The sequence below is a fragment of the Rhodococcus sp. NPDC056743 genome, assembly GCF_042790355.1.
GTDB lineage: Bacteria > Actinomycetota > Actinomycetes > Mycobacteriales > Mycobacteriaceae > Rhodococcus_F.
The window spans coordinates 1-207,410 of the sequence record NZ_JBHTZI010000003.1 but is presented as its reverse complement, the minus strand read 5'-3'; the positions used below and the strand labels follow the sequence as shown (position 1 = coordinate 207,410).

Annotated in this window: 194 protein-coding genes, 2 pseudogenes and 1 riboswitch; of the genes and pseudogenes, 69 read left to right on the top strand and 127 right to left on the bottom strand. The window is 61.6% G+C overall.

The window, feature by feature from the left end; all coding sequences use genetic code 11:
• Nucleotides 1–108 precede the first annotated feature (108 nt).
• Both ACFRFQ_RS08410 and fmt read right to left on the bottom strand, forming a co-directional pair.
• Nucleotides 109–1,551 carry an RsmB/NOP family class I SAM-dependent RNA methyltransferase gene (locus tag ACFRFQ_RS08410; protein ID WP_378655587.1) on the bottom strand — a complete coding sequence of 481 codons (1,443 nt, stop codon included), beginning with the start codon at nucleotides 1,549–1,551 and terminating at the stop codon, nucleotides 109–111.
• On the bottom strand, nucleotides 1,548–2,471 hold the full coding sequence (gene fmt / locus ACFRFQ_RS08405) for a methionyl-tRNA formyltransferase (RefSeq protein ID WP_378655584.1): 924 nt from the start codon (nucleotides 2,469–2,471) through the stop codon (nucleotides 1,548–1,550). Before fmt ends, ACFRFQ_RS08410 begins: the two co-directional genes overlap by 4 nt.
• Nucleotides 2,472–2,764: 293 nt before the next feature.
• Between fmt and ACFRFQ_RS08400 the strand changes: the two genes are divergently transcribed.
• On the top strand, nucleotides 2,765–2,971 hold the full coding sequence (locus ACFRFQ_RS08400; protein WP_378655581.1) for a hypothetical protein: 207 nt from the start codon (nucleotides 2,765–2,767) through the stop codon (nucleotides 2,969–2,971).
• A gap of 22 nt (nucleotides 2,972–2,993) precedes the next feature.
• On the opposite strand, the gene ACFRFQ_RS08395 is transcribed toward ACFRFQ_RS08400, so the two are convergent.
• Nucleotides 2,994–3,956, bottom strand: coding sequence for an esterase/lipase family protein (locus tag ACFRFQ_RS08395; RefSeq protein ID WP_378655578.1), 963 nt, complete (start codon nucleotides 3,954–3,956; stop codon nucleotides 2,994–2,996).
• A gap of 67 nt (nucleotides 3,957–4,023) precedes the next feature.
• Nucleotides 4,024–5,463, bottom strand: a complete 1,440-nt coding sequence (locus ACFRFQ_RS08390) for an MDR family MFS transporter (RefSeq protein WP_378655575.1) — start codon at nucleotides 5,461–5,463, stop codon at nucleotides 4,024–4,026.
• Between the two features lie 124 nt (nucleotides 5,464–5,587).
• Here ACFRFQ_RS08390 and ACFRFQ_RS08385 point away from each other — a divergent pair, with 124 nt between their 5' ends.
• Nucleotides 5,588–6,232, top strand: a complete 645-nt coding sequence (locus ACFRFQ_RS08385; protein WP_378655572.1) for a TetR/AcrR family transcriptional regulator — start codon at nucleotides 5,588–5,590, stop codon at nucleotides 6,230–6,232.
• A 13-nt stretch (nucleotides 6,233–6,245) separates the two neighbouring features.
• Here the strand turns inward: ACFRFQ_RS08385 and ACFRFQ_RS08380 are convergent, their stop codons facing one another.
• The 23 genes from ACFRFQ_RS08380 to ACFRFQ_RS08270 all read right to left on the bottom strand — a co-directional run bounded on the left by ACFRFQ_RS08380 (nucleotide 6,246) and on the right by ACFRFQ_RS08270 (nucleotide 30,313).
• The gene (locus ACFRFQ_RS08380) at nucleotides 6,246–7,667 is read right to left on the bottom strand and encodes an MFS transporter (protein ID WP_378655569.1); all 1,422 of its coding nucleotides are present in this window, start codon (nucleotides 7,665–7,667) and stop codon (nucleotides 6,246–6,248) included.
• Nucleotides 7,664–8,119: a MarR family winged helix-turn-helix transcriptional regulator gene (locus ACFRFQ_RS08375; RefSeq protein WP_378655566.1), complete on the bottom strand. Its 456-nt coding sequence runs from the start codon at nucleotides 8,117–8,119 to the stop codon at nucleotides 7,664–7,666. The genes ACFRFQ_RS08380 and ACFRFQ_RS08375 overlap by 4 nt, the downstream gene beginning before the upstream one ends.
• A gap of 118 nt (nucleotides 8,120–8,237) precedes the next feature.
• Nucleotides 8,238–8,678 (bottom strand): VOC family protein, encoded by a 441-nt coding sequence (locus ACFRFQ_RS08370; protein WP_378655563.1) that lies wholly within the window; start codon nucleotides 8,676–8,678, stop codon nucleotides 8,238–8,240.
• A 135-nt stretch (nucleotides 8,679–8,813) separates the two neighbouring features.
• Complete coding sequence (locus ACFRFQ_RS08365; RefSeq protein WP_378655560.1) at nucleotides 8,814–9,347, bottom strand: glutathione peroxidase; 534 nt, start codon at nucleotides 9,345–9,347, stop codon at nucleotides 8,814–8,816.
• Nucleotides 9,348–9,441: 94 nt separating this feature from the next.
• Entirely contained in the window at nucleotides 9,442–10,035 is a 594-nt protein-coding gene (locus ACFRFQ_RS08360) for a PadR family transcriptional regulator (protein ID WP_378655557.1), read from the bottom strand.
• Between the two features lie 79 nt (nucleotides 10,036–10,114).
• Complete coding sequence (locus tag ACFRFQ_RS08355; RefSeq protein ID WP_378655554.1) at nucleotides 10,115–11,173, bottom strand: ABC transporter substrate-binding protein; 1,059 nt, start codon at nucleotides 11,171–11,173, stop codon at nucleotides 10,115–10,117.
• 81 nt (nucleotides 11,174–11,254) lie between these two features.
• Nucleotides 11,255–11,392, bottom strand: a riboswitch (cobalamin riboswitch).
• Nucleotides 11,393–11,414: 22 nt separating this feature from the next.
• A complete protein-coding gene (locus tag ACFRFQ_RS08350; protein ID WP_378655551.1) occupies nucleotides 11,415–13,433 on the bottom strand; it encodes a primosomal protein N' in 2,019 nt (672 codons plus the stop codon).
• A 25-nt stretch (nucleotides 13,434–13,458) separates the two neighbouring features.
• On the bottom strand, nucleotides 13,459–14,673 hold the full coding sequence (metK, locus tag ACFRFQ_RS08345) for a methionine adenosyltransferase (protein ID WP_138868478.1): 1,215 nt from the start codon (nucleotides 14,671–14,673) through the stop codon (nucleotides 13,459–13,461).
• A 176-nt stretch (nucleotides 14,674–14,849) separates the two neighbouring features.
• Nucleotides 14,850–16,145, bottom strand: coding sequence for a bifunctional phosphopantothenoylcysteine decarboxylase/phosphopantothenate--cysteine ligase CoaBC (coaBC, locus tag ACFRFQ_RS08340; protein ID WP_378655547.1), 1,296 nt, complete (start codon nucleotides 16,143–16,145; stop codon nucleotides 14,850–14,852).
• Entirely contained in the window at nucleotides 16,142–16,441 is a 300-nt protein-coding gene (gene rpoZ, locus ACFRFQ_RS08335; RefSeq protein ID WP_138868476.1) for a DNA-directed RNA polymerase subunit omega, read from the bottom strand. The genes coaBC and rpoZ overlap by 4 nt, the downstream gene beginning before the upstream one ends.
• A 73-nt stretch (nucleotides 16,442–16,514) precedes the next feature.
• Nucleotides 16,515–17,111, bottom strand: coding sequence for a guanylate kinase (gene gmk, locus ACFRFQ_RS08330; protein WP_092808094.1), 597 nt, complete (start codon nucleotides 17,109–17,111; stop codon nucleotides 16,515–16,517).
• A 60-nt stretch (nucleotides 17,112–17,171) separates the two neighbouring features.
• Nucleotides 17,172–17,492, bottom strand: a complete 321-nt coding sequence (gene mihF / locus ACFRFQ_RS08325) for an integration host factor, actinobacterial type (protein WP_033232153.1) — start codon at nucleotides 17,490–17,492, stop codon at nucleotides 17,172–17,174.
• Between the two features lie 370 nt (nucleotides 17,493–17,862).
• Nucleotides 17,863–19,125 (bottom strand): glycosyltransferase 87 family protein, encoded by a 1,263-nt coding sequence (locus tag ACFRFQ_RS08320; protein WP_378655542.1) that lies wholly within the window; start codon nucleotides 19,123–19,125, stop codon nucleotides 17,863–17,865.
• Nucleotides 19,126–19,128: 3 nt separating this feature from the next.
• On the bottom strand, nucleotides 19,129–19,950 hold the full coding sequence (gene pyrF, locus ACFRFQ_RS08315; protein WP_378655539.1) for an orotidine-5'-phosphate decarboxylase: 822 nt from the start codon (nucleotides 19,948–19,950) through the stop codon (nucleotides 19,129–19,131).
• Nucleotides 19,947–23,303: a carbamoyl-phosphate synthase large subunit gene (carB, locus tag ACFRFQ_RS08310; protein ID WP_138868473.1), complete on the bottom strand. Its 3,357-nt coding sequence runs from the start codon at nucleotides 23,301–23,303 to the stop codon at nucleotides 19,947–19,949. Before carB ends, pyrF begins: the two co-directional genes overlap by 4 nt.
• Nucleotides 23,303–24,478, bottom strand: a complete 1,176-nt coding sequence (carA, locus tag ACFRFQ_RS08305; protein ID WP_378655536.1) for a glutamine-hydrolyzing carbamoyl-phosphate synthase small subunit — start codon at nucleotides 24,476–24,478, stop codon at nucleotides 23,303–23,305. The genes carB and carA overlap by 1 nt, the downstream gene beginning before the upstream one ends.
• Nucleotides 24,475–25,026, bottom strand: a complete 552-nt coding sequence (locus tag ACFRFQ_RS08300) for a transporter (protein ID WP_378656293.1) — start codon at nucleotides 25,024–25,026, stop codon at nucleotides 24,475–24,477. The genes carA and ACFRFQ_RS08300 overlap by 4 nt, the downstream gene beginning before the upstream one ends.
• An 11-nt stretch (nucleotides 25,027–25,037) precedes the next feature.
• Nucleotides 25,038–26,375: a dihydroorotase gene (locus tag ACFRFQ_RS08295; RefSeq protein WP_378655534.1), complete on the bottom strand. Its 1,338-nt coding sequence runs from the start codon at nucleotides 26,373–26,375 to the stop codon at nucleotides 25,038–25,040.
• The gene (locus ACFRFQ_RS08290; protein WP_378655531.1) at nucleotides 26,372–27,316 is read right to left on the bottom strand and encodes an aspartate carbamoyltransferase catalytic subunit; all 945 of its coding nucleotides are present in this window, start codon (nucleotides 27,314–27,316) and stop codon (nucleotides 26,372–26,374) included. Before ACFRFQ_RS08290 ends, ACFRFQ_RS08295 begins: the two co-directional genes overlap by 4 nt.
• Nucleotides 27,313–27,939, bottom strand: coding sequence for a bifunctional pyr operon transcriptional regulator/uracil phosphoribosyltransferase PyrR (gene pyrR, locus ACFRFQ_RS08285; protein ID WP_033232160.1), 627 nt, complete (start codon nucleotides 27,937–27,939; stop codon nucleotides 27,313–27,315). The genes ACFRFQ_RS08290 and pyrR overlap by 4 nt, the downstream gene beginning before the upstream one ends.
• Nucleotides 27,940–28,121: 182 nt before the next feature.
• Complete coding sequence (nusB, locus tag ACFRFQ_RS08280) at nucleotides 28,122–28,619, bottom strand: transcription antitermination factor NusB (RefSeq protein WP_378655528.1); 498 nt, start codon at nucleotides 28,617–28,619, stop codon at nucleotides 28,122–28,124.
• A 1-nt stretch (nucleotide 28,620) separates the two neighbouring features.
• A complete protein-coding gene (gene efp / locus ACFRFQ_RS08275) occupies nucleotides 28,621–29,184 on the bottom strand; it encodes an elongation factor P (RefSeq protein WP_033232162.1) in 564 nt (187 codons plus the stop codon).
• A gap of 34 nt (nucleotides 29,185–29,218) precedes the next feature.
• On the bottom strand, nucleotides 29,219–30,313 hold the full coding sequence (locus tag ACFRFQ_RS08270) for a M24 family metallopeptidase (protein WP_378655525.1): 1,095 nt from the start codon (nucleotides 30,311–30,313) through the stop codon (nucleotides 29,219–29,221).
• A 111-nt stretch (nucleotides 30,314–30,424) separates the two neighbouring features.
• Here ACFRFQ_RS08270 and ACFRFQ_RS08265 point away from each other — a divergent pair, with 111 nt between their 5' ends.
• Entirely contained in the window at nucleotides 30,425–31,033 is a 609-nt protein-coding gene (locus ACFRFQ_RS08265; protein WP_378655522.1) for a B-4DMT family transporter, read from the top strand.
• A gap of 84 nt (nucleotides 31,034–31,117) precedes the next feature.
• Here the strand turns inward: ACFRFQ_RS08265 and aroQ are convergent, their stop codons facing one another.
• The 5 genes from aroQ to ACFRFQ_RS08240 all read right to left on the bottom strand — a co-directional run bounded on the left by aroQ (nucleotide 31,118) and on the right by ACFRFQ_RS08240 (nucleotide 35,030).
• The gene (aroQ, locus tag ACFRFQ_RS08260; RefSeq protein WP_378655520.1) at nucleotides 31,118–31,546 is read right to left on the bottom strand and encodes a type II 3-dehydroquinate dehydratase; all 429 of its coding nucleotides are present in this window, start codon (nucleotides 31,544–31,546) and stop codon (nucleotides 31,118–31,120) included.
• Nucleotides 31,543–32,652 carry a 3-dehydroquinate synthase gene (aroB, locus tag ACFRFQ_RS08255; protein ID WP_138868465.1) on the bottom strand — a complete coding sequence of 370 codons (1,110 nt, stop codon included), beginning with the start codon at nucleotides 32,650–32,652 and terminating at the stop codon, nucleotides 31,543–31,545. The genes aroQ and aroB overlap by 4 nt, the downstream gene beginning before the upstream one ends.
• A 25-nt stretch (nucleotides 32,653–32,677) precedes the next feature.
• On the bottom strand, nucleotides 32,678–33,187 hold the full coding sequence (locus tag ACFRFQ_RS08250; RefSeq protein WP_378655518.1) for a shikimate kinase: 510 nt from the start codon (nucleotides 33,185–33,187) through the stop codon (nucleotides 32,678–32,680).
• Between the two features lie 28 nt (nucleotides 33,188–33,215).
• The gene (gene aroC / locus ACFRFQ_RS08245; protein WP_378655515.1) at nucleotides 33,216–34,403 is read right to left on the bottom strand and encodes a chorismate synthase; all 1,188 of its coding nucleotides are present in this window, start codon (nucleotides 34,401–34,403) and stop codon (nucleotides 33,216–33,218) included.
• 171 nt (nucleotides 34,404–34,574) lie between these two features.
• Complete coding sequence (locus tag ACFRFQ_RS08240; RefSeq protein ID WP_378655512.1) at nucleotides 34,575–35,030, bottom strand: hypothetical protein; 456 nt, start codon at nucleotides 35,028–35,030, stop codon at nucleotides 34,575–34,577.
• 289 nt (nucleotides 35,031–35,319) lie between these two features.
• On the opposite strand from ACFRFQ_RS08240, the gene ACFRFQ_RS08235 reads away from it, so the two are divergent.
• From ACFRFQ_RS08235 to ACFRFQ_RS08225, 3 genes are all read left to right on the top strand, one after another.
• Nucleotides 35,320–35,961, top strand: a complete 642-nt coding sequence (locus ACFRFQ_RS08235; RefSeq protein WP_378655509.1) for a nucleotidyltransferase domain-containing protein — start codon at nucleotides 35,320–35,322, stop codon at nucleotides 35,959–35,961.
• A complete protein-coding gene (locus tag ACFRFQ_RS08230; protein ID WP_378655507.1) occupies nucleotides 35,961–36,347 on the top strand; it encodes a hypothetical protein in 387 nt (128 codons plus the stop codon). Before ACFRFQ_RS08235 ends, ACFRFQ_RS08230 begins: the two co-directional genes overlap by 1 nt.
• Nucleotides 36,348–36,699: 352 nt before the next feature.
• Nucleotides 36,700–37,101 carry a hypothetical protein gene (locus ACFRFQ_RS08225; RefSeq protein ID WP_378655505.1) on the top strand — a complete coding sequence of 134 codons (402 nt, stop codon included), beginning with the start codon at nucleotides 36,700–36,702 and terminating at the stop codon, nucleotides 37,099–37,101.
• A gap of 585 nt (nucleotides 37,102–37,686) precedes the next feature.
• Here the strand turns inward: ACFRFQ_RS08225 and ACFRFQ_RS08220 are convergent.
• Nucleotides 37,687–39,198, bottom strand: a complete 1,512-nt coding sequence (locus ACFRFQ_RS08220) for a DUF6578 domain-containing protein (RefSeq protein ID WP_378655503.1) — start codon at nucleotides 39,196–39,198, stop codon at nucleotides 37,687–37,689.
• Between the two features lie 592 nt (nucleotides 39,199–39,790).
• Nucleotides 39,791–40,195, bottom strand: coding sequence for a hypothetical protein (locus tag ACFRFQ_RS08215; RefSeq protein WP_378655500.1), 405 nt, complete (start codon nucleotides 40,193–40,195; stop codon nucleotides 39,791–39,793).
• Nucleotides 40,196–40,924: 729 nt separating this feature from the next.
• Between ACFRFQ_RS08215 and ACFRFQ_RS08210 the strand changes: the two genes are divergently transcribed.
• Entirely contained in the window at nucleotides 40,925–41,077 is a 153-nt protein-coding gene (locus ACFRFQ_RS08210) for a hypothetical protein (protein WP_378655498.1), read from the top strand.
• Nucleotides 41,078–41,383: 306 nt separating this feature from the next.
• A pseudogene (locus ACFRFQ_RS08205) lies at nucleotides 41,384–42,286 on the top strand (IS5 family transposase).
• Here ACFRFQ_RS08205 and ACFRFQ_RS08200 read toward each other — a convergent pair.
• Both ACFRFQ_RS08200 and ACFRFQ_RS08195 read right to left on the bottom strand, forming a co-directional pair.
• On the bottom strand, nucleotides 42,283–42,930 hold the full coding sequence (locus ACFRFQ_RS08200; protein WP_378655497.1) for a winged helix-turn-helix transcriptional regulator: 648 nt from the start codon (nucleotides 42,928–42,930) through the stop codon (nucleotides 42,283–42,285). The pseudogene ACFRFQ_RS08205 and the gene ACFRFQ_RS08200 sit on opposite strands and share 4 nt — an antisense overlap.
• A 2-nt stretch (nucleotides 42,931–42,932) precedes the next feature.
• On the bottom strand, nucleotides 42,933–43,664 hold the full coding sequence (locus ACFRFQ_RS08195; protein WP_378655495.1) for a hypothetical protein: 732 nt from the start codon (nucleotides 43,662–43,664) through the stop codon (nucleotides 42,933–42,935).
• Between the two features lie 92 nt (nucleotides 43,665–43,756).
• Here ACFRFQ_RS08195 and ACFRFQ_RS08190 point away from each other — a divergent pair, with 92 nt between their 5' ends.
• The gene (locus tag ACFRFQ_RS08190; RefSeq protein WP_378655494.1) at nucleotides 43,757–44,668 is read left to right on the top strand and encodes an alpha/beta fold hydrolase; all 912 of its coding nucleotides are present in this window, start codon (nucleotides 43,757–43,759) and stop codon (nucleotides 44,666–44,668) included.
• Nucleotides 44,669–44,756: 88 nt separating this feature from the next.
• Here the strand turns inward: ACFRFQ_RS08190 and ACFRFQ_RS08185 are convergent, their stop codons facing one another.
• Complete coding sequence (locus ACFRFQ_RS08185) at nucleotides 44,757–45,131, bottom strand: cupin domain-containing protein (protein WP_378655493.1); 375 nt, start codon at nucleotides 45,129–45,131, stop codon at nucleotides 44,757–44,759.
• 54 nt (nucleotides 45,132–45,185) lie between these two features.
• Between ACFRFQ_RS08185 and ACFRFQ_RS08180 the strand changes: the two genes are divergently transcribed.
• Entirely contained in the window at nucleotides 45,186–45,635 is a 450-nt protein-coding gene (locus ACFRFQ_RS08180; protein WP_378655490.1) for a MarR family winged helix-turn-helix transcriptional regulator, read from the top strand.
• Between the two features lie 340 nt (nucleotides 45,636–45,975).
• On the opposite strand, the gene ACFRFQ_RS08175 is transcribed toward ACFRFQ_RS08180, so the two are convergent.
• The gene (locus tag ACFRFQ_RS08175) at nucleotides 45,976–46,755 is read right to left on the bottom strand and encodes a GntR family transcriptional regulator (RefSeq protein ID WP_378656290.1); all 780 of its coding nucleotides are present in this window, start codon (nucleotides 46,753–46,755) and stop codon (nucleotides 45,976–45,978) included.
• 440 nt (nucleotides 46,756–47,195) lie between these two features.
• On the opposite strand from ACFRFQ_RS08175, the gene ACFRFQ_RS08170 reads away from it, so the two are divergent.
• On the top strand, nucleotides 47,196–48,740 hold the full coding sequence (locus tag ACFRFQ_RS08170) for an FAD-binding protein (RefSeq protein WP_378655487.1): 1,545 nt from the start codon (nucleotides 47,196–47,198) through the stop codon (nucleotides 48,738–48,740).
• A 485-nt stretch (nucleotides 48,741–49,225) separates the two neighbouring features.
• Here the strand turns inward: ACFRFQ_RS08170 and ACFRFQ_RS08165 are convergent, their stop codons facing one another.
• A complete protein-coding gene (locus tag ACFRFQ_RS08165; protein ID WP_378655485.1) occupies nucleotides 49,226–49,927 on the bottom strand; it encodes a hypothetical protein in 702 nt (233 codons plus the stop codon).
• A gap of 231 nt (nucleotides 49,928–50,158) precedes the next feature.
• On the opposite strand from ACFRFQ_RS08165, the gene ACFRFQ_RS08160 reads away from it, so the two are divergent.
• Entirely contained in the window at nucleotides 50,159–50,581 is a 423-nt protein-coding gene (locus ACFRFQ_RS08160) for a hypothetical protein (protein WP_378655482.1), read from the top strand.
• A gap of 273 nt (nucleotides 50,582–50,854) precedes the next feature.
• Nucleotides 50,855–52,279, top strand: a complete 1,425-nt coding sequence (locus tag ACFRFQ_RS08155; RefSeq protein ID WP_378655480.1) for an ABC transporter substrate-binding protein — start codon at nucleotides 50,855–50,857, stop codon at nucleotides 52,277–52,279.
• Between the two features lie 183 nt (nucleotides 52,280–52,462).
• On the opposite strand, the gene ACFRFQ_RS08150 is transcribed toward ACFRFQ_RS08155, so the two are convergent.
• The 4 genes from ACFRFQ_RS08150 to ACFRFQ_RS08135 all read right to left on the bottom strand — a co-directional run bounded on the left by ACFRFQ_RS08150 (nucleotide 52,463) and on the right by ACFRFQ_RS08135 (nucleotide 55,298).
• Nucleotides 52,463–52,948, bottom strand: a complete 486-nt coding sequence (locus ACFRFQ_RS08150) for an SRPBCC domain-containing protein (RefSeq protein WP_378655477.1) — start codon at nucleotides 52,946–52,948, stop codon at nucleotides 52,463–52,465.
• 3 nt (nucleotides 52,949–52,951) lie between these two features.
• The gene (locus tag ACFRFQ_RS08145) at nucleotides 52,952–53,293 is read right to left on the bottom strand and encodes an ArsR/SmtB family transcription factor (protein WP_378655475.1); all 342 of its coding nucleotides are present in this window, start codon (nucleotides 53,291–53,293) and stop codon (nucleotides 52,952–52,954) included.
• 114 nt (nucleotides 53,294–53,407) lie between these two features.
• Nucleotides 53,408–53,851, bottom strand: coding sequence for a hypothetical protein (locus ACFRFQ_RS08140; protein WP_378655473.1), 444 nt, complete (start codon nucleotides 53,849–53,851; stop codon nucleotides 53,408–53,410).
• A gap of 505 nt (nucleotides 53,852–54,356) precedes the next feature.
• Nucleotides 54,357–55,298, bottom strand: a complete 942-nt coding sequence (locus ACFRFQ_RS08135; RefSeq protein ID WP_378655470.1) for an alpha/beta fold hydrolase — start codon at nucleotides 55,296–55,298, stop codon at nucleotides 54,357–54,359.
• A 110-nt stretch (nucleotides 55,299–55,408) separates the two neighbouring features.
• Here ACFRFQ_RS08135 and ACFRFQ_RS08130 point away from each other — a divergent pair, with 110 nt between their 5' ends.
• The 7 genes from ACFRFQ_RS08130 to narI all read left to right on the top strand — a co-directional run bounded on the left by ACFRFQ_RS08130 (nucleotide 55,409) and on the right by narI (nucleotide 64,705).
• Nucleotides 55,409–56,374, top strand: coding sequence for a helix-turn-helix transcriptional regulator (locus ACFRFQ_RS08130; protein ID WP_378655468.1), 966 nt, complete (start codon nucleotides 55,409–55,411; stop codon nucleotides 56,372–56,374).
• Between the two features lie 134 nt (nucleotides 56,375–56,508).
• Nucleotides 56,509–57,129, top strand: a complete 621-nt coding sequence (locus ACFRFQ_RS08125; protein ID WP_378655465.1) for a YdeI family protein — start codon at nucleotides 56,509–56,511, stop codon at nucleotides 57,127–57,129.
• 263 nt (nucleotides 57,130–57,392) lie between these two features.
• Entirely contained in the window at nucleotides 57,393–57,791 is a 399-nt protein-coding gene (locus tag ACFRFQ_RS08120; protein ID WP_378655464.1) for a low affinity iron permease family protein, read from the top strand.
• Nucleotides 57,792–57,986: 195 nt separating this feature from the next.
• Entirely contained in the window at nucleotides 57,987–61,664 is a 3,678-nt protein-coding gene (locus tag ACFRFQ_RS08115) for a nitrate reductase subunit alpha (protein WP_378655461.1), read from the top strand.
• Nucleotides 61,664–63,322, top strand: a complete 1,659-nt coding sequence (narH, locus tag ACFRFQ_RS08110) for a nitrate reductase subunit beta (protein ID WP_378655458.1) — start codon at nucleotides 61,664–61,666, stop codon at nucleotides 63,320–63,322. The genes ACFRFQ_RS08115 and narH overlap by 1 nt, the downstream gene beginning before the upstream one ends.
• The gene (gene narJ / locus ACFRFQ_RS08105; protein WP_378655456.1) at nucleotides 63,319–63,972 is read left to right on the top strand and encodes a nitrate reductase molybdenum cofactor assembly chaperone; all 654 of its coding nucleotides are present in this window, start codon (nucleotides 63,319–63,321) and stop codon (nucleotides 63,970–63,972) included. The genes narH and narJ overlap by 4 nt, the downstream gene beginning before the upstream one ends.
• Before the next feature lies 1 nt (nucleotide 63,973).
• Nucleotides 63,974–64,705, top strand: coding sequence for a respiratory nitrate reductase subunit gamma (narI, locus tag ACFRFQ_RS08100; protein ID WP_378655454.1), 732 nt, complete (start codon nucleotides 63,974–63,976; stop codon nucleotides 64,703–64,705).
• On the opposite strand, the gene ACFRFQ_RS08095 is transcribed toward narI, so the two are convergent.
• Nucleotides 64,679–65,665 carry a tellurite resistance/C4-dicarboxylate transporter family protein gene (locus ACFRFQ_RS08095; protein WP_378655452.1) on the bottom strand — a complete coding sequence of 329 codons (987 nt, stop codon included), beginning with the start codon at nucleotides 65,663–65,665 and terminating at the stop codon, nucleotides 64,679–64,681. The genes narI and ACFRFQ_RS08095 overlap by 27 nt on opposite strands.
• A 472-nt stretch (nucleotides 65,666–66,137) precedes the next feature.
• Here ACFRFQ_RS08095 and ACFRFQ_RS08090 point away from each other — a divergent pair, with 472 nt between their 5' ends.
• The 3 genes from ACFRFQ_RS08090 (at nucleotide 66,138) to ACFRFQ_RS08080 (ending at nucleotide 71,258) form a co-directional block, all read left to right on the top strand.
• Nucleotides 66,138–67,742 carry an ABC transporter substrate-binding protein gene (locus ACFRFQ_RS08090; protein ID WP_378655449.1) on the top strand — a complete coding sequence of 535 codons (1,605 nt, stop codon included), beginning with the start codon at nucleotides 66,138–66,140 and terminating at the stop codon, nucleotides 67,740–67,742.
• Between the two features lie 94 nt (nucleotides 67,743–67,836).
• Nucleotides 67,837–68,817 carry a TauD/TfdA dioxygenase family protein gene (locus ACFRFQ_RS08085; protein ID WP_378655446.1) on the top strand — a complete coding sequence of 327 codons (981 nt, stop codon included), beginning with the start codon at nucleotides 67,837–67,839 and terminating at the stop codon, nucleotides 68,815–68,817.
• Between the two features lie 110 nt (nucleotides 68,818–68,927).
• The gene (locus ACFRFQ_RS08080; protein WP_378655443.1) at nucleotides 68,928–71,258 is read left to right on the top strand and encodes an arylsulfatase; all 2,331 of its coding nucleotides are present in this window, start codon (nucleotides 68,928–68,930) and stop codon (nucleotides 71,256–71,258) included.
• Between the two features lie 231 nt (nucleotides 71,259–71,489).
• On the opposite strand, the gene ACFRFQ_RS08075 is transcribed toward ACFRFQ_RS08080, so the two are convergent.
• Entirely contained in the window at nucleotides 71,490–71,714 is a 225-nt protein-coding gene (locus ACFRFQ_RS08075; RefSeq protein ID WP_378655441.1) for a hypothetical protein, read from the bottom strand.
• Between the two features lie 782 nt (nucleotides 71,715–72,496).
• On the opposite strand from ACFRFQ_RS08075, the gene ACFRFQ_RS08070 reads away from it, so the two are divergent.
• The 4 genes from ACFRFQ_RS08070 (at nucleotide 72,497) to ACFRFQ_RS08055 (ending at nucleotide 75,810) form a co-directional block, all read left to right on the top strand.
• The gene (locus ACFRFQ_RS08070) at nucleotides 72,497–74,149 is read left to right on the top strand and encodes an amidase (RefSeq protein ID WP_378655438.1); all 1,653 of its coding nucleotides are present in this window, start codon (nucleotides 72,497–72,499) and stop codon (nucleotides 74,147–74,149) included.
• A gap of 180 nt (nucleotides 74,150–74,329) precedes the next feature.
• Nucleotides 74,330–74,638 (top strand): hypothetical protein, encoded by a 309-nt coding sequence (locus tag ACFRFQ_RS08065; RefSeq protein ID WP_378655436.1) that lies wholly within the window; start codon nucleotides 74,330–74,332, stop codon nucleotides 74,636–74,638.
• Nucleotides 74,639–74,738: 100 nt separating this feature from the next.
• Entirely contained in the window at nucleotides 74,739–75,158 is a 420-nt protein-coding gene (locus ACFRFQ_RS08060) for a heme-binding protein (RefSeq protein WP_378655434.1), read from the top strand.
• Between the two features lie 37 nt (nucleotides 75,159–75,195).
• Entirely contained in the window at nucleotides 75,196–75,810 is a 615-nt protein-coding gene (locus ACFRFQ_RS08055) for an NIPSNAP family protein (protein WP_378655431.1), read from the top strand.
• Nucleotides 75,811–76,284: 474 nt separating this feature from the next.
• On the opposite strand, the gene ACFRFQ_RS08050 is transcribed toward ACFRFQ_RS08055, so the two are convergent.
• From ACFRFQ_RS08050 to ACFRFQ_RS08025, 6 genes are all read right to left on the bottom strand, one after another.
• The gene (locus ACFRFQ_RS08050; protein ID WP_378655428.1) at nucleotides 76,285–76,887 is read right to left on the bottom strand and encodes a prepilin peptidase; all 603 of its coding nucleotides are present in this window, start codon (nucleotides 76,885–76,887) and stop codon (nucleotides 76,285–76,287) included.
• Nucleotides 76,888–76,989: 102 nt separating this feature from the next.
• Nucleotides 76,990–77,808 carry a shikimate dehydrogenase gene (locus ACFRFQ_RS08045; RefSeq protein ID WP_378655422.1) on the bottom strand — a complete coding sequence of 273 codons (819 nt, stop codon included), beginning with the start codon at nucleotides 77,806–77,808 and terminating at the stop codon, nucleotides 76,990–76,992.
• Complete coding sequence (mltG, locus tag ACFRFQ_RS08040; protein ID WP_378655420.1) at nucleotides 77,798–79,108, bottom strand: endolytic transglycosylase MltG; 1,311 nt, start codon at nucleotides 79,106–79,108, stop codon at nucleotides 77,798–77,800. The genes ACFRFQ_RS08045 and mltG overlap by 11 nt, the downstream gene beginning before the upstream one ends.
• Nucleotides 79,105–79,641, bottom strand: a complete 537-nt coding sequence (gene ruvX, locus ACFRFQ_RS08035; RefSeq protein ID WP_378655417.1) for a Holliday junction resolvase RuvX — start codon at nucleotides 79,639–79,641, stop codon at nucleotides 79,105–79,107. The genes mltG and ruvX overlap by 4 nt, the downstream gene beginning before the upstream one ends.
• Nucleotides 79,642–79,643: 2 nt before the next feature.
• Nucleotides 79,644–82,316 (bottom strand): alanine--tRNA ligase, encoded by a 2,673-nt coding sequence (alaS, locus tag ACFRFQ_RS08030; RefSeq protein WP_378655414.1) that lies wholly within the window; start codon nucleotides 82,314–82,316, stop codon nucleotides 79,644–79,646.
• Nucleotides 82,317–82,407: 91 nt separating this feature from the next.
• Nucleotides 82,408–83,754: a replication-associated recombination protein A gene (locus tag ACFRFQ_RS08025; RefSeq protein ID WP_378656287.1), complete on the bottom strand. Its 1,347-nt coding sequence runs from the start codon at nucleotides 83,752–83,754 to the stop codon at nucleotides 82,408–82,410.
• Between the two features lie 157 nt (nucleotides 83,755–83,911).
• Between ACFRFQ_RS08025 and ACFRFQ_RS08020 the strand changes: the two genes are divergently transcribed.
• The gene (locus ACFRFQ_RS08020; protein ID WP_378655412.1) at nucleotides 83,912–84,292 is read left to right on the top strand and encodes a nuclear transport factor 2 family protein; all 381 of its coding nucleotides are present in this window, start codon (nucleotides 83,912–83,914) and stop codon (nucleotides 84,290–84,292) included.
• Nucleotides 84,293–84,351: 59 nt separating this feature from the next.
• Here ACFRFQ_RS08020 and ACFRFQ_RS08015 read toward each other — a convergent pair whose 3' ends face one another.
• From ACFRFQ_RS08015 to aspS, 3 genes are read right to left on the bottom strand one after another with little or no spacing between them, the layout of a single operon-like run.
• The gene (locus ACFRFQ_RS08015; RefSeq protein WP_378655409.1) at nucleotides 84,352–85,530 is read right to left on the bottom strand and encodes a kinase; all 1,179 of its coding nucleotides are present in this window, start codon (nucleotides 85,528–85,530) and stop codon (nucleotides 84,352–84,354) included.
• A 54-nt stretch (nucleotides 85,531–85,584) separates the two neighbouring features.
• On the bottom strand, nucleotides 85,585–86,550 hold the full coding sequence (locus ACFRFQ_RS08010; RefSeq protein WP_378655407.1) for a DUF389 domain-containing protein: 966 nt from the start codon (nucleotides 86,548–86,550) through the stop codon (nucleotides 85,585–85,587).
• 18 nt (nucleotides 86,551–86,568) lie between these two features.
• The gene (gene aspS, locus ACFRFQ_RS08005) at nucleotides 86,569–88,371 is read right to left on the bottom strand and encodes an aspartate--tRNA ligase (RefSeq protein WP_378655404.1); all 1,803 of its coding nucleotides are present in this window, start codon (nucleotides 88,369–88,371) and stop codon (nucleotides 86,569–86,571) included.
• A gap of 163 nt (nucleotides 88,372–88,534) precedes the next feature.
• On the opposite strand from aspS, the gene ACFRFQ_RS08000 reads away from it, so the two are divergent.
• On the top strand, nucleotides 88,535–89,455 hold the full coding sequence (locus tag ACFRFQ_RS08000) for a neutral zinc metallopeptidase (RefSeq protein ID WP_378655401.1): 921 nt from the start codon (nucleotides 88,535–88,537) through the stop codon (nucleotides 89,453–89,455).
• Nucleotides 89,433–89,831, top strand: a pseudogene (locus ACFRFQ_RS07995) (helix-turn-helix domain-containing protein); the annotation flags it as partial. The gene ACFRFQ_RS08000 and the pseudogene ACFRFQ_RS07995, both read left to right, overlap by 23 nt.
• A gap of 177 nt (nucleotides 89,832–90,008) precedes the next feature.
• Here ACFRFQ_RS07995 and ACFRFQ_RS07990 read toward each other — a convergent pair.
• The 7 genes from ACFRFQ_RS07990 to ACFRFQ_RS07960 all read right to left on the bottom strand — a co-directional run bounded on the left by ACFRFQ_RS07990 (nucleotide 90,009) and on the right by ACFRFQ_RS07960 (nucleotide 94,848).
• On the bottom strand, nucleotides 90,009–91,445 hold the full coding sequence (locus ACFRFQ_RS07990; protein WP_378655399.1) for a DUF2252 domain-containing protein: 1,437 nt from the start codon (nucleotides 91,443–91,445) through the stop codon (nucleotides 90,009–90,011).
• A 46-nt stretch (nucleotides 91,446–91,491) separates the two neighbouring features.
• Entirely contained in the window at nucleotides 91,492–91,911 is a 420-nt protein-coding gene (locus ACFRFQ_RS07985) for a DUF1622 domain-containing protein (RefSeq protein ID WP_378655396.1), read from the bottom strand.
• A 57-nt stretch (nucleotides 91,912–91,968) separates the two neighbouring features.
• The gene (locus ACFRFQ_RS07980) at nucleotides 91,969–92,493 is read right to left on the bottom strand and encodes a cytochrome C5 (RefSeq protein ID WP_378655395.1); all 525 of its coding nucleotides are present in this window, start codon (nucleotides 92,491–92,493) and stop codon (nucleotides 91,969–91,971) included.
• 51 nt (nucleotides 92,494–92,544) lie between these two features.
• On the bottom strand, nucleotides 92,545–92,988 hold the full coding sequence (locus tag ACFRFQ_RS07975; protein ID WP_378655392.1) for an SRPBCC domain-containing protein: 444 nt from the start codon (nucleotides 92,986–92,988) through the stop codon (nucleotides 92,545–92,547).
• Nucleotides 92,989–93,007: 19 nt separating this feature from the next.
• Nucleotides 93,008–93,346 (bottom strand): ArsR/SmtB family transcription factor, encoded by a 339-nt coding sequence (locus ACFRFQ_RS07970; protein WP_378655390.1) that lies wholly within the window; start codon nucleotides 93,344–93,346, stop codon nucleotides 93,008–93,010.
• Nucleotides 93,343–93,810 carry an SRPBCC domain-containing protein gene (locus tag ACFRFQ_RS07965; protein ID WP_378655388.1) on the bottom strand — a complete coding sequence of 156 codons (468 nt, stop codon included), beginning with the start codon at nucleotides 93,808–93,810 and terminating at the stop codon, nucleotides 93,343–93,345. The genes ACFRFQ_RS07970 and ACFRFQ_RS07965 overlap by 4 nt, the downstream gene beginning before the upstream one ends.
• A gap of 129 nt (nucleotides 93,811–93,939) precedes the next feature.
• Nucleotides 93,940–94,848 carry a hypothetical protein gene (locus ACFRFQ_RS07960; RefSeq protein WP_378655385.1) on the bottom strand — a complete coding sequence of 303 codons (909 nt, stop codon included), beginning with the start codon at nucleotides 94,846–94,848 and terminating at the stop codon, nucleotides 93,940–93,942.
• A gap of 215 nt (nucleotides 94,849–95,063) precedes the next feature.
• Here ACFRFQ_RS07960 and ACFRFQ_RS07955 point away from each other — a divergent pair, with 215 nt between their 5' ends.
• The 3 genes from ACFRFQ_RS07955 to ACFRFQ_RS07945 all read left to right on the top strand — a co-directional run bounded on the left by ACFRFQ_RS07955 (nucleotide 95,064) and on the right by ACFRFQ_RS07945 (nucleotide 101,533).
• Complete coding sequence (locus ACFRFQ_RS07955) at nucleotides 95,064–96,524, top strand: MFS transporter (RefSeq protein ID WP_378655383.1); 1,461 nt, start codon at nucleotides 95,064–95,066, stop codon at nucleotides 96,522–96,524.
• Nucleotides 96,525–96,617: 93 nt separating this feature from the next.
• Nucleotides 96,618–100,013, top strand: coding sequence for a BTAD domain-containing putative transcriptional regulator (locus tag ACFRFQ_RS07950; protein ID WP_378655380.1), 3,396 nt, complete (start codon nucleotides 96,618–96,620; stop codon nucleotides 100,011–100,013).
• A gap of 134 nt (nucleotides 100,014–100,147) precedes the next feature.
• Nucleotides 100,148–101,533 (top strand): FAD-binding oxidoreductase, encoded by a 1,386-nt coding sequence (locus ACFRFQ_RS07945; protein WP_378655377.1) that lies wholly within the window; start codon nucleotides 100,148–100,150, stop codon nucleotides 101,531–101,533.
• Between the two features lie 35 nt (nucleotides 101,534–101,568).
• Here the strand turns inward: ACFRFQ_RS07945 and ACFRFQ_RS07940 are convergent, their stop codons facing one another.
• The 4 genes from ACFRFQ_RS07940 to ACFRFQ_RS07925 form a co-directional block, all read right to left on the bottom strand.
• Nucleotides 101,569–102,885, bottom strand: coding sequence for a lactonase family protein (locus ACFRFQ_RS07940; RefSeq protein ID WP_378655375.1), 1,317 nt, complete (start codon nucleotides 102,883–102,885; stop codon nucleotides 101,569–101,571).
• Nucleotides 102,886–103,194: 309 nt separating this feature from the next.
• Nucleotides 103,195–103,950: an alpha/beta hydrolase gene (locus ACFRFQ_RS07935; protein WP_378655373.1), complete on the bottom strand. Its 756-nt coding sequence runs from the start codon at nucleotides 103,948–103,950 to the stop codon at nucleotides 103,195–103,197.
• Between the two features lie 235 nt (nucleotides 103,951–104,185).
• Nucleotides 104,186–104,566, bottom strand: a complete 381-nt coding sequence (locus ACFRFQ_RS07930; RefSeq protein ID WP_378655370.1) for an SHOCT domain-containing protein — start codon at nucleotides 104,564–104,566, stop codon at nucleotides 104,186–104,188.
• Nucleotides 104,567–104,598: 32 nt separating this feature from the next.
• Nucleotides 104,599–104,877 carry a three-helix bundle dimerization domain-containing protein gene (locus tag ACFRFQ_RS07925; RefSeq protein ID WP_378655368.1) on the bottom strand — a complete coding sequence of 93 codons (279 nt, stop codon included), beginning with the start codon at nucleotides 104,875–104,877 and terminating at the stop codon, nucleotides 104,599–104,601.
• Nucleotides 104,878–105,067: 190 nt separating this feature from the next.
• Here ACFRFQ_RS07925 and ppk2 point away from each other — a divergent pair, with 190 nt between their 5' ends.
• The 4 genes from ppk2 (at nucleotide 105,068) to ACFRFQ_RS07905 (ending at nucleotide 110,811) form a co-directional block, all read left to right on the top strand.
• Nucleotides 105,068–105,934, top strand: a complete 867-nt coding sequence (gene ppk2 / locus ACFRFQ_RS07920; RefSeq protein ID WP_378655365.1) for a polyphosphate kinase 2 — start codon at nucleotides 105,068–105,070, stop codon at nucleotides 105,932–105,934.
• A gap of 29 nt (nucleotides 105,935–105,963) precedes the next feature.
• Entirely contained in the window at nucleotides 105,964–108,750 is a 2,787-nt protein-coding gene (locus tag ACFRFQ_RS07915) for a cation-translocating P-type ATPase (RefSeq protein WP_378655362.1), read from the top strand.
• Nucleotides 108,751–108,834: 84 nt separating this feature from the next.
• The gene (locus tag ACFRFQ_RS07910) at nucleotides 108,835–110,550 is read left to right on the top strand and encodes a SulP family inorganic anion transporter (protein ID WP_378655359.1); all 1,716 of its coding nucleotides are present in this window, start codon (nucleotides 108,835–108,837) and stop codon (nucleotides 110,548–110,550) included.
• A gap of 15 nt (nucleotides 110,551–110,565) precedes the next feature.
• Entirely contained in the window at nucleotides 110,566–110,811 is a 246-nt protein-coding gene (locus ACFRFQ_RS07905) for a hypothetical protein (protein WP_378655357.1), read from the top strand.
• Nucleotides 110,812–110,818: 7 nt separating this feature from the next.
• On the opposite strand, the gene ACFRFQ_RS07900 is transcribed toward ACFRFQ_RS07905, so the two are convergent.
• Complete coding sequence (locus ACFRFQ_RS07900) at nucleotides 110,819–111,163, bottom strand: zinc ribbon domain-containing protein YjdM (protein WP_378655355.1); 345 nt, start codon at nucleotides 111,161–111,163, stop codon at nucleotides 110,819–110,821.
• Between the two features lie 111 nt (nucleotides 111,164–111,274).
• Here ACFRFQ_RS07900 and ACFRFQ_RS07895 point away from each other — a divergent pair, with 111 nt between their 5' ends.
• Genes ACFRFQ_RS07895 through ACFRFQ_RS07885 form a run of 3 tightly spaced genes read left to right on the top strand, consistent with a single transcriptional unit; the run spans nucleotide 111,275 to nucleotide 114,123 of the window.
• Nucleotides 111,275–111,907, top strand: a complete 633-nt coding sequence (locus tag ACFRFQ_RS07895) for a TetR/AcrR family transcriptional regulator (RefSeq protein ID WP_378655352.1) — start codon at nucleotides 111,275–111,277, stop codon at nucleotides 111,905–111,907.
• A 32-nt stretch (nucleotides 111,908–111,939) separates the two neighbouring features.
• Nucleotides 111,940–113,499, top strand: coding sequence for an MDR family MFS transporter (locus tag ACFRFQ_RS07890; RefSeq protein ID WP_378655350.1), 1,560 nt, complete (start codon nucleotides 111,940–111,942; stop codon nucleotides 113,497–113,499).
• 27 nt (nucleotides 113,500–113,526) lie between these two features.
• On the top strand, nucleotides 113,527–114,123 hold the full coding sequence (locus ACFRFQ_RS07885; RefSeq protein WP_378655347.1) for a CHAP domain-containing protein: 597 nt from the start codon (nucleotides 113,527–113,529) through the stop codon (nucleotides 114,121–114,123).
• Nucleotides 114,124–114,460: 337 nt separating this feature from the next.
• On the opposite strand, the gene ACFRFQ_RS07880 is transcribed toward ACFRFQ_RS07885, so the two are convergent.
• The 4 genes from ACFRFQ_RS07880 to ACFRFQ_RS07865 form a co-directional block, all read right to left on the bottom strand.
• Entirely contained in the window at nucleotides 114,461–115,522 is a 1,062-nt protein-coding gene (locus ACFRFQ_RS07880) for an ABC transporter substrate-binding protein (protein WP_378655344.1), read from the bottom strand.
• On the bottom strand, nucleotides 115,519–116,319 hold the full coding sequence (locus tag ACFRFQ_RS07875) for a hypothetical protein (protein ID WP_378655342.1): 801 nt from the start codon (nucleotides 116,317–116,319) through the stop codon (nucleotides 115,519–115,521). The genes ACFRFQ_RS07880 and ACFRFQ_RS07875 overlap by 4 nt, the downstream gene beginning before the upstream one ends.
• A gap of 157 nt (nucleotides 116,320–116,476) precedes the next feature.
• Nucleotides 116,477–117,670: a DUF3500 domain-containing protein gene (locus ACFRFQ_RS07870; RefSeq protein WP_378655340.1), complete on the bottom strand. Its 1,194-nt coding sequence runs from the start codon at nucleotides 117,668–117,670 to the stop codon at nucleotides 116,477–116,479.
• 144 nt (nucleotides 117,671–117,814) lie between these two features.
• Nucleotides 117,815–118,318, bottom strand: coding sequence for a DinB family protein (locus ACFRFQ_RS07865; protein ID WP_378655337.1), 504 nt, complete (start codon nucleotides 118,316–118,318; stop codon nucleotides 117,815–117,817).
• A 1,191-nt stretch (nucleotides 118,319–119,509) separates the two neighbouring features.
• On the opposite strand from ACFRFQ_RS07865, the gene ACFRFQ_RS07860 reads away from it, so the two are divergent.
• Entirely contained in the window at nucleotides 119,510–120,244 is a 735-nt protein-coding gene (locus tag ACFRFQ_RS07860; RefSeq protein ID WP_378655334.1) for an Ltp family lipoprotein, read from the top strand.
• A gap of 1,478 nt (nucleotides 120,245–121,722) precedes the next feature.
• Here ACFRFQ_RS07860 and ACFRFQ_RS07855 read toward each other — a convergent pair.
• On the bottom strand, nucleotides 121,723–122,007 hold the full coding sequence (locus ACFRFQ_RS07855) for a hypothetical protein (protein WP_378655331.1): 285 nt from the start codon (nucleotides 122,005–122,007) through the stop codon (nucleotides 121,723–121,725).
• 322 nt (nucleotides 122,008–122,329) lie between these two features.
• A complete protein-coding gene (locus tag ACFRFQ_RS07850; protein WP_378655328.1) occupies nucleotides 122,330–123,994 on the bottom strand; it encodes an alpha/beta hydrolase in 1,665 nt (554 codons plus the stop codon).
• 405 nt (nucleotides 123,995–124,399) lie between these two features.
• Here ACFRFQ_RS07850 and ACFRFQ_RS07845 point away from each other — a divergent pair, with 405 nt between their 5' ends.
• Nucleotides 124,400–125,062: a GAP family protein gene (locus ACFRFQ_RS07845; RefSeq protein ID WP_378656285.1), complete on the top strand. Its 663-nt coding sequence runs from the start codon at nucleotides 124,400–124,402 to the stop codon at nucleotides 125,060–125,062.
• Between the two features lie 265 nt (nucleotides 125,063–125,327).
• Here ACFRFQ_RS07845 and ACFRFQ_RS07840 read toward each other — a convergent pair whose 3' ends face one another.
• Genes ACFRFQ_RS07840 through ACFRFQ_RS07830 form a run of 3 tightly spaced genes read right to left on the bottom strand, consistent with a single transcriptional unit; the run spans nucleotide 125,328 to nucleotide 128,460 of the window.
• Nucleotides 125,328–126,164, bottom strand: coding sequence for an SDR family oxidoreductase (locus ACFRFQ_RS07840; RefSeq protein WP_378655325.1), 837 nt, complete (start codon nucleotides 126,162–126,164; stop codon nucleotides 125,328–125,330).
• A 36-nt stretch (nucleotides 126,165–126,200) separates the two neighbouring features.
• Nucleotides 126,201–126,992: a maleylpyruvate isomerase N-terminal domain-containing protein gene (locus tag ACFRFQ_RS07835; RefSeq protein ID WP_378655322.1), complete on the bottom strand. Its 792-nt coding sequence runs from the start codon at nucleotides 126,990–126,992 to the stop codon at nucleotides 126,201–126,203.
• 13 nt (nucleotides 126,993–127,005) lie between these two features.
• On the bottom strand, nucleotides 127,006–128,460 hold the full coding sequence (locus ACFRFQ_RS07830; protein WP_378655319.1) for an aldehyde dehydrogenase: 1,455 nt from the start codon (nucleotides 128,458–128,460) through the stop codon (nucleotides 127,006–127,008).
• Nucleotides 128,461–128,577: 117 nt separating this feature from the next.
• Between ACFRFQ_RS07830 and ACFRFQ_RS07825 the strand changes: the two genes are divergently transcribed.
• Complete coding sequence (locus ACFRFQ_RS07825) at nucleotides 128,578–129,597, top strand: AraC family transcriptional regulator (RefSeq protein WP_378655316.1); 1,020 nt, start codon at nucleotides 128,578–128,580, stop codon at nucleotides 129,595–129,597.
• Nucleotides 129,598–129,851: 254 nt separating this feature from the next.
• Here the strand turns inward: ACFRFQ_RS07825 and ACFRFQ_RS07820 are convergent, their stop codons facing one another.
• From ACFRFQ_RS07820 to ACFRFQ_RS07765, 12 genes are all read right to left on the bottom strand, one after another.
• Entirely contained in the window at nucleotides 129,852–129,977 is a 126-nt protein-coding gene (locus ACFRFQ_RS07820) for a hypothetical protein (protein ID WP_378655314.1), read from the bottom strand.
• A gap of 10 nt (nucleotides 129,978–129,987) precedes the next feature.
• Nucleotides 129,988–130,320 (bottom strand): phosphotransferase family protein, encoded by a 333-nt coding sequence (locus ACFRFQ_RS07815; RefSeq protein ID WP_378655311.1) that lies wholly within the window; start codon nucleotides 130,318–130,320, stop codon nucleotides 129,988–129,990.
• Nucleotides 130,321–130,804: 484 nt separating this feature from the next.
• Entirely contained in the window at nucleotides 130,805–131,485 is a 681-nt protein-coding gene (locus ACFRFQ_RS07810) for an HAD family hydrolase (protein ID WP_378655308.1), read from the bottom strand.
• A gap of 56 nt (nucleotides 131,486–131,541) precedes the next feature.
• Nucleotides 131,542–132,135, bottom strand: a complete 594-nt coding sequence (locus ACFRFQ_RS07805) for a hypothetical protein (protein ID WP_378655306.1) — start codon at nucleotides 132,133–132,135, stop codon at nucleotides 131,542–131,544.
• Between the two features lie 277 nt (nucleotides 132,136–132,412).
• Complete coding sequence (locus tag ACFRFQ_RS07800) at nucleotides 132,413–132,859, bottom strand: hypothetical protein (protein ID WP_378655305.1); 447 nt, start codon at nucleotides 132,857–132,859, stop codon at nucleotides 132,413–132,415.
• A 40-nt stretch (nucleotides 132,860–132,899) separates the two neighbouring features.
• A complete protein-coding gene (locus ACFRFQ_RS07795; RefSeq protein ID WP_378655302.1) occupies nucleotides 132,900–134,174 on the bottom strand; it encodes a M23 family metallopeptidase in 1,275 nt (424 codons plus the stop codon).
• A 120-nt stretch (nucleotides 134,175–134,294) separates the two neighbouring features.
• Nucleotides 134,295–136,676, bottom strand: a complete 2,382-nt coding sequence (locus ACFRFQ_RS07790) for an ATP-binding cassette domain-containing protein (RefSeq protein WP_378655299.1) — start codon at nucleotides 136,674–136,676, stop codon at nucleotides 134,295–134,297.
• 77 nt (nucleotides 136,677–136,753) lie between these two features.
• Complete coding sequence (locus ACFRFQ_RS07785) at nucleotides 136,754–137,164, bottom strand: VOC family protein (RefSeq protein WP_138868378.1); 411 nt, start codon at nucleotides 137,162–137,164, stop codon at nucleotides 136,754–136,756.
• Nucleotides 137,165–137,174: 10 nt separating this feature from the next.
• Nucleotides 137,175–137,618, bottom strand: coding sequence for a helix-turn-helix transcriptional regulator (locus tag ACFRFQ_RS07780; protein WP_378655296.1), 444 nt, complete (start codon nucleotides 137,616–137,618; stop codon nucleotides 137,175–137,177).
• A 55-nt stretch (nucleotides 137,619–137,673) separates the two neighbouring features.
• Complete coding sequence (locus tag ACFRFQ_RS07775) at nucleotides 137,674–138,162, bottom strand: FBP domain-containing protein (RefSeq protein ID WP_378655293.1); 489 nt, start codon at nucleotides 138,160–138,162, stop codon at nucleotides 137,674–137,676.
• 88 nt (nucleotides 138,163–138,250) lie between these two features.
• A complete protein-coding gene (locus ACFRFQ_RS07770; protein WP_378655290.1) occupies nucleotides 138,251–138,616 on the bottom strand; it encodes a hypothetical protein in 366 nt (121 codons plus the stop codon).
• Nucleotides 138,617–138,892: 276 nt separating this feature from the next.
• A complete protein-coding gene (locus ACFRFQ_RS07765) occupies nucleotides 138,893–139,915 on the bottom strand; it encodes an Rv2578c family radical SAM protein (protein ID WP_378655288.1) in 1,023 nt (340 codons plus the stop codon).
• 99 nt (nucleotides 139,916–140,014) lie between these two features.
• On the opposite strand from ACFRFQ_RS07765, the gene ACFRFQ_RS07760 reads away from it, so the two are divergent.
• Nucleotides 140,015–140,380, top strand: coding sequence for a RidA family protein (locus ACFRFQ_RS07760; RefSeq protein ID WP_378655285.1), 366 nt, complete (start codon nucleotides 140,015–140,017; stop codon nucleotides 140,378–140,380).
• Between the two features lie 144 nt (nucleotides 140,381–140,524).
• Nucleotides 140,525–141,958, top strand: coding sequence for a putative nucleotidyltransferase substrate binding domain-containing protein (locus ACFRFQ_RS07755; RefSeq protein WP_378655282.1), 1,434 nt, complete (start codon nucleotides 140,525–140,527; stop codon nucleotides 141,956–141,958).
• Between the two features lie 83 nt (nucleotides 141,959–142,041).
• On the opposite strand, the gene ACFRFQ_RS07750 is transcribed toward ACFRFQ_RS07755, so the two are convergent.
• Together ACFRFQ_RS07750 and otsB are read right to left on the bottom strand one after the other, a co-directional pair.
• Nucleotides 142,042–142,593, bottom strand: a complete 552-nt coding sequence (locus ACFRFQ_RS07750; protein ID WP_138868372.1) for a transglycosylase family protein — start codon at nucleotides 142,591–142,593, stop codon at nucleotides 142,042–142,044.
• 371 nt (nucleotides 142,594–142,964) lie between these two features.
• Nucleotides 142,965–143,759 carry a trehalose-phosphatase gene (otsB, locus tag ACFRFQ_RS07745; protein WP_378655279.1) on the bottom strand — a complete coding sequence of 265 codons (795 nt, stop codon included), beginning with the start codon at nucleotides 143,757–143,759 and terminating at the stop codon, nucleotides 142,965–142,967.
• Between the two features lie 100 nt (nucleotides 143,760–143,859).
• Between otsB and ACFRFQ_RS07740 the strand changes: the two genes are divergently transcribed.
• Complete coding sequence (locus ACFRFQ_RS07740) at nucleotides 143,860–144,207, top strand: type VII secretion target (RefSeq protein ID WP_378655276.1); 348 nt, start codon at nucleotides 143,860–143,862, stop codon at nucleotides 144,205–144,207.
• On the top strand, nucleotides 144,204–145,553 hold the full coding sequence (locus ACFRFQ_RS07735) for a hypothetical protein (protein ID WP_378655274.1): 1,350 nt from the start codon (nucleotides 144,204–144,206) through the stop codon (nucleotides 145,551–145,553). Before ACFRFQ_RS07740 ends, ACFRFQ_RS07735 begins: the two co-directional genes overlap by 4 nt.
• Before the next feature lie 264 nt (nucleotides 145,554–145,817).
• On the opposite strand, the gene ACFRFQ_RS07730 is transcribed toward ACFRFQ_RS07735, so the two are convergent.
• Both ACFRFQ_RS07730 and ACFRFQ_RS07725 read right to left on the bottom strand, forming a co-directional pair.
• Nucleotides 145,818–146,924, bottom strand: a complete 1,107-nt coding sequence (locus ACFRFQ_RS07730) for an amidohydrolase family protein (protein WP_378655272.1) — start codon at nucleotides 146,922–146,924, stop codon at nucleotides 145,818–145,820.
• Between the two features lie 16 nt (nucleotides 146,925–146,940).
• Nucleotides 146,941–147,903 carry an amidohydrolase family protein gene (locus tag ACFRFQ_RS07725; RefSeq protein ID WP_378655269.1) on the bottom strand — a complete coding sequence of 321 codons (963 nt, stop codon included), beginning with the start codon at nucleotides 147,901–147,903 and terminating at the stop codon, nucleotides 146,941–146,943.
• Nucleotides 147,904–148,095: 192 nt separating this feature from the next.
• Here ACFRFQ_RS07725 and ACFRFQ_RS07720 point away from each other — a divergent pair, with 192 nt between their 5' ends.
• From ACFRFQ_RS07720 to ACFRFQ_RS07705, 4 genes are all read left to right on the top strand, one after another.
• A complete protein-coding gene (locus tag ACFRFQ_RS07720; protein ID WP_378655266.1) occupies nucleotides 148,096–149,652 on the top strand; it encodes a bifunctional 3-(3-hydroxy-phenyl)propionate/3-hydroxycinnamic acid hydroxylase in 1,557 nt (518 codons plus the stop codon).
• Nucleotides 149,653–149,704: 52 nt separating this feature from the next.
• Nucleotides 149,705–150,559 carry an alpha/beta fold hydrolase gene (locus ACFRFQ_RS07715; protein ID WP_378655264.1) on the top strand — a complete coding sequence of 285 codons (855 nt, stop codon included), beginning with the start codon at nucleotides 149,705–149,707 and terminating at the stop codon, nucleotides 150,557–150,559.
• Nucleotides 150,560–150,575: 16 nt separating this feature from the next.
• Nucleotides 150,576–151,616, top strand: a complete 1,041-nt coding sequence (locus tag ACFRFQ_RS07710) for a VOC family protein (protein WP_378655262.1) — start codon at nucleotides 150,576–150,578, stop codon at nucleotides 151,614–151,616.
• A 71-nt stretch (nucleotides 151,617–151,687) separates the two neighbouring features.
• A complete protein-coding gene (locus tag ACFRFQ_RS07705; RefSeq protein ID WP_378655259.1) occupies nucleotides 151,688–153,244 on the top strand; it encodes a hypothetical protein in 1,557 nt (518 codons plus the stop codon).
• Here the strand turns inward: ACFRFQ_RS07705 and ACFRFQ_RS07700 are convergent, their stop codons facing one another.
• The 7 genes from ACFRFQ_RS07700 to ACFRFQ_RS07670 all read right to left on the bottom strand — a co-directional run bounded on the left by ACFRFQ_RS07700 (nucleotide 153,245) and on the right by ACFRFQ_RS07670 (nucleotide 160,231).
• Entirely contained in the window at nucleotides 153,245–153,874 is a 630-nt protein-coding gene (locus ACFRFQ_RS07700; protein ID WP_378655256.1) for a TetR/AcrR family transcriptional regulator, read from the bottom strand.
• Nucleotides 153,875–153,963: 89 nt separating this feature from the next.
• A complete protein-coding gene (locus ACFRFQ_RS07695) occupies nucleotides 153,964–155,187 on the bottom strand; it encodes a serine hydrolase domain-containing protein (protein ID WP_378655253.1) in 1,224 nt (407 codons plus the stop codon).
• A 55-nt stretch (nucleotides 155,188–155,242) separates the two neighbouring features.
• On the bottom strand, nucleotides 155,243–156,568 hold the full coding sequence (locus tag ACFRFQ_RS07690; RefSeq protein WP_378655250.1) for an MFS transporter: 1,326 nt from the start codon (nucleotides 156,566–156,568) through the stop codon (nucleotides 155,243–155,245).
• Nucleotides 156,569–156,750: 182 nt separating this feature from the next.
• Complete coding sequence (locus ACFRFQ_RS07685; RefSeq protein ID WP_378655247.1) at nucleotides 156,751–157,062, bottom strand: DUF202 domain-containing protein; 312 nt, start codon at nucleotides 157,060–157,062, stop codon at nucleotides 156,751–156,753.
• Nucleotides 157,059–157,388: a YidH family protein gene (locus ACFRFQ_RS07680; RefSeq protein ID WP_378655244.1), complete on the bottom strand. Its 330-nt coding sequence runs from the start codon at nucleotides 157,386–157,388 to the stop codon at nucleotides 157,059–157,061. The genes ACFRFQ_RS07685 and ACFRFQ_RS07680 overlap by 4 nt, the downstream gene beginning before the upstream one ends.
• Nucleotides 157,389–157,477: 89 nt before the next feature.
• A complete protein-coding gene (locus ACFRFQ_RS07675) occupies nucleotides 157,478–158,662 on the bottom strand; it encodes an acyl-CoA dehydrogenase family protein (protein WP_378655240.1) in 1,185 nt (394 codons plus the stop codon).
• Between the two features lie 12 nt (nucleotides 158,663–158,674).
• The gene (locus tag ACFRFQ_RS07670) at nucleotides 158,675–160,231 is read right to left on the bottom strand and encodes a long-chain fatty acid--CoA ligase (protein WP_378655237.1); all 1,557 of its coding nucleotides are present in this window, start codon (nucleotides 160,229–160,231) and stop codon (nucleotides 158,675–158,677) included.
• A gap of 115 nt (nucleotides 160,232–160,346) precedes the next feature.
• Between ACFRFQ_RS07670 and ACFRFQ_RS07665 the strand changes: the two genes are divergently transcribed.
• Complete coding sequence (locus tag ACFRFQ_RS07665; RefSeq protein WP_378655234.1) at nucleotides 160,347–160,955, top strand: TetR/AcrR family transcriptional regulator; 609 nt, start codon at nucleotides 160,347–160,349, stop codon at nucleotides 160,953–160,955.
• On the opposite strand, the gene ACFRFQ_RS07660 is transcribed toward ACFRFQ_RS07665, so the two are convergent.
• Nucleotides 160,913–162,106, bottom strand: coding sequence for a CaiB/BaiF CoA transferase family protein (locus ACFRFQ_RS07660; RefSeq protein WP_378655231.1), 1,194 nt, complete (start codon nucleotides 162,104–162,106; stop codon nucleotides 160,913–160,915). The genes ACFRFQ_RS07665 and ACFRFQ_RS07660 overlap by 43 nt on opposite strands.
• 252 nt (nucleotides 162,107–162,358) lie before the next feature.
• On the opposite strand from ACFRFQ_RS07660, the gene ACFRFQ_RS07655 reads away from it, so the two are divergent.
• From ACFRFQ_RS07655 to ACFRFQ_RS07640, 4 genes are all read left to right on the top strand, one after another.
• A complete protein-coding gene (locus ACFRFQ_RS07655) occupies nucleotides 162,359–163,099 on the top strand; it encodes a thioesterase family protein (RefSeq protein WP_378655228.1) in 741 nt (246 codons plus the stop codon).
• 111 nt (nucleotides 163,100–163,210) lie between these two features.
• Entirely contained in the window at nucleotides 163,211–163,630 is a 420-nt protein-coding gene (locus tag ACFRFQ_RS07650) for a hypothetical protein (RefSeq protein ID WP_378655225.1), read from the top strand.
• A gap of 127 nt (nucleotides 163,631–163,757) precedes the next feature.
• Nucleotides 163,758–164,423: a HEAT repeat domain-containing protein gene (locus ACFRFQ_RS07645; protein ID WP_378655222.1), complete on the top strand. Its 666-nt coding sequence runs from the start codon at nucleotides 163,758–163,760 to the stop codon at nucleotides 164,421–164,423.
• A gap of 15 nt (nucleotides 164,424–164,438) precedes the next feature.
• Nucleotides 164,439–165,506 (top strand): MerR family transcriptional regulator, encoded by a 1,068-nt coding sequence (locus ACFRFQ_RS07640; protein ID WP_378655219.1) that lies wholly within the window; start codon nucleotides 164,439–164,441, stop codon nucleotides 165,504–165,506.
• A gap of 86 nt (nucleotides 165,507–165,592) precedes the next feature.
• Here the strand turns inward: ACFRFQ_RS07640 and ACFRFQ_RS07635 are convergent, their stop codons facing one another.
• The 3 genes from ACFRFQ_RS07635 to ACFRFQ_RS07625 all read right to left on the bottom strand — a co-directional run bounded on the left by ACFRFQ_RS07635 (nucleotide 165,593) and on the right by ACFRFQ_RS07625 (nucleotide 169,015).
• The gene (locus ACFRFQ_RS07635; protein WP_378655216.1) at nucleotides 165,593–166,921 is read right to left on the bottom strand and encodes a DUF222 domain-containing protein; all 1,329 of its coding nucleotides are present in this window, start codon (nucleotides 166,919–166,921) and stop codon (nucleotides 165,593–165,595) included.
• 198 nt (nucleotides 166,922–167,119) lie between these two features.
• Nucleotides 167,120–168,286, bottom strand: coding sequence for an FAD-dependent oxidoreductase (locus ACFRFQ_RS07630; RefSeq protein ID WP_378655213.1), 1,167 nt, complete (start codon nucleotides 168,284–168,286; stop codon nucleotides 167,120–167,122).
• A gap of 30 nt (nucleotides 168,287–168,316) precedes the next feature.
• Nucleotides 168,317–169,015 carry a TetR/AcrR family transcriptional regulator gene (locus ACFRFQ_RS07625; protein ID WP_378655210.1) on the bottom strand — a complete coding sequence of 233 codons (699 nt, stop codon included), beginning with the start codon at nucleotides 169,013–169,015 and terminating at the stop codon, nucleotides 168,317–168,319.
• A gap of 112 nt (nucleotides 169,016–169,127) precedes the next feature.
• On the opposite strand from ACFRFQ_RS07625, the gene ACFRFQ_RS07620 reads away from it, so the two are divergent.
• Complete coding sequence (locus ACFRFQ_RS07620; protein ID WP_378655207.1) at nucleotides 169,128–169,487, top strand: PadR family transcriptional regulator; 360 nt, start codon at nucleotides 169,128–169,130, stop codon at nucleotides 169,485–169,487.
• A 622-nt stretch (nucleotides 169,488–170,109) separates the two neighbouring features.
• Here ACFRFQ_RS07620 and ACFRFQ_RS07615 read toward each other — a convergent pair.
• Genes ACFRFQ_RS07615 through ACFRFQ_RS07595 form a run of 5 tightly spaced genes read right to left on the bottom strand, consistent with a single transcriptional unit; the run spans nucleotide 170,110 to nucleotide 174,837 of the window.
• Complete coding sequence (locus ACFRFQ_RS07615; RefSeq protein WP_378655204.1) at nucleotides 170,110–171,150, bottom strand: hypothetical protein; 1,041 nt, start codon at nucleotides 171,148–171,150, stop codon at nucleotides 170,110–170,112.
• Nucleotides 171,151–171,206: 56 nt separating this feature from the next.
• The gene (locus ACFRFQ_RS07610) at nucleotides 171,207–172,196 is read right to left on the bottom strand and encodes a malate dehydrogenase (protein WP_378655201.1); all 990 of its coding nucleotides are present in this window, start codon (nucleotides 172,194–172,196) and stop codon (nucleotides 171,207–171,209) included.
• Between the two features lie 53 nt (nucleotides 172,197–172,249).
• A complete protein-coding gene (locus tag ACFRFQ_RS07605) occupies nucleotides 172,250–172,879 on the bottom strand; it encodes a hypothetical protein (RefSeq protein WP_378655199.1) in 630 nt (209 codons plus the stop codon).
• Nucleotides 172,869–174,140 (bottom strand): histidine--tRNA ligase, encoded by a 1,272-nt coding sequence (gene hisS / locus ACFRFQ_RS07600; RefSeq protein WP_378655196.1) that lies wholly within the window; start codon nucleotides 174,138–174,140, stop codon nucleotides 172,869–172,871. Before hisS ends, ACFRFQ_RS07605 begins: the two co-directional genes overlap by 11 nt.
• 16 nt (nucleotides 174,141–174,156) lie before the next feature.
• The gene (locus tag ACFRFQ_RS07595; RefSeq protein ID WP_378655193.1) at nucleotides 174,157–174,837 is read right to left on the bottom strand and encodes an MBL fold metallo-hydrolase; all 681 of its coding nucleotides are present in this window, start codon (nucleotides 174,835–174,837) and stop codon (nucleotides 174,157–174,159) included.
• 166 nt (nucleotides 174,838–175,003) lie between these two features.
• On the opposite strand from ACFRFQ_RS07595, the gene ACFRFQ_RS07590 reads away from it, so the two are divergent.
• From ACFRFQ_RS07590 to ACFRFQ_RS07580, 3 genes are all read left to right on the top strand, one after another.
• Nucleotides 175,004–175,873, top strand: a complete 870-nt coding sequence (locus ACFRFQ_RS07590; RefSeq protein ID WP_378655190.1) for a peptidylprolyl isomerase — start codon at nucleotides 175,004–175,006, stop codon at nucleotides 175,871–175,873.
• Nucleotides 175,873–176,673: a peptidylprolyl isomerase gene (locus ACFRFQ_RS07585; protein ID WP_378655187.1), complete on the top strand. Its 801-nt coding sequence runs from the start codon at nucleotides 175,873–175,875 to the stop codon at nucleotides 176,671–176,673. The genes ACFRFQ_RS07590 and ACFRFQ_RS07585 overlap by 1 nt, the downstream gene beginning before the upstream one ends.
• Nucleotides 176,674–176,760: 87 nt before the next feature.
• Nucleotides 176,761–177,264, top strand: a complete 504-nt coding sequence (locus ACFRFQ_RS07580) for a flavodoxin domain-containing protein (protein ID WP_378655184.1) — start codon at nucleotides 176,761–176,763, stop codon at nucleotides 177,262–177,264.
• Nucleotides 177,265–177,335: 71 nt separating this feature from the next.
• Here the strand turns inward: ACFRFQ_RS07580 and ACFRFQ_RS07575 are convergent, their stop codons facing one another.
• The 10 genes from ACFRFQ_RS07575 to ACFRFQ_RS07530 form a co-directional block, all read right to left on the bottom strand.
• Entirely contained in the window at nucleotides 177,336–179,750 is a 2,415-nt protein-coding gene (locus ACFRFQ_RS07575; protein ID WP_138868354.1) for a bifunctional (p)ppGpp synthetase/guanosine-3',5'-bis(diphosphate) 3'-pyrophosphohydrolase, read from the bottom strand.
• 97 nt (nucleotides 179,751–179,847) lie between these two features.
• Nucleotides 179,848–180,399, bottom strand: a complete 552-nt coding sequence (locus tag ACFRFQ_RS07570; RefSeq protein WP_260684104.1) for an adenine phosphoribosyltransferase — start codon at nucleotides 180,397–180,399, stop codon at nucleotides 179,848–179,850.
• A gap of 32 nt (nucleotides 180,400–180,431) precedes the next feature.
• Nucleotides 180,432–182,165 (bottom strand): ABC transporter substrate-binding protein, encoded by a 1,734-nt coding sequence (locus tag ACFRFQ_RS07565; protein ID WP_378655180.1) that lies wholly within the window; start codon nucleotides 182,163–182,165, stop codon nucleotides 180,432–180,434.
• 2 nt (nucleotides 182,166–182,167) lie between these two features.
• A complete protein-coding gene (gene secF, locus ACFRFQ_RS07560) occupies nucleotides 182,168–183,388 on the bottom strand; it encodes a protein translocase subunit SecF (RefSeq protein WP_378655177.1) in 1,221 nt (406 codons plus the stop codon).
• Nucleotides 183,385–185,133, bottom strand: a complete 1,749-nt coding sequence (gene secD / locus ACFRFQ_RS07555; protein WP_378655174.1) for a protein translocase subunit SecD — start codon at nucleotides 185,131–185,133, stop codon at nucleotides 183,385–183,387. The genes secF and secD overlap by 4 nt, the downstream gene beginning before the upstream one ends.
• A 128-nt stretch (nucleotides 185,134–185,261) precedes the next feature.
• A complete protein-coding gene (gene yajC, locus ACFRFQ_RS07550; protein WP_378655171.1) occupies nucleotides 185,262–185,609 on the bottom strand; it encodes a preprotein translocase subunit YajC in 348 nt (115 codons plus the stop codon).
• Between the two features lie 138 nt (nucleotides 185,610–185,747).
• Nucleotides 185,748–186,845 carry a Holliday junction branch migration DNA helicase RuvB gene (gene ruvB, locus ACFRFQ_RS07545; RefSeq protein ID WP_378655169.1) on the bottom strand — a complete coding sequence of 366 codons (1,098 nt, stop codon included), beginning with the start codon at nucleotides 186,843–186,845 and terminating at the stop codon, nucleotides 185,748–185,750.
• Nucleotides 186,842–187,438, bottom strand: coding sequence for a Holliday junction branch migration protein RuvA (gene ruvA, locus ACFRFQ_RS07540; protein WP_138868347.1), 597 nt, complete (start codon nucleotides 187,436–187,438; stop codon nucleotides 186,842–186,844). The genes ruvB and ruvA overlap by 4 nt, the downstream gene beginning before the upstream one ends.
• Entirely contained in the window at nucleotides 187,435–188,007 is a 573-nt protein-coding gene (ruvC, locus tag ACFRFQ_RS07535) for a crossover junction endodeoxyribonuclease RuvC (RefSeq protein WP_378656282.1), read from the bottom strand. The genes ruvA and ruvC overlap by 4 nt, the downstream gene beginning before the upstream one ends.
• Nucleotides 188,008–188,139: 132 nt before the next feature.
• Complete coding sequence (locus tag ACFRFQ_RS07530) at nucleotides 188,140–188,895, bottom strand: YebC/PmpR family DNA-binding transcriptional regulator (protein ID WP_033234674.1); 756 nt, start codon at nucleotides 188,893–188,895, stop codon at nucleotides 188,140–188,142.
• 146 nt (nucleotides 188,896–189,041) lie between these two features.
• On the opposite strand from ACFRFQ_RS07530, the gene ACFRFQ_RS07525 reads away from it, so the two are divergent.
• Complete coding sequence (locus tag ACFRFQ_RS07525) at nucleotides 189,042–189,398, top strand: GntR family transcriptional regulator (RefSeq protein ID WP_378655164.1); 357 nt, start codon at nucleotides 189,042–189,044, stop codon at nucleotides 189,396–189,398.
• A complete protein-coding gene (locus tag ACFRFQ_RS07520) occupies nucleotides 189,395–190,315 on the top strand; it encodes a hypothetical protein (RefSeq protein ID WP_378655161.1) in 921 nt (306 codons plus the stop codon). The genes ACFRFQ_RS07525 and ACFRFQ_RS07520 overlap by 4 nt, the downstream gene beginning before the upstream one ends.
• A gap of 8 nt (nucleotides 190,316–190,323) precedes the next feature.
• On the opposite strand, the gene ACFRFQ_RS07515 is transcribed toward ACFRFQ_RS07520, so the two are convergent.
• Together ACFRFQ_RS07515 and ACFRFQ_RS07510 are read right to left on the bottom strand one after the other, a co-directional pair.
• The gene (locus ACFRFQ_RS07515; protein WP_378655158.1) at nucleotides 190,324–191,025 is read right to left on the bottom strand and encodes a GAP family protein; all 702 of its coding nucleotides are present in this window, start codon (nucleotides 191,023–191,025) and stop codon (nucleotides 190,324–190,326) included.
• A gap of 1 nt (nucleotide 191,026) precedes the next feature.
• Nucleotides 191,027–191,227 (bottom strand): hypothetical protein, encoded by a 201-nt coding sequence (locus tag ACFRFQ_RS07510; RefSeq protein WP_317552994.1) that lies wholly within the window; start codon nucleotides 191,225–191,227, stop codon nucleotides 191,027–191,029.
• Nucleotides 191,228–191,338: 111 nt separating this feature from the next.
• Here ACFRFQ_RS07510 and ACFRFQ_RS07505 point away from each other — a divergent pair, with 111 nt between their 5' ends.
• Together ACFRFQ_RS07505 and ACFRFQ_RS07500 are read left to right on the top strand one after the other, a co-directional pair.
• Entirely contained in the window at nucleotides 191,339–192,553 is a 1,215-nt protein-coding gene (locus ACFRFQ_RS07505; RefSeq protein WP_378655155.1) for a sensor histidine kinase, read from the top strand.
• Entirely contained in the window at nucleotides 192,508–193,185 is a 678-nt protein-coding gene (locus tag ACFRFQ_RS07500; protein WP_378655152.1) for a response regulator, read from the top strand. The genes ACFRFQ_RS07505 and ACFRFQ_RS07500 overlap by 46 nt, the downstream gene beginning before the upstream one ends.
• 17 nt (nucleotides 193,186–193,202) lie before the next feature.
• Here the strand turns inward: ACFRFQ_RS07500 and pdxT are convergent, their stop codons facing one another.
• Both pdxT and ACFRFQ_RS07490 read right to left on the bottom strand, forming a co-directional pair.
• Complete coding sequence (pdxT, locus tag ACFRFQ_RS07495) at nucleotides 193,203–193,808, bottom strand: pyridoxal 5'-phosphate synthase glutaminase subunit PdxT (RefSeq protein WP_378655149.1); 606 nt, start codon at nucleotides 193,806–193,808, stop codon at nucleotides 193,203–193,205.
• Nucleotides 193,805–194,659 (bottom strand): acyl-CoA thioesterase, encoded by an 855-nt coding sequence (locus tag ACFRFQ_RS07490; protein WP_378655146.1) that lies wholly within the window; start codon nucleotides 194,657–194,659, stop codon nucleotides 193,805–193,807. Before ACFRFQ_RS07490 ends, pdxT begins: the two co-directional genes overlap by 4 nt.
• An 88-nt stretch (nucleotides 194,660–194,747) precedes the next feature.
• Here ACFRFQ_RS07490 and ACFRFQ_RS07485 point away from each other — a divergent pair, with 88 nt between their 5' ends.
• Entirely contained in the window at nucleotides 194,748–195,359 is a 612-nt protein-coding gene (locus tag ACFRFQ_RS07485) for a hypothetical protein (protein WP_378655143.1), read from the top strand.
• Here the strand turns inward: ACFRFQ_RS07485 and ACFRFQ_RS07480 are convergent.
• Entirely contained in the window at nucleotides 195,353–196,174 is an 822-nt protein-coding gene (locus ACFRFQ_RS07480; protein WP_378655141.1) for an acyl-CoA thioesterase, read from the bottom strand. The genes ACFRFQ_RS07485 and ACFRFQ_RS07480 overlap by 7 nt on opposite strands.
• A gap of 175 nt (nucleotides 196,175–196,349) precedes the next feature.
• On the opposite strand from ACFRFQ_RS07480, the gene ACFRFQ_RS07475 reads away from it, so the two are divergent.
• Nucleotides 196,350–197,648 (top strand): serine hydrolase domain-containing protein, encoded by a 1,299-nt coding sequence (locus tag ACFRFQ_RS07475; protein WP_378655138.1) that lies wholly within the window; start codon nucleotides 196,350–196,352, stop codon nucleotides 197,646–197,648.
• A 57-nt stretch (nucleotides 197,649–197,705) separates the two neighbouring features.
• Nucleotides 197,706–198,128, top strand: coding sequence for a pyridoxamine 5'-phosphate oxidase family protein (locus ACFRFQ_RS07470; protein ID WP_378655136.1), 423 nt, complete (start codon nucleotides 197,706–197,708; stop codon nucleotides 198,126–198,128).
• A gap of 33 nt (nucleotides 198,129–198,161) precedes the next feature.
• On the opposite strand, the gene atzF is transcribed toward ACFRFQ_RS07470, so the two are convergent.
• Genes atzF through ACFRFQ_RS07445 form a run of 5 tightly spaced genes read right to left on the bottom strand, consistent with a single transcriptional unit; the run spans nucleotide 198,162 to nucleotide 204,913 of the window.
• Entirely contained in the window at nucleotides 198,162–199,850 is a 1,689-nt protein-coding gene (gene atzF / locus ACFRFQ_RS07465; RefSeq protein ID WP_378655133.1) for an allophanate hydrolase, read from the bottom strand.
• Nucleotides 199,847–201,859: a 5-oxoprolinase/urea amidolyase family protein gene (locus tag ACFRFQ_RS07460; protein ID WP_378655130.1), complete on the bottom strand. Its 2,013-nt coding sequence runs from the start codon at nucleotides 201,857–201,859 to the stop codon at nucleotides 199,847–199,849. Before ACFRFQ_RS07460 ends, atzF begins: the two co-directional genes overlap by 4 nt.
• The gene (locus ACFRFQ_RS07455; RefSeq protein WP_378655128.1) at nucleotides 201,856–202,509 is read right to left on the bottom strand and encodes an urea amidolyase associated protein UAAP2; all 654 of its coding nucleotides are present in this window, start codon (nucleotides 202,507–202,509) and stop codon (nucleotides 201,856–201,858) included. The genes ACFRFQ_RS07460 and ACFRFQ_RS07455 overlap by 4 nt, the downstream gene beginning before the upstream one ends.
• On the bottom strand, nucleotides 202,506–203,393 hold the full coding sequence (locus ACFRFQ_RS07450) for an urea amidolyase associated protein UAAP1 (RefSeq protein WP_378655125.1): 888 nt from the start codon (nucleotides 203,391–203,393) through the stop codon (nucleotides 202,506–202,508). Before ACFRFQ_RS07450 ends, ACFRFQ_RS07455 begins: the two co-directional genes overlap by 4 nt.
• Nucleotides 203,390–204,913: an amino acid permease gene (locus tag ACFRFQ_RS07445; RefSeq protein ID WP_378655122.1), complete on the bottom strand. Its 1,524-nt coding sequence runs from the start codon at nucleotides 204,911–204,913 to the stop codon at nucleotides 203,390–203,392. Before ACFRFQ_RS07445 ends, ACFRFQ_RS07450 begins: the two co-directional genes overlap by 4 nt.
• 200 nt (nucleotides 204,914–205,113) lie before the next feature.
• Here ACFRFQ_RS07445 and ACFRFQ_RS07440 point away from each other — a divergent pair, with 200 nt between their 5' ends.
• Together ACFRFQ_RS07440 and ACFRFQ_RS07435 are read left to right on the top strand one after the other, a co-directional pair.
• Nucleotides 205,114–206,508 (top strand): putative nucleotidyltransferase substrate binding domain-containing protein, encoded by a 1,395-nt coding sequence (locus ACFRFQ_RS07440; protein ID WP_378655120.1) that lies wholly within the window; start codon nucleotides 205,114–205,116, stop codon nucleotides 206,506–206,508.
• A complete protein-coding gene (locus ACFRFQ_RS07435; protein WP_378655117.1) occupies nucleotides 206,505–207,335 on the top strand; it encodes a Fic family protein in 831 nt (276 codons plus the stop codon). The genes ACFRFQ_RS07440 and ACFRFQ_RS07435 overlap by 4 nt, the downstream gene beginning before the upstream one ends.
• The last annotated feature ends 75 nt before the right edge of the window (nucleotides 207,336–207,410 follow it).

Genomic DNA, 207,410 nt, shown 5'->3' with positions numbered 1-207,410 from the left:
TTTGGTCGGGTTTTTTTTCTTTATCATCTTTGTCTTTGTTATTCGTCGAGCCCCCTCACAGTGGGCCCTTTTTTAACCCCCCGGCTTTAAAAACGGCCCCACGGTTGCCTACGCCAGCGGCTTACGCAAGGCCGCCATGAACATGGCATCCGTGCCGTGCCGGTGCGGCCACAGCTGAACCGAATTGCCGTCTCCGACGTCCGGCACACCGGGCACCAGTTCCTTGGTGTCGAGTTCGACGACGCCGTGACGGCGCACCGCGTCGGCGACAACGGCCAACGTTTCCGACAGGTGCGGCGAGCACGTGGAGTACAGCACCACTCCGCCGGGGCGCACCAATTCGATTGCCGCGGCCAATAATTCGCGCTGAAGCTTCACGAGTGGGGCCACATCCGACGGTTGACGACGCCACCGCGCTTCGGGTCGCCGACGCAACGCGCCCAGTCCGGTGCATGGTGCGTCGACGAGGATGCGGTCGTATCCGGGTTCGAGGCCGGACTCGCGGCCGTCTGCCACGTGTACGTCGACGGGTAGCTCACGGGTGGTCTTGCGGATCAGGTCAGCGCGGTGAGCGACGGGTTCGACGGCGTCGAGGCGCCCACCTTCGATGCCGGCGAGCGCTCCGAGGAGAGCCGCCTTACCGCCGGGGCCAGCGCAGAGATCGAGCCAGCGGCCGTTGTCTTCGCCGTCGAGCGGTGCGATGGACAGCGCCCGGGCAACCAGCTGGCTGCCTTCGTCCTGCACTCCTGCCAATCCCTGACGCACCGCGTCGAGCTGGCCGGGATCGCCGCCGTCGAGATGCACGGCGTACGGCGAGTACGGGCCGATCTCGCCGCCGGTCACCAGTGCCAGTTCTTCGGCCGAGATTTCGCCGGGACGCGCAACGAGGTGCACGGCGGGACGGGCGTCGTCGGCGATCAGGACGTCTTCGAGTTCACCGGCCGCAGCGCCGAGCGAATCGGCGAAGACCTGAGCGATCCACACGGGGTGAGCGTGCTCGAACGCGAGATGCCCGATCGCGTCCTTCGGCGCCAGCAGTTCCACCCACTCTTCCTGCGTGCGCTCGGAAACCCGGCGCAGGACCGCGTTGACGAATCCTGCTCGACCCTGGCCGGATTCAGCGCGTGCAAGATCGACGGACGTCGCGACGGCGGCGTGCGGAGCGACGCGCGTGCGCAGCAGTTGGTAAGAACCCAACCGCAGCACGTCGAGGAGGTTGCCGTCGATTTCCTCGATCGGGCGACCCGACGCGTGCACGATCACGGCGTCGAGCAGCCCCTGTGCGCGGGCAGCGCCGTACGCCAGTTCGGTTGCCAAGGCAGCGTCGCGGGAGTCGAGTTTGCGATCGCGCAGCAATCCGGGCAGAACCAAGTTTGCGTAGGCATCGCGCTCGCGGACCGCACGCAGCACGTCGAGCGCTGCGAGACGCGGCTGATCGAGTCCAGCCGTCGGATCTGGGCGCTTGGCCTGCTTCGGCTTGTTGTTTCGCGACCCGTTCCGCTTGTCGCCGGGGCCTTGGGCCTGGCGGGCTGGTCGTCGTGATTCGGTCATGCTGCTCGTACCTCCGCGTCGAGTCGGGCACCGCGTGCCCAGTCCCCTGCCGACATCAATTTCTTGCCCGGGGGCTGTATCTGCCCGAGTCGCACCGCCGTCGTAGCGGTACCGATGTAAAGACCGTCCTTGCGTACTGCGATCTCACCCACTGCCAGTACGTCGTCGGTGACGGTGACCGGTCCGAGCTTGACCCGCAGATCACCGATCATCGTCCACGCACCTGGTGCAGGCGTGACGGCCCGAATGTGACGGTCAACTGCCGCAGCTGGACGATCCCAGCGCACGCGGGCCGCGTCGACGGTCACCTTCGGGGCGTACGAGACGCCGTCGTCGGACTGGGGAACTGCCGTGATCGCGCCGGCTTCGATTCCGTCGAGCACGGATTCGAGCAGGGCGGCGCCACCATCGGCCAGCCGCCCCAGGAGATCACCGGCAGTGTCGGTGTCGCGGATACGTTCGGTCATCACGCCGTACACCGGTCCGGTGTCCATACCTGCTTCGAGGCGGAAGGCGCTGGCGCCGGTGACCTCGTCGCCGGCACTGATCGCAGCTTGCACGGGCGCAGCACCACGCCACGCGGGAAGCAGCGAGAAGTGCAGGTTCACCCATCCGAACTTCGGGATATCGAGTACGTTCTGCGGCAACAGATTTCCGTAGGCGACAACGGGCGCGCAATCCGGCTCGTAGCTCTTCAGTTCGGCCGCGAATTCCGGATCGGACGCCTTGGCGGGTGTCAGCACGGGAATGCCGTATTCGTCCGCGAGCATTCCGATGGGTGACCGGGTGACTTTGCGTCCGCGACCAGCGACGGCGTCAGGACGCGTCACCACGGCAACAACCTCGTGATTGGCCGACTCGATGAGTCGGCGCAAGGACGGGACGGCAGGTTCCGGCGTCCCGGCGAATACAACGCGCATGTCAGCCCTCCCTGTTCTCAGGGCTGCAGAGACTGTGATCAGCTCGCTGGCCGCTCGAACGTGGTGGACTGCAAGTCACGAAAGCGCTCCCGGATTTTTGTACGAATGGAACCTTCAGTCTAGGGAGTGCTGAGCCTCGGTCGTACCGCGCGGCATGTCGCGCGCATTTCTCAGCAAATTCTTTGCTCGGAACGCTGCAGATTCACCGACCGACGGTATTGACTGTTGCCGGCGTCGCCACGGGGCGTCGCACGGCAAGAAAGAACATGCACCGACCACACGGAGGTACTTCGTTGGCAGGGATCGACAGCAAGTTCGACAAGGCATACGCAGGAAAATCCATCGAAGACTTGGCCGACGCTCCGGTAGCGGCCCTGAACGGCGTAAGTGATTCGGACGCCGAGCATTTGAAGGCCGCATTCAATATCAAGACGGTACGCGATCTGGGTACCGACAAGTTCTTCATGAGGGCGCAGGCAGCGGCCAAGCTCGCAGAGTAGACGTAGTCGGTCTCAGTCGACGTCAAGAATTGGCGTCGATCACCACTTGCGGAATATCGGCGCCGAGCGGGACGGTCGTGCACGACGCGTGCCGCTCGGCATCGGGATCGAGTGAGGTGCGGATGATGTCGATCACGTATGGGTCGTACGGCATCCGGAAGTGCCCGGTCAGGTTCTGTGGGCACAGGTCCTGAAGGACGATGTTCTCGGCGCCGGGGTCCCGCAACGCGATGTTGCCTGACGGCTGGATCACTTCGTCGACACGCGAGCCGATGGTGGTGTACTGCACCCCTGGCACGGTGTCTCCCCCGTTATTGAGACTGCGCAACAGATCGGATCCCTCCATTTGTTCGCGCACGGCGACGGAGAATGTGTCTTCGACAAATTCTTCGCCGCCGGGTACGGCCCGAACGAGCGGAACCAGCCCGTACATCACACCGCCGTACGTCGGCGAGGCCAGCCCGATCCAGTGGTCGACAAACCGCGCACCACCAAGTTTGTTGATGTAGTACCGAGTTACGGTGGCGCCCTGCGAATACCCGATGACGTCGACGCGATCAGCGCCCGTTCTCGATCTCACCTGATCGACAAAAGCGCTGAATTCGCCTGCACTCGTAACGATGTCGCCGACGCCATACGTGTCTTTCTCAGGATCCCCGCCGTAGTTGAGCACAAAAACGCAATAACCGTCGGCAGCGAGCGCCGGCGCCACAGCTGCCCAATCGGTGTACGCCTGAGTGTCGGTTCCGTGTGCCAGCAACACCGGACGCGGATGCTCGGCTGTGGGCCGGCAATCGAAATCATTGGACCCGGCCGGCGCCGAATCGGGGTGGGTCTCGGCGTAGGCGGTGGCCGTGTGACGGCTTGTCTGCGCCGGCCCGACCTGCGTGGGAACACTCGCCCCGGACTGCGCGCCGGCGACGCCTGGTAGCGCCACCAGGCACGCAACCGCCACCAATCCTGCAAGTTTTGTCATGCCCGACATAATTCAGCGCTCCCGCCCCGATCCCGATCTACACCGTGTCATCATAAGTGCAGGCGAAAACACTTCTCTAGCTGGTCACCGCCGGCTTCCGAATGAAGAACGACCCTGCCACCGCGATCAAGGATATGACGCCGCCCCACACGAATGCGGTGTGAATGCCGGATTGCTGAGCAGCGATATCAGTCGAACCATCGGCGAGGCGTGAAGCGGCCGTGTTCGACATGATCGTGACGAACAGCGCTGTTCCTGCCGCACCGGCCAATTGCTGACCGGTATTGAAGATGGCACTGCCGTGGGAATACAACTCGGACGGGACCGATCCGAGCGACGACGTCATCAGCGGCGTCATGACCAGTGCGAGACCGATCATCAGCATCGAATGGATGCCGACAACTACAGGCAGGCTGGTCTCGGTACCCAGGAGCGTCATCAGCCACAACGCTCCGCTGACTACGACAACGCCGGGGATGACCAGCGGGCGCGGGCCGACGCGGTCGAATACCCGGCCGACGAATGGCGCCAGAATGCCCATGAGCAGGCCACCGGGCAGAAGCAGCAGTCCGGTTTTCAAGGTGTCGAGGCCGAGCACGTTCTGCAGGTAAAGGGGTAACAGAATCAGCGCACCGAACAGAGCCATCATGCTGATCGCCAACATGGCGAGTCCGATGCTGAACGTCGGCGTGAGGAATGGCCGCATATCCAGGAGCGCGCGTCCGTCCTCCTGACGAGACAACTGGCGCAGAACGAAGACGATCAGAGCGACGACACCGACAACAAGCGGAATCCAGACGGGTACGCCGGATCCTTCGGCCGAGTGTCCGAGGCTACCGAGCCCGTAGACGATGCCGCCGAATGCCAACGCGGACAACACAACCGACAGACCGTCGAACGGTGCAGCGCCGGTAGTAGTGAGGTTCTTGACCAATGCCGAGCCGATGGCAAACGCCACCAGGGCGATCGGCAACACGAGCCAGAACATCCAGCGCCAGTCCAGTGATCGCAGAATCACACCGGACAGTGTGGGACCGATCGCCGGGGCGACGGCAATCACGATGGAGATCACACCCATCATGGCGCCGCGTTTGTGCACCGGTACAACCCGCAGGACCGTCGTCATGAGCAACGGGAGCATGATCGCGGTACCGCCGGCTTGGATCACGCGACCCGCCAGCAGAAGTTCGAATCCGGGTGCGGATGCCGCGAGGAGCGTACCGACGCTGAAGAGCGTCATGGCCGCTGCGAATACTTGCCGGAGGGTGAATCGCTGGAACAGATAACCCGTGGTCGGAATCACGACAGCCATGGTCAGCATGAATCCAGTGGTCAGCCACTGTGCTGTGCTGGCGGTAATGTCCAGGTCCACCATCAATCGTGGCAGCGCCACGCTCATGATCGTTTCGTTGAGGATCATCACGAATGCCGCGACGACCAGCACGGTGATCAACATCTTGCTACCGCGGTCGAGGTCAACCGATTCCGGTTGAGCTTCCGTCTCTTGAATGTGCATGCGCTACTGAGAACTCTCTGGATTTAGAGGACAAATCAATCTATTACCTGACAATATCAATCATCTTGACAGTCACTGTCAAGTTGATTTCTGCTGGTAAGTTGAGCCTCATGGAGGAACGCGGATGACTACCCGCCACAGTGTCAACGTCCCGGCGACCAAACGCGCTCCCGACCTGCGGGAACGTCGTCGTCAGGAAACTCGCCTCGAAATTTCACGGGCCGCCCTCGAACTTTTCGAACTCCACGGCTCGTCGGCAACAACGGTGGACGAAATCGCGCGCCGAGCCGGGGTCTCGCCCAGCACTTTCTTTCGATGCTTCGCCACCAAAGAAGACTCGGCCCTCAGCGTCGAAGTCGAGTTCGAGACGGAGATCGTCGAATGGCTCGATGCAATCGCTGCTGACGAACTGACCCTGACGGGGATCCAGGCGATTTACGGGAACATCATCGAAAGACTGGAGACTTCGCCGGACAGGCGAGATCGAATACTGCGAGTTCGACGTCTTCTCGCGTCCGATCCACATCTGTGCGCATCGTCATTCGCGGCAGAATCCATGGCACTGATCAAGCTGACAGACCGAGTCGCCGCCAAACTCGGCGGCGAGGCTGCCCGCCCTTACGCTCGACTGCTCGTCGAAAGTGCCGCAATGACAACACGTATCGCGGTCGACACGTGGGCAGAACGTCTGGACAACGGTGCCGACGCTGATCTTGCACAGATCTACCGGAGCACCTGCGAAGATCTCCGTCGCGCCGCTGCCAGCTGATCGAGAAGCCAAATCAGGCAGACGAACTCCGGGAATCGACGGCTCGGGCCGGTCCCATGTTGCGCGAGAACATGATCCCCACAAGTAGAACCAGCCCGGCAACGGCGATGAACCACCCGGTCTTGTGCAAACCGGCGTCGTCGATCTGATGGCCGGCGGTCACCTGCAGCACCACCACGGCAAGATTCGCGCCGATGAACGCGACTGTGCGGTACACACCGATAGCAGCACCGACCTCGTCCACGGTTGTCACTGCATTGATCAGGCTTTGATTGCCAATGTTGTTGAAGCCGTTAGGCACACCCAGTACCGCGGCCACCAGGAGAAGTACCAGGACCGGTGCCGTCGAACTTTCGACGGAAGCGATCAGCACTCCGCCGACGAGCAGCGCGCACGTACCGACAAGAAGAGTGCGGCGGGCACCGTATCGCCGGTAGGTGCGTGATCCGATCATGGTTGCCACCACGCTGACCCCCGCGACGGGAAGCATCGTCAGGCCGGCCTCGATCGGGCTCATCCCCCGCGCATATTGCAGCCATTGAGGAATTCCGAAGAAAACGCAGTAGAAGCACGTGTACGTGAGCAATGTCCGGCCCAGTGTGGCACTGAGGGCACGATTTCGTGCCAAAGCCTCGACATCCAGGAACGGCTCCGGAGCGCGATGCTCCCACCACACGAATAGGCCGAGTCCCACGACGGCAACCGGAAGCAGCCACCATGTCGGGTTGCTCGGCAACGAAATCAGCAACACCATTGCCGACGTAATCGTCACGAGGAACAGCCCGATTCCGAGTACGTCGAGAGCGTGAAGCGCTTCCCGGACCGACACTCGTCTGCCGCCGGCAAAACCCACGTCAGCATGCATGACCACAACAGCACTGAGCACCACGACGGGAAGATTCACCCACAGGATCGACTGCCACCCGAATGTCCCCACGAGGAGACCACCCACCGTTGGGCCGAGAGCGGCAACAGACTGGCTGCAGACGACCAGGGTCGCAATCGCAGTACGAGGTTGGCGTCGGTAACGCTCCGAGTAGCTGCGAATCATCGTCATCGCGTTGGGCATGTGCGCCGAAATACCGAATCCGAGTATCACGTATGCGCCGATCAACCACCCGACATTCGGGGCGAGCATCCCGACGCACGATCCGATCGCGACCAGCGCCAGACCACCGAGAAATACGCGACGGGCGCCAAATAATGCACCGAGCCGCCCCATCATCGGGGCACCCACGGCGGTCGTGATGTACATCGCGGAGATAATCCAGGAAACGCCCGATGTCGAACCGAACTGAGCGGCGATCCCGACAATCGCCACTGCAATCATCGACGAGTTCAGTGGCTGCAGAATACTGCCGGTCGCGGCCGCACCGCTCACGCGAAACGGAACCGGCAAGGTCTTGGTGTCTACGTCGTCCGCGACGGCAGTCATACGCGAATCACCGACTCCTGTGTCGGTGTCGTATCGGTCGACTCGGCGGCACGACGCAGCAATCGTCCTGCCAGATAAAGCAACTCACGTTCGACATCGGTGAACTGCTCCTCCAGCACGGAGGTAAGCCATTCGCTACGAGTAGCACGGTCCACGTCCAGGGTCCTGCGGCCGCTATCGGTGATCGCGATCAAACTGGCGCGGGCATCATGTGGATCGACGGTGCGCGTCACCATGGCTTTTTCTTCGAGGAGGAGCACGGTACGTGCGATCGTTTGCGGCGCCACTTGTTCCAGGTCGGCCAGCGCCCGCGCGCTCATCGCGCCAACCCGATCCAGATGCGCAAGGGCCTGCAGTTGGGTTGGAGTCAACAAATGCCCGGCACTCTTGGTTCGGATCCTTCGGCTGAACAATGCTACGTCTTCGCGCAGTCGGTCCGCTCGCTCATCCATGCGGTTCTCCCTAGTCTCATTAGCCAGGGTACCTGTTTAATTAGTCCCGAATTGGTAGTTCGAGTCGGATATCACCCGTATTTTTCAACAGTATGCCTGTCTAATACTGCGCAGCGCATCAGCCGATCTGCTCGAACAGGGACACGATGATCCCCTCAGGCCCCCGCACATAGGCCATCCGCACACTGTTCTCGTACTCACCGATGCCGCCGATGAGCCCGTACCCGTCCGCCGCAACAGCGTCGATGGCAGCCTGGAGGTCGCCGACCTCGAATGACACGTTGCGTAGCCCAAGCTCGTTGGCCATTGCCGTGGGCGATCCGGACACATGGTCGGGCGTGACGAAGGACGAGAGCTCCAGCCGAGAACCTCCGCCCGGCGGCCGTAGCATTGCGATTTCACAGTGGGCGCCCGGGATGCCGCAGACGGTCTCCACGAATTCGCCCTCCACAGATCCGGTGCCCTCCAGCTCGAGGCCCAGCCCGACGAAAAACGCCGTCGCCGAGGTGAGATCCGCGACGGTGATGCCGATGTGGTCGAAACGCTGTACGTGTGCCATGGGGCGCATCCTCCAACTGTTGTCTTGCCGATTTCATTGGTCGAGATCGACGGTGGCGAGACAGCAATCCCGGGAGACCCTGCAAGGGGCTCCCGGGATCACGGCCAAATATTCAGTACCTAGACCTGCTGATAGTTACAGCAGCTCCGAAACTTCTTCAGCAATCTGCTCGGGCGTGACTGTCGACTCGAAACGACGAACTACTGCTCCGTCACGATCGACGAGGAACTTCGTGAAGTTCCACTTCACCTCGTCGGTACCGATCGCCTCGGGGCGGGTCTTGCTGACGTGGTCGAAAAGGAATCCGATTTCGGGCCCGAAGTCACCGGGCGCCTCACTGCGGAGATGCTTGTACAACGGGTCCGCGTTGTCTCCGTTGACCTCGATCTTGGCGTACACCGGGAATGTGACGTTGTAGGTCGTGCTGCAGAACTCCTGAATCTCGGCGTCCTGCCCCGGTTCCTGATCTCCGAACTGGTTGCTCGGGAATCCGATGACCCGAAGACCACGGTCCTTGTTCTCGCGATACAGGGCGTCGAGGCCTTCGTACTGCGGCGTGAATCCACACTTGCTTGCCACGTTGACGATCAACAGAAGGTTGCCCTTGTACTGGCTCAGATCCTCGGTGGACCCGTCGGCAGCCTTGACGGCAAAGTTGTGGACGGTCATGAATTCTCCTGATTATCGAAGTGATTGTCTTGCTTACCAAGCTAGTTCATACTTCCCGGCGATCGTGATCGGGCGCACAAACCCTGGGCCGCGCCTAACTGTCGGTGTCGGTGGACCCGTCGTCGGCAAGCACGCGGTACAACGCCCGACGCGCTTCGATCAGAACATCGGCGGCGGCCTTGACCTGCTCCGGAGTACCAACTGCGGCAACCTGACCGGCAGCACCCATCAGTTGTCCGATCAGCTCACGCAGATCCTGTTCCGGGGCGCCGACGCTGTCACGAACCTCGTCCCACGGTGCGCCGAGGTCTTCCCGGTGCTGCTCGACGTACGCGACGCCTTCTTCGGTGAGCTTTGCTGTCTTGCGCCCGGCCACCTTGTCGATGATCACGAGGCCTTCGTCTTCGAGTTGAGACAGCGCCGGGTAGATGGAACCAGGACTCGGCTTCCATACTCCGCCACTGCGTTCGACGATCTGCTGAATCAGTTCGTAGCCGTGCATCGGTTCTTCGGCGATGAGGAGCAGAACAGCTGCACGAACGTCACCGCGGCGCCCCCGCCCGCCGCGTCCGCGACCACGACCGAAGTGCGCGCCGGGACCGAAGCCGGGGCCCTGTCCACCGTCAGGTCCGAACCGCCCCCGACGATGCCCGCGTCCACGCTCGCCCTCGGGAAAATGCCTGTCCATAGCTGCTGCCCTCCACCGATATCGCTGATAGTTCGACGATATATCGCATCGCTGGAGGGTGCAACGACGCGAGCCGTAATCAGCCCTGCGTCACGCGCAGCCCGTCCGCGAGCTTCTCCAGAGCGTCGATCTCACGGATCCCCGGGTCCATCTCCGCCCCGGACAACGTGACGTAGTGACGGTTGCGCACGGCAGACATCTGCGCGGTCACCGGATTCGATTCGAGGAAGACGATCTTCGTCTCCAACGAATCACCGTCTACCCGCCGACGGTGAAGATCACCGAGCACCAGAACATCCGGGTCACGGTCTGCAACCGCCTCCCAACTCACTTCCGGCCAATCATCGGAGAGGTCTGCAAATACGTTGACGGCACCCACCTGTTCAGCAAGAAGCCCTGGAGCCGAACAGCATCCGGCCATGTACGGAGCTTCGAGCCCGGAGAACCAGAAAGCCACTGTTCTTCCCGAACCGGCCACATCAGCCGCGGCCACCGAAAGGCGCGACTGTAGTTCGGCGATCAACTCTGCGCCACGATCCTGCACGTCGAAGATCGCCGCCAACTCACGAATCTCCCGGTACAGCGTGTCGATGCTCAGAGTCTCCGTACGCGAGACGTTCTCTCCCGCCACGACGGCGTCGGTACAGACAGACGGCGACTGATACGTGGGAATCCCCAGTTCGGCGAATCGCGACCGCTCTGCGACGACAGCGGACGTGAAAGTGTGGGCGCTCGCCGACGTCACGAGGTCGGGTTCGGTGTCGAGTACCACCTCGAGCGACGCGTCGTTGTCGGCGAGTCTCGGCACCAGGTCGTTCTGAGCTGCGAGAGGAGCGAGAACGGGATCGAACCACGTGGAGGTACCCACCATCCGGTTGCCGAGACCGAGCGAGAGCAATATTTCCGTCGAACCCTGATACAGCGACACAGCTCGTTGCGGCGCCGAATCGAATGTTACTGTCACCCCACAATTTTCGAGTATCAACGGGTAGCTGGTGGGGCCCGCTGCATCAGCGGCGACTGTTGTCGGGGTTGTGGCGTCCGGCGGCGAAGCGTTGGAGCAACCGGCGAGTAGTGCGGTGGTGCAGAGTAATCCGGTCGCGGCAGTGAGTGCGCGCGTCAGCGGTGCGGTGGGCACGGAAAGTCGTCCTTCGATCAGGGGCTCGGTCGCGGAGCCCGACATGCGGCAATCGGCATCACAGGATGCAGTTACGATCACCACTTCGATGTGGTGCCGGACGAGTATTCGGACTCGTGGGAAACCCCATCGCCGTTGCGCGTCAGTTCCGGATTCTCACCGGCATTCCCTCGTCAGACAGTGGTCAGTATAAGCAGCACCTGTCCGTGATCATGCAGCGCTCCAGGTCACCAAGAAATCCTCAGCCGATTCTGCGCGGGTCGATCTGAATACGCACCGGACCCGAAGATTTGCGGGCGCTCCGAGCCGCGCGAGCATGAGCCAGAGAGTCAGCCAGTGCCCGGCCGTCCTTGCGCGGCACCCGAATCAGCAGCCGCTCGGGAGCTACACCTGCCTCGTCCTCGCCCGAATACGGAAGCCTCTCCCCCGCAGGCAATTCCACGGGCCCGAGAAGAACTGCACTGGCAGGTAGATCAGCGGAGGCCACCAATTCGGCAATCGCGGCGCTACCACCGTCGATTGCCGCCAGATGCACCGCAGGCGGAAAGCCGACCTCGTCGCGTTCGTCGAACTGACTGCGGGCGTGACCGACCGGATCCCATCGCACCAAGGCCTGGACCGTCGGGATTCCCGAATCCGCGACGACAACGACCTCGCCGCCGTCAGAGAGTGGAATCACCAAGGCGGCAGCCGACATCCAGCGTCGCAGCGTCTCCTCTTCGGCGCGAAGGTCGGCGCGACCGAGCAATGCCCACCCGTCGAGTAACAACGCAGCACCGTAGCCCCCGGTCATCACCGGTTCTGCGCCGACGGTCGAGACCACCAGCGCGGGGCCTTGGGCAACTTCCTTGACCACATCGCCGCCACCGGACAGCACGACCTTCACCCCGGGGAACGCGCGACCGAGTTCCTCGGCTGTTCGGCCGGCCCCGACCACGACGGCACGAAGCGCTTTGGCTCCGCAGGCATGGCACCGGTAGGCCGCATCGGCGACGCCGCACCAGCGGCACTCGGGAATTCCGGCGCCGTCCGGCCCGGCGGCAGACGGCAACGCCAACGGCCCGTTGCAGCGACGGCACCGCGCCGGTGCCCGGCACTTCCCGCAAGCGAGCGTCGGAACGTAACCACGCCGCGGCACCTGAACCAGCACGCCACGGCCGTCGGCCAATGCGCGCCTGGCAGCGGCAAAAGCGATCGCCGGCAACCGCGCTGCCCGCGCGCCGGGGTCGCGGGCCAACGCATGATCACTGTCCGCCAGAGCAGTGATCTTGGGCGAGCAGTGCCGGACCACATCGCGAGCGGCAACCAAATCATGGGCCCACCCCGAATCGACGAGCACCTGAGACTCCGCAGTTCGGGAGAACCCGCCGATCACCACGGCGCACCCCGCCACATGCGCCCGCAACACCGCGGACTCGCGGGCATGCGGGTACGGCGAGCGCGGCTCGGACAAGTTGTCGTCGCCGTCGTCCCACACGACAACAAGTCCGGTGTCCGGAGTGGGAGCAAATACGGAACTTCGCGTTCCGACGACGATGCGAGCACTTCCGCGGAGCGCCGCAAGCCACCGCCGATAGCGCATGGCCGGGCCAAGTCCCGCTGAAAGCCCTACTACCGCTTCAGGTCCGGATACTTTCTCGCACGCGGCAAGGACTCGATCGAGATCACGCTGATCCGGAACAACGATGACCGCACTCTTGCCTGCCGACGCCACCGAGCCCGCAAGTTCGGCCAACCGCAGCGGCCAGTCTTCACCGGGCAATGCCTGCCACACCGCTCGCGGAGCGCGCAGTTCGCGGACGGCGGTGACAAACGCATCTCCGTAGTGATAGAGGTGCCATCCTCGTTCGTCCAGAGTGGGAGCGGCAATGTCACCGCTGGGTTCCCACGCCTCGCCCTCGACCTTGGCGTGACGCGGCGGGACGGCTAGCCGGAGCACGTCCGCCCGGGTGCCTGCGTAGCGCTCGGCAACGCGGTCGACCAACTGCGCTATTTCGTCAGTGAGGACTCGCTCGGCGGAGATGACACGTTCGAGCCACCCGAATTTGCCCTGATGATCACTTGTCGCCTCGCGGGAGACGATGAAACCGTCGACCAGACGACCAGCAAAGCGGATGCGCACCCGTACACCGGGTTGCGCATCCGCTTCGAGTTCACGGGGAACGAGGTAGTCGAACTCTCGATCGAGGTGGGCGAGCGGGAGCATCGGGAGTACCCGGGCTACCGGATCGACCTCTGCCGCTACTCTTTCCGCGCCCACCCGCGCCCCGTCTGTACGTCAGTTATCAGAGACCTGCTGCGCTGCGCAGCTTGTCCGCACGATCCGTGCTCTCCCACGGGAGATCGATATCGGTGCGTCCGAAGTGACCGTACGCCGCGGTCTGCGCGTAGATCGGACGCAGCAGATCGAGATCGCGGATGATCGCTCCCGGACGCAAGTCGAACACCTCGGTGATCGCCTGCTGAATCCGAGCCGGATCGGTCTTCTCGGTGCCGAACGTCTCGACGAACAAGCCGACCGGAGCAGCCTTGCCGATAGCGTAGGCAACCTGAACCTCGATGCGATCGGCGAGGCCGGCCGCAACGGCGTTCTTGGCAACCCAGCGCATTGCGTATGCAGCACTGCGGTCGACCTTTGACGGGTCCTTGCCGGAGAATGCGCCGCCGCCGTGGCGAGCCATTCCGCCGTAGGTGTCGACGATGATCTTGCGTCCGGTCAGACCAGCGTCGCCCATCGGGCCACCGAGGACGAACTTGCCCGTCGGGTTGACGAGCAGACGAACATCGGAGGTATCCAGATCAACGACATTGACGTCGGCAAGAACCGAGTTGAGCACCTTCTCGCGAAGGTCTGGGGTCAGCAGGTTGTCGAGATCGATGTCTGCGGCGTGCTGCGTGGAGATGACAACGGTGTCGAGGCGAACCGGCTTGTCACCGTCGTACTCGATGGTGACCTGAGTCTTGCCGTCCGGACGCAGGTACGGCAGAACGCCGCTCTTGCGAACCTCGGTCAGACGACGCGACAGGCGATGAGCCATCGCGATGGGAAGCGGCATCAGTTCCGGTGTATCGGTGGTGGCGTAGCCGAACATCAAGCCCTGATCGCCGGCGCCCTGACGGTCGATCTCGTCGTCGAGTGTTCCGTCGACGCGAGCTTCGTGCGAATGATCAACGCCCTGAGCGATTTCCGGGGACTGCGCACCGATTGCGACATTGACACCGCATGAGTTGCCGTCGAAGCCCTTGGCGGAGCTGTCGTACCCGATTTCGAGAACAGTGTCGCGGACGATCTTGGGGATGTCGGCGTATGCCGTGGTCGTGACCTCACCGGCGACGTGAACCTGGCCAGTGGTGACAAGAGTCTCGACGGCGACGCGGGCACGCGGATCCTGCGCGAGGATCGCGTCGAGGATGGAGTCGCTGATCGCGTCACAGATCTTGTCCGGGTGCCCCTCGGTGACGGACTCGCTGGTGAATAGCCGACTGCCGGACTTGCTCACAGATCTCCCTCTCGACGCCTTAAGTTCATGACTACAGCTTATTGAAATCACGCGACCACCGTTCAGTGGCCGTTTTGTCGCTTTATTCAGGGTGTAGCTGCGCCGACGATATCCGTTGAACGCCCGGCGCAACACCCTTCCGCTCACCCGAAATGGGTGAGAAGGCCCTCACCCTGTCAAGGGAATAACGTGATCAACGCATCCAGCACGCGGCTGGCCATCAACGCTTTCGAACCGTGTTCCAGTGCCGACTCGGATCCGTCGGAACCGAGAAGCCAACCGTCGTTGTGATCGACTTCGAACGCCTTGCCCTCACCGACTGCATTGACCACGAGAAGGTCGCAGCCCTTGCGAGCGAGCTTCGAGCGGGCATAGCTCAAGACGTCGCCGTGGGCGTCGCCCGTCTCGGCCGCAAATCCGACGATGACGGTATCCGCGGCAAGGTCGCCGGCCCGACGCGATTCGACGAGACCGGCAAGAATGTCCGCATTACGAGTGAGGCTGATCGAGTCGGGTTCGTTAGCGCCCTTCTTGATCTTGCTTCCCTCCACCGTGGTGGGCCGGAAATCGGCGACGGCGGCGGCCATGATGATGCCGTCCTGCCCGGGGGCATGCTTCTCGACGGCCAAACGAAGATCTTCGGCAGTCTTGATGTGGACGACGTCGACGGCTGCCGGATCCGCGAGATCGGCCGTGTACCCGGCGATCAACGTGACCTGGGCGCCGCGCTGCGCTGCCAAGCGAGCCAGGGCGTACCCCTGCTTGCCCGAACTGCGGTTACCGAGGAAACGAACCGGATCGAGGGGTTCGCGGGTACCGCCGGCTGTGACCAGAACTCGACGACCTTCGAGGTCCCGAGGTAAAGCGTCGCTGCGCTCGAGGAGCAACGACGCGAGGCCGACGATCTCGTCGGGTTCGGGTAGCCGACCGGCGCCGGTGTCCTTACCGGTCAATCGTCCGGATGCCGGTTCGATCACGTGTACTCCGCGTGAACGCAGTGTCGCGACGTTGGACACCGTCGCGGGGTGTTCCCACATCTCGGTGTGCATTGCCGGAGCGAAGACGACGGGGCAACGAGCCGTCAGCAATGTCGCGGTCAACAGATCGTCGGCTCGGCCCATGACGGCACGTGCCATCAGATCGGCGGTGGCCGGTGCGATGACAACGAGGTCCGCTTCCTGTCCGAGTCGGACATGCGGCACCTGCGGTACGTCAGCGAAGACACCGGTATGCACCGGATTGCCGGAGAGCGCCTCGAAGGTTGCTCGGCCGACAAATTCCAGTGCCGACTCGGTGGGAATCACGCGGACGTGATGACCACTCTCGGTGAAGCTGCGGATGATCGCGCACGCCTTGTACGCCGCGATACCCCCGCCGACACCGACAACGATGCGTTTACGCGCCGTACCGGAAGTTTCCGCTACTCCCCCGGTGCCCGAAACCGATCCGGGAGCGGCAGACGACGTGCTCACTCGCCTTCGGTGTGCTCGAGCAGATCAGCGTGGATTTCGCGCAGCGCGATGGAAAGCGGCTTTTCCTGCAGACCCGGTTCGACGAGGGGGCCGACGTACTCGAGGATGCCGTCACCGAGCTGGTTGTAGTAATCGTTGATCTGGCGAGCACGCTTGGCCGAGTAGATGACCAGGGCGTACTTCGAGGAGGTGCGTTCGAGCAACTCGTCGATCGGCGGGTTGGTGATGCCGAGCGGAGTGTCGTAGGCAGGCAGAGCGCCCTGGCTTGCGGTGGACGCGGCTGAAGTGCTGCTCACTCTTGTGTCTCCTGAATTAGATCTTGAATGAAGGCCTACATGAATCGATTTTATGCACCTGGATGGATGAAAATCAGTTCCCAACCAACAAGGATACCAACTCATCGCAAGCACGGCTGACATCCTCGTTCACGATGACCGTGTCGAACTCGTCCTGGGCGGCCAATTCGACTCGCGCCGTCTCCAAACGCCGTGCGACAACCTCGTCGGATTCGGTGCCTCGTCCGGTGAGTCGCTGAACGAGAACGTCCCAACTCGGTGGAGCCATGAATACCAGGAGAGCTTCGGGTTTTGCCTTGCGTACCGCACGGGCTCCGGCCAGATCGACCTCGACCAGTACGGGTCGTCCTGCTTCGAGAGCTTCTTCGATCGGCGCCGCTGGGGTGCCCGATCGCTGCAGTCCGCCGTGAATGTCGGCCCATTCGAGGAGCTCACCGGAGTCGATCATCCGCTGGAACTCGTCGCGAGTGGTGAACCGGTAGTCCTTGCCGTCCACCTCACCCGGGCGAGGATCGCGGGTCGTTGCCGACACGCTGAACATCAACTCGGGCAACCGGGTCCTCAGTTCGCGGACCACACTCGACTTACCGACAGCCGAGGGGCCGGCCAGTACAACCAGCCGACCCCTCCGCACTGCAGTCTTGCTCTCTGACACAGCCTCAGCACTCATAAGAAACTGTTTTCGCAGCGCTCATCACTACTGTTGCGCCAGTTTTTCTCACGGTTCGACTCAGACCTCGAAGTCGAACTTGGTGAGCAGAGCCCGACGCTGACGATCACCGAGGCCGCGGATGCGACGCGTCGGAGCGATCTCCAGCTCGGTCATGATCTCCTGAGCCTTGACCTTGCCCACCTTCGGCAAAGCCTCGAGCAGTGCAGAAACCTTCATCTTGCCCAAGATTTCGTTGTCTTCGGCGTCCTTGAGGACCTCTTTAAGGTCGGTGCCGCCACGCTTCAGGCGCTCCTTGAGCTCAGCCCTGGCCTTGCGGGCAGCAGCTGCCTTCTCCAAAGCAGCAGCGCGCTGCTCATCAGTCAACTGGGGAAGGGCCACGGTTCCTCCGTCTCGTCGTGTGCAAATTTTGTCTATTCCACTGGATAACCAGCAGCGATAGCGACCGTACTCACGCCTGGCGCGAATTGCTAACCCACCCCCCGCGGTCCGGTGCAGATCACGGTGGGTTATGCGCCCTGAAACGTATCTCGAAATCGATGTCCACGACATCGCGATCTCGACCGAAACAAAACGACATGAACGTTAATACGATTGCGAAATCAATTGTAGCACAAGACTTTTCGAAAAATAGACCCGATATGACCCCGGGTTGCCCCAGGCCTCGGCCGCACCGACTCCGGACGTGCCCGGCGCCACAGTCAAATTTTTCGACGCAATTCGACGCGTTTGCGCGTGTCGCGACCGAATCTCACGCCGAAAGTGAAGATTTCGGATCGCCGGCGCTCGCGTCGGCATCGGCAATTCGGGCAGAACCCGGCACGACCAACGCCACCAGGACGGCACACGAAGCCCAGAGTAAAGAGTTCTCCAAGATGAAGCCGACAACGGGGACGTCGAGGTCCGCTCCCACCCGCGGCAGCCGGAACAGCACCACTGCAGCAGTGACCGCAACGGCAGCCCACGACCACGCGGGAATGCTGCTCCTCCCCCGCGGCGGCGTCAAGAGCACGCCCACGGCCGGCACCAGCCACACGAAGTGATGGGTCCAGGCGATCGGCGTCACCACAGCGGCAAGCAGCGCGACCACGGTAAACGCCGCCAGACCCCCACGTAAGCGCTGCGCACGCCGAGTCGCAAGAATCCCCAGCGCCGCCAGCACAACACACGCAGCCAGCCACACAGGCCCCACCATGCCGTCGGGAAGCACCCGCAACAGCATTCCGCGGAGCGACTGGTTTCCGAATACGGCCGGATCTCCCACCGCAACGCGCCCCGACAGCGACGCGATGTCGGCGAAGTAGTCGATGCTCGCGCGCGGCAGGATCGCAAAACCGACGGCAGTGGCACCGGCAAAACCCGCGACGCCCCCGGCAAACGCCTTCCACTTTCCGGTGATGACGTAGTAGCCGAGGTAAACGATAGGCACGAGCTTGACGGCTCCGGCTATGCCGACCAAGACGCCCTCGGGCAGCCACTTCGGCCGCGCGAGGACGTCGATCAGGCACAGAAATGTCAGAAACAGTCCAACCTGCCCGTACCCGAGATGATCCGAGATGGGCGACGCAATCGTCCACAGAATCAAAAATCCCACGTACACCGACAGCGGCCGCTTACGCGTGAGTGGCACTCCCCGATAGCTCAGTGCGATGATCGCGGCCAGCATCAGAAGGCTGACAAAACTCCACGTCCACTGCATGAAACCCCACGTGCCGATCGCAACCGGGACGGCAACGACAGCGGCAAACGGCGGATACGTGAACGGCAATCTGGCATTGAACGTGCCGTCGTACAGGTTGGTGCCGTCCAGGACGGCCTGCCCCGCAGTGCGGTACACCGCGAGGTCGTCGCCGTGCACACCGGTCAAGGCCTGAAACGCGGTGGCCAACAATCCGCACACCACGACAAGCACCCCGACGCGCCACCGTCGACGCGCCAACACTCCGCCCAATCCGTTCACCGCAGGACGGTACCACCGCGATCCGACAGCGCTGGACACGTCGTGATCGCTCACGGATCAGTTCGCCAACGCTGCTTCGATCTCGTCCCGATCACGCCTGGCAGCCTCGCGGAGCGCCGATACCGACGGTCCGTGTTTGAGAACACCGCGCGACGAATTCGGCAGGAGCAACTCCGTCGAACCGGCAAAGATCTCGGCCAGATCTGCGGCCGTCGCACCCTGGGCGCCAAGCCCCGGAGCGAGGATCGGCCCGTTGAAGTCGGTCAGGTCCAAACCGTGATCGCGAGTAGCGCCCACGACGAGTCCGACGGTGTCGCGGCCGTCTGCATTGGCGGCAACGGCGTCGTCGACGATCGACTGTGCCACCGACACACCACCGGCAGCGGACTGCTGCAATCCACCACCCTCGGGATTGGACGTGCGCGCGAGGACGAAGATTCCACGCGCATTCTCGCGGGCAAGGTCCAGGGCCGGAGCCAATGCGCCGAACCCGAGATACGGCGACACCGTCACTGAATCCGAGGTCAGCGGAGATTCACCGAGCCACGCCTGCGCATACGCATCCATCGTGGAACCGATGTCACCGCGTTTGGCGTCGGCCACGACGAGGGTTCCCCCGTCGCGAAGAGCCGCAATCGTGTGTTCGAGGACGGCAAATCCCGCGCTGCCGTACGCCTCGAAAAACGCGACCTGCGGCTTCACGAGCGCAACTTCACCGGTGAACGCTTCGACACAGATGGCCGCGAACGTCGCCAAGCCGTCGGCGGAGCGCGGCAAGCCCCACGCATCGAGGAGCGCCGGGTGTGGATCGATGCCCACACACAGCCGCCCCCGGTCCGCAGTCGCGGACCGAAGGCGCTGACCCCAACTGAGGGTCACGACTGTGCGGACGGTTGGCGCAGTCCGGCGTGCAGTTCCTGCAAGGAGTGAACGCCGATGTCACCGCGCAGAACAGCTTCGATGCCCTGAACGGCCGCCGAAGCGCCCTGCACCGTCGTGATGCACGGAATGTTCGACGCCACCGCTGCACTGCGAATCTCGTAGCCGTCGACGCGCGGGCCGGAGTTGCCGTACGGGGTGTTGATGATCATGGCGACCTCACCGCTGCGGATCTGGTCGACGATGGTCACAGCTCCCTCAGGAACTTCTTCACCGGACTGCTTGTACACGTTGGTGCACTGGATTCCGTTGCGGCGCAGAACTTCTGCGGTTCCATCGGTCGCAAGGATCGTGAAGCCCAGGTCTGCGAGACGCTTGACCGGGAAGATCAGCGAACGCTTGTCCTTGTTGGCGACCGAGACGAACACGGCACCTTCGGTGGGCAGCGATCCGTAGGCAGCGGTCTGCGACTTCGCAAAAGCGGTACCGAAGTCGAAGTCGATGCCCATGACCTCACCGGTGGACTTCATTTCCGGGCTCAGCAGGGTGTCGACGCCGGTTCCGTCGGCGCGGCGGAAACGGTTGAACGGCAGCACTGCTTCCTTGACGGCAATCGGTGCGCCGGCCGGGGTGTTGCCCCCGTCGCCCTCGGCAGGCAGGATGCCGCTGACCCGCAGTTCGGCGATGGACTCACCGAGCATGACGCGAGCACACGCCTTGGCCAACTGCACAGCCGTCGCCTTGGAGACGAACGGAACGGTGCGGCTGGCACGCGGGTTCGCTTCGAGGACGTAGAGAATGTCGTCCTTGAGTGCGTACTGCACGTTGAGCAGGCCCTTGACGCCGATTCCCTTGGCCAGAGCCTCGGTGGAGCGGCGAACGTTCTCGAGGTCTGCGCGGCCCAGGGTGATGGGCGGCAGCGCACAGGCGGAGTCACCGGAGTGAATGCCGGCTTCTTCGATGTGCTCCATGACGCCGGCGAGGTACACCTCGGTGCCGTCGCACAGAGCGTCGACGTCGATCTCGACCGCATCTTCGAGGAAGCGGTCGACCAGCACGGGGCGGTCGTCGGAGATTTCCGTGGCGCGGGAGATGTAGTTGGCGAGTGAAGCCTCGTCGTACACGATCTCCATGCCGCGTCCGCCGAGGACATACGACGGACGGACCAGGACCGGGTAGCCGATACCGGCGGCAATGTCGCGGGCGCCGTCGAACGTGGTGGCGGTGCCGAACTTCGGTGCGGGCAGACCGGCTTCGGTCAGCACTCGGCCGAATTCGCCGCGGTCCTCGGCGAGGTCGATAGCTGCCGGGCTGGTTCCGACGATGGGAACGCCTGCAGCTTCGAGACGCTTCGCCAATCCGAGCGGGGTCTGGCCACCGAGCTGGACGATGACGCCGGCAACGGTGCCCGACTGCGCCTCCGCGCGGTAGACCTCGAACACGTCCTCGAAGGTGAGCGGCTCGAAGTACAGGCGATCAGCGGTGTCGTAGTCGGTGGAGACGGTCTCGGGGTTGCAGTTGACCATGACGGTCTCGTAGCCGGCCTCGGACAGTGTCTGCGCAGCGTGGACACACGAGTAGTCGAACTCGATGCCCTGACCGATGCGGTTGGGGCCCGATCCGAGGATCAGGACCTTGGGCCGCTCGGTCTGCGGAGCCACTTCCGACTCAGCGTTGGGGTCGAGTTCGTACGTCGAGTAGTGGTACGGCGTCTTGGCTTCGAACTCTGCGGCGCAGGTGTCGACGGTCTTGTAGACGGGGCGCACGCCCAGCTGATCACGCAGAGCGCGAACTGCGTCCTCACCTGCGTGCGTGTCACCACCGAGTTCGGGGCGCAGAGCTGCGATCTGACGGTCCGAGAGGCCGTGGTACTTGGCCTGACGCAGCGCAACCTCGTCGAAAGTCTCTGCAACGCGCAGCTTTTCGCCGAGTTCGTGGATCTGCTGGAACTGGTCGAGGAACCACGGGTCGATCTTGGTGGCGTCGAAAAGCTGCTCGACAGTTGCGCCGAGGGCAAACGCCTTCTCGATGCCGTACATGCGGCCGTCCTGCGGAACGCTGATATCGGCAAGCAGAGCTTCGAGGCTCTCGGCCTCGACCTCTGGGCCCGTCCAGTAACCGGCACGCTTGGTCTCGAGAGAGCGCATGACCTTGCCGAACGCCTCGGTGAAGTTGCGGCCGATGCTCATGGCCTCGCCCACCGACTTCATCGTGGTGGTCAGCGTTCCGTCGGCGCCGGGGAACTTCTCGAACGCGAAGCGAGGAGCCTTGACCACGACGTAGTCGAGCGTCGGCTCGAAGCACGCCGGGGTTTCCTTGGTGATGTCGTTGACGATCTCGTCGAGCGTGTAACCGATGGCCAGCTTGGCGGCCATCTTCGCGATCGGGTACCCGGTCGCCTTCGATGCCAGTGCCGACGAGCGGGACACGCGCGGGTTCATCTCGATGACAACCAGACGGCCGTCGGCCGGGTCCATCGCGAACTGGATGTTGCAGCCGCCGGTGTCGACGCCCACCTCACGCAGGATGTCGATGGAGAGGTCACGCATCGCCTGGTACTCGCGGTCGGTCAGCGTCATCGCCGGAGCGACCGTGACGCTGTCGCCGGTGTGGACACCGACCGGGTCGACGTTCTCGATGGAGCAGACGATCACGACGTTGTCGCGACTGTCTCGCATGAGTTCGAGTTCGTATTCCTTCCAGCCGAGGATGGATTCCTCGATCAGGACGTTGGCGGTCGGCGACGCAGCCAGACCGCCACCGGCGATCCGGTTGAGATCGTCGACGTTGTACGCCATGCCGGAACCGAGACCACCCATGGTGAAGGACGGGCGCACGACAACCGGGTAACCGAGCTCGGCAACCGTGGCGTGTACTTCGTCCATCGTGTAGCAGACAGCCGACTTCGCGGATTCGCCGCCGACCTTGGCAACGATGTCCTTGAACTTCTGGCGATCCTCGCCGCGCTGAATGGCGTCGAAGTCGGCGCCGATAAGCTCGACGTCGTACTTCTCGAGGATGCCCTGCTCGTGCAGCGCCACTGCGGCGTTGAGAGCGGTCTGACCGCCGAGCGTCGCGAGGACGGCGTCGATCTTGTTGCCCTGCAACGCTTCCTTGGCGATGACCTTCTCGAGGAACTCAGCCGTGATCGGCTCGACGTACGTGGCATCGGCGAACTCGGGGTCCGTCATGATGGTCGCCGGGTTGGAGTTGACCAGGCTGACGCGTAGGCCCTCCTCCTGGAGGACGCGGCAGGCCTGAGTGCCCGAGTAGTCGAACTCGCAGGCCTGACCGATGACGATCGGACCGGAGCCGATTACCAGGATGTGCTTGAGATCTGTACGGCGTGGCATTAGTTCTTGACTCCGGTTTCTTTCCGTGCGGAGAGCAGGCTGGTGAAGCGGTCGAAGAGGTACGCGGCGTCGTGCGGGCCGGCTGCTGCCTCGGGGTGGTACTGCACCGAGAAGGCGGAGTCGTCCAGCAGGCGAACACCTTCGACGGCTCCGTCGTTGGCGCAGGTGTGGCTGACCACGGCGCGACCGAACGGGGTGTCGAATTCCTGGCCGGCTTCACCTTCGAGCGCGAAGCCGTGGTTCTGAGCCGTGATCGCGATGCGACCCGTCTGGTGCTCGATCACCGGGATGTTGATGCCGCGGTGGCCGAACTTCATCTTGTACGTGCTCAGGCCGAGGGCGCGGCCCAGGATCTGGTTACCGAAGCAGATGCCGAAGAGCGGCAAGCCCTGCCCGATGACCTCTTTGGTGAGGTGGACGGCGCCGTCGGCGGTGGCCGGGTCACCGGGGCCGTTGGAGAGGAACACTCCGTCGGCCTTCAGGTCGAGGATCTGCTCGAGGCTCGCGTTGGACGGCAAGACGTGCACGCGGATGCCGCGCTCGGCGAACATTCGCGGGGTATTGGTCTTGATACCGAGGTCGATGGCGGCAACGGTGTACAGCGCTTCGCCGCCCTTGGGCTCGACGACGTAGCCGCTGGTGGTGCTGACCTCGCCGGCAAGATCGGCGCCGAGCATGGTGGGCTGATCCTGAACCCGTCGGACCAGTTCGTCGTCGGCGGCGATTGCCTCACCGGAGAAGATGCCGGCCTTCATCGAGCCGCGGGTGCGCAGGTGGCGAACCAGGGCGCGAGTGTCGATCCCGGCGATGCCGACAATTCCCTGCTCTTCGAGCTTGGCCTGCAGCGAACCCGTCGCGCGCCAGCTCGAGGTAACCCGAGAAGGATCGCGGACAACGTATCCGGCAACCCAGATCTTCGCTCCCGCGCTGTCGCCGGTCGGTCCGACAGACTCGTCGTCCTCGTCGTTCCAGCCGGTGTTACCGATCTGCGGTGCGGTGGAGACCACGATCTGGCGGTGGTAGCTGGGGTCGGTGAGCGTTTCCTGGTAGCCGGTCATACCGGTGCTGAACACCGCTTCGCCCAGCGTCTGTCCAACTGCACCGAAGGTGGTTCCGCGGAACACCCGTCCGTCTTCGAGGACCAATACTGCGGGGCTGCTGTCAAAGCCGCTCATGCGTTCTTTCCGTTCTGCTCGATGTCGCCAGAGCTTGCGTCTTCATTGTTGTTCGTCTTGTTCGAAGCAGTAACCGGCTTGACCCAGTCCGGGTACACCATTTTGTCGTCGCCGCGCACACCCGTGTCGATCTCGGTTCCGCTCGGCAACTCCCAGCGGATGACCAGGACGCCATCCTTGCTCATCACCTTGCCTGCGAGGCCGTTCTCGGTGCGGATCGCGCGGATCGACTTCTCCGGAATCCAGATGGCCGACGCACCGGTGCGCTCCAACAAGATTCCGTTGGAGTAACGGCTGATCTCGCAGGTCGCCCGGAATCCGAGATCACCGACTGCAATGCGGTCCTGCCAGCTGGGCGCGATGGTGCTGCCGACGTACAGGCCGGTGGTGGGCATGACCAGCAATTCACCCAATGTTGCCGGTACGGTGGGCAGCTCACCGATCTTGTCTTTCTGTCGTCGGGCGCGGCCACGCCAGCCGATGAACATCAGGCCGATCATCGCGGCCCAGAAGACCACCAGACCGACAATCCACAGAACTCTTTCCATCTCCATGACGCCTACTCCTTGCTGCTCAGCAGCCGCGGCGATCCGTCGTGTGCAGTAACGCGGCCACGTAACAGTGTGGTCGTGACCCGAGCAGGCAATGTCATCGACTCATACGGAGTGTTATTCGCGACACTCGCCAGCGACTTGCCGTGCACGGTCCACTCTGCGGCGGGATCGACCAATGTGAGGTTGGCCGGCTCCCCTACCTCGATGGGACGGCCCTGATCGTCGAGGCCGACAATCGCTGCGGGACGCTCACTCATGACGCGCGCAACGCCACGCCAGTCGAGCAAGCCTGGCTGGACCATGGTTTGCACGATGATCGAGAGCGCCGTTTCGAGGCCCAGCATGCCGGGGCGAGCTGCGGCGAACTCACAGCACTTGTCCTGCTCGGCGTGCGGAGCGTGATCGGTGGCCACGCAGTCGATGATGCCCTCGGCCAGCCCCTTGCGCAGGGCAGCTACGTCGCTGGCCTCACGAAGCGGCGGGTTGACCTTGTTGATGGCGTCGTACGTCTCGAGACGCGAATCGTCGAGCAGCAGGTGGTGCGGAGTGACCTCGGCGGTGATCGAAATACCCTGTCCGCGGGCCCACTTGACGAGCTCGACGGTTCCCGCTGTGGAGGCGTGGCAGATGTGGACCCTGGCGCCGGCGTCACGGGCGAGCAGCGCGTCGCGAGCAACGATGGACTCCTCCGCTGCGCGCGGCCACCCCGCCAACCCGAGGCGAGCTGCTGTGGGTCCCTCGTGCGCAACTGCGCCGACGGTCAAGCGCGGCTCCTCGGCGTGCTGCGCGATGAGAACGCCCAGTGAGCTGGAGTACTCGAGCGCGCGACGCATGATCAGCGGGTTGTCGACGCAATGGCCGTCGTCGGAGAACATCTTGACCTGGCCGACACCGGCGGCCATGGTTGCCATCTCGGCGAGCTGCTTGCCTTCGAGGCCGACAGTGACAGCGCCGACGGGATGGACGTCGACGAGGCCGACTTCCTGGCCGCGTCGCCACACATGGTCGGTGATGACCACGGAATCGGCAACCGGACTGGTGTTCGCCATCGCGAACACTGCAGTGTACCCACCCAGAGCAGCTGCAGCAGAGCCCGTTTCGATGGTCTCCGTGTCTTCACGACCGGGCTCACGGAGATGCGTGTGCAGGTCGACAAATCCGGGAAGCAGGATCTGACCGCTGCCGTCGATCACCTCGGATGCAGTGGCCGGATCCAGATTCACGCCGATCTCGAGAATGACTCCGTCGCCGACACGGACGTCGACGGCTTCCCCTTCTCCGTAGATCAGTACGCCGCGGAGCAGGACACTCACGGGTGATTCTCCGTTCTGATTGCTTGTCACAGCGCACCGTCCTCCGAACCGACCAGAAGCCGGAACAAGACAGCCATGCGCATGTGCACACCATTGGTAACCTGCTGCAGCACAGCAGCTTTGGGGGAATCTGCGACGGCGGAAGCAATTTCCATGCCGCGTAGCATCGGGCCGGGGTGCAGGACCACCGCGTGATCGGCCAGCATTGCGAGACGCTTCTCGGACAGGCCGTAATTGATCGAGTACTCGCGCTGTGACGGGAAGAATCCGCCGTTCATGCGTTCAGCCTGGACCCGCAGCATCAGGACCGCGTCGAGTCCGGGCAGTTCCGCGTCGAGCGAATGCGAGACGGTGACCGGCCAGGTGTGTGCGCCGACCGGCAGCAGCGTCGGCGGGGCAACGAGGACAACCTCGGCGCCGAGCATCGACAGGAGCAACGCGTTGGAGCGCGCGACACGACTGTGCAGAATGTCGCCGACAATGGCGATCCGCTTGCCCTCGATGTCGCCGAGACGCTGACGCAAGGTCAGAGCGTCGAGCAACGCCTGGGTCGGATGTTCGTGAGTGCCGTCGCCGGCGTTGATGACCGCGGGGCCACCGTCCGACGCACTACCGGTCCACTGGGCGATCTGATGAGCCGCACCAGACGCGGGGTGACGAACGATCAGAGCGTCGGCGCCCGCAGCACGCAGTGTCATCGCCGTATCGCGTAGCGATTCACCCTTCGACACCGAAGAGCTGGACGCACTGACATTGATGACATCGGCGCTCATCCACTTGCCGGCCACCTCGAAGGACACCCGCGTGCGGGTGGAGTTCTCGAAGAACACCGTCATGACTGTGCGGCCACGCAGAGTCGGAAGTTTGTGTACTTCACGGCCCAGGAGTGCCTGCTCGAAGCGTTCGGCCTCGTCGAGAAGTTCGATCGCGGACTCTCGGTTGAGGTCTGCGATGGAGAGAAGGTGCTTCACGCGCTCTTACCTCCGGAAATGACCACAGCGTCCCGGCCGTCGTGTTCCTGCAAGAGGACCTTGACGTCCTCGGACCTCGCGGTGGGGACGTTCTTACCGACGTAGTCGGCACGCAGTGGGAGTTCGCGGTGACCACGGTCGACCAGTACCGCAAGCTGCACCGCACGCGGGCGGCCCAGATCGCGAAGGGCGTCCAAGGCAGAGCGGACGGTACGTCCGGAGAACAAGACATCGTCGACGAGCACGACCAACGCGTTGTCGACGCCACCTTCGGGAACAGATGTCCGTTCGAGGGGACGGTGCGGCTTGGTGCGGAGATCGTCACGGTAGAGCGTGATGTCGAGAGATCCGATGGGAGTACGCACACCGGAGAATTCTTCGATCTTGTCGCGAAGACGTGTCGCGATGGTGGTGCCCCTGGTCGGGATACCGATCAGGACGACGCGGGGCGCAGTACCTTCCGGTCCGTCGAGTGCCGTCTTCTCGATGATCTCGTGCGCGATTCGGGCGACGGTCCGGCCCACATCCTGGGCGGACAGCAATTCACGGGTCTCGGCGTCACTGGCCTGCGTTGTATCTGGACCTGCAAGATCGGATGGGCGAGACCCTTCGGGCACGCTCATACAGCGACCTCCTTCTCCGCCTCACTGGACGGATCGTTAAAGGATGTCTGACGGTTCCCCACCCTATCAGCCGACAGACCTGAAACCCGCCGCGCGAGCCGTCATGATGACGGGTTGTGTGCAGACACACAACCTAAGCTCGAACGGCGGGCGGTAGTACTGAAATACGCGGAACTGTAGAGCTACTCGGTACCCGAATCTGTTTCCTGCGCCCGCTGCGATGTCGCTGCGGCGGCCGAACGAACCTGCGGCGCTACAAGCACAACCTGGCCGAGAATTCCGTTGACGAATCCGGGTGAATCATCCGTCGACAACTGCTTTGCCAATTCGACGGCCTCGTCCACGGCAACAACCGGCGGCACGTCCGTCGCATGGAAGAGCTCCCACACGGCAATACGCAGAATCGCGCGGTCGACTGCGGGCAGACGCTCGAGCGTCCAGTCCTGCAGGTGCGAGGAGATGACCTGATCGATCCGGTCGAGGTTCTCCGCAACTCCGGACACCAAAGTGACCGTGTACTGAGCTACTGGCGCAACCGCGTCGTCCTTGACCGACAGATCGGAACGCTCCGACGTCAGAGCAACCGGGTCGAGGTCACGTGCCTCAGCTTCGAAAAGGAAGTCGACAGCACGCTTGCGCGCCTTGTGGCGCGCACCGAGTTTCTTATGAGTGCCGGACACTTTAGGAATTCACACGCCCGAGGTAGTTACCGTCACGCGAATCGACCTTGAGCTTGTCACCGGTGTTGATGAACAGCGGCACGTTGATCTCGGCGCCGGTCTCGAGGGTGGCAGGCTTGGTGCCGCCGGTGGAGCGGTCGCCCTGCAGACCCGGATCGGTGTGCTGAACGACGAGCTCGACCGTGACCGGGAGCTCGACGAAAAGCGGAACGTCCTCGTGGGTTGCAACCTGAACGGCCATGTTCTCGAGGAGGAAGCGTGACTGCTCGCCGACGACGGTTTCGCTGATCGGAATCTGGTCGTAGGTGTCGCCGTCCATGAAGATGTAGTCGCTACCGTCGTGGTACAGGTAGGTCATGTCGCGGCGGTCGACCGTGGCGGTCTCGACCTTCACACCGGCGTTGAACGTCTTGTCCACTACCTTGCCCGAGAGCACGTTCTTGAGCTTGGTACGCACGAAGGCAGGACCCTTGCCGGGCTTGACATGCTGGAACTCGATAATCGTCCACAGCTGGCCTTCGATCTGCAGAACCAGACCGTTCTTGAAATCACTGGTGGAAGCCACTTGCTTCGCGTCTCCTAGGGGTCGGGAAACCGTCTCAGACGACGGTAAGGTCTTTTGCGGTCAGTGTGAGCAGCTCTGGCCCCTGCTCACGAACAACGAGCGTGTCCTCGATCCGTACGCCTCCGCGCCCGGAGAAGTACACGCCCGGCTCGACGGTCACCGCCGCGCCGGAAAGAAGTGTACCGGTGCCGAGCTTCCCGATTCCGGGAGCTTCGTGGATTTCCAGCCCCACGCCGTGCCCGAGGCCGTGCAGGAACAATTCGCCGTACCCTGCGTCGTCGATCACCGAGCGTGCTGCAGCGTCGACGGCAGCGCATTCCGCACCGGAAACCAGGGCCACGCTGCCGGCTGCTTGGGACTTGGCAACCAGGTCGTAGACGTCCCGTTGCCAATCGGAAACAGTCTCGAGCACGTAGGTGCGAGTCATATCGGAGTGGTACCCGCCGACCTGGGCGCCGAAGTCCAGTTTCACGAAGTCACCGGATGCCAATACCGCGCCGGTAGGTCGGTGATGCGGAATCGCCGAGTTCGCTCCGGCAGCGACGATCGTCTCGAAGGAGATCCCGTCGGCACCGTTCTCGAACATGAGGTTTTCCAATTCGCGGCCCACCTCGCGTTCGGTGCGGCCCGGTCGCAGTCCCCCGCGAGTAATCAACTGCGCCAACGCATCATCGGCCGCTGTACACGCCGAGCGCAGCAATCCGATCTCGTGTTCATCCTTGACCATGCGGAGTTTTTCGACGAGCCCGCTCACCGGTTCGAACCGGACGGACGGCGCAGCCACCCTCCAGGATCGGTGCTCGGCAAATGTCGCGACGTGCGCCTCGAAAGCGAGCACGTCGCCCGAATAGGTACCGATCAAATGCGCAGCGCTCGAACGATCGATTTCGGCCCGCAAGTCCGGCACCTGCTCGCCGACTTGAGTGACGTAACGACCGTCCGTGCAGATGACCGTCGCGTCTTCGTCGCCTTCACCATCTCGAGCGCTCACCACCAATGCGGCGTTCGAACCGGTGAACCCGGTCAGGTAGCGGATGTTCAATAGGTCTGTGACGAGAATCGCGTCGAGTTCGCGCTCGACCAGAAGCGCACGGAGGGCATCGCGGCGGGACCGATGATCAACTGACATGACTCGAACCTACCCGCTCCCCCCGCTCTCCTCCCCAACCCGAAACACGCGGTTACATCAATAATTGTGGGTTAGGCCACAAGTGGAATCTGTTCTAGTTAGGCTGTAGGTATGAACGCGTGGTTAGTACGTGGCCTCGGCATGGCCCTGATACATGTTGTGTTTCGCGCATTGCTCGGTATGGCAATCGCGCAGTGGCCACTCCAGGGCTCCACCCTGCGATGGCTTTCCCTGTTCATCGTCATCGCACTTGCCGCGATATGGGGCGGAATCGACGGCATCCGCGATCGTCGCCAGTTCCCCGAACCCGACGACGGTGCAGATCTCCTCATGCTGTGGCTCAAAGCCGCAGTTGTCGGCGGCTTTGTCGCCGGCGCAGCCAGCTGGCTCCTCAGCCTCGTGCCGGCTCTCGAACTGACCCAACAGGGCCTGTTCTTCGAGATCACCGCCGGTGCGGCATTCACAATTCTGCTCATTTTCGTTCCCGCAATGGTCGCCGTCACCGTCGGCCGATTCCTCACCAGTCGTGAGCAGCGCAAGCACGGCACGGCGCCGCAAACTCCGTCGCACGAGCGCCACCACGAACCGGTTCCCGTCAGTGAGGGCTACGACTCCCCCACAACCCAGCACGCGTACAGCGGCGCTGCCATGACGGTCGAGGAATCCGACGCCGACACCACCGTCTTTCCCGCCATCGATCTGGGGAAGCGCGAACAGTAACGTCCACCAATGACCACTGAGGGCTCCGAGGAAATCATTCTCGGAGCCCTCAGTTCGTGTGACTGCATTTCGTACTTACGTACGTCAGCCGCGTTCGGCGAGGAACCTGATCGCCAATGGGTATCCGGCAACACCCAGTCCGACGATCACGCCGGCCGCAATGGGACTGAGGAGCGAATTGTGCCGAAACTCCTCGCGCGCATGGACATTCGAGATGTGGACCTCGACCAGACCGGCGGTGAGTTCCGCGCACGCGTCACGCAACACCACAGACGTATGGGTCAATCCACCAGCGTTGAGAATCACCGGTTCGCCGGCATCCGCCGCATCGTGAATCCACCCGAGCAGATCGCCTTCGTGATCGCTCTGTCGAACAACCACCTCGACGCCCAACTCCTTGCCGGCCGCGACACACAATTCCACCAAATCGTCGTGTGTGGTCGCGCCGTACACCTCCGGCTGGCGCTTGCCGAGACGTCCGAGGTTCGGTCCGTTGACGACGTTGATTTTCACAGGCGAACCGTTCCGCCGGACGACCTCGGCGGGCGGGCGATAGCCGAGTACGCCGCAACCAGCAGCGACGGATCCGGGCCTTCGAGCCGGCCGGGCTTGGCAAGGCCGTCGAGAACAACGAACCGCAGCAGTCCGGCACGGTTCTTCTTGTCGGTCTGCATTCCGGCGAGCAACTGCGAAAAGGCATCGTCGTCGTACGCGGTTGGGAGCCCCACCAATTCGAGGATCGATTTGTGGCGATCGGCCGTAGCGTCGTCGAGACGGCCGGCCAGGCGGCCCAGTTCGGCGGCGAACACCAGACCGACCGACACCGCGGCGCCGTGACGCCACTTGTACTGCTCACGACGCTCGATCGCGTGTGCCAGCGTGTGTCCGTAGTTGAGGATTTCGCGCAGATCAGACTCGCGAAGATCCGCTGCGACAACCTTGGCCTTGACCTCGACGGAACGTCGAATCAGTTCGGGCAGAACAGTTCCCGACGGATCCAGCGCGGCCTTCGGGTCTGCTTCGATCAGGTCCAGGATGACGGGGTCGGAAATGAAGCCGGTCTTGATGACCTCCGCCAAACCGGCGACGATCTCGTTGTGCGGCACCGTTTCGAGCGTCGCGAGATCGATGAACACTGCGCCAGGTTCGTGGAACGCACCGACCAGGTTCTTGCCGGCTTCGGTGTTGATACCCGTCTTGCCGCCCACAGCTGCGTCGACCATTGCAAGCAGCGTGGTCGGAACGTGCACTACCTTCACGCCGCGCATCCACGTCGCTGCGACAAAACCGGTGAGGTCTGTCGCGGCGCCGCCGCCCAGGCTCATGATCGCGTCGCTGCGGGTCAGACCGATACGGCCCAGCACATCCCAGCAGAAACCGGCCACAGCCAGATCCTTGCCGTCCTCGGCGTCCGGGATCTCGATGCGATGCGCGTCGATTCCCTTCTCCGCCAAAGCAGCACGAACAGCCTCAGCCGTTTCCGCGAGTGGTGGCTGATGGAAAATCGCGACGGTCCGGGTGCCTTCCAACTCGGCAACGATGTCGCCGAGCAGACCGCGCCCGATCACAACCGGGTAAGGACTTGCGGTCTTCACCTCTACAACTACGGGTTCGGTCACTGCTCCACTACTCCGCTCCGGTTGATCATTTGTCTTCAAGTTTGGACACCAACTGCGCGACGACGCGCGACGGACTCCGACCGTCGGTACGAATCCGGATGGTGGCGGCGCGCCGGTACAACGGCCGACGGCGTCGCATCAATTCCTGATACTTCACCTTGGGATCCCCGCCCGCCAGCAGCGGACGGTGATTGTTGGCACCCGTCCGGCGCAGCCCTTCGGCAACGCTGATCTCGAGATAGATCACCGTGTGGCCGTCGAGCAAAGCGCGGGTGCGTTCCGACAGGATCGCACCCCCGCCGAGCGAGACAATGCCGTCGGTGCTGGCCAACGCTTCCCGGACGACGTCTTCTTCGATCTCACGAAAACGTGGCTCACCGTCGTGCGTGAAGATCTCGGGAATCGTCCGTCCGGTCGTCTTTTCGATCTCGGCATCGGTATCGACCAGGTCGAGTTCCAACGCTTGCGCGATACGACGCCCGATGGTCGACTTGCCGGCGCCGGGCGGCCCGATGAGTACAGCTTTCGGTTTCATCGTGGCAGGAACCTCCGTGTGGACGCTCTCAGCGAGGCGGCCGGGCTGCGATACCGTCGGCGTAGCGCCGGTAGTTTGCTGTGGTCTCGGCAATGGAATCACCACCGAACTTTTCGAGTGCGGCTTGAGCGACAACAAGCGCAACCATGGATTCCGCAACGACGCCGGCAGCCGGAACCGCGCAGACGTCACTGCGCTGATGGATGGCAACTGCCTCTTCACCGCTTTCCATGTCGACCGTCGCCAATGCGCGCGGCACCGTCGAGATCGGCTTCATCGCGGCACGAACTCGCAGTGCCTCGCCGTTGGTCATGCCGCCTTCGATGCCGCCTGCGCGATTGGTGGAGCGGACGATGCCGTCCGGGCCGGGGCGGATCTCGTCGTGAGCTTCGCTGCCTCGGCGACGCGCGGTCTCGAAACCGTCACCGACCTCGACACCCTTGATGGCCTGGATTCCCATCAGGGCTGCGGCGAGTCGAGCGTCGAGACGCTCTGCGCCACTGACGAACGTTCCGATGCCGACAGGCAGGCCGTGAATGACAACCTCGACGATGCCGCCAAGGGTGTCGCCGTCCTTCTTGGCTGCTTCGATTTCGGCGATCATCGACTCTTCGGCAGCCTTGTCGAACGCGCGGACCGGGCTCGCGTCGATCGCGTCCAGATCCTTGCCCTCGGGCACCGGACCGACATAGGGCTCGGAAGCACCGATGGAAATGACGTGCGAGACAACCTCGACGCCGAACACCTGACGGAGGAAGGAGCGAGCGACAGTTCCGGCAGCAACACGGGCTGCGGTCTCACGCGCGCTCGCGCGCTCCAGGATGGGGCGGGCGTCGTTGAAGCCGTACTTGAGCATGCCGCTGTAATCGGCGTGGCCGGGACGCGGGCGCGTCAACGGTGCATTGCGGGCCTGATCGGCGAGCAGATCCGGATCGACCGGATCGGCGGACATGATGGTTTCCCACTTCGGCCACTCGGTATTGCCGATTTCGATGGCAACGGGGCCACCGAGCGTAAAGCCGTGGCGGACACCACCGATGATGGTGACCTTGTCGGCCTCGAACTTCATCCGCGCGCCACGGCCATAGCCGAGTCGACGACGGGCAAGTTCGGACGAGATGGCCTCAGAGGTCACTTCGACCCCCGCGACCATGCCCTCGAGCATCGCAACGAGGGCGGGACCATGGGATTCTCCAGCAGTTATCCAACGCAGCACGACGACTATCTTTCCACGTCGCGGACAGTGGTTGTGACAGTGGTCCTTCGACCTCTGTCCGATTGCGCAACGTCACATCGGAAGGAGAATCCGTTTCTCCGGTTTCCGCAAGAGCACGGGAGCGTGGCGCACGGCAATCACAACCCTCGATCGGGCAGCGGGATCCGGTATTCAACGTGGCCGGAACCACCGACGGGGGTTACCCGACGATGTCGGAACTACGGCCGCCCAAAACGACACAATGCTGTCCTCAGGACCGTTGTCCACGCGCTTGAATGCCTTGTCGATCGGATTCGCGTAGTAACCCGAAAGCAGCTTCACGACTGGCCAGCCACCCATCTCCGCGGGCGGGTCCGCCCATACCCCTCCCGTGTGACGGACCAAGAGCTCACCGACATAGACACCCAACTTGAAGACCAATTCCGCCAGCTCGTCGCTGCCCCCGACTTCGGCGGCGATCTCGCCGAGGAAGACGTCGATGTCAGCCACCGAGTCCGGCGCGAAGCTCAAAGGCTTGCCGGTGTTCGTCTGCACGGAGAACGAGGCTGCGTCAGCCAGTTCGCTCATGTGCTCGACGACTGGCGGAAAGGGCAGTGCCAGTGGCCTACTCACGTACGGCCCGCTCATGGAATGAGGATACCGGGGCGATGCTGCCACCGGCCTGTCGCCGGAGCCAGTGAGCGACGGACAAGCACCACACAACTTTCGGTGGCACCCAGTGGGGCTATGTTCCTGCACCCGAGGTGCTCTCGCCATGTCGTCTGCGGGATGGGTCCGAGGGCCGATCCGCAGACCGGATACGTCCTTGGGTGAACGGGGACAAGCCCTGATGTTCGCGTGTCCGAACTTCTTCGCGCGCTACTCCAACTATAGTTGCTATAGTCAAACTTTAGTTGGAACCGAGGGGGTGCCTGCCATGCAACTGAACAGACCATTCGCCGCGGTAACGCCGACCCTGGACGGCGACGTACTTGCCGTCTTGGCGAGCGCGGAGGTCACGTTCACGGTCAGCCAAATCCAGCGCATCCTCACCATGAGGTCCGGCGAAGGCATCCGCAAAGTCCTCACCCGCCTCGTCGCGCAGGGTGTCGTGCTGCACGACCAGGTAGGCAGGACCAACACCTACCGCCTCAACACCGAGCATCTCGCGGCCGAGCCCATTATCGCGCTGTCACAGCTGAACTCCACCTTCCTCAAGCGCCTCGAAGAGCACCTGGACGGGTGGCGCAAGACGCTCCGGTACGCCGCAGTGTTCGGATCGGCAGCAACCGGGCGCATGAAACTTGACAGCGACATCGACCTGTTCCTGGTGCGCGCCGCCGACGCCGGCCACGACGAGGACGATGCATGGGAGGAACGGGTAACCGAACTCGCCCGACTGGTCACCGCGTGGACCGGCAACGACGGCCGCGTCGTCGAGTACGCCGAAGACGAGTTCCGCGCCGCGGCCGCCGCCGGCGAACCCCTGCTCCGTGACGTGGCGAAGCAAGGCCTGACCGTAGCGGGAACACGGAGCTGGTTCAACGCACAACTGCGCCCCGCCGCGAAGAGGTCCTGATGGCGGGACAACGCGACTGCGACTCCGTTGTTACCGCGGGGCGCATGTCCAAAGCGAACGAGTTCTTCGACGCCGCTGACCATCTCGGAGAGGAGATGCCCAACGCCGCCGGGGACTTGTACGTCGACGCAGGTATCGCCGCCTCGGACGTACTCTGCTGCCTGCGCCTCGGCGTGCACTCGAACAGCGGCAACCACAGCGAGGCCATTGCCCTACTCAAACGCGCGGACGGTGGATCCGAACGGCACCTGAACACACTGCTGAACTTGAAGAACAAGGCCGCCTACACACACCAGGACCTGACCTCTGCGGAATTGAAGAAAATGAACCGCGCAGCCGAACACCTGGTCGAGGCAGCCAAGCAGGCAGTGGCCGCTCGAGGGTAGTCCGCCGACTTCCCGGCTTAACCACCTAGCCGAACCCAACCTGCGCGACCGACGATCAACCAGCATCGACCACTCGGGCTCACGAATCCCCGGATTCTGCGAGCGCTGAGACGGGACCTGTACACGGCCATGTAGGCGAACTCTTGGGCGACGAAGTAGCCGGCGACTGCGATGATCGGCAACACGCATAAACCGAGTACACCTGCACCCGCCGGCTGGTTGGATAATTCCCACTCAGTGTGAATGTAAGGCTTGCCGCTCCCGGTACCGGTACAGCCCTTTTCTATATCCAAGAGCTGTCGTTGTCGTTCCAGTTGACGTGGGAAGCGCCTATGGGCGGTACGGTACGGCGATGCGGAAGCTCGTGCTCACAGCGGTAGCGATTGTCTTACTCGGTGGGCTTTTGGGATGCACCAACGACAGTGACCAGCCCACGTCGTCAGAGCCAGCAGACCCCGGTGATATCGCCGACACCGTCCGTCTGTATTTCGACGCCTACAACGCCGGCGACGTCGCAGGCCTCAACTCGACCTCATGTTCCGCCGCGCACAGTCAGAGCGCAACGGTTCCTCCGTCGAAGACGATTCTGACTGCCGTCGACGAGCCGATCGTGGAGGGCGATTCGGCGCGAGTACCAGTTGAGGTCACGGTCCAATTCGAAGGTGCTCCCGCCACTCCTAGTCGAACACAGATTTCACTAGTGGCCGAAGACGGGCGTTGGGGTGTGTGCATGTTCGAACGACGTGGCGAGTGACCGTCTGGGTTCAGAGTCGCCGACCTGGTTGGCGCGCGGCGAGGTAGTAGTGGAAGTCGCGCAAAGCTACCGTGTTGCATCTGATTGGAAATGGTCAACTCGCTGACGCCACGGAATCGAAGAGCAACTCAAAATTGACGAACCTAGCTGACCACCACCGCGATTCGTCTGCTGAACCTGCACAGCTCTAGGCAACCGAGGAACAACCTTTGCCGAGATACTTGCCCTGCACTCAATCAACGGCACTGCTACGTCGATCCGACTCTGACACCGACCGCGCACACCATCGCCCTGTTCTGGTCGAAGGTCGTACAGTCGCCGACATGCTGGTATTGGAGCGGAGCGCTCAACGCTCCGTACGGCTTCGTGCCAAACTGAGCGGAATTGCATCAGGGGACGCATTCGACCGATACCGACTTCTTGACTACACCGATGAGAAGCAGCCCACTGCGTAGCCTAAAAACGGTACTCGCTCCACTCGGTGGATCGCAGCTCTCCTGCACCCGCCGCGTTGCTATGACGCTGTTACCGGAATCGATGACCAAGTCTCGCGTAGTCCTCGATCGCCGGTGATGTCGACGGGGATTACTGCCGGCGAGATTCATCGAGCAGGGCGGCTACGTCCAAGTCATCGGGCCATTTCATCGACTGCGCCGGAATCGATTGCACGCCTGCACCTCTCACCCAGACGGTTCCCTTGCCATCGATCGTCACAGCGGGGGTGGTGGCGAAAATCGGTGTGCTCTTCACCGGTTCGAGAGTGCCCCCATCCAACAAGGTGAAAAGCCAGAACTGGCGAGTGCGGTCGTAATCGACAGGGCCGGGTAGTGGCCACCACCGCGTTCGCGACGTCCCGTCCGGTGGGTGACCGATGATCCACACGAAGTCCCCGACCTGACCACCACGGCGGACATCGCCTCCGAGTTTCTCCACCTCCCCGTACGTCAGATCCGGAAGCACCACCACCGCGACACTGCCGCGGAAAACCCGAAGTGGCGAGCCCGCGAGAAATGGTCTGGGCGAACCTTGCATCGGCGGTAATTCCGGACCGACGATCACATCACCGGACAGGTTCACCCGAATCAGCCGGTAGCTCGATTCCGCATCGCTATGTCGCTGTTCCGCCAGAATGACAAAGGACTCACCGACGACGGCGATCGAACTGACGTATCCGTCCGGCACGTCCACCGCGATAGGTTCGTGGTCCTGGATGTGCAGCGACCACCTCGTGCCGGATGGGCAGGCCAGGAAGTGCTCGCCGATCACTGCTCCCTGATGCACTGAGTGAGGAAAGACTTTCCGAGGCTCCTCACCGATCACGCACCGGTACAGGCCGTCGTTGCCGCCCACCCAACATCCCGTCGGGGTTGCCCACAGGTGCCTCGAATGTCCGATTGGACCGGGCAGAACATGCTCGTGGGCAACGTGATCGGGGTCGATGCTCACCACGATCGGCAATTGACTGTCGATGACCCACAACGTTTCGCGCGACGCCGACACGTCACCCGGAACGATCGACGGACGGGCCGGCACTGGCGGTACGTCGTCGAGATCGAGATCGACGACGACACCTACTTCACGGTCTACTTCGAACAGGTCGTCGCGCATGAACATGTCGTTGTCGAAGAAACGTGGTGCCGTCTCGACGTCGCGGAACGTGCGGTGGCCCGGAACGATGTCCCATCCGTGATTCTCGGGCGGGCGCCGGTATCGCTCAGTGACCAGCTGCACGCGGGTGACCCGCCCACGCACCCTGGACGGAGTGTCGTACCCCATCACTCCGTAGAACCGGCCGGTCAGCTCCACCTGTCCGGTGCGTGGCCGGAAGTTGCGCCATGACGCGGTCCAGCCGTCACCGCGCAGCAATCCGTTCCATTCCCACCGGCGAGGTAAATCATGGCCCGTGTATTGAAAAATCGGATCTCGAGCACCTGCTTCCAGGATTGCGCGAATCGTCACGGTGTCGGCAACTGTCGCGGGGTGTTCCACGAAGCGGAGCGGGAATTCGATTACGTCACCGAGTCGCGGCGGCACGATTTGGCCGTCTTCGATCGCGACTTCATCGATCTGCACGACAAGCATGCGTTGGCGCGTCATGCGCCTTTCATTGGGTTCATATCGACGACGGTACCAATTCGAGCGAGTTCTGGGCCCGATCTGTCTACGGCGTGGCGTTGAATGTCTTGGTGCGCGATGAACGAAGTGTGGCGCCAGATTTTCGAGGGGCGGATCGAACTGGCGAAAATCGGTGAAATTCGCAGAACCCTAGGAGCTAGATTGTGGGCGCGCATGAAGGGACCGGTTGTGCGCTACGGTGACGACCAGCGCAGGCACCACGATGGCTAGTACTGCGAGGGCCGCGCAGAGAATCGGTCCAAGCAGCGGCCGCTCGGACCAAAGCTCTTGTGCCAGTATCAAAGAGCCAAATATTGAAATACCTGCGCCGCCTCCCCGAAGCATGGCCGTACGCACGGGCGGCCTGACGGGGTACTGCCCAGTGACAATCGGCAGTCGACGCCCGGCATTGAGAATCGACAACCGCATCGCGTACAGCCAGTTCACACCTGCCCCGAAAACCAGTAAGCCAACACCAAGCACCATCATCCCCGGACCATACCGAAGGCGCGCCGAGGAGAATTCGGTTCAACGGATCTGCACGGATAATTCCTTGCGGCTGCGTATTTGCTCACTAAGTAACAGCAAGCGAAAACTTCGAAGACCAACCGGAATTGAACGAAGAATCGATCACTTTCAAGGTGAACGCGTACGAGGCCGGTACGAGACCTTTGGGCTTGCGGAAGTGAAACTGAATAGCGGAGTGACGCATCGATCCGGACAGGCCCCAACCTGCCTGAATCACTCCTCCGCTGTGTTCGAGATACGCCTGTGCATCGTGACGCATCAAGGCTGGCTCGTCGTGATCAAGCGACATCGCGAGGTACTCGAAGCGGATACCGTCCGGCCCTGACACAGCCGGTGTCACCCAGCTGACAATTCCGTTGTCCCCCGTCGATAAATATGCCGCTGGCGAGCACACCTCCAATGTGCCGAGCGTCCCTGCACCTGACGAAAATGCGCCGCGAAAAGGATCCATTGTTGGACACTAATCGGCGAGAGGCGCAAGACGGGCACCGACCTGTGAAGCCGCTGACGTTCTGTTCTCCGGGATAGGCCACCGAGGACGGTCTCGCCCCTCGGTGAAGGATTATCGCGACGCCGGTGGGCGTACCACCTCGAAACGCTCGACGCCTGGATACTTGCATCCAAGTGAACGCACCATAAACCCAGTCGCCTCGTAGAATCCGACTGCGTCCCTATGGGTTTCGGCGATGATTTCTGATTCAGGCGAACGACCCTGCAGCCAGTCGATCGGTGTTTGGGCAACACGTTGCTTTCTGTACCCCATCGCAGTGGCGATGTGCAGCAGTTCGATTCTCTGCCCACTTTGTCGCCAACCCGCCACGCCGACGACACTCCCGCAGACATACGCCGCAGACATACGCCGCAGCGAGAACGCCATTTCCATTCCGATACAGGTCAGATGCTCTGCCGAGACGGTCCACGGCTCCCGGTCCTACCGCGAAGGACAGAATCCCCTGCACCCCCGGCACGTTCACGTCGACCAACCTGACTTCGATGTTGTTCATGTCATATACGTTCGCATCACACCGATTTCTCTGCTCGACTCCCGGTGCCAGTTTCAGTAGACGACTGCATTTTCAGAAGACGACTGCACGCTAGGAGAGAGCATCCTCGGGCTTTCACGGTAGTTCGCGGTAACCCGTGTCACCAAAAAGATTGGTGCCCTTAGGTGGATGACCTGATGGCCGACAGCATCTGGGCCCGCGAAACTCGCGCCACCACGTACTACCGCAATGTAAAGGGCGAGGTGATCCTCGCCAGCCCCCTCACGATGGTCGATTACTGGACCAGGCTGCGTGGTCTCAATTCCGACCACGTCGTTTTTGGTGGCTGAGATGCGCGGCGTGAGCTTGCAAGGCGTGGCACGTCCAGGTTGGTCGACACTCTGACCGTGCCGCTCGTGGCGGCTGGTCAGGTGAGAATCCGCGTCGAATCATGCGGCATTTGCGGGAGCGACTTGAGGCCGTTCGAAAATACTGAGAACTTCGTCGAGTTCGCAGCATCGACCGGGAGGTCGACTGACGGATGTGCAGTATTCGAATCGTGCATATTCAACCAAGGATGGACAACCTCAATCGTGACCCACGCTGCCGCTGCTGCGGAGGGCGTAGATACGTCCACGCCTGGGCAAATCTAGAGCATGTCTCCCAATGATTCGGGGTGTTATGCGGTGACAGAGACGATAGATCGATATCAGGTCTTGACCGAGAAGCAGTGGGCGTTGCTCGCATTGCTGTTACCGAGTTCCGATGGGCTGCGTGGGCGGAAATTTCAGAATGACCGACTCGTGGTGGAGGGGATGCTCTACCGACTGCGTGCGGGGATTCCGTGGCGGGACCTACCTGCGCATTTCGGTCCGTGGAAGACGGTGTGGAAACGGCATCGACGCTATGCCGGGGATGGAACGTGGGACCGGGTCCTGATGGCCCTGGCCGCGATGGCTGATGCTGGTGGCGATTTGAGTTGGGCGGTGTCGGTGGATTCCACCGTGGTGCGGGTGCACCAGCATGGTGCCAACGTCGCGCGCAACACAGGGGATCTACCGAATTACACGAATCTGGTTGACGAACCGGCCCATCACGGCATCGGGCGGTCCCGAGGTGGGTTGACCAGCAAAGTGCACTTGACGTGCGACGGCGCCGGACGTCCGTTGTCGGTGCTGGTGGGCCCCGGGCAGGGGCGGAGACAGTCCGATGTTCGGCCTGCTCCTGGAGGGCATCTGTGTACCGCGTATCGGTGGTGGAGCGCCCCGTAGACGCCCGGACGAGGTTCGGGCTGACAAGGTACACATCCAGAGCTAATCGAGAACTGCTGCGCAGCAAGGGAATCAGGGCCGCTATTCCCGAGAGGTCCGATCGGGTGGCCAACCGCAAGAACAAGGGCAGCTCAGGTGGGCGGCCGCCGAACTTCGATGCGCAGTCGTCCAAGGGTCGCAATGTCGTGGAAAGGGCCTTCAACAAGGCGAAAGGGTGGCGAAAGGGTGGCAACCCGGTACGACAAGCTCGCCATGACTTACCGGGCTGGATCCTCCTTAACTCATTAAGGGCCGAAAATCGCAGCAAGGTAATGACTTTCGCCGCGCAAATCACCAGCAGCGATCGCCTGCTCGGCCGTCAGCATGCCGGATGCAAGGCCGAGTACCACCATCGGTTCTGCTCGAAGGACCGTCTCGGGTTGTCCGTCGACTTCAAGCGCGACGTGGGGACCCGTTTCGTCCACGCGAACGGTGAGGGTCATACCGTCGACCTCGAAGCCGATGGTCGCCGGTTCCGCTGTTCGTTTGCCGTCCATCAGTGATTCGAGCGCGACCACCAACCAATGAGGTTGAAAACTGTCGCCACGCGGGCCGGCAACCATGAGCGGCGTGCTCCAGTTCACCAACGCAGCAACAGCATCACGGAGTTCCATTCCCCAGGGGGTGAGCGAGTAGGCGATGCCGTTGCTGTCAGTGTCGAGTTGGCGCCGGACTACGCCGGATTGTTCGAGCTCGCGCAGACGCTCGGCTAGTAAGTTGGTGGAGATCCCCGGCAGGCCGGCCTGAAGTTTCCCGTAGCGGGCAGGGCCTATGAGTAGCTCGCGCACGATGAGCAGGCTCCACCTGTTGCCCACGACGTCGAGTGCCCGTGCCAACCCGCAATACTGGCCGTAAGACCGTTTGATTGCTATCTCGCTCTCTTCAGCTCCCACCGTCAGTCCTCCGTCTCAATCTCGTCGAAGTCGAGCGCCAAAAGCGTTGGGCCAGAGAGAACTCGGCCTCGCGGGCCTCTAGGGAGCACGCGGCGCCGAGCGGGGAATACGAGCCCGTCGAACTCGCGGTGGTGATCGCAGTAGAGCGAGGCTGCGGCCCAGGCGCCTACTGGTTCGGCGACGAAGTCGTGGCGACGGATCAGGCCCTCGGTGTCAACGTAGAAGGTCTGTCGTCGGCAGTGCGTATCGATCTGTGCGGGGAATGTTGCATGGAGTCGGCGCCATATCTGTCCTGATTCCCGCCACGGTTCGCCTTCGGTGACGACGATGTCCTTGCGGGCGAGCAGTAGCGGTGTCGTCAGGTAGTTCCAAAAGGCATATCCGGCGAAGTACGCGGTGTCGAGTGGGTCCCAATGGACGTTGCGGCGGATTCCACTGCGCCCGAAGAATGCTGAACGTGGGTCTATTCGCGTGGCGAGCGACTCCCCGTCGAGGGTTTCGATCCGCACGTCACCCCCGCCGAACACGGCACGCTGGCCGGCTTGCGGGAAGTCAAGCAGGACGGTGTGCTGCCCGGCGACTCGCACCTCGACAGTGAAGTTGGCCAGCTTGTTGCCGGAAAAGCGCGCAGGCAGCAGGCCGCCCACACGTCCCCGCGCTGTGATGGCTGAAACGGACTGCCAGCGTTCCGCGCCACCATGCGCAGTCAGGACGTCGTCGATCAATCCGCTCATTCAGCCCGCTCCCGTCTGCTGCTTCATGTTTGATTGTGAACTAGAGAATCACAAGTCAACGTGAGAATGGCTAAAACAGAGAGGATCGGAACATGGCGGCTACACAGCCTCCGGGTGAACGTCCGGAGTGGGTGGACGACGAGTTGTTCCCGTTCGAAAGCCACTTCGTGGAGTTGGACGGAAACGTTGTGCACTACGTCGACGAGGGCTCGGGTCCTACCCTGCTGATGCTGACCGGAAATCCGGTCTGGTCCTTCGCCTACCGCGAAGTGATCACCAAGCTGCGAGGCAGGTTCCGGTGCATCGCTGTGGACTTTCCCGGTTTCGGCCTCTCGACCGGCGCCCCTGGCTATCAGTATTTGGCCCGTGACCACGCAGAGCTGCTCGTGTCTTTCCTCGACCGGCTGACTCTGACCGAACTGACGCTGGTCGGCCACAACTGGGGAGGCCCGTTCGGCTTGTATGCTGCCCAGCAACGACCGGACAAGTTCGAACGCCTGATCCTCACCAATACTTGGGCCTGGCCGTTGAACGGTGACCTGTCCAGCGAACTGTTCTCCCGCGGCGTCGGGAATCCGATTGGACGCGAACTGATTTGCCGGTTCAATCTCATGGTTGACTACTACATCCCCTCAGCGCACAAGCGACGGAAGCTATCCGACGCCGAAATGGCGCACTACCGCCAGGCAATGCCCACGCCAGCCCGTCGCCGACCTTGCGCAGCTCTTCCTGGCGAAATCATCGGGGCTCGCGAGTTCTTCACCGATCTCGAGAACCGACTCCGCACACTTGAGAAGCTACCCACGCTGATCGTGTGGGCCGATGCGGACCCGATCTTCACCGACAAATACCGTAAGCGTTTCGAAGCGACGTTCCCCAACCACACCACTACGGCGCTCCCCGGAGTGGGCCACTTCCTTCAATCCGACGCACCAGCCGAGTTCAGCGACGCCATCGAAACTTGGTGGGACGATCTGGCCGGCAATGACAGCACGTCCTCATAGAGATCGCGGGCTTCCTTCATTCACCTTTCGACTGACGGGCCGGTCTCGCTGACGCAAATATCTCGGAAGTTATTGGACACGAACGTGTTTAGCAAGCCCAGGGTGGCGTTACGGTTCCGCCGTCGGCCATGACTGCGGTCAAGCCCACCGATGTCGTCACCCACAGCGATGCAGCGTCGTTACCCGGGTTATCCAGCTGAACCGTCGCCGACTCCGGAACCAACACAACATCTCCGACAGAGAGTTGCGCTCGCTGACCGTCCAAGGTGACCACAGGCGAACCCTGAAGCACCAGAAAGACCTCCTCATGGGAGACAGTGTGCGGCGCGCCGGCAGCACCGGGCTCAAGTTCCGTACGCCAGGCGCACAGCTGTCGACTGCCGCGAGAGGGCGCCACATAGGAGTGAAATTGTGCGCCGTGCAGTTGATGGGTGGAGTGGTCCCCATTTTTTCGGATCGACATCTCGAGTTCCCTTCTTCAGTTCAACTGTATTTATTGGACAGTTACACTGACTACATGTCAAGGGATGAACCGCGCGCTGATCTACTGATGTTGCTGATGCGCAGCGCATCTGCCCTGGCCGAGCAGATCAACGACGCCGTCGCCGAACACGGGCATCCGACGCTACGTCCTGCGCATGGCCTGGTCTTTCAGCGAGTCTCCGGCGACGGTGCCACAGTCAGCGAGATCGCCACCTACTTGGGCATCACGAAACAATCCGCGGCCGTGATCGTCGACGAGTTGGTCGCATCCGGGTACGTAAGCAAACGGCCGCACCCGCACGATCGCCGTTCGCAACTCGTTCGACTCACCTCCGCAGGTGCCGATGTGACCGCAGCGGCTACCGATGCAACCCTCTCCCAATGGAACGCAGCGAGTACGACACTAGGCGCGGACACGATGGCATCACTGGTACGCGCACTCGAGGAGATCGGGAGAGATGGCACACCACGGCCCGTCTGGTGAACCTCAACGACCCTCATACCCAATTGCAAACACCCACCCGCGGGACGCGCCGACAATGAAGGGCTGCCCCGTTGCGCACAGACTTGGAAGTAGCCCACAAACCCAACAGGCAACGCGGCACTCACCGGAGGGTCCGGGGAGACACAAGCACCGAGGTCGACAAGTCGCGTGTCTGTCCAATTGTGCCGGCTGACAAACATTCCGCACCTTGTCGAACCTCGGACTGCACGTCCAACGCCTAAATTGCAAGGACGGGCTCTGCCTCATTTCTATCGGATACTCGGGCGCCTACGGTGCAGGCTGGAGGTTCGACTCGAAGAGTCGTGGAACCCAGCCGCTTTCACCGAATTCGGTTCGACCTTTCGCCCCGTTCAGGGACAGACGTTCTATCGAAAGTAGCTGCGCCCCGTACAGAATGGGAAACCACCCTCAAGCGGTCGGGTCGTGCATGAGCAATCACGTAGTTGAAGATTCGCCCCGACATGTCTCGGACGGTTTGTTCCAACAACAGCAAGGGCGCCCCTTCGGTAGTTCTCAATACCGACGCCAGAGTTTCATCTGAGAGCACCGCGCTGACCGTAAAATCAGACCCGCCGATTTTCACTCCCGCATCTGAGAGATAGGCGTACCAGTCGACAACGAAGGGAGTGTCGATCAATCGCTGCGCTTCCGGAAACAACACGTAGTTGGTGGCCGCGACGTCTACGTCCCCATTAATCGTGCCCGCCGCGTAGTCCACGCGCAAACATGGTGTTCCTGTTGTCACCTCGAGCGCCCTCGATGCAGCACCGGGCGCTGAGATCACTGTGCTGTCGAAGGACGTCAGGCGCAATCTCCCACTGAAGAGATTGCCGCTCTCCAATTCTGCGGCGGCTTTAATGTCGTCGGGACGCCTGTGAGCGGTCGGGGCAACTACGTGTGTCCCTACACCCTGAGTCCGGGCGATCAACCCTTCGTCCCGAAGGAGCGTCAGAACTTCGCGAACAATCCCCCGGCTCACCGAATAGGAACCTACGAGTTCACTCTCTCCCGGAAGAGTGCCGTCAACAAAATCTCCACGCAGCACCGCTGCCCGGAGAAGATCCCTTGTTCGCCGAACCGAATCAGGTCTTGCCTTCATCCAACCTACCTCGCGCTTCATCTCTGACGAGCCTTTGCAAAGTCTAGTACAGATATTCAATTATATTGTTGCCCCGCACATTACGCCGTTAATGCAATTCTTGTAACGCTGCGAACTGGTGCTTTGATCCTCAGATTTGCCGATACGCCGATACTGTTCAGCACAGCGCACTAAACCTTCCCCTGCCGCTTCGGAGTCCGCTTGTCGCAATAGGCGTAATGGCCTATTGTCGGTCCAGACATTGCGGAACATGATCCGATCTACCGATAAATACAATTGCGACACAACGGTTTCCGACAATTGTTGCCTGCAAGGTGTTGATGGGCCACCTTGGTATGCAATGCACGTTCCCTTATGAACTCCGCGGCGACGTCTCCCAACCGATGCACTAAGACGCATCTCTTCCGCCGAAATCAGTATCAATCGAAAGGACAGTCACGATGGTCAGTTGGAACGAAGAATGTGACGTGTTGATAGCGGGCTCGGGAGGCGGCGGCCTCACCGGTGCATATACCGCGGCTCGAGAAGGACTCGACGTGATCTTGGTCGAGGCCACTGACAAGTTCGGAGGCACCACCGCCTACTCCGGCGGCGGTGGTGTGTGGTTCCCATGCAACCCCGTCCTTCGGCGTGCCGGCACCGACGACACGATCGAAGACGCGCTCGAGTACTACCACGCGGTGGTTGGCGACCGCACCCCGCGCGAACTGCAGGACACGTATGTCCGTGGTGGAGCACCGTTGATCGAATACCTCGAACAGGATGAAAACCTCGAGTTCGAAATGCGGCCGTGGCCTGACTATTTCGGTAAAGCGCCCAAGGCCAGACTCGACGGCCAGCGGCACATCGTCCCGAGGCCGATTTCGGCAGCAGATGTGGGGGACCTCCGCGCATCAATGCGAGGACCTCTCGACACGGAACGTCTCGGGGCTCCGCTACCCGACGTGCTGGTCGGCGCCCAGTCACTCATCGGTCGACTACTCAAGGCAATTGCGAAGTATGCGAATGCCGCTCTGCGGTTGAACACACCACTTGTCGAACTCGTCGTGGAGGAGGGTGTTGTCGTCGGTGCGATTGTCGATCACCCCGGCGGGCGCCGCGCCATCCGAGCCCGAAAAGGCGTGCTGCTCGCGGCCGGCGGCTTCGAGGGCAACGATGAGCTTCGGCTGAAGTACGGTGTGCCCGGCACCGCCCGCGACACCGTGAGCCCACCGGGCAACCTCGGCGCGGCGCACCAGGCTGGAATGGCAGTCGGTGCCGACATCGACCTGATGGGTGAAGCCTGGTGGGCTCCAGGGATGACTCATCCGGACGGCCGCTCTGTGTTTGCACTGTGGTTCACCGGTGGCATCTTCGTCAATCAGGACGGCAAGCGGTTCGTCAACGAGTCGTCGGCCTACGACCGTATCGGCCGTGATGTCATCGACCAGATGGAAGATGGCTCAGTCGCCCTGCCGTACTGGATGATCTACGACGACAAGGAAGGCGCGCGTCCGCCGGTTCGGGCCACCAACGTCTCCATGGTCGAGACCGAGAAATACGAGGCGGCCGGCCTGTGGCACACAGCTGACACCCTCGAGGAACTCGCCGAGAAAATCGGCGTGCCGGCCGATCAACTGGTCGCGACTGTCGAGCGGTTCAATACGATGGTCGCCAAGGGTGTCGACGAAGACTTCGGCCGCGGCGACGAGGCTTACGATCGCGCGTTCACAAACGGTGAATCACCCATGGTGGCAATTGACCGTGGCCCCTACCACGCAGCCACTTTCGGCATCTCCGACCTCGGCACCAAGGGAGGGCTGCGGACCGACACCGCCGCGCGGGTACTCGACACCGCTGGCAAACCGATTCCGGGGCTCTACGCGGCAGGTAACACGATGGCTGCACCCAGCGGCACCGTCTATCCGGGCGGCGGAAACCCGATTGGAACCAGCATGCTCTTCAGCCACCTAGCCGCTCTCGATATGGCCGGCCGTAAGGCTTGAGAACGGACGCCTCCACCAACTGAACCAATCGAATGAGAACCCGCTGGGGCCGCGAACGACGCGGCCCCAGCGATCACACCGAACTCGAATCCACTGATCGCTACTACGTCGAGCAGCGGTGTAGGTTCCGGTTCACGATGTCGGATTCCGATTGGCGTGCCCTGGTGCAGTTCTCCGCGCCGCAACAACTACATTCACGCCAAGATCGATGCAAACCAAGCTGTAAGAAAGTCAGCCCCTGCTAGGGCATACAAAACGAACCGGAACTTGAAACTCACCCCCTCGTACTTATTCGATGTGGCCGGTTTTGGGATCGATCATGTCGAGGAAGTCTCTGATCGACTCGCGGTGTCAGCTCACGAACCGGCACTCTCACGAATCAAACATGGAGCGCAGCAGGATGGTTCGCGGCAACCAAGCGATTCCACCCGTGGTCACCGTGCGAGTAGCCAGCGGCGGCCGGGATAGCGCTGACAACCTCAGCACTAATTGACACAGAAGACGCCTTCCCCAGGCCGCGCTGACGGATCAGGAACCACGTTGGCACATTTCACGATGCCGGTTGGTCCGGCTGTGAGATCCGAGAACTGTGGACATACATGGACGATCGCAGAATGGATCAGATATGAGTAGGCGGCAATATCCGAACGATCAGATTCCTGAGCCTGCAAAGACTTCCACAGACCAGCAGCCCCCTGCTCAATGAGCGAGGTACATGCCCGACGACCTAGTTCGGCAGCATGACCGCGAACCTCCCTCATCGGGATCCCGCTGTACAACGCACCATCCAATTGCGGTAACCCACACACGTCCCGAGCGAAGGCCGCATCACCTCCCGGCGGTACCAAATCGTTCACTACCTGGGACCACTCGGCCCGCTTCTGACTCTCCACCTCCTGTTGCGAAGGAAACGACTGCTCAGGGTAGTGGCTACGTTGGTCGTCGAAGATGTTCTGCCAGTAGGCAACCGATTCGTCGATCCCCACGTTCGGCATGTCCGCGTCGAGGCACCGGGCGGACGGATCAATTGGTGCATTTACGGGTGGTTCGGCGAAGTTTCGATGATCCGACGTCGGCTCGGTCCCGACTACAAGGCGCGCGTTCGAGTCGGGACTGCACGCAACCAGGACGAATCCGATGAAAACGACGGCTATGCCGGCAAATGCCGGGGTGGAACGACGACTCACTACCGATACCTTCCTCGAGAAATTACGTACAGAGTGAATCCGATCTCGTGACGACGCACTCCGGCTTCACAGTCGTTGATGAAACGCTCGGCACCTTTCCGCGATCACCGCATATGGCCGACGGCGTGATGAGACGACAGCCACGAACGGTATGACGAAGCGGCACTGACGCAAATCCTAGAAGGACGGCCAGTTCGACTATTCTGCCCTCCGAAACGATAGCGTCGCTGTATGCCCCGTTCCGATGTCTCATGGCGAACCCAAGCAATGGCGTGGCCACTGATCGTGGGAGCCGGATTTGGAAGTCACGTCGCGCTTCAATTCGCAGACCCGAGCGATATCGGGAGCCTCGTCCGAGCCGTGGCCCTCGGATCTTTGTGCTCTCTTCCTGCTGGTGCCCTTCTGGGGATTTCCGCAATTCTGGCGGGAAAAGCAGTACTCGCAATCGGCGAGCACAACTCCCGTGCCGCTGCGCCGACTACCTGGAGGCTCGCATTCGCGATCACAACAGCTGTGGCGACAGCAGTGATCGTCATAACGGCGCTCGCCTATACAAGCCTCGACGACGAGGCGATCGGTGCGTCAGCGCTGGCAATCGCCACCATCTCCTTCGTCGCCGCGCACTTCTACTATCCCGCGACCGATTCCGACTGAGCCGTCGTTCCTGTTTCCTGCTCGTTTCCACCGACCCCCGACAGGCAATCAGGAATCCAGAGACGAGTTTTGCGGAGACGATCTGACGATGCTTCCAGGTCAGCACAGGCTCGAAGGGTATGACTGGGGTCATAAATCCTAAGTTTTGTGCTGCGTCTCACTTCCATTTCTCACTCATCGGGAAAACGCATTCGCTATTTCTCGAACGCTGATTACCTACGGCTCTGCCTATGACTGCCATGAAGTGCCGTCTGCAAGAAGGAGAACCTCGTAGTGAAGTTGAACAAGACCGCGAAGCTGGTTGCGGCGCTTGCTGCCACCGCCGCTCTGGTGTCCGCCTGTTCCGGCGACCGTGGCGACGACCCGTCGGCCACGTCGACTGGCGGGTCCAGTGCGAATGCAACGGCCGCATCGAGCAATTCCGATGCAAAGTTCGGAACATTGAATTCTCCGTGCGGTCAGGGGGACGCGAAGGGCGCCACGGATCAGGGTGTCAGTGACACCGAAATCAAGATCGGCTTCGGCGACGACCGCGGCTACGTGAAGTCGCCCGGCCTGAACAAGGAAATGAGCGACGCGGTCAACGCCCTCATCTCCTGGTGCAACGATCAGGGCGGCATCAACGGCCGCAAGGTTGTCGGCACCGACTACGACGCAGCGATGACGCAAGCGAATTCGGTCATGCAGGAAGCCTGCGCCAGCCAGTTCATGATGGTCGGCTACGGCTTCGCGATGGACCAGACCGCAGAGCAGACCCGCGTGGCCTGCAACATGGTGTCCGTCCCCGGTTTCACGGTGTCACCTGACGCAACGAATGGACCGATGACCTTCCAGGGCGTCCCGATGCCTGTCGATTACGCCAACGCCGCAGCATGGTTCCAGATGGCCGAGATGCACCCGGATTTGCTGAACGACTTCGACGTCGTCAACAGCACGATGCCGACGATCATCACCTCCACCACCAAGACTCGTTCGATGGCCGCAGCTGCGGGCTTCAAGCTCAAGGATTGCGGCGTGACCCTCAACTACGAGGGCGAATCCAGCTACGTCCCGTTCGCCGAGAAGTTCAAAGAATGTGGTGTCAAGGGTATTTGGACATCCCGTTCAGCAAGTCCGGCCGAGCTCAACTTCGTCAAGTCCCTCGATCAGGTCGGTATCGATCCGATCTTCTTCGGCGAATCCACGTGGTACGGCGAGGCCGTTTCGGCATGGAACAAGGACACCGGACTGCTCGACAACCTCAACGCCGACATGGTTTTCCAGATGCTCGAGAATGCGGACAAGGTTCCGGCCGTCAAGCAGTACGCCGACATGGTCAGCGAGCAGGGTGGCAAGACCGCACTCCTCGGCATGCAGGCTGCGTCGTCGTTCCTCCTATGGGCCACCGCAGCGGACGAGTGTGGATCCGACCTCACGCGTCAGTGCATGGTCAACGAGCTCTCGAGCATCCATGAGTGGGACGGCGGCGGATTGCACGCCGTCACCGATCCGGGCAAGAACATGCCCGCTACCTGCGGCCTGATGACCGCGCTGACAGGCGACGAATATACGCAGGTTTTCCCGACCACGGCCGGTGAGTTCAAGTGCGATCCGAAGTACTTGATCACCACTGACAAGTCCATCTGGGGCACCGAACTGGATGCCGATCGCATCTCCACGAAGTACCAGAACGCGAATGTGATCAAGCCGCAATCCTGATGCACTGAACGCCGGTGGCGCGAATCGCGTGCCACCGGCGTTCCATGCACCAAAAAACGTTCGGCGCCAACAACTTCGGTGACTACGTTGTCTACTGGCGTTTGTTCGCAGCTACCGATTCCCAATTCGACAAACCCGGCCCACTCCCCGACTTCGACGCAATCCGATACAGCAGTCGCATAGTCAGGACGCGACCAGTTCGTCGATCTGATTGATCGCTGACGACGCACCCTCTACAACACCCATGTCGAGCACCTGCTGCAACGCCTCCGCAGACTCGTAAGTGCTCACGTAGGTCGCACGAGTACCGCCGTCGAACTCGGCAAAAGTGAAGACGTTCTTCGACACCGGCATCTCGGCATTCGGGTTGAAATCCTCGTCGGCGAAGCCGTCATCGAACGAGAAGCTCCTCGGTTCATCGGTGGCCGTAATCTTCCAGTACCCTGCATACTTCTCACCGTCCGGGCTCGTCATGAAGTAGGTCGTACGACCTCCCGGCGTGAGATTGTGTTCCACCACGGTCGCCGGGTATGTCGGTGGGCCCCAGACCTTTTCCAACTGACGCGGGTCTGCGTAGACCTGCCAGATACGTTCAACCGGCGCGGCGAATTCCGCCACAATGGTCAGCGTTCGGGTATCGATGTCCTGCTGGACGTCCGTCACAGGCATGGTTCAGTCCTCCTGGGGTGAGTCGAAAGCGATGAGTTCGTCAATACGTCCGATGCGGCCGCGCCACACTTTCTCCAACTCGGTGAGCATGGCCGCCACCGACCGCAACGCTGCCACCTCGCCGCTGGCGAGATGCTCTCGACCGATGCGTCGCTTGGTGATGAGGCCGGCTTTCTCCAAAACGGCGACATGCTTCTGCACCGCCGCGAAGCTCATCTCGTACTTCGCAGCGAGTGCGGAAACCGAGTGCTCGCCGGCCAGTACACGGCGCATAATGTCGCGCCGCGTTCGGTCGGATAGCGCACGGAACAGAGCGTCCGTGCGGTCCTCGTCGTCTCCGTTCACACCCCAAACATACAACCAATTGGTTGTATATGTCGATCGCCCGGGAACACTCGCCCGATAGAGACCCTGCATTCTGTCGCCACGATCACCAACAGAGTCGATTCAGCTACGCCGTCAGGGCGCGACGATGCAACCGGGTCCGAGCGGCACCCCAGGGTTAACCGTCACCGTTTCGATCGGTCCGCCTGCCGAAGTCTGGTATGCCATCAGTGAATGCTCGCCGGGCGCAGTAGGAGTCCACAAAGTTACCGCATGACCGAAAATCACCGGAGAAACGTAGTAGGGATTGATCGTGTCCCAGATAAGTTCCTGCGGAAAGAACGTCGATGCGCGGTTGAAGTCGACGATGGAGACCCCGCGCTCCGACATATCGGACGTCCTGGCCACCACTAGGTACGTGCACCCGGCGCCATACGGGGTGGTCGGGCCTCCTCCGAGTCCAGGAATGACCGTGACGTCGACGACCTCGGCAGAGGCAGTTGGCGCAAACCATGTGGCGACCGCCGCGCAAACAACCACGGCGAGCGAGGCAACTCGGGTAGTACGGGAAAGTGTCATACCAAAAGGTCGGTTTCAACTGCCCGAGTGTTACGCGCCCACGTCAGCCGACGCACCAACGGAGAGGTCATCGTGGGGTGGAGCGGAGTCAGTGCAATTCAAGGCGCGCAACCAGAATCAAGCCGACGCACAAGACGAGAAAAAGCAGTGTCACGTTGAGCATTCCATCGCCCCCTTTGTCGAATTTGCGCCTCGGTCTCGATCGAGAGCAATTCTTCGGACCTGAACAGAATTTCCATCAAATGGTCCGTCAAACGCTCGAACTCGAAAGGTCGTCGCGTGACACCTCGCACGGAGGTCATTTCTGAGGTGGTTTGTCGTAGTCGCAACAGTCAACCGTGCGGGCCAGGTGGGCACGTGCTCAACGTGCTTTGAGCGGTTCGCTGCGAGATCACGTGTTGAGCGGCAATCACCTTGTTGGTCAATCCTTGGGCCACAGGTTGCCGAGGTGACCGCATCCCCTTCACCGCATCCCCTTTTACTGAGACCGCACCTAGCCTTGAAACTACGTGGCATCCTGCCGTTCCAGCCAGTTCAAGATCGCTTGGTTGGTCTCATCGGGTCTTTCTTGCTGGATCCAATGACCGCAGTCGAGATTGACTACTTCCACATTGGGCACGAACTCTGTCAGGTTTTCAGCCCTCGCGATCGCGTCACGGTCGCCGTAGATCATGAGTGCTGGCTGTTGAATGACCGGGTCCACCTCCGCCAGCAAATGCCAGTTGCGGTCGAGGTTCCTGTACCAGTTCACACTGCCCCTGAATCCTGTCGATTCGAAGGCGGAGACGAAAACGGCCAATTCGCTATCGCTCATCAGTGGCTCACCGAGTGGCGTCTCTGCTCTGGCGAGATCGATCAGCGCCATACCCGGCTGAGGCTCCCTGAGGGGTTCGTTCTTCCGGTACAGGTTGCGGAGGAACCGGAAGGTGTTGTCTTCGAACACGGCGTCCGCGACGCCCGGCTGTCGATTGAAGTGGACGAAGTAGAAGTCACCGCCGAGCACGGCTTCCATGAACTCAATCCAGGGCTGCTCTCCGCGATCCTGGTAGGGCAGGCTCAGGTTGATCACTTTGTTTACCCGGTCCGGGTGCAACAGGGTCAGGCCCCACACGACAAAGGCGCCCCAATCGTGACCGACAAAGGTGGCATCTTCGTAGCCGTAGTGATCGAGAAGTGCGATGAGATCACCCGACAAATGTTCAATGTCATAATCCGTCACTTCGGTCGGACGTGATGAGTTGCCGTAGCCGCGCTGGTTCGGGACGATGACGTGGTAGCCCGCCGCGACAAGGGCGGGCACCTGGTATCGCCAAGAATAGGCGTGCTCTGGCCATCCGTGACACAGCACGATGGGTTTCCCGGCATTGTCTCGCCCTGCTTCGAAGACTTCGAGTTCCACGCCCTTGACTGGGATAAGGACGGGCCTGGGGAAGTCGGATGGATTCACGGATGCTCCTTTGGGTTGAGTACCGATCTAATGTCTGGATCGACCGGTTGCTCCGACGATAGGGAGCATCGTGGACACATGACGTCCTAGATTGCTGGCAATCTGAAGAAATGCGGAACGATCCCACAGGCCGAGCACTGCAATTGCTCTCGCTCCTTCAGACCCATCGTTTCTGGCATTGTGCCGAACTTGCCGCACGACTCGATGTCACGCAGCGAACGGTGCGCCGCGACATCGATCGCCTACGCGACCTCGGCTATCCGGTCGATTCCACGTCCGGAAAATACGGAGGCTACCGACTTGCAACGGGGGCGCACGTGCCGCCCCTGATCCTCGACGATGACGAGTCCGTGGCAGTAGCCGTCGGACTGCGCTACGCCGCCGAGGCCGCCATCGACGGCATCGAAGAAACGTCGCTTCGAGCGCTGACGAAGATCGAAACACTCCTGCCCCATCGGCTACGCCGACGTGTGTCGGCACTGCATTCGAGCGTCAGTTCCGTGCGGCGGGCCGACGACGACATCGTCGACCCCGAAGCACTCAGTGTGCTCAGTGCGGCATGTCGCGACCACGAGCACGTGCGTTTCGACTATCGGCGAGGTGATGGCGAGAGCGGCAGACGGCTCGTCGAGCCGCACCGCCTTGTCACGGCGGGACGTCGTTGGTATCTCGTAGCATGGGACCACCATCGTGCCGACTGGCGAACATTTCGACTGGACCGGCTCTCGGAGCCCTGGCTGGCAGGCAGTCATTTCACGCCACGCGAGATCCCGGGCGGTGACGCGGCAGGCTTCGTCGCGAGATCCGTCGGCCCGCCACCCCGCCACCACGAGGCAAAACTCGCCATCGCAGCCACGTTCGCCGACCTCGAGGGTGTGCTCAGATGGATTGACCACACACCAATCGAAGTGGCAGCGGACCGCTGTCTTGTCCAGATCCGCAGCGAAGATCTCGGCAGGCTCACCATGACCGTTGCGCGCATCGCGCTCACCGCCCCAGTGGTCGTCATCGAACCAACCGAGCTCGCCGACACCGTCAGTCGGCTCGCCCTTCACCTCGGGGTCTCGCCACCATGACAGCCAGAAGAGGATTGCGCGACAAGACCATTCATGTTCAGGTCATTACTGAGACGAGTTCGCGGACATGTTCCCCACGCCGGCTCTTCTTCTATCGAGACACATATCCGCTTCACTCTGAGCTGGGAGACTAAGTGACCAATTCGAAATCATCGCCACCGAGTTCCGTCCACCCCCCAACGTGGAAGTTCGACTACCCGATCATCCACGCCGAGACTCGGGAACAGTGGCGAACGTGGTTGACGGACAACCACACGTCAGCCCGGGGTGTGTGGTTGTGCTCCTGGCGCGACACCATCAGCCGACCACGCTGCCCCTACCCTCAGGCCGTCGAAGAAGCCATCTGCTTTGGTTGGATCGACTCCACCAACACCAACCTCGACGAAGAACGCAATTTGCAACTGTTCACGCCGCGTAGACGCAAGAGTTCCTGGACCCGACTCAACCGCGAACGCGCAGCCGATATGGAGGCGCGGGGCCTCATGACCGTTGCTGGTCGCGATGCAATTGCTGCCGCGAAATCCACTGGTTGGTGGACGATTCTCGACCAAGTCGAAGACCTCGAGGAACCGCTTGACTTGCAGGCGGCACTGGACCGGGAGCCGCAAGCTCGAAGCAACTGGGACAGTTTTCCGCCCAGCGCCCGCAAACAGATGCTGTGGTGGATCGTCAGTGCCGCTCGAGACGCAACACGGGAAGGTCGAATCGCCCATATCGTCAACCACGCGGCCATCGGTCAACGTGCCCGCGGCTGATCGCAATTCGACCGCGTCCGGTATGAAGGCCGGTCTTCATCTGCACTCGACGGTCTCCCTCAGCGGAGTATCCAGTCACAGCATCAGGGTAGGTCCGGATCAAGCCGCCCTGCTGGACCTGAATGGGATTGACATATTCACACTGCAGCCAAGTACGCGTAACCAATCGTCGCCGATCTACGGACGCATCGGCTCATCCCACTTGAAGCCGACCCATCCAATCGAGGGCACGTAAAGCACACAGTGCGACTAAAGTTCCGACAATGGAGCGAAGCAGCGACGCTGCTCAAACCCGCAGCGGAGGCAACCGCCGGTCGCGGTTTGACAGATTCGTCGAGCATGCAGAGTTACGAGTCAGTCAGGCACCGTTCTTCTTTCTCTGTGTCGTCATCGTCGTGGCCTGGTTTATCAGCTTGCCGTGGTGGACGGATCTCAAGACCTGGCAGGTTGCCATCCATACCGTAGCGAGTGTTTTCACACTGCTGTTGGTCGTGTTGCTCGAGAATGCCGGGCGCCGCGCAAGTGAAGCGTCGCAAGAAAAACTCAATGTCATCGCCGAAGCACTCGCGGCGATGCTGGATTCGTCCGCATTCGATGATCCCGAGCTTCGAACTGCTGCTCAACGACTCCGCCAAGCCGTTGGACTCGAAGAACGCCACTGACCTGAAACTGCGTTCGGCGTATTCGAAGGTCCGAATCGACCTCTCACTCTTCCTGCGTGCGACTTCCCTCTTGCTGCCCATTTCGTCCGAACGGTCGCGACAAGTCCGAATTTACGGTTCTATGGGACAAGCATGCTCGTTCGTCAGATTCTCGATCACCCGAGGTGATCGTGAAGACGTGAAGGAAGTGCAGAAGTGGTCGAACATATCGGCAGTGGCGTCGAAGACGCTCTACTCCGCGGCGGTCGTTTCTTCACTCCTGGGAAGTTCTCGGACGACCTCCGGACCGTGAACCGCACTGGCGGCCGCGAAGGCGACATCTTCTACCGCGATCGTTGGAGTCACGACAAAGTGGTGCGCTCCACTCACGGAGTCAACTGCACCGGTTCGTGTTCGTGGAAGATTTACGTCAAGGACGGCATCATCACCTGGGAAACCCAGGAGACCGACTATCCGACGGTAGGACCGGACCGTCCCGAGTACGAACCGCGCGGCTGTCCACGTGGTGCCGCATTCTCGTGGTACACGTACTCGCCCACCAGAGTCCGCTACCCCTACGCCCGTGGTGTTCTCGTCGAAATGTACCGCGAGGCCCTGGCCCGCCTCGGTGATCCGGTGGATGCGTGGGCAGACATTCAGGCCGATCCGGAGCGTCGCCGAAAGTACCAGCAGGCCAGAGGGAAAGGCGGACTGGTGCGGGTCACATGGGCGGAGGCCACCGAGATGATCGCTGCCGCCCATGTGCACACCATCAAGAAATACGGTCCCGACCGTGTTGCGGGGTTCTCCCCCATTCCGGCGATGTCAATGGTGTCGTTCGCTGCGGGGTCGAGGTTCATCGAACTTATCGGCGGCGTCATGACGTCCTTCTACGACTGGTACGCGGACCTCCCGGTGGCATCACCTCAAGTATTCGGCGATCAGACGGACGTGCCCGAGTCCGGGGACTGGTGGGACGCGTCGTACTTGATGATGTGGGGATCCAACGTTCCCGTAACCCGCACCCCCGACGCCCATTGGATGGCCGAAGTCCGTTATCGCGGAACCAAAGTCATCGCGATCAGCCCCGATTACGCCGACAACACCAAGTTCGCCGACGAGTGGATGCCGTGCGCTGCGGGCACCGACGGAGCCATGGCGATGGCAATGGGCCACGTCATCCTGTCCGAGTTCTTCGTGAAGAAACGTGAGCCGTTCTTCGACGATTACGTGCGGCAGTTCACTGACCTGCCGTTCCTCGTCACCATCGAGGACCGCGACGGCCGACTTGTCGCGGGCAAGAACCTGACGGCTGCGGACCTGGGTGAATCGAGCGAAAACGCTGCGTTCAAACCGGTTCTCCTCGACAGCACCACAGATGAAGTGGTCGTGCCGAATGGCTCTCTCGGCTTCCGCTACGGCGATGAAGGCGTCGGTAAGTGGAATCTCGATCTCGGCGAGATCGTTCCCGCTCTGACTGTCGACAACGAGTGGGTCGAAACAGCAGAAATACACCTTCCGCGTTTCGATACTCCGGATGGTCACGGCGAGAGCATGATTCGCGGCGTGCCTGTGCGCCGGGTGGGAGACCGCCTGGTGTGCACTGTCTTCGATCTCATGCTCGCGCAATACGGGGTGCAGCGCAACGGGATGCCGGGGCAGTGGCCGTCCGGTTTCGACGACCCGAGCGAGCCGTACACGCCCGCGTGGCAGGAATCGATCACCGGCGTCAGTGCTGCGCAGGTGATTCGCATTGCGCGCGAATTTGCCGACAACGCCGTGGAATCGGGTGGCCGGTCGATGATCATCATGGGTGCGGGTATCTGTCAGTGGTTCCACGGCGATGCGACGTATCGAGCGGTTCTGAGTCTGCTGCTACTCACCGGGTCGATGGGTCGCAACGGTGGCGGGTGGGCGCACTACGTCGGCCAGGAGAAATGCAGACCTGTCACAGGTTGGGCGACGGTGGCCATGGGGACGGATTGGCTCCGGCCGCCGCGGCAGATGGCCGGTACTTCCTACTGGTATGTCCACACCGACCAGTGGCGTTACGACGGCTACCAGGCGGACGCACTCTCCAGTCCCGTCGGGCGCGGTAATTTCAGTGGCCGACACACGATGGATGTAATGACATCGGCGGTGTCGATGGGGTGGACCCCCTTCTATCCTCAGTTCGATCGATCGAGCCTCGATCTGGCTGACGAGGCAGATGCGCACGAACGTGACGTCGCCGAACACGTAGCCAGCCAATTATCCTCGGGCGCACTCAAACTCGCAGTCACCGATCCGGACAACCCTCAGAACTGGCCGCGAGTGCTGAGCGTGTGGCGCGCCAATCTGCTGGGATCGTCGAGCAAGGGCAACGAATACTTCCTTCGGCACCTACTCGGCACGGACTCGAACTTGCAGGCTGAGCCGACGCCGGAGGACCTGCGCCCCAACGACATAACGTGGACCGACGACATCCCCGAAGGGAAACTCGATCTGTTGATGTCGATCGACTTCCGCATGACATCCACAACTTTGCTTTCCGACGTGGTTCTCCCTGCGGCAACGTGGTACGAGAAATCCGACCTGTCGAGCACGGACATGCATCCGTTCCTTCATGCCTTCTCCCCCGCTATCGATCCGCCGTGGGAAACCCGCTCGGATTTCGACGCTTTCGGCGCGGTTGCCAAGGCGTTCAGCGTACTGGCGAAGAAGCATCTCGGAAAACGCCGAGACGTCGTGATGGGAACACTGCAACACGACACGCCCGGCGCGATGGCCTACCCCTCAGGTAGAGAACAAGATTGGCGCTCACAAGGAGAAATGCCTGTCCCGGGCAAGACCATGGGTCCCCTCGTCGTCGTCGAACGTGACTATCCCGCCGTCGCCGAACAGTGGGCTGCACTCGGCCCGTTGGTCGAGAAAGCCGGCCTCACCACCAAAGGCGTCACGACGCACCCGAAACGAGAAGTGGAAGAACTCGCCGCCAAGCATGGGGTCTTCGATTCTGGTGCTGCCGCTGGTAGACCCGCTCTCGATACTGCCGAGAAGATGGCTGAGGCAATCCTCGCGCTGTCGGGAACGTCCAACGGCAGGCTCGCGGTGGAAGGGTTCGCTCAACTGGAGAAGCGTACGGGGCACTCGCTCACACATTTGGCTGCCGGTAGTGAGGAACGCCGAATCACGTTCGCGGACACACAAGCTCGACCTGTCCCGGTTATCACCAGCCCGGAATGGTCAGGCAGCGAAACCGGTGGCCGTCGATACGCGCCGTTCACCGTCAATATCGAGGAACTCAAACCCTTCCACACCCTGACCGGTCGCATGCATTTCTTCCTCGATCACGACTGGCTAGAGGAACTGGGCGAACAACTACCGATTTACCGGCCACCGCTCGACATGGCGAGCCTGTTCGGCGAACCTGCACTCGGGGACCGCGGTGGCGGAATCGGTCTCAGCGTCCGCTATCTGACGCCCCATTCGAAGTGGTCGATCCACTCGGAATACCAGGACAACCTGTTCATGCTCTCGCTCTCGCGGGGCGGGCCGACGATGTGGATGAGCCCCGACGACGCTGCCAAAATCGAGGTATCGGACAACGACTGGGTCGAAGCCGTCAATCGAAACGGCGTCGTCGTATGCCGGGCGATCGTGTCTCATCGAATGCCGGACGGCGTGGTCTTCGTCTATCACGCCCAGGAACGGACTATCGACGTGCCACTCACGGAGACAACCGGAAAGCGTGGTGGCATCCACAATTCCCTGACCAGGCTGTTGATCAAACCGTCCCACCTCGCCGGCGGCTATGCGCAGACGTCGTTCGCCTTCAACTACCTCGGCCCCACCGGAAACCAACGCGACGAAGTCACTGTGGTGCGTCGTCGCTCGCAGGAGGTGACGTACTGATGCGAGTCATGGCACAACTGGCGATGGTGATGAATCTCGACAAGTGCATCGGCTGTCACACCTGTTCGGTGACGTGCAAACAGGCATGGACCAACCGATCCGGAACCGAGTACGTGTGGTTCAACAATGTGGAAACACGCCCGGGGCAAGGCTATCCGCGCACGTACGAAGATCAGGAGAAGTGGAACGGCGGATGGATTCGCGACAAGAACGGCCGCCTTCGACTGCGTGACGGTGGCCGATTGAAGAAGCTGTCGCGCATCTTCGCAAATCCGAAGATGCCGTCCATTCAGGACTACTACGAGCCCTGGACCTACGACTACGAAAATCTCACCCAGGCTCCCCTCGGTGAGCACATGCCGGTAGCGGCGCCGCGAAGCCTCATCAGCGGTGAACCCATGAAGGTGGAGTGGTCGGCGAATTGGGACGACGATCTGGCCGGCTCACCCGAAATCCTGCCTGAAGACCCGGTTCTGAAGAAAATCAGCATGGAGGTCAAACTCCAACTCGAAGACACGTTCATGTTCTACCTACCGCGCATCTGCGAGCACTGCCTCAATCCGTCGTGTGTTGCGTCCTGTCCGTCGGGCGCGATGTACAAGCGTTCCGAGGACGGGATCGTGCTCGTCGACCAGGACAAGTGTCGAGGTTGGCGAATGTGTGTATCCGGATGTCCGTACAAGAAGGTGTATTTCAACCACAAGACCGGCAAGGCCGAGAAGTGTACGTTCTGCTATCCGCGCGTCGAAGTAGGACTTCCGACGGTGTGCGCGGAGACCTGCGTCGGCCGACTGCGCTACATCGGCCTCATCTTCTACGACGTCGACAAGGTACTCACAGCCGCAACGGTTCCGGATGACAAAGACCTGTACGAGGCTCAACTCGACGTACTGCTTGATCCCCGCGATCCCGCGGTCATCGAAGGCGCTCGCGCAGAGGGAATCTCGGACGAGTGGATCGAAGCAGCACAGAAGTCTCCCATCCACGCACTGATCAAGGACTATCGCGTCGCACTGCCGCTGCATCCGGAATTCCGCACCATGCCGATGGTCTGGTACGTCCCGCCACTGTCCCCCGTTGTCGACGCCGTTAGCCGCGACGGTCATGACGGGGAAGATGTCGGAAACCTTTTCGGGGCTCTCGATTCGTTGCGTATTCCGATCGAATATCTCGCCGGCCTTTTCTCCGCGGGTGATACCGATGTGATCGACGGGGTTCTGCGACGGCTGGCTGCCATGCGCTCGTATATGCGCGACATCAACCTCGGACGCGAACCACAGCCTCACATACCGGAGGCAGTGGGCATGACCGAGGAAGCCATCTACGAGATGTACCGACTGCTGGCATTGGCAAAGTACGACGAGCGCTACATCATTCCCACCGCTTACGCCGTTGACGGACACAAGCTCGAAGAAACAGCCACCGAATGCGCGCTCGACTTCGACGGTGGCCCGGGCATGCACGAGTCCGGTCCTTTCGGTGAGACCAGCGGCGGCCCGGTCCCGGTGGCAGTCGAGACGTTTCACGCGCTGCGCGAACGTCAGACCACGGGCGAACTGTCCGTCGACTCGACTAATCCGTCCAGGGTCAATCTCCTGAATTGGGATGGGAAAGGGTCACCAACCGGGCTCTTTCCCGATCGAGGTGACACCCGATGATCGGGTTCGGCCGCCGCCGACGCGGGGTCGAGCAGGATCGACTGGTGTGGCATGCCGCCGGCCTGTTGTTGGCGTATCCCGACAGCGGCCAAGGCGAACGACTCCGACTTGTCGAGGACATTCTCAGCCATCTCCCGCCGGCGCCCCGAGACCAACTCGCACAGACGCACCGCTTTCTGCGGGACTGCGACGAATTTTTCGCATCGGCGCAGTACGTCGAGACATTCGACCTCCGGCGGCGAAGCACGCTGTACCTCACGTACTGGACCGCGGGCGACACACGCAATCGCGGTCGCGAAATCCTTGCTTTTGCCGACGCCTACCGCGCTGCCGGCGTCGATCCACCACAAAGCGAAGCGGCAGATCACCTGACGGTTGTCCTCGAGTTCGCTGCTCTCGTCGACCCGAGTTCCGGTGCGAAACTACTTTCAGCGCATCGGGTTCCGTTGGACATGATCAGTGCGTCACTGACCGATTCGGACTCGCCGTACGCGCCGGTTCTCCGAGCAGTGTGCAGCACACTGCCGCCGGCTTCCGCCAACGACGTACGCCGTGCCCAGCAACTCGCAGCATCGGGACCACCTGCCGAATCTGTCGGGCTCCCACTCTTCACTCTGACCGTCCCACCTCGTCGCGATGGAGGTATGTGAGATGTCTGCCGGTGAAATCTACTGGGACATAGTGCCGTACGTCGTGTTGGCAATTTTTGTGAGCGGCACGTGGTGGCGGTATCGCTACGACAAGTTCGGCTGGACAACGCGGTCATCGCAACTGTACGAGCACCGTCTGTTGCGGATCGGTAGTCCGCTGTTTCACTTCGGAATCCTCGTAGTCATCATCGGGCACTTCATCGGACTGGTGATCCCACAGTCGTGGACCGACGCAATCGGGATGAGTGAACACGTCTATCACCTGCAAGCCCTCGTACTCGGGTCGATCGCGGGCGTGGCGACGCTGGTGGGCGCCGGGATTCTGGTGTACCGCAGGCGGACCCGCGGGCCGGTGTTCACGGCTACCACCTGGAACGACAAGCTGATGTATGTCGTGCTGATCGCTGCAATCGTCGCTGGTCTCGCCACGACAGTGCTGGGATCCGGAGCGTTCGGCGAAGAATCCAACTACCGGACGACGGTATCCCCGTGGTTCCGATCCATCTGGATCTTCCAACCCCGCGGCGACCTCATGGCACAGGCGTCACTCGACTTCCACATCCACGTCACGATCGCCATGGTGTTGTTCGCCCTGTGGCCGTTCACACGCCTGGTCCACGTGTTCAGCGCGCCGATCGCATACCTGTTTCGGCCGTACATCGTCTACCGCAGCCGCGACGACGCCCGGAAGGGCGAACCTGTCGGCTCACGCCCCCACCGTCGGGGTTGGTGAACTCACAGCCCACAATCGCCGCGCAGATGCAATCAGCAGAATGACGCACAGCGCTACCGCCGGCCACACCAGGACTTGGCCCACCGGCTTCAACCACGGAGCCGACGCCGTTGCCGCAACAGTCAGTGACGCGGCCGACGTCATCCCCATCGGGAAGGCAGTAGACCAGCGCCTGACGTCGTATTTCAGGCGAGGCCAGATCAATTCGCAGACAACCAACACCCCGTAGCAACCCAGGATGAGGATCATAAGCACGATGCTCAATCGCTGAAACGACAAGTGCAACGATTCCGGCCAGCCCACCACCGGCGCTGCGGCGGACAGTTTTCCGGCCGCGAGCGTCGAAATTGCCAGGGCACCACCGAAAACCCAGTGATCACCGGCGCCGACGCGTAGCTGATTGAACGAGAACCGCACGAGCACCAACACATAGAATCCCAGGCCGAGCACAAAAGCAGCAGCCGATGGAATCGCGATCCAGTGAGCCGTGGTCGTAGCCGCAAGCGTGGCACCGAGTACCGCCACACCCTGCGTCGCAACGCACAGCAGAAAATGCACGCCGACGGTGGGCGATGTCCAATGCCGAATGACCGCCGGTATGAGCACGATCCACGCCACCAGTGCGATCGCGAGCGCGGCGTAGCCGACCACGTCCCAATCGAGCAGCACAACGCGGGTACCCAGCACCGTTGTCGCTGCCACCCCCGTGAGAGCCGGCGGAGTGTCAGCCTCGTCGACCCACCGGGCGCGATCGTCGATCAATCTCGACGCGAACACCACAGACAGAACCAGCCAGATTACTGCGCCTATCGCCAGCCACACCAGTGAAAATGTCTCGAAGCCCACCAGATGCAATGCAACCGACACGATTCCAGACGACATCGCGGCGGCTCCCGCGCCCGGAGGGATTACCTCGAGCGTACGGCCTGCTGTCGATCTCGCGCGATGATCGCCGGTCACCTAACCATGATGCGCGACGACGCGGGGGCGTGTCCTGATTTCAGCGACACGTCTGCGTGATTGCGGATTGGCCAGCGTGACCGATCGGCCTGAAATTCAATACAGAATTGCACCGAGAAATTAGCACACGCGTCGGCGAATGGATACGTGGATCGACAGTTAAGATCACCCTGAATCCAACTATTCCCCCAAATACGGGGGGAATGATTGAGTGTGTTCACCGAGGTAAAAGCCTGAAATCTGACCGGAAGGTTGCAGTGTTCGTCCGTATGCGATGTCTGCGCTGACTTCTTCAGCGCCACACCTGCTGGGGTAGCACCCACTAGACACTGAATTGTTTTTCAGTTCGGGTAGGTCGAGGCACCCAGGACGATCACATTTCATGTCGCCCGTAGGGCGACATCCCACTTCTGCGTAGGCCCGCGCTCAGTTCGCGGCGCTGCGCGCCCTGATCTGAAGGACTACACCTGTCGTGAACTCGACTCTTTCCACGGCCGGACTCGATCGCCGTGCACTTCTTCGTGGCAGTGCCATTGCCGCGCTCGCAATTCTCGGTACCGGATCGCTGGCCGCATGCTCATCGGCTGTCGGCGAACAGGCCTCGAGCGCAGGAGAATCCGCGAATCCGGTTCGCGGGGGCACGCTGACTTTGGCACTTCGGGACGACGTGAGTCCGTCGGCGTTGCTGACCAACACCACCACTGCGGGTGCCACCATAATGGGACTCGTCTACGAGACGCTGACCCGGTATCCGCTTGATTCCGTAGTGCCACAGCCTGTTCTCGCGAAATCCTGGAATCTGTCCGACGACGGGCTGACCGTGACCCTGAATCTGCGGGACGACGTTACATTCCACAGCGGACGACCATTCACGTCGGCGGACGCCGAGTTCTCGCTACGCACCTATTCCGATCCCAAGCACTCCGCACAGCTGAGAAGTACAGCGACAACTATCACAGGCTTCGATTCGTCGGACCCTCATACACTGGTCCTGACACTTGCGCACCGCACGGGAAACATCTTCGACCTGTTCGAGTTGGCCCCGATTTTCGACTCCGAGACGTTCGACAAAACCGTGGCGGGTGAATCCTTCATCGGTACAGGACCTTTCGTGTTCAGCTCGCGTACGCCGAACAGTCAGATCACATTCGATCGGAACCCTGACTACTGGATTGCGGAGCGCCCGTACCTCGATCGAGTAGAGGCACGCATCATTCCCGATTCGCAAGCACGTCTGGCTTCACTGAAATCAGGTCAGGTCACACTCGTCATGCCGGCATCATTGACCTTCCGCGACTCGCAGACCGTATCCAAGACAAACGGCTTCGAGACGACGTCTCTCGACGGCGCGGAAATGCAGACGTATCTCGGTGCCAACGTGGCTGCCGACGGTCTGACCGACGTGCGCACCCGCAAAGCCGTCGCGTATTCGATCGACCGCGATCGCATCATGAGTGAGGTGTACCGCGATAGTGGTTACGCCGTGAATCTTCCATGGCCGAAGTCGTCACCGGCGTACGACGCCGCAAAAAACGCCGTCTACACACGGGATGTTGCCAAGGCGCGCGCGTTGGTGAGTGAAGTGGGCGCACTGCCCACCATCCCGTTGACGTACACCGGTGTGAGTCCGGATTACGAAGCAGTGGCACAGATCGTGCAGGCAAATCTCGCTGAGGCCGGAATTACCGTCGAATTGGATCCCGTCGAATCATCGGTCTTCGCCAAGCAGTTGATCGGAGCCGAGTTCAAGGGCTTGTGGTTGACCAGTCATGGTTTTGCACAATTTGTTCCGTCGACATTGACTGTGAGCGCGTACCCGTTCAACGCTGCCCACAATGCATCGAAGTTCAGCTCGCCGGCATATTCGGCGGCCGCAGAAGCAGCGTGGCAAGTGTCGGACGGTTCGAGCGATGAAGCGAAGAAACTCTATGCCGATCTGGGGACACAAATGCTGGACGAATTGTTCCTGATCGAGATCGGTGTGGTGGTCCCACAAGTATCGGCAGCAGCGACCGCCCGAGATCTTGCCTGGACCAAGAACAGTCAGCCGCAGTTCACCAACACCTTCCTGGCTTAGCAGCGAATCCCCGCTAGTCGGCACTTCTCTGAACTGACCGTTCCGCGGATAACACCAAGATCAGCTCTCACTTGCGAAGGAAGTAGGAAAACCCATGACCATCCTCGACATCCGGCCCGACGTCGCCGCCGACATCTACGCCGCCGGCGGCATCACCGTCCGCAAGCACGGCCACCGTATCGGCGCGATCATCGACGGCGTCGCCCTCTCGGGAGAGATCTCCGACGAGACGGCCTATGCGATCCAGTACGCGCTCACCGCGCACCGGGTCATCTTTTTCCGCGACCAGCACCACCTGACTGATGAGATCCAGTACGACTTCGGCGGCCGCATCGGCTCCCAGACCACCACCCACCCGACGCTGCGCTCGGACGACAACAGGACTCTGCTCGTAGAGGGCGCGCGGGCCAACGTGTGGCACACGGATGTCACGTTCATCGACCGCATCCCGAAAGCGTCGATCCTGCGTTCCGCTATCGTGCCCGCCTATGGCGGCGCCACCACATGGGCCTCGACCATCGCGGCCTACGAGCAACTGCCCGCCCCGCTGAAAGCACTGGTGGAGAACCTGTGGTCGGTGCACTCGAACGCGTACGACTACGCCGAGATGTCCAGCAGGATCGAGGGCGGCCCCGCGCAGGCCGTGGAGCCGGAAGGTTACCGAAAGGAGTTCACCCGCACCGTCTTCGAGACCGAGCACCCGGTGGTACGAATCCACCCCGAGACCGGCGAGAAGTCGCTGCTGCTGGGCAACTTCTTCAAGGAGTTCGTCGGCCTCGAGCCAGCCGAGTCCACGGTGTTGTTCCAGCTGCTGCAGGACCGAATCACCAAGCTCGAGAACACAACGCGCTGGACCTGGCAGCTGGGCGATGTCGCCATCTGGGACAACCGTTCCACCCAGCACTACGGCGTCGCCGACTTCGGCGAGCAGCCCAGGAAGCTCTACCGCACCACTCTCGCCGGAGATGTGCCCGTGAGTGTGCATGGTGAGTCCAGCCGCGTCCGCACGGGCGACGCCTCGCACTTCTCCGTGGTGGACCAGCCGGTTCGGCTGCCGGGCTTCGCGACGAACTGACGTGTACTTACCGGGCGGCGTGGCTTCGGGGTAACCAAGGACCAAGCAGCTGCGCATCGATCTCGTCGGCCGCTCACACGCCCGTCCCTACAAATCAAGGAAGAGTCCCGATGGATCGCACTCAGCTACCTATCCACCTCACCCAGGACACAGTCGAAGCCGCGCACGACGTCCGCCATCAGCAGAAACCCTTCCCCGGCCCCCCGAGGGTGACCGCCCCCGACGGTGCACCGAACGTCCTGGTGATTCTGCTCGACGACATGGGCTTCGGTGCCTCGTCGGCCTTCGGCGGACCGTGCTCGATGCCGGTCGCCGAGCAACTGGCAGCCGACGGGCTGAGGTTCAACCGCTTCCACACCACGGCGATCTGCTCGCCGACGCGGGCGGCGCTGCTCACCGGGCGTAACCACCACAGCGTGGGGATGGGGGTCGTCACCGACTTCTCCTCCAGCGCCCCGGGCTACACCGGCGTCCGCCCCCTGGACGCCGCTCCCCTGGCTCGCACCTTGCGGGAGAACGGCTACGCGACAGGCGTTTTCGGCAAGTGGCACCAAATACCGCAGGACGAGATCACGCCGGTCGGTCCGTTCACGCACTGGCCGACCCAGGAGGGCTTCGACACCTTCTACGGGATCATCGGCGGAGCCGACGACCAGTTCCACCCGAACCTGTACTCCGGCACCGCGCAGGTCGAGCCGCCGTCGACGCCGGAGGAGGGTTACCACCTCTCCGAGGACCTGGTCGACAAGACCAGGGACTGGATCCGGTCGGTACGCGACGTCGACAAGGAGCGCCCCTGGTTCGCGTACCTGCCATTCGGGGCCACCCACTCCCCCTTCCAGGTTCCCGACTCGTGGCGTGACCGATACCGCGGGAAGTTCAGCCACGGCTGGGACGAGCAGCGCGAGCAGACCCTCGAAAAGCAGAAGGAGCTGGGCGTCGTCCCGCCCGACACGCTCCTCTCGCCCTGGCCTGACGGTGCTCCGCACTGGGACGAACTCGACGACGACGGGCGCGCCGTCGCTGAGCGGCTCATGGAGATGTATGCGTCCTTTGCCGAGCACACCGATGAGCAGGTCGGCCGGCTGGTCGAGTTTCTCCGCGCCGGCGGGGAGCTCGAGAACACGATGGTCTTCTACATCCTGGGCGACAACGGCGCCTCCTGTGAGGGGCGCCTGACGGGGACGTTCAACGAGTCGCGGACCTACAACGGTCTGCCTGAGACCGCCGCCGAGATTCGTAGTCGCCTCGACGAGATCGGGGGGCCGACCAGCTATGTGAACTACCCCGTCAGCTGGGCCCTGGCGATGGACACCCCGTTTCAATGGACCAAGCAGGTGGCGTCGCACTTCGGGGGAACCCGCAACGGGCTCGTCGTGCACTGGCCACAGGGGATCTCCGAACGCGGTGACGTCCGCACGCAGTGGCACCACGTCATCGACGTGGCACCGACGATCCTGGAGGCCGCCGGAATCCCGCACCCCGACCGGGTCGACGGAATCAGCCAGCGCCCCATCGAGGGCACCTCGATGCTGTACGCGCTGCGCGACGGCGATGCGCCCGACCAGCACATCACCCAGTACTTCGAGATCTTCGGCAACCGCGGGATCTTCCACGAAGGCTGGACCGCGGTCACCAAGCACCGTTCGCCGTGGGACCTGTCGCGGACCGACCCCATCCCGTTCGATCAGGACACGTGGGAGCTGTACGACATCACTCGCGACTTCTCGCAGGCCACCGACCTGGCCTCCGAGTATCCGGAACGGCTGGCAGCGCTGCAGGAGCTGTTCCTGGAGCAGGCTCGGTTGCACCAGGTACTGCCGCTGGACGACCGTGGCGTCGAACGCATGGACGCAGCTGTCGCCGGGCGCCGCAGCCCCGAACTGGGCGGGCGGGTCACCGTGCCGGCCGGCACTCGTCGGCTACCGACCGCGGCGTTCCCCAGCACGTCGAACACGTCGTTCCGGCTGAGTGTGCCCATGGTGGCCGACAGCGACGGGTCCGACGGCGTCCTGGTGAGCCTGGGCAACTCCTTCAACGGACTCTCGTTCTACGTCCGTGAAGGGGTAGTGACGTTCGCTCACAACCTGTGCAGCCTGGTCGTCACGCACGTGCGCGCCACGCAACCGCTGACCGCGGGCGAGCACCTGCTCGAATACCTGTTCACCTATGACGGTGGAGGGATCGGGCGAGGCGGGACCGGTCAGGTTCTCATCGACGGTCAGGTCGTCGGTGAGGGGCGTGTCGAACGCACGGCACTGTTCGGCTCGGGCCGGCTGACCGTGGGTGCAAATCCCGGCACGCCGGTCACCTCCGACTACGCCCGCGGCGGTGAGTATCCGTACACCGGCCGGATCGGTGAGGTCACTCTCGAGACCGAGGCCGCCAGCAGCTGGCCCACCAACGCCCAGCGGCTCGAGGCGGAACTCGTCACGCACTGACATCTATCCCGGCCGAGATGAACCGTACTGATCCAGGTGCGGAGCTCATGACTACGGGAGGCACTGCCAGCAGGTTGGCTGCGCCTCCCGTCGTCAACGGCTTGCGAGCACTTCGTCCGGGGCGATCTCGGCACCAAAACCATTCAGTTCCATGGCAAGTCCTGCCAACTAGATCGATTCCGGCCACTCCGTCATCGTGAGTAGTCCGTCCAATCCGCAAGCGACCAAGGCTCATTCGTCGATCAGATCGAGGCTGACATAGCTAGGTGCGGCGATGTAAGGTGCGCAGTCGCGCAGCGCAACAGCAGCTTCCACCATCTGTTCTATCGACTCCACCTGATCAGGGCGAATAGAATCGCCGACGAGCGCGGCAGCGCCTTCGCTGAGCACCGCTGCGGTACCCGGCTCTATCACGGTCGATGGTGGTCCCCGCCACCCCGACAAACGAGATGTCACATGATGGACCCGAATCAACGGGTGCGCTCTGCACTGCGTCTGTCCAAACGCATCAAACCGTGGCCACGATCTCCATCGCTACTGCCGGAACACTGATTCTGTGCTGCAGACAAATTGGCGATGATCGACGCGCCAACGCACACACCGGCAACAATCACGCCCTCGCGGCTGTCGTTTGATGGTCCGACTTCAAGCTTTGAGCGGTAGCTGAAACCAGGTCGAGTGACGTGCCACGAAGCCGAGCCCAGCACATTGCGTCGTGGCTGACCAGCGTGTCACTGTCGGCATAACCCATCTCGTCATGCGTGCTTGATTGCATCCGAGAGATGTTCTCGGTAATGAGAATTCAGAAGGAATACTGACCAGGGCGGTGACCGACGCTCAGCTAGATCCTGGCATGCGTTCGGCGTATGTCCAACATTTTCAGGTCCAACGACGGCTATCGCCGTGATAACGATCCGAACATTGATCGCGACCGCGTGCGCCACGCATGATCATGTCGTGCCAAATCATCTTGCTCAGCATGATGTCAACTTGCCGTCACCCGCGATGCGGGTCACCCGAAAAACCGGAATCCAAAGGTACAAAGCCAACGCAGGCATAATCTGCGCTCATCGTATTGCGAGCAATGAAGTCTCCGAAGGTGGATTGCGATTCGTTCAGAGGAATCGGGTTATCGGGGTGAAATACCCAGTCCGCCAGAAGAACAACAGTTCAAATATGCACCGATTCGCCATAAGCGTTTTCCCGTAATTCGCTTGAACACGATGGAGTCGCGTGAAATGTCTTTTGCCGCACGAACAACCGATCTTCACTACCTCACTATTGCCCGAGCAAGCGAACTCATCGGTTCGCGCATACTCTCACCTGTCGAGTATGCAGAGGCACTGATCGCGCGTATTCAGGCCATGGATGGGCAATTGCAATCATTTGTGACCCGCACCTTCGACCTTGCGTTGGAGCAGGCACGACAGGCGGAGGACGAAATTGCTGGGGGTTGCTACCGTGGTCCGCTGCATGGCATTCCTTTTGCCCTCAAGGACGTTTTCGATACCGCCAACGTTCTGACTTCCGGTCATTCCAGGGTTTGCGCGGACAATGTCCCCGTCCGAGACTCGGCAGTGGCCGAGAAGCTCCATCACGCAGGCGCGGTTCTGATGGGAAAGCTGGCGCTCCACGAATTTGCGCATGGCGGGCCGTCGTTCGACGTGCCGTGGCCCCCATCGCGAAACCCATGGAACTTGGCCCGCGTTACCGGAGGATCCTCGAGTGGCTCCGCGGCGGCGATCGCGGCGGGGTTGGTACCTGGAAGCATCGGAACAGACACCGGCGGTTCGATCCGTGCGCCTGCATCGCATTGCGGTATCACAGGCCTGATGCCAACTTACGGACTTGTTAGCCGAGCGGGAGTAATACCTCACTCATTTACATTCGACCGTTGCGGACCAATGGCCATGACGACTGAAGATTGCGCAATCCTGCTCCAGGCTGTCGCGGGCCACGACCCAAATGATGCCGGAAGCGTCGCTTATGCCATCCCGGACTACCGAGCTGCACTCGGTGAAGATCTTCGTGGAGTCCGAATTGGGGTACTTCGGCATAACTGGAACGGTGAAGTCGCGGTCTCCACTGTCCACTCCGAAGCCATGGAAAACGCGCTTGCTGTTTTGGCGGATCTAGGTGCTACGCTGGAGGATTGCAAGATCCGGCCGATGCAGAGCTATTGTGACATCAAGACAATCATCGGCGAAATCGAAGTGTTCAGTGTTCATCATTCCAACTTGATCGCACGCCCCGAACACTTCGGCGCCGACATTCTGAGTCGCATGTTACCTGCAATGTTGTTCTCCGGCACCGATTTTGTACAGGCCAGCCGCGAGCATCGCCGCGCCATCGCAGAAATGCAACCCCTCTATCGAAAATTCGATGCCTTTATCACCATCGGCGCCGGGGAGGCCCCACGCTTCGACTCGCACGACCCGCTCGCATTCTGGAAGAACGCTCATCATTTCACTGCGGCCAACATCACAGGTCAGCCAGTTCTCGCGCTGTGCAATGGATTTGGCTCAAACGGATTGCCGTTGGGAATGCAGATACTTGGACGACCCTTCGGCGAAGAGATGATTTTGCGCATCGGGCACGCCTATCAATCAGCGACCGACTGGCATCTGCGACATCCGACGCTCGTCGACAATGCGACCCCGCCAATCGTAATCGAGCCCACTTTGTTGGCCGGCACGTCCTCGGACGCCGATTCGTCGTTACGCCAGATGTGCCTGTCGGCGGCCAGGCGGGCCGGTCTCGAACTGGATGAGAGGATGTTCGCGCAGTTATTGGAGGGTGCGCCCTATGCCCTCGCGATGGCTTCACGAAGTTCACGAAATTACGGTCATGCGGATGTGCCGGCCCACGTATTTGGTGTACCGCCAGCCTGATCGAAGAACAAGAATGCCCTTACGGCCTTCCTCAATGCCCCATATGTTCCGCGGGTTCTTCGCATCTGCCTTCCCGCTGAAGAACGCTACGACAAAACTTCCTGCACTGCACGTAGAACATGCATTCCTGCAGGGGCCAATCTGCCGAATGGCAGTGTCCTAGAGAGAACGGAGAATAGCGTGAGTCAGTATCTATGGCTCGTCCAGCTTGACATTCCAGTGGAAATGGAAGACGAATTCAATCACATCTACGACACCGAACATGCGCCCAATATTTCCAAAGTTCCAGGCGTGCTCGGTGTGCAGCGCTACGTCCTGGAGAAACCTGTCGCGGGCGTACAGAAGTACGCAACGCTTTACCTCGTGAACTCACCGGACTTGCCCCAGACCCCCGAGTGGCTTGCCGCGTCTGCAGAAGGTCAATGGAAGACCGTCATTCGACCGCACGCGATCAACTCCACGTTGTCCATGTTCAGAGCAATTCCGTAATCATCGCCAAGGTACCAGCCGCCATACGGCGCAAAGCGCAATGTTCGACACGGTATTCAGCAATACCCCATTCTGTCCGCGAACCCATGAAAGTCAGGCAATGACGTTGAATCTTGATCAAGCCAAACTGGTCCTAGAGGGTGCAATCAGCAAAGCCAACGAACTTGAAATTCGAATTAGCGTGTCGGTCTGTGACGCTGGTGGTCGACTTGTCGCCTTCCAACGAATGGACGGCGGGCATTGGGGCGCCGGCTACGGCTCACAAGGTAAGGCCATCGCCTCCGCCGGATTCGCACGGCCCAGCGGACTCCTCTCGGAGCGAGCTTCCGCGCCCGTCATGCAGGGCATTGCCGCAGCGGAAGGTGGCCACATGTTCTACTCCCAGGGTGCCGTTCCCATCTTTGTCGATGGGTTGATGGTAGGTGCGTGCGGTGTCGGAGGCGGTACCGGTGAGCAGGACGAAGAATGCGCACAGGCGGGCGCAACCGCGCTTCAGAGCAGCCTGCACTCCGCCGTATGACCACCATCCATCCACTACCTAGGCAAAGGACTTGCGTGTGATTTACGAGGTTCGGTCTTATCAAGTAGATGCCGAAAATGTGACGGAGTTCGAGCGAATATTTGGCGACGGCTATGTGCACCGACAAGCCTTCTCGCCCCTGACTGCATTCTGGCACACCACAAATGAGCCTCTGAGTGAAGTGGTACATGTATGGCCCTACATAGATCTAGACGATCGGGCCAGTAAACGCGCCGCTGCTGCCCAGCACCCACAATGGCCCCCGGCAACGGGCCAATTCGTCAATCGCATGCAGTCCGAACTGGTGATACCTTTCGACTTCGTCTCAGACCCAATGCCTGGTCTCCTTGGACCGATCTATGAAATCCAGTACGACTACTTCAAGGTATCCGACCTGGGCGCCGGCACCGAGGCGTGGACGAATGCGATACAAGAACGCAGCAAACGCGACTCACTCGTACTTGCTGGCCGACTCGAATTCGGGCAGGTCAACGGCATCATCCAGATCTGGGCATATTCCGATCCGGAAACGCGTAGGCAGGCGATTGCCAAAGCATCCACACAGGGAATCTCGCCCCCGGCAGATTGCCCCACCCCCATCCATCGAGTAACGAAAATGGCCGTGCCGTCGATCTTCTCGCCACTGCAATGACGGTTCGGCACGCATGATTCTCGTCTAGTCGATCGGCGAGACGCACCTCGTGTCTTGCAAGTCCACGAAGCGCGGAAGCATGAAGGGAAAAGCTGTCCATGCTTCCGCGCGTAGCCTGCGTGCCGGCAAGTTTCGTCCTTGTCGAATTGGGGCATCCGCTCATTCGTGTGCGACCTGCTCACCTCGGGTAGAACCCGCTTGTCTCCTGCCCCGACACAGGGATCAACAACGCCGACAACGCACCCTCGCGGGCGTAAATGCGGCTTGTCGCCACACGATCGGACGAAAAACTTCAGCCAGCGGTGTCTGATTGCGCGATATCCGATCGGAGCAGACCTCTTCCGACCCTGAGCAGTCTGGAAGGCTGCCGTCCGCTACCACCAGACGTACGATTTCTTGTACCTGATTGACACAATCGTCTACGACCAGATCCGGATAGCCGCGTGGTGCTATCGCTGTGAACGCCGAACAGGATCATCCAATCATCCAGGCAAGTAGCGCGCCGCCGCACATCGACGGACCATGAGGGATCTGCGATCGCCGAGGCAGTAGAACTGAAACGGCAAGGGTGATCACCAGCGCCAGAAAAGCCGAGAACAGCCAGATCTGCGCACCACCCAACCCCGTGATCGCACCCAGCGGAAGTGCCAGTTTCACATCACCTGCGCCTAAGGATCCTGGTGAAATCAAGTGCAGCACAAGGTGGATTCCCGCCAGCAAAGCCGATCCCATGACCGCGGTCCACAATGCGCCCGTGCACGCCGAAACCGCCAGCACGACGACATACCCTGCCAAGGTGAAACTGTTGGGTAGTCGCTGCACAGATGCATCGACGGTCGAAATAGCCACGCACCACCACACGACCACCAAGCCCGAAACAAGCTGCACCACAGATGAAGTCGCGGCGCCGACAAGAACCCAACCAATGGCGGCAGCTAACTCGGGAAATCCACGACGAACCACAACTCCCGCACCACTGTTCCGGGCAATCCACAGCTTCGCGAGAAGACGAGCACCGCAACCAGCTACTGCACCCGCACCTGCCAACACCACCAACGTCCACATGACACTGAGCATGCGACCGAACGTGCGTCACCCGCAGATGCCTGAATCGTGCTGTGGACTACCCCGGCGTTGTGGATGAAGGTTAGCTGTGGATGAAGTTAGCTGTGCATGAAACTAAGCGATCGCGGCAGCCATCGCTTCACGTGGAGCGGGCTTACCCGTGAACTGTTCAACCTGACCGAAGGCCTGATTGAGCAGCATCGCCAGGCCACCGATCACGGTGCCACCGGCAGCCTCGACCGCCGAGGCCAGAGGCGTCGGCCAGGGGTTGTAAATCGCATCGAGGACAAATGGCGCCTGACCGAGTTCCGAGGCAAATGGTGCTGCAGCGTCAGCAGGAACGGTGCTCACCAGAACAGCCGAATCAGCGCAGAGAGAACCGAGACGAGGATCGTCGAAGGCAACAAGATCAATGTCCAAGCCGACCGCGGAACCGCATTCGATGGCGCCCGATGCACGCCTGGGATCCCGGGCGACAACAGTCACGTTACGAACACCCATATCCGCCAAGGCAACCAGCGACGGCCGAGCAGTTCCGCCGGCACCGACAACAACAGCGGGGGCGCCGGTGAGATCGCCGACACCACCGGCGATCAACGCACCACTGACTCCGTCGACATCGGTGCAGTCAGCCCGCCATCCGCCGTCGACGCGCACCAACGTGTTTGCCGATCCGATGACAACGGCACGGGGGGTGCGCTCGGACGCGTATTCGAGGGCCGCGATCTTGCCTGGCATGGTGACAGACAGTCCGACCCATTCGGGTCCGAGTCCGTCGACCAGGGCGGGCAGCTGCTCCCCTGTGCATTCGATCCGCTCGTAGGTCCAGTCGGTCAGACCCAATGCCTCGTATGCCGCCAGGTGCAGCAGCGGGGACTTCGAATGCTGAATGGGGCTGCCGAGAACCGCTGCCTTGCGCGCACTACCGACCACTATCGAGAATCCCGCTTTCCTGCGCTAGAACGATATTGGCGAGATGCTCGTCGTAACTGTGGGTGAAGAGCGTTTCGCCTTGCATGTTGATGGTGACGAAGTACAGCCAGTCACCAGGTGCCGGGGATTCGACCGCCTGGAGCGCTTCGATGCTCGGAGACGCAATCGGAGTGGCAGGCAATCCCGGCATTGCGTAGGTGTTCCACGGTGTCACCCGGGCGCGATCGTCATCGGTCGTCGCAACTTCGGTCGTGTCGAGCGAGTAGTTGACCGTGGAGTCGAACTGCAACGGCTGATCGACGGCCAAGCGGTTCACGATCACGCGAGCGACCTTCGACATGTCGTCAGGCAAAGCCTCACGCTCGACCAGCGACGCCGCGACCAACAGTTGGTACGGCGAGAGCCCGACGCCGGATCCGGCTGTCAGAATGCCGGTGCTTTCGTACTTCTCGGCGCTGCCTTGGACCAATGTCCGCAGAATTTCGGTCGGCGTTGCGGTGGGATCGAAATCCCAACTGCTCGCCGCTATGAGGCCCTCGAGTTGACGATCTTTGTCCGGCACACCCTGCACGGACGACATTGCCCACGACGGAACACCCAATGAAGCAAGATCGGAAGATGCTCCCGCAGTGTTCAATTCGTCGGCACTGACACAGGTCTGCGCACTGGCCGATCCGACGCAGCTGGCTTCCTCGATCAGGTTGTATATGCCCTTCTTGAGGGCTCCGGTCTGCGCATCACTGCTGTCGTGGAGTTGACGACCCGCGGCGACCACAACCAGGCCCACACGAGATTCAGGGGTCACCAACGTGTCCAGAGCCTCAGCCGCACTGCTCTGCACAGGTACCTGGTAGAAACCGGGCTGGACCTTCTGAATTTCCGCCGAGTTACTCACAGCCGCGTTGTAGAACGCGGCCGAACTGGCAACCACGTCTTTCTCGGCGAGCGTGGCACCGATCTCCGACGCAGTTTCACCTGGAAGGATCTGGATCACGACCGGCGCCCCGCCCGGACCGGCGTAATCTGCCGCCGCTTGCGTGCGGTTCATGTACCAGGTGGCGCCGTAGGCACCGACGCCGAGAACCGCGATCACCAAGACGAGGACTGCGAGAACTCCGACCTTCTTGCCACGTTTCGCTCGCTTGGACTGCGCTTCACGTTGTTTGCGGGCCTCAGCCCTGGACATGTGCGGCGGCTCGATGGTCTGTGGCAACGCACGCATGACCATGGTCTCGTCGTTGTCGAAATCGAATGAACCGGTGGGCCGGCCGGAGCCGCCCTCATCCCACCGCCCGCTCACCGATCGAACTCCGACACAGGTGTGTCCCCCGACGACTCCCCTGGTTTCACTGCTCTACTCCGCTCGTCCAGCCAGCCTTGCAGGATCTCCACTGCCGCAGCCTGATCGATCATGGGACGCTGACCGCGAGCTTTGACTCCACTTTCGCGGAGGTTGCGCGCAGCCGTGACCGTCGTCAGTCGCTCGTCGGACAGTCGCACCGGAATCGGTTCGACGGCCCGCTGCAGCCGTTTTGCGAATGCAGTGGCGATGCCGGCGGCTTTACCTTGCTCGCCGCGCAGCGTCTGTGGCAGTCCGACGATAACCTCAACGGCCTCGTATTCGGACACGATGTCGATAATCCGCCGGATATCCGGCGCGTCGGGTCCACGTTCCTTGGAGCGAGGCACGGTCTCGACCGGTGTCGCCAGAATCCCGTCGGGGTCGCTGGACGCAACCCCGATCCGGACGCTACCGACGTCGATCGCGACACGTCGGCCGCGGCCAGGGTCGTCAACGCCGGGGCGATCGGGACCCTGCACAGCCGCTGCCACCGTTAGCTGCCGCCCGCCAGTTCTGCGACCCGGTCCCGGATCGCATCGAGCGCCGCCGGGATTCCGGAGGCGTCGGAACCCGACCCCTGAGCCATGTCGGGCTTTCCGCCGCCGCGGCCACCGATCTTCGGTCCGAACGAGCCGACGAGGTCGCCGGCCTTCACGCCGAGCGCCTGCGCAGCCTTACTGGTGGCAACGACGAATGGCACCTTGCCGTCGGTGTCGCCGAGCAACGCAACCACTGCGGGCTCCGAGCCCAGACGCCCCTTGATGTCGGTGACCAGTGTGCGGAGATCGTTCGCGCCGACACCGGCCGGTGCTGGTTCTGCGATCACGAGCACACTGCCGATGCGCTTGGCCTTGTCGACGAACTCGCCGGCTGCCGCCAGAACAGCCTTGGCCTTGGTCTGCTCGAGTTCCTTCTCCGCAACCTTCAGACGCTCGACGAGCGCCTCGACGCGAGCCGGAACCTCTTCGGACGGAACCTTGAGCGATGCGGACAGTCCGGCCAGGAGTGCGCGCTCCTTGGCCAGGTAACGGTACGAATCCAGACCGACGTAGGCCTCGACACGACGGATGCCGGAACCGACGGACTGTTCGCCGAGCAGTGTGACCTGTCCGATCTGAGCCGAGCTTCCGACGTGCGTGCCGCCACAGAGTTCCATCGAGAACGGGCCGCCGATTTCGACGACGCGAACCTCGTCGCCGTAGTTCTCACCGAAGAGTGCCATGGCACCCATCGACTTGGCCTTGTCGAGGTCCGTCACAAACGTGTTGACCGCAAAGTTGGACGCGACAGCCTCGTTGGTGACAACTTCGATGTCCTGCTTCTGGGACTCGGAAAGCGCTCCCTGCCAAGAGAAGTCGAAGCGGAGGTAGCCAGGCTTGTTGAGCGAGCCGGCCTGCACGGCGTTGGGGCCGAGCACCTGACGCAGTGCTGCATGCACCATGTGGGTACCGGAGTGTCCCTGGGTTGCGCCCTTGCGCCATTCGGCGTCGACGTGCGCGAGGACGACGTCGCCTTCGGTGATCTCGCCCTTCTGGACGGTGACCTTGTGCGTCCAGACCTTCTTGGCGATCTTCTGAACGTCGTTGACTTTGGCTTCGAGTCCCGGCGCCGTGAGCGATCCGATGTCGGCGATCTGTCCGCCGGATTCTGCGTAGAGCGGGCTGCGGTCGAGGATGACCTCAACCGACTGTCCGGCCTTGGCGACCGGCACCCGAACGCCGTCGACGATGAGCGCGAGAACGTGAGCTTCGGAGACCAACTCGTTGAAGCCGGTGAACTCAGTGGGACCACGATCGAGCAGTTCCTTGTACACCGTCAGGTCGGCATGCGCGTGCTTGCGAGCCTGAGCGTCGTCCTTGGCGCGCTTGCGCTGCTCGGCCATGAGGGTGCGGAATCCGTCTTCGTCGACGGTGAGACCGGCCTCGGATGCCATCTCGAGCGTCAGGTCGATCGGGAAGCCGTACGTGTCATGCAAGGCAAACGCCTGATCGCCGGCAATGATCGACTTTCCGGACGACTTGACCGTCTCGGCAGCATTCTCGAACAACGCCGATCCTGATGCCAGAGTCTTGAGGAACGCTGTTTCCTCGCCGACGGCAACATTCTCGATGCGCGTGAAATCGGTTTCGAGGATCGGGTACGACGGAGCCATCGTGTCGCGGACGACAATCATGAACTCGCGCATGGTGGGCTGCTCGCTGCCGAGCAGTTTCGCCGAGCGCACGATGCGACGCAGCAACCGGCGCAGCACGTAGCCGCGGCCGTAGTTGCCGGGATTGACGCCGTCCGCAATCAGCATCGCGGCGGTGCGGGCATGGTCGGCGATGACGCGGAAACGAACATCGGAGGTGTGGTCGGTGCCGTACACACTTCCGGTCAGCTCGGCAGCCTTCTCGATGACGGGACGGAGAAGGTCTGTCTCGTAGACGTTTTCGACACCCTGCAAGAGGAATGCAACACGTTCGACGCCCATGCCGGTATCGATGTTCTTCTTCGGCAGGGGTCCGAGAATCGGGTAGTCACCCTTGTTGGTGCCTTCGCCGCGCTCGTTCTGCATGAACACGAGGTTCCAGATCTCGATGTAGCGATCCTCGTCGGCTTCCGGGCCGCCCTCGACGCCGTACTCGGCGCCACGGTCGTAGAAGATTTCCGAGCAGGGGCCACACGGTCCGGGGATGCCCATGGACCAGTAGTTGTCTTTCATCCCGCGGCGCTGAATGCGTTCTTCCGGCACGCCGACCTCGTCGCGCCAGATGTTGAACGCTTCGTCGTCGTCGTAAAAGACGGTGGCCCACAGGCGCGTCGGGTCGATGCCGTAACCGCCTTCGTCAACCGAACCGGTCAGCAGCGCCCAGGCGTGCGAGATGGCTTCCTTCTTGAAGTAGTCACCGAAGGAGAAATTACCGGCCATCTGGAAGAACGTGTTGTGGCGGGTGGTGATGCCCACCTCTTCGATGTCCAGCGTGCGAACGCACTTCTGCACGGACGTCGCGCGCGAGTACGGCGGAGTCTGCTGGCCGAGGAAGAACGGCACGAAGGGAACCATGCCGGCGTTGACGAACAAGAGGTTCGGATCGTCGAGAATCAGCGACGCGCTGGGCACCTCGGTGTGGCCGGCCTTGACGAAGTGGTCGAGGAATCGCCTGCGGATCTCGTGGGTTTGCACTAACCGGTCCTTACCTTCATGAGCGTCGAACTGTCGTTGTCCAGCGTAGCGTGCAGGGACCTTACAGCTTTAACCCCGCACGATTACAGCTTCAACCCCGCACGATTCGGCGCAATTTTCCCACTCGATCGGCGATCTCCCGCTCATTTCCGTGGGCAGTCGGCTTGTAATAGTCGACACCGACCAATTCGTCCGGTGGATATTGCTGCCGAAGAACACCGTCGCGGCTCTCGTGCGGGTACTTGTAGCCGACCGCATTTCCCAGTTTCTCGGCACCCTTGTAGTGACCGTCACGTAGATGCGGCGGTACGAGGCCCGACTTTCCGGCGGCCACATCTGCCATGGCCGCGCCCAGCGCCTCGATGACGGCACCCGATTTCGGCGCGGTCGCGAGATGAATCGTCGCCTGGGCAAGCGCGAGGCGGGCTTCCGGCATACCGATCAACTGCACGGCTTGAGCTGCGGCCATCGCGGTTTGCAGTGCCATCGGGTCGGCCATCCCGATGTCCTCGCTGGCGTGTACAACCAGCCGTCTGGCAATGAAGCGAGGATCCTCCCCCGCTGTCAGCATTCGCGCAAGGTAATGCAACGCCGCGTCGACGTCGGACCCTCGAATGCTCTTGATGAACGCGCTGATGACGTCGTAGTGCTGATCCCCGGCACGGTCGTACCGAACGGCAGCTTTGTCGACGCTGGCCTCCACCGTCGCGAGATCAACCTCGACAGGTCCCGGTTGGCTGCCCGCCGTGTCGAGCGCAGCACCGGCCGCCGCCTCGAGCGCGGTGAGCGCGCGGCGGGCGTCACCCGAGGCCAGTCTCACCAGGTGTTCCATCGCGTCGTCGGCAATGGTGACAGCACCGCCGAACCCTCGCTCGTCGCTCACTGCCCGCTCGAGAAGTTCCTCGACGTCCGCAGCGGTGAGTGCCTGCAATTGCAGAACCAGGGAGCGGGACAGCAGCGCCGACACCACGGAGAACGACGGGTTCTCGGTGGTAGCACCCACCAGCAGCACGATCCGATTCTCGACAGCGGCCAACAACGCGTCCTGCTGCGTTTTCGAGAATCGGTGCACCTCGTCGATGAACAGGACAGTCTGCTCACCGTTCAGGAGCCGGCGCCGGGCCAGTTCGATCACACCGCGAACCTCCTTGACGCCGGCCGACAACGCAGACAACGCCTCGAATCGCCGACCGGTCGCGCCGGAAATCAACGACGCCAGTGTGGTCTTGCCGGTCCCAGGTGGCCCGTACAGAAGTACCGATGCGGCACCGGATCCCTCGACCATTCTCCGCAGCGGCGCTCCGGGTCCGAGTAGGTGCTGCTGTCCGACAACCTCACCAAGAGTGCGTGGGCGCATCCGGACAGCCAAAGGGGCACTCGGCGGGACCGAGGACAAGGCACGCTCGGCTGCCGAGACGACATCTGGTTCGTCCACGATCTCGGAATCTTCCGGAGTTGCCTCGAACAGGCCGTCTTCTGCCACCACGCTGTCTTCAGCTTGCCAATCGCTCACAAAACGACGCTACTAGAAGGCACCGACGCGTCGAAGTCACATCTGGAAGGCACAGCCGAGTCGAATTAGATAACGTGTCGCCATGAGCACTTCTGAGATCGCCACCGTCCTCGCGTGGCATGACGCACTCAACAGCCAAGACATCGACACACTCCTGCAGTTGTCGAGTGACGACATCGAGGTGGGCGGACCCGACGGGGCTACGCAAGGATTGGCAGCACTGAGCGAGTGGGCTTCGAACGCCGGATTGACGCTTGTTCCCGGCAAAATGTACGTCCACCACGGAGTTGTTGTCGTCGAGCAGACTGCGACATGGGCCACAGAACCCGGCAAGACCGCCACCATCGCGTCGGCGTTCCGGGTGGTCCAGGATCAGGTCACATCCACGTTCCGGCATCCTGATCTCGCGACGGCGCTGGCGGCAACGGACTTGTCCGAGGCGGACGCTCTCGCCGACAACTGAGATTCGACACACAAAAGCGCCCGTGCTGAGCACGGGCGCTTTGTCGGTTCGTGGGAGTGTTACTCGGCGCGTTCGCGAAGCGCAGCGACAACCTCACTGGCGTGGGCCTGCACAGCGGCGTTGCCCGCGAGTTCAGCTGATCGTGCCAACCGTGCCCACCGACGCAGCAACGCATCCGAACGTGGAATCGACAGGTGGTGCTCTCGCACAGCAGCGATCCGCGAATGATCATTAGGCAGGAACATGTACGTGCTCAGCCACACCCAGATGAGTTGAGCTTCGACCAGCCCACGACCCAGCTCGGCTTCGTCGGCGAGTGCCGGCCACAAGCCCACCACTTCCGAACGCCACGCGTCGACCATCGCCGACGCGCGTTCCTCGGTCAGGTCGACGTTGCACAGGCATCCGGGGAATGACACGAGCGCGTAGGTGATATCGAGAAGTGCGTCTCGGTAACCACCCCACTCGTAGTCGAGGAATCGAACACCCTCGCCGTTGACGATGATGTTGTCCGGGCACAGATCGGAGGGGCTGAACGCACGGTATCGCCCGCCGCTGAACAGATTCTGCGCATGGTGGACCTGGTCGAGAACATTCGGATCGACGTCGACACCCAACGTGTTCGCCAACATCGACGGCACGTCGGTGACTACGCGTGCCACCTGATCAGCCACTTCGTCGGAACTATGGATAACTTCGGCGCGCCGAAGCAGGGCTGTGAAATCTTCTTCACGGCCGACGGTAGCGGCGTGCATGCGTCCCATTGCCTGGGCCATCGCCATCAGCGTATTGGTAACGGTGTCGGAGTCGCTGTCCTGGAAGAGGACACTGATCGCGGTGGCGTCACCGAGATCACTGAGCACGAGGAGTCGGGCGCCCAAGTCGTACGCCAGCAATTCCGCGCCGGGACGGGCGTCCTTGGCCAATGCGTTGGCGAATTGGTACGACACGGCTTCCCGCAGGAAGGCGGTGTCGGGATCGAACACATGGATTGCCTCGGCGGGCGGGGTAACGCCGTTCTTCACACCGAGATAGGGATCACGGACCTGCTTGATCACCAGGGTTCGGGGCAGGGAAAACGGGTTCTCGGCAACGCGAACGCGCAGCACGATGGTGCGTCCACTCCCACCGAGATCCGTGGGATCAACGAGGGTGACGGGTGCTCCGGTGCGGCGTGTGAGCAACTGCTCGGCAGCTGCCACAACTTCGGATACGGGGTCTGCCAGTAATACGGTCATCACTGATCAACTTACCCGTAAGTGAATGGAATCATGCGTCTTCGCCTCGCACGGTCAGTGCGCTTTCTCTTCACCGATCAGACCTGAAATGCCTTTCAGCGCTGCAGCAAACTCCTCATCGGCCTTCGTTTTGACCCACAACACGAGCGCGCATGCGGTGACAATACCCAGCATGTTGACGGCAAGTTGCAACGACGACAGGCCGGCGATATGCCACTCACCGTTAGCGGCAGCAACTACCGCGAAACCGGCTGCCGGGACGGTAGTCACCGAGATGAACACGCCGATCAACGCAGCCGATTTCGACGAAATCAGGGCCAGCATTCCCGCCGAACCCGCCAGGAGGGCCACAACAAACGAAATCGGACCGACTTTGTAGATGAAATCGACTTGATGCAACGCCTCGAAACTGACGACATCCATCCATCCGAAGAACTTCACCACGAACGTGGCCAGCAGAGTGATGCCCATCGCGACCGGGAAGGCGACGACAAGCGCCAATGTCGAACGTCTGCGAAGTTTCCTGTCACCTCGCACCAATGCCACCGCCAGAGCTGCCAGCGGCCCGAATTCGGGGCCCACCACCATTGCCCCGACGATGGTGACCGGCGAATCCGTCACCACACCGACAGCGGCGAGCAGACACGCGATGGTCATGAAAGCAACAAACAGGCCGTTGAGAGTCGATTCCTCACGAGTGCGGGACAGCAACTCTTCCCACACCACAGTTTCCGCGCCGTCACCGGGAGCTTCGTGCTCGGCTTTGCGCGCCGACGCGGACAACACCGTCTCCACCGGAACCAGCGTCACCGCGCCTTTCTCGGGGATTCCGAGATCTTTCATCGCGGCGATGACATCGTTGGCTGATTCACGGGCAACGTCGGCCTGGACCAGATCGCCGCGCGGATCGATTGCCGCGCCACGCAACATGACTATGTGTGTCACACCGCGTACCGCCTCGAGCGCACCGAGAACATCCTCGGTGCGCTCGGACGGGCAGATCACCCTCAGGTGCAGCACCGCGATCTGGGGTCGGTTCTACTTGCCGTCTGCGGTGTCGCCACCGGCAGCGTCAGCCTTCTTCTCCGGCTTCGCGTCGACGCCGGATTCCTTACGCTGCTGCGCCGTGATCGGGGTAGGTGCATCCGTAAGTGGATCGACACCGCCACCCGACTTCGGGAACGCGATGACCTCACGAATGGAATCCATGCCGGCGAGGAGCGCGGTGATGCGGTCCCAGCCGAAGGCGATTCCGCCGTGCGGGGGTGCGCCGAAGGCGAAGGCGTCGAGCAGGAAGCCGAACTTGTCCTGCGCCTCTTCCTCGGAAATACCCATCACCTTGAACACTCGTTCCTGAATGTCCTTGCGGTGGATACGGATACTGCCGCCGCCGATCTCGTTACCGTTGCAGACGATGTCGTAGGCGTAGGCAAGAGCGGTTCCCGGATCGGTATCGAACGTGTCGAAGAACTCCGGCTTGGGCGACGTGAAGGCGTGGTGCACAGCGGTCCACGCCGAGTGGCCGAGAGCAACGTCACCGGACGCGGTGGCGTCGGCGGCCGGCTCGAACATGGGAGCGTCGACGATCCAGACGAAGGCCCAGGCCTTGGGGTCGATGAGATCCTTCTTGCGCGCGATTTCGCCGCGAGCAGCACCGAGCAGCGCGCGCATCGGCTTGGTTGCACCCGCCGCGAAGAAGATGCAGTCGCCCGGCTGTGCGCCGACGTGAGCGGCCAGGCCCTCACGCTCGGTGTCGGTGAGGTTCTTCGCGACCGGTCCGCCCAGCGTTCCGTCTTCGCCGACCAGCACGTAGGCAAGTCCCTTGGCGCCGCGCTGCTTGGCCCATTCCTGCCACGCGTCGAGCTGCTTGCGCGGCTGGCTTGCACCACCCGGCATGACAACAGCGCCGACGTACTCGGCCTGGAACACGCGGAACGTGGTGTCCTTGAAGAACTCCATGCACTCGACGAGCTCGATGTCGAAACGCAGGTCGGGCTTGTCACTGCCGTAGCGACGCATCGACTCGTTGTAGGTCATGCGCGCGATCGGCGTCTTGATCTCGTGACCGACGAGCTTCCACAGCGCGGTCAGGACTTCCTCGGCCAGCAGGATGACGTCGTCCTGGTTGACGAAAGCCATCTCGATGTCGAGCTGTGTGAATTCCGGCTGACGGTCCGCTCGGAAATCCTCGTCGCGGTAGCAGCGCGCGATCTGGTAGTAGCGCTCGATGCCACCCACCATGAGGAGCTGCTTGAAGAGCTGGGGGCTCTGCGGCAGCGCGTAGAAGCTACCGGGCTGAAGGCGCGCCGGAACCAGGAAGTCGCGGGCACCTTCAGGGGTGGACCGCGTCAGGGTCGGTGTCTCGACCTCGACGAACTGGTGGTGCGCGAGGACACCACGCGCAGCAGCATTCACCTTGGAGCGCAAGCGAATTGCGTGCCCGGGTCCTTCACGGCGCAAGTCGAGGTAGCGGTACTTCAGACGTGCTTCCTCACCGACCTGATCGTCGAGCTGGAACGGCAGCGGAGCACTCTCGTTGAGGACCTCGAGTTCGGTGGCGTTGACCTCGATTGCGCCGGTGGGGATCTCGAAATTCTGGTTTCCCTCGGGGCGGACCTCGACGACACCGGTCACGCGAACACAGTATTCCGCACGCAGACGGTGCGCCTGCTCGGCGACGTCACCCGCCCGGAAAACTACCTGCGAAACTCCGGATGCATCACGGAGATCGATGAAGATCACTCCGCCGTGATCACGACGCCTGGCTACCCAACCGGTGAGCGTTACGGTCTGCCCTGCCTGCTCGGGTCGCAATGAACCGGCGAGATGTGTGCGCAGCACGGGATTCCTTTCGAACAACTTCAATAACCGACGACCGACTACTTTGCCTGCGATCCTACGGAGCGAACAGCCCAGACCGGAAACGCGGACCCGTCTCGCGTGCGAAGCTATGCACCAGAAGTGACGGCAAGCACTTGTTCACGACAGTAGAAAGCGGACATAGATGACCTTCAACGAGGGGGCCCGCGGTGAAGCGGGACGCGTTCAGGTTCAAGGCGGCGGGGGTGGTGGCCGGGGCAGCAAGCTGGCGATCGGCGGCGGCGCAGGCGGCATCATTGTGCTCATTCTTGCGCTGTTGTTCGGCGGAGATCCCGGTTCGCTCCTGGGCACTTCCACCGAAACCTCGAGTTCGTCGAGTGGCCTATCCTCGGTCGACGACTGCACCGGTACCGACGCGAACAACGACGTGAACTGCCGCGTCACGCTCACTGTAGGAAGCCTCGACGACGTCTGGGAACAACAACTGGTCAAACAGACCGGGACGGCATACGTGCGCCCGGAGGTGATCCTGTTCAGCGGATCGGTCAGCACTGGTTGTGGTCAGGCGACCAGCGAAGTCGGACCGTTCTACTGCCCCGCAGATCAGACCGCCTACTTCGACACGAGTTTCTTCCAGTTGCTGGTCGACCGATTCGGATCCAGCGCCGGCCCGTTAGCCCAGGAATATGTGGTTGCCCATGAATTCGGTCATCACATCCAAAATCAACTCGGGGATATCAGCCGCGCACAGGCCGACCCGCAGGGTGCCGAGTCGGGCGCCGTACGTACCGAACTCCAGGCCGACTGCTACGCCGGCGTGTGGGCGCATTACGCCGATACGATTCCCGACGAAGTTACAGGCCAACCCTTCTTGAAGACGCTGTCGCAGAACGACATCCGCGATGCGTTGTCGGCAGCGTCGTCCGTGGGCGACGACCGGATCCAGCAGTCGACCAGCGGGCGGGTCAACCCCGAAGGCTGGACTCACGGTTCGTCCCAACAGCGACAGTTGTGGTTTGCCGCCGGGTACAAGACCGGCCAGGTATCCGCCTGCGACACCTACTCGGCGCGCGATTTGAACAATCCCGCAGCATTGGCCAAGTAGAACTTCCCCACTAGCCCATCCCGCCGCCGCGGAAGCGTCACTCGACCCGGTCCGTCAGCAAATCCTGGCCGCACTGGTGACCCCGGGATCGGCTGCTGCGCTGGTGCGCCTCGTCGGACTGACCCGCCAAAAGGTCGATTACCACCTGTGATCCCTCGAAGAACACGCGCTCGTCCCTGTCGTGGAGGAGCGCAAACGCGGAAACATGACCGAACGGGGCATTCAAGCCGGTGCCGCGTCGTACGTCATCTCGCCCGCCGCGATGTCCACGCTGGCTCCCGATCCACGGAAGTTCCCTGACCAACTTTCGGCGCGGTGGCTCGTCGCTGTTGCGGCCCGAGTGGTCCGCGAAGTCGGCGAGTTGATCGCCGGAGCCGGCCGCGGTGCGCTACGTCCATGCCGGCGCATTTGCCGACGACTGGGACAACCAGTCGTAGGATCGCGCGCCGACTATTCCGGCCCCCTGGGGTGCAGGAGATCAGTAATGCTCACGTGCCTTCTCCGCCCAATCCCAGGTATTTCCGGGACTGCGCGGCAGCTGATTTCGGGTTGATCAGATTCCTGTTTGTGCCGACACCCGTCCCTTGTCGATCGCTGTCAATAGAGCAGCATGATCGCGAGCATTGCGTTTGGTGTACGCCGCGGCAAACTCGCTGATCGCGAAATCGAATTCCGTTCCCGCGCCGAGATATTCGGCAATAGCGATGCGGTCACCCGATCGAGAGTGCGCATAGGCTAGAACCCGAGCGCACAAACGCCCATACGCTTCCATACCTTCGGGTTTCATGCCTTCGATCACCGCTGACCCCTTACCGTCACGAAGTTGACGGATGTAGAAATCATGCTCGACCTCGTCCGGACCTGGCCCGCGCTCCCAACCGAGAAAGATGTCGCTGCTGGCCTGCATCAACCGCTGACCGTTCACCACCCGCTCCCCCTCGTTCCGGAATATCGGCCCTTCCACGTAGCCGGACAATACCGACGGCAACGCCTGCTTGACCTGCAGGATCAACGGATCATCCGCGTCCCGCCCCTTCATCAAAATCATCCAGGCCCGCGTGCCGACACTGCCGACACCGACTACCTTGCGCGCGATGTGCATCATCTCGAAACTCTGCAGCAAAACGCGCCGGTCCCACTGCAGTGTGCTGCGATAGGAACGAACTCGTCCGCGGAGAACTTCCTCGACCCGTTCGAGAGCCGGTCCGTCGTACAGCTCCTCCACTGGCACGATCAGCGGCGGATCACTGATGAATCGCCTCCGGCCATCGACTATCTCGGTAAATTTCGACGCGGCTTGAATGTTGTCCCGTCGGCGGGCTTTATCAAGCGTCGACCGAGCCCGTTCGAGCATTCGCTTCTTGATCTGATTGCTCAATTCTTCGAGACCGTCCTCTGGTTCGATGTGCGAATACCACACCGCGAGGTTTCCCATTTCCGCCGCACGGATCATCGTTTCCCGATATTCGGCGGCGCAACCAAGCGTTATCTTCCGGCGTTCTTTACCTGAATATCCGTTGTCTTTACCTGCTATCGCCAAACTCGCCGCCAGGCGTTTGACGTCCCATTCGAAAGGCCCGGGGTAGGTCTCGTCGAAATCGTTGATATCAAACGCCAGCTTTCGTTCAGGCGTGGCGTAGACCCCGAAATTGCTCAGATGCGCGTCGCCGCACAGTTGCGTATTCATGGCGGAATTCCGGTTGCGTGAAAGGTCGTCGCACATAACCAGCGCGGCCCCGCGAAAGAACGAGAAACGCGACGCCGACATGCGGCCGTAGCGAATCGGTACCAACTCGGGCACTCGAGATTCGGCTTGAGATTCCAGGAGTGAAATCGGGTCGCGGTCGCTTTCCGCAAGTTCGGCCAGCATCGCGAGCGGTGTATCTCGGCGACCCTGCCGACCATGTGCCTTCCGCTCGTCGACGGTGGGGTGCTGCGCAGGAACTTCCTTGTCGGCTGGCGCTACTTTGTCGACCGGTACTGCAGTCATTTCCCGCGACCTTTCACTCCTCGGGCCTGCGGTGTTGACGGCCCTGCTACGGCTGCGAGGCGTCGGACGTCGCACCACCACTTGATCCGCGTGCTGCGCGGACCAGCAATTGGGGACTCGACACCAACGCCTTGCGCCAAGGAAGTACCCCGTCTATCTCTATCTGAATCGACAGGCTCAGAACAGTTCGAATCAAGACGATCATGCCGAGTACGGCAGCATCTGTCAGCGACGGCGACGAAGTCACGGTTTTGACGAGATCGGCAGCAACCAAAATCTCCAGCCCGAGAAGGATGACCGCGCCGAGAGTTTCCCGGAGAGTCTTGAATGCCGCGCCGCCGTTGCGAGTGCGAAACCACGAACGTCCGGCCACGACAAATGCAAACACGAATCCGAGAACCATCGAGACAACACCAAGCACTTCAAACCATTCGGTGACCCACTCGAAGAACTTGATCTTGTCCATGCCGATGATTCTCGAGGTAAATCGCCCAGAAGTCGAGCAAGCGCGCCGTCGACCGCCCTAGCGTTCACCAGTCGAACTCAGGTGATCCAACAAATCGTCGACAGACTCGAACTCTACAACCTCGGCATCGTCGTCCTTGTCGTCGATGACGACGTCGTCCACGGCAAGTTCTTCATTTAGTTGGATGCGAATCCAACTGTCCGGGAACTGCTTCGGCGCACCGAACGAGAGCAGTATCGCGTCGTGGAAGACGACTACGAACTCGAGAGTCAGATCGTCGCGCAAATCAACGGTTTCGGTCACCTGCTGATCTCCGACCGCATCCTCGATCTCCTCGACAACCGCATTGACGAGCTGATCCCATCGCGTGGTCGTGATGGTGAGCACTCGCTCGACACCAGCAAGAAGCATGCCGGTATCCATGTCCGACCGGTCGTCGAACTCGGGATCGACATTCACCGTCACGTCAGTTCCAGCGGCAGGCATCCGTGCAACACCGACGATAATTCCGTCGTCGGCGCGTGACTCCGCGAGCAACCCGCTCTGAGCAATCTCGTCGCCAAGCAGGGTAATCGGGTCCATGTTTCACCAATCCACTCGAGTTGTGCTGCATCGTACCGGTTTAGGGGTCGCCTAATTCCAGTTGTCAATCTTGACGTCTCGGGGGTCTGGTGCGCCCGTGCCAGTTTCGATCATCGACTTCAGACTCATCAGGAAGAGCGCCCATTTGGTGCTGCAATGGTGCATGAACTCCACAGGTTCCTTCCATCCTTCGTGCGTGAAGAGAACGACTGTGTAGTCGCCGTCACGTCGAAGGTCCCACACCACGCGAGTGCCGATCCATTCCTCAGGCCCGTCGATCACCTCCCACAGCACTCGTTTCGCAGGTGCGAGCTCTAACACCTTCATATCGAATCCGCCCGCTCCGAAGCGGAATTGGAGCGTCCCTCCAATATTCGGATCTCCGTGTGTGTCGGTGGCCCACCAGCCGGCAAGACCGTCGATCGTCGTCAGTGCCGCGTACACATCGTCAATGGAGGACGACTTGATCGCGACCCTGTGCAAGATGTCGACCATTTCGAGTTCCTTCCTCTTCTCACTTCTTGTTGTTTCGTTCGATTGCTTCTGCGATTCGCTTGATGCGCTGCAACCTGCCGTCCCACGTCGATCCGACGGCATTGAGTTGCGCTACGGCTCGCGCGAGTTGCGCCGGATCGACCCGGTAGAGCCTCTCCCTGCCTGCCGGCCTCACATGCACCAGACCGGCGCGGTCGAGCGCAGTGAGATGTTTCGCGACAGCTTGTCGAGTCACGGGTAACTGTTCGCTCAGTGTGGTCGCCGTCCCTTCGCCGTCTGCCAGCAGCAGATCGAGCATTCGTCTCCGTGTCGGATCCCCGATCGCAGTCCAAAGGTCGTCGTCGACGATGAAATTCATCGGTTCGTCCCCAGGCTGCCGGCGTACTCGACGAGCCGCGGCAGATACAGGTCCCAACCGTCGACGTGCGAGTTGTATTGCTCCTCGAGAACGGCTACCTTCCAGCCCATTTCGCGGAATCCCGTTTCCGTCATTCGGACCGTCGTCCCGTCTCCCGAGGGAACGAGCTCGAACGTCACCAGCAGGGCACTCTCGGGGATCACCACATCGTTTTCCAGATGAAACCATCGGAAGGAAAACAATCGCGGCGGCTGAGCGTCGACCACCGTGATCCGCGCGACATGTCCGTCAGTCGAGGATCTGTCACCCCACACGAGTTCACCAACGGAACCAGGGACCGGTTCCAGATCGACAACCTCGTCGGCCCACCACTCCTTCAGGTGCTCCGGACTGCTGATGACCTCGTAAACCACGTCCGGCGCGGCTTCGACGTACATAGACCGCTCGATTCGTCCGTACTCCATGTCTGCAACCCCTTGTGCAATGTTTGGTTGCTAATCAGGCTATCTCTCCCGAATCGCATGCGCAACCAAACGTTGCGCGATGATCCTCGCGGCCATTGCCTCAGCTACGACGATCGGGAACGAGACCTGTCACTGAAAGTAGGACTCATAATCACTGAAAGGAACCTGACCCGTAGGGCTCGCCTTCACGGCGTCCGCAATCACTGACGGAATGGGAGCCCAGTAAGCAGGCATCGCGGCCGCCAAGGAAGGATTCAATATGTAGAGCAAGGCGAAGTTCACCATCCAGAGCGGTGGCGCTATCGACATGCCCACCTCCGAACTCACACCCCCTTTGGTGTTGGTCACCAATTGAGCTGTGCCCGAAATTTGTTGCGAGGCAAAGCCGTAAACGGCTTGCACGGTGTATGCCGACTGGTAGAGCGCAATCAGCGATCGGCTCGCACCGTTATTCCTCAACCAGGTGCCCACAAAACCGCCTGGAGCGATCAAGGAGTTCACCTGCCTCGTCGGAGCGTCTGCGTTGGCCGGGCTTTCCAGCAATCCACTGGTATTCACATAGAGCCCGTAGCTGGCCAAGACCGACGGTGTGGGCCGGCCGTCGACATCGGAATAGAGGGGACGTCCGGTGGTATTGGTCAGGATCCGGGCACACGCGTCGATCACCTCGGCAGCGTCTCGGCTTCCACCGACCCCGCCGCCCGTGATGAGGTCGCGGTACTGCTGCTCGGACAAAGCGTCTGCCCTGTCCAGCCCGATCCGTCCGGCAATCTTGTCCGCCCATTGCTGACCGAGCGGCTGATTGAGCTGACTTGGATCGGTGAGTTGCGTCGGCGCCAGGGTTTCGTAGCCGGGTGCCCCGACAAAGGGGATCACGAACCCGGTGTCGACTGCCTCTGCGACTGGCTCGGCGCTAGCCGTCCGAGTCGATGCCAGGGACAGAATGCACACCCCGACCAATGCCAGAACCGACACGGCTCCGCGATGGGATCTTTCTCCGCGTCGATTCCTCGGAATTGGCGAACTCATTCCGCGCATTCGTCAACCTCCCGGAGAATCCTGCGGGCAAATCAACACGAGCTTGTGTCTCAGTCAAACTCCGACGCTCGCTCTGTGTCAATGCGTTGCTTGTACGTCGCTTCACGCTCACGACGGAAGACCATGAATGTTCCAAGAATTTCGCCCGATTTGTCCCAAGCGTCGAAGTGCAGAGTGTGCCGAGTACTCACTACTTCGATACCTCAGGACGGGCCATGACCGCACCGATCAATCCGAAGACCGCCATAGTAAAGACCGCCGCCGTACGGCGAGCCACCCTGGTGGCAGTCTGCGTCAGTACCGCGATGCTCATGCTCGACATCGCCGTCGTCAACACCGCACTGCCGTCGATCGCGGTGGACCTGAACACCGGGGTCAGCGCCCTGCAATGGGTGATCGACGCGTACACCCTGGCGCTGGCGACAGTGGTTCTCAGCGCCGGATCGTGGGCAGACAGGAGAGGTCGACGCCGCGTGTTCCTCCTCGGAATTCTGTGGTTCACCACGGCTTCGCTGCTTTGCGCGGTCGCACCGAACATCTGGGTACTCGACATCGCGCGAGCGGCACAGGGTATCGGCGGCGCAGTGCTCTTCGCGTGCTCCCTCGCATTGCTGGCGGACGTGTTCGAGAAGGGACCACAGCGCGCAACGGCATTGGCTGCCTATGGCGCCACGATCGGCGGCGCGTTTGCCGTCGGCCCACTGGTCGGCGGACTACTCACCGAGTTGTTGGATTGGCGCGCAATCTTTTTGATCAATATCCCGATCGGGTTGATCACACTGGCTTTGACGGTGCGGTGGGTTCCCGAATCACGCGATCCTCGACCTCGCGGAGCGGACATACTCGGGCAGATTCTGGTGTCAACAGGTCTGGCAGCGCTGGTTTTCGGATTGCTGCGCGGCAACGAGGCCGGATGGACCGAACCAGCGCCGGTGACCGCCGCGGTGATCGCTACAGTCTCCCTGCTCGGCTTCTACCTACACGAACGTCGCACTGCTGAGCCGATGCTGCCGCCGCATCTTCTTGCCAACCGAGCCTTCGCCGGAGCGCAGATCGCGGCGTTCTCGATTTCGGCCTCCCTGTTCGCGATCTTTGTCTACACGACGATCTACCTCCAGAACGTGCTGCATCTGTCTCCGGTGGACGCCGGCTTGGTCTATCTACCGGCGACGGTTGCGATGTTCGTTGTCGCGGGTGCCACCGCGAAATTGGACGGCCGCATCCCCGTCTCGATCTCGCTGACCTGCTCCCTCATCCTCGTCTCCGTGGGCCTGGTCATGATGACCGTCGTCGACGAGGCGAGTTCTCCGTACGCGATACTCCCCGGATTCGTCGTCGCCTGCGTGGGCGCCGGAGTGTTCAATCCCGTCATGAGCGGGCTGGTTCTGGGCGAAAGTACCTCGAACCATTCAGGATTGGCGGCGGGGATCAATGACGCGTTCCGCCAGACCGGCATCGCGGTCGGAGTTGCGGGACTCGGCGCGTTTTTGCCTGCGCAGTCGATGCTGCCGGGCGGATCGCCGCACGAGTTCGTCAGCGGACTTCAACTCGCGCTGTTCGTCGCTGCCTTCATCGCTGCTCTCGGTGCGCTGGTGTGCGCGGCGACGCTGCGCACCACCCGCACCGACCGGACTCCTTCCGAGAAACCCACCCAGGTCCTGTCGCCCACAAGTTGACCGTTTAGTACTGCATGACCGTTTTCACTGCATCTATGGATTTCACTCCTTAGAATCGAACCGTCCTGCGTCTGCGGGTACGAGGGGATACAGATGATCTATCGACTACTCGGGCCGTTGGAAGTTGCACGAAGTCCCGCGGCGAGTGACGTGATCGATCTGGGCCCACGGAAGCAGCGAACAGTGCTCGCTGTCCTCCTCCTCAACCGGGGTCGCGTCGTGTCCACCGACCGGTTGATCGACGCGCTCTGGCAGAACGACGCGCCCGCCAGTGCGATATCCAGCATCCAGGCCTACATCTCCAACCTCCGCAGAGCACTCCGTACAGAAACAGGTGCAACGTCACCGATCGTGCGTCAACCACCCGGGTACCTTCTCGACATCCCTACCAGCGAGGTCGACCTTGCGGTCTTTCTCGACGACGCCGAATCCGGCCGACAACACGCGGAGAACGGACAGTGGCGTGGCGCGTTGACCACGACCGACCGCGCTCTTGCCGCGGTCCGCGGGAAACTCCTCGACGACCTGAGCGACGAGCATTGGGTAGAGGTGGAGGCCACGGCATTCGAAGAGGTACGGACCGAATGCCGAGAGACCCGAATAACAGCGCTTCTCGCCTTGGGCCGGTTGGCTCCGGCGTTGGTCGAGGCCGCCCAACTCTGCAGCGAATACCCGTTTCGTGACCGGACCTGCTGGCTGCGCATGGTCGCACTGCACCAGGCAGGGCGGTCCCCGGAAGCCCTGGAACAGTTCCACTCCCACGCCTCACTCCTGGACGCCGAATTGGGGCTGAAGCCCGGCGGGGAACTGACGGCACTTCAAGGCGCGATACTGCGCCATGAGCCAGGCCTGGCCGCGTGGCCCCGAGTTCCGGAATGGACCGGCGCAGAGCAAGTTCCAGCACCCAACGCTCCCCCGATACCCGCACCGAACCCTGAACCGCTGCCCACCCGCCTGTTTTTCGGGCGCGACGCCCAGTCGAGTATCGCCGCCACGATGCTCGACGACGTCCGGCGCGCCTTGCCCCGGTGGTTGACACTGACCGGTCCGGCGGGGATAGGCAAGACCCGACTTGCCGAAGAGTGCGCGGCGAGAACAGCGTCCGCTCACGGGCGAGCCGTCTGGGCACGGTGCCCCGAGGACGACGGAGCACCACCGTGGTGGCCGATCAGGCGGCTGGTTCGTGAACTCGGCGCCAACGCCGACGTAGTGCTGACCCCACCCACCGACGTGGATCCCGACGAGGCCAGATTCGCTGTCTACGAACGGGTTCGCACCACACTCGAATCGGCGGCCACCGACACCCCATTGACCGTGGTCATCGACGACATTCAGTGGGCCGATCCAACTTCGATTCGTTGCCTGACCTATCTCGTCGGCGCACTGTCCAGCGCCAGAGTCTGGTTCGTGTTGACACTGCGCGACTCGGAGGTCGGACCCACGGTGCGCAAACTCCAGGACGCCGTACTCCACGGTGATGGGAACCGGCACATCATGGTCCCGGCCCTTGCCCAGTCCGAGGTGGCGGCCCTCGCCAGTTGTGTATCCGGGGAGGAACTCGATGAGACGGAAGCGCGAATTCTCACCGAAAGAACCGGCGGCAATCCACTGTTCGTCTCGGAGTACGCCAGGCTTCCCCGGAACGAACGACTCGGCGACAGCATTCCGAGCGCGGTTCGGTCTGTACTCGGCCGTCGGCTCGCTGCCGTGGAACCCGCGGTACTGCAAGCCCTTCGGGTTGCGGCGGTCATCGGCGACGCTATCGAGATGGACACATTGACTGCAGCGACAGGACTCGACCTCGACACGCTCGCCGACTATCTCGACGAAGCCGCCGACGAACGAATCATCGTGGCCGAACCGGGGATCGGAGGCTATGCCTTCGCCCACGGCCTCCTTCGAGACGAAGTACTCGAATCGATATCCACGCTGCGACGTCAACGTATACACGCCCAAATTGCCGAAGTGCTTGCAGACTCACCTGATCCGGACCGGTTGAGCCGGCGCGCACAACATCTGATGTCGGCACTACCCCTCGTCGATCCACACATCGTGTTGGAGGCCTGCACGTCAGCAGCGCAAGATGCGACCGACAGGTGGAGTTCCGAAACCGCCGCGGAGTGGTGGGAAGCTGCGGTGCACGCCTTCGACCTACTGCCTGCTTCCCAGCAGTCGGCTGACGCCCGAGACGATCTGTTGGTGGCCAGAGTTGAGGCTCTTGCACGCGCTGGGCGTGGGCAAACAGTGCTCGACGTCGTGAATGCCGGCATCCTCGACGCTGTTCGGGAAGATCGAACGTCCGCTGTCGGACGGCTCGCGGGTGCATTGCTTCGCGCTGCCGGCGCCTGGCCTTGGGTTTCGTATGGCAGCGATCCTGGCCCACTACTCGAACGCCTCGCAGCGGTTGAGCCGCTGGTAGAAAACGACAGAGCAGCTCACGCACGGGTACTCGCCGCCTTGGCCGTAGGTAGTTGTTACCACCCTGACGCGGCGGTCCCCGACCGTTGGAGCACACAGGCGCTCGACATCGCTCGCGATCTCGGCGATCCTGACGTCGTAGCCGACGCCCTTCTCGGGCGGATTCTGCTGTTCTCCGGAGTCGCAGTCCACAGCATCGAATCGATGCGGCTACTGCGCGAACTTTTCGAGCTTCCACATCAGCAGTCGCGCGTGGACGACGTCATCGCCCACGCTGTCGCCAGCATGACGAAGATGAATCTTGCCGACGTCGACGCCGCCGTCACACATGCTCGGCAGGGCATCATCGGTTGCGATCTGTTGAGGCTTCCCGTCATTCGAGTCCAATTGCGCTGGATGGAAGCAACTCTCGCCGAGTGGCGGGGCGACTTCGCGCAGGCGAGGCGGCAATACGAGACGGCCAGACAAATCCACTTGCAGACCGAGTTGTACACCGCGGGGAGCTCGGACCTGGCATTCAACACCTTGGAATGGGAACGAGGCGCTTTGGCGCAATCGGATCCCGGTGTTGTCGAACCTGATTCGTGGAGCCTCGCCATTGCCGGCGCACGCGGCGATCGAGCATCCGTCACCGCAGGCATCGAGCAGTGGCTGATGAAACTCGGGCCGCAGACGTGGACAACTCTGGGGCACCAGACGCTGCTCGCACGAGTCGTCGCAGATCTGGAATTGATCGAGTATGCCGATACGTTCATCGACTTGCTCGCACCTCACACCGATCGCATCGCCACAGTGGGACATGTGGGCGAACTGGGCTCCGTCGCCGAAGCGTCCGCACGCCTGCACGCCCTTCGGGGGCGCGCTGAACAAGCGTCGACACTCCTCGATCAGGCAGAAAAGATCGCTGCCGGTTCCGGTGGTGCACCCACACTGCTCCGATGCCGCCTGCTTCGGGCTCAGCTACAGCCGCCCTCGAGTGAGCGGGATCGGGAACTGGCCGCCATTGCGGCCGAATCGAAAGATCTCGGGATGACCGACATCGCCGAGCGGGCACTATTCATGTCTTCCTGAACGACGAATCCTCCTGAACTGCGAAAATGCGCATGGAGAAAACTTGGATCCTGCCGAGTTTCCCGTCAAGAACCAGCCAAGCGCATTCAGACATTCTTCCTACACACCCGAAAGACGGATGAGAGAGGAAGATCATGAACTTTCAGTCCCCCACACTCGACACCACACTGGAATCGCTGCGCACAGAGGTGACCGGATCTGTGGCGCTACCCGGCGAGGCTGGATACGAATTGGCAACTCCGTGGAACCTCGCAGTACCAGTGAACCCGCGGGCTGTAATCGCGGTGGAAAACGCGCAGGACATTGCGGCCACAGTACGGTTCGCAGCAAAGCACAACCTCCGCGTCGCCGTTCAACGAACCGGCCACGGTGCGGTATCCCTGGGCAATGATGTTCTCCTCGTCCATACCGGCAAACTGACGGAGTGCGTCGTCGATCCCGTATCTCGCACAGCCAAAATTGGAGCCGGACTGATCTGGCAGAACGTCATCGACGCCGCAGCACCGCACGGCTTAGCGCCGTTGACGGGGTCTTCGCCCGCCGTCGGTGTCGCCGGATTCCTCACTGGAGCCGGTATCGGTCCGATGGTCAGAACGTACGGACTCTCGTCCGACCATGTCCGGTCATTCGACATCGTCACCGGTAGTGGCGAACTCGTCCACGTCACCCCGGACGAGCATGCCGAACTGTTCTGGGGACTACGTGGCGGCAAGGCAACTCTCGGCATTGTCACCTCGATCGACATCGACCTCATGCCGATCACCCACTTCTACGGCGGCGCACTCTATTTCGACGGAGTGGATGCACACACCGTGGCACACGCGTGGCTGGACTGGTGCGCCGACTTTCCCGAGCACAGCTCCACCTCTATCGCCTTTCTGCAACTCCCACCGCTACCCCAGGTTCCGCCGCCACTAGCCGGGCGGTTGACGTTTGCCGTCAGATTCGCGAGTCTCGCTGACGAAGCCGAGGCCGCAGAACTCATCAGCCGAATCCGTTCGGTGGCAACACCGCTGATCGACGCCGTCGGCACGTTGCCGTACGCAGCCATCGCGGCAGTACACGCCGATCCCGTAGATCCGATGCCGACACACGAATCCACTGCACTGACCACCGACCTGTCACACGAGGCCGTCGACGCCCTTCTCGCCGCCGCCGGAGCCGGGTCTCAGTCCCCCCAAACCGTCGTAGAACTACGTCTTCTGGGCGGCGCCCTGGCCCGGGAACCGAAACACCGCAGTGCCTTCTGTCATCGCGATGCCGCTTTCACGTTGTTCAGCATCGGAGTCTTGGCGCCGCCTGTGGCCGATGCAGTAGTTCCGCATGCCCAGGCCTTGGGACACGCGATGGCACCCTGGACCACCGGACGCACACTGCCCAACTTCGCGCCGAGCAACGACCCGGAGCAGATTGCCCGAACCTACGACGAGGACACCGCGCACTGGCTCACCGCTCTGGCGAACACTCACGATCCGAGCGGAGTCCTGGCGGTCGGCCAGGTCATGCGTCAGATCCGATGAAAGACACTCCGAGAAATCGAAAACCTATGGAAGGCTCAGCTACCGAATCCCCAGAACGAAAAGTCGAGAGAATTCACGGAGCCCGTAGTGGGTGCTTCCACAGTCATTGTCACCGGCAGGTCGGTAGGGTCGTCAATTCCATTGGTGGCGGTGACGGTGAACGTAAAAGTACCTGCGACAGTGGGTTTTCCGGTCAGAACCCCCGCCTCGGACAGCTGCAGCCCGGAGGGTGGTTCGCCGGCAGTGACGGTCACCACGGGGGTGGGCCGACCGGTGGCAGTGAAGGCGTAATTGTAGGACTGGCCGAGAACCCCGGTCGGCGGTGTACCGGCCAGGGTGGGTGCCTGCCCGATTGCGATCACCGACACCGAATTGCTGCCCTGATTGGCGACGTAGGCGTGAGCACCGTCGGGGCTGACAGCCACCCCGTACGGCCGCTCGCCAACCGCGATGGGCTGGCCGACAACAGCAGGAGGAACGGCGCTGGTGTCGATCACCGACACCGAACTGTCGCCTTGGTTGGTTACATAGGCGCGGTCGCCGTCGGGGGTGAACGCGATCACGGACGGGTTCACTCCGACTCCGATGGGCTGGCCGACAACAGTAGGAGGAACGGCGGTGGTGTCGATCACCGACACCGAACTGTCGCCCTGGTTGGCTACATACGCACGGTCGCCGTTCGGGGCGAACGCCACCCCGGACGGCCTCACGCCGACTCCGATGGGCTGACCGACAACGACGAGAGGAACAGCGGTGGTGTCGATCACCGACACCGAATTGTCGCCTGGATTGGTTACATAGATGCGATCCCCGTCGGGGCTGACAGCCAACCCGACCGGACCCGCCCCGACACCGATGGGGTCGCCAACGATGGCAGGAAGAACAGCGGTGGTGTCGATCACCGACACCGAGTTATCACCCCAACTGGCGACGTAGACGCGATCCCCGTCGGGGCTGACAGCCAACCCGGTCGGCAGCACACCGACCGGGACGATGGCCGTGACGGCAGGGGGAACGGCCGTGGTGTCGATCACCGACACCGAATTGCTGTCATGGTTCACCACGTAGACGCGATCCCCGTCGGGGCTGACGGCCACCCCGTTCGGAAACGCACCAACACCGATGGGGTCGCCGACAACAGCAGGAGGAACGGCAGTGGTGTCGATCACGAACACCGATCTGCTTGCCAGGTTGGTGATGTAGGCGCGGGCACCGTCAGGGCTGAACGCCACCCCGAGCGGACCTGCGCCGACCGCGATGGGGTCGCCGACAACGGTATCTGCGGACGCGACACCGACCAGACCACCGAAAGACATCGTCAGCGCGAGAGCAGTAGTGCCCACTACCGTCACAGCCCGAGACCATCTCGAACGTGAAAGTGAATGAGGTCGATCGAGAACGATCACAGATCCCTGCCCTTCCAAATGCAGTCCGCACCACTTCGGGCGCGCGGCAGCTCGCGGAAACGTAACCACCGCACCGGAAGATATCGGACATTTATTCTGAAAGGAAGCATTTGAACTGGCCATTAGAGGACACAGCTATCGCGTGGCCACAAGTGCCCCACCTTGCGGGTCACGCACATGGTGCCTGGATAGTCGGTATCGGCGCCCTTCGCAGGGTCGGACGCCGATACCGGTTCATGTCAGCACCGGTTCATGTCAGCCCAAAGCAGTGTCAGCGACCCGGCCGAGATGACGGACGAAGAACCGAGCCGAGCTGTCACGCTCGTATTCGGGTACCGGGTAGTGCCTGCCCGAGTAAGCGTGCAACGTCTTCTCCTTCGAGCCGAAAGCGTCGAATAGGGCGATCCCGGACGCGCGGTCGAATTCCTCATCGTCCCAAGGGATCCGGTACTCCACCGGGACAGTGAGCTTGTGTGCCGCGCCGATCAGAGCGTCGTCCACGAAGACCCCGCCGAAGCTCACGGCCGCAATCCGGGTTTCGGCTGCCGCCAACAACAACCCGGTCACGACACCCAACGACACACCGCCAAAACCGATCTGCGCGTCGGCGCCAAGCTCTGGTAGCAAAGCATCCAAGGTCGACTGCCATTCCGGCACAGCACGTTCCGCCACCGACATGTTGTAGTCCACGACAATCGGGGCGATCGGTTCTCTCGACGCCCGAGCCTTGCGTATTGCGTCTGCCCAGCGTTGATCCTGAAGGTTACGCGGCCGGTCACCGTGTCCGGGGGCGTCGATGGCGGCGACGGTGAACCCGTAGGTGGTCACGCTGTGGAGTGCACTGGCCACCAACCCTGGCGCCTTCTTGTGCATGCCACCGGAATGCCCCGACAGCAGCAGCGGCGAGCCGCTGGTTCCGGATGCGGGTGACCAGAGCACGCCGGTGATCTCATCCAGATTGAAATTACGTTCGATGACACCGTTTGACGATGTCTCAGAGGTGAAGTGCATGGTGTTGCCTTTCGGGAGTGCCTTGTAGTCGAAGCGCTCCCGGCGACACCTACGTCAATCGCCGAACCGTGAACTCGAGTGGGAGCACCCACATGGATGTTGCGTTCATGGGTCTCACCTCCTCGCCTTACGTCACGGTCTCGCGCACGCTATCAACCTGAGCCGAATCCCGTCCACTCATTTTCTTGCCCACCGAGCCTGACCGGTGCCCACGGAGGCGATGGGCGTTCCACGATCACTGCATTATGGTTTTCGCTTTGAGTGCCCGGAATTCCTCTTCGTTGATCGCCCCGGAATCGAGAAGCCCTTTCGCGGCCGAAATTTGCCGAGCCGGAGATTGCCCGCTGACATCACGGACGTCGACACCCTGGGCGTTCATGCGCTGGTGAGCAGAAGCCAGCGACCGCTGAGTCATTCCGTCATTTCTCACGATCACGTAGATCATCGCGGACAGGAACGGGATGACGAACAGGAAGATGATCCAGACTGCCTTCGCCCAACCGGACATCTCGTGATCTCGAAACAGGTCGGTGATGATGGAGAACAACACACTCAGGTAAGCCACAAACGCAAAACACACAAATACGAACCAGAAGAACTCCCAGAAACTTTCCATTCTCTTTCAACTCCCCGTTTGTATGTCGACGCTCAGGCCCCGATACCGCTAGCACGGTCGAGCTTCGGAAACACCCGAGATACCTCATGCCCCGGAATGTCACGTTCTCCCGCAGAGTGGGCAACGGCGATGTCGCGCAGCACGGCCTTCTCCACGAGTAGCGGCACGAAAGTGCGTATCCGCCCACTCCGCAAGCGCTGATGATTCATGCGCACACTACGTTCGATGTCCAGGGGTGAGACAGTCGGATAGCGGGTGATCAACCGTGCAATCACCTGTTCGACCTGGAGCAACTCTTCGTCGCCGGTCATCGGATAATCGTCTGCCCAGCGGCCCGCGGCCGTCAAGACTCGAAACAGGTTCGAAAGCATCACAATTCGAAATTCGATCTAGCCACGAATAATTGTGTCGATTGCGGGGCATACACAAGCAAAGGGTGTGTATGCCACAGGACATCCTGCGCGGAAGAACTGTCCGGAATATGGATGCCGAGGAGCGAGCGTGGGAAAGAAGTCGAAGAACAAGAAACACAAGGACTCTGAGCTCGAAGCTCCCCCAGCCAGTGACGTGGAACCCTCCTCGGCCGCGACCCACAAGCCGATGAAATACAAGACCTATCGTCGGGATCTCAAGCCGATTCACGCAGAACTCGTCGCATTGCAGGAGTGGGTCAAATCGTCCGGCGCAAAGGTCTGCATCGTGTTCGAGGGCCGTGACACTGCCGGAAAAGGCGGGGTTATCAAAGCGATCACCGAGCGGGTGAGCCCACGGGTATTTCGGGTAGTTGCCCTACCCGCGCCGACAGCACGAGAAAAATCGCAGATGTACATCCAACGGTATGTGCCACATCTGCCGGCGGCCGGCGAGATCGTCATCTTCGATCGCAGTTGGTACAACCGCGCCGGGGTCGAACGGGTCATGGGCTACTGCACGAACGAACAAGCACACGAATTCCTCCAGCTCATCCCGACAGTCGAACGCGCAATCGTGGAATCCGGTGTCATTCTGCTGAAGTACTGGCTCGAAGTGAGTGAGGAACAGCAAATGCTGCGCCTGCAGAGCCGAATCGACGACCCGCGGAAAATCTGGAAGTTGTCGGGCCTCGACCTGAGGTCGTACAGCCGTTGGTACGACTACTCCCGGGCCCGCGACGAGATGTTCCGCTTCACCAACACTGGTTGGGCACCCTGGTATGTCGCGGACAACGACGACAAGAAACGCGGTCGTCTCAACATCATCAGCCACATACTGAGCCAGATTCCCTACGAACCCCTGGAACATCCCGACATCAAACTGCCACATCGACAACGCGCCGACGGCTACAAGACACCCCAACAACCACTGCACTGGATCCCTACCCCCTACTGAAAATCCCGCCAGGGAAAGGACGTGCGGCAATGAGCCACCCGAAAGCCGCGCCGCAGGATCAAGCGCACACAGACTCAGCCCCGAGCACGACCTGGCATGCCCAGAGCGCCGAAACTGTTGTCGCCACCCTGACGTCTGATCGGGAGTCCGGCTTGAGTGCTGACGACGTCGTAAACCGTCGCCGTCATTACGGGCCCAACGAAATTGCCTCGACGCCACCGCCCTCGATGTGGTCGATTGCGCTGGCGCAGTTGAGGGATCCGATGAATCTGATGCTGGTCGCGGTTGCCGTGGTCAGCATTGTCATCGGTGAAATCCCCACTGCCATAGTGGTTGCGGTACTCGTCGTGCTCAATATCGTCCTCGGCACTCGCCAGGAGATGAAAGCCCGCGCCAGTGTGGACGCACTGGCGAAGATGCAAACACCACGAGTTCGGGTTGTCCGCGACGGGACTTTGATCCAGCTCGACGCCACCGAGTTGGTGCCTGGCGATATCGTCGAACTCGAAGCGGGCGATATCGTCGCCGCCGACGGACGCCTCCTGACCTCCACCACGTTGGAAACTCAGGAAGCGGCACTGACAGGTGAAAGCGCACCCATCCCGAAGGACCCGAAGACACTGAGCACCACAGACATTCCCCTCGGCGACCGAAGCAACATGGTGTTCCAGAACACTTCGGTCACCCGCGGCACCGCCACCATGGTGGTCACCGAAACCGGTATGCACACCCAGATCGGGCAGATCGCGTCGATGCTGTCGGCAGTCGCACCCGGCAAGTCGCCGCTACAACGCGAACTCGATTCCCTCACCAAACTGCTCGGCATCATCGCGTGGGGCGCGGTGACGATCATCGTGGTCATCGGCGTGATCCGTGGCCAAGACCTGACAACGCTTCTCCTGCTGGGTATTGCGATGGGAGTCTCGGCAATCCCGACGGGCCTTCCGACTTTCGTCCAGGCCATGCTGGCATACGGAGCTCGCCAACTGGCCGATGCGAAGGCCGTCGTCAAGAACCTCACCGACGTCGAAACACTCGGTGCTACGAGCGCCATCAACTCGGATAAAACCGGCACGCTGACGATGAACCAGATGACGGTGCGGTCGCTGTACGTCCATTGCCGGTGGTACCTCGTCGAGGGCGAGGGTTACGCCAAGAGCGGACGAATCACGCAGGTAGCGGGCGAAGCGCCGCCGGATTTCACCCTGCTCGCCTACGGTCTCTGCCTTGACAGCGACGCCACCGTCTCCGACGCTGGAGAGATTGTCGGCGACCCGACCGAGGCCGCGCTTGTAGTACTCGCGGCAAAGATCGGCGTCGACGCTCCACTCACCAGAAGGACGTACCCCCGGGTCGCAACAGTTCCCTTCGACTCGGCATACAAGTTCATGGCGACGTTCCACCATCTCGAAGTGGACGGCGGTAGCCAATTCGTGGAACTGGTCAAGGGCGGGCCGGACGTGGTCCTGGCTCGGTGCTCGACTGCGTTCCTACCTGGCCGTCGACCCGTACCGATCGACGAGGTCCGTGAAGAATTGACAGCCGCGAACCGGAGTATGTCCGAGAAGGGTCTTCGCGTGCTGGCCTTCGCCGTTCGGCGACTCGATGGGCAGGAAACAGCAGTGGGGGCGGACCCCATGTCGTTTGTCGAGGACCTCACGTTTGTCGGCATGGCCGGCATTATCGACCCGCTTCGCCCGGAGGCGATCGAATCGGTCCGCACTGCACACACCGCCGGCATCCATGTCCGCATGATCACCGGCGATCACGCAATTACGGCATCTGCGATCGGCGCCGAACTCGGACTTGGACCGGGCGCGATCGGCGGCCCGGAACTCCAGGCACTGACTGACGAAGATCTGTCGGCCGCGATGCCGAACCTACATGTCTTCGGCCGCGTCACCCCCGCCGACAAATTACGCCTGGTCGACGTTATGCAGAAGAATGGCGCGGTTGTCGCGATGACCGGCGACGCCGTCAACGATGCTGCCGCGCTGAAGAAGGCCGACATCGGCGTCGCCATGGGATCAGGCAGTGAAGTGACCAAACAGGCGGGCAAGATGGTGCTCACCGACGACAACTTCGGGACCCTGATCACCGCAATCAGTTTGGGCCGCAACATCTACGGCAAGATCGTGTCCTACATCCGCTATCAGATGTCGAAACTGTTCTCGTTGGTTCTGCTCTTCCTCGCCGCAAGCATCTTCGATATCAACGAAGGTGTAGCGCTCACCCCGCTGATGGTGCTGTTCCAGCACTTCTTCATCACCCTGTTCCCCGTTGCGGTCATCATGCTCGACCCGCCGCCGCCGGACCTGATGAAGAAGCCGCCCCGCGACCCCAAGTCACCGATCGCCAACCGGCGGGCGGTCATCCAGTGGCTGGCCTACGGCATCCTGCAGTTTGCCGTCACACTTGCCGCGATGCTTCTCGCCCCAGGCGAGATGAGTACAGACGAGGCAAATGTTCCCATGACCATGGCGTTTGTCGTGCTGTCTCTGGGCTCGATCCTGGCCGGACTGACCATGCGTCGCGATCCGGAATCCGGCCTCATCGCACCGGTGCTCGGCGCACTCAAGATCTTGGCTATCCCGACCGTGGTCACCGTGTTCGCGGTGGAGGCAGGAGTTCTCCAGGATCTCCTCATGACAACCTCATTGACGGGTAGCCAGTGGCTGGCCTGCATCGGATGGTCGCTCATCATTCCGATCGTGGTCGAGTTGGACAAGGCAATCCGACGCCGGCGCCTCCCGAAGACGGATATCCGTATCCCCGCGACCGCTGCAGTCGCCCCTCAGCGTGCTCACGCGCAATGATGCACACTCGTCCTACCAATTACTCGGCGACCGATTTGACGGATTTCTGAGCTTTGCGGCTGCGACGGGAAGGATAATCGACAAATGTCGTGGACAGAGGGTCTAGGTCGGCTACCCGGGATCGCAACAGCCCGGGAGTACCACCGCGAATGGCTGCGCACAGACATCACAGCCGGACTTGTCCTCACGGCCCTGCTGATCCCCGCAGGCATGGGATACGCGGAAGCCGCTGGACTCCCCGCGTACGCCGGTCTGTACGCGACCATCGTGCCGCTCCTCGCGTACGCACTGGTGGGTCCGTCGAAAATACTTGTGCTGGGACCGGATTCGTCGCTCGCACCTCTTATCGCCGCGGCGATCCTGCCACTGGCCATCGTCGGCGACGAAGACAACGCACTCGCCCTTGCCGGCGTCCTGGCCATCCTTGTCGGGCTCATCCTCCTGATCGGCGGGTTCCTGCGCCTCGGCTTTGTCACCGAACTACTCTCGAAGCCCATCCGACTCGGTTACCTCAATGCCATTGCCCTTGTCGTTGTTGTCGGTCAAATCCCCAAACTGCTCGGTTTCTCCGTCGATGCATCAGGCTTGCTCGGCGAAATAGGCGAGATCGGAAAGTCCGTGGTAGGCGGGGATATCGATCCCGTCGCTGCTGCTGTCGGGATCGGCTCGCTTGCTGTCATCGTCGCGTTCCGACTCTGGGTCCCCGTTGTACCCGGAGTCTTGGTGGCCGTCGTCGGCGCAATCATTTTGTCCGCCGCGGCTGGCCTGACGGATGACATCGGGATGGTCGGCGCGCTCCCGGAAGGTCTCCCCCTTCCCTCTGTTGGAGGCGTCAGTTGGCAGGACGTCGGGCACCTGATCGGTCCCGCGGCCGGTATCGCACTTATCGCTTTTGCCGACACCGGCGTTCTCTCCCGTACCTTTGCCGCCCGGCACGGTGAAGACGTCAACGGCAGCACCGAAATGAAGGCGATCGGCGTCGCCAACGTCGCAGGCGGACTTTTCGGCGGTTTCCCGATCTCAGCGAGCGGATCACGAACGCCGGTGGCCGAACAGAGCGGCGCCCGTACACAATTGGCGGGTGTAGTCGGCGCGCTCGCGGTGCTGGCGTTTGTCTTGGTTGCCCCCGGACTCACCGCGTATCTGCCCGATGCAACACTCGCGGCCGTGGTCATCGTCGCAGCCTGCGCGCTGATCGACGTGGGTGGAATGGTCCGGATGTGGCGTATGAGTACCGTGGAGTTCGGACTCGCCGTCGCAGCATTTCTCGGCGTTGCACTGGTGGGCGTTCTACAAGGAATCCTCGTCGCGATCGGGCTGTCGTTCGCCGCGGTCATTGCACAGGTATGGCAACCCCACCGCACCGAACTCGTCGAAACCGCACACCTAGCGGGATTCCACGATGTCGAGCGGCATCCGGACGGACATCGCATTCCCGGCCTGGTCTTGGTGCGTTTCGACGCTCCGCTGTTCTTCGCGAACGGCGAGATCTTCGACGAGTACGTGCGCTCGGTAGTCGCCACAGCGCCGACGCCCGTCGAATGGGTAGTCATTGCTGCAGAGCCGATTACCGGCCTCGACACCACAGCCGTGGACGAGTTGGTCGACCTCGACACCTACCTCGAAGGCAAAGGAATCCGACTGGCATTCGCTGAGATGAAGGGGCCGATCAAGGACCGACTCATCCGGTTCGGCGTCGGCGACCGGTTCGACTCGACGCACTTCTTCCCCACCCTCGAAGCTGCCGTCGACGAGTTCCGCAACCGAAGCGGGAAGAGCGACACCTCGACTGACCAGTGAGCAGGAGCACGAGACATGGATTCCTTCTGGACACTCTTCTGGCTCAGCGTCATCTCTCTCGCACTGCTGTCGTATCTGGTCCTGCTGTTCGAGATCAGCGCCGACCTCTTTCGCGACCACCAGATATCGGGGTGGATACGCGCCGCCTGGGTGTGCTTTCTGCTCCTTGTCCCCTTCGTCTCGGGACTCGTCTACGTCATCGTGAAAAGTGACGGCATGGCCGAGCGATCCCGAATAGCCGACGGAGCGCCCCGGAACTAACGGGGTGTCAGACCTTCTTGACGACGCTCGACTTCAGCTGCATCGGCCCGATACCGTCGACCTTGCAGTCGATGTCGTGATCGCCAATTCCCTGGACCAGACGGATATTTCGCACTTTCGTGCCGGACTTGATTCCGGTGGGGCTGCCCTTGACCTTGAGCGTCTTGATAACTGTCACGGTGTCGCCGTCGGTGAGTACGTTTCCGACGGCATCCTTGATGACGCCACCCTCTTCGACAGCCGAGTCGTCCGGTGCCCACTCGTGTGCACATTCGGGACACACCATGAGCGCACCCATCTCGTAGGTGAACTCACAGGAACATTCAGGGCACGGCGGCAATGTGTCTTCCACACGATCAGCCTATCGGCCGCCCCGCCTGCCCGATTTTTGCACTTCATAACCAGTCATTGGCAAATATTTTGCACTTAATGAAAGTTTGCATTCTGTGCAATTATCGAAGGTATGGGTACCGAAACACTGGGTCTTCGAGAACGTAAGCGAATTGCCACACGCGAACTGATCGAACGCACCGCCGTCGAACTTGTGCTGGAACTGGGCTACGACGAAGTGACTGTCGAACGGATCTGCGAAGCCTGCGATCTGTCCACGCGCACGTTCTTCAACTACTTCCCCACCAAGGACGCCGCGATCGGCGGGATCGCGATAGTCGTCCCGCCCACGGCCGTGATCGAGGAGCTACTCGACGCCCACCCGGGCGACCCGCTCCGCGGAGCCCTGGCCGTTTTCGCCGAGGCCATGAAGATCATGGACGAGAGACCCGACCTCCTCGTCCATCGACGCCAGTTGTTCGAGCGACACCCGACCTTGCTCCAACAACATCTGGCTACCTTCCACGAACTCGAGGACACGCTCACCCGGATGCTCACGGAAGAACTGCTCGAACGACCAACCCGTGGCCGCCTACCCACCGATATGGCGGCAGCCGATGAGGCCACCGCCACCGTGATCATTGCCGGAGCCGCAATGCGCTACGTATTCCGTGCCTGGCAGAACAGCGAAAAAGATCGTCCACGAGCCGAACTCGTAGATCCCGCATTGACGTTGATGGCCCACATCCTGCGGTCCACCCACTAGTTCGCCTTCCACTCTCGCCTCCAAGGAGCCTCATGTCGACTCGAGAAGTCACGCCCACAAGCGCAGACGAACCCGAGATCACGACCGACAAACGATCCATCATTCTGGTGTTCGTCGGTCTGATGATCACGATGCTTCTGGCATCCCTCGACCAGATGATCTTCAGCACCGCGTTACCGACCATCGTCGGAGAGTTGAACGGCGTCAATCACATGGTGTGGGTGACAACCGCGTACATCCTGGCGTCGACGATCATGATGCCGGTCTACGGAAAGATGGGAGATCTGATCGGCCGCAAAGGCCTGTTCATCGGTGCGATCAGCATCTTCATCGTCGGTTCTGTGATCGGCGGTCTGTCCCACGACATGACCACTCTCATCGCCGGTCGCGCAGTTCAGGGACTCGGCGGCGGTGGACTGATCCTGCTCTCGCAGGCGATCATCGCCGACGTGGTGCCGGCCAGACAGCGCGGTCGGTACATGGGCGCAATGGGCGGCGTCTTCGCCCTCGCATCCGTTGCAGGTCCACTTCTGGGTGGTTGGTTCACCGAAGGCATCGGTTGGCGGTGGGCGTTCTGGATCAACGTGCCACTCGGCCTGCTCGCGATAGCCAGTGCGTCGGCGTTCCTGCATCTACCCAAGCCCAAGCTCGGCAAACCGGCGATCGACTATCTCGGCATGGTCTTGGTTGCTACGTCTGCCACCTGCTTGATTCTGTTCACAACGTGGGGCGGAAACACCTACGACTGGGATTCCGCCGTCATCATCGGGCTGATCATCGGCAGCATCGTCAGCGCAATCGCCTTCGTCATGGTCGAGCGGCGAGCAACCGAACCCGTCATTCCCATGCACCTGTTCGCGGAGCGCAATTTCGTCCTGACCACTACCGCCGGACTGATCATCGGCATAGCGATGTTCGGGGCTCTCGCCTACCTCCCCACCTACATTCAAATGGTGACCGGCAAGAACGCCACCGAAGCCGGACTCATGATGATTCCGATGATGGCAGGACTTCTGGTGTCGTCGATCGGTTCCGGGCAGATCGTCAGCAAGACCGGACGCTACAAGGCCTTTCCGATCGTCGGCACAACAATCGTCGCGGTCTCACTGGTCTTACTGTCCAGGCTGACTCCGTCGACATCACTTGTCGTGTTCGGAATCTACATCGCCATCATGGGTATCGGCCTTGGTTTGGTCATGCAGATCCTGATCTTGATAGTTCAAAACACCTTCCCCGCAGCCGAAGTCGGTACCGCAACCGCATCGAACAACTTCTTCCGCCAGATCGGTGCATCGTTGGGTAGCGCAATAGTCGGAAGCCTCTTCGCGTCGCGGTTGTCCAACCTGCTCGCGGAGCGTTTGCCTGCCGGTGGTGGTGGCGTCGGCGGTGAAGAAAACTCGTTGACTCCGGGAATCCTCTGGAAATTACCCGATCAAATCCGCGAAATCATTGTGGGCGCCTACAACGACGCACTGGCGCCGATCTTCCTGTACCTCGTTCCCCTGGTAGTCGCCGCCGTCATCCTTCTGCTCTTTGTGAAGGAAAAGCCGTTGGCAACCACCATCGATCGATCGGTAGCACCGATCGAATAGGTACCGATTGTTCGCTAGTGTGGCGTGATGCCAGCCGAAAAGAATCCGACCAGACACAAGTTTGTGGTTCTGGTCGGATTCTGCGCTGTGCTCGTACTGCTCATCGCCGGCGGATCGTGGTGGGTCACCCGTAGCAACGACGCGCTTGCCGGCGAAACACTCGACGCCTTCCCCTCCCTCGACCACAGCACACTGAGCCAGTCACAGAGCGAACTGGTGACCAGCCTCGAGAACGAATGGGAGTCCGGTGCGCCCGGCACCACGTACGCCGAAGGCGTCGAAGAATCCTGGTGCGCCGACTTCGTCAGCTGGAACGTGAACAAAATTGGCGCGCCGTATTCCAACCCCAATTCCGGCTCGTGGCGAATCCCCGGTGTCTACACACTGCAGGAGTACTACCAATCCGTCGGAACCTTTGTGCCTCTCGGTCAGGACTATCGGTTGAAGACCGGCGACACGATTCTCTACGACGATTCCAGTCCCTTCGGGCAACACGTCAACATCGTGCTCCGCAATGATGCCGGCGTTGTCACCACTGTTGGCGGCAACGAGAACAACTCCGTGATGCTTCACCGGTTCAACCCTGACGATGTTGCCGGCATCGTCGGGTTCGGCGCGTTCTGACGACGCAGTGCAACGATTCCCTCGCGTCGTAGATGGTGTGACGTTTTTTAGTGCTTGGTGACGTGATCGGATTCTGGTCTGCGTTGGTTCGATGGAACTAGCTCGTCAAATTCGGAAAATTCGGTGTTTCCGTCGTTGTCCGAGTATTGATCCGGGTGAATGAAAGTCTCCTGTCAATCAGATCCGCCGACCGCTGAACCTGGCCGTCGGCCACCGATCCCCCACCGCAGTCATCCGCGGACGCGTTCGCGTGCACCACTTCCCCACCAGCACCGCTCCGCACCCAACAAAATCGGGAGGGTTGGCAGATGCTCTGCCAACCCTCCCCACGAGAGTTTTACGAGGCGCGCGAGACTGCAGTGCTCAGCGCGTCGGTGATGCGGTCCGCACCCCACGGGAGTGAGATCGGGGACGGGAAACCCAGTGCATTCGGCACTCCGGAGTTGCGGGCGATCGACACGACCGATCCGCGCTGGACCGCCGACAGGTTGCGCCACTGCTCGTTGTCGCGCATGTAGTCGATGTCCCCCGCCGGTGAGATCACAACCGCGACGTCTGTATCGAGTTGGGCGACGTACTCGTAGCTGATCACTCCTCGCCCGTCTGCATCGGTCGGCACAGTCTGCGCCCAGTCGGTCAATTGGAAGCCCAAGTCCTTCATGAGCATTCCGATTCCTCGGTCCTCACCGGCGAGGATGTACAGCTGCCCGTTGAGGTCTCCGATTACCGCGTTGAAATTCACGCCCTCGAATTCGGGGTGAGCAGCACGAACAGCGGCCAGATCGGCCTCGGCCGAGTCGACAGCGGCCTGCGCTGCGTCCTCTCGACCGAGCGCCTTGCCGATCTTGAGAGTCGAATCCTGCCATGGCTCCACGTTGGCCTGCTCGTCGAAATGCACGACCGGGGCGATACTCGAAAGCTGCTCGTAGGCACGCTCATTGAGACTCCACTGCCCAGTCGCGACGATGACGTCAGGATCGAGGGCCACGATCTGTTCGATGTACGACTGCGGGTCGCCTTCGAACAGCAGTGACGGAATCTCCTTGTCACCGGTGGACAGCAGTGCGTCGACGCCGCCGCCGGGGTTGGGCGGCAGCACCTGGTACCCCATGTCCGTCAGGGCGTCGACCTGCCAGGGCCACGCTCCCACTCCGTTCGTGGAGACGAGGATGTTCGCGTCCGTGGGCAGGGCAATGGGTGCGACCCCCATCGAGATCACCATGTCCGCGTCCTGGGGCGAGAGGGGAAGCACCCGCTCGGCGCCGACGGGCACCTGGGCTTCGCCGAACTTGCCGCTGACAGTGACTGTTTCCCCATCGGCGGTGTTGAGGGAGTTCCCACCACACGAGGTCAAGAGCAAAGCAAGCGCAACAAATGCCGCAGACAGCGCACGGTTCACAGCGGGTGTCCGTTCGGTCCGCCAGGATTACCGGGCACGGTGCACGTGGCCATAGCGCGGTGCGCGAGGAAGCAGAGACTGTCGTTGCTCAATTTCCACTGCCCGTCGATCCAATACCATTTGAGAGTCGCTTCCGACGGCGCACTGCCAGGCAACGACGTCACGAGTTGGGCACGCGCCACCTCGTCGGTCACCGTGACCGGGTCGGTGAGATCCCAGCGATAGATACCGGCTGCGATGTTCAGCGCGTTTCCTACTGCGCGAACGGTGGGGACGCCGGCGGCGCCACCTTCGATCGCCGCAGCAACGTCCGCGTCACTTGTGGCCGAGTTGAGTCCGCGCTGCAGTTGACCGTTAAGTTCGGCGATGCCCGGCGTCGTTGGCCCCTCGGGTGCCGATGCAACCGCAGGGGCGGCGCTCGCGGCAGGCCCACTGGTCGCGGCAGGCGCAGCTGGGGCTGCAGCCGGCGCCGGAGCCGCGGCTGCCGAGGTGGGCGCCGCAGCCGGAACCTGGGGATCGAGCACGGTGACGCCACCACTGGCCGCGTCGGCAGTAGAGCCCACGGTGCCAGCCCCTGCAGGGGAAGCCATGGTCACGACGACCTGACGTTCCTGGTCACCGAGATTCATGCCGAACAGGACGAGTCCGGGGATCGCCACCCCCACAACCATTGCCGCACACGCGGAAACCGCCACTGTCGGCCAATGAACACCGCGGCGTGGCACGGCAGCCTGCGGATAGCGACCGACGTCCTCGTCTCTCGACTCATCGAGGTCGTAGTCGGTCTGATTGCTCATCGCGTTGTCTCCGTTAGGCGCTCAGTGTGGTGAGTGGGTGACACCAACACATCAGAATTTAGGTTAGCGTAGGCTAACACTCGCATAACGGTCGACGGTACACAGGTCCGGATTCAGGGTGTTGAGCTGTCCCCCAGTACACGCTCAATTCGGTAATTCAGCCGCCGTTCGGCGCTGCACCGCCACCAGGCCCACCCGCGCCACCCATGCCCGAAGCTGCTTGCTGCGTGACACTGTTGGCGTAGTCGTTGGTGGGGTCTCGGTAGATGGTGTGGATATGGCCCCAACCCGAGGTTGTGTATCCCGCGACGTCGGCGCCGGCCGATCCCCGCTGGTTGGCGAACTCGATGTACACATTCGGGCCGGAGATCTGGAAGTAGATCCCCTCCCCCTGCGTCATGTCGTATTCGGTTGCCCCGGACCAGTTCACGTAAGTCTCGTCCAAAGTGGCCTCGATGGCAGCGAGTTGCTCCGACGTCGTCTCCTCGTCGGCCAGGCCCACCCAGTTCGCAATTACGTCGAGCAGCAGTTGTTTCTGTTCCTCCGTCAAGTCCGAACCGGCAATACCCGTTCCCGTGGGGTAGTCGCATGTCCTTCCTGGAGCGCACACGAGGTTGGATACGCTCTCGCTCTGGTACAGCTGAGCTTGCTGGTCTTCGGTCAAGCTGTCGTAGAACGCGAATGCGGACTCGTATGTGGTTGCGAACGGCTGCACCTCATTGCCGTCTGAGTCCGTATAGACAGCGGGTTGAAGTCCAAGGTGAGTCGGGGCGAATGTGATGGAATCAGCCGAACCATCCAAAGTGGCGTTGATACCGAGATGGTGGCCACCGAATTGAAACTGCCACTCGCCGGAGTCCGACGGGTCACCGAAAAACGCAATGTAGTACTGACCGAGTGATTCCTCGGCCCCACTGCTGTTCTCATGCAGGAACTCATCGCCACCCATGATGCCGGTGACGGTCTCGTATCCTTCGTCGCTGAGGAGTGCTTCGAGCACCTTCAACGCCGCCGCTTGCTGTTCGTCGGTCAACTCGGAGATGTTGAGCCCGGCACGGTCGACAAATGTCACCGGGAAATTCGACCACGAAGTGGTCTTGGTCTCGTCGTCGAACGCGTATGTAACCTGCTCACGCTGCTCGTCCGACAGGGTCTGCAGAAATGCCTCGGCCGCGTCTGTGGTGCTGGTGATGGTCTCGGCTGTGGTCGTCGAATCGTCCGTAGTAGCAGTCGAATCGACGCTCTCGACATCAGCGACCGACACCGGAGATGCCGCGCTCCCGTCTGTCGTCTCGGCGGCGCACCCGCCCAGCAGCAGACCGCCCGCCAACATCGCTGACACAAAGGCCATACAGCGGCGACCACGTTTGTTCGAAGGCGCAATCGGAGAACTGTGAATCGTCATGACACAAAAGGTATTCGGTAATCCTGCATACCCACCGCGAGGAGCCTGGACGTTTACTGTGAGAACCCTGCGACCGTACAGCCCTTTTTGTCACGAAATCATCTGCCTCGGTATAGGTTTGTCGATCTGTTCACGAAGGATGTCGCCGTGACCTGCATGCCTGGCGAACTCTTGGACCATGAGAAGTAGCGTCCACCGCATGCTGACGGTTCCCTCGTGGGGAATGTCCATAGTGTCGTCGAGGTGGAACCGCGACGCGATCACCCGTGATCGTTGGCTTGCGCGCTCGAATTCCGCGATAACCTCTGCCAGCGACTCACCATCGGCGACGGCAAAGGTGCCATCGTCCCGGCGTGAGTATCCATCGCATTCAGATTCGTCGAGTCCCACCCAAAATCGTTGGAACCAGATCCGTTCAGCGGCAGCGGCATGCTTGATCAACGAGATCGGTGTCGTCAGCGACGCGACAAGCTGTCGACGGGCGTCGTCATCAGACAACCCACGGACCGTCTCGATCAGTGCCTCACGGTTCCGGTCGAGCATGTTCTCAATGATTGACCGTTCAGTTCCGTTGGTAATTACGTTGGTATACATAGTCTTTCACTCAATTCTGCCGGGTGGTCAAGGATGAATGTCGATCCGTCGGATTGGGTTAACAAGAAGATGACCCATTAGGGAGAGGAGCGAGATACCCGGGGCCTGGAACGGCCTGGGGGAAGAGCTTGGCAGGTCAGAGATTCTGCGCTTGAAATTTCGGCAAGTCAGGCCAGCACCAACACCGCAGATCTGGGTGTCAGAAGTACTGCCTGAACGGAGGCTATCGCACTATCGCAGTTCAGGACAGCCGATTCTTCTCAACCTCGGTCAGGCACCTAAGCCGCAACGAACCCGACCACATCGCCAGCGATGATCCGCGTGCGCCGGGCAGATTCCTTGTGCTCTGCTCCATGTTCGTTGACCATAGCGCCGCCTTTCGGCTGCTGATCGGGATACATTCCGGCGCCTTCCTCGAATTGAAAAACTTAGATTCCGTCAATATCTGCACTGACGGGGATTAGGTTTTCACGTCTCAGGCTGCACAGCCAGGTATCACCCAAAAATGGCACCGGAGAACTAAGAGTGACCGCGAGATACATTTAGTGCAGCGAGAACAGATTAACGACCGAACCCGGACCTATTCTCCAGTAACCGCACTCGACCGCAGCAATCGGTCACTTGGAGGCCAGCGAGAAACGATCCAGTTTCGGGAAATTGTCATGGAATCAACATTTCCTCAGCAGTTGGCGACGTACGCACAGTCAGCGATTTCAGTAAGGCCAGAGAACCGCGAGCGCAAGCAACAGCGCCGCAATGCCAGAAACGTAGAGAGCTCACTGCAGCATACGGTGCTTCCAAACAGCCACGACGACTCACACCGAGCAATTGCTCAGCCAGCTGCTCGTTCTCGTCGTCCATAGATCACGCACCCAGTCTCGCGGCCAAAGCACTCGTGCGGCCATTTCAGTTCCTCAGATGGCCAAGGTAAATCAGGTGATCTTGGCAGCCCTCTGGTCTTCCAGGCTCGAACCGAGAGCCGTTGCATCGTTCACTCGCCTATCTTTCGCGTTAACCGTTCGTATCGATGCCCACAGCAAGCCGGGCACGCCGATGCCGCTATTGTCAACGACGTCACAACTGCACTTGCAGTGCTAACCGACTACTGACCGTCATACGGATATTAGTGGGAATTGCGTGACGGCCCGGATAAACGGTAACGGGTTAGCGCCCGGAAAGTAAGGAATAACCATGACAACACCTGCTGGATGGCATCCAGATCCCGAGGGCTCCGGACAACAGCGGTGGTGGGATGGGCAACAGTGGACGTCGGCGCTTCAGCCGCCCGCGACAAGTCCGACGCCGCCCGGATACGTGTCCAATCCGCATACTGACCCGGAGCCCGGTAAATCCCAACCCAAGAAGTGGCCATGGATCGCCGGTGCAGTTGTAGTGCTCCTCGTCATTATCGGTGTAGCCACTTCGACCGGTAAATCGCCTGATAATGCAGCCAGCAGCCAGACGAAAACGACACAGTCAAGCGCGGTAACAACGGCTCCGACCACAACGACGAAGACCTCTGCCGTGGCCCTGCCAACCACGAAAGCACAAGTGGTCGCGCCTGCCGAAACAACTCTGGCACCTACTACGACGACGAAACCGGTGACCACTGCTCCGGCAAGCGTGACTCCCGGCATGACTGCGGGGCAGAGAAACGCGGTGCGAACGGCGAAAAGCTACCTCGACTACACCGCCTTCTCGCGGCAAGGCCTTATTGAGCAGCTGGAGTACGAGGATTACTCCAGTGAGGACGCGAGTTTCGCCGTGGACTACGTGGCGCCTGACTGGAATAGGCAAGCTGCGAAGGCGGCGGAGTCGTACCTCGACTACACGTCCTTTTCGCGCCAGGGCCTGATTGACCAGTTGATGTATGAGGGATATACCAGCGCACAGGCGCAATACGGAGTCGATCAGGCCGGCCTGTAGTTTCCTGCGTCTGAAGCGCTCGATATATCCGCGACCACAAGAGGGAGTTCGTCCACGGTTTGTTTCAGACGAACACCTTCGGGTTTTCGTTCACGCCGGGCGATCAATTTTCATACGTGTTTTTGCTGGCGTAGGGGCTCGTCGGCGGGAGTTGATCTGAGATAACCGAACTATCGTTCGGACTGATCTGTGACGGCCAGTCGGGGTGGGAGTCCCAGTGTGCAGCGAAAAGGAGCGGCGAAATCGCGGTTGTTTGTCAGTTTCGCTAGTTCAGAAATCGACTTCTCAGTGTCCAGTGGATTTCGTGTTGACCACTCAACATTCGACGTTCGACGTTCAGAAATGCACGACATTTCCAGGATTCCCTGCGCTGGTGGTGATCGGCGTCCGCTGTGTCATGGGGAACCTATGCACGGCCGCAATCGGTCTGGCGGGGAGATTATCGCGAACACAGTTCCAGATCGACCCAATGTAGTCCGACAGCATTCCCGGCGGTGACTGTCCGGAATTCACCCTCGTGGTGTCCGAAGGACAATCAATCCAGGTAGGGCCGGTGAATCTCTTACTGGAGACGTACGATTCGGCACCGCGAGACGCCGGTGCCGACGGGGAAGACGTCACCAAAGGTGGCTTGTTCTACGACAATCCCGGCGGGTCATCGTCTGACATTCCATACGGGCCACTTCAGGTGGAGAACACCCGAAAGAGTGGGCGAGACGCTCACTCCGACAGGTAAACACCGCTATCAGGCTCGGGCCCACGACCCCCGGAAATTCAGGAATCTCCTCGCGGCAACTTCATCCGCGGCGCCGGAAATCGAGGCCCCTGAGGAGATATTCGGCGTACTCGCATTAACCGCCACCGCTCTCGTCTGGGCCAGGCAAACGTGACTCGGCCCCAGGAATTAGGAACCTCGACAGCCGCAGGAGAACTCGCGACAATTTCTACGCCATCACGTGCGCAGTGTGCGCGCTGACTCCAGCGTTTTACATCGGTACCCCTCTGCCGGCGGTCTTCAGAGACGTCGTCGGTTGATTCATACCGATAACCTCTCCCAGGATTTCTTGGCCTTTTCGGTGTAAAGATCGAGCCACACCGAGTGGCTGAGACGTATGCAACAACCGTATCCACCCGCGTTCCAATTCCACGCCATTGCCCTCGATCGACCGTGCACCTCAAGGCATTCAGGGGTCGCGGCCTCTGGGTGAAGCGATGTCCGAGGGCAGGACAACGATCCCCTCACCGAATGCCTGCCCCGGCCGGCGACAACCACAGTCCGAAATCGACGAGGTCATACGTAAGCGAAACAGGCACAATCCCAGTCCCTGTCGGCGTTCGTCATCAGTTGGCCGAGTCCACTACCAGTGTGTCTCGGCCGACCACCTCGCTTCCGAATTGCATCGACGATGATCATCTGCAGGACAGGATGAAAGTCAAGATTCCTTGATGCAAGGACGAATTCGTGCGTCCGGGAAAGTTCAGCGGTCCGAGGAAGACTCAGCTGCGCCCGTATTGCTCCGGCGGTACCACTGCCAGCCCGCAGTAATGACCAGAGCACCGACAAGTGAGCCCAGAATTCCGCTCGGACGCAGCGATAGTCCGTCACCCGCGATCAGACTCGCGAGCAACCCACCCACCAACGAACCACCAATCCCGGCGATGAAGGCGAAGGTCCAGTCCAGTCGCGCAGTGTCCGTACCCAAGACCAACTGGGCTCCAGCACCGACGAGGATTCCGAACAGAATAATTCCGATGATGAGCATGAAGAGACCCTTTCAAAAATGAATTGCGTAGACCCGGCAAAATACGTGTTGTTAACTGTCCAGCCTCACTTATCTCCGCGCACGAGAGGCCGGAATCTTTCGCCTCGAAAAGTCCAGGCGCTGGTTTCGTTTTCACACTGTGATATCGATCAGCATCTCGAACAAACATGATCTCGCGTTTTCACGGTCACACCGGCGCACGGCATTCGGCGTCACCTCGGGCAGGTACGAGCCCGCAAATGACTTGGCGCTCAAGCTACTTACGGAATCCGGACTGACCAGTTTCCATGTGAGTAGCTCAGCTTTCCACTAATTACGACTACTACTTGGTGGGTTGGAAATTGTTCGTCAGGGCCCCGCGGATCGTGTCGGTGTCCGACTGAGACCAGCCCTCGGGGTGCAGGATCTGCGCCCACATGTCCGCCGCCTCGGCACCGTAGTTGTGACCGTGACCGGACGGCACATCAGCCGAGAACACCATGTCGAGAGTCACCTGCCAGAACGTCACCAACGGTATCCACCTCATACCCGGGTCGACATCACGGCCGAGAGGCTCGGCAAGCCAGTCCGGTTTGTTCAGGAGCAGGTCGAAGGACCACCAGACAATCGGATCACTGGCATGCTGCCAATACACCACACGTGAGTCGTCCCATGGCGCATCCAACGCGAGATCCTCGGGGTAAGCGGCGAAACGGATCGCCCGTCCGCCATCGATCTCGGGCACAGCTTCCGGCGAGCCGGAGTCCCGACTATCGGTGATCTCCTGCCATTGAGCGGTGAAGTTCGGGGTCCCCGACCACAATGCCCCATCAACACGCGTCGCCATGTCCTGCGCTCCCGCGAATGCAGCCTGCCCACCGTACGATCCGAGACTCTCACCGAAGACGACAAGCTTGGGGCGCTTGTCGAGCGGCAGATCGATCCACTTCGCGTAGACGGCGTTGAACAGCGCCCGGCCGGCCGCCATCGGGGTTTCACGGTCAGCGATGAACGCCAAAGGGCTGGGAAGGAACGAGTACTGCATCGCCGCGATGGCGGTGTCTCCACCCTGGACGTATTCGAAGGCGGACGCCACATCGTCGTTGACCCAGCCGCGGCCGGTGGTGGTCACGACGGCAAGGGTCCCGCGATCGAAGCCACCGGTGCGCTCGAGTTCGTCGACGACCCGCAGTGCGACGCCGTTGACGGAATCGGACGACTCGCGGCCGGCGTACACGCGGATCGGTTGCTTCGCATCCCGGCCGGTCACTGCGGCGATCTTCTCGGCGGACGGGCCGCTACCCATGAAGGTGCGCCCTTCCTTGCCGAGCGAATCCCAAGCCTCGGCAGACATGGGTGAACCACTGCGTTCGGCGATCAGCGGCTGGTTGATGCCGTCCGGTGTGTCGTTGTCCGCGCCGGAGAAACTCCAGTTCGCGAACGCGATAAGCCCGTTGTAGAGCGCACCGTTGACGACGAAGATCGCCAACGCGAAGACGACTACCAAACTGGCAACTTTCGCTGCCTCCTTCGGAACGAACCGCAGAGCGACGGCAGCGAGCCGTCTCGTGAGGTACCGAAGACCGCGACCCGCCTCGAGCAGGATGAGCCATACTGCTACCGAAATCAGCAGCACCAGTACGTAGTTCGCCCGATTGTCGCGCGGTGCCTCGACTAGATCACGGACGATCTGCTGCCACCACGATCCCAGGATCAGGAAGAGTGGAACCAGGATCACAGCCAGAACTGCGAGTACGGTCCAGCCAATCTTCTTTGTCCGAGCCGACCAGGTTGGTTCGACTCCGCATTTGCGGATCATCCACGCCACGGTTACACCGATGCCGTATCCCGTGGCGACGGAAATACCGGTTGCCACGCCCTGCAGATACCACGCGCGTGGCAACAGGGACGGGCTCATAGAGAGGACGAAAAACACCAGGCCGAACGACAGGCCGACCGAATGCAGCGTCTCGCAATAGCGCCGCACACCTTCCCACACACGTTTCATGTGGGAATCGTATGAGAGGAGACAGATGAGGATGAACCTCTCATCCCTTTCGAATGAGGCACGAACTACGTCGACGTCCATCGTGTCAGCATTGTCCCGCAGCAGCATTGGCGGCATTATCGGTTGGAGGCTTTTCTGTGGCTCACACACTCACTGTGTGAAACTTCCCGTCCACACAAGGGCGCACGAGGCGATCGGGACCGAGAAAAACGTGGAAGCAGGGACTGATCATCGTCCTCGACGACGCCGAGGTTAGCTGAACGGAAGGTGCCAAGAAGTCGAAAACCCACCAACTCAACGACATCAACGCCATTGTTCGTGCTGACCTCGGATTCGACCGACCAGGTCCACGAGGCGTTTGCTCGACCACCGTCTCTACCACCACGATGAGAAATGAGTTTCGACATGGGTTCCGTCATCGGAGATCTCCTCCCGCTCTCCATCGGAGTCGCAGTGTCGCCAGTTCCCATCATCGCCACGATACTGATGTTGCTCTCCAAACGCGCCGGCAGCACCAGCATCGGATTCGCCGCAGGCTGGATACTCGGAATCATCATCGCGACAGTTCTTTTCGTCGTCCTGTCCAGCACTATCAGCGCTTCCGACGACGGACCGTCCACCACAGCCTCATGGATCAAACTAGCGCTCGGCGCCCTCCTGCTGACCTTCGGAGTCAAGCAGTGGCGTAGCCGCGGCGGCGAGCACGAGATACCGAAGTGGATGCACGCCATCGACGAGATGACCGCGGTCAAGGGATTGGGTCTCGGATTCGCGCTCGCAGCGATCAACCCGAAAAACCTGCTCATGTGCATAGCGGCAGGTGTGTCGATCGGTTCGGCGGCGCTGGCAACCGGCGAGGTGATCGTCTCGACCCTGGTTTTCACGATCATCGCCGGCTCCACCGTCCTCATCCCCGTCCTCGGATACCTGGTGGCTGCAGATCGACTCCGCGAACCGTTGGCCAAGCTCAAAGTCTGGCTCCAGGAGAACAACACCACGGTGATGAGTGTGCTGATCTTGGTGATCGGAGTTGTCCTGATCGGCAAGGGAATCGGCGGAATCTTCTGATCCCCCCGCCCGGTTACACTACCCGTCGAGACGATTTTCGAGATGCCCAGTTGACTAGTACACAACAACTTACAAATGAGCTGAAATTCTATTCTCTCTCAACAGCATTCAAACCTGGTTAACCCGGGTAAATTTCGACATTCGCCGCTCGGACTCAGGTAGCGAATCCGTGCCAGCGTGACCAGGAAAGTCGATCTGCGGCCGCCCCTCTCCCTTCGAACTCCGGGTGCACCAAGTCCGAGGGGAGAGGGCTCCTATGCATCTGTCAGTACAAGTAGTCCTCGCCGCTGGCGCGGACGGTGATGTCACTGATGCTGATTCCCCACGGCTGATCAATGACGTGAACTACGGCGTCGGCCAGGTCGTCGGGCTTGATGAGCCAGTACTCGATGTTGTCGACGTCCATCTGCTCCGGGCGCAACGAGTCGGTGGTCGCCGCGCCCATGTTCTCGGTGAACGTCGCGGCACGCTGGCCGGTGAGACCGAGGATCGCATTCTCATTGACGATCCAGCTCGCCAAGTTTGTGCCCGTCACACCCGTGGGCTTGACCGTCGTGACCTTGATCTTGCCCTTGGCCTCGATTCGCAGCGAATCCGAGATCGTGGTGACTGCAGCCTTGGTCGCGCTGTAGACGCCGGAACCGTCGATACCGGCGTTCCCGAAGATCGACGAGATGTTGACAACCTGGCCGCGCCCCTGTTCGATCATCTGGTCGTAGACGGCAGAGATTCCATTGACGACGCCCTTGATGTTGATGTCGATTGCCTTGTGCCACTTCTGCCACGCACGTTCGTGGTCGGCGAAATATGCGAGCGGCATGACGCCTGCATTGTTCACCAGTACATCGAGCGCTCCGAACTCCGAAATGCCGTGCTGCGCTGCAGCGACGACTTGCTCCATGTCGGTGACGTCTGCGACCTTGTAGGTGCCGGTGAATCCGGCGGCCGCGATACCGTCGAATACGGCCTTCAGACCGGCTTCGTTGATGTCGACGCCAACTACCTTGGCGCCCTGCGCTGAAACCTTCTCTGCGATGAGTTGACCGAATCCACCGCCTGCGCCGGTGATGAGAACGACCTTGTCCTGCAAGTACTGAGACATAGTTATTTCCTCTTCAAAATCGTGGGTTCTTGTGGATCAGACGATGTCGATGGCATCGAGAACTGCCGCGACGGTTGTGCGGTCGCCGGAAACCTCGACGGCGGATCGCCATGCAGAGCGGGTGGTCCCCCACCGCAGGAATTCGGTGGCCTGGGTTGTCGCGACGTTCTCCGTCACGTCGTCGGTTTCGGTGACGGTCACTCCCCCATCGCCACGGGCGAGGACGAAAGTTCGCTCGGTGGCACCGTTGAGTCGCAGTGCCACAGGGGATGTCAGAGCGACAGCGACTGATTCGCCGCACATCTGCGGGAGTCCGGAAACCATCCAGTCGATCGCCGGATCGATAGCGGCCGCCAAGTCGATCTCACTGTAGGTAATCGGACCGAACGGCGCCAGAAGATCCGACGTCAGATGGACGAGATGGTCGAACGACACCGCGTCACTGAGCTGATGAAGGCGATAAGTCCCGAGGTCGAGCATCTCGATCGGGTTGTCGCGCAGTTCTTCTCCTTGCAGCGCCGCCAATGTCGCGAGGCCGGCTTCGGACTGTTCCCGGTAATAGTTCAGGATCTGCTCGTGCGGTAGTTCGGCGCGCTCGCGAACAGCAGCGTCGTTGAGCCGCTCGGACTTTCCACTGGGGTTCGGCGGGAACACCAGGTCGGGATCAGCGATGAAGTTGAAGAAAAACGCCATGTGGCCGATGAGGTCGTGGACTCGCCAGCCGTGGCATGCACTGTCGGCTTCCCACTCGGCGGTTCCGAACTGCTCGGCGATTTTCACAGTGTTTTCTGCCAGCGCACGGGCGCCGGCGAGTCCTGCGTCGGACATGGTGGCTCGATTCTTACGAGGATGCAAGGAAGATGGATTTGAGCTGCTGGTACGACGCGAGCCCTTCGGGACCGAGTTCACGACCCAGGCCGCTGGCTTTGACTCCGCCGAACGGTGAACCCCAGTCGAGGTTGAAGGTGTTGACACCGAACGACCCGGTCTCGACGCGTCGGGCAACTGCGATACCGCGTTCCTCGTCGGAGGTCCACACAGTCCCACCGAGGCCGTACTCGGAGTCGTTGGCAAGTGCGACAGCATCATCGACGTCGTCGTAGACAATAACGGACAGCACCGGCCCGAACACCTCCTGCCGTGCGATGGTGCTGGCGTTGTCGACATTCGCGAACACCGTGGGCTGGACGAAGAATCCGGTGTCGAGATCGGTGGGGCGTCCACCACCGGTGGTGATAGTTCCGCCCTCCGAGCGCGCCTGGTCGATCAAGGACAGCACGCGTTCCTGTTGCCTTGCGCTCACCATCGGGCCGACGAACGTCGACGGGTCCATCGGATCGCCGACCTGCAGACCTGCAGCCATCGCTGTGATGGCGTCGATGTAGGCCTGACTGTGGCTGCGCGGAACCAAGATTCGAGTCGACATGTAACACGTCTGTCCGCTGTTGAGCAGGGAAGCCGTTGCCAAACCGGTCACCGTGTCCTCGACGTCCGCGTCGTCGAGAACCAGGGCCGCCGACTTGCCGCCCAACTCCAAGGTGACGGGGCGAAGCATTCCGCCACACACCGTGCCGATGTGTCGACCGGCCGCAGTCGATCCGGTGAAGGCGACCTTGTCGACGCCGGGATGCGCCACCAGATACTGACCGATGTCCGGTCCACCAGTGACGATGTTGATGACGCCTGCAGGAAGCCCTGCCGCAAGTGCGGCTTCGGCCAATACGTAAGAGTCCAAAGTAGTCTCGGGTGACGGCTTGAGGACGACGGTGCAACCCGCCGCAAGAGCCGGGGCGATCTTGAACATCGACAATACAGCCGGGAAGTTCCAGGGCGCTATGGCCGCGACGACACCGACGGGCTCTCGTCGCACGATTGTCGTGCCCGGAATCGGTTGGCTGGCGCGGCGCTCCTCGGTGGGCGTCGACTCGGCGAGACCTGCGTAATAACGCAAAAGCTGGACGGGCGCGGCACCCTCGGCGAAACGGGCAAGCTCGATCGGCATGCCGTTCTGACGAGTGACCGTCGCCGCGCGGTCTTCGGATCGTTTTTCGAGTTCGTCAGCGAACCTGCGGATGGCACCCGCACGTTCGGCGGGAGAAAGTTCGGCCCAGTCCACCCGCCGCAATGCTCTTCGAGCCGCTGATACCGCTGCGTCGACATCCGTCGGCACGGAAGCGGGGAACGAGCCTATCTCCCGCTCCGTGAAAGGCGATACGACTCGGATGGTTTCGGACGTGTCCGGCGCTCTCCACGCGCCGTCGATGAACAGCGCGGTGCGGTCGGTGAGTGATGTCATTTTCTAAGCTCCTCCAGGGATGGCGTTCGACGTTGAACAAACCAACCTGTGTCGATCATCACTGCCCAGGCGCAAGGAAAATTGACATCAAACGCCAATTTATTTACATTTCGACACATGGCCGATCTCATCAGCGCCTCGTCACTGACCCGGCTGCCCGAGTTGATTTCCGAACTCGGCGGAAATCCGCACGAATACTGCGATCGGACGGGAATCGATCCGGCCATCATCGGCACCTACGACAACTTCGTACCGTTTAGCGCGTTGTCCACGTTGCTCGGCCTCTGCGCGCAGGAGCTAGGGACGCCGGACTTCGCCCTCAGGCTCGCGAGCAGGCAAGACCCGGACATCCTCGGCCCCGTGGCAATCGCAGCGCGCAGTGCCGAGACAATCGGCGACGCGTTGCACGGTGTCGCTCGATACGCCCACGTCTACAGCCCCGCGTTGGCAGTCGAGCTGATCGTGGGGGACACCGAAGTGTCCTACAGCCTCGACACCGTGCTGCATCGACTGCCGCACCGGTCGCACGTCGTGGAACTGGCACTGGGAGTCACACTTCAGACGTTCCGGATGATGGCCGGCCACGACTTCCATCCGACACATATCTCGTTCCAGCATCCACGCATCTCCGAGATGCGCGTATACACAGACTATTTCGGGTGTTCTGTCGAGTTCGGCTCGGACCGGAATCTACTGACTTTTCCGCGTGGGGTCATGCATCGCCATCTACCTCGTGTAGATCCGCTGGCGTACGACCTTGCCGTGCGCTTCATGGCAGGTCGAAATCCGAATGTCGCGTTCCACGACGCCGTGTCTGCGTTGATCGTGCGATCCCTGCCCGCCGGCGTGGCCACACTGGATCAAGTCGCGTCATTGATGCTTTTGCACCCGCGAACATTGCAGAGACGACTGGCCTCGGAAGGCCGAACTTTCGAATCACTCGTCGACGATTCTCGACGCGAACTGGCACACAGCCTGCTCGCCAACACAGACGTCCCGCTCTCGGCAGTGTCACGGCAGCTCGGCTATTCCGAACCGAGCACCCTGACCCGAAGCTGTAAACGATGGTTTTCCACAACGCCGCTCGCGAAGCGCAGGGAGCTTGCGGGGCAGCCTCGATTCCCGTTGCAGCGCTGAGAATCTTCCCTCGAACACCGTGCCGCTTACGGTACGAATCATGATCGTTTGACTCAACGACACACACGGAGCAGCGATGAGTGCCGCGCGTGTGATCGATCGCATTGAGCTCCTCAATCGTTCACGATGAACCGTCGTCACCGAGCCTGTCACGAAAACAGACCAATTGCGCCGATTTTGAGAGATGCCGCTACCTTTGCTAACAATTCGACCGGAAGAATTGCGAAACGCTCACGTATTGTGGCTCCATCGGCTCAGCCGAGGAGCGCGCGTGCGACGCCCGGGCGGTTCAGCGCAGCTACACACCAGGCGAAGTGACCGTCGCTACCGTCGGCGTCGTACGCGTTCACGGTGATCAACGAGTACGCCGCTCGATACACCAGGAGGGCCTCACGCGAATAGCCCAGCCGCTCCTCGATTTGCGCGTAGGCCTAGTTCGGTATTCAGGGCGGATTCTCCGTACATGTCGAAGATCGAAGCGGCCACGGCAGCATCGAACGCCGGGTCGCCTTCCGTGGTGAAGAAACCCCAGTCGAGAACTGCGGTCAGGGCACCGTCACCGTTGGTCAGGATGTTGTCCAGCGTGAGGTCTCCATGGATGACCGTCCTGTCGCCACTGTCGATCTCATACAACCGGCGACGCAGTGCGTCGACCTTGGCATCGAGTGCCTCGACGGCACTGTCGAGAACCTGCCGAAAGCGGCCGACGCGACGCTGCGCCAAGGCCCCGAGAGCCTCCGGGAAGTTCTGGGCTGCGCGAAAGAGCGTAACGTGGACCGCGCCCTGCCTAGGGCGATCCGGCCGGACCGGAGATGGTGGGACATGGTCGTGCCGGGCAGGCGCTGCTCGATCGTGACGCAGCGATTCTCAATCAAATGAACTTCGAGGATTCGAGGGGTCGCGAACCGAAACGACTTGACCGCCAACGTGTCATAGAAGGTCCGATCCTGCTGCAGGGACATCTCCGACTCCCCGACCCAGATCTTCGCAACTCGAGCGTGGTCGATCGTATAGACGGCGCCTTCCATCCCTTGGCCCAGCAGTCGGGGCTCTGCCCCGGCGGTCAGGCCGGACAGAATTCGGATCGCTTCGTCATGGCTGGGGCGATTCATCGCCTATCCCTCCACGGTTCGGTAGGTTGGGTCTTCCGTGAACGCCGCACGCCCTCAGCACTTCCCGACGCTACGACGTTAGCAACGTACCTTCATCACCTCCGAATTAACGCTGCTAGTTCGGACATGTGGGCGAAGATCACGCTCGCGCCCGCCTCGCGGAGCACCTCGGAGGTGGTGTGAACCGGACTCTCAGGTGCAAAGCCGAACACAGTCGCTCCAGCGCAGACACCCGCAGTGACCCCCGCAACCGAGTCCTCGACAACAAGCGCGTTTGCCGGCTTGATGCCGAGCGCTTGCGCGGCAGCCAGGTACACATCCGGAGCGGGCTTGCTTCGTTGCACCTCCATCCCACTGAACACACGATCGCCGAACCAGTGGTCCAACCCGGTAACGGAAAGCTGCATCTCGACTTTGCCTCGATCGGCACCGGTCACGCATGCGATCCGGTCGCCGAACATAGCCGCAACCTCGGCGAGCGCATCAGCGGCCCCATCGATCGCACTCAGGTTCGCCTGGAGCGCTGCGTTACGTCTCGAACGGAATTCACCAAGCCAATCATCAGTGATGACGAAACCCGTGTGCTCTTCAATCACCGCCCATTCGTCCTTCAACGCCCGCCCGACGAATAGTCGAACGCATTCATCTGCGGAGATCTGCCATCCCAGTGTGCGGAGCATGCCGCGCAGCACCGTATTCGTGATCTGCTCCGAATCAACAAGTACACCATCACAATCGAATAGAACAGCTGCGTAGCGACTCAACAAATTGGTCACAGGTTCCCCTCTTCAACATTACGAACACCATCTCGAGGTCGTGATCCAAATGGCATTCAGTAGTAGCGGTCTGGGTCGGTAGGGCTATACGGGGCAACGGTCACCGCGTCGATCCGCGGATCCGCGATGAGAAGTTCGATCGCCGCGGCCGGCCCTCCGATCACTGCGAAGTCTGGATCGACATCGTTTGCGACACACCACGAGTGATCCGCCGGCCACATGAAGGCGGGGTCCGCGTCAGACGCACCCCGCGGGTCGAACTGGACATCGTGGCCCCAGTCGTTCCACCCCGTGAGCGCGCCGCGGAACAGCCAGTAGTCACGGTTGGGGATCTTCACCATCGGAACGTCATCGCTGATGACCTCGCATCCCCAGCCGTCCCACAAGCAGAAATAACAGTCATCGGGATTGGAGGTGTAGCGGGACAGTATTTCCAGCACAATGGTGAACTGCTCCGATTCGGTGAGGCCGTCACCTGCAGAGGCCACGTCGTTTTCATGTTTACCTTCGATATCGGGATCGGGTACAAATCGGAGCCTTGCATATGCCGGAAAGCCAACCGGACCCTTCACCGCGAGTTGGTACCACGGCATATCCTGCCCGACCAACCAATCTGAGGCCGACAGATCGGTACACACACTCAGGCTCATACGCTCATTCTCCCTCAACGACCCGTCATGTCTTCGCACACGAACACGAGCACCCGCCTTGAGTACTACTAGTGGCTGCGCAGATCATCCCGGCTCTCGCCGCTAGGCCGAGATTCCGGCGTCGTCGAGCGTTCCGCTATAAATCTGACATTCGCAGTCGAAAGGTGCTGTGGACCATGCAATCTGGTGCCAGTGGGCCTTGGTTCTCCACGACTGCCCCGAGCACGGCCGTCGGACGAGCCAAGCTGCCCCGTCACCGAACTCAGCGGAGAAGGGATCACGGCGTGGACGCACTGAGGTGGATCGTCGCGCCTTTTTGGAGCTCGTCCGACGTGAGATCCAACGATGCGAAACTGCCGGCATAGGGCTCCGCGCTGCTCACCGTGAGCGTGTAGTTGCGTTGATTCGCGGGGATCGCGTCGAAGCGCGCCACATAAGTGCAGACACCGGTGCCGTCGGGATTTCGTTCGACGGAGTCGACCTCCAGCACGGACCTTGTCGATGCGGCCCCGCTTTCTCCGTGAAGGAATACGGTGTCGTTCGGCGCAACAGGGATTGTTCCGACAATGCACTGCCCGGAGTCGGGGTCGACTCGGGTGGCGTCCCCGACGACGGTCACCACGGCGGTGAAGGTTGTCGGATCATCGGTATTCGACACACAACCGGTCAGCACCAACGTCCCGATTGAGAGCGCCGTTGCAACGCGTCCGATCCTTCTCCCCATGCCGTCACAGTAGACCGGCAACCGCCAAGGGTCAGTGAAATCAGCTCACAGGAGGGAAATTGACGACTGCCCCGTCGAGCGGCAGTTGGTCCGTGCGGTCGCCTTCGTTCGGTCCCTTGACAAGAACCCCGGTGTCTGCCGATCCGACAAATGTGAAGCTGTCGATCTCGTACGGCACATTGTCCCCGGACAAGGGCACCGCCGCCCGTGACACGTGGAAGTGCAGATGCGCCTCTGAACTGTTACCCGAGTTGCCGAGGTACCCGATCACCTGCCCTCTGGTCACCTCATCACCTATGTTGACAGACGCCGATCCCGGTTTCAGGTGGGCATAGAACGCATAGTTTCCGTGGCCGATATCGATGATGACGTAGTTTCCGCCCAGCTGATCGAACGGCATGTCGGCTGGAACTTGTTGCGGCACTTCGTCCTTTTCACCGGACACCACAGCCACAACGGTGCCGTCGGCCACCGCCAGCAGCGGCGCGCCGTAGGCGAAGTAGTCCTCATTTTTCGATCCGTCACCACGAGACCTGATGAGTGGCACTGCATCCGGGTCGATCCTCAGCCAGTCGACGGCATACCGTTCGGTGCCGTTAATTCTGCCACCGACCGCCATCATCCCGGCGCGATGTTGCGAGAGCCCGCAGCAACCGTCCCCGACCACCCAACTGTCGCCGGCGAGGGGCGGACCGATCACCACCGGCGCGTCTGTACTTGTCGTCACCGTTCCACCGATCTGGGTAATCGCTTCGGGGTACCGCGCGGCTTGTGCAGCGTCCTCCGGCGCCGCTTGGCCGAACGTCGCCGTCAGTCGATGGGTCACCACCGACGGAACATCGTCGGGACTCTCGTACTCGTCGTCGAGCACCACCAGCACAGTGCGCCCCACCGGGATCTCGGTGAACGGCGCCCAGGCAAAGTTCCCCACCAGAATCGAGCGTTCCGAGACCTGGCCCTGATCGAGCGTCGACACGACAGTCCCGTCCGGTCCCGCGGCCAGTGTCTCGACCTTTGTGATGGTCGCGGGTCGCGGCGAGAAGTTCAGCACTTCGATCTCGTAGGCCACATGCAGCATTCCGTCGGTCCCGGTTACCGGAATAGGATTCGGCCCGAGCGCCGAGATCACCAACGGCGACGTGACATCGGTTTCGGTCGGATAGCCGCGCGGGATCCCCCCTCGACTGTCGATGGTGGACGTCGTGAGCACAGTCGGTCCGGTGGTGTCGATCGACGACGAACAGCCGGCAATGACAAGCGTCATTACTGCTGCGGCAATTGCCCACCCTGCGACAGGGCTGTGTGAAGTCGTCATGCGAACTCCAGAGCAGGGCCCCTGCACCGTGCGTCGGCCCAGTTGTTTCGAGCCTAGGCAGGAAAGACCCGCTTTGTCCTGATTTTGTGGATCAGGACAAAGCGGGTCAATTAACTGCGATCAGGCGCCGACGTACGACGCGAGATGCTGGCCGGTCAGAGTTGAGCGATCGGCGACAAGATCGGTCGGCGTGCCCTCGAATACGATCCGTCCACCGTCGTGACCGGCACCGGGGCCAAGATCGATGATCCAGTCCGCGTGTGCCATGACCGCTTGGTGATGCTCGATGACGATTACCGACTTCCCGGAGTCGACGAGTCGATCCAGTAGGCCGAGCAGCTGCTCGACATCAGCCAAATGAAGTCCTGTGGTCGGCTCGTCGAGGACGTACACGCCGCCCTTCTCGGCCAAGTGCGTGGCGAGTTTGATGCGCTGACGTTCACCACCGGACAATGTCGTGAGCGGCTGGCCGATGGTGAGGTAACCAAGCCCCACATCCACGAGTCGCACCAGAATCTTGTGTGCGGCCAGGGTTTTCGCCTCACCGTCACCGAAAAACTCTTCGGCCTCGGCGACCGACATCGCGAGTACTTCGCTGATGTCCTTCCCACCGAACTTGTACTCCAGGACATCGGCCTGGAACCGCTTGCCCTCGCACTCCTCACACACTGTCGCGACACCGGCCATCATCGCCAGATCGCTGTAGATGACGCCGTTGCCGTTGCAAGTGGGGCAAGCGCCCTCGGAGTTGGCGCTGAACAGCGCCGGCTTCACACCGTTGACCTTTGCAAATGCCTTGCGGATGGGGTCGAGCAGACCGGTGTACGTTGCCGGGTTGCTGCGACGCGAACCGCGGATCGCACCCTGATCGATCGACACCACGCCGTCTCTCTTCGCAAGCGATCCGTGGATCAACGAACTCTTCCCCGATCCGGCGACGCCGGTCACCACGACCAGCACGCCCAGTGGCACGTCGACGTCGACGTTCTGCAAGTTGTGCGACGTCGCGCCGCGGATTTCCATTGCACCCGTTGACTTTCGCACGCTCGCCTTGAGCGCGGCTCGGTCGTCGAAGTGTCGTCCCGTGACCGTGTCACTGGCCCGCAAGCCGTCGACGCTGCCCTCGAAGCAGACAGTTCCACCCGCGGAGCCGGCGCCGGGACCGAGATCGACGATGTGATCGGCAATGACGATCGTCTCCGGCTTGTGCTCGACGACAAGCACCGTATTTCCTTTGTCGCGCAACTGCAGCAGAAGGTCGTTCATCCGCGCAATATCGTGGGGATGAAGACCCGTCGTGGGCTCGTCGAACACATACGTGATGTCGGTGAGTGAGGACCCGAGGTGTCGAATCATCTTGGTACGCTGAGCTTCACCGCCTGACAGTGTCCCGGACGGGCGGTCCAGGCTCAGGTATCCGAGCCCGATTTCCACGAACGAGTCGAGCGTTTCACCGAGCGTCGTCAGCAGCGGCGCCACCGAAGGTTCCTTCAGACCGCTCACCCACACGGCAAGATCGTTGATCTGCATCGCACAGGCATCGGCGATGTTGATGCCCTTGATCTTCGACGAACGGGCGCCCTCGCTCAGCCGCGTCCCGTCGCACTCGGGGCACGTGGTGAACGTGATTGCCCGCTCCACGAACGCCCGGATATGCGGCTGCATCGCGTCGACGTCCTTGGACAGAAACGACTTCTGAATCTGTGGAATCAGTCCGGTGTACGTCAGGTTGATGCCTTCGACTTTGATCTTCGTCGGCTCCTTGTAGAGCAGATCGTTCAGTTCCTTCTTGGTGTACTTCTTGATCGGCTTGTCCGGGTCGAAGAAGCCGCATCCCCGGTAGATCCGGCCGTACCAGCCGTCCATGCTGTAACCAGGGACCGTGATCGCACTCTCGTTGAGCGACTTGGTGTCGTCGTACAACGCCGTCAGGTCGAAATCGTTGACCGAACCGCGCCCCTCGCACCGCGGACACATACCACCGGTGATGCTGAAGGTCCGTCGCTCCTTCGTCTGACGGCCACCGCGCTCCACGGTGAGCGCACCCGCACCGGAGGCGGAGGCAACGTTGAACGAAAATGCCTGGGGCGAACCGATATGCGGCTTACCAAGTCGACTGAAGAGAATGCGAAGCATCGCATTGGCGTCGGTGGCAGTTCCGACCGTCGAGCGAGGGTCGACGCCCATCCGTTGCTGATCGACGATGATCGCCGTGGTCAACCCGTCCAGTACGTCGACGTCGGGCCGCGCCAGGGTCGGCATGAAACCCTGAACGAAGGCGCTGTACGTCTCGTTGATCATCCGCTGCGACTCCGCGGCGATGGTGCTGAACACCAATGAGCTCTTGCCTGAACCCGAGACTCCGGTAAAGACAGTCAGCCTGCGCTTGGGAATCTCGACGCTGATGTCCTGGAGGTTGTTCACGCGCGCGCCCTGCACGCGGATCAGGTCGTGGGTGTCCGCGACATGTAGCTCGCGCTCCGCCATTTCAGCCGTGCTCATCATGTCTCCATCTCTCAGGTGAGGGCCACCCACACAGTGTCGCCCCGGGTGGGTGGCCGCGGATCTCTTCAGTTGACTCAGCGAAGCTCTTGGATGCGGATCAAGTTGCCTGCTGGGTCACGGACGGCGCAGTCCCGAACACCGTACGGCTGCTCGGTCGGCTCCTGGACGACGTCGATGTCGCCGGCCTGCAGCCGCTCGAAGGTACCGTCGAGATCCTTGGTGGCCAACAGAATACCGGCATAGGTGCCCTTGGCCATCATTTCGACGATGGTGCGACGCTCCTCGTCGGTGATGCCAGGATCGACGGCCGGAGGATGCAACACGATCGACGTGTTTGGCTGGTCGGGCGGCCCGACGGTTATCCAGCGCATCCCGTCGTAACCGACGTCGAGGCGGACCTCGAAGCCGAGCGTGTCGCGGTAGAAGGACAGGGCGGCCTCGGGGTCGTCCTGCGGAAGGAAACTCGATGCAATGGTGATGTCCATGAATGTCACGCTATCTGCGGCTGGCGGCCGGCGCTTCTCGATTCCTGATCGGTCTTGTCACCTGTTTCGACACACAGGACGGCATGCCCTCGGTCACGCCGGCAGCCTCGTCCCGGTAGACGCTGGGTGGGACGCCGACCAACTCGGCGAAACGAGTGCTGAAGGTACCGAGCGATGAACAGCCAACGGCAAAACACACCTCGGTGACGCTGAGATCACCGCGACGCAGCAGCGCCATCGCGCGTTCGATGCGCCGGGTCATCAGGTAGGAGTACGGCGGCTCGCCGTACGCCACCTTGAACTGGCGGCTGAGGTGCCCGGCCGACATGTTCACTCCGCGGGCAAGGGCTTCGACGTCGAGAGGCTGCGCGTACTCGCGGTCGATCCGGTCACGAACACGGCGGAGCAGCGCGAGATCGCGCAGTTGTTGCGTAGTCGCGGGTCTACTTGTCACAAGTTCGATCGTGCCATGTCCGCGCACGTTCGCGCCGATATCGGAGCGAAGCTACCTACGACCGCAACATGGCCACAAACGCAGAAATGTTTGCGACCACGCGATCAGCCTTCTCCTGCTCGGTCAGATTTTCCTGGTAGCGATTGCCCGCCGACGGTCGACGCTTGTTGCGCGCGTACAGCGGACAGGCCAGGTCAGTGCACATATAGGTGCCGATCGTGTCGCCGCGGCGGCCGGCCTCACCGATCTTGGCGGCGGACAGCAATGACACTCCCCCGCTGCCGTGCGTCGTGAGGCAGATGGTGCACATTTGAGCGCGACCCGACTTGCCGGTTTGATACCGGAGAGCGATGCCGACCAATTCATCACCCTGGGGTATCACCAGATATCCCCGACCGGGCATGGTCGGATCGTTCCAACCGAAGAAGTCCAGGTCTTGCCATGGGCGCTTCTCGAGATCACGTGGCACCGGCAACCGTTTGGCGTCACCTTTCGAACAATTCACGAACGACGCGCGGATTTCGCGTTCGGTCAGCGGCAGCACGATGGAACTCCATTTCGACAAGTGAATCAAGCCGAACCGACGCTACGCACGATCGTTACCTCACGCAACGTATTTACGGGCACGCGACCTACTCCGTCTCGAGGTCGACCACCAGGAAATCCTCCCGGTACGGCCCGTTCTCCCGATCCGTCAATCGGTAGGAACGCAACCCCTGTGGCGGGTGCGCCAACTCGTAGAACTGTGCGGTCCCGGAAACGAACTGCATCGAGGTCCACCCCCAGTTCGGTCCGTGCGGTTGACGCGGATCGAACTGCATATCCGAAGCGATGGACACGAGCCGGAGCCCACGAACAACTCCTGTGGTGAGGGCGTCGGCGTCGAAATCCCGCCAGGCCTGCCGCGCATTCGAATTCTCGCGCGCGGTGCCCGCCAGAAGGCGCAGAGCCCCTGACACCTCGATCTGCGTCGGCACCGGCAGGTCGGCGTTGAACATGAACTGCAGGCTACCGACACGGCCGATCGAAGGTTGTTGCGTCACATCGACATCCGGGTCAGCGGTAAACCTTCGTGTCGTCGGTGCCGAACTTCTTCGCACGTCTGCCGTGCACATCCAGTCCGGTTCCAGCACAGCCCACCTTCGTGGACTGTCGTAGTTCCATGACAAGCCCCAGCGGACTGTTTCTCCCAGCACCGGCGGCACAAACCACCGAAAGCGAAACCGGTCGATCACCACTGGAGTATTCATGCCCGACCGTACCAAGCAGCGCTCTCAGAAAAGTGTCAATGCCGCTCCGGCACCGACGAGTTCACGCTCGACAGGCAGACTCTCGAGCTCACGATGCTGCGACGGTCCTGCTAATCCATGACGCTCAACCAGCGGTTCGACGCGTTTCTTGAGCCAACTCTTGTACTCCGGCGTGACGTAGGCGCCTCGCCCGTACAGTTCGCGATATCTACGAATCAGTGCCGGGTGCTCTTCGGCTAGCCAGTTCAGGAACCACCCGCGTGTACTGCCACGAAGGTGCATCGGGAAGACCGTCACCCCGGTTGCCCCGGCGTCGGCCAGCGCAGCGAACAGTCCGTCGAGGTGCTGGCTCGAATCTGTGAGAAAGGGGATGACCGGCGCGACCATCACATTGCACGAGAATCCGGCGTCGGTGATTGCCCGGATCATCTCCAGTCGAGCGCGTGGCGACGGCGTGCCTGGCTCGATCTGCTTCTGCAAGACGGGATCGTTAATGGCCAGCGACACTCCGATACCGACATCGACCTGGGTAGCGGCCATCTTGAGCAGTGGCAGATCGCGCCGCAGCAAAGTCCCTTTGGTCAGGATCGAAAATGGTGTACCGGATTCTGTCAGCGCTCGAATGATACCGGGCATCAATCGGTATCGGCCCTCGGCTCGTTGATACGGATCGGTGTTGGTACCCAGCGCAACAGGTTCACGCTTCCAGGACTTTCGAGCAAGTTCCTTACGTAGGACAGCAGCAACGTTGGTCTTGACGACAACTTGCGAATCGAAATCGCGGCCCGCGTCAAGGTCGAGGTATTCATGACTTGGCCGAGCGAAGCAGTAACGGCACGCATGGGAACAGCCCCGAAAAGCGTTGACCGTGAAGTTGAACGGTAGCGTCGATGCTTCGGGCATCTTGTTGAGCGCGCTCTTACACAGCACCTCGTGGAACGTGATGCCCTCGAACTCCGGCGTCTGCACCGAGCGGACCAACCCGGCTCGCTCGAGCCCGGGCAACGCTCCGTCGTCTGCATCCAATGCCTGACCCGACCACCTCATAGTCCCAAGTCGAACACTTGTTCTATGCTATGTCAAGATGAACCGTGGAAGCGACCCGTGCTTCACCACGGTCTGTGAGTTGTTGGCAGAATCAACGCCATGTCCAACAGAATCAACATCTCGTCCGGTTCCGAATGGGAACCGAAGATCGGCTACTCCCGCGCCGTCCGCATCGGCAACCAGGTTGCCGTCTCCGGCACCACCGCCCCCGGCGAGACCCTCAACGATCAGACCCGTGCGGCACTCGCCACCATCAAAGCTGCACTGGAAGAAGCCGGCGCTTCGCTCGGTGACGTCATCCGCACCCGCATGTACCTGCGCGACATGTCGCAGTGGGAGCAGGCTGCACTCGCACACGGTGAAGTATTCGGCGACATCCGTCCGGCTACGACAATCCTCGAGGTCAGCTCGTTGATCGACCCCTCTTTGCTCATCGAGATCGAAGCTGATGCAGTTCTGAGCTGACGCAGTTCTGGTCACATTCTTGCCCGGATCCGCAGTGTCGGGTCCGGGCAAGAGTTCTTTCGTGCCTCGGCCGAATCCGAACACTGTGATCGCAAGTTTCGACGTCGCCGATCAGTCAACGGGTACGCCTGCGACAATAAAGACATGACGGGCTATACCGCGCGAATCTCAGTACCGAACCCAGCCATGCGTGCGGTACGAGATCTGTTGCGGGGACCGGCAATTGTGTGTTCGGGGGAATCCTCCATACGCACTGCCGCCGCGCTGATGACTGAAGCCGGGCGTCGAGCCGTCGTAATTCCCACAGATGCAAGCACTTACGGAATCTTCACCGAGGGCGATCTTCGTAGCCGAGTTGTTGTCGGAGGAATCGACAGCGCTCTCCCCGTCTCGACGGTGATGACGCCGTCTGCCGTGACGGTGGATCCGGATCGACTCGGCGCCGACGCGGTCACGGATATGCTCGAACACGGATTGCGGCATCTTCCCGTTGTCACGGCTTCCGGCCAATTGCTCGGTGTGCTCGAACTGAGCGACCTTCTGACGTCGGCAACAAATCAAGGCTTCGAACTGCGCGCTGCCCTTGCCACTGCCAGGACCGACGTCGACCTCATCGCCACCGCCCGCGCTGTGCCTGAGTTGGTCACCGGTCTGGTCGACGCGCGGGTCTCACCCATCGACATCAGCGGCACACTGTCGGTCTTGATCGACGTGACGGTGCGGCGCGCGATCGAACTGGTGGTCGGCGGCGACGAACGCCCGGACTTTGCCTGGCTGTCACTCGGTAGCGCAGCCCGGCGCGAGGCACTGCCATCGTCGGATATCGACAGCGCCTTGGTATGGGGCGGAGAATCCCACCACGAAGGCGCAGATGCGGCGCAGCGTATCCACGAGATTCTCGACCGGTGCGGATTCCCTCGTGACGCGCAGAACGCGGTCGCAACTCAGGCCAGATTCGCGCGCACACTTCCACAGTGGCGCAACGCCTTACGCAAGTGGGTGTCCAATCCTTACCAGGACCAGGCGCTGGTCATGCTGTCGATGCTGGCAGACGCCCGCGTTGTCGCCGGAGATCCCGCCCTCGATCCGAGGCCCGAAGCCTTGGACCAGCTTCGACTCAACCCCGCCGTCATGCGGTTGCTACTCCGAGAAGCCGTGGGCGAGAAGGCCAAACTGCATTCGCTGCGCGATGTAGTGACGCGTCGTACCGGTACCGTCAACCTCAAATCGACAGCTGTGCAACCGATCGTGAATATCGCACGCTGGGCCGGCACGTCCGTCGGTGCACGTACGAGCACCACCGTCGAACGCCTGAAGGTTGCCGCGGACACCGGTTTCCTCCCCAGCGACGATGCACGAGTGCTTATCGAGTCCTTCGAGGTCCTCCAGCAAATACGAGTGCGCCACCAGACCGATCAGTTTGCCGTAGGCATTGCGCCCACGGACGAGATCGTGGTTGCCGACCTCACTCCCCTCTCGCGCAGCCTGCTCGGTAACGCGGTGAGAGAAGTAGCCGGGGTTCAGCGCCGACTCGAGTACGACGCGTCGGCGTCGCCGCTACCGGATATCGAACCGTAGGTACCCGCCTACTGCACAAACGCCGAATGTGTCCGGAGCGTGATAGCACCGGACACATTCAGAAGTGTTCAACCACAAATGATTTAGACGGACAGGCTCTGTCCGGGGAAGATCAGGTTGATGTTCGCAACCTGGCCTGCGAGCGCGTCGAGCGAGATGCCGTGAGCTGCAGCGATCTTGGACAGGGTGTCGCCTGCCTTGACCACGTAGTTGCCGCCGGTGGTGGCAACGGGAGCGGATTCGACGGTGGTCTCAGCCGTGATCGGTGCCGACGCTTCCTGGTAGGTGGCAGCAGTGGTGCCGCCGGTCAGGTACTGGCCGCAGACGGGCCATGCTCCGACGCCCTGGCCTTCGAGAACGTTCTCGGCGACACGGACCTGCTCGGACTGGCTTGCGTTGGCAGCGTTGCCCGATCCGCCGTATGCCTCCCACGTGCTCTGCGTGAACTGCAGGCCGCCGTAGAAGCCGTTTCCGGTGTTGGCTGCCCAGTTGCCGGAGGACTCGCAGTTCGCGACTCCGGACCAGTCGTGGCCTGCAGCGGAGGCGGTGCCAGTGCTCATCGCGAGCGGGATGGCTACTACTGCGCCGGCCGTTGCAACTGCGCCGAGGGCGCGCTTGAAAGTAATGCTGGTCATCAGGTAAATCCTCTCCGCTACCGCGGACGACATCGGACCTGGCACGTCTGTGCCGTATCGAACGACTCGCCTGTTTCACTCCTGCCCCGCGAAGGTTTGGGGAGTACCGGACCCGCGGGGCAGAAGCACGCAGTTGCGGGCCGGTGTTTGTCCGGCTGTTTCGGACTGCCAACGACGCTAGGCGATGGTCACGGAAAGGTCACGGGGCAATTTTTCGGTACGCCCGTATCATTAATTGGTCCGAAATGGGAATATAACTGCAGGTAGACGGTTTGATTCGAGCTTCAACCATATCGATCGTTATCCCATCGTTATGTGACGACCATCACTCACTTTTTGTGACTCGCCGCACCGAAATCTCGGCCTCGTTATCAAATCTGTGCATCGAGAACGGTCGCCAGTTCCTTCATCCACACCAAGAACTCTTCCGGATCACTGAACGCAACACCGTCGACTGCGGAAACTTCAGGCGCGATATCGACACCACCTACTACTAATGCGTCACCGCCGAGCGCCAATACGGCCGCAAATGCCGGCAAGTCGCCCCGGTCGTCGCCCGCGTACGCCACCGCGTCGACGCCGGCGGCCCGGATTGCACGCTGCAAGCCTGTTCCCTTGTCCTCGTCTACAGGAGTGCGCAACTCCTCGACGAGCTTGCCGGGCTCGCGGCGCAGCCCAGTCCTCGCCGCGATGTCGGTCACCACTTGTTCGACCATTTTCCGGGCGGCAACCCGATCGGTTGCCTGCCGCCAATGCACAGCAACTGCAAGCCCCTTCCCCTCGACATGAACCCCCGGCAAATCTGCCGCGCCAAATACGCGTCGCAGTTCAGCTTCCGCCTCCGCAACCGCCGGCTTCCACTGCGCGACCGACGGCAATACCCGGATCCCGCCGTCAACCCAGGTCTCGACTCCGTACGAGCCCATGAGGACAATGCTCTCGCCAGGCACCCGTTCCCGGAGAAAAGAGACGGGACGACCGGAAAGCAAACCCACCATTCCGAGATGACGTGACAACACGTCGAGCACCTCGGCCGCACCCGGCAGCAACGCGCTCGTCGCCGGATCGTCGACGATGGGAGCAAGCACCCCGTCGAAATCCATCACCAAGGCGGAACGGGTGGGATCGGACGCGAGTCGGGCAATTACGTCCGAAGCTGTTTTCATGGGTTCAGTCTCTCAAAGGTATCGACGCACACGAACATGCACTCGACCAATTCGTTCCGTTAGAGTCCTGAGCAGACGCTTACCAACTACGGGGGTAATGATGAGCGAGCTTTCTGTCGTAACCGACGACATCCGCACGTACGGCGCTACTGCAGCAGAAGCTGCCGGTCACGTTGCCCACGCCGCGGTCGTAGATCTGAACGCCAATCTCGCGGCCGTCGCGCCGGCAGTGGGACCCGTCGGACTCGAATTCCTCGAAGCCTTCGCACGTGCGCAGGCAACACACACCAAAGACGTTGCGGCACTTGCCGCCTACTATGCCGGAACTTCTGCGACGGCAGGTGCGGCTGCCCTCACGTACGACGGCACCGACCAAGCAGGCGCCGCCGACCTCCGACGCGCCGCTGCCACTGCCACTGCCACTGCCACTGATGGGGACCTCGCATGAGCACCCCGGAGGACCCCACGACGGTCCTCGAATTTCTCCAGGGCAGTGCGCTCGCAGCCATTCTCGACCTGGAACTCCCCGAGCCTGTCGAGAACTCGGCGATTCCCGAATTCCTCGTGGCGCCACCAGGGTCTGAACTCCCGCCGGACGCCGCCGAGCTGATCATGCAAGGAATTTCGCTACCGTCCCTGCCCGGCGTGGACCAGCTGTTCACGCCGCTGATCCAGCTTGCGCAGAGCCTCGGTTCGGGAGTCTTCCGTGGCGTTGATCCTGTCAACGTCCTCAGTCAAGCCAGTGCGCTGATAGACAACGCCGCCGGATTGTCCGCTCAGGGACTGTCTTCAGTGAGCCAAACATGGAGCGGTGCAGGCAACGAGGCCGCCACACAGATCAACGAGGAAGCTCAACGCAGCGGATCCGAACTCAGTGGGCGCGGAAATGCAATCGCCCAGACCACTGCTGCAGCGGCAGAATCCGTGCAACGCGGCAATGCCCAATTGGCGACTATCGCACAATCATTTGCCTCGGCTGTGGTGGCTGCAGCGCCGATAGCGTGGACCCCGCCCGGGCAGGCCATGCTGCTCGCGGCCGCGGCAGAACACCTGCAGGCCGCCATCGCAGCCGTCACTGCGACCCGCTCGGAAATGCTTGCCCACACTGCCACGATGAACTCCCTCGCCGGGTCGATCCCGGTTCCGGCGGCACCGATCAGTGACGCACTCGCTGCGGCCGCACCGCTCGCCCGGCAAGCATCACAGCTCATTGAAGGCGCGAGCGGTGGTGAGGCCACACAATTACAGTCAGCCGTCGGCATCACACAACCAGGACCGGCGCAAACCAGCGCAGCGCAGGCCGCAACAGCATTGAATTCCGGCGTCGACAGACTCTGGGGCGACAAACTCTGGGGCACTGGCAGTCCGTTCGCCGCTTCCGGTGCTGCTGCGCCGCACCAGCTCGGAAACACCGGTGGTGCAATCGGGTCCGTAGCCACCGCTCGCGCGGGCAGCGGAACCTTCGCAGGCGCCCCGGGCGGCGGTGGCATCGTCGGACCTTCCGGAATTGCGGCGCTACAACCCCTTTCGTCGACCAGACAATCCTCCGCCGCCCTGCCGCAACCGGGAACCGGCGGTGGCGCTGTGACGAGCAGCGTCTCAGGAGGCGCCATGATGGGTGGCGGAGCCGGAGCGATGGGCGGCGCTCGGGGACAACAGGAGGGTTCGAGGACGACACCCGGTTATCTGATCGACGTATCGGACAACAACGCCGTCATCGGGGAACTCCCCATGGTCACTCCCCCGGTGATCGGATCCGAAGATCCCGATCAGGCATTTTTCACCGAGCTCTGAGCAACTGACTCACGTCAATCTTGTCCGTTTTGAGTAACACTGACGAGCACAGGCGCGATTGAACCCCTGAAAGATTGTCCAGACTAGAGCAGGAGAGTACACACATGGGTTCCATCGACGTTCTCAATTGGCTTCACGAGGGAGCAAGTGCCGGAGACCCGATCAGGGGTCCGCTCTACGTAGTGGCTTTCATTGCAATCGGGCTGGTCAGCGTACTTAGTGGCGGAGCCGTGATCTAGGGCGCGCACTGACACGTGCTGTCGCTCAACCGACGCGTTCGGCCAGCCGAGGTAATTCGCGCAGTGCATTGCCTCGCTCGATCTGCACTCTCTGTTCGGCGCTGAACGTCTCGCTCAACTCGGGCGCTGGATCACCGGAACCGAGAAGCGTCAATGAACTGAAGGGCCAGTCGCTTCCGAACACGATCCGATCGAGCGCCGACACCTCCAGAGCACTGTGCATTTGCGCAGGCGCAGCACTCAAGGCCGTGTCGTAGTAGTAGCTGCTCACCAAGCGCTTGACCCCGAGCAGCGACGGTGCCTGTAGACCCGCGGGCCACATGTCGCCGATCGGGGTCTGCGCGGCGACGCCTATCCTGTGCGCGAGATAGGGCAATGTTCCGCCGGCATGGGCGAGTTGGAACCGGATGTCGGGGTAGCGATCACGCGTCCCCGTTGCCATCAACAACGTAGCCGCGCGGGTGGTGTCGAAAGTGAACTCCGCCAAGAAATCCGGAAGTGGCAAGTTCGGTTTGGCGCCTACCGGAATGCTGGCCGGGTGTACGAACACATATGCCTTCCGCCTGTTGAGTTCGTACATCAACGGTTCGAATCGCGGATCACCCAGGTAAACACCGTTGTAGGCGGACAACAGCGCAACACCGTCGAACTGCAATGTATCCATTGCGTAAGCCAATTCGTCGATCGCCAACCGAAGGTCGTGCATCGGCAGCACTGCGAGTGCGCCGAAACGAGTGGGAGTCGACCGAATCAGCTCAGCTGCGAAGGTATTGCAGTACCGGGCCATGGCAGTTGCGTCGCCAGGGTCCAAGAACTCGACACCCGGATCGGAGATCGAGAGCACTTGAGCGGCAATACCGTAGCGGTTTTGAAATTCGACGGCTGCTAGCGGACCCCAGTCCGGCAACGGATAGCCGCCGATTGTCAGCATTCCCCGACTGACCAGCGCAGCTCGATATTCCGGCGGAAGGTAGTGAGCGTGCAGATCGACACGATAGTTTCCGGCCGGCAGAGCCATCCGGGCCGGACGGATGCCAGCCGAAGCGAATGACGGGCCTGCAGCCGCCAGCCCGATTCCCGTCGCAATCGCGCCAAGCGCGCCCCGCCGGCTGAATCGAATGTTGTTCTTCATCAATATCCTTGGGAGGTCAGGTCGCGTCGGACACGGGGTGCGCGAGGAATCGAGGAAAGAGAAATTGAGCGTTGCGATGGCTGATACCCGCTCGGGTGCGCTCGTCCAGCGTTTCGTTACTGTCGAGCAGACTGTTGAAATATGCGCCGGCAGCAACCGGGGCAAACGGCCAATCGCTGCCGTAGAGAACGTGTCCGGGATTCGCGAACGCCAACAAACTGGGTAGCGCCGCAGGGCTGCCCGACAGGGCTGTGTCGTAATAGAAGTCCGCGAAATCGCGCAGCGCCTCGAACGGGTCGCGCGCACCCGTCGCTACCATGGCGATCGCCATCCGGTGCGAAGCAAAGGGGAGAAATCCACCGGCGTGCGCGAGAACGAACTTCAGATTCGGATAGCGTCGGGGCACATTGTTCTTCACCAGATTGAATGCCGCGCGCGTGGTGTCAAGCAGGAAATCCATGGCAAACGACGGAATACCGTCGACGGACCCGCCAGGCAATTCACCGGGGTGCACGAACACGACTGCATGATGACGATTGAGTTCTTCCATCAACGGATCAAAAGCCTGATCACCCAAGTACAGTCCTCGCGAATTCGCAATCAGGACAACACCGTCGGCGTTCTGTACGGTGAAGGCGTGATTCGCTTCGGCGATAGCTCCGTCCACATCAGGCAGGGTGAGAGTGGCAAAGTATCCGAACTTCTCCGGATAGTCCGAAACCACCTGTGCCGCGTAGTCATTGACGACGCGTGCCATCACACGCGCTTCACGGTCGTCGCCGAGGTGAACTCCTGGCGTCGAGACGGACAGGATGGATCGAGCGATTCCAAATGTGTCCATGACATCGAGAGCGCCGTCGACGCTCCATTCCGGAAGATTGATACCACCCGCACCGACCACCCCCTGCTTGTAGAGCCAGTCCCCGTACTCGGGCGGAAGAATGTGCTGATGCACATCAATTCGTTTCGGGCTGTTCATCTCTGGTGAGTCTCCGTTCGATATCGACCGACCTGCTGTGTCTTGACTCTCACTTCCGGTCACCATACTGTAACGATCACTACAGGAACAAGACCCAGTTTCTTCGGCCTTCACCAATCGAGCTAGGCCAATCGAGCTCCACCAATCGAGCACCAGGTCTCCACCCCGCATGCATGTGACGAGAGGTTCCGCATGACCACCCTTCCCCCGCAATATGACATTGCGATAATCGGATACGGCCCCACCGGCGTCACCGCAGCAAATCTCCTCGGCAAACAGGGACTCGAGGTCCTTGTTGTCGAGCGCGACGCCGATATCTACGCCCGCGCCCGCGCTATCTCCACGGACGAAGAAGTACTGCGAATCTGGCAACAGGTCGGACTCGCCGATCAACTCAATGCAGACATGTTGGCGGGTCGCCCGGTTGCCTTTGTCGACGCCGACGGCAAGCCGTTCATCGAACTACACTCAGTCTCCCGCGGCGCGGGCCATCCACCTCAGCAATTCATCTATCAACCGGCTGTCGAGAAAGTGCTGCGCGCGGGCGTCGACCGCTTTCCCAATGTCGAATTGCGGCTCGGGCACGAATGCCTCCGGATCAAACAAGACGACAACGGCGTCGAACTCCTCCTCGCAAACTTGACCGACGACGCATTCACGCGCGTTCGAGCGTCGTACGTCATTGCCGCCGATGGTGGTTCGAGTGCGACCCGTGGACAACTCGGAATCGGCTACGAAGGCAAAACGTTCGGCGAACGGTGGGTGGTCATCGACACCAAAGTTCTCAACGAATGGCCCGGGCACGACAATCTGCGCTTCCACTGCAATCCCGCACGTCCGACCGTCGATTGTCCGACACCACTCGGCCATCACCGCTGGGAGTTCCCGGTCCGAGACGGCGAAGACGAGAAGGTCTTGGTCACGGAGGCAGCAATCTGGCAGGTGCTCAACAACCAGGGAATCACCTCTGACGACGTCGAGATCCTGCGAGCGGTTGTCTACAGTCACCACGTAAGATTTGCCGACCGTTGGAGAGTCGGCCGGGTGTTCCTCGCCGGCGATGCGGCCCATGCCATGCCCCCCTGGATCGGCCAAGGGATGTCAGCCGGAGTTCGGGACGCCGCCAACCTGTGCTGGAAGCTTGGTGCCGTACTCTCCGGATCCTTACCCGATTCGGTACTCGACTCCTACCAGGTCGAGAGAATGCCGCACGTTCGTGAGACCACCAAGCGTGCAGTATCAGTGGGACGGATCATCACCGAACGGCATCGCCTACTCGCGACGGCCCGCAACCACGCATTCCGGGTTGCGATGCGTGTTCCAGGATTTCCGTCCTGGATGCGTGAGCGTCGGTGGATCCCACATGCCCACTACCCAAGTGGATTTCAGTCGCCGGTCTCGAACAGTGCAGTCGGTCGGCAGATTCCGCAGCCCTGGGTTCTCGATCAGAAGGGCAACCGTGAGCGTCTCGACGACGTACTCGGGAATCAATGGACCGTGCTCTACACCGGAACCGAACAACGGTGGAAGCAGTGGGAATCCGCGGGGGTAACAGCCATCCGCCTCGGAGAAGCGGGATCCCCTACCGGCCCGGACACGATCGTCGATACGGAAGGACTCCTGTTCACCTGGATGATCGAGAAACGAGCCACCGCAATCGCCGTACGCCCGGACGGATTCGTCTACGCGGCGAGCAGCCACAACGATGCCCTTCCCCCACCACCGAATGGACTGTCTGTCCGCACGTGATCCCTTGCCTTCGAACCATTCCCGTCAACGACCATTCTCCTGGAGTTCAACGATGAGTATCGACAACATGATCGAAAAGACAGTCACAGTCAACGGACAATCGATCTTCTACGCGGAAATCGGTGACGGCCCCGTGGTTCTCCTTCTTCACGGCGGCGGTCCCGGAGCCTCCGGTGTGTCCAATTATTCTCGCAACATTGTCGACCTGGCAGAGCACTTCCGCGTCATCGTCCCCGATCTCCCTGGATACGGACAGTCCAGCAAGGGAGTCGACCAAACGGACCCGTTCGGTTACCTGGCGGACGCCATTCGCGGGCTCCTCGATGTACTCGGCATCCACCGAGCACATCTGGTCGGAAACTCGTACGGCGGCGCCTGTGCACTCCGCCTGGCCCTCGATTCACCCGACCGCGTCGAACGCATGATTCTCATGGGGCCAGGCGGAATTGGAACCACCCGTGGACTTCCCACGCCGGGGCTACAGAGCTTGCTGTCCTACTACACCGGCACCGGCCCGTCACACCAGAAACTCGAGAACTTCATCCGGCAGTACTTGGTGTTCGACGGCGAATCCGTACCGTCCGACGTCATCGACATGCGTTACCACTCGAGTATCGACCCCGATGTTGTCGCTGATCCCCCACTGCGGCGGCCCTCCGGAAAGGACGCACTCAAGACCATGTGGCGGATGGACTTTACGCGCGACAAGCGGCTTGCGACGCTCGACATACCGACCCTCGTGATCTGGGGCGCCGCAGACAAGGTCAACAAACCCGCCGGCGGGAAGATGCTCGCCGACCGGATGCCCCACTGCGACGTACTGACCGTCGCACAGACGGGCCACTGGGTGCAATGGGAACGCGCACCGTTCTTCAACAGCGTCACTCGTGTGTTCCTCAATGCCTGACCACCAGGAGATCCGCATGGCTACAACACACCTGAACCCATCGGTGTTCGGAAACGTACACCTCGGCTATCTCGTGATCGAAACCCAGAAGTTCAGCGAATGGAGACGGTTCGGCGCAGACGCAATCGGTATGCATCTCGACGAACTGAGCGCGGACGCGATGCGTTTCCGTCTTGACGAGAACGAATGCCGCTTCCTCCTCAGGCGCGGCCCGGCCGAAGACGTCACCGCGATGGGTTGGCATGTCGATGACCACTCGACATTCGATCGAATCGTGTCGCGAGTGACCGAGCACGGAGTCCCGATGCGCGAGGGCACGGCGGAGGAGGCCGCGCTGCGCGGCGTCGAACGACTCCTGCGCTTCCCAGGTCCGAAAGGCATTGTGCAGGAGATCTTCACGCGAGCACTCACGACAACACAACCCCTGAACAGCAAGACCGCCGGATTTGTCACGGGAGAAGGTGGAATGGGCCACGTCGCAATCACGTCGAAGAAGCCGGCGCAGATTCGTGGCTACTACAACACTGTCTTCGATGCCCGCCTGTCCGACTACATCGACGAGACGATGAACGGCGTCAAGATCAAGATTCGTTTCCTACGGGTGAATGCACGTCATCACTCCGTCGCAATCGCCGCTGTTCGAGGGCTGCCGCTCGACCCCATCCGAACTCGTGTGCAGCACGTGAACATCCAGGTCACGCAGCTCGACGACATGACGCGCTCATATCAGCGTGTCCGGGAACTCGGGTTCGAGATCGCACTGACTGTCGGTCAACACACCAATGATCGCGAGCTCTCCTACTACGCGATGGCGCCGTCAGGTTTCGAGTGGGAAGTCGGTTGGAACCCCGTCGTCGTCGATGAAAGTACCTGGGAACCAAGCACCCACCAGGGAATCAGCATCTGGGGTCACTCCATGGCCGGACAAACCGTCATCGACAAGTTAGCTCAGTTCAAAACGGCTGCCGCATCTCTTCTACATAAGGAAGAATCAGTCCACGCGTTGAGCGGCAGCGGAATTCGCGATTCGAACACGCCCCCGGCGCGATACTACTAGGCAACAATCAGCAGCAAGACCGTCGCTTTTCACTACAACGTCGCTTTTCACCGCCACCAGGAGGAATCAACTTGACGCGCACGAAGCTGCTACAAATCTCGCGGATCGCGGCAATCGGAATGTGTACTCTTCTGCCCCTCTCGATCTCTGCCATTCCGGCCTCAGCGGAATCCACCACCGGCGTCACGATCCGCGTCGACGCCACCAACCCCGGTCGCGTCATTCCCACCGATTTTCTCGGGCTGTCCTTCGAAGCCGATCTCCTCCACCAAACATGGATCGATCCGGACGCCGGCAACGTCGACATGTTGATCGAGAATCTCGGCTTCGGCAACCTTCGGTTCAGCGCCAATCAAGTCGACAACACAGCGTGGATGCCGGACCCGGCCGCCCCTGTCCCGAGCTGGGCGAAGAACGGTCAGCACATCACACCCGACGACCTCTCCCGCCTCGGTAAACTTGCTGAAGCAACCGGTTGGAGCGTCGATCTGGGCGTGAACCTTGCCCACTTCGATCCAGCTGCCGCTGCCGATCAGGCGCGTGAAGCACAAGCCCGAATCGGCAGCTCGCTGAGGTCGATTCAGATCGGCAACGAACCCAATTTCTACATCCTCGCGCCCGTCACCAAATCCGGGGATCGTCGACCGTACATTCCGCCGACGTATACACCGGACGCGCGGATGTACCGCGACGCGATCCGCGCTGCAGCACCAGGAATCGCGATCGAAGGACCAAATGTCGCCGGAGCGGCGGTAGGCAATGACATACTCGATCCCGCAATTTCCGCGGTAGTGGTCAGCCCGTGGCTCGACGCGTATATCGCCGCATTCGGTTCCGAAAGCACCTATCTCAATCAGCATTACTATCCGTTCATCAACACTCAACGCCTCGGATTCACGACGGGCAGTTCCGCCTTCGTCGGCGGGCTCCCCAGTATCGAAAAACTGATGTCTCGCGAGAACGCCGACAAGCAGACATCGTTCATTCGTGAGTTTGTCGACAAGGCAGAAAACGCCGGACTTCAACCGAGATTGACCGAAACTAATTCCGTTGCCAAAGAAGGAAAGGAAGGAGTCACCAATTCCTTCGGCGCCGCCTTGTGGACCGTCGACTACCTGATGACTGCAGCGCGAGAAGGCGTCGCCAGCGTCAACCTGCACAATCAGCCCGACGATTGCGAAAGCTACTCACTGATCTGCTTCGCAGACGAAAGCGCCCGAGATGCCGGCCAAGCTCAGGTAAATCCCAACTACTACGCGGCGCTCATGGTCAGCAGGCTGGCCGGTAGTCAGATCCTTCCCACTACAGTCGAATCCGGGTCAGCGCACGTCACGGCGCACGCTGTACGCACTCCCGACGGCACTGTCCGGGTCGTCATCGACAACATGGACCAAGCATTGAGCGGAGACATCACCGTCGAAATCTCCGGAACTGACACCACGTCCGCTTCCGTAGAACGACTGACTGGCACATCACCGGAAGCCACGACCGGTGTCACTTTCGCCAATGCCGTTGTCTCCGAGAACAGTACCTTTACGCCGAATGCCAGTGAAACCCTCGAACGAATCGGGGATCGGTACCGCGTACCCGTCGAGGGCCCGAGCGCGATACTGCTGTCCGTCGAGTGATCAGCGGTCCGCCGCGACCTGCGCGAGGCTGACGGCCGCGTCGTACACCAGATTGCCGTGCAGTTCGAACAGTGCGATCAGGTCAACGTCGTCGCCTCCTATTTCCTTTGCGATAAACAGTCCGTCAGCCGCCGAAACCGCATACGTGGTAAGGAGTTTGATCGATCGTTCGCTCAAATCGGGGGCAAACTCGCGCATCGTAGCCGCTATTCGCCGGTGCGCCTCGTCACGAACACTCAAGAACATCGTCCGCGCGCGGACTTCCTCCGGCCTTCGCTCGAGTGCCAGCATCAAGCCGAGTCGAAGGAAGTCCGGCGTCTCGAGCAACGCGCGTGCGATCTGCATCGACATATCCGCGATTCGCGTGCGGGGGTTGTCGCCGTCCGGCACGCTCACCGCCTCCAGCCAGGTACCGAAACTGCGCTCGATCACAGCAGCAATCAAGTCGTCCTTGTCCTTGAAGTGCCAGTAGATGGAACTGGCCGGCAACCCGCACTTCTTGCTGACGAGGGCAATACTGGTTCCGTCGTACCCGCGCTCGCTGGCAACATCGGCTGCAGCATCGAGAATCTTCCGTCGCGATTCCTCACCATTGGCGCGACGCCTACGCGTCGTCGGAATCTCTGCCATGCGATCTCCTAGTCTCGGTACCCGCTGCATATCCGAGACTATCGAAACACTCGTCGTCCTGTTGACAGCGTTCGCAAGTGCCTGTCGAGCTACGTGAATTGCCTCTCGCCGATGCCCGTGCTGAGTCCGCTCGACACAAGGTGAGTACCGATTTGAAGGAACGCCGGCACGAAATCCGGGGTGTCGACCGCGGACGAGAGTATATGAGCCCCGAAATGCGTCACGACCAGTTCCAGATCGCGTGAGATCAGAAGTCTCTGACCGTGAATTCCGCTCGCCATGAACGATCCGAACGGATCGTTGAGAATCCACCAGTAGTCGTGATAGCTCATCGTCGCGGGAGCGTCGACGGGTGCGCGTGGGCTTCTGACTTCGGAGGGGTAGCCCGCCGGCACACCCGCCGTCATGGATCGAGCGATGCTGGACGGGATTACCTGACGATCTTCGACGGCTCCATCACAGCGGATCATCTCCCCCACCCGGGCCACGTCGCGCAGGGTTGCACTGAATCCGCCTGCGGCCATTTCCGTTCCGGCGGAGTCGACGATGTAGAACGCATCTTCTTCGGCTCCGATGCGAGACCAGATCAGTTCGCTGAGAAGTTCGGCGATCGATGTTCCCGTCACGCGGCGCAATATTTCTCCGACAGTCTCGACATTGCCGTTCTCGTAGCGGAATTCGGCGCCGGTCGGGCCGGCAGTCCGAGCTGTGGCGAGATGCTCGAGAATGGTCTCCGGACCGCGGTAATTGGCGGGACGCAGCGTCGGAGCGACGACGGCCCAGAATCGGCTGGCTTCGATTGTGCGATAGAACGGACGGCCGCCGTACGCAACGTCGGTGCCCATGTGCAGAAGGTCTTGAATCCGGTTGTCTCCGAATGCAGTTCCTGCCAGCTCAGGTATAAACTTCGACGCCAGATCATCGCGACTGAACAATCCTTGCTCTTCGACGAGGGCTGCCATCAGACCGATATAGGACTTCGCCATCGACGCATTCAGATGAGGTTCGTGCGGCTTACACCCGTGCAGGTAGCTCTCGTACATGATGCGGCCGCGATGCAACACGGCGATGCCATCGCTGTGCGCGGCCGCGAGGAACTCGGACAGCGTCTGTTTCTGCTGATCAGGTAGGTCCAGCGTGATACCGGAAAGATCGGTGTGGTCGGTTGGAAGTCTCCAGACGGGTCCGTCGCCCCGCCATACCCGACGGGTTGCCACCATCTCTCGTATCGTCGTGGCCTGTTGGCGCACGTGTGCCGGGTCGGTGAACCCGCGAGCCCACGGGATGTCGTTCGTCGAGATGGATCGCGTCATGAATGATCGCCTTTCTTGTTGTTTGTAGATTTCACGTGATGCGGACCTGAATCACTCAGCGCCGGAGTGCATTCTGCTCATGCAGGGGGTTAACGGATGGCCCGGTGAGCAGGGCCGCACTGTCGCGAGCGTATGGACGATACAGTGCACCCGACGCCACCCCGTTAACGGTGGTCAGTACGACTGTGATGATGAAGAGTGCGCCTTGCAATCCGATTCTGTCACCGAGGGTTCCGACCAGGAAAGCGTATCCCGCATAGGCCAGCGCTTCGACGGTCGAGACGGATACCGCAAAAGCGAGGGCTCGAAGTTCCGGACGAACAACGGCCATGATTATCGGCCGATTGACCACTGGCACCTGACCTTGAAGAATGCCGACGATTCCGAACAAGACCGCATAGACACCGATACTGTTCCACGAGATCTGCGTGGCTATCAGGGCTGCGGCCGCGAACCCGATTTGGCTGGCCTGCAGCATCATGATGCGGCCGCTGCGTGGTCGCTTGGCGTTGACGAGATCGTTGACGCGACCGCCGGCAAAGGTGCCCAGGAGATACCCGACGGCGAAGGGAGGCGCGATGATCGACGCGGTCGCGGTCGTGAATCCGTGCTCCTCGACAAGAAAGACGATACTGAAACTCATGATGACGTTCTGGCCGGAGAAGATCCGCTGAACGAGGATGTATCGGAACGTCTTGATGGCAAGGAGTTCTCGTACTCCTTCGCGCCAGAACCTTGCCTTGGCGCCGAGATCGTCGACGGTCAGGCGGGAGTGCGCATCGGTCGGCTCGGGATCGTCGAGGAATACCATGATCAGCACACCGATAGCGATGCAGATCACCCCCGTAATGATGTAACCGTAGCGCCATCCGTCTTCGAAGCGGGACAACAATCCGAACACAGGAGCGCTCACACCAGTGATGATGGCAACACCTCCGTACACCAATCCGGTTGCGCGACCGCGCCGAGCGTCCTCGTACAGGTCACCGAGAACGGACAGTGCAATTGCTCCGGCACCGGCGAACCCTGCGGCACCGATCGCGTACAGGACAAGAAATTGAGTGAAGTTGCTCGATAGTCCAGCCAGGATCACCCAGACGCCCCAGAACCCTGAACAGATGGCAAGTACTGACTTGCGAGAATAGCGTCGAGCGAGGAACGCCCAGGGTATCGACGTGAATACTCCGACAGCCTTGGACACCGCAACGATCGTGCCGAGTGCCGCCGACGACAATCCCATGGCCTCACGCATCAGCGGGAACAGCACCGACGTCACACTGCTCTCGGCATTGTCCATTGCCGTCGATCCAGTCAGGAGTGCAAGATTCTTTGCTCGTCGACCACGTTGAAACTGGGTCGGGGACGCAACTTCTGTTGTCATTATTCCCTCTCGAATAACGCCGATGATTGAGTGGCGCAAGTGGAGCTGCGCGCCCGGCGGCCCGCTGTGCACTGAGTCACAGTGGGCATTAATGGAGAGGGTATACACAAATAGACATGCTGTCTATCTTTTGTTCAGCAGTACCGGCTACGTACGTTCCGAGTGGCGGGCAGACCTGGGCATCATCGCAACGATGCCCCAGCACAGAGTCCGGCAAGTACGACGCCGGCAGTCAACGCGACCATGAGATAGAACGGCACAGCCCGAGAGTCCTTGGCGTCCACTATGAATCGACGATGGCGAACGAGAGCGCCCAACGCGATGCCAACCGTTGTGGCGAGCAATGCGGCGAAGACGGCGATTGTCGGGATGGACGGGTGCCGGGCGATCTCACGGCCGGCGATCGCCGATACCGTCACCGAGGAAAGAGCCGTGCGTCGCCAGGCCAGGACTGTTCGCTCGGGCTGAAGTCCAGGTGGCTCATTTTCCGTCACAACACTGCCATCCCGACGCTGAGACCTGCTACGACGCATACGCCACCGACGACAAGCGGGATCATCGGCGACCTGGGCAGGGGTAGATCGCGTCGCATCGCCGTTTGGACAGCCTGCCAGTGTCTGAGCGCGCCGAGTGCGATCGCCGACGCCACCACGGTGCATACAACTCCGAGCACTCTGTTCAGGCTGTTGCCGGTTTCCGATACGAAGAACTGACCGACAGCGACGCCGCCGGCCAGCAACCCCAGTGCAGTTCGAATCCAGGCCAGGAATGTTCGCTCGTTCGCAAGACTGAATCTGTAATCCGGTTCGTGTTCGATCACGCTGGTTGCCTCTGAAATGTCGAGTGCCCGTCAGGTTTCCACATCGAGCGTGTGAGAACCTGACGGGCACGGATTTAGTTGAACGATGTTCAGGTGGTGAGCAATTGACGGGCGATGCCGTTCTTCTGAATCTCGGATGACCCGGTGAGAATTCGGAACATACGCAGCCGTTGGAACAGCGATTCAATCTCCGAACCGCGTATCACGCCGGACTTGCCATGAATCTGGACCGCGTGGTCGGCGATGGTAAAGGCCTTCTCTGCAACGAACAGTTTGCACATGAAGGCTTCGGTCCGTGGGCGGCCACCGGCATCGAGTGCCGCGAGTGCGTCGTAGGTCATCGAGCGGGCGGCGTAGTAGTCGGTCGCCATGTCGGCGAGTTTGTGCTGGATGGATTGCAACATTCCCAGGGGCGCGCCCTGCACCTGACGCGTCTTGCTGTACTCCACCGACAGCTCCAGTGCTCGGCGAGCTCCACCAAGCACAGTGGGACAGTGCAACAACCGATTGACCGTCACTCGCCCGAGCCCGATCCGCAAGCCTTCGCCGACGCTTCCGAGAAGCTGCTCCGGCCCGACGTAGCACTCGTCGAGGATGATGTCCGCTTCGATGTGCTGGCCGGACATGGGAACGTCACCGTCGGCCACGGTGCAACCGGGCGAATCCAGGTCGACCAGGAAGGCGGAGTACGAATCCGGGCCGTCGCCGCCGGATGCCATCTTTGTGATCAGGACCGAAAAGTCGGCGAACGGGCCGGCGGACGAGAACACCTTGTGGCCGTTCAGGCGCCAACCGGCGCCGTCCGGGGTAGCAGTGGTGAGCATGCCGCGAACGTCGGAACCGGCATCGTTCTCAGTGAGGGAGAAGCAGCATGCCTTTTCACCCCGCAGAACTGGCAGCAAGTATTTTTCCAACTGATACTCGGTGGCGTATTGAAAGATCGAGCCAGCGCGGAGCGGGCCGCCCATGTCTCCGAGTACCGACATCGAGAGGACCCGCGGCGACGCGCCGACCTCTTCTTTGAGTGCGGCAAGTTCGGTGTACGTGAGACCCTGGCCGCCGAGCTCGGTGGGAAGATGGATGCCGTAGAAGCCGAGTTCGCGGCTTCGTCTCCACACCGGTTCGAGCGTCTCACGAATGTAGTGAGATTCCTGAGTGAGCCCCAAGTCGGCTTCGTACTCGGCGAGCTCGCCGTCGAGGTAGTCGCGCAGGCGCTCGACCAACGATTGAAGTCTGGGATTGTCTTCGTAGGTGGGGGTGAGAGCGAATGACATGTCTGTTTCCTGTCAGTTGACGTGACGGTCAGCGGTGGTCCAATAGGTTGCGCGAATCGCGCGACGATCGATCTTGCCGTTTCGGTTGACGGGCAACGAGTGGGCGAAGTCGACCGACCGCGGCTTCTTCATACTTGCAAGTCGCGTCGCACAGTGCGCGATCAATTCCGTTGCTGTGGTGTCGGTTCCACTTCGCGTCACGACAACGGCTTTGACGGCTTCTCCCCATTTCGGATCGGGAACGCCGACGACGCACACTTCGGCAACAGCGGGATGTTCGTACAGTGCGGCCTCTACCTCACTGCAGTAGATGTTGAATCCGCCCGAGATGATCATGTCCTTCTTGCGATCGACGATGAAGAGGTATCCGTCTTGACGGAAGTAGCCGACGTCGCCGGTGTGGACCCAGCCGTTCCGGAATGTCTCAGCGGACAGTTTTGGTTCGTGGAAGTACTCGCGGACGCAGTCCGGGCCCTTGGCGACGATCTCACCGATCGTGCCCGCCGGAACCAGTACGCCGTTGTCGTCGACCACGCGAACGTCGGTGTCGTAGGCCGGCCGTCCACACGAGAGAAGCAGTTCGGGGTCGGATTCGATGCCGCGCACTACGTCTTCAGCGGTCAAAACCGTGACTACGCTTGTTGTTTCGCCAAGTCCGTATCCCTGAATAACGACGGGACCGAACAGTTTCACCGCGTCGCGCAGCCGTTGCGGGGAGACAGGCGCAGCGCCTACCCCGATGCAACGCAGTGAACTCAGGTCGATGTCGGTCACCGACGGATGGTCCATCAACAGGTTGAGCATTGTCGGGACCACCATTGTGGTGGTGATGCGCTCACGCTCGATGGTTCGCAGAAAGGTCTCCGCATCCCACGCCGGCAGAATCACCACGGCGGCGCCCCTGGCGAACATTCCGAGCATCACCATGCCCGATGCGTGTGTGATCGGGCCGGGCGCGAGGTATCGATCACCAACTGCAGGTGCGCCTTCCGGGCTCATCAACCTCTTGCGCATATTGGCCAAGCGGTTGCCCTGACTCTGGACCGCAGCTTTGAGCTTGCCCGTGGATCCGGACGTGTAGTTCAGAACGGCCGGGGCATCGACGTCGACGTCCACTTCGACGTTGTCTTCACTACCCGTGGCGAGCAGCTCACTGTAGCTTTCTACGCCGGGAGTGGAAGTACCGTAATCGATCACTCTGCAGTTCAACTCCTCGTCGGCCACGACCTCCAGCGCCATGTCGACGTGGGCAGCATCAACGAAGAGGACGCGAACATCGGCGTCGGCGAGGATATGCGCAAGTTCGTCCGCACCCAGCCGTGCGTTGATCGGCACTCTGACGAATCCCCCCTTACACAAGGCCATTTCAGTCACCACCAGCTCGCCGCAGTTTCCGGCAAAGGTTGCGATCATGTGCCCGGGCCGTGCGCCGGCGTGTGCGAGCGCGGACGCGAGACGGTTTGCGGCCGTGTCGAGTTCGCTGTAAGTCCACCGATCTTCGCCACAGACAAGGGCTTCGAGATCCGGATGGAAACTGGCGCTCCGGGCGAGATAGGTACCGAGGTTCATGAACACTCCAAGAAGAATCGACATCAAGACTGTTATTAGACAGTCTGTCTATATTGGATCGTTCTGTCAATATTGAACTATGCTGCGTACAACAGTTGCGAAGGAAGGGAAGCCAGTGCCTCCAGAAGACAGACGCGTCCGGCGGACCCGACGATTGCTGCGGGACGCCTTGGTCTCACTCGTCCTGGAACGGGGATATGCAGGGATTACCGTCGAGGACATCACGGACCGCGCAGATTTGGGTCGGGCGACGTTCTACAGCCACTACACAGACAAGGACGACCTGCTCGGTCAAGTCGTGTCCGACCTGGCCGATGACTTGCAAGAGCGACTCAGTCCACTCATACCCGCGTCGTCGATCGGTTTCACCGGAAAGCCCGTGCTCGAGATGTTTCGGCACGCAGCCGAGGAACGAGACGCCTACCGCGTGATTCTGCGCGGCGAAGGGGACGGGAAGGCCCTGCGAAAGTTCGTCGACGACCGAAGCGCCGCCGCCGTACGGATCTTCTCCGCACGAGCGGAAGCACTCGGCGTCACCCCACGAATCGACATCGAAGTTCTCTCGCGGGCGTGGGTAGGTGAACAAATCGCGGTCATGCAGTGGTGGCTTGAATCCGATCCTCCACCCCTGACTCCCGAAGAGGTCACTGAGATGCTCCTGGAACTCTCACTGCGAGGGCGCTATTGGTCTTCGGGTTTCGACGGCGAGTTGAAATCCGAGTAACCGTTGCCGCAGTTGGCTGCGACTTCGCCGAGGATGAGTTCGGTGTGCTCACCCACCTTCGGTGCCGGGCGCCGAAAACTGTTCAGCCCCAGACTGAACTGCGCCGGGAATCTCATCTGTGGCCAGCTTCCCCCGTCGTCGTTCACGACCTCGCTGAACAGGTTTCGAGCGACGACATGGGGATCGCTCAGCAGTTGGTCCGCGTCGGTAAATACCGGCGCCCACGGGGCGTTGATCGTGGTCAACGCCTTTGCCCACCACTCGTACGTCTGCGCGCCGAACGTTGCGACCAAAAGCTTCCGGACCTCGGCCTTGTACCGCGTCCGCAGCCATCTTTCGTCGTAACGATGCGTGTTCAACGCAGGAAACTCACCGCTGAGCGCTGTGCGGAATTCGATCCAAAACTTGTCCTCGAAAGTTGCAAGTGAGAGCAGGCATCCGTCGGAGGTCTCGAAAACATCATTGTCCCCCTGCACCGTTGGCGCGTCAGTGGGGTTTTCGATATCGCGGATCATGAGCGCAAAAGGTGCACACCAGGCGGTTGCGGCCTCGGCGAGGGAGACATCGATATGTTGTCCATACCCGTGCTTGTCCACGCTGGCGAGAGCCACGGCGATGGACAGTGCCGCGTACATCGAGCCCACCAGGTCGCCGGCTCGGATACCGGGGCGTGTGACGGCACCGTCGGCGCTACCGGGGACCGCGAAGAAGCCCGAGAGTCCGAGGAAGTTCAGTTCGTGCCCCGGCCTGCCGGCGTAAGGTCCGGACTGACCGTACCCACTGATCGAACATAATACGATGCGCGGGTTAACTTTTCGCAGTACGTCGTAGCCGAGTCCCATGCTCGCCAGAACCTGGGGTCGAAATCCTTCGACCACTGCGTCTGCAGTCTCGACCAATCGAAGAAACGCCTCGCGATCCTGTTCGAGGCGGAGGTCGAGAGCGACCGATCGCTTGTTCCTGTTCAGCGATGCCATCCGTTCGCCGACTACCCGCGTGGGATCAGGGCGGCTGGGATCTTCGATCTTGACCACGTCGGCGCCCAGATCTGCAAGCAGAGTTGTCGCGAACGGGCCGGGGAGAAGTCGTGACAGGTCAAGCACACGCTTCCCCTGCAAGAAACTCCATTCCATCGCATTGCCATTGTTCATATCCACACTCCGACGACCGTTGAGGCAGTCATGAATAGCGCCACGCCCTCATCGGCGTGGCGCTATTCATGACTGCGCAAAATCAGGGATGACCATGCCGATCAATAACAATCAGGTTATCGACTAATAGACATAGTGTCTATGAAAAGTACAGAGCAAATACACCCTGACTTGTGAAATGCAAAGCCAGGCCCTATGGTTCTGGCTATACATATTCCAAGTCAGCTTTCTGGTCGAGCCATGGAGACGTCGATGACCACTGCCGCCGTAAAATCACACACCGCCGCCTTCGATGCAAGCTGGAAGAGCTTCGACGGAATTCACGGAGGGCTCGTAGTCGCCAGCATGATGCGGGCAGCAGCCGACGCAACCGGCGCCGTCCCAGTTGCGGTCAGCGCGCATCTCGATCGGCCGATTCCGCCCGGCCCAGCCAGCCTGACTGTCGACGACACACATGGCGGTCGCACCGTCAGTTGCCATGTCACACTTGATAGCTCCGCCACTGCCCTTGTTCGGCTTGTCCGCGACATCGGTCCCACAGTTCTGTCGACGTCGTCTATCGCGCCGGCACCGGACGACCCGTCGACTCTGCCGCAACTCGAGATACCCGTCGACTTCGTGCCGTTCTCACAGCATCTCGACATTCGCCCGATCAACGCCGCACGCCCTTTTGCAGGTGGCGACTGCCCCGAGTTCGACGTCTGGATTCGCTTACACGCCGATCTCGATTTCACCACGGTAGAACGCTCCGCAGTCTTGCTCGATGCCTTACCGCCTGGGCTTTTTGCCACCCTCACAATGCCCGTCGCTATCCCGACCGTCGAGTTCAGTGCGCATTTCGCTCCGACAACGGCCACAGATTCACCGTGGCATCGCCTGCGGCATCGCACTGTGTGGTCAACTGAGACGCTCTGCGTCGACGAAACCGAATTATTCACCGCAACAGGTGAACTCGCAGCGCAGGCCAGACAACTGCGTCGCATCCTGCGCTGAGAACCCTCAGGCCTCGCGCAGACCCAGTTTTGTGAGTGTCCCTCGGACGCAACACGGCAATTGCTACCATGATCGCCACACCCAGCTGCCTGTCCACCGGAGGTCACCGTGATGAATCTCGTTCGCCGACTGACTGTCTGCGCGTCCGTCGTCGCCGCTTCGGCTCTGGTGTCGGTATCCGCAGCCTCCGCAACGGTGACGGTTCCGTTCCAAATCAACCCAGCCCCCTACGGGAATCCGAACGGCAGCTTCGACGCTCCTGCGGTTCGCTGTATGGCCGTCGTCGGCGAACAGCCAGGAGCAGTGACGATCACCGGCGGCAAAGAAGGCGGGTGGGGATGCCTGCTTTCGTCAGAAGTGCACTGGCTGAATCTGTCGACCGGAGCGTCCGGCTTCGCCCGGCTTTCGGACGGACTCAACGGATTCCCTGCCGAGGTGACCCTGCAGACCGGGACCGGGCAACTCGCAGTCACTGTCATATCTGTGGCCGGAGCGATCACCCCGGGAATCGCGACCTTGTACGTTCCTTAGGCGCCGGTGGGTAGCTTTCGTACACCGCACCTGCGGTGCAGGAAAGCTGGGCGGGTCGCAGACCACTCCTGACAACCAGGGCTTGACCTTGACACAGTGACAAGGACTCAAATGGTCGACGAAGGAGGTGGTTGTCTTGAATACAACCAACAACGGTGAGTCGAATACTCATCTCGTCGACGCTCTGTCCACAACCAACTCGTCGGGCCGGCTTCGGGCTGCCCTCACAGCAGGCACCCGACGCGATCCCGCTTTGACGGATATTCTTGTCGCTCGGTGCGCCGCCGAACCGGATTTTTTCGTCCGCGACATGCTGACCTGGGCTTTGTGCCGTTTGCCTGCTGACCTCACGGTACCGAGACTGATCGACGAGCTCGAATCCGACAACGCGCAGGCCCGGAGTCAGGCGCTGCACACACTCTCCAAGATCGGGGATCGACAGGCCTGGCCCGCAGTGACAGTTCTACTGCACGACAACCACGACGAGGTTGCGCGGAGCGCGTGGCGGGCAGCAGTCGCACTCGTGCCGTCAGGCAACGAGGCCGCGCTCGCCGCCGATCTGGTCACTGAACTCGGACGCGGCGACAGAGACATTCACCTCAGCCTCAGCCGGGCGCTCGTGAGTCTCGGTGAATCCGTCATATCAGTCCTCGACGCGGCAGTCGTAAGTCCCGATCCGAAGATTCGCGCACACGCAATCGCCACCAAACAGCTATATCTCGACCCCGACAGCGGCTTCACCCTCTCGTCGGAGTTGGCGCAACGTGTCTCGATCGTCGGTCCGCAGACCTAAAGAACAGGAGAAAAGATGTTGATCGGCGAAGTCTCGCGGCAGTCCGGTGTCAGTACGCGAATGTTGCGTCACTACGACACTTTGGGACTGGTGAAGCCCACCGGCCGTACATCCGGCGGCTACCGCGAGTACTCAGCCGATGACATCCGACGGCTCTTCCATGTTGAGAGCCTGAGGACACTCGGACTGTCGTTGGACGAAACCAGACGCGCCCTGGACGAACCCGAATTTGCCCCCGCCGATCTGGTGGGAGATCTCATTACGCACACGCGCCAGCGCATCGCTGCCGAGCAGGAATTGCTCACGAAACTCGAACACGTCGACGCCACCGCACCCTCGGAATGGGAGGACGTGTTACGCATGGTCACCCTGTTGCGCGCGCTCGAGTCAGAGTTTGCGGCCCGCCGTCAACAGGCAATCCTGAAGCAGGACGGCAATGCGTCGTTGCCCATCGACGCATTGGTCGAGGCAACGTTGTCGGAAGACGACCTCAATGTCGCCGGGGCATTGCAGTGGTCGCTGTCCAGGGCCGCCGGTCAGGGACTCACGACTCTGGCCGTCGGCCTCGAATCTGCGGAGGTCGACGTCCGCCGACGCGCCGTTGCCGCAATAGCAGCGGTGCGCACAGCGGAGGCAACAACACATCTGAGACGAGCACTCGAGGATTCCGACGCCGTTGTCCGCTCCCGTGCGGCCCTCACGCTGGGCGCTCGGGGCAGCATCGATGCGATACCTGATCTCCTCGAAATGGTCTTCACCGGCCAACACGACGTCGAGGCTGCCGAAGTTCTGGGGGTACTCACAGAAGTCTCTGATGCACTGGCCTCTGATGCACTCGACACCATCCTCGATCACATGCAGGCCACACTCGACGACACAAACGACCCTCCTACGCGATTACGAATCACGCAGGCACTTGCGGAAATTCCCGGCCCAGCGGCACGCGAGGCCCTCACGCGGCTGACCCAGGATCACGATCGTACGATCGCGGCCACTGCGGCCGCTATCGTCGCCGCTCAAGAACGCAAACAGAAACAAAGCATGGGCGCTAGGCTGCTCGAAGTGCCGAGGACGGATATTTGAGCTCGCGCGCGCGTGTGTGGGCTTCGCATCGTCTTAGCTGGTGATGCAAAGCCTTCACGCGGTATGTGATTCCGGCAGAGCCGGTTTCAGTCTCGGTGGACTGGGCCTTGGCGGGTGGTGGAACGTCGGCGGCGTTGTTTCGGGTCGATCGCTGCTGGTGGGATGAACCACGGTTTGTGATCATCGCCCATCTTGATTTCCCAGATACCGCGGAACCCGCTGGTGCTGTGAATCAACGTGTGGTGGCTCCGGCAGAGCAACACGAGGTTGTCCATCACCGTCAAACCACCCGTTGACCACGGTTTTATATGGTGCGCGTCGCACCACGCGGGGACGGCATCGCAGTTCGGGAAGGCGCAGCCTTTGTCCCGGGCGATCAACGCGATGCGTTGCTCTTTGCAGACCAACCGCTCGAGTGGCGTCACATCCAACGGTGCGCCGTTGCCGTCCATCAACACCGTCGAGAGCATGCAATCGCAGGCCAGCATCCGGGTTTTGCTCACACTCAGTGGTCCCATCCAGGGCATGTAGCCGACATCGAGATCATCGAAATCGGGTTCACCGCTGTCAGCTCGTGTGGTGGCGCATTCACGATGCTCGGCAAGATCTTTCGCGGTGATATGCACATTCACATGCGGACGCTGACCACCGTCAATACCGGTGGCGGCGTTGTCGAGGTAGCGGCGGATGAGTTCGGTGAACGCGTCGGCGGTGCGTTTTGCTGCCGACCGCGCATCCGGGGTCCCGTCCGCAGCGGGTTTGGGCATCGACAACCCCGACAGTGCCGATAGCAGCATTTCACCGGTCAACGCGTCGAAATCGCCCTTGATCACCACCCGACCATTCAATGTCGGCGCGATGCGCAGCACGTTGAGGTCGTCGTCCTCACCGGGCGGGGGCTCGTCGGATTCGAAGATCCGCTCCAAAACAGCGATCGCATACCGCAGCTTGACAGTGGTCGCTTCCACCCCGGACGCGGCGGCGAGAAGGGTTTTCAGGCTTGGTATTAATGCGATGTCCGGCATCCCTTTTGGTGGGGATTCGCAGAACGCGGCAATCAATGCCGCATGATCGAACGAGAGGTCACCGGCCTCGAACTGCGCCGCAATATCCGGGAACACCCGCAGTGCGGCACCGAGAGCGGCGATCTTGTTGCCCGCTGAGTTCTGCAGCATCGTATTCGCCGCCAACCAACGACCCACGCCCCGGTAGCAGAGCACTTGTTCGTCCGAATTGAGTGCCAGCTCGTCGACCGCGGTCACCCGAATCGCTTCCAACCGAAGAATTTCCGCCGACACCGACACGGCCACTTCCCGAACCTCGGCCGGACGCAACCGCCACAACCTGCCGCGCACACCCACAGCCGAACCGGCTACAACATCCCCCACCGCAATAGAATCGCTAACCATGGTCATCAAGGCCTCCCCACCCGTGACCTAAGTATACTCGAACATCCATTCGAATCAAGAGATATTTCGGGCAGGATTCAACAAATAGTCACTCGAGAGCCATTGATACACAGCAATATTCGACGCTGATGATGTCCAGCCCGAGAATCTTCGGTGGTGCGTTTCCAGTTGAGCCGGAACCACCAGAGCGCAACCGCGACTCTGTCACATCGTTGCGCCCGCAGCCTCTTGCTCGTCGAAGCCCGCAAACATGTCAACAAGTCCTTGCGGTGAATTCTCACTGAAGAGAATCTCGAGACTCTCAGCAGATTCGGCAGCAGCCCTGGCCGCTCGCGGAAATAGGTCTGCTTCGTAGCCAGCGAGAGCAGATTCGATGTCACCGGAGTTCTCACTGACGGCTAGTGCGAGCAAAGCACCGTCGTACATCGCAAGATTCGCGCCTTCACCGGCAAATGGGGACATCACATGCGCGGCGTCACCGAGGAGCGTGACGCCCGGGACTCGCTCCCAGGAATGCCCGATCGGGAGGGCTACGATTCGGCGCGGAGTCAAGCCGGTGTCGGCACGGGCAATCAAGTCGCGAAGGGAGTTGTCCCATCCGTCGAGCAATCGGAGGATCGCACTCGTTGCGGCGGGGACATCAGCGAAATCGATCGAGTCGACCCAGTTCTCGTCGGCACGAACACCGAGGTAGCTGTGCAGACTCCCATCACTTTCGCGGTGGCCCAGGATTCCGACGTTTCCACGGAATGCGAAAAGCATGCCGCCGCCCATAACCGCAGCAGCGGACGTGTGACGTTGATCAGCGTCGAGTAAGTCCGCTTCGATAAAGGAAATCCCGCTGTACGTCGGCCAAGAGTCGGAGACGAGCAACCGGACTTTCGACCAGGCGCCATCCGCACCGATGAGGAGGTCGGTGGTGATGCTCTCACCATCCACAAAAGAGACCTCGTGGCGGCCGACAATGCCCTCGACTTGACGGATTCGGGTGACTTTGTGTCCCCAATGGATAGCTTCGTCGGGCAGAGAATCTATGAGCATGTCGCGGAGTTGGCCGCGGTCTATCTCGGGTCGCGAAAGAGCGCCGCCATCAGCCTCTTCGCGAAGGATGGTTCCGGTGTGGTCGAGTATGCGCATTGCTTCGCCACCAGGGTGAATCAACGCAGTGAATGGTTCCCACAAATCGGCGGCGTGTATGGCCTTCTGGCCGTTGTGGTCATGAATATCGAGCATGCCACCTTGGACTCGGGTGTTGCGGCTGGGTTCAAGTTCGAACACGGCCGATGTGATGCCGTGAACGTGGAGGACGCGGGCGGCGATGAGGCCACCGAGTCCCCCACCGATAATCGCAATGGGATGGTGAATAGTCATGATGCTCCTCGAAAAGTAGTGTCAGTCAGGTCAATTCATGGTGGTGAACGATGTCGGAGTGGCCGCAATGCCGGCAATGAGCGCTCGTATCGACCACGTCATACGTTCGGTGGGTGTACCGCCGAGAATCGCGTCGGCGTGCGCTGCGATGCTGGGAAGCTTCTTGGCATCGGCGGTGCGAACCGCCAGCACAAGACCTTCCCATGCAGCCTCGTCATCGACTGACGAATCGATATCACTCGAACTGGGAGTGCTGTGCTCGGCGGCAGCCGCGGTGGCATTCTGCAGAAGTAGATCTGCACCCCATGCCGCACGCGCGGGATCAACCCCGCCGTCGATCAAAAGCCCGAGCACCCGATCGAATATCCGGAGCAAATTCGGGCCGGACGGCCGAAGCACAAGCGCCGATCTCGCCAGACCTGGAAATGCAAACAGAACGTCTGCGTAGTCGCGCAGAAGCGCCACCAGCCGATCTTGCCAGTCTCCTTCCGACGGCATATCAACTGATCGAATGAGCTCATCGAGGACGCCGCCATGCAGTTCGGCAGTATTCGCGACATAGACATACAGTGCGGAAGGACCAGTATCGAGCGCCTGCGCAACACGACGCATGGTCGCCTTCTCGAGACCCTCAGCGCGCACGATCTCGATAGTTGCGGCAATGATCCCTTCTCGAGAAAGTGCAGGTTTAGCCGGTCGCTCACGGCGGCTGCGCTTGGGAGTTGACATACCGAAACCGTACACGAACATGTTCGTTACGAACATGTTCGTCAGGTCAATTTGCTGGTCAGACGAAATCGGTACCTTGCAAAGCAATCTACCGGTTGCTACCTTGCTGTACATGAGTGTGGTGGAACGACGAAGCCTTATCCTCCGTGGAGTGCTGGACCTGTGCCTTTTGTCGCTCCTGCAGGATCGTCCGGTCTACGGCTATGAGCTCACCGAACGCCTCGCCGAACGTGACTTGCTCGTTTCCGGAGGTTCGTCGTATCCCCTCTTGGCTCGACTGGAGCGCAATGGACTCGTCCATTCGGAATCGCGCCCCTCCCCATCGGGTCCGCCCCGCAAGTACTACTCCCTCACGCCGGAGGGAATAGGTGCACTCGAATCCGGCCGGGACGAATGGCGCGATGTGTCTGCCAACGTCACTTCCCTTCTGGAGTTCGCCGTCACCGACGCAACACGAAGGGCGCAACAGTGAACACAGCCATCGATTCACCCACCAATTATGTCCCGACCGACAATGTGCAGCGGCGCGCGCTTCTTCGCACGGCAAACAGAATCTGGAGAAATGCAGCAGTTCGATCTGCCGATCGCAAGACACTCGTGGCCGAGCTGGACAGCGAGCTCAATGGAGCCCTTGCCGAAGGACTTGATTCCACCTCGGTGGTCGGCGAAGACGCCGCGGGAACCCTCCGGTCGTGGGCGGACGAGCGCGAAATGAGTGGCCGCGCAATTCGATTGGGCCTGATCATTCCGGTTGCACTACTCGCAGTTGCAATCGGCCTGAGTGGCACACTGCTAGGACTCGCAGCGGCTTTCGCCAATATCTATAGCGACAGCCCCGGACCGTTGGTGTTACCTCTCTATGCGACGAGCGGCGCTCTGGCGTATCTGTGTGCAGTCCTGCGCGTCTGGGTGGCCCTTCGACGATGCGACGATCCGCACGCTGCCACGACAGCGAAACGGCTGGCGGTCGTTCTACCGATCGGGGGGCGTTCTTGCTGTGGCCGGCGGAGTAGGCACAGCCTGGCTGTTGAATTTCACCACTACAGCGTTCACATTAACGATGGTGATTGCCGTCGTAGTCCTTGTCCTGGCACTTACCGTGGCTGCAGCCCGCCACCTTGCCCTCGCACAGAGCTGCCGCGCTGATCAGGAGCAACAACAACCGAGCTGATCCGGTCCACTTCCGCACCAGGATGCAGACGTTCACGGATACCAGCGAGCGATTCGTCATCCAATTCGACGTCCCGCATCGTTATGGCCCAGTCGAACTCAGGAGTCGACCACCGATGAAGCACACCAACCCAACCTGGAATCCAGTCGAGGTCCGACCGACGACGCCGCGCTAAATTACCACCCTTCAGCCCGGCCTCGAAAGCGCCAGAGTCTTCGTCAATCGTGTATATCCGTTCGGGGGTCAGATCCATCGGAACCCGAACGCCCAAAGCCTGATTCGTAACTTCCTGTTCGAACCATCGACGCTTCTCACGCTCGCGCTTCTCGTGTTCTGCCATCCGTCGACGCTTGAGCTCCTCATCACTGACCGAAGGCCCAGTCCAGAGGAAAAGATCGTCATTCAATTCGCCGCCGAGAATAACCTCGGCGAATGAATACGAATACCCGACAGCATCGACGCGCTGCTCCAGGAACATGCCGGTCTCGGCGTCGATCACAAGCTGCATCGGATGGGGCTTACGTTTTGGTGGTGCCAGTTCGATTGCCCAACAGTCTCTCCCGAGGTAGGTCACTTCTTCGGGAGATCCCGTCGGCCGAGTGAAGTCGTCACCGATCCACTCGGTTGCACCGCGACGGTTCAAGAGAAACTGTGCAGATCCGAGATATCGAACATCGTTGGCGGCCCCCACCCGAGGCGGATCCTGATGTCCGGAAAAGTCCCAAGCCACCATGCCATCGGAGATGAACACCGGCACACCGCTGGAGTTTTCCACCCGCAACTTACGCCCGTGCCGCCAGATCCGAGAGCCGTCCACTGCACCGACAAACATCGGGTCTGCACCTACGACAGCGAACGATTCAGCTCCTGTCGAACTTCCCTCAGCACGTTCGACCACTGTGCCCCGCATCGGCAGATCTGGGCCGTCGGTGATCGTCTGCAACACTTGCGTCCACGTGACCATATGCTCACGTTACGGGCGCGACGGCGATTGCGCCGCTGGATCGGCGCGAAACCGGTTCAGGCGAAACCGAGTTCGCGAACGGCGTTTCGTTCTTGTTCGAGTTCGTTCACCGAAATATCGATGCGAGCACGCGAGAACTCGTCGATCGACAGACCCTGAACAATGCTGTACTCGCCGCCGGCGCAGGTGACGGGGAACGACGAGATCAGGCCCTCGGGAACTCCGTACGAACCATCCGACGGAACCGCCATTGACACCCAGTCCCCTTCGGCTGTTCCACCGATCCAATCGCGGACGTGATCGATCGACGCACTTGCCGCGCTGGCAGCCGACGACGATCCACGAGCTGCGATAATCGCGGTACCCCGCACCTGCACCGTCGGAATGAAATCGTTCTCCACCCACTCCCGATCCCCGATCACGTCGAGCGCCGGCTTGCCCTCGACCGTCGCGTGAGACAGATCCGGGTACTGGCTCGCGGAGTGGTTACCCCAGATCGACACCTTACGAACGGAGGACGCCGCCGCGCCGGTCTTCTTGACCACCTGAGCGATAGCGCGGTTGTGATCGAGCCTGGTCAACGCGGTGAACCGTACGTTCGGAACATCGGGAGCGTTGTTCATCGCAATCAGCGCATTGGTATTGGCGGGATTGCCCACCACAAGCACCTTCACGTCGGAGGCTGCGTTGTTATTGATCGCCTTGCCGTGTGCCGTGAAGATCGCGCCGTTGGCACTAAGTAGATCGGCGCGTTCCATCCCCTTGCTGCGCGGGCGAGCACCCACCAACATCCCGACGTTCGCGCCGGAGAACGCAACGTCGGGGTTGTCGGTGATATCGATGGAGTTCAGCAACGGGAAAGCGCCGTCTTCGAGCTCCATCGCCACACCATCGGCAGAGGACACCGCAGAAGGAATTTCGAGCAGTCGCAAGCGAACGGGAACATCGGGCCCAAGCATGTCACCTGCAGCGATACGGAAAAGTAGTCCGTAGGCGATCTGACCCGATGCTCCGGTCACCGTGACGGTTACTGGCGAAACACTCATTGCCGACTCCTCCACTTGCCGTTCTGCTTTCACTTCTGCGAACGACTTCCACGCTAGTCCAGCAAACCCGCCACTTCGTGGTCCGTGAGTGTGGTTCTCGGCACTCTGCCCGTTGCGCTCACCAGCTCCACAGCCCGGTACAGTGGCCGCTCCGCCAAACCGGCACCACGCGCTTCCGCGCGCAGTTGTTCGATCAGTACTGACGACAAGGCTGCTGCCGGCACCAGCTCACTCGACGCCAAAGCGTCGGCAAGCTTACGGAGCGCAAGGATTTCCAGCTCGCGCCCGCCACCGGCGGTGTAGAGAGCAAGAGGAATTCGAACGCTGGATCGCGCGTCGGTCAGCTTCATACTGACTTCGCTGATCCGCCCGGTGCGCACCATGAGTTCGGCAGTGACCACCTCGGCCGCGTCGACCTCACCGGTCCGGAACCCCGCCTGCGCGCGAATCCTTTTGCCGTACAACGTGATGTGGCGGCGCAAGGTCATCAAGATCGCAAGCGACGTCGGCACGGCGATGATGAAGCCGACCAGCAGCGCGACTGTCGCCGAAGCAAATACGTTGACAATCAGCCCGACGACAACACCGAGCACAACCACCACGACGGCGATCCGCTTGAGCCTCGGCGCAATCAACGCGATCGGGACGAGGTCAAGCGAAACCGGTTCTACATCACGAGACAACGAGAGTCCCGAGCCTGCCGACAATCTCGTCGAGCGACACCGACTCCTGCTCACCCGTCGCCAGGTGCTTGAGGACAATGACGCCTTCTTCGAGTTCACGCTCACCCAGGACAAGGGCAAAAGCTGCGCCGGACTTGTCGGCAGCCTTCATCGAGCCCTTGACCCCGCGGTTCCCGTACGCCAGATCGACGCGAATGCCGTTGCCACGCAACTGATGCGCAATCGCCACCAGCTTGGCCTTGGCTTCGGATCCCATCGGCACACCGAACACGTCGACTCGGGCAGGCGGAGCGACCGACTTGCCCTCGGCTTCGAGCGCCAACACCGTGCGGTCGACACCGATACCAAAACCGATGCCGGACAACGGCTGTCCGCCCAACTGCTCCATCAGGCCGTCGTAACGACCACCGCCGCCGATACCGGACTGCGCGCCCAGACCATCGTGGACGAACTCGAATGTCGTCTTCGTGTAGTAGTCGAGGCCACGAACCATGCGCGGATTGACGACATACGGAACACCCAACGCGTCGAGGTGGCTCAGGACCTCGTCGAAGTGCGCCTTGCAGCTGTCAGACAGGTGATCGAGCATGAGCGGCGCGTCAGCCGTCATAGCTCGGACGTCGGGACGCTTGTCGTCGAGGACGCGCAGCGGATTGATCTCGGCGCGCCGACGGGTTTCGTCGTCGAGAGGCAACGCGAAGAGGAACTTCTGCAGCAGTTCACGGTACTGCGGACGGCAGGTGTCGTCGCCGAGCGAGGTGATCTCGAGACGGAAACCGTCGAGGCCCAACGAGCGGAACCCGGCGTCGGCAATCGCGATGACCTCGGCGTCGAGCGCCGGATCGTCGATGCCGATGGCCTCGACTCCCACCTGCTGCAACTGACGGTAGCGACCTGCCTGCGGACGCTCGTAGCGGAAGAACGGACCGGCGTAGCTGACCTTGACGGGAAGCGTCCCGCGGTCGAGGTTGTGCTCGATCACGGCCCGCATGACTCCGGCAGTGCCCTCGGGACGGAGGGTCACGGAACGATCGCCGCGATCGGCGAACGTGTACATCTCTTTGCTGACGACGTCGGTCGACTCGCCCACGCCGCGGGCGAACAGTGCGGTGTCCTCGAAGATCGGCAATTCGATGTGGCCGTATCCGGCCAGACGTGCGGCGCGCGTCAAACCGTCACGGACGGCAACAAATTCAGCGGATTGCGGCGGAACGTAATCCGGGACGCCCTTGGGTGCAGAGAAGGTGCTGGCTTTACTCACGAGTGGTTACTTTTCCTTATTTCTGTCCGCTGAGTCCAACGAGAAACGGATTGGAGCTTCTTTCGGCGCCGATGGAACTGTTGTCGCCGTGTCCGGGGAGGATGACTGTCGCGTCGTCGAGGATCAAAAGTTTCCTCGCGACCGAATCGAGCAACTGCTCGTGGTTGCCTCCGGGGAGGTCACTTCGCCCGATCGAGCCCTGGAACAATGTGTCGCCGGTGAAGGCCAGGTCTACGGGACCTTCTGCTGTGCCCGCTCGAGTGCGGAAGACCACAGATCCCTGCGTATGGCCCGGCGTGTGATCGACCGCAAAGGACATTCCGGCGAGTTCGAAAGAGTCCCCGTCGGACAATTCGATGACCTCGTCCGGTTCGACGAAGGACATGTCCTTGATGAAGTCCTTCATCGTCGGCCCGATTCCGCGAGCGGGGTCGGTGAGCATGTAGCGATCATCCGGGTGGATGTAAGCGGGTGCCGCGTACCGCTCGCAGACCTCGCGCGCAGACCACATGTGATCGAGATGCCCGTGCGTCAGCAGCACAGCCGTCACCGACATGTCTTTGGAGTCGAGAAACTCGAACAGCGGCTCAGCAGCATCCTGACCCGGATCGATCACCACGCACTCGCAGGCATCGTCCTGAGCGAGTATGTAGCAGTTGGTCTGGAACATCCCGGCCGGAAAACCAGTCACGAGCACTTGAGGTAACTCCTCTTCGAAGGGCGAATCAGGCAACACGGTGTCACGTACAGCCTAAAGCTGCTGCCCCGCCAGTAAGTTCTCAGGTTGCAGTGGGAGACTTTCCGACAACTGAACTTATACCGACCAGACGCAGATCCACCCGTGAATATGGAGGACTCCAGCAGTGCCGAGTAACGAGCAGCGCCGCCAGGCGGCAAAACGCAAGCTCGAGCGTCAGCTCGAACGCCGCGCCGAGCGGGCGCGCAAGCGCAAGCAAATGACAATCGTCTACACGGCCGCCGGCGTCGTCGTGGCTATCGCCGTAGTCGCGGGGATCGTCCTCCTGACCCGAGGTGACGACAGCAGCACCGAGAACACCGCCGACGACGCCACACCGACGTCGGAACAGACTGCCGCTGCCATGCCTGCCGGATTGCTCACGCCTCTGGCGGACACAGTCTCCTGCTCGTACACGCCCGCAGGCACTGCGGCCAAGCCGAGCAACCTGCCGAACACCGACGGCATTCCCACCACCGCCCCGGACGCGACGCCGAGCATCAGCATGGAGACGTCGCAGGGCAATATCGGCCTCATCCTCGACGGAACGAAGTCTCCGTGCACGGTCAACAGCTTCGTCAGCCTCGCGGGTCAGAACTACTTCGACGCCACCACCTGCCATCGCCTGACGACGAGTCCTTCGCTCGAAGTCTTGCAGTGTGGTGACCCGACCGGCACCGGATCCGGTGGACCCGGCTACCAGTTCGAGAACGAGTATCCGACCACAGCGTTCGACGCCGCAGATCCCGCCGCGCAGTTGCCGGTGACGTACAGCCGCGGAATGGTTGCGATGGCCAATGCCGGCGCCGGCACGAACGGCAGCCAGTTCTTCCTCGTCTACGGCGATTCGCAGCTTCCGCCCAACTACACCGTATTCGGCACGATCGACGAGACGGGGCTCGCGACGCTCGACAAGATCGCGGCGGGTGGTAGCACTCCCGAGGGCGACGGCAAGCCGAACCTCACCACCGATATCAAGACTGTAAGGATCGACTGATGAAGCGCACGTCCATTCTGATCGCGGCCGTTGGTGCCGCCGCCCTCGTCCTCGCCGGATGTTCCAGTAACGACTCCGAGCCCGATTCAGCCTCGTCGAGCACTCAGTCCAGCGCGAAGTCCACCACGAAGGCGGCGCCCCTGGACATGTCGCAGTTCGAGCAGTTGCCTGCCGTTCCGGCGCCCGACGGTGCCACGGTCGATTGCACCTACGCCCCCGCAGCGGGCGCAGCAAAAACGGTTGACACGCCCACTTCCACCGGCGTCCCCGCCGAAGCCACGGTGACCGTTCAGCTGACCACCACTGCCGGCCCGATCGGCATGGAACTCAACCGCACCGCTGCACCGTGCACCGTCAACAGCATGGTCAGCCTCGTCGAGCAGAAGTACTTCGACGACACCCCGTGCCATCGACTCGTCACCAGCCCGGGCCTGCAGATCCTGCAGTGTGGAGACCCTTCGGGCCAGGGCACCGGCGGACCGGGATTCGCCTTTGCCAACGAGTACCCGACCACCGTGTATGCCGAGAACGATCCGGCGCTGTCGCTGCCCGTCGTCTACCCGCGCGGCACCCTGGCGATGGCTCATTCGTCACAGCCGGACAGCAACGGTAGCCAGTTCTTCCTCGTCTACGACGACTCACTTCTCCCGCCCGACTACACCGTTTTCGGGACCATCGACGACGCCGGTCTGGCAACCATCGAGAAGATCGCCGCCGACGGTGACGACGGCGGCATGGGAGCTACCGGTGGCGGTGCTCCGAACACCCCGATCTCCATCGAAACAGCAGTAGTCGCGTGATCTGACGCCTCAAAAAGGGCGGTGCGAGATTCGTCTCGTATCGCCCTTTTCTGTTTCGTAATGCCGGCAACCAGGAATCATCACTGCATGAGAATCTTGATTGCGACTGCCAGTAAGCACGGATCTACTGCGGAGATCGCTGAGCAGTTGGGCCGCGCGATCACGACGGGTTTGCGGGCACGGAGTATCGAGCCTCAGGTCGAGGTCAAGAAAGCACACGACGTCGACACCGTCGACGGTTATGACGCCGTCGTTCTCGGCAGCGCAATCTACCTGGGGAAATGGCTCAAGGATGCCACCCGTCTGGTGGACCGCGATCTCGATGCCCTGCAGAAGCGTCCGGTGTGGTTGTTCTCGAGTGGCCCCATCACCCCTGGTGACAACGCGGACAATCTCGAGTGGATCAACACCCCGTGGGCGGTTGAGCACCACATGTTCGGCGGCAAACTCGATCGGTCGGTGCTCTCGTTCACCGAGCGCATTGCGACACGCGCGGCAAAAGCAACGGAAGGCGATTTCCGGTCACCGGACGATATCGACGCCTGGGCCGAGAGCATCTGCACGACCCTCGCCGCTAACCGGAATCGGTAAGGGTCGAAGGACTCAGACAAACGACCGGCGCCGAGCGAGAAATCTGCTCGGCGCCAGTCGGACGGTAGAACTTACGACGCCGACGTCACTCGATACACGTCGTACACGCCTTCGACATTGCGGACCACGTTGAGAACATGGCCGAGATGCTTCGGGTCGCCCATCTCGAAGGTGAACTTGCTGATGGCAACTCGATCACCGGACGTGTTCACCGACGCAGACAAGATGTTGACCTTCTCGTCCGCCAACGCCTTGGTCACATCGGAGAGCAGGCGGTGACGATCGAGCGCCTCGATCTGAATGGCGACCAGGAACACCGACGACGCAGACGGCGCCCATTCGACGTCGATGATCCGCTCGGACTGGTCGTGCAGCGAATTGGCGTTGGTGCAATCGGTGCGGTGCACACTGACCGCACCGCCGCGCGTCACGAATCCCAAAATGGAATCGCCCGGCACCGGTGTGCAGCACTTGGCCAGCTTTGCCACCGTGCCCGGAGCACCGGGAACCAAGATGCCGGAGTCGCCAGTGCTACGAGTACGCACCGGCATGTTCGACGGTGTCGACCGCTCGGCGAGTTCCTCTTCGACCGCGCCGACGCCACCGAGATGAGCCACCAGACGCTGTACGACGTGGTGCGCACTGACCTGGCTCTCACCTACCGCGGTGTACAGAGCCGAGACGTCCGGGTACCGAAGCTCGTGCGCGATCGTGCTCATCGACTCGGCATTCATCAAGCGCTGCAACGGAAGTCCGACGCGTCGCACTTCCTTGGCGATTTGATCCTTACCGGATTCGAGGGCTTCCTCGCGTCGCTCCTTCGCGAACCACTGACGAATCTTCGCCTTGGCGCGCGGGGAAACGACAAACGACTGCCAGTCGCGGCTGGGACCGGCGGTGGCTGCCTTCGACGTGAAGACTTCCACCACCTCTCCGTTGTCGAGCTTGCGCTCGAGGGCGACCAGACGTCCGTTGACACGGGCACCGATACAGCGGTGACCCACCTCGGTGTGCACGGCGTACGCAAAGTCGACCGGCGTCGAACCGGCAGGCAGAGTCACGACGTCACCCTTGGGGGTGAAGACGAAGATCTCCTTGACCGCGAGGTCGTAACGCAGCGACTCGAGGAACTCCCCCGGGTCGGCCGCCTCACGCTGCCAGTCGAGTAGCTGGCGCATCCACGCCATGTCGTCGACTTCGGCGATGTCGCCCGCGTGCTTACCCTTGGTCTCCTTGTACCGCCAGTGCGCGGCGATACCGAACTCGGCGGTCCGGTGCATGTCCTGCGTACGGATCTGGACCTCGAGAGGTTTGCCCTCCGGACCGACGACCGTAGTGTGCAGCGACTGATAGACGCCGTACCGCGGCTGTGCGATGTAGTCCTTGAACCGCCCCGCCATCGGCTGCCACAGCGAATGCACAACACCGACGGCCGCGTAACAGTCACGGACCTCGTCACACAGAATGCGGACGCCGACAAGGTCATGGATGTCGTCGAAGTCGCGACCCTTGACGATCATCTTCTGATAAATCGACCAGTAGTGCTTTGGCCGTCCTTCGACCACCGCGTTGATCCGCGACGCCGACAGCGTCGAGTTGATCTCGGCCCGCACCTTCGCCAGATAGGTGTCTCGCGACGGCGCGCGATCAGCAACCAGACGCACGATCTCGTCGTACTTCTTGGGGTGCAGGATCGCGAACGACAAGTCTTCGAGTTCCCACTTGACTGTTGCCATACCCAGCCGATGAGCAAGGGGCGCAATAACTTCGAGGGTTTCTCGCGCCTTGCGGGCCTGCTTCTCCGGCGGCAGGAAGCGCATGGTCCGCATGTTGTGCAGGCGGTCGGCAACCTTGATGACCAGCACCCGGGGATCACGCGCCATCGCGATGATCATCTTCCGGATGGTCTCGCCCTCGGCGGCCGTCCCCAGAACAACCTTGTCGAGTTTGGTGACACCGTCGACCAGGTGCGCAACTTCGTCACCGAAATCGCGCGTCAACTCTTCGAGGGAGTACCCGGTGTCCTCCACCGTGTCGTGTAGCAATGCGGCCACCAACGTGGTGGTGTCCATCCCCAACTCGGCCAGGATGCTGGCAACAGCCAACGGGTGCGTGATGTAGGGATCGCCGGACTTACGACGCTGACTGGCGTGCCGTTCCTCCGCGACGTCGTACGCGCGCTGGAGAAGCGCCAGATCGGCCTTCGGATACAGCTCACGATGCAAACTGACCAGCGGTTCGAGAACCGGGCGGATGGTGGCATTGCGCTGCCCCGTGATGCGCCGAGCGAGGCGAGCACGAACGCGGCGAGACGCCGACGCCGGTACGGCCGCACTTTGACCGATCCGATTGCCTGCTGTTTGCGACGAAGCAGAACTGTCGTCCGGAACACCGGACTTCGATGGTGTCGTATCCGAAGTCGGGTTGGTACCCGACTCCTGCGACACTGCACCCGAGTTCTGTGATCGATCAAGATTCGACGTCATGTCGCCACCTCCTACCACCGAGTTGGTTGAGGCAACCGCCCTGCAACGGGAAATTGCCCTGGAGGTCTACCAGACCCCCAGGTGCCAACTTTAATACTCAGACCTTGACCAGGGATGTCAGTGGGTACTTTACGAACCGATCTCGGCCCCGAAGTTCCTCGATCTCGAGTACCACCGCAACCGCGACGACGTTGGCGCCGGCCAATTCCACCAACTGCACGGCTGCTTCCAATGTCCCTCCGGTAGCCAGAACGTCGTCGATGACCAAAACATTCCGTCCGGTGAGATCGAACCCGTTTGCCGGAATCTCGAGCGTCGACGAACCGTACTCGAGGCTGTACGAACGTGAGAGAACGGGTGGCGGCAGTTTGCCCACCTTGCGCACGGCAACCACACCGGCACCCATTCGAGCCGCGGCACCGGCTCCGAGGAGGAAACCACGCGCGTCGACGGCAGCAATCGTATCCACATCGGGCGCACACGCAATCAACCCGTCGAGAACAGCACTGAATCCTTCCGCGTCGGCGAACACCGGTGTCAGATCTGCAAAGCGCACACCCGGTCCCGGAAAATTGTCGGCCCACCTCGTCAACCGGACAACAGCATCCGACGCAGCCAGATGCACTGCTGTCAGTTCGTCAGACGTCATCTCTGTCCCCACACTGATTTCGTTCGAAATCGTCATCTACGTAATACCCATCTGTCCATGTTCCAGCCGCTGGCCGATCGAGTCGGATTGGCCACCACAGCACTCATTCCCTGAGCGACGGCAACAGTTCGCACCTGATTGAACAGAGGAATAGTAGGCACCTGCGTCCACAGGATATTCTCCGCCTCCACCGACAGTCCCAATTGCGCAGCTATTCCTGGGTCGGTGTCCAACTGGTCGATGATCTGATCAACCCGCGCGTTTCCGTAGTCGCCGAAGTTCGAGGAGTTCCCGGACCTCAGTGCTCCGCGCGCGTCGATCATATCTGCCATGCCTGCCGCGCCCGCCTGGCCCGCGGTACCGGCCAAGACCGCGTCGACGCCGCCCGTGCGCAGCGCGTCCGGTGTGAAATCCGGGGTGCTGACGTCCTCGATCGTGACGCCGGCCGGTTCGCACGCTGCCTTCACGTCGGCCACTAGCTGGGACCGCACCGGGTCCGGTGCGAGGTATCCGACGCGTACGGTCAGCGCGTCCAATCCGGCTTCGGACAACGAGACCTTGGTGGCTGCGACATCCGCCGCACCGTATCGATCGCCGTCGGTCGCCGCAGCGTCGCTGTACACCAGCGAATCCGGAACCACCAGACGCGAATCCACGGTTCCGGAACCGACACCGACTGCCGGTGCATCAGGCGTGCGTCCGTACTGCTCGAACAACGTCGATCGAGGCACACAGTGCCCGAATGCCCGCCGGGCTGCATCGTCGCCGAGAACCCCCGACGTCGACAAGATGAACTGCTCGATGGACCTCGACGGAATCTGCTCACTGGTGAAACCGGACAGCGAACTGAGGTCACCCGCTGAACCGGAACCCACGTCGATCACTTCGATCGATTGATCGACAGCATCCTTGGTGAGGTCCACGCCGCGGGGCCACACCACGATGCGGTCAGTGGCCGGCGCATTCCCCCACCACCGCTCGTTGGCAACAAGCACCAGTCCACCGTCTTCGGTGTAATCCTCGACGCGGTACGGGCCAGAGGACGGCAACACCGCCTTGTCCAGCTGGCCGGGGGTCATGTTCCACCCGGTGTTCCAGAAATCGGCGATCTTCGTCAGCGCCTCGGTGTCATCCGAGTTCACCGCCGACACCAAGTCGGGTACGCCGGCGCGTTGCATGGCGATGTGCGACGGCATCAACGCAGTCGCCCCGAACAGCGACCGCCACTCGGTGAATGCGCGTCCAGGCTTGAACACGACGGTTGCATCTTTTGCACCAGGCTGGCACTCGACCCGGTCGATATCGGCGTATCCCAACGTGTTCGCCACGTCGAACATCGGCAACTCGGCGCCGTCGACAGTTTTCGTGAATCGGCCACTCGACGCAGCCCACGTGAGAACCAGGTCATCGCAGGTCAGCGGTACACCGTCGGAATATACGGAAGACGGATTGAGCGTGTACGCCACCGTCAATGCCTCGCCCGGCAACTGCGCTGCGGTGCCGATATCGGTATCCGATACCGGTGCACCGATCGGACCGGTGAATGTGAAGCCCGGCAGCACCCGACTGAGCGCTGCCATCGTTCCCGAGACAGCTCCGGCGGCCGTATTGCCGTTGTACGTGGTGATCGTGTTGTCGATTGCATAGCCGATGGACGGAGCCTGCTCGGTGGTGTTCTCCGAGCAGGCCGCCAACGAACCTGTGACCACCGCGGTGGCAGCAACAAACGACAGTGAGCGAACTACTGCTCGCCTCGCTTGGAGCATGATCAGTGAGCCTTCTTTTTTCGCTTTCCGGTCGGCCGAGCGCCAGGCGCGGGAGCAACTGCGGCACGTTGTGTGACCGATGCTCCGGCTCCGACAGATTCTGCGTCCTTGGCACCGAGACCCTTTTCAGCAAGCGTAGCCCGGCGGGCGAGAACCTTACGGGTGTGAACGGCCACAGGTCCCCACCGTTCCTTCATCGACACGAGGAGCGGAGTCGCGAAGAAGATCGACGAGTACGCGCCGACGATGATGCCCACCAACTGGACGAGCGCGAGGTCCTTGAGCGTGCCGACACCGAGCATCCACACCGCGACCACCATCAAGGCGATCACGGGCAGCACACTGATGACCGTGGTGTTGATCGAGCGCATGAGTGTCTGATTGACGGCAAGGTTTGCCTGTTCACCGTACGTACGACGCGTCAGATGCAAGATTCCTCTCGTGTTCTCCTCCACCTTGTCGAACACGACGACGGTGTCGTACAGAGAGAAGCCGAGAATAGTGAGCAGACCGATGACCGTCGCGGGTGTGACCTCGAAACCGACGAGTGCGTAGATACCCGCTGTGACAATGATGTCGAAGAACAACGCGATAATCGCGGCTACCGCCATGTCTCTCTCGAAACGAATCGCGATGTAGACACTCACGATGACCAGGAAGACGATCAGCGCGATCAAGGCCTTCTGGGTGATCTGGCCACCCCAGGTCTCACTGACGTCGGCAAAACTGATCGCGCCGATGGACGGATTGCCGTCCTTGTCCTTGGGCTGGAACTCGTCGAACAGAGCCGTCTGCAGCGTGTTGACCTGCTGCGCATCGAGTGTTTCCGAGCGAATCTGCACCGTCGCGCTCGAACCCGAGCCCACGGTCTGCACACTCTCCGGTTCGAAACCGAGAGCTTCGGAGTACACAGTTTCGACCTGCGATGTCTCGACGCCGTCTCCGGCCGGGAACTGGATGCGCGATCCACCCTCGAAATCGATACCGAACGTGAAACCGCGGATCAGCATTGCCAGCAGTGCGATCGCTACCAGCGCGCCGGTCAGGCCGTAATAGAACCGACGCTTGCCGACAACCTCGAATGCACCGGTGCCGGTGTACAAGCGCGAGAGCAGACCGTGCTTGGGCATCGAAGCCTGGTCGACACCGGAATCGGCTGTTACGGAACGTGCTTCGATGTCCGCCGAGGATTCTCCGGCAGAGTTGTTGTTGGACTCACTCATGCTCGTGTCTCCTTAGCCGACGCAGCGGCGGCAACCTTACGTTCGCGGGCAACCTCTTGGACTGCTCCCAATCCGTTGACGCTGGGCTTGGACCAGAACGCCGAACGGGAAGCCAGGTGAACCAGAGGCCACGTCACGAGGAAGACCACGACGACGTCGAGGATGGTGGTCAGGCCGAGAGTGAACGCAAATCCGCGCACCTGACCCACCGCCAGTGCGTACAGAACGGCGGCCGCGATGAAGCTCACCGCGTTACCCGAGAGGATGGTGCGGCGGGCCCGTGCCCAGCCGCGAGGAACTGCGGAACGGAAACTGCGCCCCTCACGCATTTCGTCCTTGATGCGTTCGAAGAACACGACAAACGAGTCGGCTGTCATACCGATACCGATGATCAGACCCGCCATACCTGCAAGGTCGAGGGTGAATCCGATGTACCTGCCCAGCAGCACCATGATGGCGTACACCATGACACCCGAGAGAACGAGGGACAGCGCGGTCAGCACGCCCAGCATTCGGTAGTAGACGAGGCAGTACACGAGCACGAGAACAAGGCCGACCGCACCCGCGATCAACGCTGCTTCCAGAGACGCCAGTCCGAGCGTCGCCGATACCGTCTCTGCTTCCGAGGCCGCGAACGAGAGCGGCAGCGAACCGTACTTCAGAGTGTTCGCCAGTTCCTTCGCGCTTTCCGCGGTGAAACTACCGGTGATCGAGGTGGCGCTTCCGGCGGGCGTTGCGCCCTGAATCGTGGGCGCGCTGACAACCTTCGAGTCGAGGACAAAGGCTGCCTGCTTGCCGATGTTCGCCGAGGTGAACTGTGCCCAGGTGTTGCTGCCAGTGGTTTTGAACGACAGGCTGATCTCGTGGCGTGACTGCTGGGAGTTGAACACTGACGACGCGTCCGAGATTTCCTGGCCGTCGATGATCGAGGGACCGAGAAGGTAGATGTATGCACCGTCCTGGGAGCACGCGACGAGGGGAAGGGTCGGGTCGTCGTTGCCACGCAGCGGATCGGCCACGGAGCAATCGAGATTGGCGACGGCCTGCTCTTGAACAGTGGGATCGGTGCTCTGACGCAGCGCTCGCGCAGCGGCGATCTCGGCTGCGGCGGCGTCACCCGCTTCTGTGGAGTCAGTCGGAGCGGCCGGTGTCGCAGGCTCCGCACTCGGCGTTGCTTCCGATGTTGCCGGTGCACTCGTTGGCGGTTCCTGCGCCAGGAACGGACGGTTCTGCGGAGTCTGCGTTTCCGTTGTCGGAGCCTCGGTAGCCGGAACTTCGGTAGCCGGGGCCTCCGTTGCGGGCACGTCTGCCGCCGGCGTTTCGGCGCCAGGAGTGAGCGTCGTGCGATTGGCGTCGCGTGTGGCTACGTCGATCGCTCCGGTCACTGGACGGATGTACAGACGAGCCGTCTGACCCAACGACCGCGCCTGTGCGCTGTCGTCGCCTGGCACCGTGATGACGAGGTTGTCACCGTCGATGACAACCTCGGATCCGGACACGCCGAGCCCGTTGACACGGGTCTCGATGATTTCCTGAGCCTGCTTCAAACTGTCCTGGCTGGGCGCGCTGCCGTCCGGCGTGCGCGCAGTCAGCGTGACACGCGTTCCACCCTGCAAGTCGATACCGAGCTTCGGTGTGGCCGATTTATCGCCAGTAAAGAACACCAATGCATACAGCGCCACGACCAGGACCCCGAACAGGGCCAGGTAGCGGGCTGGATGCACCGTTCCGGTGGAAGGTGCCACGATCTTTAAGTCTCCTCATTAGGTGCCGGACGTGAGCGGTCCACGACCGCTCGAGTTGCGCCGTTCGAACGTGCGGCGATGCGTTAACTACACAGTAACTCTAGAGCAGGGTCACGACGTGATGGCGTTCAGGAATCCTTGGTGAGTCGAATCTCGGTGTCAGCTGCCGATTCTTCGAACTCGGAAGACACGTCATCGTCGTCACTGTAATCCTCGACAACGTCACTGACACGCTCGCGGATAACCAGACGCGACCACGTGGTGATGACGCCGGGTGCGATCTCGAGTTCCACGGTGTCGTCGTCCATCGACGCGATGGTTGCGTACAGGCCGGCCGTGGTCTGCACACGGTCGCCCACCTGCAACGAATCCTGCATCTCGGCAGTTGCGGCCATGGCCTTCTTCTGCTTACGCATGCCCAGGAACATCGGCACCAGCAGCGCGAGGATCAGGAGGGGGAAAAGCAAACTCGACATGTGTTGATCAACCTCGGTTTTGTAGCATGTTTTTCGCCACGCGGGCCCCGGATGGACCTACGCAAGACACCAGTGTGCCACTACTTCCTTAGGAATCCCGACAGTTCGCCTCTAACGGGAGGCGCTGACAACGAGAATTCACTCTGCGTCGGGGTCGAACAACGATGCCTGTGGTTCCCTTGCCCGGACCTCGATACCGCCCGCAGCGGCGTCCGGTGGCGGCGTCATGCCGAGCTGCTTCCAGGCCGCAGCCGTTGCAACACGACCGCGAGGTGTCCTGGCGATCATGCCGGCACGAACGAGAAACGGCTCGCACACCTCTTCGACCGTCGACGGTTCCTCACCGACCGCAACCGCCAAGGTGGACACTCCCACCGGGCCGCCACCGAACGAACGCACGAGCGCACTCAAAACCGATCTGTCGAGACGATCCAATCCGAGTTGGTCGACGTCGTAGACGGCCAGTGCGGCCTGCGCGACCTCGATAGTCACGATCCCGTCTGCACGCACTTCGGCAAAATCTCGCACTCGCCGCAGCAACCGGTTGGCGATACGCGGCGTCCCCCGCGAACGTCGAGCGATTTCGGCACCGGCATCGACTTCGAGATTCACGCCGAGAATGCCTGCAGATCGCATCAAGATCTGTTGCAGCTCATCGGGTTCGTAGAAATCCATGTGCGCGGTGAAACCGAAACGATCTCGCAGCGGACCGGTCAGCGCGCCGGATCGGGTAGTCGCGCCGACGAGGGTGAACGGAGCAACTTCCAGCGGAATCGAGGTAGCGCCTGGCCCCTTGCCGACCACGACGTCGACACGGAAGTCCTCCATCGCGAGGTACAGCATTTCCTCGGCTGGACGGGCGATCCGATGAATCTCGTCGATGAAGAGAACGTCGCCCTCCACCAGGTTGCTCAACATCGCCGCGAGGTCACCGGCGCGCTCGAGGGCCGGACCTGACGTCAGGCGAAGTGAAGAACCCAGCTCACCGGCGATGATCATCGCCATCGACGTCTTGCCGAGTCCGGGCGGACCGGACATCAGAATGTGATCGGGAGTGCCACCGCGCATCTTTGCCCCGGTGAGTACCAGCTGCAATTGCTCGCGCACGCGCGGTTGGCCGATGAAATCGTCCAGGCTCTTGGGACGAAGACTGGCCTCGACCTCACCGTCCCCCGCCACCAATTCAGCGCTGACCTGTGACTCGTCCTCGAAGTCGTCGATCGGGTCGAAATTCATCGAGTTTTACCGAGCAGCGAGAGAGCAGATCGAAGTGCGACGGACGTGGTGGCGTCGGGTGTTTCCGCGAGCACGGAATCCGTCGCTTGCTCGGCCTGCTTGAGCGGGAACCCGAGCCCTTCCAGGGCTTCGACGATCTGATCACGGATCGCATTGGCCGCGACGGCCCCCGATACCCCAGCGGTCGCAGGTACGGCGTCGACCTTGTCACGCAGTTCCACAACCATACGTTCGGCGCCACGTTTTCCGATGCCGGGAACCCTCGTCAACGCGGTGAGATTGCCTTCGGACAGGGCGCGTCGCAGCGCCTCCGGTTCGAGCACCGCCAGCGTGGCCATCGCCAGGCGGGGGCCGACGCCCGACACCGTCTGGAGCAGGCTGAACAGATCCTTGGATTCGAGGTCGGAGAAACCGTAGAGCGTCATCGAATCCTCACGCACGATCATCGTCGTGAATAGCCGCGCCTCACTCCCCCGGTGCAACGCGCCCAGCGTCACCGGTGTTGCGTTGACGCGATAACCGACTCCCGAAGCCTCGATAACCGCATGGTCGAGAGCTATGTCGAGTACCTCGCCGCGAACCGACGCGATCATCGTGAACCTGCCTTCTTCGTGGTCTCGGCCAATTTTGCCTGATACTTGCGCATCTGTTCCGCTGCCATTGCCTCGGCGCGGGCCATTCGTTCGATCATGGGCGCCCGCCAACAGTGGCAGATCGCGAGCGCCAGGGCGTCTGCAGCATCGGCGGGTTTCGGGGCGGCTTTCAAGTTGAGAATTCGCGTCACCATCGCGGTGACCTGCGCCTTGTCTGCGGTTCCACTCCCGGTGACAGCCGCTTTCACCTCGCTGGGCGTGTGAAAGAACACCGGAATGCCGAGCCGCGTCGCTGCAACCGCAACAACGCCACCAGCTTGCGCAGTCCCCATTGCCGTACTGACGTTGTGTTGCGCGAACACCCGCTCGATAGCAACGACGTCAGGTTTGTACTGCTCGATCCACAGGTCCGCCGCATCCGAAATTCGGAGCAGGCGGGGTCCGAGTTCCATGTCAGCGGGCGTACGCACCACGTCTACGGCAATCGGACGCACAACTCTGCCGTTGCTCCCATCGACCACACCCAACCCACACCGGGTCAGGCCTGGGTCCACTCCGAGCACGCGCACTTTGGTCACACCTCTCCACACCGAACAGCTGTTCGATAGCTTAGCGGTGCGCGGGCGAACTACCGACATCAACACGCAACCCGGCCGCGACGATTACCGTCGCGGCCGGGCTGAGGTATGACTGCGCCTGAACTAGTCGGCGTCGAGTGCTGCAAGAACCTCGTCGGACAGATCGATGTTCGTGTAGACGTTCTGCACGTCGTCGGAATCCTCGAGCGCGTCGACGAGCTTGAAGATCTTACGAGCGCCGTCAACGTCCAGTGGAACCTCTACGGATGCACGGAAGTCGGCTTCAGCGGAGTCGTAATCGATTCCCGCTTCCTGCAGGGCGCTGCGAACCGCGACAAGATCCTGTGGCTCACACACGATTTCGAAGGTCTCACCGAGATCGGTGACCTCTTCTGCGCCGGCATCGAGAACTGCCATCAACACGTCGTCCTCGGACTGCCCGTTCTTCTCGAGCGTCACGACGCCCTTGCGAGCGAACAGATAGGAGACCGAACCCGGATCGGCGAGGTTGCCGCCGTTGCGTGTCATCGCGGTACGAACTTCACCAGCTGCACGGTTGCGGTTGTCGGTGAGGCACTCGATCAGAACGGCAACACCGTTGGGCCCGTAGCCCTCGTACATGATGGTCTGCCAGTCCGCGCCGCCAGCTTCTTCACCGGCGCCGCGCTTGCGCGCACGCTCGATGTTGTCGTTGGGGACGGACGTCTTCTTTGCCTTCTGAATGGCATCGAACAACGTGGGGTTGCCCGTAGGGTCGCCACCGCCGGTTCGTGCCGCCACCTCGATGTTCTTGATCAGCTTCGCGAAGGATTTGCCACGACGGGCGTCGATCACAGCCTTCTTGTGCTTGGTGGTGGCCCATTTTGAGTGGCCGCTCATGCGATTCAAGCCCCTTTCCTGCTGTGTTGCGCACGCCTAATGCGCTTCTTTCAGCTCTGACGATGTTACCCGTCCCACGTCGCCACGTGCTGCATCCCCCGCGCACTAATTCGCCAAACACGACATTGTTTGCATAGAATGCAAACATGTTGATTCGGATAGATCACGCCTCAGCGAAGCCTCTCGCCGATCAGATTGCGGCCGGAGTGCGCGGGGCCGTCATCCGCGGCGAAATCGGTCCCGGTGATCGACTGCCGTCTGCCCGCGCCCTCGCCGAGTCGGTCGACGTCAATCTGCACACTGTCCTGCGTGCATACGCCGCATTGCGCGACGAGGGCCTCATCGATCTACGACGCGGCCGCGGTGCCGTCATCCGCGCCGAATTCGATTCCGGTGCAACAGCTCTCCACGAATCGGCGCGAGAGTTCGTCCGCCAGGCCCGCAATCTGGGTCTCGACACAGCCCACATGCTCGACCTCATCAAGGAGACCAGCACACAATGACGATCAGCAAGGTCCGACTCTGGACCGTAGCCTCGTTGACCTTCGTCCCCACGGCCGCGCTCATCGTGGCACGTCTGGCGTGGGGGGATCGGCTTCCGCCCACCGTCGCCAGTCACTGGTCCGGATCGACCCCGGACGGATTCGCGGCAACCACAACATTCTTCGCCATCACGCTGGCCGTGTCGTTGATCGCCTCCGTCGTGGCCGCCGCCACCGCGATTCGTACGAGCGACTCCGCTCCCCTACTGCTGTCCGTCACAGCCACCGCAGGCGCGACGTCCGCGACGATCTGGATCCTCAGTGTTGCCCTCACGCTCGATGCGGGCACTCCCGAGAACGCACGCATAGGCTGGTGGATTGCCCTCCCCATCGCCGCAGCGATGACGGGAATCGGCGCATGGGCACTCGCCGCAGGCGACGGGGCCACTGCACAACCACCGCTCCCCACTCCGACCTTGGATTCGCCGCTGACCGCCACCGAACGGGCAGCCTGGATCGGCCGAGTCAACAGCGTCTGGCCGTGGATCCTCTCCGCCGGCCTGACCGCACTCACGGTCGGCACCGCCGCGTACTCCGACTGGTGGGTAGCTGCGATCCTGCTCGCCGCCACGGCTTTGACCGCGGCCTTCGCATCCGTCACGGTCCGAGTGGATAATTCGGGGCTGAGCATCAGCTCGTGGGGCGTTCGGTGGAAGAAGATTGCCATCACCCGGGTGAAGTCCGCGTCAGTCGACACCATCCGTCCGTTGGAGTGGGGTGGGTACGGCTACCGCATCACTCCGCGCGGCACGGCGGTCACGCTGCGCTCCGGCGAGGCAATCGTACTGACTCTCGAGACCGGGCGCGTTTTCGCCGTCAGCGTCGATCACCCGGAAGATGGTGTTCGACTCCTCAATTCACTGGTTCAGTCAAGTTAGGGTGGCGATCAACTAGCAAACAGTGCGGCAGCGGCGTTGCCTGCGAGATAGAATCCGGCAATTCCGAACACCCATCCGATCGCACTGTCGCCGTAGCGAGACATCAACGAATCCACCTGGCGCAGCGGCTTGTCCAGGCGGTTCCCGGCCACGACCCGACCGCACAGAAGAATGACTGCCGGTGCGGCCATGATCAGGCAGTAACCGGCAAGTATCGACGCCGACATGACTGAGGACAGCCCAGCAGCTGTGATCATCGCGATCGCCGCCAAGTAGGGCAGCATCGTCACCAATTCGGCGGTTCCGGCTGCAATGGCCAGAAGTACGACGCTTCTCGCCGAACGACTCGAATCGAGTACCCGCTCCCGCCAGGCGTGAATTCGATCGGCCTGACCGGATGTGCGCCGCTTTTCGGAGTCGAATCGAAAACTCAACGCGAACAACGCGATACCAAGAATCAACTGGGCACCGCGGGCTGCGGGAGTGTCGAGAAGCGGCGCGACAACCGGCATGGCAACGCGGGCCGTCGTCCAGATTGCCACCCCGACAACAAAATAGAACGTCGTGATGACTACCAGGTAGGTCAGCAGACTGCGAACCTGCGGCCGTCCCGGTTTCAACAACATCCACACGGGAACGACCAACGTTCCGATGCTCGTACTATCCAGCAGGGCGAGGCCGCCCAGGGTCGTGAGAAGGACGAGGTCCACGTCAGTCGTGTCGACGCTCGGGTGTCACCGTGTCCCTCGTCCGGACTGCGTTCACGATGTCGAAAGCACCGATGATCGCCAAAATCACCCCGAGTGGCCCGCCGCGAAACCAGAAGAACTCGGCGTCACGCGCGAACAGCCACAGACAAGCGCCACCGACGACGAGGAGAATGCCGATCATCAACTCGAAACGAATTTTCATACCTCGAGCGTGTCTTCTCGCTCGGATCCGCACATCAGCCGTCGGAACAACGCCGACCTCATCATTTGGTATGACAAGTCAGACGCCCTGATGTGCTCTGATAAGTCTGTGGTGACCAGAAGTCGGGGTGTCGGCAAGTGGAACGATCCGCTCATCGCTATCGGCCTGTTCGCAATCGGGGTACTTCTCTACCTGGTCGGCCTGTACAAAATGTGGACCGATGTCGGAGGTGTCGCCGACGTTCCCGTCGGGGTTCGGATCGGGATGCTGGCCCTGCTGTGTGCGATCGACTCGTTTCGACGGGTGCGTCCGGCAACGGCCTTGGCGGCGGGTGCCGTCATCGTCGCGGTCGACGCCGCCCTTGGCCCCACTCTGCCGATGTGGTTGGTCCTCTCGGATCTCACCTACGCCGCAGTTCTGTACGGGACGGCGCGGCTGGGCCGAGTGGTGTGTTCTCTGACCGCAGTGACGGTTGCCGCGCTCACCGCACTCGTTTACCTGTCCACCCAGGACGTCCGCGCTGCGGCTGGGGCGGGCGTCGTGACCGCTCTGTTCTTCGGTACGCCGGTGTGGTGGGCACTGGTTATCCGTCGACACGTCGAACTGACCGAGGCCGAACGCGAGCGTTCCAGAGTCCACGAAGCACTCGCCGCTCTGGACCGCGATGCCGCGGTCGCTCACGAACGCGCGACCATGGCGCGGGATCTGCACGACGTGATTGCAAGCCACCTCTCTGCCATCGCAATCCACTCGGAGGCCGCACTCTCCTCCACAACACTGTCCGGTCGTCGAGGTGATCCCGACGATGGCCTGCGCGAAATGATCGGGGCGATCCGATCAAGCAGTCTCGCGGGCCTTTCCGAGATGCGATCGATGATCGAACTACTCCACGCCGGGGAAGACGAGACCCCGGACCCGCGTTCCTCTCCCCCGAGGCTGACCGAGTTGCCCGTCGTCCTGGACGCTATTCGGGCCGCCGGCAGCACCGTGCAGGTTGCGATCGACGTCGATGCCGCCGACCTGCCGAGCGTGGTCGATCACACGGCGTTTCGGATCACTCAGGAGGCGTTGACCAACGCACTCAAGCATGCACCTGGTGCGCCAATCTCGATGTCGATCTCTCTCCAGCACAAGGTATTACAGATCGAGATCCGAAACCCCGTCCGTCGCGACATATCCAGTCCGCGGGCAAGAACGCGCGGACTTGCAAACATGCGTCATCGTGCCGAACTGCTGGGTGGTTCACTCGACGCACTTCCGGTCGACGGACAATGGACTGTATGCGCGCAGCTACCAGTCCACGCACCGAACGGAGCGGATCGGTGATCACCGTCGCCCTGGTCGACGACCACGCCGCGATCCGCTCCGGCCTGTCGATGATCCTGCGACAGCACGACGACATCGATGTCGTTGCGGAAGCCGGAGACGGCGCGTCGGCGATAACCGTCACCCGCACACATCAACCCGACGTCGTGCTGATGGACATCCGAATGCCGGGCACTGACGGCATCGAAGCGACACGTCAGATCATCGGTACGACCCGCAGCCGCGTTCTGGTGTTGACCACCTTCGACCTCGACGAATACGTCTTCGCAGCTCTACGCGCCGGTGCATCGGGCTTCCTGCTCAAGACCGCAACAGCGGACGAGCTGACCAGCGCCATCCGCAATGTCGCAGCCGGCGATGCAGTGCTCGCTCCCCGAGCCGCACGCGCACTGATCGGCGAATTCGTTCAGCGCACCCCCAAGCCTGCCGAGCCGCTCGGACTGAGCGAGCTCACCGATCGTGAACGCGAAGTACTCGTTCTCCTGGGAATGGGTCTGTCCAACGCCGAACTGTCGCGTGAACTCGGTGTCGGTGCGCCGACGGTGAAGTCGCACGTGTCGCGAGTTCTGTCGAAGTTGCACCTCACCTCGCGCGTCCAGGCGGCGATCCTTGCCCGAGAACTGGAGCTGTGAGGCTCGGCCGACGCGAACTATCCGCGCACCAGGTCGACGAAGAGCTCGTGCACGCGGCGGTCTCCGGTTACCTCCGGATGGAACGACGTCGCAATCACCGAACCTTGCCGAACGGCTACGATCCGGCCGGCAGCCTCTCCTGCTGCCGCCGGCACCTGGGCAAGAACCTCGACACCCGGGCCGACCCGTTCCACCCACGGCGCGCGAATGAAGACTGCCCGGACCGGGTCTCCGACAATGCCCTCGAAGTCGAGGTCCGATTCGAAGGAATCGACCTGACGACCGAAGGCGTTGCGGCGCACGGTCATATCGATAGCACCGAGGTGCTCGGCGTCAGGCCGGGTGTCGAGCACCTCGCTGGCCAGCAAGATCATGCCTGCACACGAACCGTAGGCAGGCAGTCCACCGCGAAGCCGCTCACGCAGTGGGTCGAGCAACTCGAAAACCTGAAGAAGCCGGCTCATCGTCGTCGATTCACCGCCAGGGATCACTATGCCGTCGACCTTGTCGAGTTCCTCCGGACGACGCACACCCACGGCATCCGCCCCGGAATCCGCCAATGCAGCAAGATGTTCGCGAACATCACCCTGGAGTGCGAGTACCCCGATCAACGGACGAGTCATGCGTGTGTTCCTGTCTTGTCTTCATGGTCCACCGGCTCGCGTTCGATCCGCGACAAGCCTTCTTGAACTACTGCTGCCACCATATTGCCGCTTCGATCGTAAATGCGCCCCTGCGTCAGGGCTCGCCCGAACCCTGCCGACGGCGATGTCTGGTCGTACATCAACCACTCGTCGGCCCGGAACGGACGCAGGAACCACATCGCATGATCGAGTGAGGCATTCTGCGTCTTCACGTCCTTGTGCGGCACGTTGGATGTGTTGAGCAGAGTCATGTCACTCAGATAGGCCAAGGTGCAGATATGCAGGAGTGGGCGATCCGGCAAAGTGTTGCGATAGCGGATCCACACCCGCTGCTGCGCAGGCATATCCGGCGCCGACGTGGCAACATCTGCGGGCACGATTCGCAGATCCCAGTTCCGCCACTCCTCGTGTAGCGGGGTTCCGGCAAAATCCGGATTGGTCAACGGGTCCGGCAGTTCCTCCGGCATCGGGACTTTCGGCATCCGGTCCTGATGCTCGATGCCCTGATCCTCGACGTGGAACGATGCCGACATCGAGAAGATCGTCTTCCCGTCCTGGACGGCGTTCACCCGGCGTGTGCAGAACGAGCGCCCGTCGCGGATCCGGTCCACGAGATACACCGTCGGAATCTTGGGATTACCCGGCCGCAGAAAATATCCGTGCAACGAGTGCACGTGGAATCGCTCGTCCACGGTACTGACGGCAGAGACCAGAGACTGGCCGGCCACCTGTCCACCGAAGGTGCGCTGCATGACAGTGGGGTGAACGGCCCCTCTGAAGATGTCTTTCTCCAACGTTTCGAGCTCGAGGATCTCCTCGATACCAATCATGTGTCCTCCGGCAGAGTAGAGCCGACAGCGCCGGCGGGCAACGGGTTCACATTATCGGTTCGCCGTCGCCGCACGGCACCATGGTGGCGTGAACGCCTTCATCCCCTCCACCCCGCAGGCCCTGGCCGAACAGGTTGTATCTCTGTGCGAATCACACCCGACACTTGCGGTTGTGGCGCTGGACGGCGCTGATTGCGCCAATCCGGCCGAACTCGCGCGGCTGATCGGAGTTGCCGCAGAGTCACGACAACGCCCGAGTGCTGTTGTCTCTCTTCACGACTACGTACGTCCGGCGTCGTTGCGGCTCGAGTTCGGGCACGAAGATCCGCTGAGCTATCGAACGATGTGGTTCGACTACGACGCTCTGGACCGTGAAGTTGTCACGGGTGCGCGGGTGCGTCGTACGTGGCTCCCCCAGCTGTGGGACGAAGTGGCCGACCGGTCGGCACGATCCTCCCGCCTCCCCGTTCACGATCGGACGGTGATCGTCGTCGCCGGACCGATGCTGCTGGGGCGCGGTCTCGACTTCGACGTCACCGTCCGGTTGAACATGTCCGAAGCGGCACTACGACGGCACACACCGCCAACCGACCTGTGGACCGTCGACGCGCTACTCGAATATCGGGGCGGCCTAACCGACCGGATCGACCTGGACGTGCGTTACGACCACCCGGCTCGGCCCGCTGTTCGCACTCACTGAGTGCGCAGGTGACGCGTCAGGCCTTCTTGGACGACCGCGGCAACCATATTTCCGCTCCGGTCGAAGATCCGTCCCTGTGTCAGCGCACGACCGAAACCAGCCGACGGCGACGTCTGGTCGTACAACAACCACTCGTCCGCGCGGAACGGGCGCAGGAACCACATCGCGTGGTCGAGTGATGCGGACTGCATCGGTACATCCTTGTGCGGGCCGCGCGACGATCCGAGCAAGGTCATGTCACTCATGTACGCAAGAGTGCACACGTGGAAGACCGGGTCGTCCGGCAGCGCCTCCCGCGAGCGGAACCACACTTGCTGCTGAGCCGCGGCACCGGGACGCTTACTGATATCGGCGTGTGGGACGAGTCGCAGGTCCCAATCCGCCCACTCTCGCGCCAGCCAGGCGGTCTCGCCGTCGTCGGAGTCGGTGGCCAGGTCGAGCGTCTCCGGATCTGGTACCGGCGGCATCTCGTCTTGGTGCTCGATGCCCTCGTCTTGAACGTGGAACGACGCCGACATCGTGAAGATCGCCTGGCCGTCCTGAATTCCCGTCACGCGTCGCGTGGTGAAGGACCGGCCGTCGCGCACCCGGTCGACCAGGAAGACGGTGGGCTCCTTGGGGTTTCCCGGCCGGAGGAAGTATCCGTGCAGCGAATGAACCGAGAATTCGGGATCGACGGTACGCACGGCCGAGACAAGTGCCTGACCTGCCACCTGCCCACCGAATGTTCGGGGCAATGTGGTCTCCGCGATTATCCCTCGGAAAATGTCCCGTTCGAGGCGTTCCAGTTCCAGAATTTCTTCGATCGTCGCCATCGCTACTCCCGTTCTCGGCGTCCGCCGCATCCTCACCGACAGTCACACAATGCCTGATCGTGGATACATTCAGCGAATTCAACCAGCCCAGACACGCGAAACACCTAAAACGGACACGATTGTTCTTTACGATTCGAAGTGCAGGTGAATTCACGATCGCAGACTGGGAGAACCCATGCGCCGTCACAGCACAACAGCAACCGTCGCTCTGACGATGAGCCTCGTCGTCCTGACGGGATGCGGAACCACGTCGAAGGTGACGGATTCCACTGGTGTGTCGCAGACTCAGGCCGCGTCGTCAAGTGATGAGCCCGCTCCGGCGTACGCGGCAACTTTGCGACCGACCATCGATAAACTGATGAAAGACAACGTCATTCCCGGTGCGGTAGTGCTGATCTCGTCGCCGACACAAGGCGACTGGACCGCGACATTCGGCACCCAGGTCATCGGCGAGGACAAACCGATGTCCTTGGACGACTACTTCCGCGTCGGAAGCAACACCAAGACAATGACGTCGACAGTCATTCTTCAGTTGGTACAGGAAGGAAAACTCAGCCTGGACGATCCCATCGGCAAGTACATCGACGGGGTGCCGAACGGCGACACGATCACCATTGCGCAGCTGTCGGACATGCACAGCGGGCTGTACAGCTACTCCTTCGACCCACAATTCAACGCGACGCTCGACAACGACCCGCAGAAGGCGTGGACACCGGAGGAATTGCTGGCTATCGCGTTCTCCCACCCTGTCGATTTTGCTCCCGGCGAGAAGTTCGAATACAGCAATACCAACATCGTGCTCCTCGGCCTGCTCATCGAAAAACTCACCGATATGTCTGCAGCACAGGCATTCCAGGAGCGCATCTACGAGCCCCTGGGTCTGACACACACGTCGTTGCCGGCGGCAAACGATTCCTCGATCCCCGACCCCCATCCGCAGGGATACTCCTTCGGCACCAATGTCTCCACGATCGACACCTTTGCACTCCCCGAACCCGAACTGAGCGCAGCGCTGGCCGGCACCTTGAAGCCGAACAACGAGACCGACGCCAACCCGTCCTGGACCTGGACAGCGGGCGGCGCAATCTCGACGGTCGGAGAGTTGGCCACCTACGTCAAAGCCCTGGTCGGCGGCGGGCTGCTGAACGACGAGATGCAGAAGGTTCGCCTCGACAGCATCCAACCCACTGATCCGAGCAATCCCTCCGCTGCCGGCTACGGTCTCGGCATCGCCCGCTTCGGACCTGCCCTGATCGGCCACGACGGCCAGATTCCCGGATTCATGACATTCATGGCGCACGATCCGAACACCGACCTCACCATGGTGATCGCGACAAACCTGGCGACGGTACCGACGGGCGAGGGATCGGCGTTGGTACTGGCCAAGGGCATCATTCCCACGTTCTACGGCGCGAGTGCCGTACCCGGTGGTGATCCCGCTGCGGTACCCGCGGCGCCGACACCGACTCGCTGACTAGTGATCTTCGTCCAACTCGCACGATTTGTCCCCTCTCACATGAGAAAATGAGACATGACCGCCAACGATCTCTCCTCGAATTCACCCGTCGCCGTACTTGCAGCCGAAGACAGCTGGAAACTGCTGGGCCAAGCCACATTGGGCCGGATTGTTGTCGGAGCTTCCGGCCGCGTGGACATTTTCCCGGTCAACTATGTGGTCGACGACAACCACATCTATTTCCGCACCGCCGAGGGCACCAAACTCGTCGAACTGACCATCGACGACCGCGTCCTGTTCGAAGCCGATCACGTTGGCCCAGAACAAGGGTGGAGTGTTGTAGTACGCGGAACCGCGCGGGTGATTACGTCGTTCACCGAAACCGCCAAGATCGACGAATTGGGATTGCGCTCCTGGATTCCGACGCCCAAGTACAACGTTGTCGAAATCACGGCAACCGAAATCACCGGCCGTGCCGTGAAATTCGATCACGACTAAAGCTGAGCGAGATCCGGGCCCAGTACTCTAAGGTCAGCCCACCGCCCCGGCCTCCAACGCAGCCTTCCAGCCGCCGTACTCGCTGATGTCCTTGCCGGTCGACGCCGCATCCTGGTCGCAACCGAATCCGGTTCCCCAACTGCCGTCGTCGAATTCGACCGACCCGAGCATCATCGGCGTCGGTAGCGCGGCAAGGAACGTGCCGAGAGCAGCGGGAGTGAGTTGCCAACGCTCCCCCACGATCGCCACGCCGCCATCCGCCACCCGGACCAACCCCGGTTTGGGCGGCGTAGTGTCCAGCGCACTCAACCGGTAGCGCGGAGCGGTGGCTACCGGGCCGAGCCACCGGGCGCCGAGCCCCGTCAACTGATGCTCGAGCGGCTGACCGCGCAGGTGAGCGCCGAAGACCGACAGTTCAACCGTGTCCGCCGGTTCCGACGTCCATCCTGTTGCCTTGTCACCGGTTATCAGTGCTGCGATGTCGGCCGCGACGCCGTCCTCGAACGCACGCGCCAGCACCGTCACCCCGAACTGCGCATCGCCGGCAGTACCGGCGGGAACAGCGAGCGCTGACAGGTCGAAGAGATTGCAGAAGTTGGTATACCTCCCCATCCGGGAGTTCACACCGATCGGATCAGCAGCGACCTCGGCGATCGTCGGATGTTCCGGCGCCGTCGGCACAATCAGGGCATCACATCCGTCGAGCGCCTTCATCGCCCGGTTCCGCAACTGCGCCAACAACTCCCGATCCGCCAGTAGTCGATGCGCCGGTATGGCTCCGGCGGGTGCGACGATCGAACGTACCGTCGGGTCCACTGCATCCGGGCGGGCGTCGACGAATTCACCTACCGCCGCGTATCTTTCGGCGACGAGCGCACCGTCGTACAGCAGCTTCGCGGCATCGAGGAACAGTGTCAGGTCAATCTCGACTACCTCGGCACCGCCGGCACGCAACCGTTCGACAGCCGCACCGAACGCCGCCGCCCACTGCTCGTCCAGTCCGGGCAACAAAGCCGGAACTGCGACTCGTGGCCGCGGCGGCGCAGCCAACCTGACGTCGCTCGGCCACTGGCGGTCCGGTGCACCCGATGCCATCACGGCCATCGCGGACTCGGCGCCGGCCAGATCCGCAGCAAAGATGGTCACGCAGTCGTAAGAACTGCAGGCCGGAACCACGCCCACGGTGGAGACAACTCCGACCGTCGGTTTGACGCCCACGATGCCCTGTAGACCAGCCGGAACACGGCCTGACCCCGCCGTATCGGTGCCGATTGCGATGTCGACCAACCCAAGAGCGACGGCCACTGCTGACCCCGAACTCGAGCCACCCGAGATGTACTCCGGACGACGCGAATCCCGCACCGCTCCGTGCGGGCTACGAGTGCCCACCAACCCGGTCGCGAACTGGTCGAGGTTCGTCTTGCCCAGCACTACCGCGCCCGCCGCCCGTAGCGCCGCAACCGCCGCCGCGTCTACTGCCGGCGTGTACGCGAACGCGGGACATCCAGCGGTGGTCGGCACGCCGGCCACATCGACGTTGTCCTTGACCGCGAGAACCACACCTCGCAGCGGTAGGTCAGCAGTGGACGCGTCAACGAGTGCAGCCTCGGCCATCACGTCGGCTTCGGGGCGTAGGTGTATCCAGATCTCCGGCCTGTCAGCGGTTTCAATCGCCCGATACGCTGCCGCGACCCGCGCCGTAGCGGTAATCCGTGCGCTCACGCGGCCACCTCCTTGACTGTTGTTGTGGTGCGGGCAAATTCACCGGCAGCAGACCACGCGTCTCTCTCGGCGCCGAACGCTACGGCTTGGGTGGCTCGGAAGGCCTCGATGGAATCTGCATTGGCGGTGAGGAATTGCTCGTGTTCGGCGAGAGAGAAACTGCCATCCGTGATGTGCACGCCGCCGGGCCCTCCCGCGGCCGTCTCGGCGCGCAGTTCAAGCAGTTCGTCCGGTTCGACGGGATACCACGAGATCCGGTCGAAGAAGCGCAGCAACCAGGGTGTGCCGTCCTCGAACGGGCCGGACTTCTCCGGGTACCGGTGGTTCCACACCTGGGTTGTGCGACCGACGAACTGGTAGCCGCCTGGGCCTTCCATGCCGTAGATGCACAGGTACGCACCGCCGATCCCGACGGCATTCTCCGGCGTCCAGGTACGCGCGGGGTTGTACTTGGTGGTGACCAGACGGTGACGCGGATCCAGTGGGGTGGCCACCGGCGCGCCGAGATAGACGTCGCCAAGCCCGAGCACGAGGTATTCGGCGTCGAATACCGTGTCGAAGACGTCGGCAACCGAGTCCAGCCCGTTCATCCGCCGAATGAACTCGATGTTCCACGGGCACCACGGCGCGTCGGCGCGGACACCGTGCATGTACCGCTTGATCGCCTCGCGAGTGGACGGGTCGTCCCAGGACAGCGGCATCCGGACCGATCGGCTGGGCACCACAAGTTCGGACGAATCCGGGATCTGATCCTCGGCCTCGGCGAGCAAGCCCATCAATTTCGACACCGGCAGAACGTCGGGGTCGACGCGCACCTGCAGCGACCGGATGCCGGGAGTGAGATCGAGTAGCCCCGCCGGCTTCTCTGCCTCGAGTCGCTGGTGCAGTGCGTGCGCCCGCGCCCGAAGCGCGAGATCGAGAGTCATGTCCCCGTATTCGACCAGAACATTGTCATCTCCGGAGCGGCGATAGGTCACCGCGGTCTTGCCGTCGCGGCGGGCGATCACTCCGTCGTCCCCGTCTCCGCCGCCGCTGAATACGGCCGGCAGGCTCGCGCGACGGCTCAGGCCCAGTTGGCGTTTCGACGCGGCGCGATCGGCGCGGATCGGTACGAATCGCACCGTGTCTCCGGGGCTCAGCTGCCCGAGCTTCCACCTTTCTGCGGATACAACGGTAACCGGGCAGACAAATCCGCCCAGGCTCGGTCCGTCGGGCCCGAGCAGAATCGGGGTGTCGCCGGTGAAGTCCAGCGCACCAACCGAATAGGCATTGTCGTGAATGTTGGAGGGGTGCAGACCCGCTTCGCCGCCGTCGTTGCGCGCCCAGTCCGGCTGCGGCCCGATCAGGCGGACCCCGGTGCGGTCGGAGTTGAAGTGCACTTCGTAGTCGGTGGCGTACAACGTGTCGATGTCGTTGCGGGTGAAGAACTCCGGTGCGCCGTGTGGTCCCTCGGTAACGGCGATCTCCCAGCGGTCACCGATCACCGGTACGTGTTCCATCGGAACTGGTTGAGCGGCATCGGGGTTGCACAGACCTGCCCCGCAGCTCAACACGTCGCCCTCGCGTAGCGTCCGACCTTCGTGACCGCCGAATTTGCCGAGCGTGAAGGTGGCACCGCTGCCCAGGTAGTCCGGCACGTCGATTCCGCCGCGTACCAGCACGTAAATCCGCAGTCCCGGACCGGTTGTCGCCCCGACGTCGAGGACGCCGCCGGCCGGAACGTGGACCGGCGCCCAGGCCCGGACCTGCAGTCCGTTCACTCGGACGGTGGCCGGCGCGCCGGTGACGCAGACAACGGTGGCCTCGGCGAATCGCAGCGCGGGGCCGGCCATCGTGCACTCGAGTCCCGCTGCTCCCGGTTCGTTACCGAGTGCTTCGTTGCCAAGCCGGAAGGACAGGTCGTCCATCGGGCCTGACGGGGGCACACCGATCTGCCAGTAGCCGACGCGGCCCGGCCAGTCCTGAACGGTGCTCAGCATGCCGGGACGCTGAACGGTAATCTCGGTCATCGCTGTTCCTCCGGCCGGGTCACGATCATCCGCACCGCTGTGGGGTCGAAGCCGTTGCAGGGGTTGTTGATCTGCGGGCAGTTCGACACGAGCACCAGTGTGTCGATCTCAGCGCGCAAAGCCAGTCTCTTACCCGGTGCGGAGAGTCCGTCGACGATGCCGAGTGTTCCGTCCGCGTCGACCGGAACGTTCATGAAGAAGTTGATGTTGGAGACCAGGTCACGTTTGCCCAGTCCCCACTTGGCGCCCTCGATCAGAAAGTTCTCGACACATGCGTGCTGATGCTTGGTGTGGTGGCCGTAACGCAAGGTGTTCGACTCCTGCGAGCAGGCGCCTCCGACGGTGTCGTGGTTGCCGACCTCGTCGCCGACAAGCGTCATCAGTGCAGTTCCGTCGTCGGCACGAAGCACGGATCCGGTGGTGAGAAACAGATTGCGCTGCGCTGCAACGGTTGCGGCAGCCGAGTACCGAACGCCGTGATCGTCGGCTGCATAGAAGAGGGAGTCGACGGCCTGGTTGCCGTACAGGTCGACGATGGTCAGGACGTCGCCGGCTCGGACGATCGCAGACCAAGGTCCGCGCGCGCCGACAGTCCCATCGAGGATCACGGCTCCGGGGACGAGAGCGGGAGTCTCTACAGCGGTGGTCATTTGGCGTCCCTTCCGAAATGTGCTTCATAGGCGGGCTTGGCAGCGTTCCAGGCGTCCTCGGTGTTGAGAACTGCCCGGCGGTACTCGGGGTCGTCGCCGGGCAGAGCGTCGAGGTCCTCGGGCGCTTCCCACGCCACTACTTCGAGGGACGTGGTGCCGAACGTGGTGTCCGGGTCCAACGGGTGGGCGGTATTTGCAATCAGCACGATGACAGGCAGATGGATCAGTAGCTCCAACTCCGTTCCGGCGCCGGCATTTCCGGTGCTGGTCAGTGCGCCGTCCGGCTCGACTCGTACGCCGTGGAACAGTGTCAGCACCGGCGGCAGGTCGCGGGCGGTCAGACCGTGCTTGGCCGCGGCCAGAGTCAACAATTCCCGCCCGGCGGGTGCTCCCGAATGTGCCGATCCCTCGCCGTACTTGGCTGTGTTCGTGGCCAATGACGTAGTTCCGCAAAACGCATCGTGGTGACCGGAGGTGTCGGCGACAACAGTCGCCAGTATCCGTCCCTGGTCGGAGAGCAGTGGATGGCCCACCCTCAGGTACGCCTGCCACGGCACCTTGACGGTGTCGGCAATGTTGAGCCGCTCGTGCGGAGCGTCCGCCCGGTAGAGCAGCACGTTCGCGCAGGCACTGCCGGCGATGTCGCGCAGTCGGATCCGCGTGCCGCGGGCCAGCACCTTCGAGGTGTATCGGCCGCCGGGCACCGTCTCCGCCCAGGTCAGCCGGTTCGCGGTGATGCCGACCGGAGGCGTGGGCCATGCGGAGGCGGGAAGGACCGGCATCGAGTCGGTGATCGCGCCGGCCTGCGAGCGGGCGTGCTCGCGGGCGGCTGCTGTGGTGTCAGTAGCTGCTGTGGTGTCGGTGGCAGTGTCGGTCGTGGTCACTTCGTAGCTCCAATCGTGACGGGGTTCGGAACGGTCTTGCCGCGCGGGTAGCAGAGAGCGCCCACCAGGACGACGGCAACGACGGTGATCGGGGCAGCCCATTGCAGAATCGGCATGTCACCGGAAGGGTTGAAAATTTCGGCACGCGGCCAGGACAGGTTGATCACCATTGCGGCTCCGTACAGCACCGCCGCGATGTTGACCGGGATGCCGAAAGCACCCAGTGAGAACAGCTTTCGCCCTTCGGAGTCGTACTGGACATCTCCGTGCGGCCAACCCTGCAACCGGCGTCGCAGCAGCGGAACGGTAACCATCAGGTACGCCAGATAGATCAGCACGATGCACACGCTCGACAGAGTGGTGAAGATTGCCGAGTTGCCGACGTTCACCGCGAGCACCAGGATGCAGGCGATACCGATCAGGACGGACGGCGCAACCGGAGTTCCGGTGCGGGCGTTGACCTTCGAGAGGGTCTTCGATGCCGGCAGGCGGCCGTCGCGAGCCATGGAAAACATCAACCGCGATGCGGCGGTCTGAATCGCGAGGGTGCACACGAAGACCGCGATGGCGACGTCGATCAGCAGGAGGGTGCCCCACGGGGAGCTCAGGATTGCGCCGAGTACGTACGGCAGGCCTTCGCTTGCGAGCCGGCCGTCGGTGAGGCTCGGCGCTGCCATCAGCGCGCCGACGATCATCAGGCCACCGCCGAGTGCGGATACCGACAGTGCCAGTCGAATGGTGCGCGGTGCGACGCGGCGCGGATTGCGGGTCTCCTCGGCCAGCTCGCCCGCCGAGCCGAAGCCGACCATGACGTATGCCGCCATCAATCCCGAGACGATCCAGGCCCAGATGTAGCCTGGCTCGCTACCTGCGGCGCCGGTATCGAAGACCACCTGCGGACCACGCTGGGCGTGGGTGAAGAACATTCCGATCACCGCGATGACGCCGATGATCTCGCAAGTCACACCGATATTGTTGATCCGCGACATCCAGTTCACGCCAACGCAGTTGATCGTTGTCGTGAGCACCAGCAACACGGAGCCGAGCAGTACCGCGTTGGTTGCGCCACTCGCCGACGTCAGCGAACTGTCCTCGCCGACAATCTGGAATCCGCTCCACACGTTCGGCAACACCACCTGCAGTGCGATCGCCGCCGCGGAGGCAGTGACTATCTGCGCGATGATCATGAACCAACCGGCGAACCACCCGATGATCTCGCCGCCCATCCGCCGTGACCATTGGTAGATGGCCCCCGAGATCGGGTAGCGCGCAGCAAGTTCGGCAAAGCTCAGCGCGACCATGAACTGGCCGAGGAACACGCACGGCCACGTCCAGAAGAACGCCGGTCCCGCGAAGCTGAAGCCGAGCCCGAACAACTGGAAGATCGTGGTCAGGATGGAGACGAACGAGAAGCCTGCCGCGAACGAGGCGAACTTGCCGAGCGAGCGGTGCAGTTGCTGCTCGTAGCCGAACTCGGCGAGGTCGTTGTCGTCGCTGGGCTTAGGTGCCGCGATCGTCATTGATTCTCCTGGGAGGCCTGGGGGCGGTATTCCTGTCAGTTGACAGTTTTCTGCGCTCCCGTTCCCGGCCGGTGTCTCTCATGTTTCGCTGTGTAGCGATTGCGTTGCGAGTCGATGACATCGGTTAACGAAACGTTTCCGAACCCTCACACGGGTAGTCGGTGATGCTCGGCGGGGCGGCACAGCATTAGATAAGGGCCATGAACGTCGTCCGCGATCCATCGATGCTCCCGGTGGGCGAGTTGTTGCGTGGGCCCGCACTGACCTGCGAACCGGAGACAACCGCCGCCGACGCTGCCCGCGCGATGACCGCTGCCGGCCGTCGTTACGTACTCATTCCCCTTCGCAGCGGAACGCTGGGCATCTTCACCGACGGAGACCTACGCAGGCGGATTGTTGCGGCCGGACTCGGCACCACTACCCCAGTGTCCGAAGTGATGACCACTCCAGTGCACACGGCAAGCGCTGACCGACTCGGCGCCGACGTGCTGCTCGACATGCTCGAACGCGGAGTGAGGCACCTGCCGATACTGTCCGCACGCGGCGAGGTTCTTGGCGTGGTCGAGGACGCAGACCTGTTCGCCACCGCAACGCGGAGTGGATTCCTGGTGCGCAGCACTATTTCTCAGGCGACCGACACCGACGAACTGGTGGCCGCGACTGCACGGATCCCGGAGCTTGTGGTGGGGCTGTGGCGAGCACGCGTAGCGGCGATCGATGTCAGCGCCATCGCGTCGGTACTCATGGACGCCGCCGTCACCCGGGCCGCCAGCCTCATCGCCGACGGCCATCCCGGATCGACCTGGCTTTCTCTCGGCAGCGTCGCTCGTCGCGAGGCCATGCCCAGCTCCGACGTCGACAGCGCGCTGATCTGGCCGGACGACCACAGTCCCGAACGGCAGGCCCGCGAAACCGCCTATGGAAGTCGGGTACACGGACTACTGCAGCGCTGCGGACTCCCCTCTGATGCCAACGGAGCGGTTGCGTCAAGTCCGCGGTTCGCGCGTTCGGAATCCGACTGGTTGCGCGGGCTGTACGGCTGGCTCGCCGATCCTTACGCCGATCAGGGTGTCGTGATGGTGTCGCTGCTCGCGGACAGTCGCGTCGCGCTCGGCGACGACTACCTTGCCATGTCCCCCGTTGTTTCCGAGCGACTCCATCCCGACGCGCTACGGCTGCTGCTCAAGGAAGCCGTCGAAGGTAAGGCGCGGATGCATTCACTGCGCGAGCGTCTCACTCGCCGCACCGATTCCGTCGACATCAAGGCACAAGGTGTAATGCCGATCGTGAATATCGCGCGGTGGGCCGGACTCGCGGCAGGCTGCGCGGACCCGTCCACCACAGTGCGACTGCGCGCGGCAGCGACCTCGGGAATTCTCCCCGACGACGACGCGACAATGCTCGCCGAGTCGTTCGACGTGCTCGCCCAGATCCGGTTGCGGCACCAGTGCGAGCAGATCGAACGAGGTGAAGCCCCGACCGACGTCCTGCCACTGGACTCGCTGACCCCCCTGTACCGGAGTCTGCTCGGGAGCGCCGTCCGTGAGATCGCGGGCCTGCAGCGAAAACTTGCATACACGGGGCCACCGGCATGACCGAACTGACCGCCCCGCAGCGGCACGCGGTTCGTCAGACGGTGGCGGCCGAGCGACTCGAAGGATGGCAGCCCAGCAGCGACGACCTCACCGATTTGGACGCGCTGGCCGGCGGCACCCTCACCTGCGAGGACTACATCGAACATCACCGCAGCGCCGCATCCGCGCGCGCAGTCCCGCGTCGGCGACGGCTCGCCTTACCGCGTCCGTACCTGGTCACCGGGACCACCGTGCTGCGCAACAACTTCGGATTCCAGGACCATACTCAGCTGCGGGACGTCGAGTATGCCGCGACCGCAGCTCGCCTGCTCCAAGCCCATCTGCAACCCGCGCCGAGGCCGCGGCAGGTGGATGCCGAGTACATCTTCGGGTTGCACGGGCAGGTGTTCGGTGACGTGTTCGGCTGGGCGGGGCAGCAACGCATAGTCGACATCACCAAGAACGGCGACGGCTTCGCACCGGTCGGTTCGATCAGCCGATACTTGCGTGAAGTCGAAATCGCAGTTGCGGCGACAGACTGGCACCGAGCCGACCGTGGCGGGCTGGCCTACGCGCTGGCGACTGTCTACGTCACCTACAACCACGCGCATCCGTTTCGTGAGGGAAACGGCCGCACCGGCAGCCTATTGCTCCACCAACTCACCAGCTCGACCGGGTTCCTGCTCGACCTGTCGAGCATCGATGCTGCGGAATGGGTTGCCGCGTCTCGTGATTCGTCCCCCTTCCGCCGGACCGGCGCTCCGTCGCCGCGCCCGCTGATTCCCCTGTTGCGGCGCGCGCTCGTAGACCGCTGTGCGCCTTTATTAACGTCGGGCTCACGTGGTTGACGCAACGAGCGATGTGCGAAACCTTTCCAACGGAGTATCCCATTCAAGGGTTTTGCGGGGCCGTGAGTTGAGCAA

Excerpts from the sequence above, each read along its gene's own strand:
- ACFRFQ_RS08410 (WP_378655587.1), bottom strand. The coding sequence starts at position 1,551 with ATGACCGAATCACGACGACCAGCCCGCCAGGCCCAAGGCCCCGGCGAC.
- fmt (WP_378655584.1), bottom strand. The coding sequence starts at position 2,471 with ATGCGCGTTGTATTCGCCGGGACGCCGGAACCTGCCGTCCCGTCCTTG.
- ACFRFQ_RS08395 (WP_378655578.1), bottom strand. The coding sequence starts at position 3,956 with ATGTCGGGCATGACAAAACTTGCAGGATTGGTGGCGGTTGCGTGCCTG.
- ACFRFQ_RS08390 (WP_378655575.1), bottom strand. The coding sequence starts at position 5,463 with ATGCACATTCAAGAGACGGAAGCTCAACCGGAATCGGTTGACCTCGAC.
- ACFRFQ_RS08385 (WP_378655572.1), top strand. The coding sequence starts at position 5,588 with ATGACTACCCGCCACAGTGTCAACGTCCCGGCGACCAAACGCGCTCCC.
- ACFRFQ_RS08380 (WP_378655569.1), bottom strand. The coding sequence starts at position 7,667 with ATGACTGCCGTCGCGGACGACGTAGACACCAAGACCTTGCCGGTTCCG.
- ACFRFQ_RS08375 (WP_378655566.1), bottom strand. The coding sequence starts at position 8,119 with ATGGATGAGCGAGCGGACCGACTGCGCGAAGACGTAGCATTGTTCAGC.
- ACFRFQ_RS08370 (WP_378655563.1), bottom strand. The coding sequence starts at position 8,678 with ATGGCACACGTACAGCGTTTCGACCACATCGGCATCACCGTCGCGGAT.
- ACFRFQ_RS08365 (WP_378655560.1), bottom strand. The coding sequence starts at position 9,347 with ATGACCGTCCACAACTTTGCCGTCAAGGCTGCCGACGGGTCCACCGAG.
- ACFRFQ_RS08360 (WP_378655557.1), bottom strand. The coding sequence starts at position 10,035 with ATGGACAGGCATTTTCCCGAGGGCGAGCGTGGACGCGGGCATCGTCGG.
- gmk (WP_092808094.1), bottom strand. The coding sequence starts at position 17,111 with ATGAGTGCTGAGGCTGTGTCAGAGAGCAAGACTGCAGTGCGGAGGGGT.
- carB (WP_138868473.1), bottom strand. The coding sequence starts at position 23,303 with ATGCCACGCCGTACAGATCTCAAGCACATCCTGGTAATCGGCTCCGGT.
- carA (WP_378655536.1), bottom strand. The coding sequence starts at position 24,478 with ATGAGCGGCTTTGACAGCAGCCCCGCAGTATTGGTCCTCGAAGACGGA.
- ACFRFQ_RS08300 (WP_378656293.1), bottom strand. The coding sequence starts at position 25,026 with ATGGAAAGAGTTCTGTGGATTGTCGGTCTGGTGGTCTTCTGGGCCGCG.
- pyrR (WP_033232160.1), bottom strand. The coding sequence starts at position 27,939 with ATGAGCGTGCCCGAAGGGTCTCGCCCATCCGATCTTGCAGGTCCAGAT.
- ACFRFQ_RS08270 (WP_378655525.1), bottom strand. The coding sequence starts at position 30,313 with ATGTCAGTTGATCATCGGTCCCGCCGCGATGCCCTCCGTGCGCTTCTG.
- ACFRFQ_RS08265 (WP_378655522.1), top strand. The coding sequence starts at position 30,425 with ATGAACGCGTGGTTAGTACGTGGCCTCGGCATGGCCCTGATACATGTT.
- ACFRFQ_RS08250 (WP_378655518.1), bottom strand. The coding sequence starts at position 33,187 with ATGAAACCGAAAGCTGTACTCATCGGGCCGCCCGGCGCCGGCAAGTCG.
- ACFRFQ_RS08240 (WP_378655512.1), bottom strand. The coding sequence starts at position 35,030 with ATGAGCGGGCCGTACGTGAGTAGGCCACTGGCACTGCCCTTTCCGCCA.
- ACFRFQ_RS08235 (WP_378655509.1), top strand. The coding sequence starts at position 35,320 with ATGCAACTGAACAGACCATTCGCCGCGGTAACGCCGACCCTGGACGGC.
- ACFRFQ_RS08230 (WP_378655507.1), top strand. The coding sequence starts at position 35,961 with ATGGCGGGACAACGCGACTGCGACTCCGTTGTTACCGCGGGGCGCATG.
- ACFRFQ_RS08225 (WP_378655505.1), top strand. The coding sequence starts at position 36,700 with ATGCGGAAGCTCGTGCTCACAGCGGTAGCGATTGTCTTACTCGGTGGG.
- ACFRFQ_RS08220 (WP_378655503.1), bottom strand. The coding sequence starts at position 39,198 with ATGACGCGCCAACGCATGCTTGTCGTGCAGATCGATGAAGTCGCGATC.
- ACFRFQ_RS08215 (WP_378655500.1), bottom strand. The coding sequence starts at position 40,195 with ATGGATCCTTTTCGCGGCGCATTTTCGTCAGGTGCAGGGACGCTCGGC.
- ACFRFQ_RS08210 (WP_378655498.1), top strand. The coding sequence starts at position 40,925 with ATGGCCGACAGCATCTGGGCCCGCGAAACTCGCGCCACCACGTACTAC.
- ACFRFQ_RS08195 (WP_378655495.1), bottom strand. The coding sequence starts at position 43,664 with ATGAGCGGATTGATCGACGACGTCCTGACTGCGCATGGTGGCGCGGAA.
- ACFRFQ_RS08190 (WP_378655494.1), top strand. The coding sequence starts at position 43,757 with ATGGCGGCTACACAGCCTCCGGGTGAACGTCCGGAGTGGGTGGACGAC.
- ACFRFQ_RS08185 (WP_378655493.1), bottom strand. The coding sequence starts at position 45,131 with ATGTCGATCCGAAAAAATGGGGACCACTCCACCCATCAACTGCACGGC.
- ACFRFQ_RS08180 (WP_378655490.1), top strand. The coding sequence starts at position 45,186 with ATGTCAAGGGATGAACCGCGCGCTGATCTACTGATGTTGCTGATGCGC.
- ACFRFQ_RS08175 (WP_378656290.1), bottom strand. The coding sequence starts at position 46,755 with ATGAAGGCAAGACCTGATTCGGTTCGGCGAACAAGGGATCTTCTCCGG.
- ACFRFQ_RS08170 (WP_378655487.1), top strand. The coding sequence starts at position 47,196 with ATGGTCAGTTGGAACGAAGAATGTGACGTGTTGATAGCGGGCTCGGGA.
- ACFRFQ_RS08160 (WP_378655482.1), top strand. The coding sequence starts at position 50,159 with ATGCCCCGTTCCGATGTCTCATGGCGAACCCAAGCAATGGCGTGGCCA.
- ACFRFQ_RS08150 (WP_378655477.1), bottom strand. The coding sequence starts at position 52,948 with ATGCCTGTGACGGACGTCCAGCAGGACATCGATACCCGAACGCTGACC.
- ACFRFQ_RS08140 (WP_378655473.1), bottom strand. The coding sequence starts at position 53,851 with ATGACACTTTCCCGTACTACCCGAGTTGCCTCGCTCGCCGTGGTTGTT.
- ACFRFQ_RS08130 (WP_378655468.1), top strand. The coding sequence starts at position 55,409 with ATGCGGAACGATCCCACAGGCCGAGCACTGCAATTGCTCTCGCTCCTT.
- ACFRFQ_RS08120 (WP_378655464.1), top strand. The coding sequence starts at position 57,393 with ATGGAGCGAAGCAGCGACGCTGCTCAAACCCGCAGCGGAGGCAACCGC.
- narH (WP_378655458.1), top strand. The coding sequence starts at position 61,664 with ATGCGAGTCATGGCACAACTGGCGATGGTGATGAATCTCGACAAGTGC.
- narJ (WP_378655456.1), top strand. The coding sequence starts at position 63,319 with ATGATCGGGTTCGGCCGCCGCCGACGCGGGGTCGAGCAGGATCGACTG.
- narI (WP_378655454.1), top strand. The coding sequence starts at position 63,974 with ATGTCTGCCGGTGAAATCTACTGGGACATAGTGCCGTACGTCGTGTTG.
- ACFRFQ_RS08085 (WP_378655446.1), top strand. The coding sequence starts at position 67,837 with ATGACCATCCTCGACATCCGGCCCGACGTCGCCGCCGACATCTACGCC.
- ACFRFQ_RS08080 (WP_378655443.1), top strand. The coding sequence starts at position 68,928 with ATGGATCGCACTCAGCTACCTATCCACCTCACCCAGGACACAGTCGAA.
- ACFRFQ_RS08070 (WP_378655438.1), top strand. The coding sequence starts at position 72,497 with ATGTCTTTTGCCGCACGAACAACCGATCTTCACTACCTCACTATTGCC.
- ACFRFQ_RS08060 (WP_378655434.1), top strand. The coding sequence starts at position 74,739 with ATGACGTTGAATCTTGATCAAGCCAAACTGGTCCTAGAGGGTGCAATC.
- ACFRFQ_RS08050 (WP_378655428.1), bottom strand. The coding sequence starts at position 76,887 with ATGCTCAGTGTCATGTGGACGTTGGTGGTGTTGGCAGGTGCGGGTGCA.
- ACFRFQ_RS08020 (WP_378655412.1), top strand. The coding sequence starts at position 83,912 with ATGAGCACTTCTGAGATCGCCACCGTCCTCGCGTGGCATGACGCACTC.
- ACFRFQ_RS08015 (WP_378655409.1), bottom strand. The coding sequence starts at position 85,530 with ATGACCGTATTACTGGCAGACCCCGTATCCGAAGTTGTGGCAGCTGCC.
- ACFRFQ_RS08000 (WP_378655401.1), top strand. The coding sequence starts at position 88,535 with ATGACCTTCAACGAGGGGGCCCGCGGTGAAGCGGGACGCGTTCAGGTT.
- ACFRFQ_RS07990 (WP_378655399.1), bottom strand. The coding sequence starts at position 91,445 with ATGACTGCAGTACCGGTCGACAAAGTAGCGCCAGCCGACAAGGAAGTT.
- ACFRFQ_RS07985 (WP_378655396.1), bottom strand. The coding sequence starts at position 91,911 with ATGGACAAGATCAAGTTCTTCGAGTGGGTCACCGAATGGTTTGAAGTG.
- ACFRFQ_RS07980 (WP_378655395.1), bottom strand. The coding sequence starts at position 92,493 with ATGGACCCGATTACCCTGCTTGGCGACGAGATTGCTCAGAGCGGGTTG.
- ACFRFQ_RS07975 (WP_378655392.1), bottom strand. The coding sequence starts at position 92,988 with ATGGTCGACATCTTGCACAGGGTCGCGATCAAGTCGTCCTCCATTGAC.
- ACFRFQ_RS07970 (WP_378655390.1), bottom strand. The coding sequence starts at position 93,346 with ATGAATTTCATCGTCGACGACGACCTTTGGACTGCGATCGGGGATCCG.
- ACFRFQ_RS07965 (WP_378655388.1), bottom strand. The coding sequence starts at position 93,810 with ATGGAGTACGGACGAATCGAGCGGTCTATGTACGTCGAAGCCGCGCCG.
- ACFRFQ_RS07960 (WP_378655385.1), bottom strand. The coding sequence starts at position 94,848 with ATGCGCGGAATGAGTTCGCCAATTCCGAGGAATCGACGCGGAGAAAGA.
- ACFRFQ_RS07955 (WP_378655383.1), top strand. The coding sequence starts at position 95,064 with ATGACCGCACCGATCAATCCGAAGACCGCCATAGTAAAGACCGCCGCC.
- ACFRFQ_RS07950 (WP_378655380.1), top strand. The coding sequence starts at position 96,618 with ATGATCTATCGACTACTCGGGCCGTTGGAAGTTGCACGAAGTCCCGCG.
- ACFRFQ_RS07945 (WP_378655377.1), top strand. The coding sequence starts at position 100,148 with ATGAACTTTCAGTCCCCCACACTCGACACCACACTGGAATCGCTGCGC.
- ACFRFQ_RS07935 (WP_378655373.1), bottom strand. The coding sequence starts at position 103,950 with ATGCACTTCACCTCTGAGACATCGTCAAACGGTGTCATCGAACGTAAT.
- ACFRFQ_RS07930 (WP_378655370.1), bottom strand. The coding sequence starts at position 104,566 with ATGGAAAGTTTCTGGGAGTTCTTCTGGTTCGTATTTGTGTGTTTTGCG.
- ACFRFQ_RS07925 (WP_378655368.1), bottom strand. The coding sequence starts at position 104,877 with ATGACCGGCGACGAAGAGTTGCTCCAGGTCGAACAGGTGATTGCACGG.
- ACFRFQ_RS07915 (WP_378655362.1), top strand. The coding sequence starts at position 105,964 with ATGAGCCACCCGAAAGCCGCGCCGCAGGATCAAGCGCACACAGACTCA.
- ACFRFQ_RS07910 (WP_378655359.1), top strand. The coding sequence starts at position 108,835 with ATGTCGTGGACAGAGGGTCTAGGTCGGCTACCCGGGATCGCAACAGCC.
- ACFRFQ_RS07905 (WP_378655357.1), top strand. The coding sequence starts at position 110,566 with ATGGATTCCTTCTGGACACTCTTCTGGCTCAGCGTCATCTCTCTCGCA.
- ACFRFQ_RS07895 (WP_378655352.1), top strand. The coding sequence starts at position 111,275 with ATGGGTACCGAAACACTGGGTCTTCGAGAACGTAAGCGAATTGCCACA.
- ACFRFQ_RS07890 (WP_378655350.1), top strand. The coding sequence starts at position 111,940 with ATGTCGACTCGAGAAGTCACGCCCACAAGCGCAGACGAACCCGAGATC.
- ACFRFQ_RS07885 (WP_378655347.1), top strand. The coding sequence starts at position 113,527 with ATGCCAGCCGAAAAGAATCCGACCAGACACAAGTTTGTGGTTCTGGTC.
- ACFRFQ_RS07875 (WP_378655342.1), bottom strand. The coding sequence starts at position 116,319 with ATGAGCAATCAGACCGACTACGACCTCGATGAGTCGAGAGACGAGGAC.
- ACFRFQ_RS07870 (WP_378655340.1), bottom strand. The coding sequence starts at position 117,670 with ATGGCCTTTGTGTCAGCGATGTTGGCGGGCGGTCTGCTGCTGGGCGGG.
- ACFRFQ_RS07865 (WP_378655337.1), bottom strand. The coding sequence starts at position 118,318 with ATGTATACCAACGTAATTACCAACGGAACTGAACGGTCAATCATTGAG.
- ACFRFQ_RS07860 (WP_378655334.1), top strand. The coding sequence starts at position 119,510 with ATGACAACACCTGCTGGATGGCATCCAGATCCCGAGGGCTCCGGACAA.
- ACFRFQ_RS07855 (WP_378655331.1), bottom strand. The coding sequence starts at position 122,007 with ATGCTCATCATCGGAATTATTCTGTTCGGAATCCTCGTCGGTGCTGGA.
- ACFRFQ_RS07850 (WP_378655328.1), bottom strand. The coding sequence starts at position 123,994 with ATGAAACGTGTGTGGGAAGGTGTGCGGCGCTATTGCGAGACGCTGCAT.
- ACFRFQ_RS07845 (WP_378656285.1), top strand. The coding sequence starts at position 124,400 with ATGGGTTCCGTCATCGGAGATCTCCTCCCGCTCTCCATCGGAGTCGCA.
- ACFRFQ_RS07840 (WP_378655325.1), bottom strand. The coding sequence starts at position 126,164 with ATGTCTCAGTACTTGCAGGACAAGGTCGTTCTCATCACCGGCGCAGGC.
- ACFRFQ_RS07835 (WP_378655322.1), bottom strand. The coding sequence starts at position 126,992 with ATGTCCGACGCAGGACTCGCCGGCGCCCGTGCGCTGGCAGAAAACACT.
- ACFRFQ_RS07830 (WP_378655319.1), bottom strand. The coding sequence starts at position 128,460 with ATGACATCACTCACCGACCGCACCGCGCTGTTCATCGACGGCGCGTGG.
- ACFRFQ_RS07825 (WP_378655316.1), top strand. The coding sequence starts at position 128,578 with ATGGCCGATCTCATCAGCGCCTCGTCACTGACCCGGCTGCCCGAGTTG.
- ACFRFQ_RS07805 (WP_378655306.1), bottom strand. The coding sequence starts at position 132,135 with ATGAGCCTGAGTGTGTGTACCGATCTGTCGGCCTCAGATTGGTTGGTC.
- ACFRFQ_RS07800 (WP_378655305.1), bottom strand. The coding sequence starts at position 132,859 with ATGGGGAGAAGGATCGGACGCGTTGCAACGGCGCTCTCAATCGGGACG.
- ACFRFQ_RS07795 (WP_378655302.1), bottom strand. The coding sequence starts at position 134,174 with ATGACGACTTCACACAGCCCTGTCGCAGGGTGGGCAATTGCCGCAGCA.
- ACFRFQ_RS07790 (WP_378655299.1), bottom strand. The coding sequence starts at position 136,676 with ATGAGCACGGCTGAAATGGCGGAGCGCGAGCTACATGTCGCGGACACC.
- ACFRFQ_RS07785 (WP_138868378.1), bottom strand. The coding sequence starts at position 137,164 with ATGGACATCACCATTGCATCGAGTTTCCTTCCGCAGGACGACCCCGAG.
- ACFRFQ_RS07770 (WP_378655290.1), bottom strand. The coding sequence starts at position 138,616 with ATGTTCAACGCCGACCTGCCGGTGCCGACGCAGATCGAGGTGTCAGGG.
- ACFRFQ_RS07765 (WP_378655288.1), bottom strand. The coding sequence starts at position 139,915 with ATGAGGTGGTCGGGTCAGGCATTGGATGCAGACGACGGAGCGTTGCCC.
- ACFRFQ_RS07760 (WP_378655285.1), top strand. The coding sequence starts at position 140,015 with ATGTCCAACAGAATCAACATCTCGTCCGGTTCCGAATGGGAACCGAAG.
- ACFRFQ_RS07755 (WP_378655282.1), top strand. The coding sequence starts at position 140,525 with ATGACGGGCTATACCGCGCGAATCTCAGTACCGAACCCAGCCATGCGT.
- ACFRFQ_RS07750 (WP_138868372.1), bottom strand. The coding sequence starts at position 142,593 with ATGACCAGCATTACTTTCAAGCGCGCCCTCGGCGCAGTTGCAACGGCC.
- otsB (WP_378655279.1), bottom strand. The coding sequence starts at position 143,759 with ATGAAAACAGCTTCGGACGTAATTGCCCGACTCGCGTCCGATCCCACC.
- ACFRFQ_RS07740 (WP_378655276.1), top strand. The coding sequence starts at position 143,860 with ATGAGCGAGCTTTCTGTCGTAACCGACGACATCCGCACGTACGGCGCT.
- ACFRFQ_RS07735 (WP_378655274.1), top strand. The coding sequence starts at position 144,204 with ATGAGCACCCCGGAGGACCCCACGACGGTCCTCGAATTTCTCCAGGGC.
- ACFRFQ_RS07730 (WP_378655272.1), bottom strand. The coding sequence starts at position 146,924 with ATGAAGAACAACATTCGATTCAGCCGGCGGGGCGCGCTTGGCGCGATT.
- ACFRFQ_RS07725 (WP_378655269.1), bottom strand. The coding sequence starts at position 147,903 with ATGAACAGCCCGAAACGAATTGATGTGCATCAGCACATTCTTCCGCCC.
- ACFRFQ_RS07720 (WP_378655266.1), top strand. The coding sequence starts at position 148,096 with ATGACCACCCTTCCCCCGCAATATGACATTGCGATAATCGGATACGGC.
- ACFRFQ_RS07715 (WP_378655264.1), top strand. The coding sequence starts at position 149,705 with ATGAGTATCGACAACATGATCGAAAAGACAGTCACAGTCAACGGACAA.
- ACFRFQ_RS07710 (WP_378655262.1), top strand. The coding sequence starts at position 150,576 with ATGGCTACAACACACCTGAACCCATCGGTGTTCGGAAACGTACACCTC.
- ACFRFQ_RS07700 (WP_378655256.1), bottom strand. The coding sequence starts at position 153,874 with ATGGCAGAGATTCCGACGACGCGTAGGCGTCGCGCCAATGGTGAGGAA.
- ACFRFQ_RS07695 (WP_378655253.1), bottom strand. The coding sequence starts at position 155,187 with ATGACGCGATCCATCTCGACGAACGACATCCCGTGGGCTCGCGGGTTC.
- ACFRFQ_RS07690 (WP_378655250.1), bottom strand. The coding sequence starts at position 156,568 with ATGACAACAGAAGTTGCGTCCCCGACCCAGTTTCAACGTGGTCGACGA.
- ACFRFQ_RS07675 (WP_378655240.1), bottom strand. The coding sequence starts at position 158,662 with ATGTCATTCGCTCTCACCCCCACCTACGAAGACAATCCCAGACTTCAA.
- ACFRFQ_RS07670 (WP_378655237.1), bottom strand. The coding sequence starts at position 160,231 with ATGAACCTCGGTACCTATCTCGCCCGGAGCGCCAGTTTCCATCCGGAT.
- ACFRFQ_RS07660 (WP_378655231.1), bottom strand. The coding sequence starts at position 162,106 with ATGAACAATGGCAATGCGATGGAATGGAGTTTCTTGCAGGGGAAGCGT.
- ACFRFQ_RS07655 (WP_378655228.1), top strand. The coding sequence starts at position 162,359 with ATGACCACTGCCGCCGTAAAATCACACACCGCCGCCTTCGATGCAAGC.
- ACFRFQ_RS07650 (WP_378655225.1), top strand. The coding sequence starts at position 163,211 with ATGAATCTCGTTCGCCGACTGACTGTCTGCGCGTCCGTCGTCGCCGCT.
- ACFRFQ_RS07640 (WP_378655219.1), top strand. The coding sequence starts at position 164,439 with ATGTTGATCGGCGAAGTCTCGCGGCAGTCCGGTGTCAGTACGCGAATG.
- ACFRFQ_RS07635 (WP_378655216.1), bottom strand. The coding sequence starts at position 166,921 with ATGACCATGGTTAGCGATTCTATTGCGGTGGGGGATGTTGTAGCCGGT.
- ACFRFQ_RS07630 (WP_378655213.1), bottom strand. The coding sequence starts at position 168,286 with ATGACTATTCACCATCCCATTGCGATTATCGGTGGGGGACTCGGTGGC.
- ACFRFQ_RS07625 (WP_378655210.1), bottom strand. The coding sequence starts at position 169,015 with ATGTCAACTCCCAAGCGCAGCCGCCGTGAGCGACCGGCTAAACCTGCA.
- ACFRFQ_RS07620 (WP_378655207.1), top strand. The coding sequence starts at position 169,128 with ATGAGTGTGGTGGAACGACGAAGCCTTATCCTCCGTGGAGTGCTGGAC.
- ACFRFQ_RS07615 (WP_378655204.1), bottom strand. The coding sequence starts at position 171,150 with ATGGTCACGTGGACGCAAGTGTTGCAGACGATCACCGACGGCCCAGAT.
- ACFRFQ_RS07610 (WP_378655201.1), bottom strand. The coding sequence starts at position 172,196 with ATGAGTGTTTCGCCAGTAACCGTCACGGTGACCGGAGCATCGGGTCAG.
- ACFRFQ_RS07585 (WP_378655187.1), top strand. The coding sequence starts at position 175,873 with ATGAAGCGCACGTCCATTCTGATCGCGGCCGTTGGTGCCGCCGCCCTC.
- ACFRFQ_RS07580 (WP_378655184.1), top strand. The coding sequence starts at position 176,761 with ATGAGAATCTTGATTGCGACTGCCAGTAAGCACGGATCTACTGCGGAG.
- ACFRFQ_RS07575 (WP_138868354.1), bottom strand. The coding sequence starts at position 179,750 with ATGACGTCGAATCTTGATCGATCACAGAACTCGGGTGCAGTGTCGCAG.
- ACFRFQ_RS07570 (WP_260684104.1), bottom strand. The coding sequence starts at position 180,399 with ATGACGTCTGACGAACTGACAGCAGTGCATCTGGCTGCGTCGGATGCT.
- ACFRFQ_RS07565 (WP_378655180.1), bottom strand. The coding sequence starts at position 182,165 with ATGCTCCAAGCGAGGCGAGCAGTAGTTCGCTCACTGTCGTTTGTTGCT.
- secF (WP_378655177.1), bottom strand. The coding sequence starts at position 183,388 with ATGAGTGAGTCCAACAACAACTCTGCCGGAGAATCCTCGGCGGACATC.
- yajC (WP_378655171.1), bottom strand. The coding sequence starts at position 185,609 with ATGTCGAGTTTGCTTTTCCCCCTCCTGATCCTCGCGCTGCTGGTGCCG.
- ruvB (WP_378655169.1), bottom strand. The coding sequence starts at position 186,845 with ATGAATTTCGACCCGATCGACGACTTCGAGGACGAGTCACAGGTCAGC.
- ruvA (WP_138868347.1), bottom strand. The coding sequence starts at position 187,438 with ATGATCGCGTCGGTTCGCGGCGAGGTACTCGACATAGCTCTCGACCAT.
- ACFRFQ_RS07530 (WP_033234674.1), bottom strand. The coding sequence starts at position 188,895 with ATGAGCGGCCACTCAAAATGGGCCACCACCAAGCACAAGAAGGCTGTG.
- ACFRFQ_RS07525 (WP_378655164.1), top strand. The coding sequence starts at position 189,042 with ATGTTGATTCGGATAGATCACGCCTCAGCGAAGCCTCTCGCCGATCAG.
- ACFRFQ_RS07520 (WP_378655161.1), top strand. The coding sequence starts at position 189,395 with ATGACGATCAGCAAGGTCCGACTCTGGACCGTAGCCTCGTTGACCTTC.
- ACFRFQ_RS07510 (WP_317552994.1), bottom strand. The coding sequence starts at position 191,227 with ATGAAAATTCGTTTCGAGTTGATGATCGGCATTCTCCTCGTCGTCGGT.
- ACFRFQ_RS07500 (WP_378655152.1), top strand. The coding sequence starts at position 192,508 with ATGCGCGCAGCTACCAGTCCACGCACCGAACGGAGCGGATCGGTGATC.
- pdxT (WP_378655149.1), bottom strand. The coding sequence starts at position 193,808 with ATGACTCGTCCGTTGATCGGGGTACTCGCACTCCAGGGTGATGTTCGC.
- ACFRFQ_RS07490 (WP_378655146.1), bottom strand. The coding sequence starts at position 194,659 with ATGATTGGTATCGAGGAGATCCTCGAGCTCGAAACGTTGGAGAAAGAC.
- ACFRFQ_RS07480 (WP_378655141.1), bottom strand. The coding sequence starts at position 196,174 with ATGGCGACGATCGAAGAAATTCTGGAACTGGAACGCCTCGAACGGGAC.
- ACFRFQ_RS07475 (WP_378655138.1), top strand. The coding sequence starts at position 196,350 with ATGCGCCGTCACAGCACAACAGCAACCGTCGCTCTGACGATGAGCCTC.
- ACFRFQ_RS07470 (WP_378655136.1), top strand. The coding sequence starts at position 197,706 with ATGACCGCCAACGATCTCTCCTCGAATTCACCCGTCGCCGTACTTGCA.
- ACFRFQ_RS07460 (WP_378655130.1), bottom strand. The coding sequence starts at position 201,859 with ATGACCGAGATTACCGTTCAGCGTCCCGGCATGCTGAGCACCGTTCAG.
- ACFRFQ_RS07455 (WP_378655128.1), bottom strand. The coding sequence starts at position 202,509 with ATGACCACCGCTGTAGAGACTCCCGCTCTCGTCCCCGGAGCCGTGATC.
- ACFRFQ_RS07445 (WP_378655122.1), bottom strand. The coding sequence starts at position 204,913 with ATGACGATCGCGGCACCTAAGCCCAGCGACGACAACGACCTCGCCGAG.
- ACFRFQ_RS07440 (WP_378655120.1), top strand. The coding sequence starts at position 205,114 with ATGAACGTCGTCCGCGATCCATCGATGCTCCCGGTGGGCGAGTTGTTG.
- ACFRFQ_RS07435 (WP_378655117.1), top strand. The coding sequence starts at position 206,505 with ATGACCGAACTGACCGCCCCGCAGCGGCACGCGGTTCGTCAGACGGTG.